At 53.0% G+C, this 164040-nt stretch carries 166 protein-coding genes and 2 pseudogenes; 57 read left to right on the top strand and 111 right to left on the bottom strand.

What is annotated here, in order from left to right:
• The 18 genes from tnpC to tnpA form a co-directional block, all read right to left on the bottom strand.
• Positions 1–1496, bottom strand: a 1496-nt coding sequence (gene tnpC, locus BQ9846_RS14520; RefSeq protein WP_075881771.1) for an IS66 family transposase, incomplete at its 3' end; no start/stop codon positions are given.
• Between the two features lie 45 nt (positions 1497–1541).
• Positions 1542–1898 carry an IS66 family insertion sequence element accessory protein TnpB gene (gene tnpB, locus BQ9846_RS14525; protein ID WP_075878618.1) on the bottom strand — a complete coding sequence of 119 codons (357 nt, stop codon included), beginning with the start codon at positions 1896–1898 and terminating at the stop codon, positions 1542–1544.
• Positions 1895–2107: a hypothetical protein gene (locus BQ9846_RS14530; protein ID WP_075878619.1), complete on the bottom strand. Its 213-nt coding sequence runs from the start codon at positions 2105–2107 to the stop codon at positions 1895–1897. The genes tnpB and BQ9846_RS14530 overlap by 4 nt, the downstream gene beginning before the upstream one ends.
• A gap of 76 nt (positions 2108–2183) precedes the next feature.
• On the bottom strand, positions 2184–5906 hold the full coding sequence (traN, locus tag BQ9846_RS14535; protein WP_075881772.1) for a conjugal transfer protein TraN: 3723 nt from the start codon (positions 5904–5906) through the stop codon (positions 2184–2186).
• A 16-nt stretch (positions 5907–5922) separates the two neighbouring features.
• Positions 5923–6924, bottom strand: a complete 1002-nt coding sequence (locus tag BQ9846_RS14540; protein WP_075881773.1) for a TraU family protein — start codon at positions 6922–6924, stop codon at positions 5923–5925.
• The gene (locus BQ9846_RS14545; RefSeq protein ID WP_075881774.1) at positions 6911–7648 is read right to left on the bottom strand and encodes an EAL domain-containing protein; all 738 of its coding nucleotides are present in this window, start codon (positions 7646–7648) and stop codon (positions 6911–6913) included. The genes BQ9846_RS14540 and BQ9846_RS14545 overlap by 14 nt, the downstream gene beginning before the upstream one ends.
• Before the next feature lie 16 nt (positions 7649–7664).
• Positions 7665–9044, bottom strand: a complete 1380-nt coding sequence (locus BQ9846_RS14550; protein ID WP_075881775.1) for a TrbC family F-type conjugative pilus assembly protein — start codon at positions 9042–9044, stop codon at positions 7665–7667.
• Complete coding sequence (lepB, locus tag BQ9846_RS14555) at positions 9007–9525, bottom strand: signal peptidase I (RefSeq protein ID WP_075881776.1); 519 nt, start codon at positions 9523–9525, stop codon at positions 9007–9009. Before lepB ends, BQ9846_RS14550 begins: the two co-directional genes overlap by 38 nt.
• Positions 9522–9920 (bottom strand): hypothetical protein, encoded by a 399-nt coding sequence (locus BQ9846_RS14560; protein WP_075881777.1) that lies wholly within the window; start codon positions 9918–9920, stop codon positions 9522–9524. The genes lepB and BQ9846_RS14560 overlap by 4 nt, the downstream gene beginning before the upstream one ends.
• On the bottom strand, positions 9917–12358 hold the full coding sequence (traC, locus tag BQ9846_RS14565) for a type IV secretion system protein TraC (protein ID WP_083651620.1): 2442 nt from the start codon (positions 12356–12358) through the stop codon (positions 9917–9919). The genes BQ9846_RS14560 and traC overlap by 4 nt, the downstream gene beginning before the upstream one ends.
• Positions 12359–12371: 13 nt before the next feature.
• A complete protein-coding gene (locus BQ9846_RS14570) occupies positions 12372–13154 on the bottom strand; it encodes a disulfide isomerase DsbC N-terminal domain-containing protein (RefSeq protein WP_075881778.1) in 783 nt (260 codons plus the stop codon).
• Between the two features lie 176 nt (positions 13155–13330).
• The gene (gene traA, locus BQ9846_RS14575; RefSeq protein WP_210433210.1) at positions 13331–13789 is read right to left on the bottom strand and encodes a TraA family conjugative transfer protein; all 459 of its coding nucleotides are present in this window, start codon (positions 13787–13789) and stop codon (positions 13331–13333) included.
• A gap of 169 nt (positions 13790–13958) precedes the next feature.
• On the bottom strand, positions 13959–14396 hold the full coding sequence (locus BQ9846_RS14580; RefSeq protein WP_075881779.1) for a TraV family lipoprotein: 438 nt from the start codon (positions 14394–14396) through the stop codon (positions 13959–13961).
• An 11-nt stretch (positions 14397–14407) separates the two neighbouring features.
• Complete coding sequence (locus BQ9846_RS14585; protein ID WP_075881780.1) at positions 14408–15793, bottom strand: TraB/TrbI/VirB10 family type IV secretion system protein; 1386 nt, start codon at positions 15791–15793, stop codon at positions 14408–14410.
• A complete protein-coding gene (locus BQ9846_RS14590) occupies positions 15793–16722 on the bottom strand; it encodes a TraK domain-containing protein (protein WP_075881781.1) in 930 nt (309 codons plus the stop codon). Before BQ9846_RS14590 ends, BQ9846_RS14585 begins: the two co-directional genes overlap by 1 nt.
• 16 nt (positions 16723–16738) lie before the next feature.
• On the bottom strand, positions 16739–17305 hold the full coding sequence (locus tag BQ9846_RS14595; protein ID WP_075881782.1) for a TraE/TraK family type IV conjugative transfer system protein: 567 nt from the start codon (positions 17303–17305) through the stop codon (positions 16739–16741).
• A complete protein-coding gene (gene traL / locus BQ9846_RS14600) occupies positions 17302–17583 on the bottom strand; it encodes a type IV conjugative transfer system protein TraL (protein WP_075881783.1) in 282 nt (93 codons plus the stop codon). The genes BQ9846_RS14595 and traL overlap by 4 nt, the downstream gene beginning before the upstream one ends.
• A gap of 138 nt (positions 17584–17721) precedes the next feature.
• Entirely contained in the window at positions 17722–18165 is a 444-nt protein-coding gene (tnpA, locus tag BQ9846_RS14605; protein WP_075881784.1) for an IS200/IS605 family transposase, read from the bottom strand.
• A 16-nt stretch (positions 18166–18181) separates the two neighbouring features.
• Between tnpA and BQ9846_RS14610 the strand changes: the two genes are divergently transcribed.
• Positions 18182–19519, top strand: coding sequence for an RNA-guided endonuclease TnpB family protein (locus BQ9846_RS14610; protein ID WP_075881785.1), 1338 nt, complete (start codon positions 18182–18184; stop codon positions 19517–19519).
• Between the two features lie 39 nt (positions 19520–19558).
• Here BQ9846_RS14610 and BQ9846_RS14615 read toward each other — a convergent pair whose 3' ends face one another.
• Genes BQ9846_RS14615 through mobH form a run of 4 tightly spaced genes read right to left on the bottom strand, consistent with a single transcriptional unit; the run spans position 19559 to position 26692 of the window.
• A complete protein-coding gene (locus BQ9846_RS14615) occupies positions 19559–19813 on the bottom strand; it encodes a hypothetical protein (protein ID WP_075881786.1) in 255 nt (84 codons plus the stop codon).
• Between the two features lie 8 nt (positions 19814–19821).
• On the bottom strand, positions 19822–20451 hold the full coding sequence (locus BQ9846_RS14620) for an IncC plasmid conjugative DNA transfer DtrJ family protein (protein WP_075881787.1): 630 nt from the start codon (positions 20449–20451) through the stop codon (positions 19822–19824).
• 14 nt (positions 20452–20465) lie between these two features.
• Positions 20466–23261, bottom strand: a complete 2796-nt coding sequence (traD, locus tag BQ9846_RS17350) for a conjugative transfer system coupling protein TraD (protein ID WP_328585374.1) — start codon at positions 23259–23261, stop codon at positions 20466–20468.
• Complete coding sequence (gene mobH, locus BQ9846_RS14630) at positions 23261–26692, bottom strand: MobH family relaxase (RefSeq protein WP_075881788.1); 3432 nt, start codon at positions 26690–26692, stop codon at positions 23261–23263. The genes traD and mobH overlap by 1 nt, the downstream gene beginning before the upstream one ends.
• A 145-nt stretch (positions 26693–26837) precedes the next feature.
• Here mobH and BQ9846_RS14635 point away from each other — a divergent pair, with 145 nt between their 5' ends.
• The 6 genes from BQ9846_RS14635 (at position 26838) to BQ9846_RS14660 (ending at position 30726) form a co-directional block, all read left to right on the top strand.
• Positions 26838–27230: a hypothetical protein gene (locus BQ9846_RS14635; RefSeq protein WP_144049459.1), complete on the top strand. Its 393-nt coding sequence runs from the start codon at positions 26838–26840 to the stop codon at positions 27228–27230.
• Positions 27220–28011, top strand: a complete 792-nt coding sequence (locus BQ9846_RS14640; protein WP_075881790.1) for a hypothetical protein — start codon at positions 27220–27222, stop codon at positions 28009–28011. Before BQ9846_RS14635 ends, BQ9846_RS14640 begins: the two co-directional genes overlap by 11 nt.
• A gap of 210 nt (positions 28012–28221) precedes the next feature.
• Positions 28222–29412: a TonB C-terminal domain-containing protein gene (locus tag BQ9846_RS14645; RefSeq protein ID WP_210433211.1), complete on the top strand. Its 1191-nt coding sequence runs from the start codon at positions 28222–28224 to the stop codon at positions 29410–29412.
• A gap of 13 nt (positions 29413–29425) precedes the next feature.
• On the top strand, positions 29426–29713 hold the full coding sequence (locus BQ9846_RS14650; protein ID WP_075881792.1) for a hypothetical protein: 288 nt from the start codon (positions 29426–29428) through the stop codon (positions 29711–29713).
• A 124-nt stretch (positions 29714–29837) separates the two neighbouring features.
• The gene (locus BQ9846_RS14655) at positions 29838–30371 is read left to right on the top strand and encodes a TetR/AcrR family transcriptional regulator (RefSeq protein ID WP_075881793.1); all 534 of its coding nucleotides are present in this window, start codon (positions 29838–29840) and stop codon (positions 30369–30371) included.
• A 115-nt stretch (positions 30372–30486) separates the two neighbouring features.
• Positions 30487–30726: a hypothetical protein gene (locus BQ9846_RS14660; protein WP_075881794.1), complete on the top strand. Its 240-nt coding sequence runs from the start codon at positions 30487–30489 to the stop codon at positions 30724–30726.
• Between the two features lie 606 nt (positions 30727–31332).
• Here the strand turns inward: BQ9846_RS14660 and BQ9846_RS14665 are convergent.
• The gene (locus BQ9846_RS14665) at positions 31333–32664 is read right to left on the bottom strand and encodes an IS200/IS605 family accessory protein TnpB-related protein (protein ID WP_075881795.1); all 1332 of its coding nucleotides are present in this window, start codon (positions 32662–32664) and stop codon (positions 31333–31335) included.
• 95 nt (positions 32665–32759) lie between these two features.
• Between BQ9846_RS14665 and BQ9846_RS14670 the strand changes: the two genes are divergently transcribed.
• The gene (locus BQ9846_RS14670) at positions 32760–33527 is read left to right on the top strand and encodes a S49 family peptidase (RefSeq protein ID WP_075881796.1); all 768 of its coding nucleotides are present in this window, start codon (positions 32760–32762) and stop codon (positions 33525–33527) included.
• Between the two features lie 58 nt (positions 33528–33585).
• Here the strand turns inward: BQ9846_RS14670 and BQ9846_RS14675 are convergent, their stop codons facing one another.
• The 21 genes from BQ9846_RS14675 to BQ9846_RS14775 form a co-directional block, all read right to left on the bottom strand.
• Positions 33586–33819, bottom strand: coding sequence for a hypothetical protein (locus BQ9846_RS14675; RefSeq protein ID WP_075881797.1), 234 nt, complete (start codon positions 33817–33819; stop codon positions 33586–33588).
• A gap of 262 nt (positions 33820–34081) precedes the next feature.
• On the bottom strand, positions 34082–35107 hold the full coding sequence (locus BQ9846_RS14680; RefSeq protein WP_075881798.1) for an SPFH domain-containing protein: 1026 nt from the start codon (positions 35105–35107) through the stop codon (positions 34082–34084).
• 28 nt (positions 35108–35135) lie between these two features.
• Positions 35136–35585 (bottom strand): NfeD family protein, encoded by a 450-nt coding sequence (locus BQ9846_RS14685; protein ID WP_075881799.1) that lies wholly within the window; start codon positions 35583–35585, stop codon positions 35136–35138.
• 58 nt (positions 35586–35643) lie between these two features.
• Complete coding sequence (locus BQ9846_RS14690) at positions 35644–36177, bottom strand: hypothetical protein (protein WP_075881800.1); 534 nt, start codon at positions 36175–36177, stop codon at positions 35644–35646.
• 91 nt (positions 36178–36268) lie between these two features.
• Complete coding sequence (locus BQ9846_RS14695; RefSeq protein ID WP_075881801.1) at positions 36269–36724, bottom strand: hypothetical protein; 456 nt, start codon at positions 36722–36724, stop codon at positions 36269–36271.
• Positions 36725–36814: 90 nt separating this feature from the next.
• Positions 36815–37264: a hypothetical protein gene (locus BQ9846_RS16605; protein WP_144049460.1), complete on the bottom strand. Its 450-nt coding sequence runs from the start codon at positions 37262–37264 to the stop codon at positions 36815–36817.
• Positions 37236–37874 (bottom strand): single-stranded DNA-binding protein, encoded by a 639-nt coding sequence (locus tag BQ9846_RS14705; protein WP_075881803.1) that lies wholly within the window; start codon positions 37872–37874, stop codon positions 37236–37238. Before BQ9846_RS14705 ends, BQ9846_RS16605 begins: the two co-directional genes overlap by 29 nt.
• Before the next feature lie 36 nt (positions 37875–37910).
• Positions 37911–38426: a hypothetical protein gene (locus BQ9846_RS14710; protein WP_075881804.1), complete on the bottom strand. Its 516-nt coding sequence runs from the start codon at positions 38424–38426 to the stop codon at positions 37911–37913.
• Between the two features lie 103 nt (positions 38427–38529).
• On the bottom strand, positions 38530–39039 hold the full coding sequence (locus tag BQ9846_RS14715; RefSeq protein ID WP_075881805.1) for a hypothetical protein: 510 nt from the start codon (positions 39037–39039) through the stop codon (positions 38530–38532).
• A gap of 9 nt (positions 39040–39048) precedes the next feature.
• A complete protein-coding gene (locus BQ9846_RS14720) occupies positions 39049–39270 on the bottom strand; it encodes a hypothetical protein (protein ID WP_075881806.1) in 222 nt (73 codons plus the stop codon).
• Between the two features lie 168 nt (positions 39271–39438).
• Positions 39439–40461 carry a type II secretion system F family protein gene (locus tag BQ9846_RS14725; RefSeq protein ID WP_159437936.1) on the bottom strand — a complete coding sequence of 341 codons (1023 nt, stop codon included), beginning with the start codon at positions 40459–40461 and terminating at the stop codon, positions 39439–39441.
• A 217-nt stretch (positions 40462–40678) separates the two neighbouring features.
• Positions 40679–42265, bottom strand: a complete 1587-nt coding sequence (locus tag BQ9846_RS14730) for a GspE/PulE family protein (protein ID WP_075881808.1) — start codon at positions 42263–42265, stop codon at positions 40679–40681.
• A gap of 52 nt (positions 42266–42317) precedes the next feature.
• Complete coding sequence (locus tag BQ9846_RS14735; protein ID WP_075881809.1) at positions 42318–42728, bottom strand: hypothetical protein; 411 nt, start codon at positions 42726–42728, stop codon at positions 42318–42320.
• 77 nt (positions 42729–42805) lie between these two features.
• Positions 42806–43231, bottom strand: coding sequence for a hypothetical protein (locus BQ9846_RS14740; RefSeq protein ID WP_075881810.1), 426 nt, complete (start codon positions 43229–43231; stop codon positions 42806–42808).
• 78 nt (positions 43232–43309) lie between these two features.
• Complete coding sequence (locus BQ9846_RS14745) at positions 43310–43717, bottom strand: hypothetical protein (RefSeq protein WP_075881811.1); 408 nt, start codon at positions 43715–43717, stop codon at positions 43310–43312.
• Positions 43710–44468, bottom strand: a complete 759-nt coding sequence (locus BQ9846_RS14750) for a hypothetical protein (RefSeq protein WP_075881812.1) — start codon at positions 44466–44468, stop codon at positions 43710–43712. The genes BQ9846_RS14745 and BQ9846_RS14750 overlap by 8 nt, the downstream gene beginning before the upstream one ends.
• The gene (locus BQ9846_RS14755; protein ID WP_144049462.1) at positions 44461–46140 is read right to left on the bottom strand and encodes a type II secretion system protein GspD; all 1680 of its coding nucleotides are present in this window, start codon (positions 46138–46140) and stop codon (positions 44461–44463) included. The genes BQ9846_RS14750 and BQ9846_RS14755 overlap by 8 nt, the downstream gene beginning before the upstream one ends.
• The gene (locus tag BQ9846_RS14760; protein WP_075881814.1) at positions 46118–46756 is read right to left on the bottom strand and encodes a hypothetical protein; all 639 of its coding nucleotides are present in this window, start codon (positions 46754–46756) and stop codon (positions 46118–46120) included. The genes BQ9846_RS14755 and BQ9846_RS14760 overlap by 23 nt, the downstream gene beginning before the upstream one ends.
• A 258-nt stretch (positions 46757–47014) precedes the next feature.
• The gene (locus BQ9846_RS14765; RefSeq protein WP_075881815.1) at positions 47015–48160 is read right to left on the bottom strand and encodes an RNA-guided endonuclease InsQ/TnpB family protein; all 1146 of its coding nucleotides are present in this window, start codon (positions 48158–48160) and stop codon (positions 47015–47017) included.
• Positions 48161–48508: 348 nt separating this feature from the next.
• Positions 48509–49390, bottom strand: coding sequence for a hypothetical protein (locus BQ9846_RS14770; protein WP_075881816.1), 882 nt, complete (start codon positions 49388–49390; stop codon positions 48509–48511).
• 351 nt (positions 49391–49741) lie between these two features.
• Positions 49742–50902, bottom strand: a complete 1161-nt coding sequence (locus BQ9846_RS14775) for an RNA-guided endonuclease TnpB family protein (protein WP_075881817.1) — start codon at positions 50900–50902, stop codon at positions 49742–49744.
• A gap of 125 nt (positions 50903–51027) precedes the next feature.
• Here BQ9846_RS14775 and BQ9846_RS14780 point away from each other — a divergent pair, with 125 nt between their 5' ends.
• A complete protein-coding gene (locus tag BQ9846_RS14780) occupies positions 51028–51342 on the top strand; it encodes a hypothetical protein (protein ID WP_075881818.1) in 315 nt (104 codons plus the stop codon).
• Between the two features lie 44 nt (positions 51343–51386).
• On the opposite strand, the gene BQ9846_RS14785 is transcribed toward BQ9846_RS14780, so the two are convergent.
• A complete protein-coding gene (locus BQ9846_RS14785) occupies positions 51387–51626 on the bottom strand; it encodes a hypothetical protein (RefSeq protein ID WP_144049463.1) in 240 nt (79 codons plus the stop codon).
• Positions 51627–51811: 185 nt separating this feature from the next.
• Entirely contained in the window at positions 51812–52978 is a 1167-nt protein-coding gene (locus tag BQ9846_RS14790) for a 3'-5' exonuclease (protein ID WP_075881820.1), read from the bottom strand.
• 263 nt (positions 52979–53241) lie between these two features.
• Between BQ9846_RS14790 and BQ9846_RS14795 the strand changes: the two genes are divergently transcribed.
• The 6 genes from BQ9846_RS14795 (at position 53242) to BQ9846_RS14825 (ending at position 57666) form a co-directional block, all read left to right on the top strand.
• On the top strand, positions 53242–53649 hold the full coding sequence (locus BQ9846_RS14795; RefSeq protein ID WP_075881821.1) for a hypothetical protein: 408 nt from the start codon (positions 53242–53244) through the stop codon (positions 53647–53649).
• Between the two features lie 381 nt (positions 53650–54030).
• The gene (locus BQ9846_RS14805; RefSeq protein ID WP_075881823.1) at positions 54031–55101 is read left to right on the top strand and encodes a hypothetical protein; all 1071 of its coding nucleotides are present in this window, start codon (positions 54031–54033) and stop codon (positions 55099–55101) included.
• Positions 55101–56549 (top strand): replicative DNA helicase, encoded by a 1449-nt coding sequence (locus BQ9846_RS14810; RefSeq protein WP_075881824.1) that lies wholly within the window; start codon positions 55101–55103, stop codon positions 56547–56549. The genes BQ9846_RS14805 and BQ9846_RS14810 overlap by 1 nt, the downstream gene beginning before the upstream one ends.
• A 107-nt stretch (positions 56550–56656) precedes the next feature.
• Positions 56657–57043, top strand: a complete 387-nt coding sequence (locus BQ9846_RS14815) for a hypothetical protein (RefSeq protein ID WP_075881825.1) — start codon at positions 56657–56659, stop codon at positions 57041–57043.
• Positions 57044–57121: 78 nt separating this feature from the next.
• Positions 57122–57373 carry a DUF7326 family protein gene (locus tag BQ9846_RS14820; RefSeq protein ID WP_075881826.1) on the top strand — a complete coding sequence of 84 codons (252 nt, stop codon included), beginning with the start codon at positions 57122–57124 and terminating at the stop codon, positions 57371–57373.
• Between the two features lie 47 nt (positions 57374–57420).
• On the top strand, positions 57421–57666 hold the full coding sequence (locus BQ9846_RS14825; protein WP_075881827.1) for a hypothetical protein: 246 nt from the start codon (positions 57421–57423) through the stop codon (positions 57664–57666).
• Between the two features lie 50 nt (positions 57667–57716).
• Here BQ9846_RS14825 and BQ9846_RS14830 read toward each other — a convergent pair whose 3' ends face one another.
• Positions 57717–58079 carry a histone-like nucleoid-structuring protein, MvaT/MvaU family gene (locus tag BQ9846_RS14830; protein ID WP_075881828.1) on the bottom strand — a complete coding sequence of 121 codons (363 nt, stop codon included), beginning with the start codon at positions 58077–58079 and terminating at the stop codon, positions 57717–57719.
• 104 nt (positions 58080–58183) lie between these two features.
• Positions 58184–59308, bottom strand: coding sequence for a hypothetical protein (locus BQ9846_RS14835; RefSeq protein WP_075881829.1), 1125 nt, complete (start codon positions 59306–59308; stop codon positions 58184–58186).
• A 749-nt stretch (positions 59309–60057) separates the two neighbouring features.
• Between BQ9846_RS14835 and BQ9846_RS14840 the strand changes: the two genes are divergently transcribed.
• The 11 genes from BQ9846_RS14840 to BQ9846_RS14890 all read left to right on the top strand — a co-directional run bounded on the left by BQ9846_RS14840 (position 60058) and on the right by BQ9846_RS14890 (position 68641).
• Entirely contained in the window at positions 60058–61182 is a 1125-nt protein-coding gene (locus BQ9846_RS14840; protein ID WP_075881830.1) for an RNA-guided endonuclease InsQ/TnpB family protein, read from the top strand.
• Between the two features lie 178 nt (positions 61183–61360).
• Positions 61361–61789 carry a hypothetical protein gene (locus BQ9846_RS14845; protein ID WP_075881831.1) on the top strand — a complete coding sequence of 143 codons (429 nt, stop codon included), beginning with the start codon at positions 61361–61363 and terminating at the stop codon, positions 61787–61789.
• A gap of 32 nt (positions 61790–61821) precedes the next feature.
• Positions 61822–62181: a hypothetical protein gene (locus tag BQ9846_RS14850; RefSeq protein ID WP_075881832.1), complete on the top strand. Its 360-nt coding sequence runs from the start codon at positions 61822–61824 to the stop codon at positions 62179–62181.
• Complete coding sequence (locus BQ9846_RS14855; RefSeq protein ID WP_075881833.1) at positions 62178–62402, top strand: hypothetical protein; 225 nt, start codon at positions 62178–62180, stop codon at positions 62400–62402. The genes BQ9846_RS14850 and BQ9846_RS14855 overlap by 4 nt, the downstream gene beginning before the upstream one ends.
• 149 nt (positions 62403–62551) lie before the next feature.
• Positions 62552–64348 carry a hypothetical protein gene (locus tag BQ9846_RS14860; RefSeq protein WP_075881834.1) on the top strand — a complete coding sequence of 599 codons (1797 nt, stop codon included), beginning with the start codon at positions 62552–62554 and terminating at the stop codon, positions 64346–64348.
• 149 nt (positions 64349–64497) lie between these two features.
• On the top strand, positions 64498–65232 hold the full coding sequence (locus BQ9846_RS14865; protein WP_075881835.1) for an LPP20 family lipoprotein: 735 nt from the start codon (positions 64498–64500) through the stop codon (positions 65230–65232).
• A gap of 35 nt (positions 65233–65267) precedes the next feature.
• Entirely contained in the window at positions 65268–66926 is a 1659-nt protein-coding gene (locus tag BQ9846_RS14870; protein ID WP_075881836.1) for a competence protein CoiA family protein, read from the top strand.
• 65 nt (positions 66927–66991) lie between these two features.
• Entirely contained in the window at positions 66992–67291 is a 300-nt protein-coding gene (locus BQ9846_RS14875; RefSeq protein WP_210433212.1) for a DUF7673 family protein, read from the top strand.
• A 74-nt stretch (positions 67292–67365) separates the two neighbouring features.
• Entirely contained in the window at positions 67366–67605 is a 240-nt protein-coding gene (locus tag BQ9846_RS14880; protein WP_075881837.1) for a hypothetical protein, read from the top strand.
• Between the two features lie 63 nt (positions 67606–67668).
• Complete coding sequence (locus tag BQ9846_RS14885; protein WP_075881838.1) at positions 67669–68289, top strand: hypothetical protein; 621 nt, start codon at positions 67669–67671, stop codon at positions 68287–68289.
• Between the two features lie 70 nt (positions 68290–68359).
• Positions 68360–68641, top strand: a complete 282-nt coding sequence (locus tag BQ9846_RS14890; protein WP_144049465.1) for a hypothetical protein — start codon at positions 68360–68362, stop codon at positions 68639–68641.
• Between the two features lie 48 nt (positions 68642–68689).
• Here the strand turns inward: BQ9846_RS14890 and BQ9846_RS14895 are convergent, their stop codons facing one another.
• The gene (locus BQ9846_RS14895; protein ID WP_144049466.1) at positions 68690–70261 is read right to left on the bottom strand and encodes a hypothetical protein; all 1572 of its coding nucleotides are present in this window, start codon (positions 70259–70261) and stop codon (positions 68690–68692) included.
• Positions 70200–72464: a DEAD/DEAH box helicase family protein gene (locus tag BQ9846_RS14900; protein ID WP_075881841.1), complete on the bottom strand. Its 2265-nt coding sequence runs from the start codon at positions 72462–72464 to the stop codon at positions 70200–70202. Before BQ9846_RS14900 ends, BQ9846_RS14895 begins: the two co-directional genes overlap by 62 nt.
• 112 nt (positions 72465–72576) lie before the next feature.
• On the opposite strand from BQ9846_RS14900, the gene BQ9846_RS14905 reads away from it, so the two are divergent.
• The 12 genes from BQ9846_RS14905 (at position 72577) to BQ9846_RS14955 (ending at position 82327) form a co-directional block, all read left to right on the top strand.
• A complete protein-coding gene (locus tag BQ9846_RS14905) occupies positions 72577–73809 on the top strand; it encodes a DNA-methyltransferase (protein ID WP_075881842.1) in 1233 nt (410 codons plus the stop codon).
• Positions 73802–74125, top strand: coding sequence for a hypothetical protein (locus BQ9846_RS14910; RefSeq protein WP_075881843.1), 324 nt, complete (start codon positions 73802–73804; stop codon positions 74123–74125). Before BQ9846_RS14905 ends, BQ9846_RS14910 begins: the two co-directional genes overlap by 8 nt.
• Positions 74118–76139 carry an AAA family ATPase gene (locus BQ9846_RS14915; protein ID WP_075881844.1) on the top strand — a complete coding sequence of 674 codons (2022 nt, stop codon included), beginning with the start codon at positions 74118–74120 and terminating at the stop codon, positions 76137–76139. Before BQ9846_RS14910 ends, BQ9846_RS14915 begins: the two co-directional genes overlap by 8 nt.
• Positions 76140–76155: 16 nt before the next feature.
• Entirely contained in the window at positions 76156–76659 is a 504-nt protein-coding gene (locus BQ9846_RS14920; RefSeq protein ID WP_075881845.1) for a hypothetical protein, read from the top strand.
• A gap of 14 nt (positions 76660–76673) precedes the next feature.
• Entirely contained in the window at positions 76674–79862 is a 3189-nt protein-coding gene (locus BQ9846_RS14925) for a sigma factor-like helix-turn-helix DNA-binding protein (RefSeq protein WP_075881846.1), read from the top strand.
• A gap of 12 nt (positions 79863–79874) precedes the next feature.
• Positions 79875–80144: a hypothetical protein gene (locus tag BQ9846_RS14930; RefSeq protein WP_075881847.1), complete on the top strand. Its 270-nt coding sequence runs from the start codon at positions 79875–79877 to the stop codon at positions 80142–80144.
• A 15-nt stretch (positions 80145–80159) separates the two neighbouring features.
• Positions 80160–80390 carry a hypothetical protein gene (locus tag BQ9846_RS14935; protein WP_075881848.1) on the top strand — a complete coding sequence of 77 codons (231 nt, stop codon included), beginning with the start codon at positions 80160–80162 and terminating at the stop codon, positions 80388–80390.
• Complete coding sequence (locus BQ9846_RS14940) at positions 80383–80652, top strand: DUF2442 domain-containing protein (RefSeq protein ID WP_075881849.1); 270 nt, start codon at positions 80383–80385, stop codon at positions 80650–80652. Before BQ9846_RS14935 ends, BQ9846_RS14940 begins: the two co-directional genes overlap by 8 nt.
• Positions 80653–80670: 18 nt before the next feature.
• On the top strand, positions 80671–80772 hold the full coding sequence (locus tag BQ9846_RS17170) for an antitoxin PaaA2 family protein (protein ID WP_328585375.1): 102 nt from the start codon (positions 80671–80673) through the stop codon (positions 80770–80772).
• Between the two features lie 12 nt (positions 80773–80784).
• Positions 80785–81006, top strand: coding sequence for a hypothetical protein (locus BQ9846_RS14945; protein WP_075881850.1), 222 nt, complete (start codon positions 80785–80787; stop codon positions 81004–81006).
• Positions 81003–81269 carry a hypothetical protein gene (locus BQ9846_RS14950; RefSeq protein WP_075881851.1) on the top strand — a complete coding sequence of 89 codons (267 nt, stop codon included), beginning with the start codon at positions 81003–81005 and terminating at the stop codon, positions 81267–81269. Before BQ9846_RS14945 ends, BQ9846_RS14950 begins: the two co-directional genes overlap by 4 nt.
• A 404-nt stretch (positions 81270–81673) precedes the next feature.
• Positions 81674–82327, top strand: a complete 654-nt coding sequence (locus BQ9846_RS14955) for a hypothetical protein (RefSeq protein WP_075881852.1) — start codon at positions 81674–81676, stop codon at positions 82325–82327.
• Positions 82328–82917: 590 nt separating this feature from the next.
• On the opposite strand, the gene BQ9846_RS14960 is transcribed toward BQ9846_RS14955, so the two are convergent.
• From BQ9846_RS14960 to parA, 11 genes are all read right to left on the bottom strand, one after another.
• The gene (locus tag BQ9846_RS14960) at positions 82918–83367 is read right to left on the bottom strand and encodes a hypothetical protein (RefSeq protein ID WP_075881853.1); all 450 of its coding nucleotides are present in this window, start codon (positions 83365–83367) and stop codon (positions 82918–82920) included.
• Positions 83368–83957: 590 nt separating this feature from the next.
• Positions 83958–84434, bottom strand: coding sequence for a hypothetical protein (locus tag BQ9846_RS14965; protein WP_075881854.1), 477 nt, complete (start codon positions 84432–84434; stop codon positions 83958–83960).
• A 393-nt stretch (positions 84435–84827) separates the two neighbouring features.
• Positions 84828–85684, bottom strand: a protein-coding gene (locus BQ9846_RS16405) for an IS5 family transposase (RefSeq protein ID WP_144049467.1) whose coding sequence is annotated in 2 segments (ribosomal slippage) — positions 84828–85339 and positions 85339–85684 — 858 coding nt in all. Because the reading frame shifts where the segments join, the coding sequence is not laid out codon by codon here.
• 83 nt (positions 85685–85767) lie between these two features.
• Complete coding sequence (locus BQ9846_RS14980; RefSeq protein WP_075881856.1) at positions 85768–86004, bottom strand: hypothetical protein; 237 nt, start codon at positions 86002–86004, stop codon at positions 85768–85770.
• A 25-nt stretch (positions 86005–86029) separates the two neighbouring features.
• Entirely contained in the window at positions 86030–87298 is a 1269-nt protein-coding gene (locus BQ9846_RS14985; protein ID WP_075881857.1) for a hypothetical protein, read from the bottom strand.
• Positions 87299–88362: 1064 nt separating this feature from the next.
• On the bottom strand, positions 88363–88866 hold the full coding sequence (locus BQ9846_RS14990) for a hypothetical protein (protein WP_075881858.1): 504 nt from the start codon (positions 88864–88866) through the stop codon (positions 88363–88365).
• Positions 88867–88930: 64 nt separating this feature from the next.
• A complete protein-coding gene (locus BQ9846_RS14995) occupies positions 88931–90010 on the bottom strand; it encodes an endonuclease/exonuclease/phosphatase family protein (RefSeq protein ID WP_075881859.1) in 1080 nt (359 codons plus the stop codon).
• A gap of 15 nt (positions 90011–90025) precedes the next feature.
• The gene (locus BQ9846_RS15000) at positions 90026–91234 is read right to left on the bottom strand and encodes a DUF4236 domain-containing protein (protein ID WP_075881860.1); all 1209 of its coding nucleotides are present in this window, start codon (positions 91232–91234) and stop codon (positions 90026–90028) included.
• Between the two features lie 89 nt (positions 91235–91323).
• On the bottom strand, positions 91324–92106 hold the full coding sequence (locus BQ9846_RS15005) for a Fic family protein (protein WP_075881861.1): 783 nt from the start codon (positions 92104–92106) through the stop codon (positions 91324–91326).
• 109 nt (positions 92107–92215) lie between these two features.
• Positions 92216–92440: a plasmid partition protein ParG gene (locus tag BQ9846_RS15010; protein ID WP_083651624.1), complete on the bottom strand. Its 225-nt coding sequence runs from the start codon at positions 92438–92440 to the stop codon at positions 92216–92218.
• A gap of 82 nt (positions 92441–92522) precedes the next feature.
• On the bottom strand, positions 92523–93152 hold the full coding sequence (gene parA, locus BQ9846_RS15015) for a ParA family partition ATPase (RefSeq protein WP_075881863.1): 630 nt from the start codon (positions 93150–93152) through the stop codon (positions 92523–92525).
• A 290-nt stretch (positions 93153–93442) separates the two neighbouring features.
• Between parA and BQ9846_RS15020 the strand changes: the two genes are divergently transcribed.
• On the top strand, positions 93443–93889 hold the full coding sequence (locus BQ9846_RS15020; RefSeq protein ID WP_075881864.1) for a LexA family protein: 447 nt from the start codon (positions 93443–93445) through the stop codon (positions 93887–93889).
• Positions 93886–95160 (top strand): Y-family DNA polymerase, encoded by a 1275-nt coding sequence (locus tag BQ9846_RS15025; RefSeq protein WP_075881865.1) that lies wholly within the window; start codon positions 93886–93888, stop codon positions 95158–95160. Before BQ9846_RS15020 ends, BQ9846_RS15025 begins: the two co-directional genes overlap by 4 nt.
• 250 nt (positions 95161–95410) lie before the next feature.
• Here BQ9846_RS15025 and BQ9846_RS15035 read toward each other — a convergent pair whose 3' ends face one another.
• The 8 genes from BQ9846_RS15035 to mobI form a co-directional block, all read right to left on the bottom strand.
• Positions 95411–96391, bottom strand: a complete 981-nt coding sequence (locus tag BQ9846_RS15035; RefSeq protein WP_083651625.1) for a M48 family metallopeptidase — start codon at positions 96389–96391, stop codon at positions 95411–95413.
• Between the two features lie 36 nt (positions 96392–96427).
• Positions 96428–97030 carry a hypothetical protein gene (locus tag BQ9846_RS16625; RefSeq protein WP_144049468.1) on the bottom strand — a complete coding sequence of 201 codons (603 nt, stop codon included), beginning with the start codon at positions 97028–97030 and terminating at the stop codon, positions 96428–96430.
• Between the two features lie 60 nt (positions 97031–97090).
• Positions 97091–97213, bottom strand: a complete 123-nt coding sequence (locus BQ9846_RS17125; protein WP_268874698.1) for a hypothetical protein — start codon at positions 97211–97213, stop codon at positions 97091–97093.
• Positions 97214–97320: 107 nt separating this feature from the next.
• Positions 97321–98217 carry a DsbA family protein gene (locus tag BQ9846_RS15045; protein WP_075881869.1) on the bottom strand — a complete coding sequence of 299 codons (897 nt, stop codon included), beginning with the start codon at positions 98215–98217 and terminating at the stop codon, positions 97321–97323.
• Positions 98218–98373: 156 nt separating this feature from the next.
• Entirely contained in the window at positions 98374–98760 is a 387-nt protein-coding gene (locus BQ9846_RS15050) for a hypothetical protein (protein ID WP_075881870.1), read from the bottom strand.
• A 78-nt stretch (positions 98761–98838) separates the two neighbouring features.
• Entirely contained in the window at positions 98839–99279 is a 441-nt protein-coding gene (locus BQ9846_RS15055) for a hypothetical protein (protein ID WP_075881871.1), read from the bottom strand.
• Between the two features lie 12 nt (positions 99280–99291).
• Complete coding sequence (locus BQ9846_RS15060; RefSeq protein WP_075881872.1) at positions 99292–99813, bottom strand: hypothetical protein; 522 nt, start codon at positions 99811–99813, stop codon at positions 99292–99294.
• Between the two features lie 594 nt (positions 99814–100407).
• Positions 100408–100941, bottom strand: a complete 534-nt coding sequence (gene mobI, locus BQ9846_RS15065; protein ID WP_075881873.1) for a conjugative transfer protein MobI(A/C) — start codon at positions 100939–100941, stop codon at positions 100408–100410.
• A gap of 392 nt (positions 100942–101333) precedes the next feature.
• Here mobI and BQ9846_RS15070 point away from each other — a divergent pair, with 392 nt between their 5' ends.
• Both BQ9846_RS15070 and BQ9846_RS15075 read left to right on the top strand, forming a co-directional pair.
• Positions 101334–102344 (top strand): ParM/StbA family protein, encoded by a 1011-nt coding sequence (locus BQ9846_RS15070; RefSeq protein ID WP_075881874.1) that lies wholly within the window; start codon positions 101334–101336, stop codon positions 102342–102344.
• 73 nt (positions 102345–102417) lie between these two features.
• On the top strand, positions 102418–103143 hold the full coding sequence (locus BQ9846_RS15075; protein ID WP_075881875.1) for a hypothetical protein: 726 nt from the start codon (positions 102418–102420) through the stop codon (positions 103141–103143).
• Between the two features lie 63 nt (positions 103144–103206).
• Here the strand turns inward: BQ9846_RS15075 and BQ9846_RS15080 are convergent, their stop codons facing one another.
• From BQ9846_RS15080 to BQ9846_RS15100, 5 genes are all read right to left on the bottom strand, one after another.
• On the bottom strand, positions 103207–103770 hold the full coding sequence (locus tag BQ9846_RS15080) for a hypothetical protein (RefSeq protein ID WP_075881876.1): 564 nt from the start codon (positions 103768–103770) through the stop codon (positions 103207–103209).
• On the bottom strand, positions 103755–104318 hold the full coding sequence (locus tag BQ9846_RS15085) for a hypothetical protein (RefSeq protein WP_075881877.1): 564 nt from the start codon (positions 104316–104318) through the stop codon (positions 103755–103757). Before BQ9846_RS15085 ends, BQ9846_RS15080 begins: the two co-directional genes overlap by 16 nt.
• A 12-nt stretch (positions 104319–104330) precedes the next feature.
• Entirely contained in the window at positions 104331–105032 is a 702-nt protein-coding gene (locus BQ9846_RS15090) for a hypothetical protein (protein ID WP_075881878.1), read from the bottom strand.
• Complete coding sequence (gene iscB / locus BQ9846_RS15095) at positions 105029–106405, bottom strand: RNA-guided endonuclease IscB (RefSeq protein WP_144049469.1); 1377 nt, start codon at positions 106403–106405, stop codon at positions 105029–105031. Before iscB ends, BQ9846_RS15090 begins: the two co-directional genes overlap by 4 nt.
• A 319-nt stretch (positions 106406–106724) precedes the next feature.
• Positions 106725–107267, bottom strand: coding sequence for a transglycosylase SLT domain-containing protein (locus BQ9846_RS15100; protein ID WP_083651626.1), 543 nt, complete (start codon positions 107265–107267; stop codon positions 106725–106727).
• Between the two features lie 354 nt (positions 107268–107621).
• On the opposite strand from BQ9846_RS15100, the gene BQ9846_RS15105 reads away from it, so the two are divergent.
• A complete protein-coding gene (locus tag BQ9846_RS15105; RefSeq protein ID WP_075881879.1) occupies positions 107622–108044 on the top strand; it encodes a hypothetical protein in 423 nt (140 codons plus the stop codon).
• A gap of 61 nt (positions 108045–108105) precedes the next feature.
• Here the strand turns inward: BQ9846_RS15105 and BQ9846_RS15110 are convergent, their stop codons facing one another.
• From BQ9846_RS15110 to traF, 3 genes are read right to left on the bottom strand one after another with little or no spacing between them, the layout of a single operon-like run.
• Positions 108106–111513 (bottom strand): conjugal transfer protein TraG N-terminal domain-containing protein, encoded by a 3408-nt coding sequence (locus BQ9846_RS15110; RefSeq protein ID WP_075881880.1) that lies wholly within the window; start codon positions 111511–111513, stop codon positions 108106–108108.
• A gap of 9 nt (positions 111514–111522) precedes the next feature.
• The gene (locus tag BQ9846_RS15115; RefSeq protein ID WP_075881881.1) at positions 111523–112941 is read right to left on the bottom strand and encodes a conjugal transfer protein TraH; all 1419 of its coding nucleotides are present in this window, start codon (positions 112939–112941) and stop codon (positions 111523–111525) included.
• A complete protein-coding gene (gene traF / locus BQ9846_RS15120; protein ID WP_075881882.1) occupies positions 112938–113990 on the bottom strand; it encodes a conjugal transfer protein TraF in 1053 nt (350 codons plus the stop codon). The genes BQ9846_RS15115 and traF overlap by 4 nt, the downstream gene beginning before the upstream one ends.
• 317 nt (positions 113991–114307) lie before the next feature.
• Between traF and BQ9846_RS15125 the strand changes: the two genes are divergently transcribed.
• Entirely contained in the window at positions 114308–115153 is an 846-nt protein-coding gene (locus BQ9846_RS15125) for a hypothetical protein (RefSeq protein ID WP_075881883.1), read from the top strand.
• On the opposite strand, the gene BQ9846_RS15130 is transcribed toward BQ9846_RS15125, so the two are convergent.
• Positions 115139–116608, bottom strand: coding sequence for a UvrD-helicase domain-containing protein (locus tag BQ9846_RS15130; RefSeq protein WP_075881884.1), 1470 nt, complete (start codon positions 116606–116608; stop codon positions 115139–115141). The two genes, BQ9846_RS15125 and BQ9846_RS15130, sit on opposite strands and share 15 nt — an antisense overlap.
• A gap of 366 nt (positions 116609–116974) precedes the next feature.
• Between BQ9846_RS15130 and BQ9846_RS15135 the strand changes: the two genes are divergently transcribed.
• The 4 genes from BQ9846_RS15135 to BQ9846_RS15150 all read left to right on the top strand — a co-directional run bounded on the left by BQ9846_RS15135 (position 116975) and on the right by BQ9846_RS15150 (position 120167).
• Positions 116975–117652: a metal-dependent hydrolase gene (locus tag BQ9846_RS15135; RefSeq protein WP_075881885.1), complete on the top strand. Its 678-nt coding sequence runs from the start codon at positions 116975–116977 to the stop codon at positions 117650–117652.
• 33 nt (positions 117653–117685) lie between these two features.
• Positions 117686–119329 carry a class I SAM-dependent methyltransferase gene (locus tag BQ9846_RS15140; protein ID WP_075881886.1) on the top strand — a complete coding sequence of 548 codons (1644 nt, stop codon included), beginning with the start codon at positions 117686–117688 and terminating at the stop codon, positions 119327–119329.
• A 29-nt stretch (positions 119330–119358) separates the two neighbouring features.
• Positions 119359–119643 (top strand): hypothetical protein, encoded by a 285-nt coding sequence (locus tag BQ9846_RS15145; RefSeq protein WP_075881887.1) that lies wholly within the window; start codon positions 119359–119361, stop codon positions 119641–119643.
• A gap of 101 nt (positions 119644–119744) precedes the next feature.
• Positions 119745–120167, top strand: a complete 423-nt coding sequence (locus BQ9846_RS15150) for a hypothetical protein (protein WP_144049470.1) — start codon at positions 119745–119747, stop codon at positions 120165–120167.
• On the opposite strand, the gene BQ9846_RS15155 is transcribed toward BQ9846_RS15150, so the two are convergent.
• Positions 120164–121096, bottom strand: coding sequence for a hypothetical protein (locus tag BQ9846_RS15155; RefSeq protein WP_075881889.1), 933 nt, complete (start codon positions 121094–121096; stop codon positions 120164–120166). The two genes, BQ9846_RS15150 and BQ9846_RS15155, sit on opposite strands and share 4 nt — an antisense overlap.
• A 199-nt stretch (positions 121097–121295) precedes the next feature.
• On the opposite strand from BQ9846_RS15155, the gene BQ9846_RS15160 reads away from it, so the two are divergent.
• The gene (locus BQ9846_RS15160; protein ID WP_075881890.1) at positions 121296–124346 is read left to right on the top strand and encodes a BspA family leucine-rich repeat surface protein; all 3051 of its coding nucleotides are present in this window, start codon (positions 121296–121298) and stop codon (positions 124344–124346) included.
• A 48-nt stretch (positions 124347–124394) separates the two neighbouring features.
• Here BQ9846_RS15160 and BQ9846_RS15165 read toward each other — a convergent pair whose 3' ends face one another.
• From BQ9846_RS15165 to BQ9846_RS15260, 20 genes are all read right to left on the bottom strand, one after another.
• Positions 124395–125525 (bottom strand): tyrosine-type recombinase/integrase, encoded by a 1131-nt coding sequence (locus BQ9846_RS15165; protein WP_075881891.1) that lies wholly within the window; start codon positions 125523–125525, stop codon positions 124395–124397.
• A gap of 361 nt (positions 125526–125886) precedes the next feature.
• Entirely contained in the window at positions 125887–126363 is a 477-nt protein-coding gene (locus tag BQ9846_RS15170) for a c-type cytochrome (RefSeq protein WP_075881892.1), read from the bottom strand.
• Positions 126364–126672: 309 nt separating this feature from the next.
• Positions 126673–129474 carry a DNA topoisomerase 3 gene (locus tag BQ9846_RS15175; RefSeq protein ID WP_159437937.1) on the bottom strand — a complete coding sequence of 934 codons (2802 nt, stop codon included), beginning with the start codon at positions 129472–129474 and terminating at the stop codon, positions 126673–126675.
• 29 nt (positions 129475–129503) lie between these two features.
• The gene (locus tag BQ9846_RS15180; RefSeq protein ID WP_075881894.1) at positions 129504–129965 is read right to left on the bottom strand and encodes a hypothetical protein; all 462 of its coding nucleotides are present in this window, start codon (positions 129963–129965) and stop codon (positions 129504–129506) included.
• 278 nt (positions 129966–130243) lie between these two features.
• Positions 130244–132295 (bottom strand): methyl-accepting chemotaxis protein, encoded by a 2052-nt coding sequence (locus BQ9846_RS15185; protein WP_144049472.1) that lies wholly within the window; start codon positions 132293–132295, stop codon positions 130244–130246.
• A gap of 275 nt (positions 132296–132570) precedes the next feature.
• Complete coding sequence (locus BQ9846_RS15190) at positions 132571–132858, bottom strand: hypothetical protein (protein ID WP_075881896.1); 288 nt, start codon at positions 132856–132858, stop codon at positions 132571–132573.
• A gap of 98 nt (positions 132859–132956) precedes the next feature.
• Positions 132957–134192, bottom strand: a complete 1236-nt coding sequence (locus tag BQ9846_RS15195) for a DUF7146 domain-containing protein (RefSeq protein ID WP_075881897.1) — start codon at positions 134190–134192, stop codon at positions 132957–132959.
• Positions 134193–134328: 136 nt separating this feature from the next.
• Positions 134329–134742 (bottom strand): type II toxin-antitoxin system PemK/MazF family toxin, encoded by a 414-nt coding sequence (locus tag BQ9846_RS15200; RefSeq protein WP_075881898.1) that lies wholly within the window; start codon positions 134740–134742, stop codon positions 134329–134331.
• Entirely contained in the window at positions 134729–134980 is a 252-nt protein-coding gene (locus BQ9846_RS15205; RefSeq protein WP_075881899.1) for a hypothetical protein, read from the bottom strand. Before BQ9846_RS15205 ends, BQ9846_RS15200 begins: the two co-directional genes overlap by 14 nt.
• 78 nt (positions 134981–135058) lie before the next feature.
• Positions 135059–135364 carry a hypothetical protein gene (locus BQ9846_RS15210; protein WP_075881900.1) on the bottom strand — a complete coding sequence of 102 codons (306 nt, stop codon included), beginning with the start codon at positions 135362–135364 and terminating at the stop codon, positions 135059–135061.
• A 198-nt stretch (positions 135365–135562) separates the two neighbouring features.
• Complete coding sequence (locus tag BQ9846_RS15215; RefSeq protein ID WP_075881901.1) at positions 135563–135958, bottom strand: hypothetical protein; 396 nt, start codon at positions 135956–135958, stop codon at positions 135563–135565.
• A 103-nt stretch (positions 135959–136061) separates the two neighbouring features.
• Positions 136062–138107, bottom strand: a complete 2046-nt coding sequence (locus tag BQ9846_RS15220) for a VWA domain-containing protein (RefSeq protein WP_075881902.1) — start codon at positions 138105–138107, stop codon at positions 136062–136064.
• An 86-nt stretch (positions 138108–138193) separates the two neighbouring features.
• Positions 138194–139399, bottom strand: coding sequence for a DUF3150 domain-containing protein (locus BQ9846_RS15225; RefSeq protein WP_075881903.1), 1206 nt, complete (start codon positions 139397–139399; stop codon positions 138194–138196).
• A 300-nt stretch (positions 139400–139699) separates the two neighbouring features.
• Positions 139700–140734: a YqaJ viral recombinase family nuclease gene (locus BQ9846_RS15230; protein ID WP_075881904.1), complete on the bottom strand. Its 1035-nt coding sequence runs from the start codon at positions 140732–140734 to the stop codon at positions 139700–139702.
• Between the two features lie 153 nt (positions 140735–140887).
• On the bottom strand, positions 140888–141427 hold the full coding sequence (locus tag BQ9846_RS15235; protein WP_075881905.1) for a hypothetical protein: 540 nt from the start codon (positions 141425–141427) through the stop codon (positions 140888–140890).
• 105 nt (positions 141428–141532) lie between these two features.
• Positions 141533–142507 carry a RecT family recombinase gene (locus BQ9846_RS15240; protein WP_083651629.1) on the bottom strand — a complete coding sequence of 325 codons (975 nt, stop codon included), beginning with the start codon at positions 142505–142507 and terminating at the stop codon, positions 141533–141535.
• 85 nt (positions 142508–142592) lie between these two features.
• On the bottom strand, positions 142593–143120 hold the full coding sequence (locus BQ9846_RS15245) for a hypothetical protein (protein ID WP_075881907.1): 528 nt from the start codon (positions 143118–143120) through the stop codon (positions 142593–142595).
• A gap of 11 nt (positions 143121–143131) precedes the next feature.
• Entirely contained in the window at positions 143132–144169 is a 1038-nt protein-coding gene (locus tag BQ9846_RS15250) for an AAA family ATPase (RefSeq protein ID WP_235818988.1), read from the bottom strand.
• A 180-nt stretch (positions 144170–144349) separates the two neighbouring features.
• Positions 144350–144712, bottom strand: a complete 363-nt coding sequence (locus BQ9846_RS15255; protein WP_075881908.1) for a hypothetical protein — start codon at positions 144710–144712, stop codon at positions 144350–144352.
• A gap of 83 nt (positions 144713–144795) precedes the next feature.
• Positions 144796–145308 (bottom strand): hypothetical protein, encoded by a 513-nt coding sequence (locus tag BQ9846_RS15260; protein ID WP_075881909.1) that lies wholly within the window; start codon positions 145306–145308, stop codon positions 144796–144798.
• Between the two features lie 354 nt (positions 145309–145662).
• Between BQ9846_RS15260 and BQ9846_RS15265 the strand changes: the two genes are divergently transcribed.
• From BQ9846_RS15265 to BQ9846_RS16630, 4 genes and pseudogenes are all read left to right on the top strand, one after another.
• Positions 145663–146415, top strand: a complete 753-nt coding sequence (locus tag BQ9846_RS15265) for a hypothetical protein (RefSeq protein ID WP_075881910.1) — start codon at positions 145663–145665, stop codon at positions 146413–146415.
• Positions 146416–146683: 268 nt separating this feature from the next.
• Positions 146684–147796 (top strand): RNA-guided endonuclease InsQ/TnpB family protein, encoded by a 1113-nt coding sequence (locus BQ9846_RS15270; RefSeq protein WP_075881935.1) that lies wholly within the window; start codon positions 146684–146686, stop codon positions 147794–147796.
• A 285-nt stretch (positions 147797–148081) separates the two neighbouring features.
• Complete coding sequence (locus tag BQ9846_RS15275; protein ID WP_075881911.1) at positions 148082–148624, top strand: transglycosylase SLT domain-containing protein; 543 nt, start codon at positions 148082–148084, stop codon at positions 148622–148624.
• A gap of 426 nt (positions 148625–149050) precedes the next feature.
• A pseudogene (locus tag BQ9846_RS16630) lies at positions 149051–149471 on the top strand (IS1595 family transposase); the annotation flags it as partial.
• Between the two features lie 27 nt (positions 149472–149498).
• Here the strand turns inward: BQ9846_RS16630 and BQ9846_RS15285 are convergent.
• Complete coding sequence (locus tag BQ9846_RS15285) at positions 149499–150752, bottom strand: IS256 family transposase (protein ID WP_075881914.1); 1254 nt, start codon at positions 150750–150752, stop codon at positions 149499–149501.
• A gap of 102 nt (positions 150753–150854) precedes the next feature.
• Between BQ9846_RS15285 and BQ9846_RS16635 the strand changes: the two are divergent.
• A pseudogene (locus BQ9846_RS16635) lies at positions 150855–151286 on the top strand (IS1595 family transposase); the annotation flags it as partial.
• 272 nt (positions 151287–151558) lie between these two features.
• Here the strand turns inward: BQ9846_RS16635 and BQ9846_RS15295 are convergent.
• The 9 genes from BQ9846_RS15295 to BQ9846_RS15335 all read right to left on the bottom strand — a co-directional run bounded on the left by BQ9846_RS15295 (position 151559) and on the right by BQ9846_RS15335 (position 160655).
• Positions 151559–152446, bottom strand: coding sequence for an EamA family transporter (locus BQ9846_RS15295; RefSeq protein ID WP_235818989.1), 888 nt, complete (start codon positions 152444–152446; stop codon positions 151559–151561).
• A gap of 5 nt (positions 152447–152451) precedes the next feature.
• Positions 152452–153270, bottom strand: a complete 819-nt coding sequence (phnX, locus tag BQ9846_RS15300) for a phosphonoacetaldehyde hydrolase (protein ID WP_075881916.1) — start codon at positions 153268–153270, stop codon at positions 152452–152454.
• A 14-nt stretch (positions 153271–153284) separates the two neighbouring features.
• A complete protein-coding gene (locus BQ9846_RS15305) occupies positions 153285–154538 on the bottom strand; it encodes a 2-aminoethylphosphonate--pyruvate transaminase (RefSeq protein ID WP_328585376.1) in 1254 nt (417 codons plus the stop codon).
• Positions 154498–155085 carry an HD domain-containing protein gene (locus BQ9846_RS15310; RefSeq protein ID WP_075881918.1) on the bottom strand — a complete coding sequence of 196 codons (588 nt, stop codon included), beginning with the start codon at positions 155083–155085 and terminating at the stop codon, positions 154498–154500. Before BQ9846_RS15310 ends, BQ9846_RS15305 begins: the two co-directional genes overlap by 41 nt.
• Positions 155086–155115: 30 nt before the next feature.
• A complete protein-coding gene (locus BQ9846_RS15315) occupies positions 155116–156810 on the bottom strand; it encodes a putative 2-aminoethylphosphonate ABC transporter permease subunit (RefSeq protein WP_075881919.1) in 1695 nt (564 codons plus the stop codon).
• Complete coding sequence (locus tag BQ9846_RS15320; RefSeq protein WP_075881920.1) at positions 156807–157931, bottom strand: putative 2-aminoethylphosphonate ABC transporter ATP-binding protein; 1125 nt, start codon at positions 157929–157931, stop codon at positions 156807–156809. The genes BQ9846_RS15315 and BQ9846_RS15320 overlap by 4 nt, the downstream gene beginning before the upstream one ends.
• Positions 157932–157982: 51 nt before the next feature.
• A complete protein-coding gene (locus BQ9846_RS15325) occupies positions 157983–159011 on the bottom strand; it encodes a putative 2-aminoethylphosphonate ABC transporter substrate-binding protein (protein ID WP_075881921.1) in 1029 nt (342 codons plus the stop codon).
• A gap of 196 nt (positions 159012–159207) precedes the next feature.
• Entirely contained in the window at positions 159208–159927 is a 720-nt protein-coding gene (locus tag BQ9846_RS15330; protein WP_075881923.1) for a UTRA domain-containing protein, read from the bottom strand.
• Positions 159928–159947: 20 nt separating this feature from the next.
• Complete coding sequence (locus BQ9846_RS15335) at positions 159948–160655, bottom strand: HAD family hydrolase (protein WP_075881924.1); 708 nt, start codon at positions 160653–160655, stop codon at positions 159948–159950.
• 157 nt (positions 160656–160812) lie between these two features.
• Here BQ9846_RS15335 and BQ9846_RS17295 point away from each other — a divergent pair, with 157 nt between their 5' ends.
• From BQ9846_RS17295 to BQ9846_RS15350, 3 genes are all read left to right on the top strand, one after another.
• The gene (locus BQ9846_RS17295) at positions 160813–161001 is read left to right on the top strand and encodes an Ig domain-containing protein (protein WP_083651637.1); all 189 of its coding nucleotides are present in this window, start codon (positions 160813–160815) and stop codon (positions 160999–161001) included.
• Positions 161002–161375: 374 nt separating this feature from the next.
• Entirely contained in the window at positions 161376–162656 is a 1281-nt protein-coding gene (locus tag BQ9846_RS15345; protein WP_075881925.1) for an AAA family ATPase, read from the top strand.
• On the top strand, positions 162656–163330 hold the full coding sequence (locus BQ9846_RS15350) for an RloB family protein (RefSeq protein ID WP_075881926.1): 675 nt from the start codon (positions 162656–162658) through the stop codon (positions 163328–163330). The genes BQ9846_RS15345 and BQ9846_RS15350 overlap by 1 nt, the downstream gene beginning before the upstream one ends.
• Before the next feature lie 116 nt (positions 163331–163446).
• Here BQ9846_RS15350 and BQ9846_RS15355 read toward each other — a convergent pair whose 3' ends face one another.
• Positions 163447–163677, bottom strand: a complete 231-nt coding sequence (locus tag BQ9846_RS15355) for a hypothetical protein (protein ID WP_144049473.1) — start codon at positions 163675–163677, stop codon at positions 163447–163449.
• 130 nt (positions 163678–163807) lie between these two features.
• Positions 163808–164040: transposase domain-containing protein (locus BQ9846_RS15360; protein WP_144049474.1), on the bottom strand; the 233-nt coding region annotated here is incomplete at its 5' end.

Raw genomic sequence — 164040 nt, forward strand, 5'->3', positions numbered from 1 at the left:
GAGAGGCCATTGGCCTTGGCGGTTTCGATCAGGCTGTAGATTGCCGCGCTGGCTTGAGCGCCGCTCGGTGTGTGGCTGAACAGCCAGTTTTTACGCCCCACCACGAAGGGGCGGATAGCGTTTTCGGCCAGGTTGTTGTCCAGCGGGATTCTGCCGTCCTCAAGGAAGCGGGTCAGGCGCGGCCATTGGCTATCCAGGTAATGCAACGCCTTACCCAGCGCGCTTTTGGGCAGCACTTGCGCCAGGGACTTATCGAGCCAGGTGCGTAGCTGAGCGACCAGTGGACGGCTCTTCTGTTCGCGTAAAGCCTGACGTGCTTCTGGCGCCAACGCTTTGGCTTGTTTTTCGACACCATAGAGCTTGCTGATCTGGTTCAGTGCCCAGTCAGCCTTGCCGGTTTTACCGGCTGGCTGTACTTTCTGGGCCTCGATGAACTTGCGTCTTGCATGTGCCCAGCAACCGGCGTGGGTGATGCCATTACGTCGCACCACCTCGGCGTAGCCTTCATAGCCATCGGTCACTAGGCAACCGGCATAGTGGCCCAGCAGACGCATGGGCACGCTTCCCGCACGGCTGGGGGCATAGCCGAACAGCACCACCTGCTGGCCAGGCGGCCCACCTCGTTGTACCCACATGTACGATTTGGCACTGGCCTTGCGTTCCTCTTCCTGGTTGACCTGGAGGGTGGTCTCATCCATGTGGATCAGAGGCGCTGTTAACAGGTGTTGGCGCAGTGTCTCAATGAGCGGGGTGAGGCGCTCACCGGCTTGCACCATCCAGCGGGCTAGCGTGTTGCGCGGGATCTCCGCGCCGTGTCGGGCAAAGATCTGACTTTGCCGGTAGAGCGGCAAGGCATCCTGGTACTTGGCGGTGGCCACGTAGGCTAACAAGGTGGCGCTGGCATTACTCTTGGGCAGCAGTTTGGCCGGTGCAGGGGCCGTTTTGACGTTTTCTTCGCAGGTTGGGCAGGCATATTTGCGCCGCACATGGCGGATCACTTCGACGCGAGCCGGCACCACATGAAGCTCTTCACTGACGTCTTCACCGATGACCTTAAGCTCGGTTCCGTCTTGGGCACAACAACGTTCTGCTTCGTTTAGCTCATGAACCACCTCGACGCGAGGCAGTTCTGGCGGCAGGGCCACACGCCCACCGCGCGGGCGCTTTTTGACAGGAGCGGTAGCGTTATCGGCCAATGACGTTGCGTCGGCGTTCTCCGTCGCTTCATCATCCGCCGCACTGTCCTCTTCATCAACGGCCAGCTCAGCCTCATTGATCAGCAGGTCACCCTGTTGGATGCCGTACTTTTCCGTGGAGGGACCAAACTGGCGCTCCAATGCCAGGCGGAACTGTTCGTACAGGGATTGCTTGGCCGCTTCCCACTGCGCCTCTTTCTTCTCCATCAGGCGATGCAGCTGCGCGTTCTCTTCCTCCAGCGCCTGAACCTGGCGTTGCAGTTGAGAGACGTCATGGGCGGAAGCAGTGGCGTTTTTCATGCCGCAGAGTATATCAAAAACGCCCGTAAAAAAGGAGCAAGAACATCAGCCAACAGACTGAAAATTCAGTGCTTTATGCGGTTGCATCGCTTTCAGGTCGTAGCCATCCAGCAGCCAGTTAAGTTCCTGGCCACTCAGTGTCACCGAGTCCCCATCCAGGTGGGTTGGCCATTTAAAACGTTCGCGTTCTAGGCGCTTGTACCACACCACAAAACCATTGCGCTCCCAGAACAGCAGTTTCACCTTGTCACGCTGCCGATTACCGAACACAAACAGCGCCTTATCGAACGGATTCAACTCCATGGCTTCCTGAACCAATAAGGCCAGTCCGTCGATCTGCTTGCGCATATCCACCGGTTCGCGGCACAGATATACGTTCAAGTCGGTACTGGGACGGATCATGGCGCCACCGCCACTTCGACAAATCGCGCGGGACGATAGCGTGGTGGCACGGGCAACGCCTGGACCTTGAGCCGCCCTTCCCAGGCCAGCAGATCGGCTAACGTTAATCCCTGATGCGTGGCGTACTGGCTTAGCGGCATCTCCAGTACTGAGGCATGGTAAAGATGACCGAGCCAAAAGGCTTGTGTAGCGTTGAGTTCGCGACTCATGAGGCTCTCCCAAATAAAAGAGAGCCTCAGTGTGGTTGGCAACATTCAGCCTGAGAAGATGTGTTTAGTGGACCGTTTACTGGGCTTGCTCATTGATGATGCGCGCCAGCGGAGAGGAATAGCAGCAATAAGATTCCCGCTCGGTAATACAAAGCCCTCCTACTGTCTCCGTGCTGCAATAAGACCCCACGTAAACACAGGTTTTCATATCGCGTTGGGCAGCCAGTTTGAAATCGTCTTCCGTACATTCCCAAATGATCTGAATGGCCAGCATCGTCATGCTATACAACGTGTACGCCGTTGTCAGAATGGAGAGTGCTTGCGCACCTGTCGCGCCTAGCATTTGCTCAGAAAAGGTTTGTTTAGCGCCTTCAGCCCCCATACCGGCACCGGCACCGGCTGACCCACCAGCCGTAGCGGAACCACCTGACGTAAACCCAATATCGCCAGCGAGCTTGCTTACACCATCTTTGACATACGAAATGGCATCGTCGTAAAACTCAGTTACGGGCTTAGTTACCGGCTCAACAGACCCCGTAATACCTTCCGCTGCGTTTATCACGGGTTTTTTCACCGCTTCAAAGGTATTCATCACCGGATCGCGTAGCGATGTGTAGGAGCCTTTGATGGCGCCAGATGCGGCATTAGTGCCTTCCATGCCCATAATGGCGGCATCGAGGCGCGGCATTTGCGTTACAGCGGTAAGATAATCACCTAAGTTGATGTCGGCGGGTTGTTCACAGCAATCGTGGCCGTGGACACTCGACCCTATGGGGCGCCGGCATTGATACTCGTCGCCTTTGAATACGTGGCACTCCACGTTATCAACGCCGGTTGGTATTCCGTTTTCGTCAGTCCCCGTACATTCCATGTCGGTTGCCATTTGCTCGACGGCTTGTAGCATACTCGCCGCTTCCGCAAAGTCGGCTGACGATGACGACTCCTGGTTGATGTCGACGCACTCCTCACCCGCACAGTTCAGCATACCTTCACAGTTATAAACTTCTTTCACTGTGGAGTTTTCGACCGTGCCAACATCACCACATTCGTAAATGTGGCTTTCGACATAGCAGAAGTCTTCGTGCCCTTCCGCGCCACCAACGCAGCGTGTTTCGACAAATTGGCATTGAGGGTCGTTATTGAGATCGTCGCAGGTATCGTACTCTAATTCTGCTGATTCAATATCTTCGTTATCATACTGTTGCTCATTGCCGTAAATGTCTTCGTAGCTATCGCTTTCTCCCAGCCACATTTCAGCGTTGCCGTCGGTATCAGCATTGTATTCAGCGTGGCCATACCAGCATGAACTTCCCTTCTGATCCGACGACGCCACTGTTTCTGTGTGGGGTGATTGGTACGGATCGTCGGGGTACATGTAGTCCAGCTTTTCCAGGTCGATAGCCGTGATGTTTTTTGGCCCCCACGGGGAGTCAATCGAACGGCTGGCATCGTCCTGGCATTCCCACTGAGTTGACGTGAAATCATCAGACTCAATAATGCACTCCGAAATACCGTCATCGGATGGGAAGTGCTCAAATTCCTGAGCCATGTAGAGCCCTTCGTATTCGAGGGTAAAGCTCAACTCCGGTGCGCTAGCGGTATTGCATGTGCTGTAGGTGCGCGAACAGGTTGTGCCGCTGAGGCTCCAACCGTTCACGACATAGCCACCGTACCCAGGCACGTCGTTGGGAAGGTGCGAGCAGGTATAGTGCTTTTTCTCAACCTTCGACGCCGTTAGCGTAACGGTATTCCCATCTTCATCTTCTTCAGTTTTCTCGCAGCCGGAGCCACTGGACGAGTAACCGGATGGGCAATGGAACGTGCTATGAGTGTACTGAGCAGCGGCAGAATCAGGATACGTTTGCCGTGAACCACTGGCTGTAATGGTCGTTGTCCAATCATTAGCGTCTGATGGGTGGTCAGCGATGGAAACGCTGGCATATTTTTCCTTCTTATTAGTCAGGCTGCTGTAGCCTTCAATCGTGGTGGCAGCATTCGGCGCTGTAAACGTATAAGTACGGTTATCAAAGCACCCTTCTGACCAGCTTTGGCTGCCGGTCGCTTCTTTAATTTCAACCTTGCGCTCCAAGTCACAAGTGTCTAATGCCTTCACCTCATGGCAAGTACGAACATCGCTGATGGTGTAGTCCATATCACCACCATCGGGTGTATGGCCTTGGCAAACCTCACGGTCATCGTCGGGGCCGCAAACGACATATTCCGGCTCACAGTCAGCAAATGCTTCCGGCAAGATGTCGGGTAGATCACATTGGAATCCACCTTGCCCACCGCCGCATTCGTAAGTGTGTCGTTCGACCTCGCAGGCTTCTTCCTCTGACGTAGACCCATCCCCCAGCACGCACTCTGTACTGATTAACGAACATTCGCGGCCTTCCAACGCTGTATCGCAGGAGGGTGCCCCTGCCGTTTGCGGGGCGCTGCTGGCGCCGGACACTGAAACCGACTCACAAAGCGCGGACACGCCAGGAAATTGCGCGTCATTATCAAAATGGTGGCCACAAACCTCGACGCTGCCAACAACAGTGCAGCCGTTACCGTTTAATTCCGGCATCCGCGTGCATTCCACTGACATATCAGGGTTTTGGGCTTGCTCCGCACATAGATCGGAAGTCCAACCTTCCGAGTCGATTACCTTAGAGGGATCATAATGAATGCGAATCTTCGCGTAGGCTTCACCCTTGTCGCCCACGGCGTTCACCATTCGGAAGTTCAGCACGTCTTTCTTCATTTCGCTGGTGACATCCGTATTGGGAGCGATGTCGTGTGACGTGCTTCGCTCGCATCCGGCACCATGCGCCCAGGCATCGCTCCACCCAAATGGTGACTGCCATACGAGGTTTTCTTCACGCTGATAGTTATCATTGAAAACACCCGTGGACACCTCGCCTTGCTGAATATCTAGGCTGTCGAGGTAAATCCGCAGGTGATCGTCATACTTCGCATCAACGATGGTGGCGCTGGTAATCGCTTCGGGATAGAGCACCCGCAAGGAAATGTCTTCGGTGAAGACGGTGCAGCTACCGCCGCTACGGTAGTTATTCCCGACCGTGCCCAGCCAAATATCCATGCAGCCCTCGCCACAACTGCTGAGGTTGTGCGCGCCTTCTAGGTGCTCAATTAACCCTGCCGAGTAGGTATGCGACGCTTCGCAGCTATTACCGCGACTCGCGCCTTGATCGCAGACCACTTCTTGCGTGGATGCGGCACTATCATCTTGGCAAAGGGCGGCGGCTTGATCAGGGTTTTCGATGGCATTGAGCAAATCATCGGCGCTATTGAAAACCGGATCATCACTCATGTCCGGCGCTTGGCGTTTCGCTTGAGCCTCAGCGGTGACAAACGACGCGGCGTTGGCATCAGGCTGGATGGCGTCGCAGTTTTCCTCTCCGTTTGCCTCGCACGCTTCTCGCTCTTGGCGGGCTTGGTCAGCATTGGCGCGGTGCTCGGCAGCCAAGTTGCTTCCCATATTGGCAACGGCGTTTTCCGAATCACTGGCGTTTTCCAGCTCGTCGGGATCAGGAAACGCCCCCTCAAAATTGGCGTTATCGCCTTCGTCGGTAAAAAAATCATCCGGCGACATTTCTTCGGAGTCGCTTTGAAAATCCTTAGCCCAGCCGCCTAAGTCCTGGCCATATCGGCTACTTTCTTCAAACGACAACGAAGCGTCATCATCAATGTCAGGGGCGTCAGGTACGTTTTGTGCGGCAACAGCAAACGGCTGGAACGCCATAACCAGCGAAAGCCCTACCGCGATCACTTTTCTCAGTGGTGGCTTCATCACAATGCTCGCTCTTTTACAGGTTTCGACAGCAATCTTTCCAACGCCAAATCATGTAGACGGGATCAGGCTTTTGCGGCACAAAGCGCCCTGCTCCCCATTTGAGCGGAGATTCACCAAAGGCGTGTGATTCAGACGTTTCGGGGTTGTAGTAGAAGGTGTTGAACTTGTATTGGCTTTTCGGAATCATCGGCTCGGTTTTAGGGCCGCAAACGGCTTCGCTTCCCATTGTTCTCTTGGCCAGCCCACGCCGATGCAGCGTGGCGAGCACACGCGCTTTCTGAAGGCTGGTATTCTCGATGGTGTTGCCCGTGGTAGTGCTGCCGCTGAACGGGTACATGCTGCCCCACGACCCTGCGCACCAGAACATCTTGTCGATGGGGTTGCCCGCTGCCGACGACACGGCATCAGCGCTACACGCCAGCTGTGCGGGTAGATTCGCCACGGCAGCGGATTCGGGATAGGTAAATGAGCCCAACGTGTCATTGTTCCAGGTTGGATCAAGCTCGCTAACGAACATCAGATCGAAATCGAGATAGTTGTCTGAACACGGCATGACCGAAAAGAGATCGAGCATGGCAAACAGCGGAAAGGCGAAGTAGTGATAGTGCATGAACTGTTTTTCGACTTCGTTTGTCGACTCTCCATGCGTGCCCTGGAACTTACGGTCAAAAGGCAATCGCGTACCGCCTAATGAGCTCATGCAGCCAGGGACGCGCTGTAACTCGACCAGACGAGCCGGTTCCCACATTGAGATCACCACGCCAGGCGTCGGAATCCCTAGCGAACCCTCGCAAAAACACAGCGGACTTGAAGCCTTGCCGGATGGAGCGCCGGAATTGCTGCCGTTTAATGGTACGCCCGCAACACGGAGCGGGAACATGCACGACCAGCAGACATTAGAGATCATGTTCGGCCCCAACACACCGGCATCGTTACAGCCAGGGCTGGCCTGTGCGTGTGCTGACAATCCCAGCCAGCAGGCAACAGCGGCGATGGCTAACTTAACCCAGCGCATTGCTCTCCCCTTCTTCCTGTTTCTTCGTTTCGTGATTGAGTGTCCAGGCGGTGTCTTGCATCAGCGACGGGGGTAAAACCAGCGGTCGGTGATGCCAATAGCCCTGCTGAGCGTCGAAGCCCTGACGACGGCAATGGAGGGCGTCTTGGCGAGATTCGATGTTTTCCACAATAACCAGATGATGATTGGCGAGGGCTTCGCTAAAACTTTCTTTGCGTAGCACGTCTGGATGATCCGCTTTACAAATACACCAATCGAAGCGGTTTAGCCGTTCTGGGGTGGAGCCTGCTTTACCGTAGTCATCAAGGGCGATTGAGGTGACGCTTTGGCTCAACGCTTGCCAGTGGCGCTCTATGTCGTAGTCGCAGGCTGATTCGGATACCTCGATAGTTAGGCCGCCGCTAAAGCTCTCGTCCAACTGCGTGTATAGGGGCAAAAGTGCCTGCATAGCCGCAGGATCACGTAGGGTTTCAGCGGCGATATTGATGCTGATAAAGCCGCCAAAATGATCAAAGACGCCGCGTGAATAAAGCTGTTGAACGGTTTTAGCGATGCGCTTATCTATCGCTGGCCATTGCCCCGTCAGATTCGGCTGACACGGAGCGGTAATTTCGCCGCTTGGCGTGATGATCCGCACAAAGATTTCAATACCGATGGACAGTCCTGAAAAGGTATCGACGATGTGCTGTGTAGCGATTGTCGTCCGGTACGGCAGACTAGGCATATCGTGTCCTTATGCTTCATGTTTCAGAATTAGCAGTCAGAAAGTCAGGGCTGGCCTGGGTGGGAGGTACAACTTCTTCCACGATGAAATGCGTATCGTCAGCAGTGACAATCGACGGCACACGCTCAATTTCAAAGCGCTTTTCCACATCTGGGGTCAGCAGATACACATGGCGATCCAGCGTGTCGGATATGGCTTCGTAGCCATCCCAGCCTTTGAGCGTGTCGAAGTGGGTCATCAAGTACATCACCTGATGAATCCCCTCTTGCCGTTCCAGCTCACGCCCGCGTTCATAGGCAATTTCAAGCTGGCCTTCGTCATCGCCGTCGAAAACGACGAGCGCGATGTCGAACGGCATTTGATCCAGTGGGTTAATTTTCGTACCAGCAGGAGTTAGGACGTTGCCTCGGCCATCCACGATGTCTTGCACGACGGTTACAGAGGGGTCGATACGGCGAGTTTCCGCTTCTTTAACGGTGGGTTTCCAAATCAACTGTTCATTTTGACGTGGCCAAAAACGGTCGATGGCCCCTTGCTTTTCCGCATCCCAATCAATCGCCAGCGCTTTTTGCTTCATCACCTTGATTAAATGGGGTTCCTCAATGTCTTCCAGTGGCCCTTGAACCCCCATGTCGCCGCGCTCGCCCGCTTCTAGCTGGCGCTTAATCCACATGGGCTCTGTTAGCCCCTGTACTTTGGCCAGTACATCGCGTGTTTCTGAGCTGCCCAGGGCATCGGCGCCCATCTGGCTTAGTACATCCGGTACGGCTTCACCTTCATCGAGCAGGGTGTCTAGGCTGGGGATGTCATTTGCGGGTGCTTTTTGCGACGAAGACTCCATGACGACGATGGCGGGCACCGCCTCGATGCCATGTTCATCGAACATCGTTGGATCGAGCGCCACCGTGGGCATGGGATCGTACTCATAAGCCAGCTTTTGTATGATTTCCATGCCTTCATCAATCTTCATGCCTTCCGGCACGCCACGGAATACCACCGCAATGCGAGGGTTCGCGGCAGCGGCTTGCAAAATGTCGTCAAGCCCCTGCCCTTCTAGTGATAGTGAGGCAAAAATGATGATTTCATGCTCGCGGTAAAACTTCTCCGAGGCTTCTTGTGCTTTTTGACGCTGGTTCTCGACGGTGCCGCGATCTTCAAGTTCGGGTACACGGGTGCTTTCCTGGTGGCGGTTGACGTTGGCCTGCGCTTGCTGCTCAAGCGCTTCCAGCTCCATGTCGTCGATTACCTTTTCAATCCGCTCGTCGGTTTGCTCTAACAGGGCTCGGTCGTCTTCGCTGATACTTTGCCCTTGCGCCATCAGCGCGACGCTCATGGCCACCGCGCCCGCTAGAAGCGTTTTAGAAAAGGCCGTGGGCTTTGCCGCTGATTTGCTCATGGGTAATTGTTCCCCAGTATCTTGAATCAAATGAGTGGTCGGTATCGCCCATCACCCAGAACTCGCCTTCGGGAATTACCATGCGACCGATCAGGTCTTGTGGATCGAGGTTGACGCCATAGGCATAGGAAAGGCCGCTTTCGATGACCTTCCCGTTGATTACAACGTCATGGTCTTGGGTTATCTCCACGACATCGCCTGGCACGCCGCGAACGTATTTCGCTATTAAGGTGCCATTTTCAAAAATGGGCTCGATGCCTTGCGCGTGAAACGCCACCAGGTCATCACGCGCCACGTCATGCTCATGGTGGTCAACCAGGAATGTTCGGTAATCCGCCAAACAGCGGTTTCGCGCGGTGTCCGCGCCAAAGGTGAAGCGATCAATCAGATAGCTGCCCCCACTGGTCATAACCGCGAGGGCGAGCACCGCTTTTACGAAAAAGGCTTTGCGTGCTTTTAAGAAAGCGGTCACGCGGTTCACTGATCCTCTCCCTGTGGTTGCTGGCTCTCAGGACGAGGGGGTAAGTCGATGTCACGCTTTAGCTCACCGCTCACCTCAATACCGGCGCTTTCAAGCAGGCTTTTCGGCGTTACGATGCTGTCGGCGGGTGCTGTCAGCACTTGCTTTTGATCAATCAGGAGGAACCCTGCGGCGGATAGTGTGCTTAGCGTGTCTGTGATTTTCTCTTGCCGATCACCTATCGACTCACTTTGCGATAGCGCCGTCAGCGTGCCTAACTCGTCGACATCGACGACCGCGACCGTGGGCATCTTTTCGATTTCGGCCTGCAAGCCGGATATTTGCTGATGTTGAAAAATCGTGGCGGCTGATAACGTCGCCATCACCGCCCCGACCACAAAAGATAGTGGGCTCATTCGACCCCCCTATCCGCCATAACGGCACGGATGGCATCGGTCACATTCATGCCACGTTTTTTGTAGGCATTGATGGCGTTCACATCGGTTGGATCGGTGGAATAAAGCAGCTTTTGGAACTCGCCCACGATCAAGCGCCCGACCCCCATGCCTCGCTTGGCCTTGATAAAGATTTCCGAGTAGACGCCAGCAATGGTGTTGACGGTACGCAGCACATCGAAACCGCCTTCCGGCAGTGCCAAATAGCCGGATTTTTTGACTGACTCGACCGTTTCAGCGGTTTGCCCCAAAAGCAACATCGTCGCTGAGTTTTCCGCAATCGCTTGCCCGACGGTGTTTTGGTATAAGTCGTTAATGGACTGCGTACAGATCACCGCGCTGGCGTTGGCTTTACGGAATTTGCGATAGGCGTGCTCCATGAACGTGGCAATCTCGCCTTCTTTGATCAAATCCCAGGCTTCGTCGATCAAAAGGATTTTTCGTTTATTACGATCACCCAGGAAAACCGCTTGTTGGATTTGGTAAATCAACTGCAAAAGAATGACTTGACGTAAGTGCCGACGGCCTTGCAGCTCGTCCAGCTCCAATACGGTAAGGTTGTTTTGAAAATTGATATTGTTGGTGTCGAAATAGCTGCCGTAAGCCCCCTGCATGGTGAAGGGATAAAGCTGAGTGCCAATGTCCGTCACGCGGCGATCATCGGATTGCAGGCAACGATCCGCGATCAGATCAACGGTCATTTTGTTGCCGACTTCATCCCAAAGCTCGGCCATCACGCGCTTCAATGACGCAATTTGGTATTCATCCAAGTTGCCGTCCTGCGACGCCATCGCGGTGACAAGGGATACCAGGGCGTCTTCTTCGTCCTTGTAATCCTGCACCAGCTCAAAGGGATTCAATTTGATGTTTGAGCCTTCCGAGAACTCCAAAAAGTCGCCGTCCAACACTTCGCACAAGTTTTTGTAGGACTTGCCTGCGTCAATAATCCAAACCTGCGCGCCCTCGCTCATGTACGAGATAATCGCGTCGTTGGCGAGGAAAGACTTACCAGAGCCGGATTCAGCGGCAATAACGCAATTTTTGTTGGTGTCGGAATCGTGAAGCGAAAGCGACATCATCTGTCCGTTGCGTGACAGCAGCGACAGGTGGTGTGTGCCAGTGCCCTTCCACTCACCGAAAACAGGCACCAAAACAGCGGCCTGATTGCCGGTCATGGTTTTGTAGCGGTGTAAATCGCTGACCGAGTTGCGATCACAGCAAAAGGGCAAGCTGTTTAGGAACATCGGCAAGTGAACGTAGCGATCTTCCATGAGCGAAAAGCGCTGTTCACTGAAAAAGCCCTTGATGGCCGTTGAGGCACGATCCAAACGTTCTAGTGTCGGCGCGAACATGACGACGCTAAACGACATTTGCAGCGGTGCGGCCCCATTGCCGAGGTCGTTGTAGAGAATGTCGAACGAGTCTTTTTTCTCGGCCAAAATTGGCACGAATTTAAGGATTGGGCCTTGGGCTTGGCTGATCGTAAATTTACGCTTAGCTTCCAGCTTGTCCTTCGACTTTTTGGCCGGTGGGTAGTACACGGTGGCTACCACCATGTAGTTCTCTTTCACCGAGTCACCGCGACCGGAAATATCCCCGATATAACTAATGGCGTTGCCGAAGTAGAACGCGGGCGGCAGCTTTTTAGCAGACAACGTGCGAACGTAGTGATCACCGATTTCAAGATGATCTCTTTTGACTTCCACTGCCGCGTCGAAATCAAGAATCTGCTCGCTTAGCAGGCGTTCTTGCTCCCATTCGTCATAGCCGGTTTTCCAGCTGGCGCTTTGGCCCCAGTTGCAGAGCGTTCCCATGAAACGCTTGTAGCCTTTGGCGTCCATCGCGCGCGGCATCAAGCCCACCATGTTCAGCGATGACTTGGCCCGCCCTTGCATCGTCTTGATGTCACTAATTTCACGGTCGCTAGGCAGTGACGACGCAATCGGCACCTTGAAGGCGACAACCAGCTTGAGGTCTTGTACCAAGCCGTTATCAAACGTGCCTCGATTGGACTTAATCAAAAGCGGCTCATTGGAATAGCGTTTGAAGAAGTTGATGCGTTCTTGGATTGCCGGAGTCAGCAATGGGTGGTCATACACATCGCGTATCTGTAAGGCATGGTTTGTATGTGCCGTAATGTCGGGAGAACGGTACAGCGCTAGCTGAACCATCGTGCCTTCGGGGTAATCGTTGTTGAGAAAGCTCGAAATGCGCTCTTGGACTTTTTCATCGCCGCCAGGCAGGGGCTCGCAGATGAAGGAAAACCCGATGCTGAAATCCTGCATGTAGAACAGTTCATCATCGGGGCTATACGCCAACGCCGGAAACAGCGTTGAGGCTTGCTGATCGTCAGGGATCAGCTGATCATCCATTTGTTTGCGGACAGAAACCGTCGCCATGAAAAAACCTCTCCTACTCTGCGCGGCTGAGTGCCGTTGAAATGTCTTTAGGAATGCCACGAATCACACCGCCGGACGCTGTTGCCGTAAAAGGCACACCGTCGACACGGAGTTGTTCAGCTAAAACGAGGGTTGAGTGATAGGCCGTCAGGTCGCAGTTATCTTCATCGACTCTCGGCAGTGAAGTGATTTCTTGATCCAGCAGTGCGTCTAGCACCTGTTCATCACTTACATCGTCTTTGAGGCAGGCAAAGTGCTCGACGGGGGCATACGACGACTCTCCGAGTGCGGGGATCACGACAAACGACACGCTGCCGTAAGTGCTGGGATCGAGTTCAGCGACTTGCTCAACATATTCCAGGCAGTGCTCGCACATGGGGTCGATGAAGACGTTATGGACTTGCTCAACGGGAAGATCGGGATCGCCAAGCGTTAATGATGTCAGGCGGCGAGTATCAATCCCCATATCCGCGATGTTCAGCTTCGTGGCGCTTTTGTTGATGTTCTCCATGCTGTCGAGCGGCATGTTGTACCAAAGGTCGTGTGCCCGCCCCTGGAAGACGTAGCGCCCGTTATCCGTGATGAACAACACTTCGCCGTCAGACTCCACACCAACAAGCCCTTTCACGGGGAGTTCGGTCATGGCATGAGGCTTGAGGCTGCCCAAGTGCGGGATAAGGGGATTCACTTCGTCACGCACGCCCAAGTTAGGTGTATCAGTGGTTTCGGCGTTGGCGGTCAATGCCAGAGTGGCGGAAAAAACCGCGACAGCGGCGGTTGTCGTCGCTACACGCATAAATACGTCCTTTTGCGGTGTCTATACCGAAAAGTTTACGAGGTGGCAGGGGTTGAGCACGGGCGCTGAGCGTTGGATTTTCAGGTGTTTGCGCGAAAAAAAAGCCCGCCTGGGAACAGAGCGGGCAAAGCATGGTATTTCCATGAAAAAAGAGGTGATGCAGCGAAACGCAAATGTTACTTCAGGCCGTTACCGATCATCTTGACGCCTGTTTCCGCATTGATTGCCATATCTTCAATGCTGGCCCCCATGATGGTGTCGATGATCGTGGGCGCGTTATAAAGACCAAGGCCCATTGCGACGCCGACAACGAACGTAATCAGGGATTGGCGCACTACGCCCATTGCAGCACCTACAAGCACCAACGTTAGCGCGATAATCCGGCCAAAGGTGCCTTGCGTCCAGCCTTTCAGTGTTGTCCACACTTCGCCAAATGTATCTTCGTCTTCGCCCGCTGTCGTGCTGCCCGCAACAGCATCGGAAGCGAGTAGGAAGTAACCCGCCAGCAGCGCTAAAGCAAACAGCACGGTTTTATTACGAGACGCATACAAGCGGGCGGATTGCCAGTTGAGAGCCGCGCTTTGCGTGGCATGATGATTGAGGGTTTCCAAAGTGAATGCCATGACAATCTCCAAATAATACGAGAATCCTAAAGGTGCTCGGCTAGCATAGAGCAGCCCTTTTTGTCAGCACCGCAGCGGAAGGGCGAATTTTTGAGGAATTAGCAGGCGTGGCGCGTTGTTTTTCGTGACGCAAGCGTAAAATCGCCCTGAGCCTTTTGGCGCTCCAGGGCGAGGTCGTGCGTTAATCAAGCGGGTTTTGGGTTCTGTCGTTTTGGCCACCAGGCTGGGCGCCCAACGTCCAGCGTCGCGGCTCGATTTCGGTGTACACGTAGCCGGTGACGTTCAAATCGCCCTGGTCGCTTTCCCACGGCGCCACCCAAATACGCATCACTTCCGCTGGGGTGCGAACCGGCACCGGCTGATCCGGCAATTTAGGCGACACGTAAGTTTCAGCAACATGGCGGGCATTTTCGATGGCCGTTTGGGTCGGAGCCTGCTGATTGTCATCTTCAAGCACATGGGTATTTTCGTAGGCGTCACGCACGGACATACAGCCGTCTTCCGCATCAGCACCCATTCCTTCGCATGAATAATTGCTGTTGCCGCCACTCAAGGCGCTACAACCCGACAAGATAGCGAGCATTCCAGCGGCGGTGATGGTTTTCAGTGTCGGTGTCATCATACGATCCCTTATTCTTCCTCAACGTTCTTTGTCTGCATGGATAGCCCTTGGGTGAGAATGACATCCACCTCACGGCCAGAGTCGACTTCAACAACAGGGAATATGTCTTCGGCCATTTGGATATAAAACTCCGCAATGCGCTCTAGCGCCTGCCCTGCCCCTTGAGCACCCGCGCCTTCCAATAGGTCTGAATCGTAGTTGGATTGATACCGATCACGGCCATCAACATTCTGCGTGTCGATAACGGGGATTGGGCTGACATCAAAAGCGCCAGCAGCACCGGAGAAGAAGCCAGCGACCATCGAACGGGCAATCATCGCGCCCTGCTTGCTCACTAGGCGTCCACGAATACCGGCCTTGCCGTCTTCACCAACGGCGTAGCCACGTAGCTCGGTTTCAATCACGTCGCCGTCGTCTGTCATGCACGATATGTTGTTGCCACGCAGATAAGCGCGTTCAGTCGATAAGTCACCGTGGCCACTCACAAGCAAGAAGCACTCTTTAATGTCAGCGCTAAAATGGTTGGGCAGGATGGCTTCATGCTTTACGCGAACCGTCACGGGGAACGGGTCACGGCGAGCGCCTTGTCCGGTTGGAGCATCAATACCGTTCAACAAGACCCCGCTGACAATAGAGCCGGAGGGTAGATAAACCGGCGCTTCTTCCTCGCCGCCTGTGGCTTGTTCGTCAGGGTGGTTTTCCTGGTAATAGGTGGTGATGCTCAGGCCAGGCGCTTGTTCTTCGCCTTCGCCTTCCCCATCGCCACTTTGCTGCTGCGACTCAGGTGTGACACGGCGTTGGACAGGGCGCTCTTGGAAGACGGACTCACTGGTAAGCGGTTCCGATTCGTCGTTGAAAGTCGGCACCGCCTGATCACTTGGCTGTGGCTCATTTGGGGCCGTCGTATCCGTGTTCAGCTCAAGCTGCGTGTCATCCGGCGAACTAGGTGACTCAGATTCCGTATCCTCGCTGGGTTGCATTTGCGCTACTGCCGTCAAATCGAGGTTTTCTGTTCGATTACGCAGGTCGCGGTTTTCCTCGCGCAAAAGATCAATTTGGCGGGATAGGCTATCCAGCTCACGAGTGACGCTACTAGGGATACCTGACTGACTTTCCGCTGTTACCTCGGCTTGTAAGCGATCAAATCGCTCGCGCAGCTCTTTATTTTCACGCTGCGCGGCGGTTAGCTGTGTCGCTAGAGAGTCCATTGTGACATCGCGGGAATCCCGATCCGTAAGCACATAGCGAATATCACGGTCGGCTCCGCTGCCTGATGATGTTGCCTCTTGCCCTGTCATGGCGACGGTGACAATCAGCATGGCCCCGCCAATCGCCCCGCCCACAGCAAGCATTTGCTTTTGCTTGGGTGACAGTCGTTTGAACGTACTGATCATTAGCGACCTCCTGTAAGCAGAGAGGGCCGTTCACGCTCCGGCGCAATGTCGGGTTCATCGTGACGCAGCACGACATAGACCTCAGTGGCGTCGTCAGGCGCAATCACATTTTCAGGCCATGCAGCGACCGCCCCAACGTTCCAGTTGCCGCAAGAGGCTTCGTTAAACTCGATGGGCTGGCTGCCAGAGGTGTTTTCCGCGACGCCAATGGCCACGGTAAAGTTGTTGCCATGCAGCATTTGGCCATTGGCAAAATCAAAGCTAAGCCCTGCCTGCTGGCATGACGGGAGCATATCGGGCGTGGGATCGTTGAGTGTGTAACCTGATGGGGTATCGCCTAACGCAACGTTGCGAAGCAGATCACGCAGAGTTTCAACATACGGCTGGCTCGTTTCCCACTTCTCCGCACGGCGGTTGGTGCCAATTCCCAGTGAAGCTCGCGTTGTCGTATCCAGATTGACGAACATTTCGCGGGGTGCGATACGGCGCGGCACCAATGTTAAGGAAATGGCCTGACTTTCAGAGTCTTTTTGCGTCACAAATAGCGTTACAGGCGCTTCCGTTTCCGTGCCGACATAGACGACGTTTTCTCGTATTTGCGTCGTCGCTGCCGAGGTGGTCGTCACTTGGGGATGTGAGAACGGCGTAACGATTCGGTTTAGATGATCAATAGCGACAGGCACCAGCGTATTTTCACCAGGCTTCACCGTGATGTGGCTGTCTCGATTTAAGCCGTTGCTGCTGTTGGTACGGTTCTGCTGCGCGCTTGAGTCAGAACTGCCAGGTTCAATCGGCGTTGGCGCATCCGCTAACACTTTGCTTGGCACTACCGGCACGTCCTCGGCACCTGCAACCGCTGGCTGGCTTAAAATGGCAGCGCCCACCGCGAGGGCGAGGGAGCAACGCATTAGTTGGCGTGGTGTCTCCATTCTGATGTTCTCCTGATTAGTCGAGGCGTGGTCGTCCGGTATAGGTATTGATGTAGCTCACCACGGGGGCGTAATTGCGAATATCAATGACGTACTCATAGGTACGACGATCCCGTATCGACTCGCCATTTGGACTGATCATGTAGCTATCGCCCGTCACCAGCACAGTGTTGGAATCTTCGCTGTAAATGACTTCACGCGGCTCAAAGCGCATGGAAATACGGTCATTGCGAATGTAATTTGCCTGTAGCTCTAAGGCTTCCATTGCGTCTTGATAGACATCGGGCGAGAGAAGCGGCTGAATCCGCTCGCGGACGAAATCGAGTGTCGATGGCGTCACGTTGCCGGTCATGGTGGCCAGCATGAGCCCCCACGCCTCTTTATAGGATTGCGAGGCATTGGCCTGAGTGATCCACGCTTCTTCGGTGAGGGTGTATGGTTGGATGGTGACGACCGCATCTTTGTTGAACGATGCCACTGCTGTTACGACTAATGCCGCGCTAAGACCCAGGATAGCGATGCGAGAAAAGCGATTCTCCGACATCGCTCCGTGGAACGTATCGAGATACTTACTTAACTTCATGGCAGGAGTGTCCGAATATAGGGGTTAATCATCAGGCGAGCTTTCTTACGGGTAACGCCGTACCAGTACACGATATGCAGCATGAAGCCGTCGGGATGCAGATCGAGGTACTTTTTGAAGAAGTGCGTGATGATGGCGCCAATGGCCATGCAGAGCATGACTTGGCCAATCAGTAGCCCGAAGCACATGCCCACGAAAACCGGCAACATTTCGTCGAGTCGCCAGAACATGATGTGAACAGGCTCGTCACAGCGCGTTGGTATATTGACAGGCTCCATAGGGCCCTCCTTTTTCTCGGTGTGTTGGCTATTGTCGAGAAAAAGGAGAACCAGCGGCGCCGCTGAAGGCGGGATTTTTAGGGAGTCGCGTTGAGCAATAAGCCGCGCATCCTACGCATCGACGCGTAGCGTGATGCGCTAGTCGAGCGGCTGCCCGAGCTTGCGAGGGTCGTCCTGGTTTTCGATATAGCGCAGCAGTGTCTCGATATTGGCCCGCCCGCCCACGCTAATCAGCGCGTAAGCGCGGTTCCAGAAGTACGGCTTCCAGTAATAAGGCGCCAACTCGTTGGCAAACTCTTTACGCATTCGCCGGGCGGTGACCGATTTTAGGTTTTTGACCAGATCAGATGGTTTGACCGTGGGCGGTGTCTCAAATAGTAAATGCACATGATCCGCCTCGCCGCCAAATTCAACTAGCTCGCAGTCCCACTGATGCAGCAAGTCGCGCAAGATCATTTCGATGCGGTCGAGCATGGGACCCGTCAAGCATTGATGCCGATACTTCATTGATAACACCAAATGATAATACAGCCTGTAAGCACTATGACTACGGGTTCTCAGGCTTGAAGTTTCCATTTTCATCACCTACGATTTGATTATGAAAACCAAGATGATACGCACCGACAAGTGGCCGCTGCAAGCCACCCCACACCAGCAACAGTTGATGCGGAATACACGGGAGGAATACCGTGCGTTTTGTCGGGCGTTATCGGTCGTGGTGTTAAATAACTGGCCTACCTTGCAACAAGCACCCAGCTTTGCGGCAGCGGTCGAGCGGTTGATTCATCCCACCCAAAAGAACCCATCCCCTCGCCATCACTATTTTGCTCAACGGTTCTACAAGTTCCCGTCATATCTACGCCGCGCGGCTATCGAGTTTGTGAAAGGGCAAGTGTCCAGTTATCTCACTCGCTACCGCGAATGGCAGAGCGGACAGCGAAAGCGCCGGGATGCTAATCCACCGCGTTTTAATCCGGTTGCTGGCTGCTATCCGGTGATGTATCGCGGGCAACTGGTCAAGTTTGATGCGAACTTCACCACGGCCAGCCTGAAGTTGTGGGACGGCAAGGAGTGGCTGTGGCACAACGTCTCCATCAAGGCGGTGCGCAAGCGTCACCTTCTAGGCGCTGTGAAATCGCCCACATTGGTACTCAATCGGCACTGCCATTTGGCGGTGCCGGTGGAAATAACACCTGAACGGCTCCCCGATCAACGGCGCGTGTGCGCCGTGGATGTCGGGATCAATACGCTGGCCACGGCCAGCATCGTTTCATCCAACGGCACTGTCGCCGCGAGGCGGTTCTTCCACCCCGCAGCGGACATAGACCGTCGTGATAAACGCGCCGCGATCATTCGTGGCAAAGCGCGCAAGTCCGGCAAGCTATCAAAAGGCTTTGGTCGCCAGTGGTACCGGAAGGTGCAGCGTATTAACGACAACATGGCGCAGCAGGTATCACGCCAACTGGTAGATTTTGCCTTGGCCGCTGGCGCTGATGTCATCGTGCTGGAAGACCTGAAAGGCTGGCGCCCGAAGGCCGGTAAGAAACGTTCAGGTTTGCGCCAGCGCTTCCACCAATGGCTGCATCGGCGCCTCGCCACACTGGTCGAGCAGAAGATGCGCGAGGCCGGTGGCAGGGTTGTTTACGTCTATGCGCGCGGCACATCATCCTGGGCGTTTGATGGCTCTGGGCGCGTAACGCGCGATAAGAAACAGTATGAACGTGCGACGTTTCCCAACGGCAAACACTATAACGCCGATCTTAACGCCAGCTACAACATTGGTGCCCGTTACTGGGCATGGAAACACAAACTGACCCGCCGAAAGGACGGGCAGGTGTCAGGTGGCAAACGCTCCCCTGGCTCACCGAGGACGCCGGTTATTACGCTCTCCACGTTGTGGCGGAGCGATGAAGCCCCGAATCAATGCGCCGCATGATTCGTGGGTGCGTTCACGAAAGGCTGGATACGCCAAGAGTTAAGATCGTTCATCACGCCACTTACCCACGGCTAGGCTGATAGCGGCATACAGGACGGCAGAGCCAATGCCTAATGGGATGATGCCTAATAATCGGGCTAGGCCGGTCGCTTGGTGGTAGCTGTTTGTGCCATTCGCACTTCCTATCGGCAAACCCAACAACACCATGATGCCAAAAGAGATCAAGAGGCCGACAAAGACAAGCAATGCCAGCCAGCCCTTTACGCGATTCCACCGGCTTTTATAGCTTTTCACTGGCACTCCTATAGACGCTTTTGGTAGTTCGCAATCGTCAGCCCCAGCATGACAGACGACAACATCATGCCTAGCGGAATCAACAAGGGATTGAGCGCAAGAGGCAATAGAAAGGCGATCAGCGTAATCTGTCCAATCAGAAATACCCCCCGAACCCCATAGCGGCTAACCACAGGTGAAGCATAATCGAAGTTCGTCTGTTTGATCTTCCAGCGCATGACACCATCGAAAATCGCCGGAACCAACAAAATCAACAGGTAAGGCGCCCATAAAAGTGCCATCGCCACGCGGGCATACACCTGATAGATCACCCGCATCATCGCGGCCAAGCGGTCTTCGGCCCACGCAAATATCGAGGTGCCCAAGTCTTCCATGCCACGGCTTTCTGTCCTTTGTTCTAGCGAGGGGATAACGTGGCTGTGCATCGCCTCATAAGCACCGGACTCGATCATCGACGTGTCATACCAGCGCTGAGCGGTATCGTGAATCCACTGCTGCGTTTCAGTGCCTAACACCCGCTGCACTTTCACGGCTTCTTTTTCGATTACTTGTTCTGTCCATTCACCAGGCACCAGCGTCAGAATCAGTAGCAGCTGCACGGCAAAGATGATCAAAATAGTGCCAAACGATAACTTCATGGCGGCCTCTCCTTTTAATGGTCATCCGAAATCAAAATCGGGAGGCGGCCTTTGATCAGCTTGCCGCCGCTGATATTACCGATGAACTCCAAGTTGGGGAGCATTCCCAATAGCTGCGGTGGGAAAAGCTCGCTTTCTTCTTCCATGAGGCGTTCACCCTGGTTGCCACCATGAAGTACCGGCTCGTCACCGTGGGTATTTTGGCCCTGAGTACGCATGACGTATTGCACCCGCGTTGTGGGGAAGCCTTTGACGATATATTCCTGCGTATCGGCGTCTTTAACGCGCAGCGCCAGCGTGTTGTTGATGTTGCCAAGCACCTGAAGCGCTTTGTCCTGACTTCCCATGCGAGCGGCAAAATCAGCAAACGTCTGCGTTGCCACAAAGAGGCGGAACTTCGATCCGCGCCCCTTGTTCAGTAGCGTAATAAGAGAATCCGAAATCACTTCGGCGGCTTCATCGACAAACAGATTGACCGGCTTGTTATTGACCCCGTAGTTGTAGCGATCCCCTGCTACGGCGGTCAGATCAGCCAAGAACATCGAGCCGATGGCGCTGGCCACGACATTATCCGTTAGAGAGTCCAGTCCAATGTACGCCACCATTGCTTCGTTGATGATCTTGCCGGTGTCCAGAATCTGACGGGTATCGTCGATGTCTTCATAGTCAGGCGACAGCATCTTGCCCAGCTCGCCACTGGTGAGCATGTTCATAATCGGCAGGAGGTTGGCGACCATCTTGCTGAAGTGGGTGCCATCGTGCTCAAACATGGATAACAGCCCTTCCAGCTCGGTGCTGGGTTTTTCGGGCTGCACTTCTTCATAGTAAAACCGCGTCAGCATGAGAGCGCGTTGCTCAACCGTGCCTTTTTTGGCTTTATCGAGATAGGCTTTCGCCGTGGATTCCCAGCCGTCCATATTCGCGTCACAGTGCGCCGTGATGGCTTTAATGACCAGACCAGCCGCCCCACCTTCCAGAAAGCGGCGTAGACGCACTAACGTTGGACGCTCATAGGCAATCATTAACCCTTGAGCAATGTTGTTTAGCGCTTGCCAGCCAAACGCGGTGAATGGGTCAGCGCCCGACTCCGATGGTATGAGCGCGGCGATCCGCGAGGCGATTTCCGTCACTCGCGTAAAATTGCGTAGAGGATCAATACGCACGGAGTCTTCAGGGAAGCCAGGGTGGAATGTCACCATCCTATCCGGCTGCCCTAATGCTTCACACGCCCGACGTGCATTGTCACGCAGTTCACGATCCCCTTTAGGGTCGATGATGATAACGGACTCGCCACGCAGAACCGCTTGACTGATCAATACATCGAACATCCGCGTGTTGTGCGTTGTGATGTAGTTATCCGTGACGTAAAGATGGTCAGGATGATCAATATAAAGGCATTGAGTCTGCGTTTTGCGCGCAAACGTAATGGCTTTGACTTTGATTCGCGGCGAAAAAATGGGCGCATCCAGCAGCGGCAACGCATTAAGGGCATTCCGTAATCGAGAGGTGCTGACAAACTGGTGCAAGCGAGGATGCTGGATTGATAAAACAGGCTGTTTCTCGTTTTCGCTGGTTGATAACCAGGCGGCACCGCCCAACGACCAAACAAGGGTTTGTGCCAGGGTGGCGACATCATCATTCTGGCAAGGCAGCCTCAACTCGCCGTTTTTGACCTGCCCTGCCGTATCGAGGATACCTGACAGCATCGCAGTGCGTTGGGCAATACTGCCTTTTAGGACGATTTCAGCATCATCCAGCGGCCAGGGGGTGTCTTCGGGGCAACATGCCGGAAGCGGCACGCAAATTTCGGTGGTAGTGCTATCGGGTTGGTGCTCTAGGTCTGTGTGGCGCGACAACGTTTGAATGAGCTCATTATCATCGCAGTCGACCGTCAGTTGTGACCCACATTGGCTTAGGCTCGTATTCAGCATCATCAAGCTACCCACCAGATACGGCTCCATGAGCGTATCCACGGGCATTTGTTCGACCGCCTCGGTTAGCGGAAGAAAGCATCGAGCACCGGCCACCATCCGTTTGCGCAAACAGTGGGTACTGATAATTTCTGCGTCGCCCTCGCTATCTCCATAAACAGGCCACAAGTGTTCGGCACAGGCTTGGGTGGTGCGACCATCGGCCAGGGTAATATCAAAAACAGACTTCCACCCTTGCGGATAAATCCCCGCCACGGTAGCGGTTCCCCCGCTTGGCACCGTAACGCTGTCGCCCTCTTTTACCTCCCCCATACGGCGCCAGCCTTGGAGCGTATGAACCTTGGCATCAAGCGGTTGGCATTTTCCGCTGCCGGTGGTGCCCACGATCAACGTGTGCCCTTCGGCATGTTTCAGGGGTTGATAGAGTTTTTCTTCTTTGGGTTCAACGCCATGAATCCAGGTCTGCCCAATGGGGGCTTCCGTATTTTTGGAGACGCGACGACGATCAAACTGCTCCGTAATCGACCAATCACGTTTGAGGATTTCAAAAGCCCGCTGACAATGGCGCTGCTCCCAATGAAAGCCATAACCTAGCCACATTTCATTTGTGCGCTTGGCAATGAGCTTTTGGAGTTCTGGCAGTTTGAGGAATGCAAGATCACGCCCGCCTAAGTGCTTCTGAAGACGCGAGAGCTTTACGGCTTTAGGGATATGGCGCATTGCCATCACGCCGCAAATACCCATCATCCAGTAAAACGGCTGGGGCGGCATCGCACTCAGCATATTAACGCCATACGACACACCAGCCGCCCCCGCCCAAGACGTGCTGATGTAAAGTTCGTAGTTAGGCCGCCAGGGCATTTCGTAATTAACATCCATTACTGATCTCCTGCTTTTTCATCGCTTGATTCGTCGATTGGCTTCACGAAGATTTGTCGATTGCGCCGCTCAATACCGTTTGCCTGTCCACTTCGCCGCATTTCTCGCTTGATAGCGGCGGGCGTCAGCGCGGGGTTTTCCTCACGAATATTCCCCAGCACGACATCGCTGATACGGCGCATATCGCCTTCGTGATGCAGCGTGGCGGTCAGCCAGCGGCCTCGCCCTCGACGCATCTGGTTGGCCAGCTCTTTCACCGCGTCTTCAGTGGTTTGAATACTGCTTGTTGGTAGGTCGTCGTCCTGCTCGTCGGTGACGGTTTCGGTTTGTTGTGCAGGCTTTGCGGTATCGGCTTTGCCAGGTGTCTGCGTGACCGCTTCATCCCGCCACCAAGACGCTTGACTGTCTTCACCAGCGGTAGCTTCATGGGAGGCTGGGGGTGTTTTAGCGCCCTTTGGCGCGGAGCTAGGCTTACTGGCCGCTTTACTCGCAGTCTTCACGGGCGCTTGGTGGTGACTGCTCTTAGACTGAGTTGCCTGATAAGCCGCCGTTTTGCGCAGCGTTTTGATTAAACGCCTGACGGGCTTGCCATCGAGTGTTAGCCAATCAGAGGTAGTGGGTTCTGAAGACAGGAAATCCGTTTTCTGTAGCGCCAGCACAGCATTGTCATGGCTTAACCCCAGCGCTCTCGCTACGTTCGGCACGTTCACGCACACAGCGTCGTCAGTGGTGACATCCACCCGTTCCCCCAGCGAACGTTTTTGATTGTCCAGCCCATCAAGCATCGCCTCGATCAATTCGGGATGCTGAGGCAGGCGTGGCTTGGTCTTTTTCTTAGGGGAGTTGAGGGAGCGCTTTTTAGGCGTCTGCTGCGCATGGGGTTTCTTTGCCTTGCTCGCCCGCGTCGGCATCAAGGCGTCACGGCGAGGCAGCGAGGTTTCCGTTTTCGCCGCCTCAGTCGCATCACTGCTATGCAGGTCGCGTGATTGTGTCAATGGCGAGCTACCCACCCCAGCCGCCCGTTCAGCGCTATCTTGCTTGCCAAGACGAGTCGCCAATGACGAAGAACGCCGGTTGGGCACATTGGCTTGCTTGCGTGATTTAGCGGGTTTGTTGTCCGGTTTGGCTGCCGCTGTACGCGGTGTCTTGTGGTTGCTTTCGTCACCTTCCGCACGTTTCGCCGTCGTCGCCGAGGCTTGGTCATTGTCGGCTTGGCGGGTTGATTTTGACGTTGCCTTGTCCTGGTCGCGGTCTTTGCCTGTGCTTTCGTGGCTGTGTTTCGTTGATGGCGATGGGGTATCCGCTTGCTGAGAGGCCCGTGTTGTTTCACTGGCTGCTGGATCAGCGGGCTCGTCGAATGGCTCGGACGTTTCATCGTTGTCATGCGACGGCGAAGTGGCGCGAGATAAATTTGCCATCAGCCCGCCAAGCGCGGGGGTGCTTTCGGTCGCGGGCGCTGGTGGGGCTTCCTCGTCTTCCTCGACTAATGCCGCGTATTCGTCCACGTCAGCGTCGTCTTCCATATCGAGTTCGATGCTGTCTGGTGCATCACTCTCGACTTCCGGCAGCTCCACCGCTGTCGATTCCGGTTCGTCGGAGGGTGACGTTGCCGCCGTGGGTGTAGCGGTATCCGCCTGTGGCGTTGTTGGAGTGGTATCACCTGCGTCCGATTGGGTTGGCGAATCTGAAGTCACCGCTGGGGTATTTTCAGCGTTGCCGTCACGGTGCTTCGCGGCACCTGCCTTCTTCGCCGCCTTGGTTTGGCGCTTCCGGCGGTTGGGAGTGTCATCAAGGGGTTTACCCAAAGGCCGTTTAAGCAGTTGTTGCCGTCCTGCACCCAGGGGTGAAGCCGTGGCGCTATCCGCGTCCTCTCGGCTCTCACTATCACGGGCGCTGGCATCATGCTTGTCGACTGATTCACTTTCCGTTTCGTCAGTCGACGCTGTTGTTGCGGGTGTTTCGCTGCCCGTCTCCGGCTCTTGCGCGTCCGGCTCGCCGGACTGCTCTACTTCAGTGTCCGTGGCGTCTTGCTCACTATCGGCGGGGCGGTGAGCTTCGGTATGGCCGTTGGTTTCTTCGTCGGGCGCTTGGGCATCTTCTGTTGCCGCGCTTTCCGCATGATCATCTGACTCGGCAGTGTCCGTTTCGCCCTCGCAGGCTTGTCTGCCCTCGTCTTGGTCAGCATTTTCATCATCGGGATGCACAATCTCGATGCCATCCCAGCTAGGCGGCGGCGCCACGCTGCTGTAAAGCAAATCGACCGGCACTTTAAGGGCGAGGAAGTCGATCTTTCCGATGCCGTTGCCTATGTTGATACCGTCAATTTTGACATGCCAATACGGCAGCAAATCGACGCTATCGTTATCACTCACCACCCGCTGCCCCTCTGCAAGCTCCCGCTCCAACAGGATTTCGGCCAGGGATTCCGGCGATTGTGGGATGCCTGGTATTTTGTCTTTAGCCAAGCGCTGGGTAATTTGCTTCACGGCGGGACGCCAGTTGATATAAACCCCGTCTTCCCCGATCCACAGCACGGCCCCAGCGGTATTCGCCTTCCATTCACCATCCGCTACCAGTGAGCGCATGGCACTGATGATGTAGCGCTCAGCGGCCACCCCAACGGCATGTTGATCAACGTGTCCAATATGTTGCTCTCGCAAGTCTTTTTCGACGCTGTTGCTGTCGGCCTGAATAATCAGCTTGCTTAGCGGTGTAGTGACGGAGAGCCCCGTTAGCGCGTCCATCAACGCTTCCGGCACCTCTTTCCCCGCCTCTTGCATGTACCCTTTCATATCAACGGTCATTAGCTGATACAGCGCATGAGGCGTATGACGTTCATGCCGACCGTGACGATTGGCTGTCCAGCGCAGGTGATAGCGCTCGATCCCTAGCCGTGTCGCCCACTCGTAGATCGTGGGGTCGGTAAAGGTATTCCACTCATGCTTTCCGTCTGGTGTGACAACGGTGACATCCGAGATCGGCTTACCCGCATCGTGGAACAACCCGCCCAAAAACGACGCCATACGCCAGCGCGGTTCCAGTGCTTTTGTCGCGCTTGGATATGATTGCCGCGTGAACACCACCGCTTCCGATGCCCGTGCAGCGTAAAAGCCCACTTCTAAACTGTGCCGAAACAAGCCTCCGGCACCGCGATGGTGATGGTTTTCCGACGCGGGCAGTAAGTGGACATATTCAGCAAAGCGGCTGATCACGGGCAAAACCAGCGTGTCGAACTCGTCGCCCAGCGCCAGCCCCTTGCGAATATCCGCAATCAGTGCGGATTGCGTTTCCATGATCTTGTCCGCACTCGCCACCGGCAGCCCCCGTGCAAACGGGGGATAGCGTGGTATGTCGCTCTCGAAATCATCAATGGGGTGCGCTTTCGCCGCCGATGGCGCAAAACGCTTTAAGAGTTTGGTGACAAAGCCCATATCGCCTCCTTTCCCCCTAGTTTTTCACGACTTTTCCTCGCTCCTTGTAGCTAAAGGCTTAATTTTTGGCTGTTCAGCAGCCCTCGATGTTGGGTGATGCCTCATAAACTGGCGAGAACGAGGTGTCTGCGCTGTCGCGCAGCCCATGTTCGTCAATGCAACAGGAGGAAAGCGTCGCCGCTTTGTGACTATGAAGATCAACATGATTGATGATCAGCGCGTCTTGATTGAGCTGGAATCTCCACAGGAAACAGCAGCACTTTGGGCCATTTCAGGACGGATTGGCGGGAACAACACAACGCTGCGAGGGCTGTTTTCGTCTCACCCAAGCGCGCCAGAAAGAACGGTTGGCTTTTATGAAGCCTTAACCCCAATCATCGCGTCGCAAATTGCCCAACGCGAAAGCCGTGATTTTCGACGCTACCCCATGACGATTAGGCATCTCCTGGAAGGGATGTATCAGACCAAGTTAAACGGACGAATCGAGCTCAACCACTCGGAAGGCAATCAAATGATGGGAGGATGTTATGGCTGTTAGAAAACTGCTTGGCATGACGGCAATCAGTCTGGCGGTAGCGGGTTGTTCAACCATGAGCACGGAAAATCGACTCTCTGATGTGCCGGAGCGGCCTTCAAGCGATTGGTTGCAAGAAAACTATCCGCTCTACAAGACTGCCGCCGTGGAGTACCCCACCACGTTAAATGTGAGTCGCTACCACCAACTCAAAGCACACATGGAAAAGCTCGCGCCCGCCGTGGAGCGCGGGCACCGCATTACACGCGGTTTGACGCTCTCGTTTAGCAACGCCAGCCAAGGCGGCGCTGCGATGCGACAGCCAGGCTACGTCCATGTCGTCAATTCGGACTTCAATACCTTGCGTAAGCGGATGCAGGATTTAAGCGACGAAGCAATGGCCCGCCACCTTGTCGATACTGCCGGACTGTCCGAAGTCGAGGCGGAAGACGCGATCCAAGCGCTCAAGTCGATGGAACCCAGCCGAAACCGTCACGCCCGCGACTGGCTTACGTCCGATCCGCAAGGGTATTCCATGTATGAGATTTCGCGCTGGACACGCTTTTGCGATGGGGGAAGCGGCATGGATGAAGCCGATTGGCGCTTTGTGACCGACGAAGGCCGCAGCAATGCGCCTGACCTCATTACCTACTGCGATATGCCAAGCCATGATTACTACGACTACCTACGTGCCTGGGAGCGCTTCTGTGAAATGGACGGCGCCACGCAGCGGGATTTAAGCATTGTGCGCGATTCGGTCAGACCGAAAAGCACCGTAAGCGACTGCAAAGCCTTGAACCTTTAATCAGGGAGCGCCCTCGGCAACGGGGGCGTTGTTCGGATGAATAAGCACTTATCGGGTCTTAAAGCACGCTTATCACACGCTGGCGCTCGCCCATCCCACAAAACGAGTGAGCAACACAGCCACGGTCGAGCGGCAAAATGGCGCCTCACGCCGCTCAATATCGCCATCGTGGGGTCGGCGGGTGCATTGGCCGCATTTATCGGATTGGACATGCTTCAGTCCGAACGCCAAATGACTGATACCGGCGTTGCGGTGCCACAGGCAGAACTTGGGCTAGAGCCCGAAGAAAAAGCCGACTTTGAGAAACTTCTTGTTGAAGCCCAGGATAACGCTGACCGCTATTACGAACAGGGTGTTGCAAGTGAGCTTTCGTTTTTCTCCCCTGAGAGTTTAGAGACAAATAAGCGCAACCTGTCAGTCGGTGAACTGACTGAAGATGTCAGTCGAGAAATTGCCTTTGGTGAGATTGGATCGGCGCCCATCGTCTATGTGCAGGAAGAAAAAAGCGACGAATCCCAGAGTCTTTCCGAGCAAATAGACACCCTATACAAGCGTGTGTCGCGCCTGTTAGGCAGTCACCAGCAAGGCGCCATTCGTCCGGTTGCAATGGAAGCCTCGATGGAAATGGCTTCATGGCAGCTACGAGCCGGTGTGGGGGAAGCTCCCCTTTCCTCAACAGAAATGGAGCGCCAGCAGATTGCGTTTCTATCCAGCGGTCGCCTGAAAGAATTGGCGATTACGCTTGGCGACCGCGTACATGATGTTTGGCAGCCGCCAGAGAACCGCTTTGTGCCCGATGGCGCATTGCTATCCGTGGTGGTTGGTGACGATAAGCGGATTGAATCACTGGCGGTTGAGCACTCCACAGGTCGTACCGCTTATGACCAGAGCGTTATCGAAGCACTGCACCAAGCGGCACCCTTTTACGAAATCAACGAACTTCAGCCTTGGCTGCAAGATACCGTAGAAACCCTGCTTTTCAGTTTCGGGCGTCCACCGGCAAGTCCTGAAGACTTCCGCCGGAGCCAGCAAGTCGGCGAGCATGTTTTTCCCTTTGAGGGCACACAAGACGATAACCGCACAACGGTCGATTACCTTAACGCCGACTATTTCGAGGAAATGTTTGACGACATCGAGCGCGAACTGACGGTGCTCAATGCGTCACGTTGGAATGGCCAGCTCGAAAACGACGCGGAAATCTTAGTCGAAGTGAGCCTGCCCCTCGGCGTTGTCGTGGACGTGCAAGTACAACGTGGTAGTGGTGACTTATCCTTTGATCGGCTAGTGATGCAAGCCGTCGATAATGCGTCGCCCTTCCGTGGTATCCGCCACTTACCAGAGTTTGAACAGCAAAATTTCGATCAATTCATCATTCATGCCCACCCCGACGGCCTGCGTTAAAGGAGAGCAACCGATGTGGAAACGCAAGAAGCCACCTCAGCGTTCGACCGCTGAGGTGCTGGAAGACCTACCGCACGATGCGGAAGCTCTAAGAGAATTGCAGCGTGTTATTCAGCTAGAAAAGGTCGATCAATGGATGGGACAAATGCAGCAGGAACAGCGACGCACAAGGCGAGTGAGTAACTTCTTTCGCTTTGGCCTGCTAACGCTGTTTGCAGCCGGTGTCGCCAACACGTCTTACCTGATCTGTGCCCAAAAAATTACGCTCAAATATCGTCTTATCACGTATCGGGATTTCTAAAAGACACGATATAGCGATAAACACTCGTAAGGGTTGGTTATCTTTACGTGACTCCCCGGACTTTGAGGCTAGTCCATAGGCAGGTATCATCAGCTAGCCAGTGGACAAAGCCGAGAGCTAGAGGATGAACAAGAAGGAAACCACCCGCGCGCGTATTCGTGAAGCTGCCTGGGCACTGTTCGCTGAGCACTCCTTTGCCTCCACCACCACTCGCGAGATCGCCCGTCGCGCTAACGTCGCCGATGGTACGGTGTTCAGTCACTATCCTAATAAGATCGATATCCTGCGAGAAGGCATGGAAGAGCAGCTTAGCCGCATTGCCGATACGTTCCTCGCCAACTGGTCAGGCGGCAGCGAGCGTGAGGCATTAATCGAGCTGGCTTCCTCTTTCTATGGCTATTACTTCGAACATGTCGCCTTGAGCCGCAGCCTTCTGAAAGAAGTGCTTTGGGATCTTGATCATTTCCGGAACTTCGACGACTCCCTGCTGCTACGCATCTTGAGTGCGACAACGGCGAATGACGCTATCCGCACGCGCCTCATCGAAGATAGCTACTTCATGACGCTTGTCCGTCACCTTAGCCACGAGGAGCCGTGCCAAGAGGCCGCCATCAACGACTTCCGAGCCAGGCTCACACTTTTACTACCCACCAGCTGACCCCACTGCCAGCAGCTTGCTAGGCCTCGCTTTGGAGGACACCAGAGAGTAGCTCCTTGAATTTATGAGCGCGCTCAATTTATAATTGAGCACGCTCATAAATGGAGGGGCTCTCATGCGCAAGATCCTTACGAAAACCATCGGCTACCTGATTGGCCTGCCCTTCATCGTGTTATTCTGCTACGTCATCGGCCCCATCGTCGGTCTAGCACTGGGGTTCAGCGGATTGTTTATGCTGACCCTGCTCGCAGGGCGACAGGGTATACAGGCCTTCTATCGGGGCATGATATTGGGAAGGGGTCCTGGCGACCTTCCGGCGGCTGAAAAACAAGTTCAAGGCCACCAGGTGAAGTGATCCCCCTGGCACTACACTGGAGGCAGGCGACGTGCCTGCAGGAGAGGGAGAGGCCCTGATCAACCTAACAGGGCCAGCCCTTTTCCACCTTGATATGGCAATTCAGGACGAGAAAGAAGCGACTGCCTGACAGCGAAATCAGGAGTCGGTTGCACGGTGGGCTTCCGTCCTCCTTGGCGGCGCCCGCCTTGCGGAGCGCATCCATCTCAAGGCGGTGCCCTGCTCCGCCGTCGAGACCCGCGCATAGCCGATCAGTGCCATGGATCGCCTTTTTGTCCGTTAATCTATTGTCCGGCAACCCGTCAAACAAGACTGTTCTCGGACATTGTCCGGCCTCAGCCTGGCGATAACTTTACGATCTGGCTGTAAGTAAATCAGCGAATAACCCAAGAGCCTGCGGCATAGCGGGCTTTTTTGTATCTGTGGAGAAAACCCCACCAGTACTGATGTGCCAGCAACATCTTGATGTGTTTATTAAGGTATACCTTTAACGCTGGCGCCAATGATCCGCTGACAGACGCGCACGTAGGCATGATCAACGTCGACAGCCAGATTGAACCCTCCGACGATTCATTCAACGAATATAATCGCGGATTCTTATCACTCTCACGCGCGCTGTTGCCAGAGCGTAGAGAGCGAGACCGGGGTTCGCGGTGTATGAGTCGACATCTGCGATCTCATACGGGCGGTAGCCTTGCGGCCACGCCCCTGAAAAAACACATGGCCTCGGGCAGCGATGTTATAAGCAGCGTTAAGATCGGCGTGATAGCGCTTGCCAGAGCTAAACGTGCACTGGCTGTAGTTGCCCTTATCGCGCTTTACCGGCCCTGATCCGTCAAACGCTTGGCGGGACGTGCCACGGGCATAGACCGCGACACAACGCAGCCCTATCTCGACGGCCTTGCTATGGATTCGCGCTACTAGCTGACGATGAAACCAGCGGTGAAACCGCGCCTTCATCGGTGTCCGTTTTTTACCCGCTTTAGGCCGCCAGCCCTTCAGGTTTTCTACCGCGATCGCCTGGCAACCATGGTTGAGCGCCATGTTCACCAGTTGTCGACTGATCTGGTGAGCCTGGTTATCGGCGAGACGGGTCAGCCGCTGGTGGTCGCGGCGGCAAAAGCCAGGGGGTAAGCGGCTACCGTGGCGCGTGTGCTTTTTAGCGGCCTGGCGAATGCGGGCCATTAGTCGATACTCCCGGTCTTTATCCGTGCGCGAGATAAAGCCTCGCGCATGGACAGTGCCTTGAGCATCAACCACCGCCCAGGTGGCCGCTGTATTAATGCCTACATCCACTGCTAGCACACGATCAGGGGGAGTGGTTGATCGCTTCGGTGGCTCGAATTGCTCAGGCAACGATAGTTGCCACTGTCGTCCGTTATTGGTCAGCAGTGGCGACTTGGCCTTGCCTTTGCCTCGAAACCGGCAAGTGCCTTTCAGCCTAAACCCCATCCAAAGCCAGTCGTTGCGCTGACGCACCTTGATAAAGGCATAGGTGGCATCGGCGTTGAGCTTGGCGCACTGCCCGCCGTAAAGGCTGGGAAAGGTCTTCGTGCTAGCTGTTAAGCGCGGAGGTTTCGCGTGCGGGTGCTTGCGCCGGCCACATCGCCACTGGTCAAATCGCGTGACGAAAGAGCGGACTTGGCCCACTGCATCCATGATTGCTACGCGGCGAAGATAGGAAGGAAATTTGTAGTAGCGGTTGGCAAAGTATGTATAGCGTACATGCGGGCGCTTGGCGGTTGAATGAATCAGCGCCTCAATTATCTTTACTGCTTCGTTTCCCTGCGAGGCCCCCACCGTCGGCCAGTGGGTATAAGCCACCGTCATCAGATCGCGCACCAGCCGCCGATACAGCGCCAGCGTATTCAGCAGTGCCTGTTGTTGTTCGGCACTGGTGACCTGAAGGGTGAGGATGTCAGAGCGGATAATCGGCATACGGAAACTATATATCCAACCAGCAGCATAAACAAGCAAGGCTAACGCCTTGCCCCGCCTTGACTGACGATCCATTCAAAGAATCGAGTCGCAGAATGCGGCAGTTTTTTGCTCAATCAAATGGTGGTGTCAGCGCTACGCAGATCATTTCCGGCGTTCGTCGTGCGCTCGATAATGACACCACCCAGGCAGTTGTGCTCAATATCAACTCACCTGGCGGCAGCCAGACGGAATCGCAGCGAGTCTTCCATGCCCTGCAAGATTTTCGGGATCGCCATGACGTGCCGATTGTGAGCTATATCGGCGACATGGGAGCGTCAGGGGCTTACTACATTGCAGCGGGCACCGATACCATCTATGCCTCACCGTCCAGCATTGTCGGCTCTATTGGCGTCATCAGTGCCAGCTTTGGCTTTACGGAGGCCATGAAAGACCTCGGCATCGAGCGCCGTGTTTATTCGGCAGGCGAAAATAAAGCCATGCTCGATCCGTTTTTACCCGAAGACGAGCAAACCACCGAGCGATTTTCTGCGTTGATCAGCAATGTGCATGATCAGTTTATTGGGGATGTGCTGGAAGGTCGGGGTGAGGCATTGGCAGGCACGCCTTACGACGACGTAGTGTTTTCCGGTGCGGTATGGAGCGGCGAACAAGCCGTGGGTATGGGGCTTGTCGACGAAACCCTAATGCTGGAAAGCCTGTTTGATCGGCTATTGCCCACAGACAACGGTTTTCCCAAGGTGCGGAACTATAGCGTGAAAGGCAATGCCTTTGAGCGCTTTATGCGTCGGCTACCAAGCGCGATCATGGGCGCACTATCCACTTCTGGACAGAGTGGCGAGTCAATTGTGATGCGCTACTGAGTCAGCGCCCGCCTAGCGGCCTTGTCTGGCACAGGCGGGCAAATGCTGTTTAGCTCGCTTAATCAGGTAGCTGGGGCCACTTACCGCCCCACTCCATGATGCGCTTTATCGTGGCTTCTGGCGCGTCGTGTGAGAACTCCCCCCAATAGCGGGCCGTGTATCGGGCCGTTCCGTCCATCCCTGTATCAATGCACTGAATGAATGCAAAGAGCTTTCCTTGCGACTGCGATAGCACGCACTTGCATAGGTCGTCGGCTTCGTCATAAATCATCTGATTCACTTGTACGCGCATTTCTTCTCCTTTGGCATCCATTCAGAGGGTAATGTGTGGTGAAAATATACCAGAATCACCGCCCTGCTTCTCCTTAACGGCTAAAAAACGTAGTAAGGGAACAGCATTATTCCCAGCGAAAAGCCAATTAAGGTCAGTCTTAAACGGGCAGCATGGTGCGCCGTGTCATATCGTGTTATAGCACCCTCTTATGGGGCGCTTCCGACGATACGGTGTTGTTACGTTGTCAGAACACGCGAGATTACACTCACAACTCCTTTCCTTAGCCTTGCGCGCCAGCGCCACCCATGAGTCCGCCTTTTAGTGCGTTAGAGGCCATTTGGTCACTTGGGTTACCCGCCATTTCACGGAACATCCCCATAGAGCCTAGAAGTGCGCTCGATTCGTAGGGCACAAACACACGCTCGCCCTCTTTGGCCATGTCGGGGAGCGTCTTGATGTAGGTTTGTCCGAGCAGGTAGCCCACCACGGTCTCTTTATTCTTCTCGGAATCCCCGAGTGCTTCCAGCACCAATTTGATGGACTCCTGCTCGCCTTGGGCGCGGAGAATGGCCGACTCTTTATCACCCTCCGCGTTCAAGATGGCGGACTCGCGCTGCCCTTGTGCTTGAGCAATGGCCGCAGCCTTGTCACCCTCAGCCTCGGTCACGGTCGCACGACGCTTGCGCTCAGCAGCCATTTGCAAGCGCATGGCATTTTCGACTTCCTCCGGCATTTGAATATCCTGTAGCTCCACGCGGTTAATCTTGATCCCCCACTTAGAGGCGGGCTCTTCCATTGCCTGTTGAATATCCGCATTGACTTCGGAACGGCTGGCAAAGAGTTTATCGAGCTCCATTTGCCCCACCACGCTACGCAGCGATGTTTTTGCCAGGGTTTCAACCGCCTGGGACATATTCTCCACCTGGTAGACGGCGTTTTCCGGCTTAACGATGGTGTAGTAGAGTGCGCCATCAATTTGGACAGTTACGTTGTCAATGGTCACGACCGGCTGGCCCGGAAAATCCATCACTGTCTCCCTCCGATCAATGCGCGTCTCTTCCTTGGTCTGAGGGATGAACTCCCCTTCCACGCGCTTGTAGCGTGTCATCGTGATGGGGCGGGGTTTGTCGATGAACGGGATGATGATATTCACCCCGCTTTCAAGCACCCGATTGAAGGAGCCCAGGCGCTCGATCACCACGGATTCGGATTGCTGGACGATGACCAATCCCTTTACGATGATAAGAATGGCTATAATCGCGACGATGCCGCTCAATATTAGGCCGGCGCCGATCGTTTGTTCCATGTCGTACTCCTTTCCGTTAGTTAGTCTCTTAGTTTTGAGGGCGTACCTTCGCGGTCGTACCGTCGAAGTGATCGAAAATAACGCGATCACCGGCTTGCAAGTTGTCATCAGTGGAGAGTGCATCAACCCGTTCGGCACGAAAGAAATCGCCGTGGATTTTGATGCCAAGGGCATGGTCAAAATCACGCTCGACAATCTCAAAGAGCTTGCCGTTTTCCGCGCCAGCGCCCACCGACCCATAATCAATCCCAGCGGGTGAAAAGTGCGGGCGTATCACCTTGATGGTGACAGGCACGAAGATAGCGCCACTGACGCCTAACGCGACCAACTGCCCGACAAGGCCGATATTAAAGTAGGCAACACCGGCGGTTAAAAAGGCCGCCAGCGCCAGCGCGAGCAGTAACACGGTGCCTGTCATCAGTTCGGCCAGTACCAAGCACAAGCCAATCAATATCCACCAAAAATGCGCTTCCAGCATCCTGTCGCTCCTTATTTGAGCCTGGGGCGACCACCATCGGCAACCGCCCCAACGCGCGCTATAGCTGAGAGCTTTCCCGCTGTGCTTTTTCTTGCCGCTGTTGCTCCATCCCAAGCTGATACTGACGCGAGAAATCCTCGCTGTGATAGCTCAGTGTCATGGTAAAACTCATGTGCGGAGCGTTTGCTTCAATCGTGACCCCATCCTCACGGAACGTCGCTACCTTGTTGCCCACGAACGGGGCTTGCTCGCCGACCATCGGGTATTGATTTGCGAGCATTTGGCGTAGGTCGTTGTAGCGATTCTTATGCAGCGAGAGAACAACACTAGTAAGCGTGTTGTCCTGATCGAAAATGAACAGCGCTTCTTGAAGCCCGTCCAGCCCCAATCCTGTGCCCGCGCTAGCGATCATCGGACCATTCGACCATTTATTGATGCCCTTACTCTGCAGGGACGTTTTACCCGATAGCTCGGTTCGTGCTTCTTCCAGGGTGGTCTCCCCCACGGATAGGCCAAACGGCCCTGGCCCAGCCTGGGCCATCATCGGCACCAATGCGAGTGCCACACACAGCCAACGTCGTGTTTTACCCATCTTCTTTTCTCCTTTTGGGTGGGTACAGCCAGGCGGACCCCATGCCCGCCATGTTCAGCCAGCGCCGCTGGCGCCAGCAAAAAATCAGTATTTAATCGGTCGATGCAGAGCGCTCGTCGCCAAGCCATTTTACCGCTTGGCACCAGCCACCACAGGGCTTCCCCCGCTGACCCTCGGCGTGGCAGGTGAACCGCGCACGGTGTTTAACGGCATAGGCAAAGTTGCGCTGCGTATACAAGCTCACAGACGCCTCACTGCCCTTCTGCGCCGCGCAGCCGGTACACACAGGGACACCCTGCGCTAAAGCGTCGTGAATCTCTTGAGAGGATAGTGATGGGCGCTCGATGGGCGCATAGCTTAAACAGGTAACGCCCGCACCTGGATCTGTTACCCATCCGCCTTCCGGCCAAGGCTTGCCGTCTTTGGTTTCGTTCATCCCCTCCACCACTTGGAAGGTCGATAGGTGACGGCAGAACTCGCAGAGCAGCCCAAATAGTTCGCACCATTCGCCGGGATCGGGGTAATACGGTAGGCGAGCGGTATCCATCGCAATCTCCAACTCCTAGAAAGCCTTGAGCAGACGGTTATCCGCGACGGCCTGACGCGCAAAGCGCCCAAAGGAGCGCTGATGCCGCGATCAGAAAGCGGTTAACGCACGACGCTCTTGCATCTTCCCCTCGACCGTCTCGGCGCGGCCTCTTTGCATCGGGTTTATCTCAATTATGTCGAAATCTTCGGCATCGACGGGCCTATCTTCATCCCAGTGCGCCAACAGTACATTAGGGGCGAAGCTGGCGCGGGGAACACATGCGACGAGCTTAACCCGCGTTTCCTGCAAAGCCCAGCGCTCCCCCGTCGCTTCTACGTCACCCACCCCATAAGGCATGTCCAGTTCCGTATCGGGGTGCGCTTGGTACACCCAAAACCACGGTGAAATCAGTATGGTAAACCCCAGGGCGGCAAAACAGTGTGCTGGTGTCGGTGCAAGGCATAGGCGCGGCAGGTCGGGCAGCGCCGTGTCAGTTGAGTGCGGCGAGCACGGTGAAAGCGTTATCCAGTTATCGGTAATGAGTCGGTATTTCTCCATCAAAGCCCGCGTAGTCGACGGGGTTCGGCGCACCGTAGTTAGGGTCTTGAGCAGCTTGCTGCGGTGTCGGTTGGCCGCCACGCTGATAGCCCTTTTGCGGCGCAGGTTGCTGTGGCTGACCTTGTGCCTGGGGCTGTGGTGCCGGTTGCTGCGAAGCGGGCGCCTGATAGCCTTGTTGCTGGCCTTGTGGCGGGTAGCCCCCTTGCTGGTTCTGGTTCTGGTTCTGGTTCTGGTTCTGGTTCTGGTTCTGGTTCTGCTGTTGACCGTTGCCGCTAGGGGAGCCAAGCATCTGCATATCGTTGCCGACAATCTCAGTGGTATAACGATCCTGGCCGTTTTGATCCTGCCATTTACGGGTTTGCAGTCGCCCCTCTATATAGACTTGAGCGCCTTTTCTAAGGTACTGCTGGGCAATTTCGGCGGTTTTATTAAAAAGCACGACGCGGTGCCATTCGGTACGATCTTGCCGCTGCCCTGTCTGCCTGTCAGTCCAGCTATCCGTTGTCGCAAGATTGAGGTTTGCAACGGCCATGCCTTGCGGTGTGGCCCGTACTTCTGGGTCTTGGCCAAGTCTGCCGATAAGCGTGACGCGGTTCACCCCTTTGCTCATAATGAAGCCCTCCTTTTGGAGTCATTGGTTTATGGTTCAGAAAATGAAGCGATAGCCAACCTGCGAAAACCCAAGATCAGGGTTATCGTCAATCGCGTACTGCTGGGTGTAGTTAAGGAACAGAACGCCACTGGACAGCCCTTTAGGCGCTACCATGAAACCCGCCATGACGCTTGCGTAGTTACCGTCTAAGCGATCCACTTCATCGTGATAGCTGCGCCCTGCCCCTATGCCGCCATTAAGCAATAGCCGGTCTTGAGGGGTGAGGCTCAAGTACCCTTGAAGGTCGAGGCCATACGAGGTGTTGTGGCTTTCTTGGCGGTGGTGAACCCCAATGCTAAATTGCTGGCGCTCGCCAAAATGCACACCACTCGACACCATGCCCACCCCTTTTTCGTCGTCACCGTTATAGCCGCCGCTTACGGCAAAATAGCGAAAATTAGGTTCAGGCATTGCATCCGCGTCTGACAGGGTATCCCCCGATGCCAGCGCCACCGCTGGGGCGACCAATGCCGCGAGCATCGTGATGCGTAAATGGCCTGCGAGCTGCATGAAGTGTCTCCTTCGTTAGAGGCTGCGTTCCGTTAATTTATGATCAAGCTATCACGGCTTCTGAATCGACCAAGCGCGTCAGATATGCTTTTCAAAGCGTGTTCTATGAGTCGTAGGGGTGAACCCAAAAGGTGACGGCCATGCTGCTTGTACTGCTTGGCTCACTGGAAGATTTAGCACCACAACTGTCATTCACGACATAGCTGGAACCGAATAGATCAATGAGGTTGGAAGCGGCTTTGGCAGGCTCCGTTGAAAAGTCGCCGTGCATACAGAAGTAGGTGCCACCATCTTGCGTACTGAAATCCCAAGACGTCCCGGTTGGCATATACGGTGGTTTCACAAAATGCTCAATCGGCGCGGTAGGGCTAAAGACTTCGTTGTACCAAAACCCGATCAAATCGCCGTCAGCGTTGTAATCGTTTTGCCTGACCATCGTGGTGCCCGCTCGACGGTAGGCTTTGTACCCTTCATCCAAATGCAAAAACGTCGTTTCTAGTCGCTCTTGCCACTCCGCGACACGAACCGCTGAAGGATTGAGGTATGTCACAGAGGCCGTGGCCACCATCGCCATGAGCGCGATGGACATGACCGTGAGTATCAGGTGGAACATGCCGCCCTCCTACCGCGTCTTGAGTCGATCAGACCGGCTAAGGCGGCGCATCATCCTGCCAGCAGGATCAAAAAAGTAGCTCAGGACTGAAAAGGCAGCCGCCGACCACCACAGGATCAACGTCGCGTGGCTATTATCGGTCAGCAGCGTCATGTAGAGCGCTATTAGCACCGATAACGCAGCGGCTATGGCGTCAAGATGGCGACGCCATTGGAAAAAGCGTTTGAGCATCGTCATAACCCCCTTTTGTAGCAACGTGCCGAAATCTTACGGCGCGGTGCGCCAGCGCTATGCAGCTGAGAGGGCTTTTTTTATGCGGTTGCCGCGTATTTCAGCGGCGGAAGGAGGGGGTAGCCGCTTGTCGGCGCAAGCGGCTTTATGGTCGGCGAGACGTGGCTGCTAAAGCACTTGTGTCGTCATTTGCAGCATGGGGAGGATCGTGAGCGCGAACATAAGCAAGCCGGATGCTAGCAGGAATAGCGCACTGATCCCTTGCAATATCGGCACCAGCGACGCCATGCGTGCCGCGTATAAATCACGATATTGAGTGGAAATAGCCGCCATTGCATCGCTGACCTGTGAGCGGTCGAGTGAAGCGCCAAGCGAAGCGCGATCCGTTGCTTCCAGCGAAGTAAATTGCTCGTACCAAGGCTGGCCACGTTTAACGGCCTTGTTGGCGTCGACAAAGTTTTTTCTCAGTGCCCCGCGCTCGGTATTGTCCGCCATGAGCTCAAGCGCCCTCTCCATTGAGACGCCATTTTGAACCAACAGCGACAGCGCGTAGAAAGCGATGAAGTTTTGCCGCGCCAGCACCATTTCTTTGTAGTAAGGGATTTTCAGAATTAGGTTGTCGACGAGCACGGGCGCGACTTTGCGGCCCACGGTGCCCATCAACACGAACACCATAAAAATGGTGAACAATACGGCCATGACATAGCCCACGCCATAGCTAAAGGTCACGGTGGTTTGCATCGTTTCATCCTGCTCTTGGCCCGCCATGCTCATTAGCGGCGAATCCAAGATATAGGGCAGAAAGCCAAAAATAGTCGCCAGGATAAAGAGCAGCGCCACGACGAAGGCCCCTGCCGCTTGCCAGATACCCCGCCCCGACTCTTTACGGACGGTGTGCATGGTGCGCTCAAAATCCATCGCATTGCGGATGGCTTCATGGCTGGCGCCCGTATATGACCCCGCTTGGATCATCGCCACGGTGGCGGGTGGCACCACCTTGCGGCCAAGGTGCTGAAACGCATCGGTCATGTTATCGCCCAGCTCCATGCGATCCAGCAAACGTCCTGCTACCGCGCTTGGTGCGCCGGAAAACGTGGCTTTCAGCAGCCCTAGCGCCTTTCCCGCACTCACGCCGGACGCCAGCATCGCCGCTAGGCGGGATAGAAATGCTTGGCGGTCGCCATAGGACATTCCACGCCTAAACGGTTTACTTTCCCCTTTATTAGTCAGCGAAATAATGCGGCCTAGCCGGTTTGCCCGCTTACGCGCTATTACGTCATTCGGGGCTTCGATTTGGGTTTTGCTTACCTGTTGCTTCTTGGTGGACGCGGGCTGATAACGCACCAGATATACATAGTTGGTTCTATTCCGCCCAAATGTCGTGCTGGCGGGTTGCTGTCTTTTCATTTCACCCTCCATGCCCAACTTTGACTGCTTTGAGAGAGCGCCTGTGATGCTTAACGCTCACTCGCTCGTCTTGTTGGAATTGCGCCTCGACAGCAAAACCGGCTTCGCGCAACGCTTCTTCGCCTTCTGGCCCGAAAACGCGGATAATTTCAGCCGGTGAGGTAACGCCCGCTCTCACTTTCTCGACGCCATCCTCAACCATCAGTGGCCACCAGCGCTCGCCGTTCAGAACGCGGTCAATATCGTCTTCATCGGCAAAATAGGCGCATTCCGAAACAATCGTGCGCCCACTGTATCCACTGTGCTGACAGTTGACGCAGCCGTGGCCCTCGCAGACAACGCAGTAGGTACGCACGAGGCGCTGAACCAGTATCGTGCGGAGGATATAGCGTAATTCGTGACCGGCAACGCCAAGGTCGCGCAGGCGGTTAATCGTGCCGAAAATGCTGGATGTGTGAAGCGTGGCAATCATAACGTGGCCGGTTTCCGCGCCTTTCACTGAAATCCGTGCCGTTTCTTCATCCCGCACCTCACCCGCCACGATGATGTCGGGGTCTTGGCGCATGAAGGCTTTAAGGCCACGGTTAAAGTCCAGGCTGACGGCCTCATTGACGTTCACTTGGCCGGTAAAGGGCGTTTTGTATTCCACGGGGTCTTCAATGGTGAAAACCGCACGTTCGATCCGGTCAATCTCCCTGACCGACGAGTTCAACGTTGTGGTTTTACCGGAACCCGTGGGGCCACAGATCAGGCATAGCCCACTTGAGCGGTGAACCCCTTTACGCCATTCGTTGACGTTAGTAATCCCCAAGCTACCGAGTTTGGGTTGAATCGCATCGGGATCGAGCAAGCGCACCACCACGTACTCGCCCATCGTGGCAGGTGAGGTGGCCACACGGAGGTCGATAGTTCGTTTGTGATGCTCAATAAAGAAAGAGCCGTCCTGGGGCTTTCGCCGCTCGGATAAATCCATGTTGGCGCGGTCTTTGATACGCGCAATCAAGACGTGGTATTCGTCCAGATCGCCTTCGTGTAACCACTCCCTCACACCGTCTCGGCGCTGCAAGATGGTGTAACTCTTTTCACGCGGAATAATGTGTAAATCCGAAGCGTTATGGCTGATGGCCTCTTTGAGAAGGGAGTCCACCAGTGTTGAGTCGGTGGTATCCGCCACCGCTGCCACGTCAGCAAGATAATCATCCAGCAGTTCAATAGAGAGCGGCATGAACACCAGCTTGCGACTGTCGTAATACGCAAACTGCTCACGCACCAGATATTCTTCGCTGAGCGTGCCGACATAGAGGTTTTTTTCGGTTTCCGCCATGATCACGGTTTGCGTGTCGAGAAGCAGCTGAGCCGGAATCCCAGGCACCGTGATATGCACGTCGTACAGCAATTCCTCATTGGTTTTCAAGATAATGTCGGTGAGTTCACGCTGACGAATGAAGCCGTTGCGCACTAATATGTGGGAAAAGTCTTCGTGCGTGACTTCGTGCTCTTTCAGCGCGATGTCGATAAAGCGGGTGTCGATAGCGCCCGAATTGGCCAACATCTTGACCAGGGGCGTTTCACGGGTCAGCAAGTTCATAATCGAGACTCCTTGGGGAAAGGCGTGATGGCGTCGTCGTGATAGCTAGTGGTTAAGGTGTCGCGGGGGTGCAGCACACCATTCGGGAATCCCCAGGATCGACATCGGAGCACGACGGAATAGTGCGGCTTCCCGTCGCCTTTTCGTTCATATCGTGACAAACCTTCGTGTCGCCTTCGTCGGCCAGCATTTCAATATAGCCGTCACCAACGCCCCAGCCGCCTTCAGGCCAATCCGTCAAAAATCCCGTATCCACCAGATTGTCGATGGATGTCACCGGCTCTAAATGGGTGGTGCGGTATAGGGATGCCGCCCCTGCTAGTTGTTCGGCTTCATTATTGACTTGATTGATGCGTGCTTGGTGGGCGGAATCGGTATAGGCATCGCCGCCATAGTAGAAAGAGGCCACAGCGAGCAGCGTTACCAATGAAATCGACATGACCGTGATAATGAGTGAAAACATGCCATTAGCTCCTGACAGTCAGTGACAAAAACGGGGCTCAAAAGCCCCGTTTTTGTGTTCCTTAAATCAGCCAATTATTAGGTGCCACTGCCTTTTAACTGGAATTTGGAGTCAGTGCTATTGCATTCAAAGCTCGGATACGGGGCCTCACTATCACTATCATCAGGATCACCGTCGTTGATGTAAGTACAAAGGTCTGTTTCGATGCCAGAAAGGGAAATATCACCGCTACTAATTTCCCAGTCACCCGATGCGTATTCAGAAGGATCAGGCTGAGTTTCTAGGTACTCAGTGGTTAAATCGCTTATGTCCGTTGGTGCTGACATGTTCTCAATGTGGTAAAGGTCAGCAGCACCCTTAATCTGCTGGTATTGATTTACAAGAGCTGTTACTGATGCTTTTCCTGTGCCCTGACTAAAGGCATCACCACCGTAGTAAATCGAGGCCACGGCCAGCGCCCCCACCAGGGCAATCGAGATAATCGTAATAATCAGTGAAAACATACGTGTGCTTCCTCTTTTCAGTGTTGACGGTAAATTTCATCGCTGATGGGCGATAAGTGCGCGCTGAAGTCTCTTACGTCATTCGCTTCCCTCCTTCCCAGCCGACTCAAGACGCATTTCCAGCCCGCCTTCGCAATCGGCCCCCATACAAAAATGCGTTAACTCGTAACCGCTACAGGCGGCAGCGGCAGCACTGGCCAGCTCAACGGGCATTTCGGTGTCTGCGATGCCTTCCGGCGCCACCTCGACGCTATGCCTGCCATCCATAGCGGCGCTAAAACCCATGATGTCCAACTGCTTCACGCAACTATCTGCTGGGGTTTGCGGTAGCTGGGCTAATTCCTCACTCGACATGCGATTGTCGAAGTAGGCAGCGATGGTCTTCATATTTCCAGCCAGTAGAACCCCGCTGCTGATTAACATGATGCCACCAAGTACCCCCATCACTAGGCCAGCGGAGAGCTTGAAAATTGGGTGTTTACTCATGGATAACTGTCTCCGGCGCTTCGCAACGATCTCCCTGACAGCCAATCACGGTTGTCCACTTTAGACCGTCATAAGTCAGGGCGCGGATATACTCATACAGCCCAGGCTCACGGCGGACTTCATCGTTTTCGATGTACTGGCCTGGAATCTCGGTGTATTGCCTGCTCTGCGCCAAAGCAGCCTTTTGGTGCATATCCTCGATGGCCAAGGATTGTTCCATCGTGTCGGCATTGATCACCAAGGCTAATGTCAGCGCGAAGGTGGATGCCCCAATTAAGAAGGAGAAGCCACCGGCTATCAGCACGTTGTTAAACGAGGGGTAGAGCGAGGATGCCTTTTTACTCGGCGGCAGTTCGGTGTAATTCTGGTGTTCATCTTCGGGCAAGAGGCGATAGACAACGCGCCCGCTATTGGCCACGGATAGCTCCCCAAACCGATGCCCTGCGGGTAATACCAGTCGATCTTCGGTTGTGGCGCTTTCAAGGAAAGATAAAATGCCATCCAGGCGGCTACGGCCATCCCCGCCCAGGCAAAGCTCATAAAGCCACCCGTTTTGATAGCGTTTGAGCGCCACAAAAGCGTGTTCATTGATGTGCTCAGGGAAGTGGCGTTCGATATGGCCTTTCAAGTACGAAAACACGTCACGGCGCGACATATTTTCCAGGTGCCCAACCAATCGCAGGATGGGCCACACGCCTTCTTTCACGCCGATAAAGTGCTTCCACTTTTTTAGGATCGTGCTGTCACTCATAAATCGTCACCGTCGGGCGTAGCACAACGAACAAGGAGTTCTGCTGGCGGGAATACTGTTCATCGTCAAGATCGAGGCTTTCCAGCGGCGTCAGCGTATTGCCGTCGGCGGTGATCTGATCATAAGAAATACCGCCAAGGATGACGGTTTCACCGGCCATCAGGCGTGCCGCGTTGCTAAAGGATTGCTCTTGAATATCCGGCTGAGTGAGCTGACCTACTTGGTCGCCTGCGGACAGGTTGATAAATGAAATAATCGACGACATATCGAGGTCGACATTCATTGTTACCAGCCCCGTCTTGTCGTTGTAGTAGGGTGTGATTTCGAGCGTCAGCCCTGTTTCCGCCACATCGGTTTCCGTGCCACCTGTGAGCGTGTCACCTGTGCTGGATACGTCGATTTCACTGACATACGGCGTTGACTGACCACTGCGAATCTTGACGCTATTCGCCGATAAGGTGCGAAGCACAAGGTTCTGTTTGGTTTCAGTCGTCCCATAACGCGAGAGCATGTTAATCAGCCCACGCAGTTCAAAATCACCGCCCAAGTACGCCAGTGATAAATTGCTGCTGTTGACCACACCCGAAATGCGATTGGCCGCCGACGATACAAGGCCGGTTGTGGGGGATGAATTGTCGCCCTCACCCGCCGCAAGCCTGCTACCATCGGCATCGCCACTCTCTCCGCCGCCATCAGGCACACCGCCATTGGGCACACCGTTATTTCCGTTGGATAAGCTGGCGTTGCCGATAGTGGCTTGTAGTGCCGACCAATCCACGCCGGTATTGCGGTCGCGGTCATGGGATACCGATACCACGGCCACTTGAAGGCCGATCATTGCGTTGTTGCGTTCTAGGCGTTCCATATAGTCACGCAAGACATGATCACGCGATGCACCGGAGTTAAACGTGACGGAACCTGCGTCGATAGAAGTCACCACATTGTTCGCGCCCAGTGCTTCTAAATCGCCAGCGACACGCTTTACCAGTTCTTCATCCTGGGGGAGATCAACGTAATACTCGATGCCTTGTCGTGCGAGGATGTAATTTCCCCGTCCCTTGAAAGAGATGTCTGTCATCATGGAGATAACATCGAGAAGTTCGCGCACAGTGCCGTTAAAGCGAGGAAGCCGAAACGTCTGACTGCCCACATCAGCAACATTGCTACGCCTTGCGCCAGCAGTTGCCATTTCAGCAGCGCCCTGAATGGCCGTGACAAGCTGATCGTCTGGCGTGCTCTCACCATCCATAGAAGCAGCAACGGGGTTAGTAGCTCCCTGTTGTGGGGCAGGTGACGCAGAAGCGTTACTCACGGGGATCACATTCACGCCTTCAAGCGCCAGGGCTTCAACCAGGTCATTGATCGACGTTTGGCCGTGAAACTCCAATGCGACATGCTTTTCACCAATGGCATCGGGCACATCCACGGGGCCATGAATGGAAATGCCCTCGCCATCCAAATGATCGAGCATTTGAATCCCTGGCGACGCATTCCAGCTAGACGTGACGCTATCTATGACGGTATTGGTTGTGGTGTCGATGTCTTTATTGCCTTCTTCTACCAGCCCACCCCCTATTTTGCTGGCACAGCCGGTCATCGAAAGCGTGGCCGCTGCGATGGCACCGGCAATAAGCGTTTTTGAGCGTGGTTTAACATTCATTACTTGGAACACGGCGGAATCCTTCTCTCATGGCTTCGGTGGCGTTCTCAAAAGACACGATGCTGGCACCGCTATTACGACGGTCGTGCATATCGTTGTAAGCACGTTCGCATTGCATATCTGCGAAGCGGTCGTTTGCTGGGTCGGCTAATATGGCGGGGGCATCACGCTCTATCGCGGAGGTGTTTTCGGCTTTATTCCTGGCGCGTGGGCGCTCCAAGACGGGATACTCAACACTGCCATCTTGGTGGATATACCAGCGGTCTTTAATGCGCTGCCAACAGAGGTTGTCGACAAGTTCATAGGTGTCCACTTGCTCCAAGTAACAATCCACGGTGGGCTCATAGAGCAAACGACGACCGTTGCCATGTCTCGAAACGATGCTGGAACGCCGAATGATGGCGTCGGTGATTTCGTCTTTATAAATGCGTTCAAGCAAGTGCTGTGGGTAGTGGACGTTTGGGGCGGATGAAGACTCGTTTTCTGAGGGTGATGCGATAGCCCTTTCCTCATTGCTCCCAGGTGGCGCAAACGGGTTGGCGGTTGCAGCGGTACTAAAGGCAACGCTTGCCCCTAATGCCGCCACCAGCGCCACGCCCTGCGTCCTTTTCGGCCAAAAGTGTTTCATGGATAAAACCATCCAGTTCACGTTAGATAAGGACGATTTTACCCAGCAGGGTTATTTGGCCTTGTCGCTGAGGGGGTGATTTTTACGGTTTCACTCGCGTCAAAAATGGTTTTGCCGACGCGATTCTAACGCCCGAAGGGCGGCGTCTTCCCAGCTATCCCCAGGCACCGCATACTGGTGACTGCTCCCCGCCCGCCGCGCTACGCGCTTTGGGCGAGGCTTCCCACTTCTCAGGCCGCTGCCGGCGCGTGACCGGGCTTACGCAGGCCTCCATTGGGCAGAGACCGACAGTCCTTCGGCCTTTAATTTCAAAATACCTTGCTGGCGGATATTGAGCGCGGCGTTGATGTCGCGGTCGATGCCTTGCGTGCCGCAGCCGGAGCAATCCCAAGTGCGAACCTTCAGCGGCATGTCTGCGACCTTGTGGCCACAGCCAGCGCAGGTTTTGGAACTGGCGAACCATTGGTCGATTTTGACCAGATGCTTGCCTTGGGCGTCTGCCTTGTACGCCAGCTTTTGGATCAGGCTATACCAACTGGCATCGGCAATATGTTTCGCCAGCTTGCGGTTTTTCAGCATGTTCTTGACTTTCAGGGTCTCGACCACCACCGCTTGGTTGTCGTCAATGAGTTGTCGAGACAGCTTATGCTGGAAATCAGCACGGGCGTTGGCCAGGCGCTCGTGCGCCTTGGCCAGCTTCAGCCGTGCTTTCGCACGGCCCTTGCTGCCTTTCTGGCAGCGGGAGAGCGCTTTCTGCTTGCGACGTAGGTTGGTACGCGCGCGCTTGAGAAAGCGGGGGTTAGTGGTCTTGTTACCTTCGGAGTCGATGGCGAGGTGTGTCAGCCCCATGTCCACACCCAGCACGGTGTCCACCGTTTGCAGCGGCTTAGGTGCTTCCTCGCCGTCATCAACCAGCACCGAGGCGTAATAATGGCCGGTGGTGGTGCGGGTTAAGGTGATACTTTTCAGTGTGCCGGTTATTTCACGGTGAAGGCGCGCTTTGATCGGCCCGAGCTTGGGTATCTTGATCTCGCCCTCACCGACCTTGATGCCGGTACAGTGATAGCTCGATTGCTTGCCGTGCTTGCGCTTGAACCTGGGGTAGCGGGCTGGCAGCTTGGGGTCAAAGAAGTTCTGGAAAGCCCGATCCAGGTTAATGCAGGCTTGCTGCAAGGCCATCGAGTCGAAGCCTTTAAGCCAATGGTATTGACGCGACTTTTTTGCCACCGCCAGCAACGGCTTGAGGTCTTTTTTCGCGCGGAGTTTGGTGCCATGCCGCTTGTACTGTGATCGGATGATATGCAGCGCCTTGTTGTACACAAACCGCACCGCGCCGAACTGGGCGTTCAAAAACGCTGCCTGCTCAGGGGTTGGATAAATGCGAACTTTGGTGGCTTTCAACATGGCATCGGGCTTGTTAAGCTGTATGTATATCCATAATATTCGATAAAGGGCGAAGATCAACCCCAGCAGCGCTTACGCGCTGCCCGCTTTCCTCCCCGCCCGATTGGGCGAGGGTTCTCGCGGATTTTTGCTGAAACCCTAAATCCGTCTCCTTCACGCCCTAAATATGTCCCCTTGAAACCCTAAATCCGTCCCCTTAAATTCCAAAAAAAATTTCTATTTCAATTACTTAAAACCGCCGAAAAGGAAAAAGGAAAAAGGAAAAAGTGTTGCTGTTTAGCCAGCTGCTTTTGGCGCTTGGGCGTAGCCGTCGGATCAAGTGCTTCACTTGGCGGTTCGGTTTTACGTTCACGCAACAGCTTCTCGTAGGGCAGCAAACTGTTCGCACTCAGACGCTACCTGGTGATGCTGAAGAAACTGGGAGAACGACCAAGCCCGTGACATCCACGAAAGGCGGTATTCGATATAGAAGACCAGCATCGACCGGCTTTCACTGCCGAGCAGATAGAAATCGCGCTCTAACTGGGTGTGCTTTGGTGGCGCCGCGTGCTGGCGCAGACGATGGGCAATGGCATCGCATATATCGTCGTCACCGAGGAAAACCATTTCGGCACCAGGACGCTTGGCAACCCGCATGGCCCCGTGGGAAGTACGGAAGTGTGCAATCCAGGCGTCGTTATCCCCTTGGAAAGCATCGACATCGAGGGTTAATCCAAAAAGCTGATCCAGGTGAACGGCATCGTCGTATTCGTCGACAGGTGCTAACAGATACTTCGCTACCCGATGACTCAGTGTGATCGTGGTCTGATTGAACATCAGTGGATGCCACAAGCGAAACGTCACCGCGCTACCGGCGACATGTTCGCAGAGCAAATGATGATCACGGGGTACGTTGGTGTTGGCGTCGAGCCTGAAGCACTCTTTTGCCGTCACGATCTCGCCTACCTGGTAAGGCCGGTCAACCAAGGGCTTTTTGCCCGACTTTTCGATTGAGAAGCGATGGCGAATTTCGGCGATCTGAGGATGATCAGAAGGTACGCTGTTAAGCGTGCGTACTTGCTTGGTGGATAGCTTGATTGCCTCGTCGACCTGAAGGCGGTTGTCGATGACCAGCGGATTCGTACCGCCGAGCACTTTCACGCACAGCAAGTAGGTGTTGGCAGGGATGGTCTGCTGCTTGGTTTCCAGCGCGACAGAGGTGATAAAGCCGTCGTATTTGCGGATAGGCATCGTGATCTCCTGGTAGGGATTGCGTTAGTTGCTACCAAGTTATCACTGGGTTTAGATCGACCAAGCGAGCGCAAGTCGGGATTTTTGGGGTAATGTTAGACCTGAGTGACCATTTTAATGTTTGTTGAACGAAATGTTTGCGGCTGATCCGCAAGTAAGTAGGCGGTATGCTCCCTTCAGGAGCATTGCGGTTTCATCATTTTTGACCTCCTCCCCTTCCTCAGCTTCTTAGGAAGCTGCCGCCTGCGGCGGAAAGGAAGGGGATTCCCTGGTTGTCGCCTTCCAGGTTCCTGCTTCGTAGCCCGTTGCCCTTGGTGGTAACACCTCGGGTCTTACACAAGCTCCACAGGCTTAACCTCCCGTGAGCCCCACGGTAGTCGTCTTTTCATGCTGCCGGAGCTTGTCAGCACCGACCAGAATGGCTTTGCCCGATTGCAGAATGTTGCGGGCGGCGTTCACGTCGCGGTCGATGCCTTGGGTGCCACAGCGTGGGCAATCCCAGGTACGGACGTTGAGCGGCATCTTCTCAGTGATGTGGCCACATTGAAAACAGCGTTTCGAGCTGGGATACCACTTGTCGATCTGGACGAAATCGCGCTCGTACCGTTCGGCCTTGTACGCCAGTTGTTGGGTAAGCTGATGCCAACCCACGTCGCTGATGGCTTTGGCCAGTGAGCGGTTTTTGACCATATTCTTAATTTGCAAACTCTCGGCAGCAATGACTTGGTTCTCGTGAATAAGCTGCGTGGAGAGTTTATGGGTGGCGTCGCGGCGCTGATCGGCCAGCTTGGCATGTACCCTGGCCACCCGATGCCGCGCTTTGGCGCGGTTCTGCGAGCCTTTCTGTTTGCGCGACAGGTTCCGTTGTGCCCGCGCCAGCTTGCGCTCGGTACGACGGAGAAAGCGCGGGTTGGGGATTTTGTCGCCGTGACTGGTGATGACGCGGTGCGTCAGCCCCAGGTCGATACCGACCATCTTCGGTGTCACGGGCAGCGGTGTGGCCGCTTCTTCCACCAAAAAGCTGACGTGGTAACGGCCAGCGGTGTCACAGCTTACTGTGATGCTGCTCGGTGTGCCGGAAAAATACCGACTCCAGCGGATATCGAGTGGGGCTTTTTGCTTGGCGAGCCACAGCTTGCCGTCGCGCCAGCGAAAGCCGTTGGCCATGTAGGTGGCCGACTGTTTGCGCTGTTTTTTCTTGAAGGTGGGGTATCGCGCCTGGCCTTTGAAGAAGTTGGAGAAGGCGCGGTCGAGATGCCGGAGCGACTGTTGCAAGCAGACGTTGGACACCTCGGCCAGAAAGGCGGTGTCAGGCTGTTTTTTGAGGGCGGTGAGCGCTTTGGCGGTGGCGCTGTACCCCATGCGCTCCTGTCGCTCAAACCACGCATCGGTGCGCTGACGCAGGAAATGATTGTAAACGTACCGCACACAGCCAAACGTCCGGGCAAGCTGGTCAGCTTGCTCGGGCGTGGGATAGAACCGATAACGGTAGGCACGGTGTACGGTCGTCATGGTTAAAATTTAACGTGGTAAATTTAGTATGTCAACTAAGAGGCGCTGCGCGCCTCGCACTATCCTGCCTCGGCCTAAAAGGCCGAGGTTTGACGCGCATTTTGATCAAGCTAGGGAGAGCCCTGATGGCAAAATTACTTGATCACGAAGCACCGTTCGTTGAGGCGGCGAAAGAGCAGCTGAAAGCGGAGCGGCCCCATATCAGCAATCCCGTCTTTATCGCCTTTGTCGTCTGGCTTCCAGACTCCGACGAGTTTCTAAACACCTACCACAAAAACAGTGATGCAACGGCTTACCAGTGGGCAAAGGGTGTCCCTGGCATGGCGCGTCGGTTTTCTCGTCTAAAGAAAGCTCAGTCGATAGTGGATGAAAAGGAACAAGCCGTCGTGGCTGTTTTATTGGAGACTGCAAAGCAATACGCAGTGGTTCCTATTGAGTAGATCGACCCTCACCGTCAGGTGAGAGCCCACCGTCGTCAAGCCTTTTAGCTCGCGGCCTGAATGGCACCAAAGAGCGTTTTATCGTGTTGTTTCTCGATGTCGATATGGCCCCTAAACACCCACTCTTGGGCAATTTTGGCCCAATGCGGCTGACTTAACCCAATTGGGTGTCGTCTTGTCGCCTCGTCGGCAATGCCTTCCACGACCTTGGCGGGTAACTTCACGCTCAAACCGCCCTGCTCCGCCCATACCGAAGCATGGTCTTCTCCCACAAAGAGCCTCATACGCTTGCCTCGTTGGCTAGTGTGGATCGCCAACGTCGCTGCGTCCTGTGATCCATCAAAGCGGATTGCAGGCATTGTGTCGGTTAGGCGGAATTGGCATATACGCATTAGCAGCTGACTCCTACAAAGCTAAGATATGGTTTTATTTTGCGCTGGTCATACCATGCCAGAACATCCATTTTTACCTAGTCCGTGCGAAAAGATGCTCTCCTAGAAATTTCCTCTCGGTCGTAGATCGGATACCAGAAATGGTGGGTCATATTGTAGCGCTCAGCAGCAGGCGGGAGAGAGTCGATTACGCCGTCTGCATACCCTTCCTCGCGGAGCATCGTGCGAGTACAACACCACTCCGGCGCAGGTGCGAAGCGAAGCCAATACTCTTGCTTGATCTCGTCAAGCTGACTTTTAGCAAACAACGCGCGAGCCGAACGCGGCCCCACAAACGCCGCTACGGGCGTTAGCAGGCGACGAATCCACTTCTCATTGGGAAACCAGTTCATCGTCGCCAGGTGATCGGGAATGTCTCGGTTCCGGTGATAGATGGCCTGAATCTCAACGCCAGCCGCATAGCATTCGGGAGGTAGGTTGTCGGGCAGCCCCAGAAACACCGCCGCTAACTTCGCCTGTGCCTGGTCGGAAGGCAACTGAGACAACCAGTGGCGGGAAGCCGTTTGGCGAAGGAAGAAACGCTGTATTAGCCGCTTGGAGTGCTTTTGGGCAGACCACCAGCGCGTTGCCCGCGCCTCACTGATACGTCGCTCATACTGTTCCAGAGCGCGATTGGCAGCATATAGCGCGTCGGCCCGACGATCCGCCGCCAGACGGCACGCATCGACCTCGGCGCGGTAGGACGCGGAGCCGGTGAGATAGTGCCAAACGGCGCGGCACGCCAGAGCATCGCTGAGGGCTCGATGGGCGGTGCCTTGCCAATCATGGCCGACATAACGCGCTGCCATGTCGAGCGGCTGCCAACGGTAATTGCCGTGATAGTCGCTGTATTCGCCATATTCCACGGCAAAGGCCACCATGCAGCACTCCACCTGGGCAATAGCGTTGGCTGCAACATCGGGCAGAAACCCCATATCGAAAACGGCGTTGTAAATCACGAGGCGGGCACCGGAGATAGCCGCCACTACATCCGGTAATACGTCTTCCAGCGTCGGGGCGCCCCGCACATCACTGGGCTCTATGCCATGTATCCGCTGCGCCTTCTGCCACTGCTTACGGCGCTGAGGGCGAATCAAGGTATTAACCAGTGCATTGCCTTGGTCATCTACGATGGCGATTTCCAGCAACTCGTCACGGCCAGGGTCAAGGCCGGTGGTTTCGGTATCCAAGTAGACAGTCTTCACTTAGCACCTCCGAAATGGGGCCGGTTTCAAGCATTTAATCCGAAGCCGTAAACACCAAAAAGCCTTTAAAAAATATCGCGGATCGCTTGGTCGATAAAAAACCCATGATAGCTTGGTAGTAAATGAAGCCAAAAATCCCTTTTATGGCATATAAAACAGATACTTATACCGATAATACAGGTTTTCGACATGCCGGTTGATCGACATGCCGGTAAAGGATGCTTTCGGTCGGATTCAGCGATGTTTCACTAGGAGATAGCACTATGGCAGAAGTTCAACAAGCACAGGAGCAAGAGGCTGTTTTGCCCAATGGAGGTGACTGTTTCATCGCGGCTGCCAATTTGGTCACAGCAGGCGGGATTAGCCAAAACAGCGCCTTAAACGGTGTGGCGGATGTAACGCTAGTGCATGGCGTGGTAACAGGCCAAGGCCCAGTTGAGGGTATCCAGTTCAGCCATGCCTGGATTGAGGGCGTAAAAGACGGCCAGCCAGTCGTGATCGACACTTCTAACGGTGGCTGCTTCATTGGCCCGCCGGAGCTCTATTACTTGTTGGGTAATATCGACGCTGAGCAGCTATGCCGATATACGCCGCAAGCGGCACGCGAAAAGCTCCTTGATCACAAGCATTTTGGCCCTTGGGAGGGGGCTGCCGAGCAGATCGGCCTTTAATGGCCTTGCCAGAGAAAGAAGGAGGTGTTTCAGCACTTATTCGCAAACACGAAAAAGCCCGCACTGTGGGAGCAGAACGGGCATACCGCAACGTATGAATACGTGGAGGATACGATGCAGTCAACGAAGCATATCACGATTCCCGCTATGTCGGGAGCCGACTTTACAGGCTTTCTTAACGTCTTACGCGCTTTGACAAGTCAGGGTTGGTCACTGGAATCCGTCGAGTCACACAACGCTTTCTCAATGGCGCTAAGGGCCGGTAAGACCACGCCTGCGTGACTCAGTAGAAAATCAGACTTCACAAGCACGAAGGCGCGTTCATCGCTGATAGCGTTGGCCGCGCCCTTTTCTGCCTTTCTGCCATTTGGAGTGCCAGATATGCCTATCTCACGCGCCTCGGCAACGAAGCTCAAGCGCGATCACCTGCCCTATACCACCGTGCCTAACGCGACAATTGACCGTATCGGCAACCCTGACGCCTTGGCTATATGGGTGCATCTTCAAACCAAGCCGACCGGCTGGACAGTACGACCCACCGAGCTGCGCAAACGCTTCAGCCTGGGTCGCAATCGTTTCTCTAATGCGATGAATGAGCTTAAAGCGCTAGGGCTGATTACCCAGGAGCCCTTGCGCGGTGAATCCGGTCAACTTGCAGGCACGGTTTTGCATGTGCATTACAAGGTCGACGACGAACTAGACGACGACTATCCGTTAGCATCGGAGGATGAAACAGTCCCCAGGATGCCCGCTGATGATGCCAAGGCCCAAAACCCTGCCTCAGCCCAGACGGATCACGCCGCCCACCAGGAAGAAGATTTGCTAGGTGTGGTGCCGACCGAGAATCAGCGCTTAGAGGAAGCATTTGAGGTCTTTTATAACGCAGGACTGCCCAAGAAAAAGCGCAAGTACGCACAAAAAGCCTTTGAGCGTGCCGCGAAGCGCCAGCCCGACCCGATGCCGTTTGCGGAAATGCTCGCCGCCAATATCCAGACGCGACTTCTTGCCGGTGAAGTGGGCTTTGCCCAACTCCACCCCAGCACTTACTTAAATCAAGAGCGCTGGCTTGATGAAATCAACGAAGATGGGGCGCTTTCGAGCCTGCATGGCTGTCCTGACAAGGCGCTATACGACCTTTTCGGCGAGGTGATGCGAGAACAAAACCTGCCCCAGAAAGCCCCCACCCAAGGCTTCGACATTTTCCGTGGTAGTCGTGCCCATCAAGACATGCTGGCGCGTTGGGACAAGCTCTTTAATACCCGAAACCCCAAAGGCCGCGTGCGTTACGACGATACGGAAAGCGGCCTGCGTTTTTGGCGCTATGCGTTTGAAGTGGTGGCGAAAAAGCAAAACTTTCGCCAAAGCGACGTGACGATCAGCAACTTCTTCCACCCCGATGTGTTTCATCGGGCGATTGAGGGCACCTTACGGCAACACGGAGCAGCACGATAATGGATTCCATGCCCACCACCACGCACATGCCCGATGATACGAACGAGGTCATCACACACGAACTGATCTACCTGGAAACGCAGGTGATTGGTGCCTGCCTGCTGAATAACGGACACATAGCGCAGGCTCATTTGGAACCCCAGCACTTCACTCAGGCGCAGTGCAGTCTCGCTTGGTCGGCGATTTTGAGTTTGTTTCACGAAGGCAAAGTGGCCGACCTTGTGGCGGTGACGGCAGCAGCCCCACACCTTGAAGTGGCGATGCTGGCCGAAGCGCAGCGAAACTCGATCCAGCCAAATAGCGAGCAAATCAAAGGCTGGGGCGACGCCATGCGCCAGCAACACTACGTCCGGCAGACACGCCAGCAGGTACAGCGACTAGCGGTTCAAGCAGGGTCGATGAAAAGTGCGGAAGCGCTGCAAGACGCGATCCAAGACCTAGCGATGAACTCGCTACAGCAAGACAAGAGTGCTGAGCGCCCCACGATGGAAGATCACTTCAAGGGGATCGTCGATCATCTCGATGACCTGATGAACGGCAACGCCCACCCCATCGGCCTCTCTTGTGGTGTCACCGACTTCGATAAACTCACCGACGGTTTGCATCCGACAGAACTTATTATCGTCGCTGGGCGCCCAGGTATGGGCAAGTCAGCTTTTGCTAGCCAGATCAGCCAGCTCGCCGCGCTCGATGGGAAGCGATCTGCCTTTTTCACGTTGGAAATGAGCGCGGAAGAAGTGTCCAAGCGCCAACTCGTCAATCAGGCGCGAGTGCATAACAACGTCCTCAAGTACCCTGCTGACCACACGCATGAGTTGAACTTGCTTGGCCCTGCCATCAACGCACTCAAAGGCATGGATCAGGTCGTGATCGACGACGTTTTCGACATCGAGGATGTGATTCAAGAGTGCTATCGGCTGCACGCACAGCGCCCTCTTGATCTTGTCGTCGTGGACTACCTACAGCTGCTCGGCAGTCGTGATCCCAAGATTGCGAGCCAAAGCAAACATCACGAAGTGGCCTATTACAGCCGTGCGCTCAAGCGCCTGGCGATGACGCTGCGCATCCCTGTCGTGGCGCTATCGCAACTTAACCGTGGCGTCGAACAGCGCCCCGACAAGCGCCCGCTCATGTCCGATCTCAAAGAGTCGGGCAATATCGAGCAAGATGCCAATAAAATCATCATGCTGTATCGAGACGAGGTGTATGACGAGCACTCGGAAGCGCGGGGCATGTGCGAGTTAATCTTGCGTAAGAAACGCGACGGGGAGTTAGGCACGGTGCTGGCCTCATGCCTGATGCAGCACTACCTGTTTGCCGACCTGGATCACCAGGCTATGCAGCAGTATTACGCTAGCGGGTCGAGTGCGAAAGCGGGTAACTATGGCAGCACCGTTGGCGGATCAGGAGCCGTATATTCGGCGGACGCCGCAGACGGCGTGCTTTAGGGGGGGCACGGCTGCATGACAACGCTGAAAAAAGGCGCTTTTAGGGCTTGGTCGCTTGAAAAGCCGTGAGACAGTAAAGATATCCATACACGACACAGGAGAGAGACATGGCAGCTTGCACCCACGCGCACAAAACCTACACCACCGCTTTCGAGATTGTTGATATGGACACTTGGGATGGCCATTCACCGGATCATATCGCCATCGAGGTATCACGCGCAGACGTGGAAAACTGGCTATTTCTGGCAGGTTTTGCCAAGCAACAAAACCTTGCTTCTATGGAGCGCTTCGATTTTCGGTGTGAGTTTCTGTTTGACGCAGGCGACGACGCCGACGCCCCCTTCCGCGCCGACATGCAGCGCCTTGTCATCGACGACACAGACGCCTTCTTTGCTGGCGAGCAGAAGCACAATCCGTCCGGCCTCTGGCAAAGCGGCAGGCTGTCGCTGAAACAACTGGCCAGCGACTTCGGCTTTGCCGCCGATCACCTTTAACGCCAAAGCACACTGCTTACTGGCTCGCCAGTATTGCGCTGACGAGTCAACCCCGAAAAAAACCAGCGAGGAACGATCATGGATTTTCTCGCCAATCCCCTTCCAGCCGCGATGACGCACGATGCAGAGCTGTTCGCCGAATACGCCCAGAAAGTCGTGGAGGGCTTGGACATCGAGGATTTGATGGATGCCGTTAAGGAAAGCATCGAGCTGCGTCTGGCCGACCTGCCTGTATCCGAGGCGCTGGAAGAAATCGACGAGTCCGAATACAGCGCGACGTTGGCCGAACCGATAGCAGCAGCGTACACGCGAAACGACCTCACGTTGTGACCACCACTTAACGCCCACTTTGCCACTGACAGACCAGGGATAACCCCATGTCTATGTTTCTGATTCGCGCCTTCGCAACACAAGTCTCTTGCCAGAGCCTCGCCGAACTCGGCGGGGTATTGCACCGCGATTTTGTAGGCCAATCGGTCACTGTGCAGTTTGATCGTCCTAGCGGGCTGCGTCATGTCGCGTTTGTCGATGTCAACGAGAGCGGACTGGTCAGTAGTTACGGCGCACCGCTGCCCGCCGAGCTGGCACCCTTGGCTGCCACCAAGCGCACTTATGTTGGCTGAGAAAGCAACATCCACGGGAAGCTGCGTTTAACGAATATCGAAATCGAGCGTCACTCGACAAATTCAGCCCAGCGCTCCACTTCATCGCTGCCATGCTCGTCTTTCCAGGCGCGGATCGTCTTATGATTACCCCCTCTGGTTTCGACTACATGGTTGGTATGCGGATTAGTGTAACGCTTTAAGCGACGTTTTTTTCGACCGTCTTCTTTTTGCGGGGCGGCCTTATTATAATTGGGATCAAGCAACTGAATTACCTCTTTGGGCTTCTTGTCGTATTTCTCCATTAGGGAGAGCAAGTCGTCCTTAAAGGCTAGCTCTGTTTGAAGTCGGTCATCTTGTTTAAGGGAGTCCAGTTCCTTTTGAAGCTGGTCGAGTTGTTGCTGCTTGGTCAAATATTTGGATAAGACTGACATACTAGCGACCTCATATTTATTGAATATCCCTAGCATGTTAATGAAGTTGTCAGCATAAATAAAGGCACTTATGAATTGAGTTTTAATACCGACGGGATAACCCGTTAAGGCTCTCCTAGTGCTAGGTTAATCTGTCTCTCTTTTCGCGTTCGTGGCGACAATTTCAACTCTTGTTCGGCTTTCATTTGCCGGACATTGGCAGCCTTGATTTCAGATACCAGTTTATCGCTTGGATATAAAACAAATTCCGCATCCACAATGGCCGGTCGTCCGCCTTTCGGGGGTTTTTTCTTAATTAAATGCTTTTCATAGCCCGCTAGTGTGCCATCCGCCTTTAAGCGCTTAATCTCTTTTTCCAAATACGCCACACCATCGGAAGTGCGTGCGAAGTTAAGCCCGCTCGTTGTTTCCCTTAGATGGCTAAACAGAACTTTCAGCGGTGCCGTGGGAGATAGGTTGGATGTAAAAATGAGTCGCTTTACAAGCGTAATCCCGTAGCTACGCCGAGAATGTAGCCGCGACAAGTCGTACTGCCGATATTGGGCGGATTCGATGGCCTTGGCCACAACACTATGAAAAAACACACGCCATCGTGCTTCGGGCGCGTGGCGTGCATTGCCTGTCACGGACGCGGCCTGGTATTCGGAGATGATGCGGCTACGGGCAACTGCCTTGCCATTTTCGGATTCCAGCAAAAACTCGGACGAGGTGAGAATGTCGATAGCCGACACTATCTGATAGTGATTATAGCTGTGGCCCATCGCTTCCAGTTCGCGCTTGAGTTGCCGTATGGAAAACACCACGCCATAGCGCCGTTCGCCCTGTTGTCGATCACACACGCCGTTTCGGTCTGAAGCCAGCTTCATTAGGGCTAGCTCTACCGCTTCTTCTTTAACCCCAGGATAGCGCCGAACCCACACCTCTTGCTTTACGGTATAGTCTCGACAGGTGCCTGGAAACTGTGTGAAGTCGAACCGTTGCCCCATATAAGAGAATTGAGACTTAATGGCCGTTGGCAACTCGTCCTGGTCATTGGCGCTCTCATTCACGTATTTGGGCAGCCAATCCCAGAATACGACGGCATTTGAAATCGACTGTCGATCTGCACTTTGATTGTAGAGAAACGACTGAAAGACGGTGAGCGGCAAGCGCTCCGCATCCACGGCAGCTGTGGGTAGCGGTATCTCGTCTGGGCCATACAGCGTGCCCGTCTGTTTGCTGGTATCCATACGTTTTATTGCCCTGCTTTATTGTGGTGGCAGCGTATCGGATTTTGACCGCGAAGGGTGGTTGCTGCGACTCGCAAAACTCAGTGCTTTTCACGCTTAAATGGCGCCTGTGCCTCACCTAAGACACCGCAAGACCTTAAAAACGCTTGAAGGTGGTTGCTGTAGCTCGCAAAACTCCCCTCTTTTTCTACCTGCCGCGTACAAAGCACCGCTGGGTGAGTGGTTGCTGTGGCTCGCAGAACTTGGCAAGTCACCTCAACGCTAGCTTTAGCCACTACACTTCACCAATACCCTTTCAAGGGTGGTTGCTGTGACTCGCAAAAGGTGGTTGCTGTGGCTCGCAGAACTCAAAAATCAGCCTCAAGTGGAAAGATAGAAAGGAGTTATCCACAAAAACCCGACATAGAGGTGGTTGCTGGGGCTCGCAATACCCGATCTGGGTGGTTGCTGTGGCTCGCAAAACACCCCACAAGACACTTTCCCTCCCTGCAAAGGTGGTTGCTATGGCTCGCAATACTCAACGGTACTGATTGCTGCGACTCGCAAAAGGCGGTTGCTGTGACTCGCAAAACTCCCCTTCTTCTCCCATATTTTCAGATACTTAACCATTCGCTTCTTTTTATCCCTTCTCCTTATATTCCCTTACCAAATAGCGCGTAAAGCATCGCCCAATCGGGCGGTGATACAAGCGCGCACCGCGCAGCGGTGCCTGTATTGATGTTGCCACCAACCCCTGATATTTTCTCAGTATGACAAAACGTGCCTACAAAGAGCGGTTCTATCCTACTTCCGAACAGGCTGAGCTATTAGCGCAGTCGTTTGGGTGTGCCCGTTTTGTCTGGAACAATACCTTGGCTTATCGCACCGAGGCGTATAAGCAGCGCGGCGAGTCGGTATCGCATTCAGCAGCGGAAAAGCGGCTGGTGGGCTTGAAGGCAGAGTTTCCGTGGCTCAAGGACGTATCGAGCGTGATCCTGCAGCAAACGCTCCGAGATCAGAAAGCCGCCTTCGACAATTTCTTCAATCCCAAGCTCAAGGCGCGGTATCCGCGCTTCAAGCGCAAGGATGGCCGGCAGTCGATCCGGTTGACCAAAGCGGCCTTTCGCTATCGGGATGGCGAGATCACCATCGCCAAGACCCGGACGCCGCTACCCATCCGGTGGAGTCGGCCACTGCCCTCTGCACCCTCTACCATCACGCTTTCATGCGATCGGGCAGGCCGCTACTTCATCAGCTGCCTGTGCGAGTTCACACCGCAAGCGCTACCGATCACGCCCAAGACCGTGGGGATTGATCTTGGGCTGACTGACCTGTTCATCACCAGCGACGGCGTAAAATCCGGCAATCCGCGCCATTTGAAGCGTTATGAGGCTAAGCTCGCCTTTCTGCAACGCCGGCTGGCGAAGAAGCAAAAAGGCTCAAAAAACCGCGCCAAAGCCAAGCAGAAAGTGGCGCGGCTACATGCCAAAATCGCGGATTGCCGCCGTGATGCCGCCCACAAAGCGACCCGAACCTTGATTAACGAAAACCAAGTGCTGTGTATCGAGTCGCTGAACATCGCGGGCATGGTCAAGAACCGTCATTTGGCAAAAGCCATCAGCGATGCAGGGTGGGGTGAGTTCGTCCGCCAGTTGGACTATAAGGCCACCTGGGCGGGGCGGCAGGTGGTAAAAGTCAGTCAGTGGTTCCCCAGCAGCAAACGGTGCCATGGCTGCGGCCACAAGGTCGAGAAGCTGCCGCTGTCGCAACGTCATTGGCACTGTCAAGGCTGTGGCGAACCCATCGACCGCGACATCAACGCGGCCAACAATATCAAAACCGCCGGGCTGGCGGGGTTCGCCTGTGGAGCGACCGGAGCGGGGGCAGCGGCCTAGCCGCTGCCTAGTGAAGGCGTGTGGAAGCAGGAAGGTTTTTGGGGCGACTCAAGAACCCTCGCCCAAAGCGCGAAGCGCGGCGGGCGGGGAGTGTCAGAAAACAGAATGGCCTTACCGCTTGGTCGATCAGAAAACCGTGAGACATTGAGTGTGAGTTCGATATTCACGGAGACAATCTATGGCCGTTTTTAATCACCTGTTTTCTATCGCATTTAGCCTTAACAGCTACGCAGAAGATGGCAACGATATTACGCCCGCACAAATACGACGCGCTTTGCTGGAACGCCTTGCTAGCGTGGATGACTCCGAGTTATTGGAAGCTATCGGAGCGCCAGAGGACACCTACGAAGAAGATAAGCTGTTCTGCGTCACTATTACCAAAACCATTGGTGAGCATCAGGTGGACGTTAAGGCAGCCGTAGCTGCTGATAACGAAGATGATGCAATTGAGCGTGCTATCGAGGACTGCGCTCAAGCTGACGAGCTAGAACCTGCCGGTCTGAACCGTTGGTGGGATTGTGGCGGCGACATCCTGTTAAAAGCCAAAACAGTCATTCCGATTTCCACTGAAGCGTACCGGCTGCTTCAGTACAACGAGAGCCTTTAAGAGAAACCCATTCGCTGGCCAGGAGTAATACCATGTCACTCAAACCGCTTTTCCGTGTCGATGTTGATGCAATCCAATACGATGCTGACGAGAAAGCGCCCAAGCTGCCCGACACGCTACAATTTGTATTTGACGAGGCACTTGATCCAGAGGCGCTTGAAGAAGCCGTCAGCGACCGTATCAGCGAGGTATCGGGCTATTGCCATAAAGGGTTTTCGATGACACTTGCTGACTGCGTAGCGCGGGATGTGTTTGTCGAGTTCGCCGAGGATCACTACAAGCACTTTGGTTGCTACCCTGGCGACGTTGCGCTGGAAGATCAGCATGGGGTTGAAGCGATCTACGGCTTCGATAGCTATATGGCGCTGGCACGTATCGGAGGTGGTGCATGAAGTTCACTATCGACATGCAATGGAACGGCACGGCCAGCGTCGATAATCACGATCACTTGGAGCAGCTTAAAGAAACGGGTATTGAGCGAGTGGCGCAACTGGTCAACGAAGGTTACATAGCGGGTGAGCTGTCTGCTGAGATTGCCGATCTTGAAACCGATGAAACGACACCCTATCGAGGATGGTGGAGCATTCGGGTAGACAACACAGATAGTAACTAGGCATTTCGACGAAGATAATTGATCACGCGCAAGGTAATTGACCTCATATCCTCAAAAGAGGCTCTACTCATTCTCGCTCGCTTGCCCAAATTAAAACCTGTGGTATTCCTATTCATAATCAATAAACGAAGGAATAGGAAGCCACCGTTATGCCGTTTTTCTCGCCTCGATGCTCCCTGTTGGCGCTCACATTGGCTCTTGCCGGTTGCGCCTCGACACCAACGCCGCCCACCGAGACACCGGACGCCGATAGCGGCGAAGTTGAGCAACGCCCTACCCCTGAACGCGACCAGATCACACATACTGGGCTGTACCAAGAGGGGCAGTACGATGGGGAAACATCGCGCTTGTCTGGCCATTTTGAAAAAGAAGCCGGTGACGGGCGTTACGCCGTTCAAGATGCGTACTTGCTAGGGGATCGTGACACCCTACAAACCGCTCGACGGGTACTGACCGAGCGCTTGAAAAAACAGGCGCTTGAGCAAGCAGGGGTTTATCGTGCTTTTGAAGAACGGCTGACCGAAGATCAACAGCTATCCGCAACATCCGTGCTGGTATCCGGCAGCATCGTGAAAATGCACGGCGTTGAAGAAGAAATGCGTGCCGTCGGCAATGATCGTGTCGAAATGGTCATGCAAGCCGTGGCCAGCGTCGATAGTTCAGGCTTGCAACAACATTTGGATGCGCTGTACGACAATAACGCCCTGGCAGCCGCCAATGAACACTTGCAGCGTGAAAACCTGCGGCTGCGGTCAGGTGTGACCGCAAAGGCATCGCCCGACGGCAACGGCCAAAATCGTGTGTCTGTCTCGGCAGCCCAAGTCGCTGCTCCCGACGCGCCTGCGACAATGGCTTTTGGTGCCTACAAATACGCTGCCGACTTAGCGCCGTGGCTCAAGAAAGACACCCTGGCGCCGTGGCTCCACGATTATAATATGTCGCAAATGTACGCCCTCGGTACTTATCCCTATCGCTACGATTGGGTCGAGGCATTTGAGGTTCACGATCCATCCCATTACAACATGAGCTACCGTTCGGTCTATAAGCCCGAAGGGGTCGAAGCCATCCCGCAACAATATGACGCATTGGATTCGCTTCGCCGAAAGCTCTCCGATGATATGTCATCACTCATTGACGACTACAACGCCGCGCTCGATGTTCGTGTGCTTTCCCGTTCGCCAAGCCCTAACGGGAAAGGCACTCGATACAAAGTGGCCATCAGCGGGTTCAGTGGCTTTGTCGAAAGCCTATTGGACGCCACGGGCTTACCCTTCGCACATGGCCAGCTAACACCAGAGCAGATCGAGGCGCTTGATCCGTGGAGTGCCCTCAACTACTGGGTGCTAGCGGATAAAATGGCGCTGAAACCGCTTATGTTGACACTGAGAGTCAATGCCAACATGGATGCGCCTGGTCGGGAGAGTGAAGCGGCAGCTTTCCACCAGGCCGTGCTATCCCCCGTGGTGTTCAATGGAAATCGGCGTGACGCCTCACTTTTGGCATTCTCACCACTAGAGCACTATCTATGGTATCTCGGTGGACGGCACCTACCCAATATGGGCTTAAAAGCCCCACAGTCAGCCTATGAAATTGACGGGGAGCGCCATAGTGACTCCGATATACCGTCGTTCCGCCGCGACGTGACGAGAAAACACATGAACAATCTCGGTACTTATCGGGAAGTGCTTAATGGCAGCGCCCATTCGATGACAGCATCTTTTCACTCTAAGGTGCTGGATTGGTTTCAGGTAGAGGATTACGACCCTGCCGAGGGTAAGGCCATCTTTGCTTTCACGATGCCAAATGATCATCCCCCTATAGAGAGCTTGTCGGCAGTTTTTGAGCGCAAGCGCAGCAGCGAACTCCTGCCTTTAGCGACCCGCGATCCGCGAAAACAGTACAGCCAGCGAGACATGAACATTGAGCGCTACAAGTGGTTTTTCTAGCCACTCACGACCCTGGCGAAGATCACAAAATGGGTAAGATTGGGGTAGATGCTCCAAAGACAGTTGAGCCAAAACCTCCGGTGAGGCACGCCAGCGTGGGTGCTTCGCCGTCATTCAATTTAGCTTTAACTTTACAAGGAGAAGTCACGATGGGCCATAACCGGACACTGCTTTGCCGTTCCGTTTTTGTAGGTGGTGCCAGCATGATGCTGATGCTTGCCGGTTGCGCGGGGCAAACCGCCACAGAGAAGGCATTGGATCGTGAAGCAGCCTTGCACGAACGCGCAGAACAGCGTGTGGCTGAGAGGGAGTCGCGTCAGAGTGACGTAATTGAAACCCTACCGGATTGGATCGTGAAAAAGCCCTCACCAGACGCCACAGGCGTTTATGGTGCCGGTATTGGCACCAGTGAGTCGATTTCACTGGCGCTGCAAAAAGCCAATATCGACGCTCGCCGCGATATGGCGCAAGAGATCGACCAAGTGTTGTCGGCTGAGACAACAATGGCCGGTGATAGTGATGCGAGCTTTAAGAGTATCGTTAATACCTTCATCGACAGCGTGGACGTAGCCGGTGCTGAGGACGTGGATCGTGTGATTCAATCCGGTCGTGAAGGGTATCGAGTCTATACCCTGTTGAAACTGCCCTACCCTGAGTTTAATCGCGCGTTGTCAGAGTTTTCACGCCAAGACGAATCAGCGGCACAGGCGATGCAGTCGCAATACGATCAGTTAATGGCCCGTGTGAGCGACACCCCAGCATTTGAGTCTGAGGCGTCAGAACAAAACGCCCCGTCGGATCAGCAAAGCCGCCGCCGCGTGACCCCGATTGACGGCGAAATGCCCGATGAAGCGCTTGTGAGGGCACTGCAAGAGTCGCGTTAGCAGGATCACGGACAATTTGCTGAAGGAACCAGGGTATGCCAATACAGGAGTTGCGTGTTCCATTCGGTGAGCGACACGGCGAAATGGTGGCACCAGCCGATGTGCCGCGCGGGCTAGCGTGTGGGTGTTTTTGCCCCAGCTGCGGTGCTTCGCTGGTTGCTAAACGAATGCAAAAGTCGGGTTTGTGCTTTTTTGCCCATCACAATGCGCCTGAATGCCCTGGTGGTTACGAAACAGCTTTGCACCGAATGGCAAAACAGATCATTCAAGAGGCTGGGTATGTCACCCTCGCTGCGAAAAAAAAGCCCGTTAGTGTGACCTATCAAGGGTTAACGCACCGCGATACGCTCGTATTTCCCGAAAAGCGAGCTGGTCTAACTCACATTGTTCAAGAACAGCGGGTGGAACAATGGGTGCCAGACGTATCAGCCAAGCTACTAGGTAACGGCATCCCTGTTTTCATTGAAATTCGCGTTACCCACGAGGTCGAGGATAACAAAGCGCAAGGGCTTAATAACGTCATAGAGATTGATTTAAGAGGGTTATATAAGGAAACAACATTAGACGTGGCGGCGGTGAGTGAAGCGGTGCTACACGACGCGCCGAGAAAATGGCATCGCTGTTCCTTATACGACCACTCGCCTGCGATACAGAAGGCAAAAGATGCGCTACTAGCCAAGGCAAAAGAAGAATGGATAGCGCAGCAAAAGGCGCAACAGTTTATGCGCTATCAAGATCAAAAACGAAGGGACTTCCAAAAAGAATTGGAACAGCTTGCCGTGATGCAAACCTCCGAAACAGTTGAGCAAAGGCAAGCCGTCTTACGGTGCGATGAAAGATACGCGAAAGCAACCTCATGGCTCGCCAGTAGGCTCAATGAGCACCCCAAGGCGCAAGATGCCAACAAGGTTATGCCGCTATGGGATATTCCCCAAAAAAACGACTGGATTTTCTCGGTTCATCGGCTTGTTTGGCAGGCCAAGGTCGTGTTTGGTTTGATATTCAAGAAGTCCATCAATCAGCGTATTACTGTGCCGGAAGTCTTAGCCTTCCTTGAAAGCGAATACCCCCTTCTGCCTTGGGTCAGTCGACTCGATAAGATGAAACGTGACTACAAAAAGCAAGGCAAAAATCGCCAGCAGTGGTATGGCGAAGAAGGAGCTTGGTTTCTCGATCATCAAGAGAATAGGGCTATTATTTCGCCGTATCGCGTCGTTATCCAATACCTCGATCATCTTGCAGCCTCCAAGGCAAACTTGCTGACAAAGCACGCGGATAAGCCTGTTTTCTTTGTCCGTGGTAACTCCATAGCGTACTGGATTGCTCAATATGAAAAAAACCGACGCGCTGAAGAACAGATAAGGAAAGCGGCATTAGAGCAAGCCCGTAAAGCACAAGAGGCCCATGCGAAACAACAAGAGTGCCGACAGGCGACACGAGATCAACGCAACAAAGACGCTGAATATTGCGCGGCACAACTCACGGTTTATGCAGAAAGTGGAGCCAAAGCCCTCAGTTTTTGCTGCCATTGCCGAGCGGCTTACGGGTATGCCGTTACCCCCAATCAGTGTTTAAAATGCGGACAGCCGACGATCTATATTCTCAACACTGATGATATTGAGCTTGCCTCGATTTACCCTCGCGTCAAAAGTGTTTCCGCTTCACCTGCTCAACTCACCTCGTCGTCGACCTGACTGCGGTTGCCCAGCATGGCAACATAGTGCGTGACAATAACGAAACGGAAAAGGGATAAAAAAACGTGAAAATTCACCACATCAAACTTGATCCATCATCGAAAACAGCCTTGGAAGCGCTGATTTCGGTTGCGCAAACCGATACCGGACAGGCCAAAGTCTGCGCGGACTTCCTTTTGGCTTGGCACAACCCTGACGAAAATGGCGGATTTGCGATCACTGACCTGTGGGGGCTTGATGCTGAGCTGGCGGACGCTTGCACAAAGGTTTTCCAATGGCTGTGTGAGCATTCGGTTTATCCCGACGAGCTTGGATATGGTGATGAAATGAAGTTGATATGGACGCGCTGGCGCAGCCACGCTTAACCCCCTTCTCTCCGGCCTTGGTCGATGCCAACTCCGTGCGATACTGCCCATGAATACACCCGCAGGAGCGCACAATGGATATGCCCAAGGCCAATGCCCCAGAGCTTGACCCCCAAAACCCCAAGCACACACTCCCCCCAGGCTATCGTGTCGTCGAATCGGCTTTTGGCGGTTTCTATTTTGAGGCACCCGTTCACATTGGCGGTGCCAGCGACGATTTCAAACACCTAGAAGATGCCTGCCAGAAAGCCCGCGGGCACTATCGCCGCTGGCGAGGTACTCAGCGCCAGCGTCAGAAATCAACGCAAAGATAACGCGGCCAATTACACCTATCTATCTGATATAGTTGCTTTTCGATAGCCAGGAGAGAAGAACGCATGGCCAAGAAGAAGCCTGCTCGCAAGCACGTCAAAGCGCAACACAAACCAATATCGGCGCGTGAGCGCAACAAACTGCATCAAATGACGCGGTTGGTCTATAGCTGGCGCTACATCGACCATGCAAGAGCCGAGGCGGGTGATCCGATTGCTGACAAGCACCACGGCTTCAATCTTTTAGCTATAGCTACGCAGGAAAAAATCGAGGCGGCGTACACGGTGGCCACCAGCACGCCGAGGCATTGGCAGGCTATTGTAATTGCGTATGTGCGCGAGGGAGAGGGCGAATACCGAAACTGGGCATGGGTTAAGACACAATCCCCCATCGTTGCGGCTGGTGACGGCATTACGCCGCTTTTGGCACAAGCGAATGACATTGCACTAGAGGGGCTAGAGGAAAACGACAACTGCTACGCGCGTGCTACGATCATGGCGCCTTTTGATGCTAACCATCCGATTCGACCTGACCGCTATGCCGCCCGCCTTCAAAGCCGATTAGCGCTCACAAAAGATGAAGTGCTGGCGTTAGCAGAGTGGGACGAACCGGAAACGATGGAGGTAGACGCGGAAAACCTAGATCTCGCGCTGGCGAAGGCGTTAAGTGAGGAGGATAGCGCGTGAGTATCCCCTCCCCGCTGGCGCAAGACTATCCCTGATTAACGGAAAATGCCTAGATACGGTCACCCTCTATGTGTCGAGCACAGCCCGCGCCTGTGGGAAGGGTTTTACCAGCGCAAGTCCGTGGGCCGGCTGCCCGGTAGAGGGCCGGTATGTCGCCGGGGTGCCCGCCTGGGAGACGGAAAACGCCCTTGCTCAACAAAAGCAGCGATTGACCAAGATCCTCAAGGAGTGGGCGGCTTTCCAAGCGAAGTTCTTTGCCGAGGCGTCCATTCGCTCCACGACGGCGCCAGCGCCAGCTAATGGGGATGTCGCGCCAGCCGCAAGAAACCCGTTGTTGGAGCGGGTGCATTAAGCGGCTGTCTCGGCATAGGAGCGGAGCGTGCGTCAAAGCGCTAGAGAATCACTCAGTCAGTAAAGTCTTTAACAGGCGTTCTTCTGAAGCAGGAATTTCTAGCTGCTCGCACAGCTGAGTCAGTAGCGTCAATCGGGTTTCAAGGGGCAGCCCTGCCAGCATCGAGGGAAAAAGCATCACCAAGGCATCGACCCATACTTGACGAACGGTATCATCTGTCAGGGACTGCCAATCGGTATGCGGGGCATGATGCAGACATACTTGATAGAACTCCCCCAGGATGCGTGATGTCATAGCGCCGGCCGTTTCCGCTTTCATGATCTTGGCTGTTCGGAGCAGGGCATGAAGGCGTAAAGCCGATTCGTCGGGGACTTCAATACCATTCTGGGTATAGGCTTTCTTGAGCAGACTGAGCTCATCAAACGCGTTCGGAATCGTCAGCCAAATGACAGTCTGATCCACGCGCGCCCTGTCCAGCACCCTCAATGCCTCTTGTTGTCGCGCGGTGTGTAGTATCCAGCATGCCGATGGTACAAGCGACGCTATATCATTGTGCTCTGAATACGCGAGATCATCCCCCATCGCGTGCAAGCGGCTAACCTGAACGGGGTGCACCTCTAAATGTGAGGCCAGCATATCGCCCAAGGCGTAAGAAAGCGAAGGCTCCAGGGATACGATGACAAACCGCTGAAAACCATCCCGAAGCGCTTTGCGAGCGCGCCTGAGTGTATCCGGGGGGATTTCCTTTTCCCGCTGCGTCTCGGGCGCAGCGATATTGCCTTCCGCTATTGTCTCGGCCAGCGCGGGCGCTTCCAGTGCATCAAATGCCCGCGCAAAAGACATCGCTGCCTTGCTGCTTTTCTCTCCCCGCCAGACAGATGGTGACCATTGCGTGAGAGCCTTGAGAAGCTCTTCTTCAAGGCAACACTGATGGGCTTGGGAAAGCCCTTCGATACTCCCTGTGGGGGGTGACAGCAATAGAGATGCTTCGACGCAGACCTGCTGGGCAGGGCCATTTCGGCGCTGCAACCACAGATCATCACTTAAAGGAGCAGGCTCTCCGATCCGTGCGGGCTCTTCATCTTCGCAGTCGGGGCTTTTCTCTCCTGTTTTAAGCGGGTGTGCCGCTGACATGCAATGGACCGTGTTACTTGAAGATCCGGTAGGAAATGGCGGGCGGGACAGTATCAATAGCCGATGCTCGTATTTCGGCACCGCCACCCAAGGGTCATCTGGTGTGCGGCGATGTAAAAGCAATACGCGCACACCGATTAAATCCGCGCCTCCGTTAAGATTAAAGCTCCCGATACACCGCTCGGCATGGGTGTTCAGGTCGTCGGGTTTATCGAGATCGCCTTCAATACGCACAATCCACCGCGTTGGCTTGCTAAGCATTGCATTGGGAAGGCGCCCTGTTGCAGGATGATACGTCACATCATCGCGTGAACCACATGTGCGCAGGCGGGCATTTTTGCGCTTAATCACCGGCTTGATCATTTCATTGAACGCCTTAAATGACGCTTCCACCGTTTCATTCCGGCTCTCAACAACATCCATATCATTCATCCTCTTCGGTATCCGGTTCCGCCAGGCCGTATATTTCATCGACAGACAGGCCAAGCGATGCTGCTAATGTGCGTAAGCGGGAAGCGCCCCCCCCTTGGTCAGCGGCATGTTCAGCAAACTCAATGGCTCGCAATAGCTCAGAGCGTGTCAACGAGCCGTGGATATCATTTTCCGTATCAGGGGGCAAAACCAGCGCATCCCAAATGTGGGCGCGATGTTTCCCGGGGGAGCGTCGCAATACACGCCCGCGACGTTGAATGAACTGTCGAGGATTCTGGCTAGATGCGAGAATGATGGCGTGAGAAATCTCAGGAATATCCACGCCTTCATCCAGGCAGCGTATAGACACGATAACGCCGCTATGGCGCCGGAACGCCGCCAGGGTGGCATCCGGGTCGCCCGCCATATCCGCGTAATACACCCAAGGGGCAATCCCCGTTTCCGCAATGGCAGCCGCCACTTCTCCTAATTGCTCCTGATCTTCACAATACACAAGCCAGTGCTGCCCCGGTGCGTAATGCGCTTCAATAATCTCTTTGGCAATACGTGTTTTTGCCGCGGCTTTTTTCGCAATGCGAGAGCGCTTGATCTTTAACAACCGTGTGCGCTGATTATCCTGTGGCTTGCCGTTTTCATCACGCGGCCCCTTCTGTATCGCCTCCCGTAACTGCTCGGTTAGCTCTTCCCAGGCGTCGGCTTCTTCTGCGTTGAGCGATAATGTCTCGGGATGGTAGTGGTATTGCGTCAAGCGCCCAGCGCTCATGGCATCGGACAAGGTAAAAGGGGCGCCGACGATACCCCCAAAGTAATGCATCAAGATCGCCGTGCCGTCGGGGTCGCCGAATCGCTCTGGTGTCGCGGACAACCCAAGGCGTGACCCCATGTTCAGATTAAGCAGTTGGCGATGAAGGTCGCTGCCCAACTGATGCACTTCATCAGCGACCAGCAGGATATTACTCAGACGACGTAATCGGTCCCGGAAGGCTTTTTTGGCCGCTGTTTGCATGGTGGCTAACATGACCAACGGATGCTTCTGAGAGGGGCGCTGCATTCGCCACTCAAGATCCCCTGGGGAGCGCCAACGATTGTGACCACCCCCGACGCGAACGACATTGGCATCCGGTATTTCAAGGGATAGCTCAGCAAACCAGCCTTTCATCAGGAGGGTGCTGGGAACGACGATAAGCACAACGCCTTGCTGGCGCAAATGGTCACGGATGATATGCAGGGCTGTAAATGTCTTACCCGAGCCCGTGGCGTGCTCAAAGATGCCACGTTGCCCGGCCTCGTACCAAGCCTTTATTGCCACGGCTTGATGGGGTGCGGCGACACGACCGCTTGGCCATTGGTTGGTCTTGTCAGGAGCTTGGTCGTCCTCTTGTTCTGAGAGGGTAAGCGTTTTGGCGGCGTTGTCGGGCGGGTGCATCACGCCGACGATTCGCACCCCGCTCTTGGCACGATAAGATTGGTACCGCGCCAGCAGCGCCCGCGCCTCTTCAGGGTCGTCCGGTGCTTTTTCGAGAATGGCGGCATCAATCGCCTCCCCCAACGTCAGGGTGCTTACCTTTTGATAGCGTCCTTCCCACACGTCCAGGAAATCCTTGTGGTGATCATCGACACGCGGGGCATCTTCGGGCAACCAGCTGTAAAAGGTATCAATCGACTCAATGTTGCCCTGCAACCCCCAGCCGCTAAACGTTTCATTGACCGACCCTTTAAAGCTTATACGATGACCATGGGCATCATGAAAGACCCCTAGCTTTTCATGGAACAACCCATTGCCTGCGCGCAACACACCAATACGAATATCCAGAAAGCCATGGCGCACCATTCCACCTAAAATTTTCTGGTGCCAGTCTCCGTGTGCGCCATTGAACAGGGCCTTCACCTCGGACAGAAACGCCTGCCGAGAAAACGCGGTTAAGGCCTCTTGGCCATCATTACGCTGGCGCAGCAAGGCATGAAAAGTCTCGGTATCATCCGGTGACAAATAAGGGGAGCAAAGAATAGAGAGGTGCCCATTACGGGCAAGAAACCCCTGTAGAGGTTCGTACAGCAAGGCAAACACGGTCGAACGAAAGTACCCTGATGTTCGCTCGATGCGCGTGGCGCGCGCCATGGCGGGGGCATAGAAATCGGTCGCCAGATCATCGCGGCCCGTTCGATAAGAGGGCTGCCAGGCGTGGTCGGTAAACGTCGGTAGATTCGATGAGGTTAAAGTGGTGGCGTCGTTTTGATAAGGCTTATCCATGTCCATGTAATCTTCCCCTAGTGAGTCCTTGCGTGTTTCGACGGGCCACGCTATAAGTGATATCATATCATATATAGCACAAATTACACTGGACACAACCTGGACAAGGAGGTCTGATATGTCACCGCCACAGGACTTGCAGGGGCTGACCCCCGGGGCCGTTAGAGCGCTTCAGCACATGGCGCGTCAATCGGGTTACGAAAGCCCGGAAGCGTACCTCGATGCCCTGGAGGTGCGTGATAAAAATATCCAGCGAACCTTGATGGCGGCTCGGGCGCAACCACTAAATCCGGTGCAGCGAACAGCCTATGGCACCCTGTACCACTGCAATGCCCTGACGTACATGCAAGCACAGCCTGAAGCCTCACACGATCTGATCATAACCTCCCCGCCATTTGGGCTGGTGCGTAAAAAGGAGTACGGCAACGCCGCTTCAACCCACTATTGCGACTGGTTCCGCCCATTTGCGCAGGAAATGCACCGCCTGCTAAGGGAGAGCGGAAGCCTGGTGATTGATATCGGCGGTTCATGGGTCAAGGGGCAGCCGACACGTTCGCTATATCACTTTGATCTTCTGACCATGCTAGTGAAGGAGTACGGCTTCCATCTCTGTCTTGAGCATTTCTGGTACAACCCAAGTAAGCTCCCAAGCCCGGCCGAGTGGGTCACCATTCGCCGAGTACGCCCAAAAGACGCGGTGAATTGCGTTTGGTGGTTATCCAAGTCACCTTATCCAAAAGCGAGCAACAAACGGGTCGTATCGCCCTACTCCGGTCGCATGGAAAAACTGTTGGAAGATGGTTACGAGGGGCGCAAACGGCCCAGCGGGCACAATATCAGCCAGGGTTTCTCCCAGCGCCAGCAAGGCGCCATTCCCTCTAATTTGTTAGCCATCGCCAATACCGAGAGCAACTCCGCGTATTCGGCATATTGTCGTGAAAACGACTTGCCGATTCATCCAGCGCGCTTTCCCGCCAAACTTCCCGAGTATTTTATTCGGATGCTGACCGACCCTGGCGATAAAGTATTTGATCCTTTTTCTGGCTCATTTTTAACCGGACGTGTGTGTGAGGAACTGGGGAGATCCTGGGCCGGCACGGAGTTGGAGTGGGACTATGTGCAAGGCGGAAAATCGCGTTTTCTACCGGAAGCGCCCGATGTTGTCCGACCGGGCATAACGTCTTACACCCTAACAGCCCCCTGCTCATTCGATGATACCGATGATATCGCCCTACCGCCGGATGGGGGTAAAAAGCGACAGAAGAAACCCGCCAAGACCGAGAAAACGACTGACAACACCATCAATGATATAGCCGATCAAGCCTGTACCAAGGAGGCCGACAATGGATGAGAACTTTGACCCCGCCGCGTTTGATGCACTGGCAGCGGAAAGCGAGCGCCCGCTGGAAGAAGTATCGAGCCGAGATATCGCGCTTGAAACGCTTGAAGCGGTTTGTCGTGAGATGGCGGACACGCCCGAAGATGCCGAGTCGCTTTGGTCTGACGTTCGCCATCTTTATAAGGTGGCAGCGGTCATCGAAGATGAAACCCTGGGGCGCGATACCGTTCAGCAAGGAAAATCGGAAGCGCGAAGCTTGATTGAACGCGAAGGCGCCGACCTTTTCGATCAATTTAATGGCGAAGTCGGGAGGGAGCCACATGCATAAGCTTACCCTTTCATTTAACCACGTCATTGTTCAGAACGTCGGCGGGTACTACGGCGAACATCGCCTGGACTTCCCCAGCGGCCAACGCAATATGTTGATGGTCTCCGGTGATAACACGGCAGGCAAGACGAGTCTGATCAACGGCTTGAAATGGTGCCTGTTTAACCAAATCGCCGGTAGTAGAGACCGGTTGCTTGACCCCTATACGCTTTACAACAGGAAGGCCTTGCGCTCTGGGGCTGACCACCCTATGTCGGTCACGATTGCAGGGCATTACAACGGGCGGCCGATCATTATTGAGCGCCGGGCGGACTGGCTTTACCCCAAAACGCCACCCGCCAATATGAGCGAGATGGAAATCGCCTTTACGGTTACACAATATGATGAGAACGGCGTCAAAAACGTACTTGATCAGGACAAGTCTGAGCGCTTTATCAGCCGAATTGCCCCGCCCATCTTGGCACGCTTCTTTTTATTCGATGGTGAGTTGCTGGATGAATACAGGGATTTAGTCAGTGCGTCACAGATGGAAAACCGAGCCTTGGCAAAAGCCATCGAAGGGGTTCTTGGCTTACCCGTGATCAGTAAGGCGCAGAGCATCGTCAAGAGTGCCACTAACAGAGGCCGGAAAGTCTCAACGCGCCTGGCCAAGGGGCAACGCGCCGAACAGACCGCCGCCTTGATTGATGCCATGCAGGAGGATAATCGACGGTTTGAGAGCGAAGCTGATGAAATGGATGACACCCTGGATCAGGTACAGAAAAGCTACCATAAGGCGAGCAACGAACTGGAAAAGCATCTTGAGGACGAGCGTATTCAGCATCAGCTAAGCGTCCAAAAGAATAACCTGGATACCGTGACCGCTCGTATTCAGCAGCATCGTGAAACGCTAAGCCAGTACGGGGGCTTTGCATGGCATGATCTCGCGCTACAAGGGTTAGCGCAGTATCGCGATACCGTCACCCAGCGCACCGACCGTCTCGCCCGGGCGTCACAAAACGCCACACAAAAGGATTATTTAGAATCACTGCGCCGTGAGGTGCTCGCCAATGATCAGTGTCCGGTCTGCGATCAAGCGCCCGACACCCATGCTCGTGAGCGCCTTGCTCGCCTTATCGATGAACTCGATGCCGACCGTAACCAGCAGGCGTCTCATGAGGCCGAGCTTGAAGGTCTGATCAGTACACGAAATCGAATACAGGGACTGCTGAGTCACTTGACGCCTGTGAAGGATCGCTACATGAGCCTGCTAGAGACGATTGACGACGAGCAGGACCAAAAGTCGAGCGCCGAAAGTGCCATTGAAGCGCTTTACCATCACCATACGCACAAGTCTCCAGAGGAGATTGCGAAGTTACGCAATGCGTGTCATGCCTACTCAAAAGAAATTGGCGTCCTTGAAAACAAGATCAAGACGCTAAAGCAGACAATGGCCGGCAACGAGCAGCAGATTCAAAAGCTAGATGACAAGCTTCAGCAAGAATCTGAGCAAAATGAAAAATCCAAGCAAGCCCGCAAAGTGGTTAAACGGCTGGAAAAAATCGAAGCCGTCATTGAAAAAGCCCGTGAGCGCCAGGCCGAAGCTATGCGCCAGAAAGTTGAGGAATACACCAGTCATGCATACGCCGCCATGACGCATGAGGCGCATCACGAACGTGTTGAGATTGCCAAAGACACCTTTTGCATGACCATTATTGATGATGCCGGTGACCCGGTATCCGTGCCGTCTGCAGGCGCTACACAGATTCTCGCTCTCTCTCTGATCATTTCCCTGGGGCAAATTGGCCGCAAGATTGGGCCGCTTATCATGGATACCCCGCTAGGACGCCTGGATAGCACTCACCGCTTGAAGGTTCTCGAATACCTGCCCAAGCACTCCCATCAGGTCGCCATGTTTTATCACAATGGCGAAATTGATGGCGCCATGTATGACCGGATTGCCGACAAGGTGGGCAAGTCCTATCTCATCCGGAAAGACGATCGTGAAAACAGTTCGCGTTTTGAAGCCCTTTAACTCGGAGAGAGAGGCCATGGACAACGAAAAATCTCAAGCCTTGGATGAGGTTAAACAGGAGCGCGGCAGCACTATCAGCATGTCTCCTCGGGCACGCATGACGATGAAATCGCTATCTGACGCCGACGCGACTTTTGACAGTGGGGATGTCCCGCCCTTTCAGCGAGAAATCGATGTGTTGCGCTTTGCCTGCATTTTGGCGATCAGGGCAAACGGCGACACCCTGCTCCCCATCGCCAATGAAGCCAATAGCGAAACGTATATCAACATCGGCTCACTCGATAGTGGCGATACGGGCGCGACGTTCTCCGATACCGTGTCATTGCTGGCGCCCCAGGCAGTCGCCCAGGAACGCTTTACACGGGTAGTCCGCCGTTATGCAGAATGGGGGATTGCTAAGATGCAAATGTGGCACGAAGACGCCATGCAGAACCAATCCTCGCTGACACTACTGGACTTCATCGAGAACAGCGAGACGTTGATTGCCGAGACTCAGGCAGACGAAAGCCAAGACCGCTAAGACAGGAGGTGTGCATGACAGGGATAGTGACTAACGCCTATTTCTATCTCCACGGCGAACGTGGGCTTCAACTCTCCACTGTTTTAAAGACAGCAGATGGCCTGCGTCGATTCATGGACTCCCACGACCGGGGTGTGGTGCTCTACTCCGACTACACGCTATCCGACAAAAAAGAGTGGGCGGCTGTTTGCCACACGGATGCCTTACTGGATGCAGCGGCCAGCGGCATAGCGGTCTGTCCGATCACAGCCGCCATTCTTGAACGTTTGTCATATCCTCTTGACGAGATCGTGGGGCTGGACGGGCAACCACTAGGCGCAACGCCCACCTCTCCTTCGGTCGATAAACCGATGGCCGATAGCGACAGCATGACAGATGGGCGCCCACATGGGATGCACCCCCCCAGGATGCAGGCGGATCGTCAGCTACAACAAGTCTTCAAGGATGCACCGGATGTCGCTGACGAGATGGTGGAAAAAGGCATTGAAACCCTTTCCGACTTCCGCCAACACTGGGAAACACTGACGACGGAAACCGCAGAGAAAATCGCCATAACGCACTATCAGCAAGTGTGCGAAAACGTATTAACGCACGTCCGATGGAAGAGTCAAGAAAGTGTTGCCATGGGCTGCAAGGATATCGCTGCAGCAATACCCCCTTGGTGTGACAGCCTGACACCCTTTATGCCGCACTTTGCTAATCGCACTCACAATGTACTTATCCGAGAAGGTATCACAAGCCCAGCCAAACTCAGCACCCTCTCTATTCGGAGTTATTTGAGTTGGAAACATTCGGGCATCACGACGCTTCAAAATTTGCTGAAGGCTCTTGCTTCTTATCAGAACAGTTCCTCGGCCTCCCCTTCCTTCAGCGACCCATGGGGTGTAGAAGGCGATATCGGTCATGCCGCTGATGAATCAAAGGTCAACGCTGCACTGCCCTCTATTACCGACATAAACGGCGAGAACCTTGTCGACATTGTGTTCAACGGCCTCAATGCCATCAAAGACGCGGCGAATATCCTGCTCAAAACGGGAAAAGAGCGCGCTAAATGTGGCCGGGGCGTGGATATACTCATCAAGCGCGCCGAAGGATTAACCCTGGAAGATGTTGGGCAGTTGCATAACGTAACGCGGGAGCGTATCCGGCAATTAGAAGCCGACGCAAGGCGTGATATGCCGGCCATCATGCTGAGAGTGTTTAGCGATCTTCAACCCAGGCTCACACAGCTTTCAGACGCCCATGCTTCGGACGACATGAAAAAATGGCTGCGTATTCATAACCAGATCGGCGCTTTCTTAACACTTAAAAAGGGATTGGCTGGAATTGCTCAAGGCGACCAGTGTGATAGCGCCACTCTTGCCGTATGGTCAAAGCTCCTTATCGTGACTCCACAGCAATTAAACGAGGTGGATGTCAAAAGCCTTATCAGCATTCTGGAGCAACCGCTTTGGCACGACAAAACCACGATGACAATGGCGTTGGTGTATCCCGGCGAGTTCTTTTCACGCCCTTTGGTACCTCGTGCCGAAATGCCCTCTGAAATATTGCTGGCGCCATTCCCAAAGGGAATAGACGGCACCGTGGAATCTCAGTTTATCACCGATACCGTTCTCCCCATGCTCGACGGGCTGGACGTTGAATCGGCCACTTCCCGAATTCCTACCCAGTTCACCTTGCGAGGATGGCCGCCCGTCACGACCTCCTTGGTCTCCGAATGCCTGATGCTATATTGGATGGCACGGGATGGCGCAACACTTCACGCGATTGATACTGATTCAAGCGCTAAACAAGAGCGTAAGCGCTTTATTGAGTTATTGAGAGAAAGCCCTCGACCCCTTCACGATGCTGATGAAATTTTTGCGGCGATTCGTCCCGACGCATCTGATCATCCTAACCCAAAGTCCATCGTTCATAATTGGATCATCTCTGTCCACGCGAATTACCTCTCGACAGATGATGAGGATTTCCCGGTCAAAATAGGCAAATCCATGATCGCAACGATGCGCCATGCGCGCGCAATCGGTATCACCGATCAAAAAGCGGCTGAGATCACCGCGTTTATTGAAAAAACGCTGGCGTCTCACCCAGAGCGTCAATTTTCTGTGACAGCGCTTTTCGCCAAATTGAAGAAAAATGGCTATCTCACTGGGTTACGTTGGCCTGATGAGTGGGATCACCCTAATGTCACAGCGGATCGTTTTCCCAATATGCTTAAAGTGGTTCTTTATAACCAGCGTCCGCGAAATGTCCGCTACATGGGGCGCTTTATCTGGAAGTACGGTCCATGGACGGACTCACCTGACACAGAGAATCGCCAGCATGTGTATGATTTTTACCGGAGCCTTTTTCTTCAACAGCGACGGCCGCTGACGGCACGCAAAATGCTCCAAGAATTAAAGAAGCAGCGCGATATTGTCGGCGTCAACCAAAACCAGATTTTGGAGGACCAAGGGTTAATCAAGCTCAGAGGTAACGGCCTCGATGCGGTCTACTGGCATGAGGATCTGGGAGACTTAAACGGCGTTGACGCCAGTATCAACGAGGAAGCGGATTCATCGTCAGGAAAAGTCGAGAAGGAAGAGCAGAGCAGCGGCGTGTCCGACGCTGAGGAAGCGAGGACGAAGCCTAATCCTCCGGCTGAGAGCGATGAACAGCCCTCTTCCCCGGCTGTGCATACGCCGCCTCCTGTATTTCGTGACCATGAAGCGGAAAGCCATGACCCTTCATCGCCACTCACCTCAACGGTACCCGACCGCCTTAACAAGAAAGTCGTGTACAAAAGTGAGATTGTGGCGGCGATTGATTCCATGATTCAGGCAAAAAAGCGCCCGATGCGAGCACGCGAAATCAGAAGGAAGCTTGAAGCCGACTATGGTAGGGCACCCAGCCAAATAGAGCCAAGCGGGCCTCTGGTTGTCCTGCAGGGGGAAGGACCGTCGGCACTTTTCTGGTCGCGCTCACTCAACAAAGAAAGTGATGACGATATCAATGCCCTTCAGCAAGATGCGCTCAACTGGCTGAATGAAAAGGACGAAGGATTGCCTGTCGATAAGCTGATGTCTCTTTTTCCCAGGCATCAGAAAATGTTGACCCGCCATGACGTCATCGTGTGGGCCGCTTGGCTTGCTCAACACGAAGCCATGGAGATCACCCTATCAAGAAAGTCTCGCCCTTTGATTTACAAGCGTATCGACACATAAAAGGTGCCCATAATGGCAGAGAATACAAGCGAACAGTCTGTGGTGTACCAGCACCAGAAGGCGCTATCACAATGCCTCAAGGGTAAGCCAACCGAGGGCGTATTGATGCGCTTTAACGAGCAAGAGTTTTACCTGCTCAATCTCGCCTCTCGCGTGGCGGCCAAAAAAGGGTTTTCCTCACGCCAAGCCTGGATGCGCCATGTGATCTTAAACGCCGTCCGTGAAGAGTTAGCTCAAGATGATGCGCTACACCCGTTTGTGTCGGTTCTGGAAAATCCATAACAGCGAGGAAGCAAGATGGCATTAAGCGCCGAGGAAAAAGAACGGATCATGGCCGAGCGCGGTGAGTCAGGCCGCGTGGCCACTGGCAAGATGCGCCGCTTCTCGATCAAGTTCACGGACGGCAAATCGACCACGATGCTCGACCCCAAAGGCGGCACCGTGGGCGATATCTGGGAGAGTGCCGAAGCCCGATTTGGCCGTGGTAAAGTGCTGGATGTGATTGTCCAGGGAGAAGACGATGAGTGACGCAGCCCCCGAGATCGTGAACGTCGAGGCCGATGCTGAGGTGTTTGTGGTAGATTTCGCCAATGGCTGGCGCTTGCAAATCCCCTATGCCCGGTATGCCTGCCTGCGCGATGCAGCTCCAAACCAGCGTCAGCACTTTACGTTCAACGTCAAAGGCATCCACTGGCCGGAGGTGGAGGAGGATTTGAGCGATGAGGGGTTAATCCGGGAATTGTTTAAGTATCACGTCGATCCCAAACACTACGACCGCTGTCATACTTAAACGATTCCCGGATTAAATATGATAGCGGTCGTAGTGCAGGCATCTCTCGATGACCCGCGCCCCGGTATCCCCCACGAACAGGTGATGGCCGAGATGAAGGCGATGCTCGCAAAAAAATAAAAGGAGGTAACCATGCCAAAAGTCAATCACCTCGCGGGCATCGCCTGCCCTGATTGCGGACACTCTCAGGATCTTGATATCGAGGTGCTTGCCACCTGGCGGGTATCCCAAGCTGGACCACAACGACTACGCGGTAAATGCGAGTGGAACGACGACAGTCGTATCACCTGCCCTATCTGCAAGACCACCGGCACGGCCGGCACGGTCCGCGATTTCCGTCAAGCACAGCCTTGAACATAGTGCCGTTTGCTTTGAGAGCGGGGGTATCCCAGTCGCGTGATTTTATCGATAACGAAGCGGGCTTCTCTGTGCGCGTCATGGGCGAATGGTACCGGGATGAGGCCAATACGGGGATGCGCGAAACCGCTGAGCATCTCGCCGAGGTCAAAGCGCTATATGGGCTCTACAAACGCTTCCATGAGCCAGACTGGGTCCTTCAAGGCAATAAGCCGCCAAGGAGCGCGCGTTCAAAATTCTGCGGGATACCGGCAGCGTAGAAGCGGCTGTCACGACGCTTGACAGGTTGGCGCAAGATGAGATGCACGCCACTTTTACAAAGCTTTTTGCCCGCGGGAAATAGCCGTAACGCAAACGGGTTACACCTTGAGCTTGAGTTCCGCCCCCGTGACACTGGCGGCACCCTATCTCAAACGGCCGCCCGGGCGACCACCGGAGACGCCGCGGGAGTGCTGCCATGACCTGGACTAGCAGGCCGGTAGTTGGGAGTCTCCGCGACGTGTGGTCGTTCAGTAGCTCTAAGTCTATGCACGTTTATTTTTGCAAAGTCATTTAGCGCAACAGCCAACTAAATACGAACCTTTTCTTGGGATGAGTCGTTTGACAACGATGAGCAGGTATTAAATGATGCTAAGCATAATCTAGAGAAATATGAGTTAGAGGCATGCAAACAAACCAAGAACAGCAATTTAGAGAGCAATGGCCTGCGTGTCTGGATGCGATGGAAGCGCTGTATGGCAAACGGATGCCTCTACCCGATCATCGTTATGAGGCCACAAGGGAGCAATTGCAACGCTTGCGCCAACGTCCAGAAGCCAATGAGATTGAAAAGGCAGTGCGTCAGCTTTTTGACTTTGATGGGCGGTTTTGCGGCCTATTGATGGGTTATGATTACGAATGGACGGTCTATTCCCTCTGCTACCTTTGCAAGGATGAAGCGTTCATCAAGGACTTGCTGAACATCTATGTTCCTCTGCTTGGAGGATATATGCAGGAGTCTTTGGGTAGGAGTTTTCATCTCATGACCGGATCGACTTTCATGGACGATGTAGGTCACGTACTGTGGGATGTCGAGGGGCTTATTGAATTCGAGGACCATGACCTATTCGATTGGCATGGCAACCGGAACGATCTGTCCAACAAGCAGATCGAAGCATGGTTGCGTTTGGCAGACTTGCCGCCGCTACCTAATCCCAGCTTTCCGCCGCGCAGGATTTTGCTGCAATTTACCGATCTGCTAGACCATTTTGATTCCGAAGATGAGTACTTAAGGGACTTGAAAAATTTTTACGACGAGCGAGGCTATACTATTGAATAATATTGTCAATCCATAAAATCTAGCTAAGGTCTTTAATGACGCCCCCCTTGAAAAAGGGATTAACCAACTGCGAAGGCGTGACTCGGGGTATCTATTGCTACGCTCTTCAACTTACTCCCGATTCATACCAGCTGGAACGAATCGCTCGCGCTATGCGCCGTGGCGTGTAAAGCTACGTGTCGTTGGAGTCCGCCCTATCAGAATACGGGGCGATCTCACATACCCCCGTCGATCGCCTGAACGATAATGACAACAGACCAGAAAGCGAAACACCGTACACCTTATGGAACGATTGAGTGAACCGTACCGGCTTTATCGGAGATCCGTTTGTTTGAGTCAGGCCGCTTTATCGGTGATTTTTAACCCTGTTGCTCATAATACAGAGCTTCTCGATCTTCCGGTGGTATATGTTGACTCCAATAGACGCCGATGATTGAACCAGGCGACCCACTCCAGTAACGGCAACATCATGGTAAGAGTGATTGGCCGGCACGGCGGAAGTATTGCCTGACAAATGGTTGATAGATGACTGGATCAGCAAAGGCTTTGACGACTACATGTCGTTCTTCCCGCCTCAAATTTAACCAAGATTAGCTCTCGCTTGTTACATACCTCGCATTTTCCGTTACACAATCTGCCTTCGACAATCGCTGCCATAACTGTGCTTTCGCTCGCCGCAAGCACACTTGCTGCCCTTTACAAAGACGTTTTTGTTTCGCATCGTTGGCGAGCCATGCGAGCAGGTCATCCAGCGTTTTAAAGTCCAGGCAAAACGGCTTTGACGGCCAGTCACCTGACCAGAACCCGCGCATTTCCCCTGTCACTTGCACCACCAGCGCCCCGTTAGTTTCCCGATACAGCGCGAGCGTAACGTTGTTACCGTCGCTCGCCGTGTCCGAATACTCGCCTGCTGGCCGACCGTGGATCACGCGCTGTTTTCTTCCCTCTTTCAATCCGATGTTGTGATTGCCTTCAGCGTCTAGCGTTTTGGGATCAACCTTTAACGCATAATACATAAACGTGTCATAGTCTATTGGCATGCATTATCTCCGTTATCCGTACTTCTTTTTCGGCGATCCGAGCTTTAATTGTCGGTTTTTTTACAGTTCGGCAAGTCGTCACCCCACATGACGTCATCCAAGCAACTGGCTTCCACCGATCAATTTTTTTATCCGTGAATTTATGTTCGCGCTTTAAGCGCTTGCAAGATATGACCTTTTTGTTTGCCTCAATGTGCCCGGCTAACCTAACTAAGTCGAGCAGATCGTTTTTATGGGGTTGACCAGAAAATTTTCCGCCTTTATCAAGCAAGCTGCCTGACTGGCGTAGTCGCTGCTGGTGACTACGTCAGTCAGGCAAATGTCGTGGCTAGGCCTCGGTGCTGAGCTATAACTTGGTTTAGCTTACGAAATTTGGACCGACTTATCCCTAAGGTGCACCCGAAAAAACGACCAAACCAATGGAATAAGCGGTTTAATTCACGCGCATGGTCGAAATTCGGGCACCTGGCCTATGATGGCCAAGCCAGTCAGTATTGTGAGTCGACCTTGTGCTTCTTTAAGGTGCTCACCTCAACATCTACTACAAGAAGTCCTTTGCAGTGACTGAAAAAGCATGTTTTGGATAGGCACTAATTACCAAGGAATGTAGCTTGTTGCTGAGCTATCCACGCACGATCTTCGTCAGTAATGATTGGTCGAATATTTCCAACATCATCCTCATAAAGAATAGTCACAACACAGAGGGGATCTTCAGGAACAGTCTGCGTTACATTCGTAACATCCTGACCAGAGAAGTCGGGCAATGGTGGTAGTTCAGCCTCGATATTTTTAAACACCTCTTCGAAGAGTTGAGCATTCGGATCATTTATCGTACTAAGATAGGTAACTTCGTGCCGAATCTCTCCGTCCGGGAACGAAATACTGAACCGCTCTGGAACCCTGTAGCGATTCACGGTTACATAATCAGTTCCTGAAGCAACCTTTAAAAAATCAAGTTTTTCTTTATCAGTACCTGCAATGTTATACGCCTTTCCGGACAGCCCATAAACAGTACCGGAGGCTGAGTCATACAATGCCCATAGGTTAAAAACCAATTCAGAATTCATATTTTTTCCTTTTTTCCTGGGTTTATTCACTCATTCAGTAACATCTATTACATTCCGTCCTGCTTGTGCTTAACTACTTCCCAGAGTGGCATAGCTTAATAGATCATAGAATCTTGGGCTGTGGCAGTGCTCTTCCAGATGGCAAAGTTCGCAGTAACTATACATAGTATGGGCTTTCATCAGGTGTGGATTTAGCAACTTATCACTTTAGGCCGAGGCTGTGTGAAAATGCTCGGAAAGTCTCGGACCAGTCAAAAAATGACTGAAAATGACGCTTTCTTGCTCATTCTGAGGCATCGCGTCTTTACAAAGCTTCGCCAGATTTCGCGTATGGAGGCCTTGTTCTGGACGGCTCGGGAGTTTTCACACAGACTCGGTTGTCAGCCGTCATTCCTAGGTTTTGTCTGAAAAGTTAGCTCGCAAGCAGCGATCTATGCACCCTAGGCATACCATCGCCTTGAAGCTGCTTTCGAGCTTATCGTAGCGCGTGCAAATATGGCGTAGTTCTTTCACCCATCCAATGCAGCGCTCAATGATATTTCTTTCTCGGTATTTGGGCTTATCAAAGCCTCTTGGCAGTCCGGGACGAGATTTACGCTGCATGTTTCGGCTCGCGATAATCGGCTTTATCCCGCGTCTATCACAGTAACGGCGAAGAAAATCACTGTCGTAGCCCTTATCGCCCACGATAAACCGGCAGCGCTTTCGAGGACGCCCTAAGAAGCCGGGCAAACGTATACACTCCAGAGTGGAAATGAAGTGCTGTGTATCCGAATGCTGTCCGGGTGATAGCGTAAATGCCAAAGGCCAGCCGTTTCGAACACAGACCATATGAATTTTGGTCGTTAAGCCACCTCGGCTACGTCCCAGCGCATGATCTATGGGTTCTCCCTGGCCCCCTTTTTGCCGCCTCCCGAGGCAGCACGTGTGGCACGAATTGACGTTGAATCGATCATCCATGTATCTAGATCCATCAAACCGTCTTCACGCAATCGTAGCTGCAAACGCGCTAAAACCGCTTCAAAAGTGCCATCATCGCGCCATTGTCGAAATCGGTCATAAACCGTTTTCCAAGGGCCATAACGGTCGGGTAAATCCCGCCATTTGGCCCCAGAACAAAGGATCCAAAAAATGCCGTTTAACATTTGGCGATCATCACGACGGGGGCGGCCAGTCATTTTTGCTGGCGATACCACAAGATCTTTGATGAGCTCCCAGCCCTGTTCAGAGATTTCGTAACGTCCTGCCATACATCACCTATGCAACTGCTGCATAGAAAACATTAGCAAATTCAGGTTTTCAGACAAAGCCTAAATTTTTAAAAGACACTTTGTTAGCCTAAAAACGCCCCTACCCCTTCTTCATCGACGCTGTGTTTTGCTTCATTTAGCGCCTGATCATCAGTCTCAAACGACTCATCCCAAACGAAGGATGTTCCCGACTCATTAACGATTTCAAGTGTCCAAGATGCTTCCGTTTCTAGTCGGTAAATATTTATCTGAAGCACGTTGTCTTCAATTTCCAGCGTTTGATTGAACGGGCTATCGACTAGATCAGGTTCGCCTTGCATATTGATTCTCCTTTTCGGTGCGAAACTATCCGTTCGTTTTCTCAATCGAGGCTCGAACCTGGCGACGCTGCTGCAATATGTTGGCACGCTTATGCGAGGCTTTCATATCACGGACGAGGGAGCTAGAGGCAAACATTCGCGCCTCGATGTCGACAACGCGCTTGCCACGACGCTTTTCGATAAATTCGATTTTGGAAAGCAGCCCTTCAGCTTCAAGCCTTTTGACATGCTCTCGGAATTTACGTCGCGCATGGTAAGGGCTCTTATAGTTCAATAGCCCCGTGGCTTCCTGAAGGTACGAAAGTGACAGTGAATACGGTGTTTGCTCAGAGATATTCCGGCCATTGAGTATCACCATCTTGATGATGGCATGACCCACATGCGTCTTGATCTGTGTAACACGAAACACGTTGTATTGCTGATAAAGCCCTGCGTGTATCCCTAAGCTAATGATGGGGTGAAACCGTGCCGTCCAGAACCCATTTCGGTCATGCGCGTCAAAGCCGTTCTGCTCAAACGACACCAGCTCCGGCAGAATCGCACCTCGCGCATTGATACCGCCTTTCGATGTCGACTTTACTGACAGGTTGCATTTGTTCAGTACATCGAGTGACTGCATGAGAGCCCCGTGGCTGCGCCCTCTCCCCCACTGCTTGAGCTGTTGCATGAGCTGGTTGATCGTGAAATGGACGCCGTAACTAGGTAGCGGGCTATGCCCCTTAGCTGATTTCTGGGATATGTCGGCGGGGGGTAAAATATCTCCGTTATCTAAGGCAATTTTGATCAGCGCCAGCTCCACCAGTTCGTCAGTGCTGTCTGGATAACAAAAAACGGTTTGCTGAACCCCATCCGTTTCGACACGAACCTGAGCGGGCGTCATTTCCAAGGTGTAGCGTTCACCATTGTCTTCAAACGAGTAATTGACGATCCCCATTTGCTTAACGTCAGTGCTATTGTTGACGCCCTGGATGTCACCGCAGTTATAACGCGGTATGCGCTCCCAAAAATGAAGCAGATTGGACGTGTTTTCTCGCTCTTGGGGGGTATTGGTCAGCGTTGACTGAAAATCCCGAAGTGGTTGCCCTTCCGGTGTTTCCGCTGACTGAGGCAAAGTGTCAGGCTCGGCTAGCCTAAGTGATGAGACGTTTGCGACATCTTCGACACGCCCGCTTTCTGGCATCAATGTGTCAAGATCGAGCGAAAGGTTGGTTGGCGTATCAGTCTGCTTTGCTTTCGGTGATTTTCGCAGTTCGCTGACCGTCTTCTCCCAATCCGTGCGAGGATGCTTAGCCATGACAATCTCTATGGTTGAGTGGTTCTAGCTTTTTTCCGAGTGTAGCTGAGCCAGCAAGCCGCTTCTATGGACGCTCTGTACAGGTTTGCCCTTTTTTTGCGGGTGCCACCGCGATTTTCTATGGACGCTCTGTACGGGTTTGCCGCTTTTATTGCGGGGCCACCGCGATTTTCTATGGATGATCTGTACGGGTTTGCCGTTTTTATCGCGGTGGGCATCTCAATTTTCTATGGATGATCTGTACAGTTTTCTATGGACGCTCTGTAAACATGGCAAATTATCCACAGATTTTGGGGATAACCCAGTGAAGAAATCCGGTTCCTCTATGGACGCTCTGTACGGGTTTCCTCTTATCGGATGTTTTCTATAGACGCTGTGTACAGGTTTCTATAGACGCTGCGGACAGGTTTTCTATGAATGAACTGTACAGGTTTTATGATTTGACCCCGATGAAGGCCTCTTTCTATAGATGCTCTGTACAGGTTGCTATGGACGATCCGAACGAGTTTCTATGGATTCTCTGTACAGCTTTCTATGTATCAATAGAACGGGTTTGGTCAGTAACACACTGATTAATAGCGTTAATTTTGTGCTCCCTTTAGTCCTTTAATCCTTTTATCCTTTCCTCATATCCTTTAAGACTGCTTGCGTCCCTGGCCAAGCCGCGCGGTGACAAACCACATTTAGCGTTCCACTCTTATGAGTGCTGAAAAAAATCAATGCGTAAGCCTTGGCTTACAAAAATTTAGGAGAAAACTGACAACCCAAAGCTCAAATCCCTGCCATGCTGAAAACGTCGCCTAAAAGCACGCGTGACCTAGAGGTTTCGCCAGAAGAATGCGACAGATGAAGTAAAACCCCGGCCATTTCTGGCCGGGGTTCTATGTTGAAACTGCATACATTGAAGCGCTTAGGAGAGGCGAAACACCGAGTGGTTAGCTCGCTTTTGGGCTTCTTCTGCGGAAAGGCTGATTTTGACCAACCCCTGTTTTTTAGCCGTAATATAACGCTTACGTGCAGCGTTGATCTTGGCTGCTTTACGCTGCTGGGTTGTTACCGTGGTATTAGTCGCGTAGGAATGCATAGCATGTCCCCCTTGTGGAGGTATGGGGCATTAGACCGCACTCGATGAAGTAGTTCCCGTAACGCCGGTAAAGCCTCTTGTAATAGTGGCATAGCTGCGGGTTGTCATCAACGGCACAACCATAATAACCGGAACCACGAAAGTCCTGGTCAAACAGGATAATCGACTCAAGTAACCCCGCGCCTAAAAGGTTGAGCTCTTTGAAGGTAAATGGGCGCAAGCCAAGCTGATGACGAGAGCGAAAACCATGTGCTGGGGTGTCATCTAACAGGCTATCCAACGTATCAAATTTGATTTCGTAGGCATCTACTGGCAAGTGAATGCCAAGCTCTCGATTAACTTTTTGCGCAGTGCTGTCATCCCAAGCTTGTCGAGGAATGAATAATGCACCGTAGCGGGTGCCCTCAAGCGAAAAATGCTGAACCTGTGCCCCTGGGAGGGTCACATCATCAATAAACTCCCGATTGCCGAAAATAACACCCATGCCACCTCCATATAACGGGGCGAGTATTATGACATGAAAGCACGGCTCTCAAGCCGTTGAGTGCCTAATGACATAGCAACCCAGATGACATGATTTCCTCGACCCTGCCAGCACTCAGTCCATTCACCCTTATCAAATTACTCGCTGACGACCAGGGACGACCTTCTATAACCTCCTGAGCACGGCTTCCCCCTACGTGCGGTAGCTGATCCAAAGCGCTCACAGGCGATTCGTTCAGATCAATACAAGTGCTTTCTGAACTTGCAGTCACGCCTATTTCGTCAAGCTCAGCGTTTGTACGAAGACTTGCGCTATTCAATGCTATCCAAACCGGCACATGGTCAGAGATAGAATCTCGCGCAACGTCATGGGTAATCCCCCACTTCTCAGGGAAGCGTAATATGCCCTGATCCGTCACATTCAGCGCTGAGCCACGCTGGAGAAAAATATGGTCATAGTGGTTGGGGTATCGGCCCTCCGTGGTGCTGATCGTTGTTCCGCGTCCATCGCTGTAGCTAGGCTCGACACCTAGTTGTTCTAACGTATCGAATCCTAAATGCTCACTATCTAGGTTAAAGTCGCCCACCAATATACGGGGTACGTCAGGATAGACTTCATCACCAAGCCACTGCCAATAATCTGATAGAGCCTCGATTTCGGGCAGCCGATCACTCACGCCGTCACCGTACAGAATATGGACATTTGAGAGAGCGAATGTCTCGTTGGTATCACGATCAGTAAACAGCGCAGAATACGGCTCGCGAGCAAAAACATCGCCACCATCAAAGAAAACGACATCACCACCGGCACTTGCGACCTCGGATTCACGCCAAAAAAAAGCGTAGGCTTCTTTGTAACTGCTACGCCCGATTAAGTGGCTCATGGTGTAAGCCCATGATTCATTAGATGCGGCTTCCAAGGAACGGTGCAATTTTGCTGCACCTTCCTCACTCATTACTTCTTGCACCGCCAACAAATCAAATACGCTGCCGATTTCGCCCAAGACGGCGTAGTTCTTCCCATTTTTCCAACCTAAGTGCTTGATATTCCAGGTCGCTATCGTGACATCTGCATGGAGATACGGTGCCAACATCGAGGCAGCCGCAAAACCTGTAAAACTCAAAACCTTAAATATTTTATTCATCAAATACTCATAACCTCAAACGAGTTTAAACGGTTCAATCTGGCGGAAGATTCCCGTCTTTGTCATATCTCGCCGCAACGTGAAGGCTTCAACGGCTGCCACCGGATCAACTTGGTCTAGCTTGTCAAACTCAATACGATTCCACTGCTCCCGCGACACTTTGATGCTGTAAATATATTCGTCCTTTTCAGCACCCGTCGCAGGTGATACTACCTGTCGATAGCCCGACACCCTCGCTTCTTTTACGTTGGGCAAGCGCGTGAACACAGCCCCCAGTACACGAAACGCAATGCCATGCACATGATCTCGATAGAGCTTACGTTGCCGTGTGGCACTGATCTCTTTTGGGGTCAATTTGAGTCGCTTTTTCGGCATCGTCCATTCTTGGCACGGCATTTCGTCTTCGCTTGGCAAATCTATATCTACCGCGATGGTGCTTTCATCGGAACCCAAGTCAAAATCAATAACCGTTTCGCGTGGCCAGTCGATTTCCTCTAATCGCTCTTTTAGGGTTAGCTCCATCGCATCTATGCTTTCGTATACGCCCTGCTGTTCTCGTTGTTGACGCGCAAACTCACTGGCATCGAACTCAGCTTTTCGCCACTCCCACAATCGGTAGGATTCATCGAAGTCGTGTTGTCGCTGGGTATTTTCGTTCTGAATTTGGCGATACAGGGGTGGCCACAAGTGATGCCACCAACGTTCAGACGTAAGAGAGGGGGCTGAGGGCGCTGGCTCTGTAAAGGATTCTGGCTTGTAACCTATGGTGTCAGGTGCAGGGGTTTCGCAATGGAGCTGGCCAAGGTGTTCCAAGTCAGCGTTTAAGTCATCGCACAGATTTCGTAATTTAGCCCGAATAGCCTCTCCCGCATGACGCTTAACAGCCCGTTCTTCTTTCTCGGTCATCCGAGTGCCATCAGCGAACAAATAACGAACATCTCCATGTTCATCGACTTTGAGCGTCATTGCCAATGTGCTGCCTTTGGTCAGCTGCGAGTCTACAGAAGATGGAAAATCTTTCTCTCTTGATGATTGTTGTTTGCGGTTGATCTTTGTCCGGTATGAAAGACCTGTTCCTGGGATACCCGCGTGTGCATGAGCACCGCTTGGGCCAATGCTGACACTAGCCCCACGGGGGCCAACAGAGAAACCAATTCCCCGCTTGCTGAGATTTAGCCTCACGCCTGGGGCGAGCGTAATTCGACGTTGGAAACGGAATGCCATAGGGGTGCTATCCTTTGCCGACCTCAAGACCTCAAGACCTCAAGACCTCAAGACCTCAAGACCTCAAGACCTCAAAAGTGTTTTGTGGTTTAGGGTTTTTCTCCAAAAGGCCTATCGTTGTGGATTTTTTCTGTAAGCCCTAGTGCCCACCAATATGGCTCAAAACTACGCTGTACGGTGTCACTGAGTAGGTCTATAAACGGGTCATAGTCACCGCTACAGTGCGCCGTATCCAGTGCTTCATAATAAGCTAAGCGCTGATCCACCTGGATTAAGGCCGCTGGAAAACCGGATTTCATCAATTCCAAATTCATCAGCAATCGTGAAGTCCGCCCGTTGCCATCAACAAAGGGGTGAATCTTCACGAACTCACCATGTACACGAGCTGCACGTTCGACGGGATGTAATGCGCCAGCCTCATTGCGATACCAAGTAATAAAGTCATTCATCGCCTGGGCAACCATATAGGCTTCTGGTGGCCGATGCTCGGCACCTGAAATCATCACATTGACTTGACGATAGACACCGGCATTCTCGTCGTCGATGTTTTTCAATACCAGCTGGTGAAGTGACTTAATCAACCACTCTGAAAGCGGCTCATTTTGGGCCACTAAATCCTCAACCATCAGGATCGCTTCACGGTGGTTAATGACTTCAAAATGCTCGCGGAGAGTCTTACCGCCTACGGTGATCCCTTCCAGGGCCACCTTGGTTTCTTTAAGGGTAAGCGTGTTCCCCTCTATGGCGTTGCTATGGTATGTCCATTGCAAAACCAGCGATTCATGTAGGTTACTGACAACATGCCGAGATAATGGTCGATGCTGATCTAGCTGCTCCTTCAGCCAATCTAGTCGTGCAAAGCGCTTAGGCATCTATGCTTCCTTTTTGGCCATGCGAATATGAAGGAAACCTCAAAACTTCAAAACCTCAAAAACATATATGAGCTTTAAGGTGAAAGCGTTTTATAGCTCTCGGCCATTTTTACTCCCCGTCTATGAGCTTGTCGATTTGCTCACGGAGAATATCTTTGATCGTCATGCCATTCTGAGCGGCATATATCTTGAGCCTTTGATGTTCTTCATACGTCAGGTCGATGTTCACACGCTTCTTCGCTGGCTTGTCTGACAAGCTAGCTAACGTGGCTTCTTTCCGCTTATCTGCTGCTTTTGCGCTGGGGCGTCCAGCGCTGAGTACACTTTTAGTCATCACTTGAACCTCAAAAACTCATAACCGCTTTGGAGTATTGCGCCATCCGTGCAAAAACTCAATAACTTAAAGCATCAAAGCCTTAAATGAGTTTTTGCAACATTTCATCCATTAGCGCATTGATTTCGGCTGCCGCTGGGCCATTGGGGTCTTCCTCGAAAACGGAGGTGCCTGTAGCAGCGGTCGTGGGATAAATCACCCGTTGGGTGATCCGGCTTTCAAGAACAGGTAGCTCGTATTCATATAAAGCGTTGCTGACTTCTGATCCGATACGGGTGCCCTTAATAGCCCGTGATACGACGAAGGCCGCTTGCAATTTTCCGTCTGTAATCTCGATGCGCTGTTTTACAAGCTCAACCAAGTCCGATGTTGCCCAAATGTCATAAGGGCTGGGTTGGACGGGGATTAAAACAAAGTCAGCGGCTTTGATGGCTGACGCCGCCAGGTCGGCGGCTTGGGGAGCGCCGTCGATAACGATGAACTCTTTGCGTGCCAGGTTCTTTAAGTCGCGGCCTATCGTTGGACGGTCAATGCCAACAACCGGCACGGGCTGATCTTCCCTCACAGCTGCCCAGTCTCGCGCGCTGCCCTGTGGGTCAGAATCGACAAGCAGGATGTCATGGCCTGCTCTGTGTAGGGCGGTGGCAAGATGCGTCGCAATCGTGGTTTTGCCTGAGCCACCTTTCTGGTTCAACACCGCTATCGTCTTCATTGTCGCACTCTCCTTTCAAATTACCGTACTGAGAACAATCCTAGCGGCTATACGCAAAAACTCAAAAACTTATAGGTTTCTTTAAGTATTTGATGTTTTGAGGTTGGCCGTTTTATCGTTTTTGATGATATGGGCTAATGGGCTAATGGGCTAATCATTCAATGAGCTAATAAATAAATGAGGTAATGAGGCTAAAAGGTAATGAGGTTTGAAGATTAGGATAGCTGCCACCGTTGCATGTATGTTTAAACAGCCTATACTGTTTTTTTATCCACGCTATCGGTGTCGTTATGCAAACATTAGCCTGCGTTGTTGGCGGAGCTGCCTTCGATAATTCAACAACGATGTCGCCGCTATTGGGCTGTGCGGTGAGAGCCGGTTTTCCGAGCCCTGCGGATGATCATCTCGACAGTGAATTAAACCTGCATCGCTATGTTGTGAAACGTCCAGCCGCGACGTTTTTTGTTCGGGCGGAAGGGGATTCGATGGTTGGTGATGGCATATATCACGGTGATCTTTTGGTCGTGGACAGGAGCCTAGAAGCAATGCCTGGCCGCATTATTATTGTGGCCTTGGAAGGTGAGCTAACAGTAAAGCGCTTGGAGCGAGTGGATGACAACCTGCACCTGGTCGCCAGTAACCCCAAGTTTGCACCTATCACGCTTGAAGACAAAGACGCGCACGTATGGGGCGTTGTCACCCATGTCGTGCATAGCTTACCAGGAGCATCGCCGTGATCAGTCTGGTGGATTGCAATAATTTCTACGTCAGCTGTGAGCGGGTATTTGATCCATCGCTAGAAGGTCGTCCGGTAGGCGTACTGTCAAATAATGACGGTTGCATTGTGGCACGCTCAAACGAACTGAAAGCGCTTGGCGTGGAAATGGGGGCGGCTCAACACCATCTTGCGCCTGAGATACGGCGTCAAACCGTTTTGCTATCGAGCAACTATGCCCTCTACGGAGACATGTCTAAGCGTGTGACCGATGTATTAGCGCAATTTTCACCGCATGTAGAGCCGTATTCCATCGACGAATCATTTGTTGGGTTTCAGGGATTCGATCCTGACACGCTACTAGAGCGTGGCCATCAAATGCGAAACACCGTCAGACAGTGGACAGGGATACCCGTTTCGGTTGGTTTTGCGCCGACGAGGGTGCTAGCGAAACTGGCGAATCAGGTGGCGAAAAAAGTACCGGCTCACGAAGGCGTCTGCCGATTGGAAGCAGATAGCCATACGACAAAAACCATCCTCAAGCAGCTGCCCGTGACAGAAATATGGGGTGTAGCTAGAAGGACGGCTGAACGCCTTAAACTTATGGGCATCGAGTCAGCGTGGGAGTTTCGGCAAGCTGATCCTAAGCACATACGCAGTCGGTTTTCCGTGGTGCAGGAGCGTATTGTTTGGGAGTTACGGGGGCAACCCGTCATCCGGTTAGACGATATGGATGCGCCCAAAAAGCAGATCATGGTGTCTCGCTCGTTCGGCAGGGTGACAAACAATCCGCACGATCTCCGCGAAGCGCTCCGGCATCATGCTGCCAGGGCGAGTGAAAAGCTGCGTCTTCAGCGTGGTGTGTCTAGTGGGATCATGGTGTTTGTGCGTACCAATCCTTTTCGCACCGATTTACCTCAGTACCGGAACCGTATCGTGGTAACGCTGGATCGTCCCACAGACGACAGCCGCGACATCGTGGCTGCCGCCATTGAAGGACTGAGACACCTGTGGCGAAAGGGTTACGCCTTCCAAAAAGTCGGTGTCATGTTGCTCGACATTACCCCCAAAGCGAATCGCCAACTAACACTCACGGAAACCCCTCAGTGCGAATTGGAAAGTCAACGCAGCGAGCGATTGATGGCAACCGTCGATAAGCTCAACCGAGAGCTGGGGAAAGGCACAGTGCAGCTCGGCTTGCCAAGAAAGGGCAACGCTTGGTCATTGCGAAGCGAGCGCCGGACGCCGCGATATACAACTCAATGGCAGGAGCTTGTCACGGTTTCAGCATGAAAAGGCGATGGTGAAATACGCAAATCATCAAAAGCTCATTGCCTTAAAAAAGCATGACCTCATTCTGCCAAAGGCGCAAAGGCGCAAAGGCGCAAAGGCGCAAAGGCGCAAAGGCGCAAAGGCGCATAATCGCTTAACCAGAAAGCCCCATAAACTTAAAAGTGCCAAAGTGCAAAACCACAAAACACCAAAGCTACATTTCCGTTTAGACGCAAAAACTCATAACCTCATTTGAGTTTTAGAGGCTTTATCATTCGCGGAAAGATAGCCGATAAAGCGCTTTGACCCGATCCTGGTGCGTCGGGTGAGTGCGTACCAGCACCTTGAATGGCATCGGCTCAAACGACGCCTCGCTTGCCAGTGAGCGGAATAGCGTAACACCTGGCTCCACGCCCTCATGTGCCGCAGCAAACGCATCCGCACGAAACTCAATACGGCGCGACGCCCAGCGAGACATCACTTCATACCAGGCGCCAGCGACCTTCATGCCAGCCGAGAAGGTTCTTTGGAATAGCCGCTCAATGCCGATGGCCACCCGCATGGATGGACGCCCCAGTAAGGGGATAAACCGCAGCACGTTGGCAATACGGGCCAAAATACGAAAGCGTAGCCGGTGGAGCATCGTCAAGCTGTCGAGGAAGCACCACCAGGCGTAGATATGTTTGGCGTCACGATGCACCAAATGGCCAATTTCGTGAGCGATAATCCAACGCAAAAGGTCGGGAGGTAAGCGTAAGACGCCTTGTGACAGAACGAGCTGAGGCTTTCGCAGTGGCGGTGCAAATACAAACGCAGCGATGTTTTCCGACGGGGCCGCCAATATGGCCGGACGGCGGATAGCGTGCTTCAGGCAAAGTTGCTCAACATACTCAGAAATGGCGTTGTCCGAAGGAATTTTCATTAGTCTTCCGCCAGCAAGGCGCCGCAGCTGTGCTTTTCTAGGCGTCAGCGCTTGTTTCGTCCACGCCAAAGCCGCAAGGCCCATGACAAGCGTGAAGACCCAATATGCGATCTCATTCAGGTCGCTCATAAGGATATATGAGTGTGTTGGCATGGCGGATAATGAAGGAAGCAACCTGCCAACAAAGTAAGCCAGAAGATCAAAGAAGGAGAACAGGATAAATAGCGGCGTAAAGACACATAAAAAGCATAAAAGCATAACGCCACCTAGTAAGGCTGTATTGTGCAAAAAAGCACAAGAAGTGCCGTTCAAATTTGCTTTAACTGGCATGTAAGGCCACCTTAATAGCTTTGTATGCCTTTAGGTTTATTCGTTTTCGGCTAAACCCCTTAATTTATCAACCAAAGGGAATATGAAGCCCTTAACAGCATTATTTATGCGAGGTAGCCATTCTTGTGCTTTTTCATCCGCTTTGCGCACAACCGCTTCCGGTGACATGGTTTGCAGTTCTCGCAGGTGTGCTCCGTACTGCCAGTCCGTATCCAGGAATCCAGAAGCCGCCTTTTTCGTAGACGACAATCCTTTTGCCAGTAATTCGTCGTTGACCCATGATTGCGATGATCCCGTGGCACCTGGACGGCTACGGCCAGCAGCCAGCGGAGTTAAGCGTCGATCCGGCTCAGCAAAGGGATTGTGGCTGGCAGTCGTATTAAGTGCGGTAATGGCGCGGGATGGCGATTCGTTGGCCGCTGCCTGTCGGTTAAAAACCTGCACTTTCATCCTTTCCCCAACGTCAGGACACCAGCGCCGTTCGCAACTATGGCTGACCACAACTTTGACGGTGCTGTTATTGGTTGTCTGAGAGGTCGTATCTGACGAATCACGGATGGTTGTTGCTTCTGCGTTTGTGCCAGCACAAAGAACGAGGCTGGCCAGGAGTGACGCTGGCAACATGCGGGAGTTCTGCATAGCTCACCTACAAAAAACGCCCATTGAAGGGCGTTGTGTCGTATTAAGATGGTGTGTCGATTAGGAACCGTCCTGGCTTAAATCCTGCTCGGCTTCGCTGATCATCGAACTGAGCCCGCTAGCTTCCAGAAAACTACCTACCCAGTCGTAGATCGGCATGAAGGTATCAGGCCAAAGCTGCATTAACGCCATCGTGAGCAATCCACCGCCTATCAAGCCTGCTACGTTAGATCGGCTTAAAAATATAGCGGCACCAATCGCGGCGGTTAAAGGCGAAATAGGAAGCATAATTAGCCCTCTTGCGCTTCAGCAGTGCTACTTGCCTCGCTTGCCGTCCGTTCTTGAAGCATGTCACGCAATGCGGAAATAATCGCGCCTGGGGGCTGAGCACCGGCAAGGCGTACTGAGTCGCCTGTCTTATTGTCGATCAAGAATGATGTGGGTGTACCCGTCACGTCCTTGTCTTTCGCTTGCTGAGCACGCTTAGCGACATGGCGATTGACCTCAGAATCATTCATGCAGCTTTCAAATTGGTCTTGATCAAATCCTAGCGTTTCAGCGACATCCAGAAGCCCATTCTTACGCACCTGATGGTTTTCGTAGATAAAGTCGTTCATGGCCCAAAATACCTGATTGTCACCCAAGCGACCCGCGCACTCGCTTGCTAGCGCCTGTGTGGTCGAGTTCGCATCCATGATTGTCATGTGGTGGTACTGCGTATTCAGCACACCGTCACTGCTATCGACTAGCTGCTTTGGCGTGCCGTGAAATTGGCGGCAGTAAGGGCAGTTGGGATCAGAGTAGGTGTATAGGGTGAACCGAGCGTCAACATCCCCATACGTCCATTTGCCGGTTTCGGGAATGTCCTTGGGCGCATTATCGAAATCAGCGAGCAATGCCTGTTGTTGGGCTTCACGTTCAGCTTGCTCTCGTTTATCCATCACCATGTCTATCGCGGCAACCAGCTCTTGTTCGTCTGCTTGACCGTTTTGGTTTGATGACTCAATCGCGGACGCCAGTGCCGATAACTTCTGATTCGTTTCGTTAAGGTGATCGTTCGTTTGCAATTGCGCGTTGACCACCAGGCCAAACGCAAACGTAGCAAGAAGACCGCTACCGATTACGCCGCCTAACGCCAAGTAGGGTGTATTTCGGCCTGTGTTCTGATTGACATTTTTCCGTGCCATGCTTTTTGCCCAAGGTTGTGAATTTCACAACAGGTTAGCGCTCCACTGATATGGGTAATGCGATCTGACAGCCGTTTTTTTGGGGAGTCACGCACAAAAAAGCGCCCGTCGATGGGGCGCTGAATGTAGGCTGGTGAGGGTGGTATCAGGGTGGTATCAGGGTGATAGCAAGGGGATCAAGCAAGCGGCTACCGCGACCAAGCTCCAAAGGCCCAGTGATACGAGCAAATGGCGAGCAAAAACGCCGCCAAGCCCCGCTTTTAGATGCCCCCAAACTGCGCTGATCAGAAGCATTAGGCTCGCCAGATAGAAACTCGCCACGATAGGCAGGATCAACGACGGTTTTGCGTCGGCAAATGCTGCCCACAACACCACGGCCACCATGACGGCGATTGATCCGGCGCTGTTTAATAGCTCCGCAGCAGCAAATTGCTTCACTTTCCGGTACGGCGCGTCCTCAGCGATGAAATGACGGCCCATACGGAAGTGACCGGCGAAGAACTTTTTAACATCGAGGCGAAGACTACGGATTGCATCAGACATGGTATTCCTCCGTTGTGCTGTCTCTTTCGTTACTAACAGAATACCCCAACTGTTGAAATGGCCGAGCACATGAGAAAATCACCCCGTACCCCGTGGTATCTCCAATACCGCTGACCAAGACGGTGGTAGCATCATCACGGCATCCATCAGCACTTGCATGTCGATTGTCTCAATCGGAATACCAAGCCGATCTTCTAAGACTGAGGGGCGCAGGGTGCGCTGCCCCCACAGCTGGATGCGACCACTCTCTGATTCGATAGGTTCGTCTGAGAGCGTGACCAGTGGGAATCTGGGGCTAAGTTGATCCAGCTTCACTTGCAGACGTACCGCACGCACAGCATCGAGCCATTCGTCATCGTCCAAGCCATATAGAGCAATGCTTTCAATCGAGGGCTGATCTCGTACCGACGGGATAAGCCGGTTTTCGCCAGCTAAAAGATGATGTGCGTATTGAAGCGTCGACGAATCCGGTTCGTAATGGCGCAGAAACGCTAAGGTATGGCGAGTGGCTTTCGACATAACAGGGCTCGCTTACTTCAACCGTTCGTAGTTGCGAATTAAGCCGTCACAGAAACGGCATTCAGGGTACAAGGAAATCGCAGAGCTATCGGCTTGACCCACCAGCTCAGGAAAGTCGATTTGCTCTCCATGATAGATACGGCCTCGATGATCACTCAGCTTCTTGATCAGCACCGTCGGGATGTCAAAGTTGGTCATTTCGGCATCGGGATCAGTCAGCCAGTAGGGAAGCGTCAGATCAACGATGATCTTGGTATCTCGTAGTGGTAACTCCAACCAGTAGTGCGGACGCAAGATAATCTTTTCGCCTTCCTCGGCGGTATGTAGCTCTCCAAAGTGCAGCTCACGCGGCATACCCGCATAAGCGAAAAAGGCGGCTGCTTCGTGCGCAATGTCAGCGCAGTCCGCTTTTTCGGTAATGTCCGGTGTCAGGTTGAAAAAGGCCATGCAGATTTCGTCGGCAAGATTCTGCTGTTCTTCCTCAAGCTCAGTGAGTTCTGTAAAAGGTTTGTCGATGATGGTGCTGTCACTCATGCAAAGCCCTCATAGTGAATGTATCCGCTTATTGTACTGATCAGAAAAAAACGGCCAGTGACTTGAGAGGCATTTTTTTGAGGTTTCACGCATGATTGGCATCAGCAGGCGAATTTAAAACCTAATGGTATAGGTTGTGCTTTTATGCTTGTAATACGCCTAAAAGCATCTTCGTGCTCATGAAGCGCACTTTAGACTGAAATGAGTACCATGTATTTTTATGTCTCCTTTGCGACCCAAAGGCTACAAGCATCATTCGCGCATAGTGATCCTTGGTTATTCGCTCACCGGATATGCAGCCCAGAGATATTCAGTTTAAGCGCCAATCTAGGCTTGAATATAAAATGAGAGGCTATTTAGCGATAGTGACGAAAGTGATGATAAATATGATGATTCAGTATCTATTGTTTTTATCTACTTATTGCAAAAGGGGGGTTCCGAAAAACGTCTATGTGTTTTGTAAAGCATGTTTGCAGAGGGTCAGCATAAACGTATGTAAAAATAGTCAAGAGAATAGGGCAGCCAGCCATAAATCACTGTACTAAGGCTGACATAGTTGCTAGCCATTCAATGAAGTCACTACTCGCCAAGCAATCATTTATCTAATGCCTTCTTAATCGCTTTAAGTGAACGCCTAGCCTTTGAAAGCTCATTAAATAACTTCCTGTTTCTGGCGTGGTCAACTTCGTGCGTTAGTGCCAGTTCGTGCTCCCAGGCTTCAGCACCATTAAAGTCTCTTGAGTTGTAATGATAGCGCCCTGAACGGGGAATGTGCTTAGCATAAAACGCTTTACCGTCGCGGCGCTTTGAACCGCCATTACGAGTGAAGGCGTTACGGAAATACATTATCTCTAGCGACCCCTTATGTACACGAACCCGCAAGCCGAGCTTTCCAGGCTCGTTCTGCTCAAAATGCTCGATTTGTTCTTCCCAAAACAAGTCAGCAATGATCCTTGAGTCCAGCGCCAACAGATAGATCGAACGCTCAACTTCTTCCAGCATTGCATCCACTTTGTCGCTTAGCATCGAGGATAACTGCAAAGGATCAATGCCTTCCCTATCCTCAGCAGCATTCGGGTTAAGAAGCGATTTCAAAACCTCAATTTCGTCTAGCTGGCTCCGCTCCAAAATTAGCCCCTTATACGCGGTTTTTACGGTGAATTTCCCTTAAAAATCCCTGGGGAAAAAAGCCTTCCTACCCATGATATTACTTACTGGGGAATTTCGTAAATAAAAACCGCAAATTTTCGCTATACCCTGTACCAAAATCCCCACTGGGGAAAATCGCATAGATCACCTGGGGAATAACTGTTATTCCCCAATAGTGGAAAATACAAAAATTCCCCAGATAGATAAGGGAATCAATAAAAATTCCCCATGAGCGCGTTGGGCCGTTGTCAAGCCTTCACTAAAATGCCAAAATGACTTCAACAAACCGAAGGGTTTGTGATAAACACTCAAGGTCAAAAGCGTATTAGGCTGTTCTGACTTCTTTTTTGACGCAAAACGTGGAGGTTTGCATGGGAACGAACGTCGGGCTGGACATTGGCTACAGTAATGCCAAGGCCGTTTTTTCAGGCGGAGAAGAAGGCTATCAAGAGGTGGTTTTTCCGGTGGGTGTATCCCGCCTGGATCAGTTCAACCGGCAGATTAAAGGCATCACGGGCGGCAATGTAGAGACAACAACTGTACTCATTGATGGGGTGGAATATGCCGCTGGTATTGAGCCAGGAAAGGTAGTTGGAAGTGCCCGCGATATTACGGAAAACTATTCAAAGACGATGCAATATCGCGCCTTGTTTTATGCCGCATTGTTGCATGCCAATGATACAGAGATTGATCGTTTGGTTACGGGTTTACCCGTTTCGCATTGGCAAAATGAGGAATTAAAAAACCAAATTAAAGAAATGATGCAAGGTCAGCATCAAGTGGCGAATAAGCGCACTGTGACAGTTAATGAGGTGGAAATTATACCGCAACCAGGCGGTGCCTTTTTAGACGCGATTCACTTTGCGGAAACAGAAGGGGATCAAGAAACAGTCGATGACCTTACAGAAGGTAGTGTACTTATCATTGATCCAGGATTTTATAGCACCGACTTTGTTGTATTTGACGAAGGTGAGTTAAACGCAGAACTTTCAGGTACAACGCTGCAAGCGACATCAAGAATTATAGATCGTGTCGCTGAGCTTATTAGTCAAGACTATGGCGCGGCGCCAGGAAAGAGCTTAAAGCCTGAAAAAATCGAAAGCATGTTACGTGCTAATTCACTCACAGCACGCTACGCAGGACAAAAGATAGACATTTCGCCTTACAAGCATCAAAGCTCTGAAGAAGTCTCTGAGGTGGCTATAAGCGAAATCGCGGGTAGTATGCGTAATGCCGTGATTGATACCGTTGTGATTGCAGGGGGCGGTGGCGAGTATTTTGAGCCTCAAGCACGCAGGATTTTTTCACATTGCGGCGTGGTAAAAGCGGCTGATCCTGTATTAGCCATTGCACGCGGCTACCACGGCTGGGCGGCACGATAACCCAAGCCACACCCGAAATAGCTGTCTGTTGCTGGGGTAATAGGCAGCTTTTCTCTGACGAAGGGGAATCGTTATGCAAGACCTATATCATCCGCTGATCGTCAATATCATGGTTTACCGCCGCCGTGATCGTGCTCTTTATCGTGAATTGACTTCCGTGCCTAATAAGTACCGTTCCGAACGTCTGCGCAATTTGGCTAACCAGTGCTGTCTATTGCGAGAAATGGGTGGACTGTCGATTGATGCGGCAACGCTCAATGGATTGGCATCGAGGTACGCGCATGAAATTGATGATGTCGAGGAAGCTGAGGTTGGCGATGAAGGGCAGGGGAAAGACGTATCTATGCCGATAAAGCTCACCGTCAATGTCTATAACTACCCTGAGCTTTACCGTGACTTGATGGCTGTGCCGAATGGCAGTATATCTAGCCGAATTAAGCAACTGGCATCCGCAGGGGCTTTATTGGATCGTCTTTCACGCCTGGTTCAACGAGAAGGGCGGGAGCCAAGAATGGCCACACAAGCGCCGCTAACTGAGCCAGATACATCGCCAGAGCCGCTAAACCAGCAAAGGCGGCCAGAAGCCCAAGGTAGTGAGCACGTCGCATCTGCGTCAGCTCCGGCACCCGTAACGGCACCTGTTGAGGCTGACCATAGTGAAGCCATAAACGAGACGCCAGCAGGGGGAAATGTTCAGGAGCATGAGCAGACGCAAGCAGACGAAAAAAGCGATCAGCCACCCAATAAGCCTCAAGAACACCCTCGCAAATCCAGTGCAATCGGTAAGATTAAAATGTAGAGAGTGAAAGAAGCCAGCTTTAAGCTGGCTTCTTTGGGTTTGAGACTATATCGAGAAGGGCGGTTATACCGCTGTGGCGGATTTCTCTGAAAACCACGTAGCGCCAGTGGTGATCCCTCGTTCGTTGCAATACGGGCAACGCTCAGCGGATGTCGGCGTATCAATGGCAAGCAACGACCATGATTGACATGTCGGGCATTGACGAAAGCAAACAGTGCCTTGATTCCAACCTTCGGCAAGCGCATGTAGATCGTTAATCTCAATGCCTTTTGCATTTCCGGCGATCTCCATCTGCGCTGTGACCGTGCGAAACGCCATGACAAGCTGATAAGCGTCAACGCGCTCATGCACCGTTTGTTCCGCGTTGCAGTAAATGTGCATCGCTGGGCTATAGCGTCGTATTTCCGAGTGAGTGCGCAAGATGGCATACGGATCACGTATACACCGTCTTTTCTCAAAAGCAGGGCATTCGCCGCGCTCAACCAGCAGGCGCCGGTTCTTACGGATACGGTCTGTCGTGACCATGACGCCCTCATGCTCATTAAGCATTTTTTCGATCACCGCATCCGTAAAACCCGCGCGTAGCAGGAGTTGTATCGCTTCTGGCATATTTAAGTAGCAAAGCATTCACGGCTCTCCTTCTTACGCTTTCCACGCTTTCCACGCTTTGCTTTTTGCTGGATAGAAGTCACCGTTGAGCCTGTAGGCTGCTCAACTTCTGTCAACCATGCCATACCATCTTCGTCAGGCGCCCCAAGGGTAACTTGCCTTTGTTCGTACCACTCGGCTGCCCGAAAAAACTTGTTTATGCAGAATTTAACCTTGTTATCGTCGTCGAGTACCGAGGCTAAGAGAAGATTGTAGGAACGAATCAGCGCTACTACATCCACAGCCTGTTCGGACAACGGAGTTCGTAACTGAGCGTACATAGCGATAGCAATGGAGTATTGCCGGTGCGCTTGTTTGCAGCGCATCAGTGATCGAGGTGCGATACGACCGACTTGATAGGGGCGAGGTAGCCCCATCTCGGTTTCCATCTGCTTACGGTTATCATCAATCCTCGATGGGTTGACGCCTAAAGCGCGCTGAATGTGAGGGTTGCTAAGGCCGCCGCGTAGCAATGTGCGAATAGCGGCATTCGACTCGCGCTGATCTACTTTTGCATTTTGAGACATGGCGGACAGAGCTTAAAGGGGTTGAGTGGTTACGAGTTGGGCCAGCCGCATTTCTGAGAAAGATTGCGGATTGCGTGATGCAATGACAAGCAAACTGGGGTCATACCGTAGTTCAAACAGTGGTTTACCATTTTTCTCGCAGCTATCCACGATAGCCTTGGCGGCATCGCGTAGAGCAGGGAAGGTCGTTGACACAAGCGCATCGGTGTCGTCTTCACAAAGGCCCGTTTTCGCTTGCATGAGATCGGGTGACGGTGCTTTCTCCCCCAAGTTGCGAAGCGTCAGTAAGAAGTCACTGGCCAACATTTCTTTCCCATTTGCGCTAGCGGCGCTGATTTCTTGAAGGGGGCAAAATTCACTAACAGATTGCATTGGCATATTGTCGATGAACGCTGAAATATCGGCATTTACGCGAAACGATGCGCAGACCGCAGAGGCTATCTGCTGGATTTCGCCATGCGTCATGCGACGAAGTGCTCGCAAACCGCGTGGGTGCTGGATGGATACCACATCGTCATAACTCTCTTGCTGCGCAATCATAAAAAGGCGCGTTTCGAGCAAGTGCAGATTAGGATCAATTTCGGCACAGGGGTCTGGGGGTGTGCGGTTAAGCTCAAAAATTTTCTGACTCACTTTCATCAGATTTTGCGCGGGATACCCGGTATTTTTAGTGCCGGGGGGATAGCGCGTCGCCCACAAGGCGACCTGGATCACGCCACCGCGTGTCCCGCTCCTCCTTTTATTGGTTGATGGATCGTCGGCGTGACATGATAGCCGTAGCCATCACCTCGCTGGATCACGGTGCAGTGTTTGTGCGAAATGCCTTGCACGGCACCGTGCTCGGTCTGGATGTTGAAGCTGCCTGTCTTGCGCACCGCGACACGGCCCGTATGGGTGCCCGTTTTCTTGCCGGCAGGCACCACGGCTCTCACCATGTCGCCGGTTTGAAAGCCGTGTACCTGCTTTTGCCGCATCAACACACCGCGCGGAAAGCCATGCTTTGTCAAACGCGTGCGCTGGTAGCTGCCGCGTCCGGTGGCTTTGATCGTCAGCGTCGGCACTGTCCAGTCATGCAGCGTCTCAAAAGCACCGACACAGGCGGCATCCAGGGCATGGGTTTTGGGAATGTCGAGGAGATTACGGTTGAATTTGGTGCGGCCACCACTGGCTACTGTCACCGGCAGGCCGGTGGCTTTGAGCGCATTAAACAGCGCCCAACGAGTGGCATTGACCGCACTGGCATCCCGTAGCGGGCGCTTGAGTTCACGCTGCACGCGCTCCAGCCGTGTGTCCGCCGACAAGCCGTTGGCCTTGAGGCGCTTTTTCAGGCCTTTGTCACGCGCAAAGAAGTCCGCCAGAGGCAACGCATTCTTGGCCTGGTTGCAGTTGTGACAGCTTAGCGTCAAATTACTGACGCGGTTGGAGCCACCGCGCGAGCGTGGCACTACATGCTCGATTTCCAGCGGTGTATCGGCGGTGCCGCAGTAGGCACACTCGCGGCCCCACTTCTCCAACAGGTACTCGCGCACCTCGTAACCGAGCAAGGTTCCCTGCTGGTACTCGACGCCGCTGATCTCGGGGTTGTCGAGTTGCTGGGTATCAAAGCGCACCAACTCCTGACTGATTGCGGTGATCGGCGTCAGCCGAGACAGCCGATCCACCCACGCCATGACGGTATCCACCCGATGCTGCAAGCTGGGTGGCTGCCAGCCGGCTTTGCGCGTCCGGTTGTCAAAACGTGGCGCCCGGTAGCGCAAATTGGCCGACCGGCGGCGACGACGAAAGCCCCGGCGCTGCTCCAATGCCTTTTTGATCTGAAAGCCGCGATGCACCAGATCAAACAGGCACAGTACATGGCGCTGCTCACCCTCCGACTCGCGCATCAGCGCCAGCCCCGTGGTCTTGCTGCCGGGATCGAGCCCTAAGCGAAGCGGTTGCGTCTCACCGCCCACCCGATCCTTAAGCCGGATCGTGAACGGGTAGCGTTTATGCACCACGGCACGACCGCGCTCTAGCAGCAACCGCGCGCGCTTTTCGCAACACGGCATCAACGGCTGCTTCTGTTTATCCCATACGAAAACCGCCATGAGATTTCCTCCTTAAAACATGCCCTTACGGGCCTCGTGTCGCGGGGCTTGCGCCCCGTCTCCCCTCGGGAATGTCGATAACCGGCTCCTGCCGACGATACTGCTATCGGCAGCGATCAAGACCTTCGGCGTTTTACCTTGCGCCAGCATGATCCTGACCTTTCAGAGCAGCGGACTGAGGAAGCATCCACTGGTGAGTCTTGGCGACCTGTTATCAACGTAGCGGCCATACGGCCCGCTCTCCCTGGTCAACCCGGCTTGTGGTTACAAGCCTCTGTATTCAGGCAGAGGTAGTTGACCATCCCTTGTCTCCCTGTGCTCAAAACTGCTGTTGCAGTTGTCGATAGAAATGTGTGACGCGCTCGCCGTACCGGCGCGAGGCGTTATCGTCGCTATATGTGTAGTAGCGACCTATCCCAATCAAAGGATCGTCCGTACTGTTCATGGCCTCTTGTAGAATTTCAGCGCCTACTTCCAGGTTGGTGCGAACATCGAGTAGGTCGGTTGGGTCATCTACTCGATGGCCGTGCCAATGAAGATTGATTTGCAACATTCCCACGTCAATGCTTCGGTGCGATTGCAAAAGCTCGGTGAGCTGGCGTTCTGCTTCTTCACGGCTGTCTGGGTATTGACCTGGCAACGAGGCAACGCGCAGAGCGAAAGGGTGGGGGGAAACACCACTCTTGTCGCCGTGTGCAGATTCAGCCAGCGCCACGGAGTACAAAAGCATTGGATCAATACCGACTTGTTCTCCGACGGTGCCGAACACGCTGTTTTCGATGGGGTTGGCGGAAGTTAATGAGCTTCCCATAAGAGAGACTACAAGCACCCCGCTTGACCAAGTGTGAGTCCTTATATTCATAGCTGATAAGCCTTTCCAATTTCTATTTCGTTATAAAAATGGAGGCAGCCTGGTGTCAGTGGGATTATCTATATCCGTGTGCTTAGCGCTGCTTTACCTTTCTGGGTATTAGGCTAACCCGCTATCAAAAGCGACCAAGTGTGTGAGACAAGGGCGTTCATCCTGAACGTATCGGCGGGAACACTGGTGCCTTCGGGGTTGAGCCTTTTTTTTAATATAAATCAAGGGGATGCAGATATATAAGCTAACAAAAAATTGTCTTTTAAGGAAGGTGTAAAATTGACATATCTCAAATTAGGTCGTCACCGGAAGGCTGCTAAAATGGAAAGTAGGAAGCACTAAGGAGAGGAAATTATGCAGTGGTTAAATCCCGATGCCGTTAGACAAAAAGATCATCGTCGATTGCTGATGTACGCCGGTATTTTCAGTGCAGTGTTGCTTGTAATGGGTGGCTGGCTATACGCGGGTGGACTGGTGTACCACGGTCATTTGGTTTTTGCAGGCGTTGTTATTTTTGGTGCTATCACACTGATCAGTGGCGTTATGCACGTTTTCCCCGTCGTCCATTGGGCATTGTTGCCCCTCGTCTTGGCGGGAATGGCACTACCCTTGTTCCCGACGTTCCAATACGAAATCCTGCGTTTAACCGATATTGACTTGATCGGTATGAAGTCGCTCATGGTTGCTATACCGGCAGCGATGATGCTGTTTGGTCGTGTGGTTTGGTCAGGCTACTTATCTGATCCTCGCTATGTGAAGATCATTGATAGCAACTAGCGAAAAGATCACATACCGAAAAAACCCGCCTCGGCGGGTTTTTTCATTGGAGAGTTAAGGCTTATCCGTTATGTAATCGCATGATTTCAGAATGTTCGTAAGCCGCTCTAGCCCCACCTTCTCTTTGCTCGCTTGTGAGCCCTGTTGCTACGGAGTCAGCGACGTTAGTGGCCCAGTTGTCATAACGGCTTTGGTCTTGTGGTGAAAGCTGATCATAATTCACTCCTTCCGCAGTGGCCGCTTCGCGTGCAACGGCGTCAATACCACTCTGGAAAAGCGCTTGACGCTGATCCGCATCGCTTGAATGGAGTGCCGAGGCGATAGTGCCTACACCCGCTGAATCAAACTGGCTGGCATAGTAATCACGCGCATTTTCAACACGGCCTTGGTTATATGCTCCCCGTGCTTCATTGATGTCGCCGGTATCACGGTACGTTTGGCCAGCATTGAACGCAGCTTGTGCTGCCGGTGAACTCAGGTCGACCGACCCACCACCGGCTTCAAAGGCTTGACGCTGATCTTCGTTCATAGAGCCGTAACCGAAGGCTTGGGCTTGATGATCCGGTAGCCCCAGTCCTTGTCCGACTGAAGAAACAGCACCACCACCCGTCGGGTTTTGAAGCATGGTGGGCGCCATCATATCGCCGCTGCTGCTAGTAGGGTCGTTACCCGACCACCCGCCACCTGGCATGATTCGATCCGACGCGCCAGCAAAGCCGCCTTGCACATCGGCGGTTGCGCTTTCGCCTAGCACCGCTGATGCGAGTTTATTGCCAGCCCAGGTATTCGACGGTGATCCAGCCCCATCTATACGAGAGCTAATCGCATCGCCAGCTTGTTTTTGCTGGTTATCGGAGTTGGTCTGGCGTGCAGCGTCGGCATTGGCCCCGTAATGGGATTCGACAAGGCCACGATCCCCATTGGGGCCGAGGCTATGTTCAGGCGTCGGAGTGCTTTGATAAGCACCGCCACCGACATCCGCAGGCTGATCAATACCGTCACCAATACCTTCATTACGGCCAGCCCCCGATCCAGGCATGGTGTCACCGTAGCTACCGCCGGATGCGTCACCCAGTACGCTAAGAAATTCCGCTTGATGTTCTGAATCGCCATGATAAAGCTCGTACATTTGCGCAGCAGCCTTCGCGTCGGTGCTCGACATGCCATAACCGCCATCATCTTTATCCGCTGCATACCGAATGGCCCGCTCATTAGCGGACTGTTTCATATCGCTGGACGCATTGGTGTTGAAGTAGCCATCCAGTTTAGCGGATGCGCCGCTGTCGGTCAGCATTTTACCAACGCGATCAGCGCGGAAAGATTCGCTGGCACCGAATTGCTCGCTGGCTTGTTCTAGCTTCTGAAAACTCTTGGAAGTCGACGTTACTTCACTGGCAGAAGACTGCATGGAGTGAGCACGTTCAGCCCCCCATGTTTGAGCCAGCTGTTCCTGCGAGGTGCCCTGTAGCTGATGCGAAAGCGATTCAGCAAGTGCGGCTGTATCCGATTCGCTCCAACTGCTACCCGCCGTGCTTTGAAGTGTATCGCTAACCGTTTGGTCAACAGAAAAGCCTTGAGAGGCCGCAGCGGAAACACTGATGCCCATTTTGCTGAGAATGCCGCCCAGTGTTTTTCCTGTCCCTGCGCTGGCGTTGGCCGCCATTTCAGAACGCAGTGCTTCCGTTTGTGTCTTGGAAAGATCGAGCTTTTCCCCAATCTGCGAGGCTGTGTCATTAAGCGCGTTGACGCCTTCCGTGCTGGTACTATTAAGCGCACTATTAAATGATTCGACGCGCCCTTGCGAGCTAGATAGTGTTTCACCTTCTTTATAGCCCGTTGTGGCAGAGCCCATAAGCGATTCCGACGCCTGCACCTGCTCTTGCCGTGCTGACTGCATGGAGCTTTGTGATAGCTGCCCCACATCGAACTTGAATAAGCTATCTTCAGCCCCAGAGAGGACTCGACCAGAACCGGCGCTATGTTGGTACATCGCCGCGCTTTGCATGACAGCGCCAGGCTGAACCGCATCGGGAGAAGCGACTTTTTCATTTACATGGTCAGCACCTTGCATACGCTGGGCGAGCGATGTCATGGCGTATGCCGAGCCGGTCAACAGCACAAGCGTTAAGATTGGTGTTGAAGCAGCGAGCATCCCCCCAACCGCAATCCAGTGTGATAGGCGTTTATCTGCTTGATCGAGTGCATAGAACGACGAGGAAAAGTTGTCGATTTGCGCCAGCTCGCCAGCGGCGACGGTATGCAAGTACAAATTTGTCATGGCTAATACTGGCATCCAAAGTTGTACCCACAACAACATTTGCCCGTATTTCATGGCGAGCTTCATCCCGATACCGCCCAGCACAAGGATGAAGGCAGCAAAAGGCAGGATGGAGTACGCAAATCCCTCGATGAACGTCATCATCGGCCTAACTGTTGACATAAAGATGGTCTGTTCACTGGCCCATTGCACATTACGCTGATCAAGCGCCTGATTCACCATGACAGCCGTATTGGTATCGAGAAAGTCCTTATAGCGATCCCCCATTGATTGAATAAAAATGGGTTCCAAAAGGGACAATTTCACAAAATCTTGAGCATCTTCAGTGCCCAGACCCAACATATCGAGTGAGTCCGATATTTCCTCAGAAGGGGTGTTGCCACTGGGGCCAGCGCTCATACCGCCTTCGGGCTTGATAAGTCGTTCCAAAACATCGTCGAGGTCATGGCCACTGCTGACCGAATCCGTCCAGCTAATGAGCTTAGGGTAGGCAGCGGTGCAAGTTTTATTGACAGGCGAGCTTAATCCACCCGTTTCATAATAGGGTGTCGAAAACGTCTTTGAGTTAAATTTGATGCCTTCCGTCTCGTCGAAAGGGTCGTCGTAGATTTCCTCAATCGTCGCTTCACCGCGCAGAATCTTTTGTGAGGTGCAGTTACGAAGGTATTGATCCCAGCTTTCACGAAAACCTGGCTCTGCCTCGTCCAGTGCGGCTAATAGGGCTGTATCAGAGCCACCACGGCGGACAGTGTTAAGCACCTTCAGGGCGTCAACAAAACCGCCGCCTTGTGATAGGCCCGTGGGAGCAGTCGAGGCGTTCAATGGGGCAAAGGCGGTTTCAAACATTTCGGTTAACCCTAGCCCGACTTGTGACACCATCGCGCCAGGAGCCGCGATACCCAGTGGTACATCACCCACCGTTTCATCGTGATTGTCGTAAACGCCGTGGACAGCCACATCCACGGTGGGGCCAAACATCAGGGCATAGAGCAAAAAGGCAGCAGCAATCTGACCGACGCTGATCTCCTTGCCGCCGTTCATAATGGTCTGAAAGCCTAAAATAATGATGCCCAGCACCATGCCGATTTGAATCAACTGGGAAAAGTCACCGCTGCCGGTAATGGACGCGACGGCTTTTAATACTTCGGCTAAGTAGGCACCGGAGCCGATAGAATAAATCACATAATCCATAGAGCCTCCTTAGTTTGTGCCTACTACATCAGGGTTGGTGTTGCTTAGATGGTGGCGAGGCACGTCCGCTTCTTGTAAAAGCGCACGGTACATCGCTTCCATATCCGCTACGTTTTGATCCACCTGAATTTCACGGGTTTGCGCGTGGAGCAGGTCAGTCGCCTCAGTGATTAAATCCATCACGCGGCTTCGATGTGGAGAGTCCATATTGTTAGCAGCGGTGCGCGCCGCACGAAGTTGCGCACGAACCAAGTTGACTGACATTTCAAGAGACAGGAGTGGTAGAAACTCACGGGCGAGGTGTTCGGCGGCGGCCTGGTTGATAGGTGCTAAACGTGCCATGCGAGCGCCAAACTCAAACGGCAACGATGTCATTAGGTTTTGCTGCGACTGAGGTACGGCGCTATCGGGATTGTGTTCTTCACCATAAGCGGCAATGAGGCCGGAGCTTGAAGACGAACCAAGAAGTGCGTCTTCTAGTAATTGCGACATCCCTTCAACGTCTTGCGTCGTTGCGGTAGGGGAGTCGCATTCGCTGTAATTGTTGCAAGAGACGACCTGTTCGTTATCGCCGCCAAAAACGAAAGAGTAGAGGTTGAGTTGTCCGTTTATCGTGTCGACATCGCGTTCTTCGTCGGGACTGCCTTTTTGTCCGACAATCACGGTGCCGGTGACGGACTGCACCATTTCCATGATTTCATTGTTGCTGCCATTGCCGACCCATGACCAACTGCCAACATCGGCATCCTGCAAAGCCGTCCAAAAGATATTGCCGACCATTTCGTTGTAGTCGTCTTGGGTTTGAGTGTTGGTGCTAATAGCGGATTCGGTATTGCTGCCGTCGCCGATATTGCTGAAAGAGTCAAAGAAGTCGTCGAACGCCTGTCCTTCTTGCCCTGTCAGGCCCATGTCGACATTGAAACTACGCTCAATCGCTTGCGCCCCTGGTGCCATGATCCCTTGTGCCATTTCACAAGAGTTCATTGATAACGCATTGAGTTCCCTGACGGTATTTTCAATTTCTTGCATCAAACCCGCGATTTTGGGGGATACCACTTCCAGGCCGAGTTTAAAGGCCATGTTTTTCGCGTTACTGATGATGGCACGGCCAATTTGCGTTAGCTGGTCAGAGTCAACGAACGAGAACGAGCCGCCAAATAAGTCGATGCCGCCGCAAGAAGCATCGGCGCTGGGCATTTGAATATTGACTAGCTGTTCTTCCATCACGGGTGAGCGCACGCGCATTCCGCCGCCGGAAATGACACCACGAGACTGGGTTTCCCATTTCCCCGCAGGTGAATGAGACACCATGCCGTCAAACATGCCGCTAATCGTTTCGTTCACGCCTGTTGCCTGAGCTGTTGCGCTTATTAAAGTGAAGCTAGCAAGGGCGATGGCACCGGCTAGCGGTTTCACACGTAGCGTCATTGGCTTTGCTCCTCAAAAAAACTGTTTTCAGCCTCTTTCACGACACGCATGAGTTCATTGGGTGGAATGAAATTGGTGTCGCTGTCGCGCTGCAAGTCTGAAAGGTCTTCGTTGGCTAGCATCCGTGTCAGGTCGACATCCAAGTTTTCGATGGGGCGTGCGCTGTTATATTCCTCTTGTGTTACCCAGCCCTGACGGTATGCGCCGATCAAAATACGGTGGCGTGCATCGTCGACGGACACAGGAGAGTGAGCGATGGGTTCAAAGATTTCGCCAGGCGCAGCGAGATAGAGTGCAGGCGCACGCGGCACACCGATTTGCTCAGCGTGGCCCTGGTCGCGTCGCATATTGGGAAAGGGATTACCAGGCAGGTGTTTACCGTCTAGCGAGATAGGGATAACGGCGAAGTCTTTTTCCAGCTCCCGTATAACAGGCGCCATCGTGGCGCAGGCTTCACAAGTGGAGGAATAGAAAAAGAACATGCCGACTTCCTCAGCGAGTTCACTGACAAGCCGATTACGTGTGCGGTTGGCGCGCTCTGTCTGGCGTTGTGCGGCTGCGCTGGCGCTGGGTCGCCGGTTGGTTTCATCCAGCACAGGATCACCCAATACGGCGAGTTGAGCACTTTGGGCAAACTGCTCACTGCGATCCATGACGTAGCGCTGCAAATACATGTACGCCCTGACGTTCTCCACTGTCGGGTTGTTCCAGGCGGCGTCTTCGTATTTTTCGAGGTTTTCCCGAAACCATGCCGCCGACAAAGCCGGTGGCCCTTCGGGCTGTTGAGCCTCTTGAGGCTTAGGTGTTTGTTTTTTCGGTTCCGGTGCCGGTGGCGGTGTTTTTTTTGCGACCGTCTCCGGCTCTTTGTTAGGTTCCTTTTCGGGTTCTGGCTCTGGTTCCGGTGGTGACTCATAGAAAAACCAGCCGTCGCGACCATCTTCCCAAAAGGTTGATTGCTGGGGGGCATTGTCTAGCGCCAGTGCTGGCGCTGGCATCGTCAGGGCTAAAGCCAACGCGAACGTGCGTAAGCGAAGATTAGGTAGCGCCATCGTAGACCTCTTTGGTGTGTCACTTACCGTCGATGGTACGAGGCCGTTACGAAAACGAGTGCGGCTGAAGTTGGAAAAAACAGGTATTCAGTGGCGAAACGCCGGTGAGGTGGACCCAAAGTGACTCGCGGGCCTGAGATGCCTTTCCATAAAGGAGCGTTGATGATCTACCTTGAAAAAACGGCGTATTGATCACGACATCGAAAAGGGGAGTCAATTACAATACAAAGTACAAAATACACTATAGCACCCTTGCCCAAGGAACCGGCAGCAGTGGTGTAGGCTGACTTGCAGACAATATAAGGGAGAGTACGGAAATGGCCCCCGCACGTCATATACTTGAGAGTGTTAAAGCGATAGAGAATAACGATCCAACCAAGGGGGAGGCCGCAAGTTATACCGATGATGTTGATTTGCTAAAATCGGCAGCACTATCTGTACTTGCTGGTGTTTATCAGATGCGAAGTGCTGCGTTGCCGCCGATGACAACGCCAGCCTTGTCAGCTAATCCGCCTTTTGGCGATTGGCCAAGCGCGTTTCAGCACAGTCTTGTGCTGGGCGAATTTGAAGTGCTGGAAGATTTTTTACACCTAGACGTGTGTATCGCGCCTTTTTGGCCGGTCGGTAACGCCGGTTGTCCTCTCTATCGTATCGCCTCGGTCTACGATGCGGTAAGAAGCATCAAGGCTGTTGAGTATGCCTTCACGACTAGACGTGGGCCACCCAATAAAATCGAAGATGCGGGTTCGCAGCGGATTATCGAGCGAGCTTATGAGCGGATGGCGCTTTTACCCAAAGATACATTTCTATTTTGGCAGCCAGAAGCAAAACAGCTCGCTGATACCTTTGCGCATGAACAGCAAGAGCGACTTCATGCCCATGAGAAACGGGCCGAAGAAACCATGCGCCATCCGGTAGGCCGTCGCCTTCACGAACGCCTGGTGGCCGCTCTCTCTGATGTACCTTATTTATTGGATCAGACAGTGCCCGATGCCGCATGGCAAGAACTAGACACCTTCGCGGGTATCGTGGGAACACAGCGAGTCGCGGATATGGTGGAGTCCATGACGCTGCCGACAAGCCCTGTCATCTGGGAAACGATGGTCGACACCATGAGAAAACGTGCAGAAACGGAGCTAAAAAGTATCTCAGGCGGCGCTTAGCCCTTTGGCTCTGTTGTGCCGCGTGACCACTTTTTGCAATTGCGTATTGATCGCCAGCAGTGTCTTTGCCCGCGTAGCCGCGACATACATGAGGTTAATTTCAGCGTCACGTTCGGCTGGATCGAGGTCGTCGAATAGATCAGGAAAATCATCGACGAGGTAGACGCACTCCCATTCCAACCCCTTAGCGCGATGCGCAGTCGTTACGACTATATCGGCGTCGTCTGGCGATGCCGATAGCCGCTTTTCCAGCATTTTCATTTCCTGATCGAAGTGCGGATAGGTATCGAGCACTTTGATAGCGCGGAGCATTTCGGGGTCTTTGGTTTCCTCGGCAATGGCTTTGTACTGCGTGAAATCATTGAAATCCCGTAGCAGCTGCTTATTGCGGATATGGTCACGCTTGTTACGTGAAAGCCAGAACAAGTCTTCCATGTCGGCGAGTGGATACGAGTCACCGCCACCGACAAGATGCACCGATAATTTGCGACGTGAGAAATGCAGGGCTGTTTGCATAACGCCCATCATGGTGCGGGCCAAGAACGTCACCTGCGGCACGGGCGACTGTTTGAGCTGGAATTGATTGCTGGGGATAACGCAATCCTGGCGTTGGCTCAATCCGCGCAGCGGCACTTTTTCCCCGCGTAGCGCCAGCAAAGCGTTCGCCGTGGCACTAATACGCTCACCGAACCGAAACGATGTGGCGATCCGCATCACCTTGGCGTCTTTAACTCGATGTGAGGCCATTGCGTCTTGAGCCCCACGCCACTGATAAATCGCTTGATAGGGATCACCCGCCAGCAACACGCGGCACCTGGGCTGGTCTATGACAATGGCCTCAGCGCATGGGTTGGAGTCCTGAGCTTCATCAAGCAGCACGATGTCATAGCGCGAAGATAAGTCCGGCTGGCTTAGCTGGTAGAGCTTAAAGTAGCCGTCGTGGGTCATAGATACTTCGCGGTTTTCTACATCGCACATCGCTTTCCATAAGCGTTTAGCGTGATGAATCACAATCGCTTGGCGATCTTTGGCCTTGCTGGTGGCATCGAGAGAAATGGGCCAATGATGGCGATCAATCGTTTTGTCGGCGCTAATGGCAAACGCATGAATCGTGGCGCGAATGTCTTGTGCCAGCGACCAATCAAACGTATTTACCGCGTCGGTAATGTCGCGTAAACGCAGGTTGGGAGAGAGCTTGTGCCGGTAATCTTTCCCGATAGCAGCATACGCGAGCTGGTGCGTGGTTTTGCAAGTGACGTTTGACGGAAATCGAGCCTGCGCGTCTTCCCGAATCGCACGGTTATAGGCGACGTAGAGTATCCGAGCATCGGGATTCGCCTTGGCAAACGCCACAAGCGTTGTGGTCTTACCTGTACCGGCATACGCCTTAACGACGAGCTTTTGCCCCTTAAAGTTAGCCACGGGCTGCTGTTCTTCTGTTAGGGCATGAGACACCGCTACCCCTCCTTCTGACGATTTTTGCCAACGTTAGCACGGCATTCGGAGCGACCTAGCAGGTGAGAGGCGGCTTTTTGGGGTTGTGCGCGGGGCTTTCACCGAGGCAACAGGTTTTCGACAAGTCGGCAAACCGTCGTGTCGGTAATCCGTCGTGTCGGAAAACCGACATGTCGATAATCCGCGCTCTTAGTAATGTATCTATTAGTAGAAATGTAAGGAGTCCTAAAAATGGCCATTTGCGCACAGCGCAAATGGTTTTCTTGGCCAACACCCCAGTTTTCCCTTTCTCAGCGACGTGGCCATTTCGGCGCCGTGCTTACACTGGCGCTCAACGAAGGCAGCGACGATAAATAGGAGGCAAGGATGGCGATGTTTGGCACTCACTTAGGCGCCGCCGTGGTTGGTGGTACGGTGCTGGCCAACGCGGGGTATGCGGCCCACATCTGGCGAGCCAGTGAAATGCTGCCTGTCATCGCTTTGGTCATCATTGGTGGCTTGCTGCCGGACATTGACGCGAAGAAGTCGCATTCCGTGAAATTGATCTTTTCGGTGCTAGGGCTGATGGCAATGGTGGCCATGTCATTTTCCTTGCGTGAGGACATGGCGTTGTTACCGGCGTTACTCGCCAGTATTGGTGCTTATGTTGCAGTGCGACATGGGTTTTTCCATGCGTTTAACGCCATCACTGTGCATCGCGGAAATGCTCACTCTCTCGTCGCGTTGCTTTTTTCCAGCACGGCTACGACGGTTTTAACGCACTCTCTCACTGGTGCCTCGATTTTGAGTTGGTCATACGGATTCGCCTTGCTGGCTGGCGGGCTAATTCATTTGGTGCTTGATGAAATTTACTCGGTCGACCTGGCGGGAGCACGATTAAAAAAATCGTTTGGTTCGGCACTGAAATTCATGGATAAAAACTCGCCGGTTCCAGGGCTGGCAATGCTACTGGCGTCGCTTGTGATGTTGCCTGCGATGCCGCCTTTGCGCGACGGCGTGACAATTCTCGCTGCCTTTGTCGATGCCTTCTCTCGTATAGGGTGAAAAGCAGACCTAGCGGAATTTAGGAGGCAAGACATGGGTGCCCTTAACGATGCTGTGCTGAATACAACACCTGTTGCAGCGTGTGATGTTGATGGCGATGACGAGGCAATGGGTGGGGAGGCTATCAGCCATGATGCCTTTGATAGCCTCATTCGACGGTACGATAAATCCTATCGAGAGCTGAAAGCCATAGCAGAATTTATGGCGCACCACGGCCACGACACGCAGCTACTTGATATGTTCTTCAAGGGAAATATCACGGATCACCGTGTCAATTCCGTATCGTCTTTGTATTACGACCGCATTTTCCAGCTTGAAGGGGCCGTGAAGGCGCTTGATGCGCGGTTCTGGCAAGAGGCGCTAGCGCTGACCAATGTGATGTCTTTATTGCCTGCAAAACGCCGAAACGAGTGGAACGACGTGATAAGTCGCATGAAGACGCCTCCTTTTACCGCTGACAACCTGCGGGCTACGTTTACGGAGCTTTTCGCGCAGCGGAAAAATTACTTTGCAGAGCGTGTTGATGGTATTTTTCGAGCCCTTAGCCATGAGCATGTCACAAATCGACCCGAAGGCTTCTCTAAGCGACTGATCACCTATGTTTCACGTTGCGTTAGCCTCCTGGTGCCGTCCGATACGGCTTATCTGGAAGACCTCAGACAAGTCATCGCTATCGTGTTAAAGCGCGAGATACCCAAGGATTTTTCAACCGGCATTTACTGGTTGCTGGATCGCATTATCAAAACCAATCGAACGGGCGAGTGGTTTCCCGTTGATGGAAACGCCTTTCGACTTCGTTTCTACAAGAAGGGAACCGTACACGTTGAGATACATCCTGATGTGGCTTGGCAGCTGAACAAGGTGCTGGCGCATCTATATCCAGAGGCTATCCCGAATCAGCACAAGACGCCGCGTAAACGCAGTAAGGCTATCCAAGTAAAACCGCTAACGACACCTTTGCCTCGCCCTGTTCTGTCCGCGCTTTACAATGATTTTTATGGCCAGCGATCCCCTTGCCGGTTTGTCATTTCGCGGGCAAACAATCGTTTCGTGCGTGAGCAGCTAATTGACGTGCTGACGCAGATTGGTGGTCAGTCAGAGGATGGGAGGGTCTTTGATTTTGACTATCCAATCGGCCCCGTGGTGGACGATATTGTATTTTCGGGCTGTATCCCCAATGCCAAAAGCCACCAGTTTTACCCCACACCGGAAACTTTGGCCGCTTCGGTCGTAAATTTGCTGGACATACAGACCGAGGATCGAGTGTTGGAGCCCAGTGCTGGCACAGGCGCGATTGCCGAGCGCCTGCCTTCGGAACAGCTAACGTGTGTGGAATATGCGCCGCTTCATTGCGGCATTCTGAAGGCAAAGGGCATCACCGATGTTGTAGAGGCCGATTTTCTTGAGTGGTCGGCAAGCCAGCACCGCTGCTTTGATAAAATTGGGCTGAATCCGCCATATACCGGCGGGCAAGCAGAAGCACACCTCGATGCGGCTATTCGGTGTCTGGCTCCTGGCGGGCGGTTGGTCGCCATCCTGCCCCATAGCCTTTCATCGAGCTGGCAGCCCGAATGTGAACAAAGGGTGTCGGTTGAATGGCAGTCACCAATGCACGATGCGTTCCCTGGTGTTGCCATAAGCACCGCGATAGCGGTTGTCAAAAAGAAGGCGCAATAAGCCCATAAACTTGAGGAAGGAGAGGTGTCGTGCTGAAAGCAGATTTTTCAGTGGTGTGTGTCACCGATATGTTGGTCTTGATTGTCGATAACGACAGAGGTGGGCCAAGCGTGACCAATGATGCAGCTAACGTGATTGAGCGTGTTGATGCAGTCGTCGGGGGGCTTGCTAGGCGCAGAGTGTATTACCGCGATAGTGATTGGCGCTTTGATGAATTAGTCCATGAAAACGGTCAATTCAAAGGCTTTCAGCGTTGCACTGATGACCAGCAAGATTTTCTCAATGATGTCATGGCCTCTCAAGTGAGCGGATAGGTTCAGCCAGGCGTGCTAGGTCAGGTTGCGAGGGGCGCGGTCACAACACTTAACCGCCATAACAGAAGTCGATACATTGAAGCGCAGAGGGCTGATAAAACATGAGGGTGAAGCTACATGGGAAATCCATTGCAGGCGTCGTTTTAGCAGGCATTGTGGCGGGCTGTGCAGGGCAAACGCCTTATGAGCCAGAGGATCATCCCTTAATGGGGATGCCATCGGCATCGCATGACGAAATGGAAAATATGTTTGAGCTACCGGACAAGTGGCCAGATGGGGCGCCCACCACGGCGATGTATAACGGAAAGGAAATGGGAAGATGGCAACCCATAGGGCGAACGGATAACGGCTGCATCGAGTACCAGTTGCTACCCGAAGATACGCGCTATATTGCGCCCGATGTAACGCACTATTGGCATGGCGACATGTACCGGACGGAAAGCAAAGGGTGTGTGCCTGTCGAAGCAGTCGAGCACTCTGACATTAACCACAACGGCGGCAATAATGCCGCCGCTGGGGATTAAGCCGCTGACGAATCGGCTGTGTAGTAGCGATGCACGCAGATAGAAGGTAGGAAGGGGGAATCCTCCACCTTCGTATCTTTACGGCGCTGGCTCTCGCCGCGAGGCTCATGCGGTTGAGCAGGGGGCGTGCGCAGCGGTGGCAAAAGCCCTGTATGCAGGTCAGGTGGCACAATCAGGGGCATGGATGAATTAAAGGCCACCGGACGCGGTTTAGGGTTCTCGTCTGTCTCGGCAAACTGGATATTGCACCGCAATAGGGGGCTTTGCTTGCGTACTAGCGCCAATGGCTCCCCAGGCGGGAGATTCGCCAGCTTCTTGAGCTGAATCGCCACATGGGGCTGATCAGCGCCGAGCTTGATCAACCGCTTTTCCGCGTCTTCCACACTGATTTTTACGATAGAGCGCCCACTGACATACCAGCCGATGCCCACATGCCGCACAGGTTCATCGAATACAAACAGTCGCCGCCACGTTTTCTTCAAACTCAGCCGTGCGAGCCCCGCCGTATTCAAGTGCGCCCGTAGCTGCGGGTGTTGCTTGGCAATTTCTTCTTTGAGCACCGACTGAGAGTTGTACGTCGGTTGCGTGCCCTTCATTTCGTCAGCAATCTCGTGAAATTCGCCTTTGAGTTCGTTCAGAGTGTGGAATGCCTCGCGCAGCTCCGGCGATGCCGCGATCACAGCGGTATGTTTCGACGTGGCATTTCCGGCAACACCCGCGTCATGCCACATATCAGACAGCACGCGACGCAGCCAATCCGCGTTTGTATGGACGGTATTCATCGCCCAGGCGTGGGGCTGCTCTTTCTCATAACGCTCACAAACCGTATCAATCGCCGCCAGGATGCGATCAAAGCATTCGCTGGCCTGATGGATCAGCTCAAAACGCCGACGATCATTATCGAGCAGGTCGTTGGTTGGTATTGGCATAGAGACTCCCCGCCGAAACTAATCTGTTACCTACTATCAGTATAGCAGGTTGACAATGACATGCAGCGTCGCAGTGACGCCGAGTGAACACCTAAAAATCACGATCTGAGAAGGGCTGAACACAGGGTTGGCTTGCGTAAAGTTATCCAGTGGAAACAACCGTTAAATCCGAATCCATAACGAAAGCGGGAGTGACGACATGGCGGGAAACGGGAAACAGCCTTTTATGCTCATGCCGCTGGCGGCAGCGATCATGCTGTCTGCTGGCCAGTACGCGGGCGCTTCAGACGATCCAATGGTATTTCGGTACTACTCAACTGAATTTAGTAGCAGCTCGGCACCCGATTGGGACGGCGCTTTTGGTGGCTCAGGCTCAGGTGATGATGATTTCGGGGGCAACTTGGGCTCTGGTGGTGATGGCACGGGGGATGACTCTGATACTTCCGGCCCCGATGGCTCCGACGTGGAAGAACCTACAACGTCTTATATTGCCGATGTTTCGGTTAATACCGATGGCACAGTCTTAACAGGGCGCGGGCGTGAAGAAGAAACTGTTAGCGTGAAACGAGAAGGAGCTAGCCTGGGTAGCGCTGCCGTTGTGACCGGCAATCAATTTACGGTGATGCTGAACGAGGTTGTCACTAGTGGCGAGGTCTTGAACCTTGAAGCGTCTGGCGGCGCAACGGAAGATTACATTGTACCCCCTGGCATAAATGCACCGGATAAGCCGAGCAACATCCGTGTTGATGCCAGCGGTGAATACGCGATGGGTAAGGCGTTAGCAGATCAAGAGGTTGTCGCTGAAGACGAAGCGGATACCGAAGTTGGGCGTGTCATGGCTGACTCTAACGGCGATTTCCTCATGGAGCTAACGCCGGAAATGTCAGGCGGCGAGCTTTTGGGGTTTTATACCGAACGCGATGATGGAGCCACCAGTGAGAAAACCTTTTACTTGGTCAGCGAGGATATAGGACTGCCAGATTTTGGCGATTCGACCGACCCGCTTACTGACTTCAACATTACATTTTCGGAAGAAGGCGACTCTCTCACCGGCACGTTCTGGTCGCAAACGGAAGTCATTGTTAAAAATGATAGCGGCGTAGAGATAGGTAGGGGCAATACATATTCGGACGATAGGATCACGATCCCGCTTGATCCGCGAGTGATTGGTGGTGATGTCCTAACACTATCGGCACCTGGACGTGGTGACGTGACGGTAGTAGTACCGGATTACGTTAATGTGCCAGAAGATTATGTTTCACCCGAATGTAAAGCAGCACCAACACGCTCAATCGGCGAGTGGCCAGGGTGTGACGGCATGTTGATTGTGGAAGACCATCAAATGCTTTTAGATATTGCTGATGGAGCAGCGTATAAAGATGAGTATGGAAATTTTAGAGAGTGGCGCCTAGACGAACTTTATGTTGGAAACGTAGAAAAATTCAGCGAATTACTTTATACAAACGAACGCTTACTAAGAAATTCAGATGCAGATATATCTTACTGGGATATGTCGAACGCAAAAAATTTCCAGGAAATTTTTGCTTTTGAGAATAGTAATTATGCTGGTGTAGAAAGAGATCATTGGAAAAGGTTTTGGAATACAACAGATATAAGTAATTGGCGGCCGGGTAAACTTGATAATCTATTATCGGCATTTCGATATAACAAATATTTCAATCAGAATATAAATAATTGGGATGTGTCAGGAGTTACAGATTTTAGGCGTGCATTTTGGGGTGCTGAAAAATTTAACAAACCTCTTTGGAAATGGAATGTTGAAAATGCTAATACAATGAGATACATGTTTCGAGAAGCAGAATCATTTAATCAAGATATTTCAAAGTGGGCGCTTAAAGGCCCAATTACAATAAAGGATATGTTTGATCGCGCATCAAGCTTCAATCAAGATTTGTCAAGGTGGAATGTTAAAAATGCAGATTCACACCATGAGTTTCGTAGAATGTTTAATGAAACTTCTATGTATCAGGACTTATCTTGCTGGAACGTAGAGAATTATGAAAGTAAAGAAGAATATAATAGTTGGCAAGGTGAGTGGCAACACACTACTGAATGGACATTTAGCGGAACACCAATGGAAGACGTTACCTCTCTGCATCCTAAATGGGGAGAAAATGGGCGAGATTTACTTGATAACGACGGCAAAAGGCTTTGCGAAGAAGCTATAACGTCGTATTACTATGAAAATGTTGAAATTGATGAAAATTTTGGCTTTAACCAGCTAAACCATGCTCCTAACCCGTTGAGTGATTTCGATATTCAGTTTAATGAAGATGGCGATCTTATTACACTAACATTATGGCCAGACACAGAAATTGACGTACTGCTGGATAATAGTGTTATAGGTTCAGGTGATACAACCATTAGTGATCGAATCTCGATAGCGCTAGACCCAGCTGTATTTGCAGGTGATACTTTGACACTTCGCTCTGTTGAGAGAGATTCAGTTGATATTACTGTGCCAAATGGGATTGGTAAGATTACATGGGCGATGTATGCTGATGAAAATGGCTATGAACCATCACTTTACTCTTCATATCCTGACTGGGCATATCCTGTTTGGAGTGCAATTTCCGGAGATTTGCCAACTTCAGAATATCCAATAGAAACTGGTATAAATTCGCTTATTTTTAAAGGTAATTTCTCAACAGTAAAAGGTCTTTCTAACATTAAAGAAGTAGAGCGTATTCATTTCGTTAGCGATGAACTTACGGACTTGAAAGGTTTAGAAAATCTAACGAAATTGGAAAAATTGAGGATAGAAGGGGACAGCATAACTTCACTTTCAGGTCTTTCTGACGCAGTTAATCCACATAATTTATGGTTTGAAAATGCCACTAGCCTTTCTGATCCTGGTAGTCTAGCACCAACAGGAGAATTTACTTTTGTAGCTATAGACGGTACAAATCTCACTAATGTAGACTTTTTATCAGGCTATACGCATAATAATCCAGATGAAGGTAACGGGTTTGTCTATATTCGGAACAATAGGAACTTGGAAAACCTTGATGGATTATCCAATATCACAGAAACAAATAGGATAGGAATATACGATTCAAACCCAAGTTTGAACGATATTTCTGGTATAGAGAATATGAAAGTTAATGATTCCGTTCACATTGCTGACGATAGCTTTCCAGGCCCCATTGATGGAAGTTCGACGCTTTGTTCAACAACACCTTCAAGTTATTTTACTGGTGATGTTTCAAAATACGAACTCTGTAATTAATAAAGCGTAGTCCACCCTAAACTTCTACTAAAAGTATTTGGTAGGGGTTTAGGGGTTATATCCAAACCTACCGGCCTGTAACCGAGCGGCTTTCTCCCGATGATCTTTGGTTTCGTCGAGAACATACCGCTCGGTTGTTACCACCGACGCATGACCTAGCACTACCTGGATTTCCCGCATCGACATACCGGCTTCACGCAGATCGGTCGCGCAAGTGCGGCGTAGATCGTGCGGCGCCAGCTGTAGATCGTTAGGCAGCATAAGGCGCAAGCGCTCCAAGCGCTCATTCACACTGCGTAGACTCAGTGGCTTTTTCAGATAATCACGAGCCGGTGCTTTCTGCTTCACCCAGATAGGATTGAACAGGTATCCGGCGTCACGGCCACGATAGCGATCCAGGTATTCGTTTAAGCGCCATAACACGCAGTCGGGCAGGGTGAGCGTGCGTTGCTTTTGGCCTTTACCCTCGACGGTGATCTCACCGTTGGAAAAGTCGATGTCTTTCAATTGCATACTGACGGCCTCGGCGCGGCGTAAGCCGACGGCAGCCATTATCGAAATCATCAACCCATCCCGAAAGGCGCGAGCACTGGGCTCTTGATCACAAAGATCGAGTAGAGCGCGGATGGTTTCAGCGCTATGGGCTTTACCCGCACGTTTGGCGTATGAATACCGCGCTGCCTTAATTTGCTTGATCCGATCCAGCGTGGCGTGACTCATTTGATCGAGCATCCAGGCTTCGGTGGCGATACCGCGTATCACGGAACGGACGGCATTTCGCTTTGCGGGTGAAACGCCGCCATCGCGGTACGTTGCCAATATCTCGCTGACCACATCGGGCGTGAGGCTTGCCCAATCCACATAATCATAGGGGAAGGCTTGCTGCGGGTGCAGGGCTCGCTGATCACCGTTCGGCGCCAGCAGCTTAGGTGGCTTTGGAGCACCGAGCGCTTTGGTGGCAATTTCGTTAATGAGGCTCCGCTTTGAAGATGCGCTGGCCGCTGATTCCTGGTTGCGCAAATGTCGGTGCGCCGCATTGGTGCCACGGGGGAACGGATGGTTGATGTCATGGCGCACACGAATGGGCGGCGCTTCGTAATCGACCAAGCCGGACTGCGGCTGTTGCAACACAGTCAATGAATGATCAGCGGTGTCGACGTGCTTGATGTCTTGCTTCATGCCAAAACTCCAAAGGGTCTGAGCAAATTTCCGTATCCGGCGGTACGAGAATACTTAACGATATTCTTACAGCCCGTTATCAACATGGAGGCTCAGTACCAATCGTGCCTCGATCCAGAGATCGTCAGCACGGGAAAGAGGGCTGCTGTGCCCATATTATAACTGCATTTAATGAACCTTAAAGGTAGTTATAAAAATAAGTGGCTGACGAGCGGCCTGTATTTTGTTGGAGACATAAAAGGTTTGAGTTAGGTGCTCCATGTAGATAACGAGCTAGTGTGATACCCATAGGCAAAAAAAGACCCCGTACATGGTTTCCATGTCGGGGGAAGCACCAAGAAAGAAACTGCACAAGGAAGGGTTATTTATTCCGGTAGTCGTCGTGGCAGCTTTTGCATGAAGAACCGACTTTCGATAACAAGCCCGCCAAGGTACGCATATCGGCATCGTTGGCGCTAGCTGCTTCTAAGTCTGAAGCTGTGGTAACAAGCTCATTCGCTATTTCGTTAAAGTGCCCGCGATCATCGGCGATCTTTGCGGAAGCCGTGGTTTTGAACCCATGTTGCCCATCGTAGGATTCATCTATAAAGCCTTCCCACGGCATATCGGCCAGCTCGGACACGCGGTTGGCATGGTGATCAAACCGCTCGGCATCAAACTCGATCTCGCCACGGAGCATGTCGCTCATGGGGGAAAAATGATAGCCAATGGCGGTAAAAACCGACTGGCGGTAATCTATAGCATCTTCGATCTTTTCAGAATCGGCGCTCGAAACCGAAGTCATGGCGAGCGACATTGCGGTAGCGGCCAGCGCGGATGTCAGTGCTTTTGCTTTCATTTTAAGCTCCCTGCCAAATGGAACCCCCAGTTTACGGGACAAATTGGCCATAGAAGCCCGCTGAATGGGGAAAAATTCAGGTTTCACCAGGCATTGAGCCCTTTTGAGCTATATTTCACGCCTATTTAGCGCCACTTAGATAAGGCCGATAGGTTCGATTAAGTATTAAATATCAATGCTTTAGGCTATATTTTTGTGTTGATTTACACCCTCATACGCGAAATCTGAGAGTTTGTGGCGCTCACTGCCCGCTAGATTTTGCGTTTGAGCGCCGTTTTTGGCGGCTAGAACACCCTACTGAAAGGCCAATCAAGAGTAATAGTAGTGTGTCACCTGCTCACCTTCATCTTTGTCTGGACTAAACACCTTGACCATGACATCAGGCGGTTTATCCCCTTTGGGCACTTCATGGCCCTTCTTAGTCACCTTCCGCGTATTTTGGCTTTTACCCTTTTGCGTCTTCGGCTCAATCAGCATTTCACCCCGCTCTTTAAAAGGTGGTTTCGCCTGATCATCATCGTCCCGCACGCCCATCGAATCACAGGCTTCGCATATCCATAGCGGCGTCCGCTTAGCCTTCTTAGAGGCGGCTTTTGCGGTTTTGGGTGCATCGCACACTGGGCATGGTGGCCCATCCAAAGGTTTCTTTACCCATTCGCCCCGCTCTTTGAACACGCGCCCTGGTGAGCCATCGGCTTCGGCATAGCACATCGAATCACATGCCTTGCAGATCAGTAATGGTTGCTTATCTTTCCTCGTTTGACCACGGAAGGTTTCGCTCTCTTGGCATACCGGACACAGCGGGCCATCCGGTTTTCGCTCAACTTTCTCACCGCGCACCACGAATGCAGCCCCAGGCGTACCGTCGTTGTCTCCAAATAATGAGTCGCACGACACCGTGCCCTGGTAATCTTGGCACCGCCAGAAATAGGCGTCTTTGCCCTTCTGCTTGAATCGGCGTAGAGGGTTTTGACACTCAGGGCATTGCGGCGCGGTGGCGAGTTCTTCCTCGCGTTGACGTTGCATTTCGGCATCGTCATGCGACTTTAACGGCCCTTTGAAGCAGGTGGTTGGTTTGCCATTTTCAGTGCGGAAGTGGCAGCCGCAGTCAGGTGCCAGGCAGACATAAAAGGTAAGCTGCTTTTTCTGCTTGGTCTTGGCCGTGCGCTGATAAAGTGGCTCATTGCAGTGGCGGCACTGATATTGCGAGGGTTTTTCCGTGGGCGCCAGCTCCCTTGCCTGCTTCAGCCATCGCTGTTGAGCCTCAGTATCGAGTTGTGACTGTACAAACGAATCCACCTGCCCAAGAAAGTCAGCCATCGGCAAGCTGCCATCTTCGACGTTGCGCAAAGCCGCTTCAAAAATACCGGCCATGTCGGGTGTGCTGAGTTCTGGCGGCATGAGTCGATAATGGAACAGTCCGTTGGCTGTGACGCGGATAGTTTTCTTCTCACGCTTCAAGTGCTTGTGGTGCTCAATCAGTTTTTTGACGATACCGGCTCTTGTCGCTTCGGTGCCAATGCCGTCATTTTCGCGCAAGTTCTTCTTGGTTTCGGGGTTTTTGACGAATCGGTGAATGTTCGTCATTGCCGTAATAAGCGTGCTATCAGTGTACGGTTTGGGCGGTTTCGTGACCTTCTTTTCACCGATTATATCGGTGCCCTCGGCCTGGTCGCCTTTCTGCGTCGCCGGTAAGGATTGATCTTTTTCTTCGCTCTCACCCTCGCCATCGTCGTCTTTTGTGTCTGCAAGACCGGCATACACGACTTCACGCCACCCCTGCTGTATCCACACCTTGCCGCGAGCCACGAAACGCTCACCAGCGGCGTCGGGTAAGCCAACCTCAATTTGCGTGGCGTCATAGACAGCATCGGGCATAAATTGCGCGATATACCGGCGGCACACCAGCTCATAAACTGCTCGCTCATTGGAATTGAGGTTCGCTATATCATCGGGAGCAGCGCGTTCCGTTGGGATAATCCCGTGGTGTGCCCCTACCTTATTGTCGTTGAAGGCACGCGACTTCTTCGTGGGGTCAGCTTTTTCGGCGGCGTCATTGAGTGCAACTACGTTGGTGGCCACCGCCTGTAGCGTCGAGCTTGCTGCACCATGCTGATCACTCGGCAGGTAGCCGGTGTCGGTTCGCGGGTACGTCAGCAACCTATCCTTATCGTAGAGCTTTTGCGCAATATCGAGGACAGCCTGCATATCGAGGCCGAGTTGTTGGTTGGCGGCCTTCTGCAAGTCGCTCAGCGAGTACGGCAGCGGTGCTCGCTGCTTTTTGCGGTCGGTTTGCGACTCTAAAATGGTGACGTGATCCGGCACTTGGGCGGCCAGCCCGTCCAGCACAGCAGAATCGGTTAAACGCCCCGCTTCATCGAGGCCCGCCTGGTCGTCGCGTGGCTGCCATTTGGCCATGAAGTCACCATTGGGATGTGACACGGCCAGTTGGACGGTGTAGTAGTCGTGCGGCTTAAAGTGTTGGATGTCGAGATCACGCTGGGCCACCAGCCCCAAGACGGCGCTCTGCACTCGCCCGACAGATAGCGTGGCTTTGACACCGGCTTGGTCAGCGAGCTTGCTATAAAGGCGGCTACAGTTCATCCCCAGGAGCCAATCAGCCCGTGAACGTGTCAGGGCGCGGCGCGTGAGGTGAGCAAAATTGCTATTAGGCTTTAGGTTCTGAAAGGCTTTGCGAATGGGATCAGGGTTCAGGTCTGAAATCAGTACGCGGCTTACCGGCCCTTGCCATCCCAAGTAGTCAATCACCTCGTCGACCAGCAAATTTCCCTCGGCATCAATATCGCCAGCGTTACAGACTTCTTCGACGCCCTTCATCCCCTTCTTAATCTGCGCCAGCATCTTCTTCTTGCCCGCGTCTTTTGGTGGTTTGAGCTTCCAGGGATCAGGGTGAATCGGCAAGTCGTCGATGCGCCAGCTCTTATAACGCTCGTCGTAATCCTGGGGGTCATACTGTTCCAGAATGTGCCCCGCACACGCCACAATACGGTTTTCTCCGACTTCAAAAAGGCCGTCGCCATTCCGTTTTGCACGGCCATTACCGAGCGCTTCTGCAATCGCTTTGGCAACGTTCGGTTTTTCGGCAATCACAAGGCGTTTTGGCATGATATAGCGACTCCCTAGACGGTATTTTTATCGGTTTCTGAGGCGCAAGCACGCTCCAAGATAGGTGATGCGTCTCCGCTATGATGCTCGATGCCGATCCGTTGGGGTTGGCGTAGCTTAGGTGTAAGGCGCCTCTCATTAGGCACGCCTTGGAGTTTTCGCCTGGCTAAAACGGGCTCGCTATGGTGGTTTTCTTGCCCGAATGCGTTAGAGGTATCAGTGGGCGTACCCACTAGCTTATTTTTTAATTCCGTTACCTCCGCGATGGTATCTTTGAGGGTGCTTTCTAACCTGTCGACATCATTACGCAAATTTTCTAATTGCCTGCTTTCCATATCGAGACATTTCAGTGTTGTCGACCAGCCTTTATCGAGCTCTTGGTGGCGGCGTTCGATAGCAGGTAATCGTCTGTAGAGGTAGGCGTCTATCCGGCTTAGCGTGCGCTGGGCATCTTCCTTTTCCGCCTGTTGAATCATGCGGCGCTCTTTCCATTTTCTCAGCATTTTTAAATCCATTGGCAGAGGGTGATATAAGCCACTCTACCAAGGCCGTATCAGCGCCAAGGCTTGCTGAACACCTCAAAAATCAGCTTTTGCGCCATTAATTGCGCACCAAAAAACCCGCTACCGCTTGCGCGATAACGGGTTCATCCGATGCCTCAGCCCTGCCCATGAACTAAGGCGACTTTTCATGCCATTGGTTTAGCACTATGCCTGTAGTGCTGCCATCAGCTTACTGCCCCTATCCTTCGTCTTCAAGACGTGGCCATTTGGCGTTGCAAATGGGTATCGGGCGGCATAAGCGCTTTTGTCTCGCCTGCATCAAACAATTCGGTGCTGCTTTTAAGCGTCCAGGCTTCTCTACGCAATTCAACAGCATCCTGTTCAAAACGATCCATGAGGTGAGTTGACGATTGTGTGGCTACGTCGATCTCCTGGATGGCATTGTTGATTTCCGATACGCCTTTTTCTTGCTCGCTGAAGGCCGAATTTATCTCTCCCATAAGGTCGTTGACGCGATGCGAACTCTCCCGAATGTTGCTAACGGCATCATCGACAATAGACGTGATGCTGGCGCCTGACACGACGGATTCGCGCGTTTTTTCGATACGGTTACGCACCTCTTGGGCCGCGTCGGCGCTGTTTTGCGCCAGCTTTCTTACTTCTTCCGCGACCACGGCAAAGCCTCGGCCATGCTCACCAGCGCGGGCAGCTTCCACGGAGGCATTAAGAGCCAGGATATTGGTTTGGAAGGCAATGCCGTCAATTCTATCTACCAACACTTCCATTTGCTCGGTGTTGTCGGTGATATGCGCTATAGCGTCATTGAGTTTTTGCATTTGAGCCTCAGCGTTATCCACGCTTTCTGTATTACCAATGCTGGCTTTAGAGGCTTGATCCGTATTTTGGGCAGAAGACTCCATAACAGCGGTAATTTGCTCGATGCTCGCTGCCGTTTGCTGAATGGCACTTGCCTGCTGTTGCACCTTAGAGGATAAATCCTGAGAGCCACCGGCAAATTCGTCAGCCGTGCCGTCGACTTGCTGGATGCTGGTCTTCACTTCACGAACAAGCCCGCCCAGCGATAGCCGCGCCAGCTCCATTGCATCCATTGTCTGCCCTACTTCATCGTTGTCAAAGCGGCCAAACCGGCTTCCCTTGAGCTTGCCAGCGGCCATTTCCAGCGTGGCGCGACGTAATGCTTCCGTTGGCTTGCTGAGTCGACTATAGAGGTAGAGGCCCATAGCTAAAATCACTGCCGAACCGGATAACCCCATGCTGAGCATGATGTTGCGTGAGGTGACTTGCTGGCTAACCGCTTGCGCGATGTCGTCGTCGACGACCGCATTTACGCGATCAGAGAGCGCTGTAAGCGTTTCACCCCAGGCTGGGGTTGTGGTCGCTAGAAACTCATTGTGGTGCGTTGTAGCCCCTTCAATGTTGCCCTCAGCCATCATCGCCACAGTGCGATCCACCCCATCCTCAAAATAGCGCTCTAGTTCGCGGGTTTCATCGACAATCGTAATGCCGTTCGCATCAGCGTGTTCGGCGAATTGCTCCCAATGCGCCATCGCTTCGCTTTTTATACTGGCGGCACGATTTTGAAAGGTGGTGGGATTGATGGTGTCTGGTTGGCTCAGCGTCGTGTTGATGTTTCGTCGAGCCTTAACGGTTTCAGCGCGAATGGCGCCGAGCGTATTGATGGAATCGAGGTGGGATTGTGAAGACTCTAGCGCTTCACCGCCGCTGTTCACCATGCTCGCGCCCACTCCGGCGATGCCTAGCAGAAACGCTATCGCTAGGGTATTGGCAAAGGCGGTTTTCGTAACCAGTGATCGAGGATTGAAGGGAATCAGCCGACTCAGGCTATACCGCTTTTGAACCTTGCCTTGCCGGATAGTCCAGGCCGAACGTTGGCCGTTTTCCTTCATATCGGCATAAGCACTGAGCGCACGCGCTTTTTCTTTGTCGTCCGGTTTATGCCGAATCGAGCAAAAGCCTTTGATCTCGCCGTGATCTGTCAGTGGCGTCACATTGGCTTTGACGACGTAGTAGCCGCCATGTTTTCGCCGATTCATCACGATCCCCGACCACGGGCGCCCTCGCTGTAGGTTATCCCACATGTCTTTGAAGACCGCTTTGGGCACATCAGGGTGTCGGACGATATTGTGATAAGAGCCGATAAGCTCGTCACGACTGAAACCGCTGGCTTCTACGAAGGCGTCATTGGCTTGCGTGATCGTGCTATCGGATTGGGTTTGACTGATCAACACATCATTGTCATGGAGGATATATTCTGAAGTCATGGCATTCTGCACGGTCGATGAATGGAAAAGCCACACAAGGGTATCGTGGCCATCGGCGAGAAAAGCCGTGCTGAAATGCGTAAAAATGGTGCTTGGCTAGAAAGCTGGGGCTGGGAAAGAAGTTGCCTAAAAGACAAAAACCCCAAGCCGGAGGCAAGGGGTTTTAGTCGTGCTTGTCGCTGTCAGCAATAATGCGAAAGGCGATGATCACTCCATAGCCAGCGATGCTTAAAAATAGCATTGCTAGGATGAAGATCGTCACGTTGAGGGCCATATCAAGACTCCTTTTTGGCAACCTCGTCTGCATGTCGAGCAGCCGCATCGAGAACGATAGCGCCAACCCATACTAACGCGCCAGCGAGTAGTAGCAATATCGCGGTGATAGCGCTAACCAACCCGCCACCGACGGCAAAAATGCCACCTGCGCCAGCGAATAATCCACCTAGACCGATTTTGCGGAGGTCTTTAGAGACTTCCAATAGGGTTTTAGGTGGAACATGCAGCGGGGGTGCCTTGGCCCCGCCTAGCTTCAATGCTTTCCAGCGTTTTTTTAATGATTTCATACGCATTACCTCGCTTCTGGTTAATTGAAGGGGCAATGCGCCCACAGGGGCGCCATTACCCCCGTGGGTTAAGATGAAGTGATAGCGAACACCGACCTTCATGTTGCGTTGGCGATGCTATCGAGAATGATTTGGCGTGATGGAAACGACATGGCCCCGTGTTGCAGCAGCATGTCATTCCAGTCCACGCCCTTTTCGTCGGCAGGGATAATCGCGTCAGGCAGCATAATGACGACCTTGACGCCTTTCTCCTTCATGCGCGACTTGAGCTGTTCCGCCGCCACCTCACCCGCTTTAGAGCGGTCACGGTCGGCCCACACGACCAGCGTGTGAACGTCAGGCGGTGGATTGAAGCCCGCCAGCAGCGTTGCGTTCACGCACGACCACGTAGGTAGCCTTGTTGCGTTGTACGCCGCTGTGGCTGTCTCCAAGCCTTCAGCAAGGCCCAGGATGCCGCGTGGCATCGCTAATGGAATGGCACCCCCTGTCACGCTTACCCCTTCGGGCAATGCGAGCATTTTGCGAGGATGGTCAACATCCGCCTTCCCAGCGCCATCATGGGCTAGGTAAGTGCGATGCAGCGTTGTGATGTTGCCGTGCTCGTCACGAATAGCCGCAATAAGCGCAGGATAATGCCCTAAAGCGGCTATTTGTTCATGGATGATGGCCTCACCTGATGCCGTCATTTCCTGGCGCTCGATAACACCGTAGTAAGCCAGTGCTGGGTGAAAGCGCAGTGAGTCACCTGTAGCGAGCGCGTTTAGCATGGCGTCACTATGGGCAATGCCACGATTTCCCAGGTACGCCTTAACGGTCACGGCCTGAGCGTCGGTCAGCGGCAGGGTTTCATCCCATAGCGCTTGAAGCCGTTGCTGATGTTGTTGCCGATCCACATGCTGTTGCTGGGCGAGCTTACGCTGAGCCGCTTTTGCTACGGATTCGGCATCATGGTTTAACCGACGCGGTGCAGTATGCACACGACGCGGCTGGCCACCTTTCTTGCGATACGGCTCCATCCCCAGGATTAGCGCCACTTCCGTTACGGTCGTGCGAAAATCCCAGTCATTGAGCCACATAAGGAGTGAAAAACCGTCGGTCATTGAGCCGATATTCGGGTCATTGTGGATACCACCCCCGCGCTCATTAAGATCACGGGGAAACAACCGGAAACCGTCTTTACCTTGTCCCGACTTCGGGCACGGTACATGACGGCCAGGCTTATTGAGGGCAGGTGCGAGCGCACCGAACTGACTCAAAATGGCGATCCAGTTGCCTCTAGCCGACTGCTTTACCTCGTCGGTTTTGAAAAACTCGTTATCACGATCAATCATCATGGGCGATGTCTCCATTGGTTTTCGGGGCTTCCGAAAACCACCGCGCTAGGCGCAGGGGCTTTAGTGAAGCCCCGAAGGGAGACAAACGCCCCCATAGGGAGTGTTTATCTCCCCTTGGGGTGAATCATCGTTGTCGTTACGACGCCAAAGACGTGATACGACGGCTGCGCAATTCAGGATCAGCTTCGCGGATCACCTCATAGAGCTCGCGGACTTTGTAGATCGGGATGGCACCAGCAAAGCGATATTGCTGGCCATGTCCCATCAAAAAGGCCGGAGTAAGAGGCACCCAGCGGGCATTGTCGATCTTGAACTTGGTTGGCTGCTGTAACCCCTGACCGTCATGGATTTTGTCGATCAGGATTTGCCCCCGCAGCACGCTATCGAGCTTCTGCGTGGTGCCTGGCGCGATACACAAAGAACCGCTTTCGTCATCGACACCCACCACCAAAACGGGCCGATATTTCGGGCCAGGTTGGTGGGGCGTCTCGCTGTGCGGCATCCAGGCATAAATCACGCTGCCAACGAAATGATGTTTAGACGGCACCATAGCGCACCCCCTTTTGGCAGGACGGTGGCATGAGAGCGCCATTGTTGCGCCAGAATGCTTCACGGCATGTTTCGCGCTTGAGGGATGATGCTGATAGATCAACATCGCCCAACTCGCGTGCGAGAACGCGCCTGATTAGCTGTTCCGGTGTGATATGAAGCCGACGGGCGTGTTTGGTCAGCACATCGCCCATCACCTCATGCTCGTCGTACTTGACGACAAACTGCTTAGTATTCATGGGAGCCTCCAATCGAGTGAAAGCGAGCACTCCCACACCCTTACGGGCGCGAAAAGTGCCCGCATTGGGTTGGGTGAATTAACCGGCTTTAAGATGCTTGCCAAGCAATTCATCTATCCGGCTTTCAGCGGCAACGGCTTTTTTATAAGCCGATTCCCAGCTTTTGAGCGTTTGCTGTTCCCGAAATGTCAGCAATCCATCACGCCTTGGGGCGTAGCGTTTGCGCATTTTTAGGAGTGACAGCATTTCTTGGATGCGGTCAGCCAGCTGCGAGGCTGGTTGCCCTGGTGTTGGGTTTACCGGCACTTCCCAGACAATGCGGCCTTGCGGCGCGTCAACGTCGATACGGAGCGTGTCGGCAGAGCCAAAAGTGGTGTGTGTCATGGCGAACCTCATGTGCAATGGGGAACGCCAGCCCAGAAGGAGGCGAACCCCCTAGTGGGTAGAGTGAAGCTACTTATTTAGCGTGGTGAAGCGACCACGATCACTGCCAACGGCAGAGAAACTTGCTTGCCTGGGGATACGTCACGGCATACCGCCAGGCAAGCAAGGTGGGGGATTCCCCCCCACGCCTGCCTGCCACTACCAATCGCGGAATGCCACATTTTTGCAAGTGAGCAGAACCCGCGACCGCAGTTCGTCATGGTCATAACCGAGCATGGCGCAGCAATTCACAAATGACAGCGGGTATGCCGTGTCATCGGAAAGCAACCATCCTCGCGCTTCGTCCCGTGCCTTATGCCCCGCAAAAGGGCTACCTAGCGTGGAAATCGACGCGGTAAAAAAGCGCTCGACGAATTGATAAACGTCATCGTTTGACCAAGATTCCTGATTGGGTGCATTTGAAAAAGCGTCTAACTCGACAAGTTCGCCTTTATCCCCTGTATCGCGGGAGTGCAGCGTGTCGGGGTCGACACCTAGCTCCAAAAAGCTATCAAACAAAAGACCCATTTGATCTACATCGTGGTGTGCAGTCATAAAAGACCTCGCCTCATACATCAGGCACACCACGCCCAAAGGGGGTGGTGTACCCCCTTTGGGTGGATGCAGTGGTAGCGTCAAGCCGCCACTGCGCGTTGCGTCACTTCAGGATGGAGGCGCGAGCCACATCCATCAGTGTTTTCTCTAACTCGCCAAGCTCGTTGACGACGGTAGAGTTGTCGATGTAATTGACAATCGCATCGTCCAAGATGCCAATGCCAACAAGTTCAACGGATTTGGAAAGCTGCTTGATAGCTTGATGGGTCGCCAACGGGCTGTCGGGAGAACCATCGGACAAGACAATCAAGACCTTGCGTTCCTCTTGCGTTTTGTTGAGCTCAACCGCGCTGTACCAAAGGGCTTCGGCCAACGCTGTCGTCCCAACGGGATGCACTGCAAAACGCTGAATCGTTTTATGATTAAGCGTTTCACCATGCTTGAGCATCGGCGTAATGTCGTTTACTGACGAAAACCCCGTAGCGGCGACATTGACCCCTTTGATGCGTTCAAGCGCCTGTGTGAGCGCCAGTGTTGCGTTACGCGCCACCTGAAAGGGCAGCCTAACGCCCCAACGATGGGTTGAATCCACTTCCGCAAACGCCTCGGTAAAATCATCGACATTCTCGACGTTGCAGAACGGAACATCACGTTGCGACATACACATGGAGCCGGACATATCCACTAGAATATGAATCGCCGCGTTGGGCTTCTTAACACGGTCTTTAGCGCTGAAGACGCGGGTATCGCCCACGGCCATGCGCGCTAAATTCTTCGTGTTAATGCGCTTACCGCGACGGGAAGGCCGCACTGCTTGACGCTGTGTTGCCTGCACCAAACCGGCGAGACGGTGCTGTAACTTGTGCGAAGTGGCATGGACATGGTTCTTAATTCCCTGCCCCAAGCCACTTTCTTCAACAAGTAAGGTGTCGCTAACACCATCAGGGATCGTCACGGGAAAAGAATACGACACCGCTTCTGTTTCCGCATCCATGTCAGCGCGAAGCGTTCTCATGGGGTCGGGCAGTTCATCACCCCGACCGGCACTCAGCACTTGCTGGGTATTGGTTTGTGCTTTGTCTTGATCGACATCGCCATCACCGCTACCACTGGGTTTCGTCGTGGAGTCGCCATTGGCATCTTCCTCTCCGTCACCCTCAGCGCTGTTAGTGCTTTTGCTGTCGTTGTCGCTGGTGTCAGCATCGTCGCTTTGACCATTCGCTCCACCGCTGCTGTCCGATTCATCATCGCCTTCGTCGTCACCCGCGTTACCGCTGGTGTTGTCGTCAGCTTTCGAATCCTCGGCTTCGCTGCTGCCGTCGCTACCTGCTGCGTCACTGTCATCACCATCGCTGGCATCATCGCTTTCGCCACTCGATGTTGAATCATCCGATGCCTGGTCATCTTCATCACTGGATGTTTCCGACTGAGCATCATCAGTGTCGTCAGCACTGTTGCTTTCGTCAGTATCGCCATCATCGCTTGAGTCGTTACTGTCGTCAGCATCATCGGTTTCCGACGGGTTGTTGGCTTCTTCTTCCAGCATGTCCATGATCTGTTCTGCAAGATCAGCGGCACCTCTGGTTGAAGTGAGCGTGGGCACTTGGCTAAGCAGTCCTTTCAGTCGGATACGCGCACCCTTCTGGAAAGTGTTGCAAAGCGCTGCCTCTGCTTTTTTCAGCGCATCCTGAAGCATGGTTTGCTTGAGATAATTGCACCGCAAAAAATAGAGGCAATACATTTGAAGAATGCCGATAGCAGGCGTTTCATCGGAAACGTCTTGAACATAACCGGCTTTTTTCAAATAGTGCCAAATGGCGTCGAGTTCTTTGGCCACGCCTGGATAAGCCTGTGCCATTTCCCGCTCGATGCGGGCATCCTCGATGATATTGGTGAGCGCGGCATGTGCCCCAGGAATGCGACGAACATTAAAGTTCGTAAAGCGCACATGCGAGGCTTCATGCGCCAAGTAGCCCCAAATCACGTCTTTCGGATAATCCGAGGAAATGTTGGGTACTACGATGGTTTCCCCATCCGTATATGCCGAGCTGTCATCGTTGCCAATCGCCACTTTGACGCCCAGTTTGCGGCCATAAGCGGCGGCTACAATCGGAAGGGCTTTCTGTAGTGTTGAGGCTTGCTTGCTCATTGTGTACTCCTAGCATCATGTTAAGAGCACACCCACCCGAACGGGTGGGTGTGCCCGTTCTGGGTGGTGAGAGAGCGTGCTGGTGCTTACCAGGCGCCCCAATCAACAGACGCGACCTTTTGGGTTTCAGGCTGGGTTGTTGACGTTGAATCGTCTTCGCCCTGCTCCTGATCCGCTTCGGTCGGCGCGTCGGTGTCAGCACTTTCGTCGCCGGATAGCAGGCTATCCAAGTCGCCGAACATGCTGTCGAAATCATCCCCGTCGTCACCGTCAGCGTTAGCTTCAGAGTCGGCAGCGTCAGCATCGGCAGTCGATGTGGACGCGCTTTCGGAAGCATCGGCATGAGCGGGTTGAGAGGATGTATCCGTGGTGTGAGCTTCACTGCTGTCAGAAGCGTCTGCTGTTTCATCAGCATCGTCCTGGTCAGCATCATCTGTTGGTGTTGCCGTAGCGCCACCAGACAGATAGGTGTGAATCTCGTCTGTGCTCAATACAAGCGCGTTGTGCTTGAGTTGAGCGAGGTTGGTGCCTGTTACACTCGCATCGCCATAAAGGTCGATTGTCTCCTGCAACAGATCGTTCAGTGCATCAAACTTGGCATCCAAGAACGTCAACCCACTCACCTTGAAACGCAGGTTTTGCCACGTTGCCACGGTGCGCGGATCAACTTTTGATACACTTGCCTTGCCGTACTTGTCGTAAAACTTTCGGGCCGTTTTTTGAATTTCGGTAATGAGCGAATCGCTCATTTCCACTTTACCGCCAACGTGTTCTTCCGCACCTGCCACGGGGGCAAGTTGGTAGATTTTAAAGCTGGCGGAAATCCTGTCTCTCACGTCTTCGACCGGAAGCGCTGAACGGCGAATCTCATTGGAAAAGCCAGGATTTTCAGCGATCCAATCTTCAAGAGACTGATCGTAAGAGGCCAAGAATTTTTCCTTGGCGTCCTCAAACTTCTTGATCAGCATTTCCAGTTTAGGCACCACTTTGGAAACGACATCCTGCGGGATGGCATAGCCGCCCATCAGCGGTACGCCGTGGTCTGTGACCGTGTTGCGGATGGTTTCGCGCAGCGTGCGGAACACCTTGAGATCATCGGGATTGCAGATTTTTTTGTTGCCAATCTGCGCCACCTTGGCGGGAGGCAGCTTGCCGCCATCACCAAGCCGGATGTCTTCGGCTTTCAACTGGGTTTGGCCTGACCAAACCGAAACGTTTAATTGAACCAGGGCGACCTGATCCAGTGTTTCAGTGTTGGTGTCGGCAGCTTTTGCGTTGTTGCGAGTCATCATGCGGAGTCTCCTAAGAGAAATTGCGCGCACGACACCCAAGCGACACACACAACTCTCCCGCAACGGGATAAGTTATCGTGTCCCGTTGGGAGGAAGTGCGTAGTGGTGAAGGTAACAATGCCAGAGCGGCATTGTTGAACTGAGAAGGGCTAAACAGCAGTGAGCTGTTAGCAAAGATGAATCCGTATGTTTTGAGTGTTCGGCAAACACTATCGCTCAAAGAGCAACAATTTGAGTCTATCGGCGTCAGCGGCAATCTTCAACCCAAAAAAAACCCGCCAGCGGCGGGTTTTAAAGGGCTTAGAAAAAGGCATCGGGAATGACTTTCGTAGGCTTGTTGGATTGCTCCACCACCTCTTTGTCATTGATATTCCGAGGCGCTTCTTCTGTCACCGTGACGCGGTGGCGCATGGAACTGGGTTTGCGGTAAGCGTTTAACGTTTCATCATCAAGATCAAGCTGATCGTCGACGATTTTGCGATAGTTGACGCTCCCCTCTTGCTCGTACTGCGTGACCATAACACCCGCGAACTCGCCGCGTTTGTACTCGTCACCTAGCAAGCCCAGCATGGTATCCACCAGCGGTTTTTGCTGTTCCTGAAGCTGTTTGATACGGGCCTTCATATCGTCAATTTCTTTCTGATACGTCCGGTAATACGCAGCGGCTTGGCGCCACGCTTCCGCATCTTCTCCTTCAGGGATGTAGTGATCCAGCACAGGGTCTTTCTCCGGTGCGGATCGGGTTTGCACCTGCTTCCAGAACGCCGCCACGTCGCGCAAAAGCTGCTTGGCAAACGCCGCGTCGCGCTGGATTTCAAACGACCGCAACGTAATGCTGCCATCGCTTTCTTCTTTGCCAAACACCAGCGTCCCTTTGGGCGCCAGCAAGCAAAGCATTTGAAACTGCATCTGCACCCAGTACATGCGAAACGCAGTTGATTGCTCCCCCTGGTCTTCGATCTCTTTCCACACCTTTTGTCCTGGTGCCTTAATCTCGACAGGGTGATTATCATCATTGATGCCGTCCAACGACGCCCGCAGTAGCGGTGACTTCTTGGACTGCACGCAGACGGGCAACATCATGTCGCCGGTTTGCTGTTCCCACTCAGCGCGGATTTTGGCCTCGATGGCGTTGCCACGCTGTACGTTGGGGTTTTGCGACAGGTCGGGCGCACTGGCGTAACCCGTCTTTTCTGCCCAAAGCTGCCATTTTGACTTGTACGGACTGATGCCAGCCAGCACGACCGCATCGGTAGCGGTAATGCCTTCCTGGCGCCAATCCAGCCAATCTTGCTCGCCTTGTGTGACGTTGATGGTGTCGTAGTGCAGTGCCATTTGGATAACTCCTTCATCATGTTATCCCTACGGACACACAAGCCCCCAGTGGGCAATGTATGTCCACTAGGGGTTATTGCGATTCGATCACTGCCGCGATGGCGACAGCCCCGATTAAGGCGATAGTCGATAGCGTACCCAGGATTAACGGCATCATGCGGCATCATCCTCACGCTGAGAATGAGCCGTTTGAGCCAACAGCGCTTGATAGCGTTGCTCGCCTTCTCGATAAGAAAGCGTGCCGCTATTGATACGCTGTAAGATCGAGGTGACTTCGCAACCGACCTGCCATTCCGATGTAGCGCTCATGCGCTCTAAAGCCCCGTTATCAAGCGTTTGAAACCCCGAACGAATAAGCTCGTCCAGTGTTTCAATGGCATTTTGATAGCAGGCGTGTCCTTGAAATCCATTGGCCGCGTAATACTGCGCACGGAAAATGGATGGGTTCGTTGGATCGACCAAAATGGTCGCCCACTGCTGGATGCGATCATTGCGCAGCTCAATGCCGCACAGATTTGTCAGCTCACCTTGGCAGTGCTCGCGCACGGCGTCCCAGGCGGCTTGAAAAGGTGTCGCATCTACCTCACTAGCAAAACCGATTAAGTCGGTATCACCCGTGGATTCCGCTTCCTCAATCAGCTCCATGACAGAGAGATAAAAGGAATGGTGCAGGGGAAAAGTGGTTGTCGACATGGTGTGCCTCATTGAAATCAATGCAGGCACACCCCTCCCCTAGCGGGAAGGTGTATGCCCGCTAGGGATGGGTGTTTGAGCCAAAGGCTCGATATGAAGATGCGGTTACGCTTGCTCGTCAGGCGCTTCAGGTGCCGGATCGGCATCATTGGCGCTATCAGCGTTTGGCGTTTCCGCACGCTTTTGTGTGGGTTCTACTTCGTCGTCGCTTAGCGGCGTGTGCATAAGCTCTGACTCCGATAGATCATTCACAAAGCGCTTTTTGACCGCTTCGCTCAAGTTTGGGTGCTTTTGCACCCATTCCATCGCAGCGCGCCAGCACTGCTTTGATTCAGCCCGTTGCAAAAGCTGCTTGCGCATACTTTTCTCGCTATCGCTTAGCTCACTATCAGAAGCGGGCGGCAACAGCGTCGGGGATGGTGAGTTCGGGGTAATGTCGACCTCATTGCCATCGCTTGAACGATTATTGCGGATGTTGTCGGCTTCATCGGCGTCATAGACACCGGAGAAGCCAAAGGCCATGCGAATAGCCTGGATCAAGACCTTGTGACGGTGCATACGCTTGGTATGCGTTTGCCACGGCCCAGAGCGGCCTTTGCGCGGCGGCTTGTAGACTTCATCCAAGTGCTCGCGCACCGTGATCGAAGTCATGCCTTTAATGTGCATGGTGCATTCAATCCATTCGTAGCCGTCTACTTCCGCCCCCTGCATTCGAATCATGTTGTCGGAATACCGGAACTCGTAGCCCTGAAAATCAGGTTGGCGCCGCAAGATTGATACCCAGCCATCCACGCCAATCACGGGAATAATGCCGCCCTTGTCGGGGAAGGCATAAATCTCCTTGGTCAGCGGGTTAAGCCCATACTGCTCAGAGACAATGCAGAGCATCATCAGCTGTTCATTCGTGGGCTGTTGGCCGTAAGGCACCTTGAAGCAGTCGTTTTTCAGCACATTCCACAGTTTTTCCGGCTCGACGTTCCCCAGGCGTTCGGCCATGCGAACGATTAAGGATTTGTCGTTATCGCCGTTCGGCTGCGAAGTGGCTGGTTGCTGCTGTTGCTGGATAGGTGATTGCATCATGGTTTCCTTCTTTCAGAATGAAAAAAGGGGCATCACCTATCCCCAGTGGGGCATCAGTGATACCCCATCAGGGTGGAGGGTCTAGCTAGAAAAACGCATCGGGTATCCGACTAGATCGAATATCCAATGGCTCACCAGCCAGCCCTAATTGAATAGCGAGGCCATATCGGTACTCGTCGATTAGCGTGTCAGAAACATCGCCAAGTCGAAGTAGTTCCGCAACCTCGATCCAGCATCGCTTTGCATCCGGCAACTGTTCGTTGTCGTCGTAGCTAAACTGGATTTGCGGCTCATTCTCCAAACGGAACGTCTGGTGAAAGCTATTGCTAATCGCAACAAGCGCTATGAGCAGTTTGTGATCATGGGGTAACGACAACATCCCACTGCCGGACATATCCGACGGGTTAATGACGTTTGGCCCCATCATCGTATCGAGCGTAATCACGGCACTTTCAGCGCGTAGCAGCTCCCCCTTGTCGGGGGAACATACAAGCTGAGAGGCGTGGGCGACTTCTTGGCAGCTTTCCCAGAGCACGTCCAGGTAAGCCGTCATATTGGGCTTGTCGATAGATTGCGACTCCCAATACACCCATTTGTCGGTAAGCGTCTCCATCACTGCCCTCCTTAATCATGCCATTCAGGAAAGATGGCATTGCACAGTTGCAGGATGGCTTCACGCTCGTAGTCGTTGAGGCGGCGCAGATGCGCAATATGCAGCGCATACGACAAGGCATTGCGCTCACCTTCAGCATTGGTGCTAGAACGAAACTGAACAGCCAGTTGCGCCCACAACACCATTTTGCGTGTCGAGATGGGTTCGGACATCGCCACAGATTCTTCGCCGTATTCGGTTTTGACGGAAAGCGTCTGTTCGCCCTTAAACACCTCGCGCACTTCGTTGGCCACGCCAATCATCGCTTTATGGATAGCCTCACCAAGTTCCGGCGCCACTTTGGCGAGAATGGCGGCTTCCACGTCTTCATGCGGATAGTCGACGGTCATAAACCGATAACGATCCATCGCGGCCATGTTTTGCATGGTAATACCGGCGTATTGGCCGGTTTCGTCACCATTACCCATTGAGTTCGCCGTGGCGACAATACGAAACGCAGGGTGAGGATGGATCACCTCGCCTGCATTTTGCGCAATCACCAAGGGGCGACCTTCAAGAATGTCATTCAGGCCGGTCAGTTCCGCCGGTTCCATCATGTCAATCTCGTTAAGCACCAGTACATGCCCTTCCTTCATGGCCAGCGCCAGCGGGCCATATTGGAATTGCATTTCAGGCGGCGCACCAGGCGTTGTCGACATCATGGCGTGATAGCCCACAAGGTCGGTCATTTCGGTGCGGCTGGTGCAAGTGATTTGTTGCACAGGCCAGTTCAAACGGGCGCAGACTTCCGTAATCAGTGAAGTCTTACCCGTGCCTTTATGGCCAGAAATGAACAGCCCAGTGTTCATCGGGCATTCCAAAAACGCCAACGCTTCACGCAAGGGCTCCTTACGAAAAACATAGTTGTCGTCGGATTTCGGAATGGCAACGTGGTTGGGATCAGCAAACCCATTCACCGCAAATCCTTTTGGTGCATCAATGCCGAACGTGTCAGCAACGATAAAGGCTTTCTGGGCGGCGTGGAATTGCTCTTGCTGCATAGCGGTCATGGTAGGTTCCTCATTAGTAGAAATGAAAAAACCCTGCCACGACACAAACCACCCCGAAGGGGCGTGTTTATGCCCCGACAGGGTGATCTGCAAGAACGCGCAAGCAGTGAGCTTGGCGTCGTAGGTGAGTCTGTATGTTTTAAGTGTTCAGCAAACACTATCGCTCAAAGAGCAACACAATCAGTCTATTTGATAGGGGTCGTGGCCTTCAAGACGATGCGAATGGGCGGCAGTCTTAGACGGTTTCGCTGGTTGCGTATCCCGCTTCTGCGCTTCACTTTGCTGACGTTTCTGCCATCGACGATAGCGAATCAGCATGGAAACAGCGAAAAACGCGGCCAGTGCCATACCAAGGACAACATGTAGCCCTTGGGTGCCCGAAATGCCTAATTCATTGAGCACCCATCCATACGAGTGATCCGTTACCCAAAGATTGTCGTCCACCCACGTTTCGATTGTTGGGCTGACTTCATAATCTTCCGGTAGCTCCGTGGCCTCAAACATGCGTTCTCCGGCAGCACGGCGTTCTTCTGCTAAAGACATCGCTATCTCCAAGGAAAGCTAGCGTACCCGCTGCTTTGAACGGGTACGGTCATCATGGTGGGAAGTGAACGCCAAAAGGCGGCTCATTTCCGATAAAAGCGGCCATCGGCCACCACATTTTCATTGCCCAGCAAGCGAGCCACATCACGACCCAGATGGTCAGTGAAGTCGCAATTAAATTGCGCCAAGCGCTCGGCTTCTGTTTTCAGACGTTTAGCGAAGGCATCCGCTGATTGACGAAACAACCGCTCCGTCACCGGCTTCATCAGCTCACGCGGCGCTTTGCGATGCGTAAAGTCTGATTGTCGACGCAAAATCGTCGGAATGTCGTAGATAGCAAGCTCGTCATCGCTAAGCGATGGGCAGGCTTGCGGTTGAGGCTCCGGCTTGGGCGTGGCTTGCGTCACCGTCTGGGGTGAAGCAGGCGTCGCGCCTTTTGCCTTTTCTTCTGCCTTAGTTGCCGCTTTGTCTATCGCATTAGCGTGTCGATTGTAAGCGCGAATGAGCGCGTAACTAACAACGCATAATACGGCGACCATCAGGAATCCCTGAAGAAACGCGGGCAAGCCAAAGTAGAAGTGCGGAATGGTCATCATGGTAGTGTCTCCATCAAGATTGCATGAAGCAACGCAGAGACACACCACCCCCAAGCGGAGTGATATTTCTCCGCGTTGCGGGGGATGAGAAAAGTGACCAGCGGGTAGCAATACCCGATGGACAAGCCGTTAAGGCTGGAATGGCCATTCGCGGTGAGCGAATAGCAGGATGAATTTGTATGTTTTGAGTGCTCAGCAAACACTATCGCCAAAAGGCAACGTTTTTACTCTAGCGACTCCCCCGCTTGGCTTCAAGTGCCGTTAAGCAACGCCCCAAAAATCACGCCTTCAGCCCATCATTGCGACCGCCATGACCTTTTAAGCTGGCATTGCAGTCTCATTAAGGAGGGTTTTATGGCTGACAATGAAACGCAGCGCGTGATTGCAATGACGCCTGCGACATCCGACTTATCCCGACCTGTGCTACACCGGAACATCGAGCTTTATTCTCTTGAAGCTCAGCGTGTTGCAGAGAGAGTGCTGGATCGTGTGGGCTACAGCTTATTCTCGATTGAAGTCATTTTGCAGTTGATCGCCGAGCCTGACGAAATCGAGGAAGTGGAAGACATCATCAAGCAAGACCTCGAAAAGTCAGGTAATGCCTTGTCGGGGGAATGCGAACGTCTGCACAAAATGATGGCAGACGCAGGGATCACGAAAGCCGATATTCCAACCTATACCCGCCCTGCCAAGGTGGAAATGGAAATCAGCTCGCCCCTGGTCGTCAATTACGGGCAGCTGCTTATCCAGCTCGATGAACTCATAGGGTTTGTCGACGCCCTTTGGATTAACAGCATCCTCAGCAATAAGCAGAAGCGTCAAGCGAAATACCAATGGCACCGGCATTTGAACAAGGTGTCAGGCCGGATTATTGATATTGAAGGCCGAACACGACGCCATGCCAAAGCCAAAGGTCGCAATGACGACGTGAATAAGAGTGCGCCAGCACGCCATCAGTCCCAAGACGATGGTGAGAAAGCGCGTGACGAGGAATCGAAAGGCAAAGGTAAGGATACCGGCGCACCTGACGATACCGAAGCGAAAACCCCAGGCGCTAAGGCGGAAAAAGCGCCAGCACAGAATCAACCGGAAACCGCCGCGCTCTAGCACTCCCAACATCCCTGCCACGGGCACGGCATCCCCTTGCTTCCTTTGCGCCCGTGGCACCCTCAACACAGCTGCATTAACACTATTGACTATGGCGGGCTGCCGTTTATGGCACGCGCTGGCATGTTACTATTAGTTACAAGAAGGACTGATTTTATCAATCAGCGCGGAAAACTGCTTCCTTTTGATGAGCGGATGAATAGCGCGGCGCCCGGAAGGCCGCCTTGTGTTTCTTGACTTCTTACATAAATTGCGCCAAATTGTAAATATGAAAACCGAACGCGCCTTCAAGTACCGTTTCTATCCCACGCCTGAGCAGGAAGCTCTGCTGGCGCGGACGTTTGGGTGCGTTCGGTTTGTTTGGAACGTGGTGTTGCGCTACCGCACCGATGCGTTTTACGAGCGCAAAGAGAAGATCGGTTATACCAACGCCAGTGCGTATTTAACGCAACTCAAAAAGGCACCAGAAACCGCCTTTTTGGCGGAGGTCAGCTCGGTGGCTTTGCAGCAATGTCTCCGCCATCAGCAATCCGCGTTCAAACACTTCTTTGCTAAGCGCGCTAAATACCCGCGCTTCAAGTCAAAGAAGCATCGGCAGTCTGCTACCTTTGCCAATTCGGCGTTTTCGTATCGCAACGGTGAAATCACGCTGGCCAAGTGCAGCGAACCGCTCGCTATCCGTTGGAGCCGTGCGCTTCCATCGGCCCCTAGCACCGTGACCGTTTCAAAAGACCGTGCTGGCCGTTACTTCATTAGCTGCCTATGCAAAGTGGATACGGAGGCGCTACCGATCACGCCTAAGATGGTGGGCATTGATCTCGGGCTGAAAGACCTGTTCGTGACCAGTGACGGCACAAAGGTCAATAACCCACGCCACACGGCACGTTACGAGCTCAAGCTGGCTCGTGCCCAACGGCGACTAAGCCGCAAGCAAAAAGGCTCAAACAATCGCGCTAAAGCGAAGCAGAAAGTGGCCAAGTGCCACGCCAAAATTGCCGACACACGGCTTGACCATCTCCACAAACTCACCCGGCAGATCGTTAACGAGAACCAAGTGATCTGTCTTGAAAGCCTCGCGGTGAAAAATATGGTCAAGAACCGGCATTTGGCAAAAGCCATCAGCGATGTGGGGTGGGGAGAGCTGGCACGCCAGCTTGACTACAAAGCCGAGTGGGCGGGGCGTCAGTTCGTCCAGATCGACCGCTGGTATCCCAGCTCGAAACGCTGTCATAGCTGCGGGTTTGTGCTGGAGTCGCTACAGCTCTATGTGCGCACCTGGGATTGCCCTGACTGTGGCACCCAAGGCATCGACCGTGACGTGAACGCCGCCTGCAACATCTTGCAAGCCGGTACCGCGCTGTTAGCCGGTGCCGAGAGTTGAGGTAATACCGAGGGGCACTCGGGAATCAACGCCTGTGGAGTTTGTGTAAGACCGGCAATGCCAAGGCATTGAGGCGACGAACAACGAAGCAGGAACCAGGAAGGTGACAACCTGGGAATCCCCTTCTTTTCCGTCGTCAGACGGCAGCGCAAGCTGAGGAAGGGGAGGATGTCAATGGCATCATGCTCGCGGTGCTTTAGTGCAATCAGGTAGTTTCTCACTGCCTTGGACGATTTTGCCGCCATCATACGATATAGAAAAGGATGCTTTAAGGAGATTCACGTCATGGCTGCCCTGTCACGTCGCGCCAGTGTGATGCTGTTTGCCGCCCTATCGTTTTCCTCGGCACACGCAGAAGAACGAATCGACTGTCTGACGAGCGAATTGCAGGGCGACGACAATGCCCGTGCTGAGTATATCGCCGCGCTCAAAGAAACCACTGAGTTGTACGACATCGCCCCTGAAATCATGGTGGCCATCAAGCTCACGGAGTCTGGGCGGTCGCTGAATCCTGCTGTCAAAAATGTGAACCGCAATCGCACGGTCGACCGCGGCTACTACCAAGTCAACGCCGATGTTTGGTTGCCGGTGATGCGTGACCTGGGGTTAAACGTCGGTGATAGCGATATGCACGATGTCAGAAAAAACTCGCTGATCGCCGGTTGGGTATTGCGACGCCAATTTAATCGTTTCCCCGACTCTCCTTATGAGGGTGTTGGCCATTATCATCGCGGTGGCGGCACCGATGAACATGCTAACGGGATACGGGCACGGTATATGAGCAAGTTCATGCCGCACTTGCGCCGTCTTATCAGCCGGTGCCAGTGATAACCCCCTAATAATCCCCCTTACAGGCCGCCTTGGTGCGGCTTCCCTTGTGCGAAAGTGCTTGTGTCTTTATTGACACGTCATAGCAACTTGACATCCTCCCGCCACCTGCAGCGCTAAAGCTCTTGTGGTGGGGGATTCCCAGGTCGTCGCCTTCCTGGTTTCTGCTTCCAAGACGATTGCCCAAGGGAATGGCTTAGTTATCACCGCAAAAATCCCAGTGGGGATTTTTACGGTGGCGAGCCAACTCATATCCCCCAGGTCCCACATCGTCTCCACAGACGTGACTTTCCGAGTGCCCCTCGGTAGGCCGTGTTGGCATATTCATCATAACACTGTGCAAATAAGGCTCTGTTGGTATCTGTTGTTGGCGTTCTCTAAAAGCACTGCATAAACTACTGTATATGCGGTTTTCTGGAGAACGTTATGAAACGTCCAAATATCAAAGCGCTCGAACAGACGCTAACCCGCCTTCCTGTTGATCTTAAAAAATACTGTTCCAATCAATTTCTTGAGCAAATCAACTCCCAGGCAGATGCGCTGCTCGAGACGGCCAATCCTCACCATCCATGTCCCCATTGCGGCAAAATGATCATCCTGCTAAATGGGGTCGTGCTAGTGGCTTGATAGCCTGACGTTACGTGTCTGTGCCGAGCGTGTGGGGATTGATTTAAAAACGGCCTTCCGATGGCGTCATCGCTTTCTACATGAGAGCGCCCGTGCTAACGATAATGCCTTATCGGGTATCATTGAGGTAGATGAGACCTTCTGCGTTGAGTCATGTAGAGGCAAGCGCCAAATCACGCACCGCCAGCCTCGGAAACGTGGAAGCCAAGGTAATAAAAGAGTTATGGTCAAGTCTGGTGTATAGCGGTCAAGCGGCGTTGCTGTCTGATTGATCCGTTAAAGGCTCACCATCCTGGAACTTCACGTTATTCACGACGAGCTCCAGTTTGTTGAACCCTGCTATCCGCTTCCAGCACTTCTGGGCGCTCTGAAGCAGCTTAAATACCATCGCCAAGGTCGTTGCTCGAGAACCGCAGTTCCGGCTGCGTTTACTCCGCAGGCGAACTGTGGCGAAGGTTGATTCGATCGGGTTGGTCGTGCGGATATGCAACCAGTGCTCTGCTGGGTAGTCGTAGAACGCCAGCAGTGCCTCCCGATCTTTCACCAAGCACGCCATGGCGTTGGGGTACTTGGCGTCAAAGCGTTTCACAGTGCGATCAAACGCCTTGTGGGCATCAACGCGTGTCTCGGCCATCCATATCTCGTGTAGGTCAGCCTTGACCTTGCGCTGCACGGATTTCGGCAGCTTGTTCAGTATGTTAGCTGTCTTATGCACCCAGCAACGCTGGTGATCCGTTTCCGGATAGATCTTGCTCAATGCCGCCCAGAACCCCATGGCACCGTCGCCGATCGCAAGCTTGGGGGCATGAGTTAGTCCGCGCTCCCGTAGCCCTGTGAGCAGCTCTACCCAGCTGGCCTCCGATTCACGTCGTCCATCCTCAACGGCCACCAGCTCTTTACGGCCATGCTCGGTCACACCGATGATCACCAGCAGGCACAAGCTGTCATCCATGCGCACCTTGCTGTAGATACCGTCGACCCACCAGTAGACATAGCGCTGCTCTGATAGGTCGCGTTTCTGCCAGTCAGCATGCTCATCCTCCCACTGCTTCTTGAGCCGAGACACAGTGTTCGCCGAGAGCCCTTTGGCCTGATCACCCAGCAGCGCAGCCAGCGCCTCTTGGTAGTCGCCGGTGGAGATCCCCTTTAGATAGAGCCAGGGGATCAACTCCTCGATACTGCGGGTCCGCTTCAAATAGGGCGGTAGCAGGTTGCTATTAAAGCAAGCGCCATGGCCGCTGCGGTCCCGCACCTTGGGTACTTGCACGCTAACATCACCGATGCCTGTCTGGATCGTGCGCTCGGGTAAGTGGCCGTTGCGGACCACGGCACGACGCCCATCCTCCAGCGTCTTATCGGCGTATTGCTCCAGAAACGTCGTTAACTCCGCCTCCACGGCCTTGGTGATTAAGTCTCGGGCTCCCTGGCGTAGCAGTTCATGCAGCGGGTCAGTGATGTCGTTTTCTGGCTGCGTCACGGCTTGGAGGGTAGAATCCGTCATGGCGTATCCACTTGTGTTGGTTGAGATCTTGGTCGTGATCAATCAACAGGATACGCTACCCTTCCTACTTCCTCTCATACACCAGAATCGAGCTTAACTCGTAATAAAAAGAAAAAAGCGGATAAAGTTTCGGTTGTTATCGTGCGTGACCGCAATGGCCATGTCAGTGACTTGGTAAACCGAGGCTCCAAAAGTCCACTGTCCATGCTTTTCTGGCACCGATCATCGATCGCGATTCGATTTTATGTTCGGACGGGTACAGCTGGTACAGGTCTTTCTCTGCGGAACATGGCATTGCCCACCATCGACTAATCACACTCGATAACCAACGAGTCATTGGCAAGGAATATCACATTCAGAACGTTAACAGTTACATCAGCCGACTGAAGGGCTGGATGAAGTGTTTTAAGGGGGGGGACAGCATATTTACCCAATTACCTAGCATGGCGACGATTGTTTGAAACAGCGAAACCAGCCGAAGAGGCGTGGCTACCGGCGGTGATTGGCGCTGACCAACAACAGATACCAACATAGCCAAATAAAAACAATATAGAGAAGTGTCGCCAAGGTACAACCCCAACATTACGCGGTAAGGACGTACGTCAGTCTTCCCCTGCCCAAATTCACGCGCTGTCTGGGTAGCGATCTCATCGGCATGCGACGTCTCAGGCATAAAATCTGTTCATCACTTAAAAGCCGTATACAACCGACGCGCCAACCCAAACCCTGCTCGGGTACGGTTCGATATCGGCAGCACTCAGTTGCTCGAATAAGTGCACGGAAAGCCTTTACCAGATAAAATGCGTTCAGATTGCCACTACCCATAAACCGGTCAGCATTACCGCAAGGCTAAGCGCTTTGAGCATCGACACCCGTTCCCTTAGCCACATAATGCCGATCAAAGCGCCTAGTGGAATGGACAGCTGGCGAAGCGCTACCACATGACTGACGTCATCACTTAACGCCAGTGCTATCAACACAAACCCGTAGGTGACGGTGATCATCAGCCCTGTCAGCAGCATCGTCTGCCGTTCATTGCGCCACAACATGGGTAGCCGATTTCGCTCTACAGGCATGACAAGCACCAGCGGCAAAGCCCATAAGGGCGTCGCCAATGCCTGCAATACCATAAATTGCGCGCCAGCTATCAGTGCGCTGTAACCTGCTTCCTCCTGCATCAGCATCAATGCTTGATGATCAATCAGCGAATAGCCCATGGTGGCTACCGCCGCCAGCAGCGCAAACCCCAACGCCGGGCTGAAATAGGTTGATAAGCGCTGTGCCGCCGGATCGCTAAGGGGCAGGCACAGGGCGCCGACCACAATCAAAAGCATGCCGACAAGGTCACCAAAAGCGATCCCGTCTCTCCCAAGCAGCAGTATCGAAACAACCGGCACCATCACCACCGGCAAGGCCCGGGCAATCGGATAGAGCACGCTGACCTCACCCCGCGCATAGGCCCATGCCAGCCCGCCCATATATAGCATCTGGCAGAGCCCTGATGCCGCTAGCCAGCCCCAGAACGTCCCTGGCAGCTGCGTGACCGATGGCCCAATGAACAAAAGCGGCAGAAACGTCAGTCCGCCGGCAGCAATCGACAAGCTGAAAAAAGCAAGCGACGGTGCCCGCCGCTTGCCCAATACGTTCCATCCTGCGTGCAGGCCAACCGAGATGGCGATCAGCGTCAGCGCCACTGGGCTCAAGGCCGATCCCCATTGGCCATACGCACATTGATCTCATCAATGACGCGGGGCAGCTGTTCAATGGTTTTAATACAAAAATGCGGCTGGCTGGCAGAAAACTGCCCGGCAATCCGCTGATGGGCTTCCGTGCGCTCACTTTTTGGCATTGCCCGATAAGTAGCGTAGTCAACGCCCAGGGCGTTACCAGAACAGGTCAACGCCACTGTCCACATACCTGCGCTACGCCCTTCGACAATGCCAGGTGCAGTGTCATCCACCTTGACACAAGCTGCCACATCGCGAATACCGAGAGCGATAACGTTAGCCAATGACTGGGCAGGGTTTGGACGCCCGTTAGGCACCTGATCAGTCGCGACAACGTGATCCAGTTGAACGCCACCCTGTTTGGCCAGCGCCACTACTTTTTCTAGCACGACTGCGGGGTAGCCGGAACACGATCCCAGTTGCATGCCTTTACCGCGGAGTGCTTCCAGCACATCCAGCACACCAGGTATCAGCGCTGAATGCTCAGCAATTTTCTCAATCTGCAGTGGCATGAAACGTTCATACAAAGCGGTTACATCGTCATCACTGGGGGCACGGCCGACGACCTGAAAAAAACGCTTGGCGATTGCCGGTTCATTACACAGAGCGCGGATATGGTCCCACTTACCCATGCCCATTGGGCCACGGGCTTCCTCCAGCGAAATGACCACACCCATCTCGGCAAATGCTTCAACAAAAATTTGGGTAGGCGCAAAGGAGCCAAAATCGACCAAAGTGCCCGCCCAGTCAAAAATGGCGGCTTCCAGCTGCTGCGGGGTCTGATAATGCATTGTCTATTCCTTGTTCAGGAAAGTTGGGGGGATTTAGCAGGGCTTGTGCAGCTCACCTGCATCGTATTCAAACTGTCCTCAACTGCTCCAAGCAGTGCATGCATCACGCGGCTATTCACTTGGCCGATATGGCCAATGCGAAAGCTATCCACCGCCGTCAGCTTACCGGGATAAATCACAAACCCGCGGGCTTTGAGCTCGGCATAAAATGTCTTAAAGTCAAAATTCGCATCGTCAGGGCTCAGGAAGGTAGTGATGATCGGCGACAACCAGGCATCGTTGAGCAACGTCTGAAACCCGAGATGACGCATTCCGCTGACCAGCACATCACGATTCTGGCTATAACGAGCCAAACGCCCGGCAACACCGCCTTCGGCACGGTGCTGCGCCAAGGCACTATGGAAGGCCACTACAGTGTGGGTCGGCGGTGTGAACCGCCATTGCCCGGTACGCTCCATATAGGCCCACTGGGCGTGTAGATCAAGGCTCAACGAGTGTGAACGCCCATCGCTGGCTTCCAGCACGCAGCGGCGGATGATCACAAATCCAAAACCGGGGACGCCTTCGATGCATTTATTGGCAGAAGATACCAAAGCATCCAGCGGCACCTGATCGAGATCAATCGGCACGCCACCAAAGGAGCTCATGGCGTCCACGATAAACCGCTTGCCATGCTTTTCTACCACACTGGCGATCGCTTCCAGCGGGTTCAGAATGCCGGAGCTGGTTTCACAGTGAATCAATACCACGCTGACCACTTCAGGATGCTCGGTTAGCCAGGTATCTACTTCTTCCGGCAAGGGTGGCAGGTAGTCGCCTTTGTCCATCACCTGAACGTCACGCCCTAGATAGCGCAGGATCTCTACCGCCCGTTTGCCATAGGCGCCATTGCTGAGAACCAGCGTCGGTTCAGATTCCGTAGTCATACTGGCTAGGGTCGCTTCAACGGCAAAGGTGCCGCTGCCCTGCATTGGCACACATACAAACGTCTCTGGATCGGCGCCAGCCATGGCCAGTAACTGCCGGCGAATATCCGCCGTCAGCACGTTGAAGCTGCTGTCCCAGGAACCCCAGTCTTCCAACATGGCAGCCTTGGTCTCTGGCGAGGTGGTTAACGGACCAGGCGTCAGCAGGTAAGGCATGGTGTTTCCCGTGAAATTATCATCTATCACTTTCATTGGTATATACCAGTAAATAAGCTCAAAAAAATTACCCTTTATCGATCGTTTACCTGTTAAGCATCCTTTTGATGGCAGGTAAAAACTCATGAAATGCCACACCACTTAGTTGCTCGCACTTGCCTACGTCGTCCCAGCGCCGAAGTGTAACGGCCGCTTCAAAATGCTGGGAAGCTGCGAAATGGTGACATTCTTTTTTTGTCATGATCCCTCCCTGATGCGTCAAGGAATGCTTGGAAGCCTCGGAAAGCGCCTCATAATATCCAGACTCAATGGCACATAAATAACGTTTTGCCTGAGCGTGTAGGCGTATCGGTTGGCATATAGCGTCATCAAAAAAGTTTTCCAGTAACTTGGCCCCGATATCATCATGTTGATTTTTGTCACGCCAATCATGAGGTCCGACCAGATGACCGATGTCGTGAAGCAATGCCGCTACGATCAGTTCATCTGATGCGTCTGATTGACGCGCTAGAGAGGCGCATTGAACGGCGTGCTCTAACTGCGTTACGTCTTCACCGTAGTGAATATTCCCTGCCCGTTGATACAACGACTGCAAGGCTTTCACAACGTCGTCCTGACTTGCATCAGCAGTGGGTAAGGCGTCTTCGAAAGCAAGAGGGGTTATATCATTCATGGCATTGGCCACTCCTAAAGTTAAAAAATCTCAGCCAGCCTGACGCCAGCGCTGGGCACGGGTCAGCAGCACGTGAGTAAGCAGCACATGCAGCAACTTAACCACCAGCGAAGTAAAGAAGATAAGCACCGCCATGGCTGCCGCACTGGCAAAGTAACCGGCTTCATCCAGATGCAGCACCGCAACCGATGCCAGGCGTGTATCACTGTTGTAAAGAAACACAACAGCAGAGACCGTGGTCATGGCGTTGACGAACAGATAGACCGACATATCAAGTACCGCAGGCAGCGACACCGGGACGGTTACACGCCAGAAAGTTTTCCAGAAAGGTACCTTGAGCGAGGCGCCCACGGCTTCAAATTCAGGGTCTAACTGCTTGAGGGCGGTGACCGAGGTGAGATGACAGACCGTATAGAAGTGAACCAGGGTATTGAGCACCAGGATCGCCAGGGTACCGTAAAGCCAGTTAAAGGGATTCCCGGCCTGATTAAAGAAGAAGATATAGGCCAGCCCCAGTACCATTCCCGGTACCGCCATGGGCAACATGGCCAGAAAGTGCAGCCCTTGACGTAACGGCGCATATCCTTCGGTTTTTTCAATCAGCCAAGCATTGAAGAACACCACCAGAGTGCCGATCACTGCAACGCTAAACGCTAGCTTCAGCGAGTTGAACCAGGCTGGCCAGCCGCCACCCGCTAAGCCATCAAAGCCATAATGATCCAGCGTCAATGACAGATTATAGGGCCAGAATTGCACCAGTGAGGCATAAATAGCAGTGCCAATCACCAATAGGATAATACCGGCCACGCTATAGCAGATCAGCGTAAAAACAACGTCGCGCAGCGGTTCAGGCGTGGCTTGCCACGGCACGGCTCGCGCTGAAAGCTGAGCTACCTGACGACGCTGTATTAAGCGGTCGACAATAAATGAAATCACCGCGGGCAAGAGTAGTATCACGCTGACAACCGCACCCATCTGAAAATTCTGCTGGCCTACCACCTGACGGTAGACATCTGTTGCCAACACGCTGTATTGACCGCCAATAATCTTGGGCACGCCAAAATCGGTGACCGCCAGCGTGAACACCACAAAGGCGCAGGAGATCAGCCCGTAGCGCACACCCGGCAAAGTAATGGTTAGAAATGTCCGCCACTTGGGCGTTCCCAGTGCTTCGGCGGCTTCATAAAGGCGCGCATCGCTGTTAGAAAGCGCCGTGGTCAGGATCATCAGGGCGTGAGGAAAAATCCAGAAGCTCATGCCCATCACAATGCCGATCGGACCATAGATGCTCTGCCCCATCAATGCATCACGAAACCAACCCTGATTGCCGAATAGATACACTAGACTAATCGCTGGTAGCAGCGATGGGGCCAAAATAGGGAGGATCGCCAGCACGCGGAAAACACGTTTGCCGGGCATACAGGTGCGCGTGATGCCGTAAGCACACAGAAACGCTAGACTGACGACGATAGCGGTGCTGAGCAATGCGACAAAAAGCGACTGAACAATGGAATTGGCCAGTGCAGGCGTTTGAAAATAGTCAGCAAAATTCGCCAGCCCAACAAAGTCACCGGCGCGGTCCTGCAGACTTTTGATCAGCATGGTCAAAAGCGGCATCAATAGCCCCAAGACCAGTAAAGCAACGGCCAGTAGCAATACGATCAAGCGCACCAGGGACTCACGTGAGCGCAGACTTTGCGGAAATACCGAGAGTACAGCGTTCATGCAGCGCCTCCACCAGCGGGATATAACCGCATGGCTTCGTCAGGGAAAAAAACGCTAACGCGTTGATGTAAACTCAATTCGACGCATTGGGCATCACGAGCAGAAATATCGGCCAGCAGCGGCTGGACACAGCCTTCCAGATGCAGATGCACTCGCAGAAACGCTCCAAGAAATTCAATATTGGCCACCTCTGCCTGCAAACCTTCCTGACGCTGCGATAAGGTCACAGCCTCTGGGCGCACCGCCAAACGCGCACGTCCGGAGATTCCTTTTGACACATGGTTAGGGCACTCCAGCTGCTGATGCCCTAAACGCCAGACTCCCATCGATTCAGAGGTGACATCCAGCAGGTTCATGCTACCCACAAAGGTAGCGACAAACTCGCTGGCAGGGTGCTGGTAGATTTCGGCGGGCGTTCCCACCTGCTCAATCCCGCCTTGGTTCATGACCACGATGCGATCTGCCATGGTGAGGGCTTCTTCCTGATCATGAGTGACCATGATGGTCGTCACTCCAAGGCGCTGTTGAAGCGCTTTAATCTGGCTTCGCAAATGTACACGTACCCGGGCATCAAGCGCTGAAAGTGGCTCATCGAGGAGTAGCAAGCCAGGTTCAGTCGCCAAAGCGCGGCTCAATGCCACACGCTGCTGCTGTCCACCCGATAGCGCCGCCGGATATTTTCTTTCGCTGCCGGTCAAATCAACCAGCGCCAGCAACGCGTCGACCCGCGCACGGATCTGCTGGCGATCCTGGCGCTGGTTGCGTAACCCATAGGCTACGTTGTCGTAGACCGTCAGGTTCGGGAATAGCGCATAGGACTGAAACACGATCCCGAAATCCCGCGCTTGAGGCGGCAAGGCTGAAACATCCCGGCCGCGCTGAACAATGGTGCCTTCCGTTTGTGGCGCCAGCCCCGCAATGGCTCGCAACAGAGTGGTTTTCCCGCAGCCAGAAGGCCCCAGAAAACACACGAACTCGCCTTCCTGAATCGTCAGGTCAATTTGCTTAAGAGCGGTAAAATCACCAAATTGCTTGGTCAGGCCAGCGATCGACAAGTGAGCTTCATCCGCGCTGACGTCTGTGTAGGCACCAGGTGACAGCGCAGCAGTCAAGCTTTGCATAACAATCTCTCCTGGCCCGGCGCCAACAGGCGCCGAGCACTTATGTTGTGCTTACTCTTCTGTTTTGCCGTCGTAGCGACTCTGCCATTCTTCCAATACGCGAGAACGGTTGACGGCGGCCCACTGAAAATCGGCATCGATCATCCGCTCGACGATATCGGAAGGGTAGTTCTCGATCGGCTGAGCTACGCCCGGATAAGCCACTACAGCGTAGCCTTCGTTATAAAGCTCGTTTGCATCCTCAGAGACGGCCCAGTCCATCAATGCCTGTGCAGCTTCTCGTTTTTCGGTACCGGCCATAATGGCAGCCGCTTCCATATCCCAACCCAGCCCTTCTTTGGGAAAGATTAACTCTAATGGGGCACCCTGTGACTTCAAGCGAGCTCCACGGAAAGCAAAGGAAACACCAACTGTTGTTTCACCGGTGGCTGCGAGGCTACAAGGCGCGGATCCAGAATGGGTATAGCGGGCGATATTGTCATGCAGGCTATCCATATACTCCCAACCTTGATCTTCTCCCCAAAGCTGCAGCCAGCTGACCACGTCCAGATAGCCGGTACCAGAAGAGTTTGGGTTGGGCATGATCACCTGATCAGCGTATTCCGGCTTGGTCAGATCAGCCCATGAAGTTGGTTTGGGAACGCCGTTACGCTCTCCTTCGATCGTGTTGTAGCAGATCGCAGCTACCCAGGCGTCCATCCCTACCCAGGCAGGATCCTGGCCATCACGCGTATAAGCAGCATCGACAAATTTCGGATCCAGATTCTCCACACCGGCAGGTGCGTAGCGTTCCAGCATGCCCTCTTCTTCCAAAACAAGAAGGCTCGTGGCGGCAAGTCCCCAGATGACATCTGCCTGGGGATTATCTTTTTCAGCGAGCAAGCGAGCGGTGATAACACCAGTGGAGTCACGTACCCAGCGGATATCAATGTCAGGATGCGCCTGATTAAACCGCTCAGCATATTTTTGCAGATCATCAGATTCGACGGCGGTGTAAACCGTCAGCTCTGTGGCTTGTGCACTGGACAGTGTAGCAGCGGTCAAAATGGCAGCCGAGAACAAGGAGCGTTGAAGATTCATAGTCATCTCTCTCATGTAAATGAATAGCACAATGGGTGGCTTACCCTTCCTGGTATAGACCAGAATTTTCACCCAGTAAGATGACGCGGCAATGACATTCACATGAAGAGAATTTGACGGTGTATGATTTGGCTGAGCGAAGACGTATGCATCAATCAGATCGGCTGATGCAGTCTTGCAGTTCTAAACAGGGAACTTAGTGCGTGCCCTTGAGCTCCACACGAATACTAAGCGCATCATGCAGCCAGTGCTCTTCGTCGTATTCCACCGGCAGATGGGCGTCGTCGAAAATTGTGCGGCAAATATTCAGCCCAGCGGTGCCGGAAGCCACGCCAAGCTCACTGGCATCCGTTCCCTGCAAAGCTTCTGATACCATGCTGATGGAACGGTGCGAGAGGCTTAGGTGCCACTGTTCCCTCAACAATTTCCATAGCGAGAACTCAAAACGCTCTTCGAGAAGGCCTGGCGCCCTTTCCGGCACCACCCAGAGTGATTCAACCAAGACAGCACGCTCGTCCACATAGCGTCGACGGCGAATATGGTAAAATGGGTGGTTAACTGATAGGCCCAAAGCATTGGCAGCTGGCGCGTGGGGCGATGTCGCCAAACTCAACACTTCAGTGCGCGGTAAACGTCCTTGGGCGGTCACATAATCATTGAAGCCAGCATCCCGAGTCGGGTCATACTCCAGGCGCAGTGGAGACACAAACCAGCCACGGCGATTGCTACGATGAATGCGTCCCTCCCCTTCAAGCTGAGCCAATGCCTGACGCAATGTGACCCGGGTGGTTTTGAAGCGTTGTGCCAAGATACGCTCGGCAGGCAGTTTGCCATCGGCATCAACCCAAGATGAATGCTCTAGCAATAGTGCGTCACGCAGCCTGTCGGTCAAACGCTGGTAATAAGCCTCGGCCATTCGTATCTCTTTTGTATCTTTTAAGATTTAATCGAACTGGCATACAGCGCTTGTTTTTGATCGGCATTTTCGCGCCAATCAAGACGCTGCCAGCCTTCTTTTTCCGCAATTTCTGCCAACACCGGGTCGGGATTAACCGCCACAGGCTTATTGACAGCATTCAATAGTGGCACATCGTTGCGTGAATCCGAATAAAAAGTGGTATACAACATGCCAAGGCCTTGCTGCTCTTTCCATTGTTGAAAGCGCGTGACCTTGCCACTGCGATAGGACAATACGCCGGTCGTCGCGCCAGTGTAGCGCCCTTCCAATACCGTAGGCTCTACGGCAATCACATGGGGCACACCCAGGGCTGCTGCAATCGGGCCAACCAAGTGCTTAGATGAGGCTGAAATAATCACCAAGGTATCACCTTCTACGCGATGTGCTTCAATCGTTTCTCGTGCCTGCGCAAACATTCTCGGCATTACATGGCGAGCTACAAAATCTGTAGCACAGGCAGCAACATCATCGACATAGCGTCCCTTTAGAGGTTCCAGCGTCGTTTCAAGATAGGTTTCAAGTTTAAGCTTTCCGGCGTGATACGCTTCTTGCATGTTCTGGGTAGCTGCTAAAAATTGCTCAGAATTATCTATCCAACCGAGATCAATCATTTTCCAGTTCCACTGCTCACTGCAGTCACCGTCTAGCAGGGTGTCATCCAAATCAAACAGCGTTAAACGTTGCATAGCACCCACCCGTTTATTAAAGCGATATAGCTTAAAGTGAACGCATTACAATGAAATGACTAATACTACTGTGCCATAAACATCGTGAACTACTACCCAGCGCTATCATGATCGCTCGATTTAGCTCCCATCGCAGGATGACGATGGAGTTAACCACATTGTCCCGTCGGATGTCACCGGCTTCTCATGGAACAGCGGCAACCTACCAAGATATTTATCACTGGACAGCACGACTGGCCAACTGTCGGGCACACCTGATGCCAGCGATGAAGGCGAGGGCTCGCGTTCGACATTACAGCGGAGCGTGAAAGCGAAACTGATAATGCGTCATTTACGATTGAGGTAGAGGACATGGCATTCACCGCCACCGATTCTTCGGCGGGCGGGGATCATACATACGCCATCACGTCAAAAGGCGGTGTGAAGTGCTGAGGAAGCAACAGCCACGGTCAGCTTGGAGGTGGCCCCACGAAAAACCGCAGCAGCATTTTGCCGTTCGACGGCAATAAGATGCATACAGTCATTTAAAGCAGTCCTCTTGGCTCAATGAGCACTGCGATGAATATCCTTAAAAATCAAAAACTTATTTACACAAAATCTTTGTAAATCATGTTCTCAAGCATTTTTGACCTATTTTTTGGCAAAAAATGGCAAAAAATGGTATTTTAAAGGTAATGGTATGTTTTTTTGTAATTAAATTATTTTTAAGAGGCATGATACATGTTAATCGAGTTTAGCGTGGCCAACTATCGTTCGTTTAATGAGCGCCAGACGCTAAGCTTAGCGATGGCTAAAGGGAATGAGCATTCTAAGGATAATACATTTGAAGTAAATGCAGTAAATAAGTTCGATTTATTAAGGTCGGCAGCTATTTATGGTGCAAATGCTAGTGGCAAAACAAATTTTCTACGTTCCCTACAAGTAATGAAAGAAATTGTGGTTAATTCCGCATCAAGCCACCAAAGGGGTGACAAACTTCCAATCACACCTTTTAGGCTTAGTGAAAAAACTTACAATGCCCCAAGTGAGTTTGAAACTACATTTGTTGTTAAAAACGTCCGTTATCAATATGGCTTTACGGCTACAGAAAATAAAATCTATGAAGAATGGCTATTAGCTTATCCCAAAGGAAGAGCACAAAGATGGTTTTCTAGAGAGTGGAGTGAAAGCGAACAGGAATATGACTGGGAATTAGGAAGCAACTTACTTGGTGAAAAACAACTGTGGGTTAAATCAACACGGGAAAATGCTCTTTTCTTATCTACTGCCGTTCAGTTGAACAGCAAACAGTTACAGCCAGTGTATGATTGGTTTAAAGATACTTTAAGAATGAGTGGGGTCGGTGGATGGGGCATTGGTTTTAGTGCTTCACTCTGTGAAAAAAAAGAGAAAAATAAGATCCTTGAATTTATTAAGGCAGCCGACCTAGCTATCAATGATATTCAAGTCGAAAGCCAACCTTTTGATCCAGGTTCATTGCCCGACGACATGCCAGAAAGCATTAAAGATCAAATTTCTCAAGATATGAAAGGTAAGAAGGTACTAGATATCAAAACCATCCATAAAACTTCGGATGGTAATGAGGTTGCATTTGATATTGATGATGAATCAGACGGCACACAGAGGCTTTTTGGTTTCGCTGGACCTTGGGTAGATAGCTTAGCCAACGGATACATTCTTTTCATCGATGAGCTTCATGATAACCTACATCCAAAGCTTGTAAATTTTCTAGTTTCGCTATTTCATGATAAAAACACTAACCCTAAAAATGCTCAGTTAATTTTTACTACCCATGAAACGTCTATCCTCAACCAGGATGTTTTTAGGCGTGACCAAATTTGGTTTTGTGAAAAAAATAAAGATCAATCCACTGAGCTTTATCCCTTAACAGACTTTAGCCCACGAAAAGGAAGAGAAAACCTAGAGCTTTCTTACTTGTCTGGACGCTATGGGGCCCTACCCTTTATTAAAAGCATGAATTTTAAGGTTGAGGCAAAATAATGGGTACAGACGATCTTTTTCATAAACGTAAAGCTAGGGCTAGATCAGCAAAGCAATTATCCCGGCGTAGTCCCAAAAGGGCTCCTTATGCTAAAATACTTATAGTTTGTGAGGGCGAAAAAACAGAACCTAACTATTTCTCCGAAATTCAAGAGTATTATGAAATTAGCACTGCTAACGTCGAAATTGCTGGTGAATCGGGGTCAAGTCCAAAAAGTATATTTCAATACGCTAGAAGACGTTACCTTGAAGCAAAAGATAAAGGTGACAGATTTGACAAGGTTTTTTGTGTTTTTGATAAAGACACCCATGAAACCTACAACGATGCATGTAAAGCAATTAAAAACGCGACTCCAAAAAATACATTTTATTCCATAACATCTGTGCCTAGTTTTGAATACTGGCTATTGTTACATTTCATTTATACAACAAAGCCTTATACTGAACTTCCTGGTAAGAGCTCTGGAAAGCAGGTTATCAATGATTTAAAAAGCTATATGCCTGATTATAATAAAAGTAACAAAGGAATATTCTTAGACCTCATTGATCAGTTGCCACAGGCTAAAGCTTATGCGAAAAAAACACTGGAAATAGCCATAAAAAATAATACCGATAACCCAACTACTCATATTCATTGTTTAGTTGAATTTATGGAAAATATCAAAAACCAATGATATATATTTAATATGTAATTTTAATTATCAAATTTTAATGTGGCTGATCAACCATACAGAATGGTTGATCAGCCAGCGTCAATAATTGCTGATAGCAATTATTGTTAAATTTTGAATTACCATTCAGGAATCGTTGCGTTATCGTCCGCGTCACGGCGCAATTCATCCACGTCCATGCCGTCAAAGCGCTGTTCGGTACGATCCGTTACCGATTCACGACTTCCATCATGGTTGAAGGGATTGCGCTCGTTCATCATGGCTTCCGTTTCATCGGGGCTCATGCCAGTAAGCATATCCACGTTGGGCGTGATGTCGTGGGCATCGAGCATCCCAATCCACTCGCTCAAGTCGATGTCATCCCAGTTGAGGTTGGCAAATTCTTCAATCGAAAAGCCCTTACACTGGGGGTCTTTTGCCGAACCAAACGTGGGCTGGGCTTGGTAAACGATCCACTAACCACATCTGGGCAGGCATCGCTCAGTCGGGTAACGTTTTCTTCCAGTGCCAGGGTAGCAGCGTAGTGAGCTCGTCATCATTGAGCGTGGGCAGCGTTTCGAAGACGTACTGCAAGTAGTCGTAGGGTGAGAGGCCATTGGCCTTGGCGGTTTCGATCAGGCTGTAGATTGCCGCGCTGGCTTGAGCGCCGCTCGGTGTGTGGCTGAACAGCCAGTTTTTACGCCCCACCACGAAGGGGCGGATAGCGTTTTCGG

It is taken from the genome of Vreelandella massiliensis (assembly GCF_900155385.1).
GTDB classification, from domain to species: Bacteria; Pseudomonadota; Gammaproteobacteria; order Pseudomonadales; family Halomonadaceae; genus Vreelandella; species Vreelandella massiliensis.

Excerpts from the sequence above, each read along its gene's own strand:
- BQ9846_RS15345 (WP_075881925.1), top strand. The coding sequence starts at position 161,376 with ATGTTAATCGAGTTTAGCGTGGCCAACTATCGTTCGTTTAATGAGCGC.
- BQ9846_RS14660 (WP_075881794.1), top strand. The coding sequence starts at position 30,487 with ATGCGCAAGATCCTTACGAAAACCATCGGCTACCTGATTGGCCTGCCC.
- BQ9846_RS15005 (WP_075881861.1), bottom strand. The coding sequence starts at position 92,106 with ATGCCTAAGCGCTTTGCACGACTAGATTGGCTGAAGGAGCAGCTAGAT.
- BQ9846_RS15325 (WP_075881921.1), bottom strand. The coding sequence starts at position 159,011 with ATGAATCTTCAACGCTCCTTGTTCTCGGCTGCCATTTTGACCGCTGCT.
- tnpB (WP_075878618.1), bottom strand. The coding sequence starts at position 1,898 with ATGATCCGTCCCAGTACCGACTTGAACGTATATCTGTGCCGCGAACCG.
- BQ9846_RS15100 (WP_083651626.1), bottom strand. The coding sequence starts at position 107,267 with ATGAATATAAGGACTCACACTTGGTCAAGCGGGGTGCTTGTAGTCTCT.
- BQ9846_RS14595 (WP_075881782.1), bottom strand. The coding sequence starts at position 17,305 with ATGAAGTTAAGTAAGTATCTCGATACGTTCCACGGAGCGATGTCGGAG.
- BQ9846_RS14740 (WP_075881810.1), bottom strand. The coding sequence starts at position 43,231 with ATGTTTTCACTGATTATTACGATTATCTCGATTGCCCTGGTGGGGGCG.
- BQ9846_RS15020 (WP_075881864.1), top strand. The coding sequence starts at position 93,443 with ATGCAAACATTAGCCTGCGTTGTTGGCGGAGCTGCCTTCGATAATTCA.
- BQ9846_RS15140 (WP_075881886.1), top strand. The coding sequence starts at position 117,686 with ATGGGTGCCCTTAACGATGCTGTGCTGAATACAACACCTGTTGCAGCG.
- BQ9846_RS14805 (WP_075881823.1), top strand. The coding sequence starts at position 54,031 with ATGCCTATCTCACGCGCCTCGGCAACGAAGCTCAAGCGCGATCACCTG.
- BQ9846_RS14925 (WP_075881846.1), top strand. The coding sequence starts at position 76,674 with ATGACAGGGATAGTGACTAACGCCTATTTCTATCTCCACGGCGAACGT.
- BQ9846_RS15235 (WP_075881905.1), bottom strand. The coding sequence starts at position 141,427 with ATGTCGACAACCACTTTTCCCCTGCACCATTCCTTTTATCTCTCTGTC.
- BQ9846_RS14610 (WP_075881785.1), top strand. The coding sequence starts at position 18,182 with ATGAAAACCAAGATGATACGCACCGACAAGTGGCCGCTGCAAGCCACC.
- BQ9846_RS14670 (WP_075881796.1), top strand. The coding sequence starts at position 32,760 with ATGCGGCAGTTTTTTGCTCAATCAAATGGTGGTGTCAGCGCTACGCAG.
- BQ9846_RS14850 (WP_075881832.1), top strand. The coding sequence starts at position 61,822 with ATGTCACTCAAACCGCTTTTCCGTGTCGATGTTGATGCAATCCAATAC.
- BQ9846_RS16605 (WP_144049460.1), bottom strand. The coding sequence starts at position 37,264 with ATGGAGAAATACCGACTCATTACCGATAACTGGATAACGCTTTCACCG.
- traN (WP_075881772.1), bottom strand. The coding sequence starts at position 5,906 with ATGAAGCCACCACTGAGAAAAGTGATCGCGGTAGGGCTTTCGCTGGTT.
- BQ9846_RS14815 (WP_075881825.1), top strand. The coding sequence starts at position 56,657 with ATGGCAGCTTGCACCCACGCGCACAAAACCTACACCACCGCTTTCGAG.
- traF (WP_075881882.1), bottom strand. The coding sequence starts at position 113,990 with ATGGCGCTACCTAATCTTCGCTTACGCACGTTCGCGTTGGCTTTAGCC.
- BQ9846_RS14915 (WP_075881844.1), top strand. The coding sequence starts at position 74,118 with ATGCATAAGCTTACCCTTTCATTTAACCACGTCATTGTTCAGAACGTC.
- iscB (WP_144049469.1), bottom strand. The coding sequence starts at position 106,405 with ATGGCGGTTTTCGTATGGGATAAACAGAAGCAGCCGTTGATGCCGTGT.
- BQ9846_RS15250 (WP_235818988.1), bottom strand. The coding sequence starts at position 144,169 with ATGACCGCTATGCAGCAAGAGCAATTCCACGCCGCCCAGAAAGCCTTT.
- BQ9846_RS15115 (WP_075881881.1), bottom strand. The coding sequence starts at position 112,941 with ATGACGCTACGTGTGAAACCGCTAGCCGGTGCCATCGCCCTTGCTAGC.
- BQ9846_RS14705 (WP_075881803.1), bottom strand. The coding sequence starts at position 37,874 with ATGAGCAAAGGGGTGAACCGCGTCACGCTTATCGGCAGACTTGGCCAA.
- traL (WP_075881783.1), bottom strand. The coding sequence starts at position 17,583 with ATGGAGCCTGTCAATATACCAACGCGCTGTGACGAGCCTGTTCACATC.
- BQ9846_RS15335 (WP_075881924.1), bottom strand. The coding sequence starts at position 160,655 with ATGCAACGTTTAACGCTGTTTGATTTGGATGACACCCTGCTAGACGGT.
- BQ9846_RS14550 (WP_075881775.1), bottom strand. The coding sequence starts at position 9,044 with ATGAGCAAATCAGCGGCAAAGCCCACGGCCTTTTCTAAAACGCTTCTA.
- BQ9846_RS17170 (WP_328585375.1), top strand. The coding sequence starts at position 80,671 with ATGATAGCGGTCGTAGTGCAGGCATCTCTCGATGACCCGCGCCCCGGT.
- BQ9846_RS14965 (WP_075881854.1), bottom strand. The coding sequence starts at position 84,434 with ATGAATTCTGAATTGGTTTTTAACCTATGGGCATTGTATGACTCAGCC.
- BQ9846_RS14785 (WP_144049463.1), bottom strand. The coding sequence starts at position 51,626 with ATGAGGCTCTTTGTGGGAGAAGACCATGCTTCGGTATGGGCGGAGCAG.
- BQ9846_RS15305 (WP_328585376.1), bottom strand. The coding sequence starts at position 154,538 with ATGAGTTTTTACCTGCCATCAAAAGGATGCTTAACAGGTAAACGATCG.
- BQ9846_RS15180 (WP_075881894.1), bottom strand. The coding sequence starts at position 129,965 with ATGATTCAACAGGCGGAAAAGGAAGATGCCCAGCGCACGCTAAGCCGG.
- BQ9846_RS15010 (WP_083651624.1), bottom strand. The coding sequence starts at position 92,440 with ATGACTAAAAGTGTACTCAGCGCTGGACGCCCCAGCGCAAAAGCAGCA.
- BQ9846_RS14880 (WP_075881837.1), top strand. The coding sequence starts at position 67,366 with ATGGATATGCCCAAGGCCAATGCCCCAGAGCTTGACCCCCAAAACCCC.
- BQ9846_RS16625 (WP_144049468.1), bottom strand. The coding sequence starts at position 97,030 with ATGCAGAACTCCCGCATGTTGCCAGCGTCACTCCTGGCCAGCCTCGTT.
- BQ9846_RS14685 (WP_075881799.1), bottom strand. The coding sequence starts at position 35,585 with ATGCTGGAAGCGCATTTTTGGTGGATATTGATTGGCTTGTGCTTGGTA.
- BQ9846_RS14695 (WP_075881801.1), bottom strand. The coding sequence starts at position 36,724 with ATGGATACCGCTCGCCTACCGTATTACCCCGATCCCGGCGAATGGTGC.
- BQ9846_RS15170 (WP_075881892.1), bottom strand. The coding sequence starts at position 126,363 with ATGAAAGCAAAAGCACTGACATCCGCGCTGGCCGCTACCGCAATGTCG.
- BQ9846_RS14980 (WP_075881856.1), bottom strand. The coding sequence starts at position 86,004 with ATGCAAGGCGAACCTGATCTAGTCGATAGCCCGTTCAATCAAACGCTG.
- parA (WP_075881863.1), bottom strand. The coding sequence starts at position 93,152 with ATGAAGACGATAGCGGTGTTGAACCAGAAAGGTGGCTCAGGCAAAACC.
- BQ9846_RS14995 (WP_075881859.1), bottom strand. The coding sequence starts at position 90,010 with ATGAATAAAATATTTAAGGTTTTGAGTTTTACAGGTTTTGCGGCTGCC.
- BQ9846_RS14640 (WP_075881790.1), top strand. The coding sequence starts at position 27,220 with ATGGCTGTTAGAAAACTGCTTGGCATGACGGCAATCAGTCTGGCGGTA.
- BQ9846_RS14645 (WP_210433211.1), top strand. The coding sequence starts at position 28,222 with ATGCTTCAGTCCGAACGCCAAATGACTGATACCGGCGTTGCGGTGCCA.
- BQ9846_RS15000 (WP_075881860.1), bottom strand. The coding sequence starts at position 91,234 with ATGGCATTCCGTTTCCAACGTCGAATTACGCTCGCCCCAGGCGTGAGG.
- BQ9846_RS14810 (WP_075881824.1), top strand. The coding sequence starts at position 55,101 with ATGGATTCCATGCCCACCACCACGCACATGCCCGATGATACGAACGAG.
- BQ9846_RS15045 (WP_075881869.1), bottom strand. The coding sequence starts at position 98,217 with ATGGCACGGAAAAATGTCAATCAGAACACAGGCCGAAATACACCCTAC.
- BQ9846_RS14750 (WP_075881812.1), bottom strand. The coding sequence starts at position 44,468 with ATGAGTGACAGCACGATCCTAAAAAAGTGGAAGCACTTTATCGGCGTG.
- BQ9846_RS15125 (WP_075881883.1), top strand. The coding sequence starts at position 114,308 with ATGGCCCCCGCACGTCATATACTTGAGAGTGTTAAAGCGATAGAGAAT.
- BQ9846_RS15195 (WP_075881897.1), bottom strand. The coding sequence starts at position 134,192 with ATGATGATTGATCGTGATAACGAGTTTTTCAAAACCGACGAGGTAAAG.
- BQ9846_RS14665 (WP_075881795.1), bottom strand. The coding sequence starts at position 32,664 with ATGCCGATTATCCGCTCTGACATCCTCACCCTTCAGGTCACCAGTGCC.
- phnX (WP_075881916.1), bottom strand. The coding sequence starts at position 153,270 with ATGCATTATCAGACCCCGCAGCAGCTGGAAGCCGCCATTTTTGACTGG.
- BQ9846_RS15320 (WP_075881920.1), bottom strand. The coding sequence starts at position 157,931 with ATGCAAAGCTTGACTGCTGCGCTGTCACCTGGTGCCTACACAGACGTC.
- BQ9846_RS15160 (WP_075881890.1), top strand. The coding sequence starts at position 121,296 with ATGGCGGGAAACGGGAAACAGCCTTTTATGCTCATGCCGCTGGCGGCA.
- BQ9846_RS15310 (WP_075881918.1), bottom strand. The coding sequence starts at position 155,085 with ATGAATGATATAACCCCTCTTGCTTTCGAAGACGCCTTACCCACTGCT.
- BQ9846_RS14715 (WP_075881805.1), bottom strand. The coding sequence starts at position 39,039 with ATGTTCCACCTGATACTCACGGTCATGTCCATCGCGCTCATGGCGATG.
- BQ9846_RS17125 (WP_268874698.1), bottom strand. The coding sequence starts at position 97,213 with ATGCAGCTTTGGCCTGATACCTTCATGCCGATCTACGACTGGGTAGGT.
- BQ9846_RS15225 (WP_075881903.1), bottom strand. The coding sequence starts at position 139,399 with ATGATGACTCGCAACAACGCAAAAGCTGCCGACACCAACACTGAAACA.
- BQ9846_RS14635 (WP_144049459.1), top strand. The coding sequence starts at position 26,838 with ATGTTCGTCAATGCAACAGGAGGAAAGCGTCGCCGCTTTGTGACTATG.
- BQ9846_RS15220 (WP_075881902.1), bottom strand. The coding sequence starts at position 138,107 with ATGAGCAAGCAAGCCTCAACACTACAGAAAGCCCTTCCGATTGTAGCC.
- BQ9846_RS14885 (WP_075881838.1), top strand. The coding sequence starts at position 67,669 with ATGGCCAAGAAGAAGCCTGCTCGCAAGCACGTCAAAGCGCAACACAAA.
- BQ9846_RS15050 (WP_075881870.1), bottom strand. The coding sequence starts at position 98,760 with ATGTCTGATGCAATCCGTAGTCTTCGCCTCGATGTTAAAAAGTTCTTC.
- traD (WP_328585374.1), bottom strand. The coding sequence starts at position 23,261 with ATGGATGTTAATTACGAAATGCCCTGGCGGCCTAACTACGAACTTTAC.
- BQ9846_RS15150 (WP_144049470.1), top strand. The coding sequence starts at position 119,745 with ATGAGGGTGAAGCTACATGGGAAATCCATTGCAGGCGTCGTTTTAGCA.
- BQ9846_RS15060 (WP_075881872.1), bottom strand. The coding sequence starts at position 99,813 with ATGAGTGACAGCACCATCATCGACAAACCTTTTACAGAACTCACTGAG.
- BQ9846_RS14910 (WP_075881843.1), top strand. The coding sequence starts at position 73,802 with ATGGATGAGAACTTTGACCCCGCCGCGTTTGATGCACTGGCAGCGGAA.
- BQ9846_RS14720 (WP_075881806.1), bottom strand. The coding sequence starts at position 39,270 with ATGCTCAAACGCTTTTTCCAATGGCGTCGCCATCTTGACGCCATAGCC.
- BQ9846_RS14680 (WP_075881798.1), bottom strand. The coding sequence starts at position 35,107 with ATGGAACAAACGATCGGCGCCGGCCTAATATTGAGCGGCATCGTCGCG.
- BQ9846_RS14985 (WP_075881857.1), bottom strand. The coding sequence starts at position 87,298 with ATGGCTAAGCATCCTCGCACGGATTGGGAGAAGACGGTCAGCGAACTG.
- BQ9846_RS14540 (WP_075881773.1), bottom strand. The coding sequence starts at position 6,924 with ATGCGCTGGGTTAAGTTAGCCATCGCCGCTGTTGCCTGCTGGCTGGGA.
- BQ9846_RS14655 (WP_075881793.1), top strand. The coding sequence starts at position 29,838 with ATGAACAAGAAGGAAACCACCCGCGCGCGTATTCGTGAAGCTGCCTGG.
- BQ9846_RS14860 (WP_075881834.1), top strand. The coding sequence starts at position 62,552 with ATGCCGTTTTTCTCGCCTCGATGCTCCCTGTTGGCGCTCACATTGGCT.
- BQ9846_RS14825 (WP_075881827.1), top strand. The coding sequence starts at position 57,421 with ATGTCTATGTTTCTGATTCGCGCCTTCGCAACACAAGTCTCTTGCCAG.
- BQ9846_RS14725 (WP_159437936.1), bottom strand. The coding sequence starts at position 40,461 with ATGTCCTATGGCGACCGCCAAGCATTTCTATCCCGCCTAGCGGCGATG.
- BQ9846_RS14770 (WP_075881816.1), bottom strand. The coding sequence starts at position 49,390 with ATGCCTATCCGCAAATACGACGGCTTTATCACCTCTGTCGCGCTGGAA.
- BQ9846_RS15315 (WP_075881919.1), bottom strand. The coding sequence starts at position 156,810 with ATGAACGCTGTACTCTCGGTATTTCCGCAAAGTCTGCGCTCACGTGAG.
- BQ9846_RS14920 (WP_075881845.1), top strand. The coding sequence starts at position 76,156 with ATGGACAACGAAAAATCTCAAGCCTTGGATGAGGTTAAACAGGAGCGC.
- BQ9846_RS15285 (WP_075881914.1), bottom strand. The coding sequence starts at position 150,752 with ATGACGGATTCTACCCTCCAAGCCGTGACGCAGCCAGAAAACGACATC.
- BQ9846_RS14960 (WP_075881853.1), bottom strand. The coding sequence starts at position 83,367 with ATGCCAATAGACTATGACACGTTTATGTATTATGCGTTAAAGGTTGAT.
- BQ9846_RS15350 (WP_075881926.1), top strand. The coding sequence starts at position 162,656 with ATGGGTACAGACGATCTTTTTCATAAACGTAAAGCTAGGGCTAGATCA.
- BQ9846_RS15155 (WP_075881889.1), bottom strand. The coding sequence starts at position 121,096 with ATGCCAATACCAACCAACGACCTGCTCGATAATGATCGTCGGCGTTTT.
- BQ9846_RS15190 (WP_075881896.1), bottom strand. The coding sequence starts at position 132,858 with ATGAAATCATTAAAAAAACGCTGGAAAGCATTGAAGCTAGGCGGGGCC.
- mobH (WP_075881788.1), bottom strand. The coding sequence starts at position 26,692 with ATGGGCTTTGTCACCAAACTCTTAAAGCGTTTTGCGCCATCGGCGGCG.
- BQ9846_RS15110 (WP_075881880.1), bottom strand. The coding sequence starts at position 111,513 with ATGGATTATGTGATTTATTCTATCGGCTCCGGTGCCTACTTAGCCGAA.
- BQ9846_RS14545 (WP_075881774.1), bottom strand. The coding sequence starts at position 7,648 with ATGCCTAGTCTGCCGTACCGGACGACAATCGCTACACAGCACATCGTC.
- BQ9846_RS14650 (WP_075881792.1), top strand. The coding sequence starts at position 29,426 with ATGTGGAAACGCAAGAAGCCACCTCAGCGTTCGACCGCTGAGGTGCTG.
- BQ9846_RS15330 (WP_075881923.1), bottom strand. The coding sequence starts at position 159,927 with ATGGCCGAGGCTTATTACCAGCGTTTGACCGACAGGCTGCGTGACGCA.
- BQ9846_RS14730 (WP_075881808.1), bottom strand. The coding sequence starts at position 42,265 with ATGAACTTGCTGACCCGTGAAACGCCCCTGGTCAAGATGTTGGCCAAT.
- BQ9846_RS15265 (WP_075881910.1), top strand. The coding sequence starts at position 145,663 with ATGGCTGACAATGAAACGCAGCGCGTGATTGCAATGACGCCTGCGACA.
- BQ9846_RS14795 (WP_075881821.1), top strand. The coding sequence starts at position 53,242 with ATGGCAGAAGTTCAACAAGCACAGGAGCAAGAGGCTGTTTTGCCCAAT.
- BQ9846_RS14820 (WP_075881826.1), top strand. The coding sequence starts at position 57,122 with ATGGATTTTCTCGCCAATCCCCTTCCAGCCGCGATGACGCACGATGCA.
- BQ9846_RS14580 (WP_075881779.1), bottom strand. The coding sequence starts at position 14,396 with ATGACACCGACACTGAAAACCATCACCGCCGCTGGAATGCTCGCTATC.
- BQ9846_RS15270 (WP_075881935.1), top strand. The coding sequence starts at position 146,684 with ATGAAAACCGAACGCGCCTTCAAGTACCGTTTCTATCCCACGCCTGAG.
- BQ9846_RS15240 (WP_083651629.1), bottom strand. The coding sequence starts at position 142,507 with ATGATGCAATCACCTATCCAGCAACAGCAGCAACCAGCCACTTCGCAG.
- BQ9846_RS14900 (WP_075881841.1), bottom strand. The coding sequence starts at position 72,464 with ATGGACATGGATAAGCCTTATCAAAACGACGCCACCACTTTAACCTCA.
- BQ9846_RS15080 (WP_075881876.1), bottom strand. The coding sequence starts at position 103,770 with ATGCTTTGCTACTTAAATATGCCAGAAGCGATACAACTCCTGCTACGC.
- BQ9846_RS15035 (WP_083651625.1), bottom strand. The coding sequence starts at position 96,391 with ATGCCAGTTAAAGCAAATTTGAACGGCACTTCTTGTGCTTTTTTGCAC.
- BQ9846_RS14735 (WP_075881809.1), bottom strand. The coding sequence starts at position 42,728 with ATGTTTTCACTCATTATCACGGTCATGTCGATTTCATTGGTAACGCTG.
- BQ9846_RS15055 (WP_075881871.1), bottom strand. The coding sequence starts at position 99,279 with ATGTCGAAAGCCACTCGCCATACCTTAGCGTTTCTGCGCCATTACGAA.
- BQ9846_RS14570 (WP_075881778.1), bottom strand. The coding sequence starts at position 13,154 with ATGCGTGTAGCGACGACAACCGCCGCTGTCGCGGTTTTTTCCGCCACT.
- BQ9846_RS15075 (WP_075881875.1), top strand. The coding sequence starts at position 102,418 with ATGCAAGACCTATATCATCCGCTGATCGTCAATATCATGGTTTACCGC.
- BQ9846_RS14675 (WP_075881797.1), bottom strand. The coding sequence starts at position 33,819 with ATGCGCGTACAAGTGAATCAGATGATTTATGACGAAGCCGACGACCTA.
- BQ9846_RS14865 (WP_075881835.1), top strand. The coding sequence starts at position 64,498 with ATGGGCCATAACCGGACACTGCTTTGCCGTTCCGTTTTTGTAGGTGGT.
- BQ9846_RS15185 (WP_144049472.1), bottom strand. The coding sequence starts at position 132,295 with ATGACTTCAGAATATATCCTCCATGACAATGATGTGTTGATCAGTCAA.
- BQ9846_RS15135 (WP_075881885.1), top strand. The coding sequence starts at position 116,975 with ATGGCGATGTTTGGCACTCACTTAGGCGCCGCCGTGGTTGGTGGTACG.
- BQ9846_RS14930 (WP_075881847.1), top strand. The coding sequence starts at position 79,875 with ATGGCAGAGAATACAAGCGAACAGTCTGTGGTGTACCAGCACCAGAAG.
- BQ9846_RS15215 (WP_075881901.1), bottom strand. The coding sequence starts at position 135,958 with ATGACTGCACACCACGATGTAGATCAAATGGGTCTTTTGTTTGATAGC.
- BQ9846_RS14590 (WP_075881781.1), bottom strand. The coding sequence starts at position 16,722 with ATGGAGACACCACGCCAACTAATGCGTTGCTCCCTCGCCCTCGCGGTG.
- BQ9846_RS14710 (WP_075881804.1), bottom strand. The coding sequence starts at position 38,426 with ATGCAGCTCGCAGGCCATTTACGCATCACGATGCTCGCGGCATTGGTC.
- BQ9846_RS14990 (WP_075881858.1), bottom strand. The coding sequence starts at position 88,866 with ATGGGTGTTATTTTCGGCAATCGGGAGTTTATTGATGATGTGACCCTC.
- BQ9846_RS14855 (WP_075881833.1), top strand. The coding sequence starts at position 62,178 with ATGAAGTTCACTATCGACATGCAATGGAACGGCACGGCCAGCGTCGAT.
- BQ9846_RS14690 (WP_075881800.1), bottom strand. The coding sequence starts at position 36,177 with ATGGGTAAAACACGACGTTGGCTGTGTGTGGCACTCGCATTGGTGCCG.
- BQ9846_RS14955 (WP_075881852.1), top strand. The coding sequence starts at position 81,674 with ATGCAAACAAACCAAGAACAGCAATTTAGAGAGCAATGGCCTGCGTGT.
- BQ9846_RS15105 (WP_075881879.1), top strand. The coding sequence starts at position 107,622 with ATGCAGTGGTTAAATCCCGATGCCGTTAGACAAAAAGATCATCGTCGA.
- BQ9846_RS15245 (WP_075881907.1), bottom strand. The coding sequence starts at position 143,120 with ATGGAGACGCTTACCGACAAATGGGTGTATTGGGAGTCGCAATCTATC.
- tnpA (WP_075881784.1), bottom strand. The coding sequence starts at position 18,165 with ATGAAAATGGAAACTTCAAGCCTGAGAACCCGTAGTCATAGTGCTTAC.
- BQ9846_RS14835 (WP_075881829.1), bottom strand. The coding sequence starts at position 59,308 with ATGGATACCAGCAAACAGACGGGCACGCTGTATGGCCCAGACGAGATA.
- BQ9846_RS15085 (WP_075881877.1), bottom strand. The coding sequence starts at position 104,318 with ATGTCTCAAAATGCAAAAGTAGATCAGCGCGAGTCGAATGCCGCTATT.
- BQ9846_RS14530 (WP_075878619.1), bottom strand. The coding sequence starts at position 2,107 with ATGAGTCGCGAACTCAACGCTACACAAGCCTTTTGGCTCGGTCATCTT.
- BQ9846_RS15255 (WP_075881908.1), bottom strand. The coding sequence starts at position 144,712 with ATGTCTTTAGCAGAAGAACGCCGTGCTGCCGGAGAACGCATGTTTGAG.
- BQ9846_RS14945 (WP_075881850.1), top strand. The coding sequence starts at position 80,785 with ATGCCAAAAGTCAATCACCTCGCGGGCATCGCCTGCCCTGATTGCGGA.
- BQ9846_RS15230 (WP_075881904.1), bottom strand. The coding sequence starts at position 140,734 with ATGGCACTGCACTACGACACCATCAACGTCACACAAGGCGAGCAAGAT.
- traC (WP_083651620.1), bottom strand. The coding sequence starts at position 12,358 with ATGGCGACGGTTTCTGTCCGCAAACAAATGGATGATCAGCTGATCCCT.
- BQ9846_RS14905 (WP_075881842.1), top strand. The coding sequence starts at position 72,577 with ATGTCACCGCCACAGGACTTGCAGGGGCTGACCCCCGGGGCCGTTAGA.
- BQ9846_RS15205 (WP_075881899.1), bottom strand. The coding sequence starts at position 134,980 with ATGAATACTAAGCAGTTTGTCGTCAAGTACGACGAGCATGAGGTGATG.
- BQ9846_RS14935 (WP_075881848.1), top strand. The coding sequence starts at position 80,160 with ATGGCATTAAGCGCCGAGGAAAAAGAACGGATCATGGCCGAGCGCGGT.
- BQ9846_RS14870 (WP_075881836.1), top strand. The coding sequence starts at position 65,268 with ATGCCAATACAGGAGTTGCGTGTTCCATTCGGTGAGCGACACGGCGAA.
- BQ9846_RS15165 (WP_075881891.1), bottom strand. The coding sequence starts at position 125,525 with ATGAAGCAAGACATCAAGCACGTCGACACCGCTGATCATTCATTGACT.
- BQ9846_RS14940 (WP_075881849.1), top strand. The coding sequence starts at position 80,383 with ATGAGTGACGCAGCCCCCGAGATCGTGAACGTCGAGGCCGATGCTGAG.
- BQ9846_RS14760 (WP_075881814.1), bottom strand. The coding sequence starts at position 46,756 with ATGAAACACTTTTGGCCGAAAAGGACGCAGGGCGTGGCGCTGGTGGCG.
- BQ9846_RS15070 (WP_075881874.1), top strand. The coding sequence starts at position 101,334 with ATGGGAACGAACGTCGGGCTGGACATTGGCTACAGTAATGCCAAGGCC.
- BQ9846_RS14830 (WP_075881828.1), bottom strand. The coding sequence starts at position 58,079 with ATGTCAGTCTTATCCAAATATTTGACCAAGCAGCAACAACTCGACCAG.
- BQ9846_RS14585 (WP_075881780.1), bottom strand. The coding sequence starts at position 15,793 with ATGATCAGTACGTTCAAACGACTGTCACCCAAGCAAAAGCAAATGCTT.
- BQ9846_RS15210 (WP_075881900.1), bottom strand. The coding sequence starts at position 135,364 with ATGACACACACCACTTTTGGCTCTGCCGACACGCTCCGTATCGACGTT.
- BQ9846_RS14745 (WP_075881811.1), bottom strand. The coding sequence starts at position 43,717 with ATGAGTAAACACCCAATTTTCAAGCTCTCCGCTGGCCTAGTGATGGGG.
- BQ9846_RS14840 (WP_075881830.1), top strand. The coding sequence starts at position 60,058 with ATGACAAAACGTGCCTACAAAGAGCGGTTCTATCCTACTTCCGAACAG.
- BQ9846_RS15200 (WP_075881898.1), bottom strand. The coding sequence starts at position 134,742 with ATGGTGCCGTCTAAACATCATTTCGTTGGCAGCGTGATTTATGCCTGG.
- BQ9846_RS15260 (WP_075881909.1), bottom strand. The coding sequence starts at position 145,308 with ATGATGACCATTCCGCACTTCTACTTTGGCTTGCCCGCGTTTCTTCAG.
- BQ9846_RS14775 (WP_075881817.1), bottom strand. The coding sequence starts at position 50,902 with ATGACGACCGTACACCGTGCCTACCGTTATCGGTTCTATCCCACGCCC.
- BQ9846_RS15275 (WP_075881911.1), top strand. The coding sequence starts at position 148,082 with ATGGCTGCCCTGTCACGTCGCGCCAGTGTGATGCTGTTTGCCGCCCTA.
- BQ9846_RS14845 (WP_075881831.1), top strand. The coding sequence starts at position 61,361 with ATGGCCGTTTTTAATCACCTGTTTTCTATCGCATTTAGCCTTAACAGC.
- BQ9846_RS14620 (WP_075881787.1), bottom strand. The coding sequence starts at position 20,451 with ATGAAGTTATCGTTTGGCACTATTTTGATCATCTTTGCCGTGCAGCTG.
- BQ9846_RS14780 (WP_075881818.1), top strand. The coding sequence starts at position 51,028 with ATGGCAAAATTACTTGATCACGAAGCACCGTTCGTTGAGGCGGCGAAA.
- BQ9846_RS14560 (WP_075881777.1), bottom strand. The coding sequence starts at position 9,920 with ATGAGCCCACTATCTTTTGTGGTCGGGGCGGTGATGGCGACGTTATCA.
- BQ9846_RS14765 (WP_075881815.1), bottom strand. The coding sequence starts at position 48,160 with ATGTTGAAAGCCACCAAAGTTCGCATTTATCCAACCCCTGAGCAGGCA.